Below are 230686 nucleotides of genomic sequence, written 5' to 3' on the forward strand. Positions count from 1 at the left end.
ACGGCCCTTCCATGCCCCGGCTGCTCAACATCCATGGCCGGCCGCAGACCGTCGACGGCAAGATCCTGAAACCGATGGAGAATTACGGCCTGAAGGTGATGTCTATGGGTTTCCTCGTCGATGAGGAAACGCCGATGATCTGGCGTGGCCCGATGGTGATGTCGGCGCTGACGCAGATGCTGCGTGAGGTCGAATGGGGTCGGCTCGACGTGCTCGTCGTCGACATGCCGCCCGGTACCGGCGACGCGCAACTGACCATGGCCCAGCAGGTGCCGCTGGCTGGTGCTGTCATCGTCTCGACGCCACAGGATCTGGCCCTGATCGACGCGCGAAAAGGCCTCAACATGTTCAAGAAGGTCGACGTCCCGTTGCTCGGCATCGTCGAGAACATGAGCTATTTCATCGCCCCGGATACCGGCAAGCGCTACGACATCTTTGGCCATGGCGGCGCCCGCCGCGAGGCCGAGCGCCTCGGCGTCACCTTCCTTGGCGAAGTGCCGCTCGAGATGGGCATTCGCGAAAGCTCGGATGCCGGCACGCCGGTTGTCGTCTCGAAGCCCGACGGCGCGGAGGCGAAAATCTACCGCGACATCGCTTCGAAGGTCTGGGACCGGGTCAATGAAGAGCGTGGCGCGGCGGCAGCGGCGGTGCCGAGCATTGTGTTCGAGTGATGCCCGCTTGAGGGCTCAGCCGCCGACCTTTTCGCCGAACGACGAAAAAAACTGTCCGGCCAGTTTCTTCGAGGTCGATTCGATCAGCCGGCTGCCGAGTTGGGCGATCTTGCCGCCGACATCGGCCTTGGCCGCGTAGTTCAATATCGTGGCGTCAGGTCCATCTGCCGTCAGCGTCACGTCGGCACCACCCTTGGCGAAGCCGGCAATGCCGCCCTTGCCTTCGCCCTGGATGGTGTAGGAGTGCGGCGGCTTCAGGTTCTTCAGCGTCACTTCGCCGTTGAACGTCGCCTTGATCGGTCCGATCTTCACCACCACGGTTGCCGCCATCTCGGTCGGCGACTTCATCTCCAGGCTCTGGCAGCCGGGGATGGTCGCCTTCAACACCTCGGGATCGTTCAGCGCTTCCCACACTTTTTGCAGCGGTGCGGCAATGCGCTCCTCGCCTTCGATCACCAAAGCCATGAAAACCTCCCGGACAAGACTGTCCGAACCCGTAACGCACGGCTTGGTGCCTGTCTATCGCACCAAAGTCCGGTTGCGACCGCACGCCCTCTTGCCTGCTCCCGCGCGTTGCCATATCGATTTGTCTTACAAATACGGAGACCACGATGGCAGGCGCCCCCACCCACAAGAAAAAATTTCGCTCGCAGGAGTGGTTCGACAATCCCGACAATCCGGGCATGACGGCGCTCTATCTCGAGCGCTATCTCAATTACGGCCTGACGCGCGCCGAACTGATGTCCGGCAAGCCGCTGATCGGCATCGCACAGACCGGCTCGGATCTGTCGCCTTGCAACCGTCACCATATCGAACTCGCCAAGCGTGTGCGCGAAGGCATCGTCTCGATGGGCGGCATTCCTTTCGAATTCCCCTGCCATCCGATCCAGGAGACCGGCAAGCGCCCGACCGCGGCACTTGACCGCAACCTTGCCTATCTCAGCCTTGTCGAAGTGCTCTACGGCTATCCGCTCGATGGCGTCGTGCTCACCATCGGTTGCGACAAGACGACGCCGGCGCTGCTGATGGCAGCGGCCACCGTCAACATCCCGGCGATCGCGCTGTCGGTCGGGCCGATGCTCAATGGCTGGCACAAGGGCAAGCGCACCGGCTCCGGCACCATCGTCTGGGAATCACGCCAGCGCCTGTCGGCCGGCGAGATCGATTATGACGAGTTCATGGACATCGTCGCCTCGTCGGCGCCGTCCACCGGCTATTGCAACACCATGGGCACCGCCACCACGATGAACTCGCTGGCCGAGGCGCTTGGCATGCAGTTGCCGGGCTCGGCCGCCATTCCCGCGCCCTACCGCGAGCGCGGCCAGATTTCCTATGAGACCGGAAAACGCATCGTCGAGATGGTGCATGAGGATCTGAAGCCGTCCGACATCATGACGAGAGAGGCTTTCGAGAACGCCATCGTCGTCAATTCGGCCATTGGCGGCTCGACCAACGCGCCTATCCATCTCAACGCCATCGCCCGCCACCTTGGAGTCAAGCTAGACAATGACGACTGGCAGACGGTCGGCCTCAATGTGCCGCTGCTGGTCAATTTGCAGCCGACGGGCGAATACCTCGGCGAGGACTACCATCATGCCGGCGGCGTGCCGGCGGTCATTGCCGAACTGATGAAGGGCGGGCTGTTGCCGCATCCCGGCGCGCGCACCGTCAACGGCAAGTCGATCGGTGAGAATAGCGAGGGCGTCGCCAACGAAAATCCCGACGTCATCCGCTCTGTCGCCAAGCCGCTGAAGGCCAATGCCGGCTTCATCAACCTCAGGGGCAATCTGTTCGATTCGGCAATCATGAAGACCAGCGGCATCTCGCCGGAATTCCGCGAGCGTTATCTGTCCAACCCCAGGGATCCCGAGGCTTTCGAAGGCAACGCCATGGTTTTCGACGGGCCGGAGGATTACCACGCCCGCATTGACGACCCGGCGCAAGGCATCGACGAACACACCATCCTGTTCATGCGCGGCGCCGGCCCGGTCGGCTATCCCGGCGGTGCCGAGGTCGTCAACATGCAGCCGCCGGCCTATCTCATCAAGAAGGGCATCCACGCGCTCGCTTGCATCGGTGACGGCCGCCAGTCGGGCACGTCGGGTTCGCCGTCGATCCTCAACGCCTCGCCGGAAGCCGCGATCGGCGGCGGACTGGCGCTGCTCAAGACGGGCGACCGGGTCCGCATCGACTTGCGCAAGGGCACGGCCGACATCCTCGTCACCGACGACGAGATCACCCGGCGCCGCGCCGAACTGCAGAACAATGGCGGCTTCCACTATCCCAAGCACCAGACACCCTGGCAGGAGATCCAGCGCGGCATGGTCGCGCAGTTCTCTGAGGGAATGGTGCTGAAGCCGGCGGTGAAGTATCAGGACGTCGCGCACACCAGCGGCGTTCCCAGAGACAATCACTGATTGCTCCGGGGACAATCACTGATTGCTCCGGACAATCATTGATTCTGGATCGACGGATGGCGGCTTGATCAAATCAAGCCGCCGTCGGTTTTCCGGTCAGCGTGTTGCCGGATAGGTCGAGAACGGTCACCGTCCTTGACAAGCGCGCCCAACAAATCCACCATCATGACAAGGGGTGCATCGCGACGACCCCGTGAGGCGTCAGCCCAACGTTCGCGTCCAAGCTTCTCTTCCAGGAGGTGGACGCCATGCCGTCAACAACCGCTATCACTGTATCGCAACTGTCCCGGCTCATCGGTCTTCCGGGCGCGCCTGTCATTATCGATGTTCGCATCGATGCCGATTTCGACGCCGACCCGCGCCTGTTGCCGGCTTCGTGCCGGCGCGATTTCAAAACCGTTTCGACCTGGGCGGCCGCATTCGCCGGCAAGCCGGTGGCCGTCGTATGCCAGAAGGGGCAAAAGCTCTCGCAAGGCGTCGTTGCATGGCTGCGCCATGAGGGGATATCAGCCGAATCCCTTGAAAGCGGGTTTGAGGCCTGGCGCGATGCCGGGGGACTTCTGGTCCGCACCGCCAAAATGCCGCCACGCAATGAAAAGGGCGCCACCGTCTGGGTGACGCGATCGCGCCCGAAGGTCGACCGCATCGCTTGCCCATGGCTGATCCGGCGTTTCCTCGACCCCGACGCGGTGTTCCTGTTTGTCGAGCCCGCTGAAGTATTGGCTGTTGCCGACCGCTTTCAGGCCGTGCCGTTCGACATCGACAATGTGTTCTGGAGCCATCGGGGCGAACGCTGCACCTTCGACACGATGATCGAGGAGTTCGGGTTGGAATCCGAGGCGCTCGATCGCCTCGCCGTAATCGTGCGCGCGGCCGACACCGCAAGCCTCGACCTGGTGCCCCAGGCGGCCGGTTTTCTGGCTGCCTCGCTGGGTCTGTCGCGTATGTACCGCGACGATCTGGAACAACTGGAAGCAGGCATGCTGCTCTACGACGCGTTCTTCCGCTGGTGTCGCGACGCCACCGAAGAAACGCACAACTGGCCCGCTGCGGGTAAGCCGTCATGACCATTCTTGTCCCCGACAACAAGGCGGTGGCCGTCGAGCCGCCGGCTGCACCGACCTTCACCGAGGCCACGAAGGTCTGGGCGAGGATCGGATTGCTCAGCTTCGGCGGACCTGCCGGGCAGATCGCGCTGATGCACAAGGAGCTGGTCGAGGACCGGCGCTGGATCGGTGAACAGCGCTTCCTGCATGCGTTGAACTACTGCATGTTGCTGCCTGGCCCGGAAGCCCAGCAACTCGCCATCTATGTCGGCTGGCTGCTGCACAGGACGATCGGCGGCCTTGTCGCCGGCGTCCTGTTCGTCTTCCCGGGCGCGCTCGTCATGCTCGCCTTGAGCAGCCTTTACGTCCTCTATGGCGACATGCCACTCGTCGCGGCGCTGTTTTTCGGGGTGAAGGCGGCGGTGCTTGCCATCGTCATCGAGGCAGTGATCCGGATCGGACGGCGCGCCCTGAAAAACCGGGTCATGGTGTCGATCGCGGTCGCGGCGTTCATCGCCATCTATGCGTTGAATGTGCCGTTTCCGCTCATCGTCTTGTTCGCCGGCCTGACGGGATGGCTGGGGGATCGCATTGCTCCCGGCCTGTTTTCCGGCTCGGCCCATGGCAAGGACGATGTTGCCGACTTCAAGGGAGCGGTCGACCTGATGTTCGAACGCGGCGAACTCGCCCATGTCAAACCGACCAAATGGCATGCACCGCGCACCGCCGCCATCTGGCTGCCGCTCTGGCTCGGGCCTGTTCTTTTGATCTGGTGGTTCACCGGCTCTGCAAGCGTCTGGACCGAGATAGGCCGGTTCTTCAGTCTCATGGCTGTCGTCACCTTCGGTGGCGCCTACGCGGTGCTTGCCTATGTCGCGCAGGCAGCCGTCCAGTCCTTCGGCTGGCTGGCCCCTGGTGAAATGGTTGATGGCCTTGGGCTTGCCGAAACGACGCCAGGGCCGCTCATCCTGGTACTGCAGTTCGTCGGCTTCATCGCCGCGTTCCGCCATTCCGGCTCGCTGGACCCGTTGCTTGCCGGATCGCTGGGGGCGTTGCTCACCCTGTGGGTGACGTTCACGCCCTGCTTTTTCTGGATATTCCTCGGGGCGCCCTACATCGAGGCGTTGCGCGGCAACAAGGCATTGTCGGCCGCACTGGGCGCGATCACCGCCGCAATTGTCGGGGTGATTATGAATCTGGCCCTATGGTTTGGCTTGCACGTCATCTTCCGTGAGGTGCATGCGACGGGTCTTGGCATGAATGTGCCGGTGCTTTCGTCGATCGACTGGCGCGCGGCCTTGCTTTCGGGTGCCGCCATGATTGCCATCCTGAAGCTGAAGATCGGCATGCTGCCGACACTCGCGCTATCCGCCCTTGCAGGGGTCTTGCTGGCGGCGGCTGGTTAGATAGCACCGCCTTTGTAATTCGCTTGCCCACCACCTAAGTGGGCTGGAACGGAAGGAAACATCATGGCCGGACGGCGCTCTTCCCTCGGCTTCCTCGGAATGTTCGGCCGCTCGGGCGACTTGAGGCAGCTCGACGATGCATTGCGCGGCGCGGATCTGCATCCAGCCCTTGTGCCGGAGGGCGTGAAGCTTACCCTGGTCAATCTCATGAAGGATCGCTGGCCCGACGAGCCGCCACGGGATACCTATGCGTCGGTGGCACAATTATGCAGCTATTGCATCGCGGGTCCCGAAACCTTCGAGCAAGCCAATGGCCATGAGCGGACGCTGGAAGCCGAGCGCCGCATCGAGGCGGCGCTTGAAACCGGCGACAGCCTCGACGCGCAGATCGTGCTGATGACACTGCATGCCAAGCTCATCAACCCCGAAGTCGTCGACCGATACGGGCTCAGCGCGGAATGACGCGAAAGGCAGGATCTGCCTGATTCTCCCAAGGCAGCCGAGCCGTTCAGGCCCGGCTGATCTCCTCGAGATACCAGCCGATGTAGCGCAGTTCGTTGTATTCCATCGGCGCGATAGGTCCGGGCACGAAATAGTGCGAGCGCACGCCGCGCGCGGTGTGCTCGATGATCTTCTTGTCTTCGTCGGTGGTGACCTTCCATAGCCAGGTCAGCTTCTCCAGATCGTAATCCTGACCCTCGACCGCGTCGCCGCGCACCAGCCAGATCAGTTCCATCTCGCATGTACCAGCCGTTTTCGGGATGAATCGGTAGATCATGCCGTGATCGGGATAGCAGACGAGGAAGGTCGTGCCGCCGAGATGGATGGAAGTGACGCCACCGTCATAGTCGGTGAAGCGGCCCATCAGCGGGGCCACCGGAGAGCCGTCCTGGCTGCCGCTCGAAACGCCGTCATAGAGCGCGTAGCGGAAGGTGTCGATTGCTTCCTGACCGGCCGCCGAGTTCTGCCAGCGGTTGGCGCTGCCGATCTCGATGCCGAGCGCGCAGGTGCGCTGCTCCATCGCCGCATTGAGCTGCTCGATCATCTCGGCCGGTTTTTCCAGCGCATGCGTCTGCGAATATTCCGGATGCGCCGGTCCGCAATGGTAACATTCTACATAGTTCTCGACTGCCAGCTTCCAGTTCGCGTCGAGCGGATAGGACTGACGATACGCCACCTTGGCGTCGCCCCAGCCATATTGGCCGCAGCTCGTGCGCAGCGACTGTTCGATCGGATCGAAATCGAGCGGCGTCTCGGCGAAGGAAATGAAGACCAGACCGGATGCGACGCGGACATGAAGCTTCTTCAGCCCGTGCGCCGTGCGGTCGAAATCCTTCGGCATCAGGCGGGCAGCGCGCAATGAGCCGTCGTTGGAATAGCTCCAGGCGTGGTAGGGGCACACGAACATCTTCGCGTTGCCCTTTTCCTTGGTGCAGACCTCGGCACCGCGGTGGCGGCAGACATTGAGCATGGCATGCACAGTGCCATCCATGCCGCGTGTCAGGATGACCGCCTCGTCACCCAGCTTGAACAGCTCGAAATCGCCGGGGTTCGGGATAACGCTGGCATGGGCCAGGCAATGCCAGTGGCGGCGAAAGACACGTTCCATGTCGCGCTCGAAGATCGCCGGGTCATGATAGAAGGCACGCACCAGGCCGTGGCCTGGCCGATGAGATGCCACCAGCCGATCGATCGCGTCGCCGTCGGTGGGGGCTTGCTGGATAGGATGCACACTCATTTGTCGCTCTGCCCGATGGTTGATCCTGGGTGGTGGCTGCATGGCTGCACGAACTCGTCTCCGGTCAGCCGCCCATTTGCGTGCGCGGCAGGTGGATCAGGTTGCCGAAGCGGGCACGCAATCTGTCGTCGACCTGTTTTGGCACATGGCGCGGAAATCGTTCGGCAAGAATGCGCTTCTTCTCGGTGATCGCACGCAGCAATATATCAGGCCGGCCTTTTTCGTTCCATTCCTTCGGCGAGGAACGATCGCCGAGGGCGGGATAGAAGTGCTCGGTCTGCATCAGCTTGAGCGTTTGCTCGTTGTCGAGATAGTGGCCCGGACCCTTGAGGCAGACCTCGGCTATGCTGTCGATCGACAGGGCCTCGTCAGTCACGTCGATGCCACGCGCGCAGCCCAGGCAATGACCGAGCATATCGTTGTCGATGACCAGGCTCTCCAGGCAGAAGCCGAGCAGCGAGGCATGCATGCCGGCCGCCTCGTAGACGAGGTTGAGGCCGGAGAGGCCGGCCATCACATTGGTGATACCCTTTTCGTAGCCGGACTGAATATCGGGCAATTTCGAATCAGTCATGCCGGCGGCGGAGCCACCGGGCAGGTCGTAGAATTGCGCCATCTGGGCACAGGCCGCCGTTGCCACCGACTGCTCGGCCGACCCGCCCGCCATGGCGCCGGTGCGCAGGTCCGACATGAACGGCCATGCGCCGAAGATCGCCGGATGGCCGGGCTTGAGCGCGTTGACATAGACCAGGCCGGCCAGCACTTCGGCCACTGCTTGCACGACGGCGCCGGCCATCGCCGCGGGTGCTGTGGTGCCGGACTGGCCGGTCGACAGCAGCAGGATCGGGATGCCGCCTTCAACGCAGGCCTCAAGCACGCCGCAGGCATCCTCGGCGAATTTCATCGGCGGCACGACGAATGAGTTGGAGTTGGAAACGAATGGCCGGGCGCGGAAATTCTCCTCGCCGCCGGCGATGGCGTACAGCATTTCAAGCGCAGGCTTCACGTTCTCACGCACGGTGAAGGATGTTCCGACGTGCTTCGATGTTCCCATCACACAGGCATAAAGCGTGTTGAAATCCATCTCGAGCGGATCGGCGATGTCGCGCGCCACCATCGGCCGCTGGAAGAAATGGATGTTGTCCAGCCCATCGACGATGCGGGCGGCATCATAAATATCCTGCAGCTTGGACTCGCGGTACTCGCGCTTTTCGATATCCACCAGGTGCACGGCGATGCCTGCCGTGCCGTAGTGCACGCGCTTGCCCTGGACCACCATGTCGTGCCTGGGGGCCTGGCCATGAAGTGTGAAATGTCGTGCCGCCCGCTTGATGGTGTCGAGCACGAGCGCGCGCGGAAAGCGGACCCGGCCATCGTCGCCATGGACCGCCCCCACCTTGGTCAGTACCTTTATGCAGGAAGGAATGGCGTTGGCGAAACCCACTGTCTCCAGAAGCGTCAGCACGCCTTCGTGGATACGCTCGCGGTCATCCCCGCGCAGCGGCCCGTAGCCGCCGCCCTCGATGGCCTTGTGCTGTGGTCTGGTATCCTCCACTAGGGGAGATGATCGCATGGCATGTCCTGTTTCGCGAAGACCGGAGCGTTGTGGACGACGGTTCGCCGGCGTGTCCTGCTGTTCGACAGCCACTGGCATGGAAGCACTCCACCTTCGTCGGCAGGAACTCGTGGCGGTTGGTCCACCATCGGCCTGCTTCTTCCCCTGACGCCGACTATGCCGCCGGCACTGGCCCATCCTATGGGCCAGCTGGCCCAGTTCCATGTGCCAGAACTAAAATACCGGAGCCGCTGCGAGCGGCTCCGGTCACGAGAGATCAACGATGGATCAGGCGGCTGCGGGTCTGCGTCCGGCGGCCGTGGCCAGTTCGCGAATGCCTGGCTCGATGTGCTGCAGTGCGATCGACGAGATGCCCAGCCGCATGAAACGCGAAGGCTTTTCAGTGCGATCGAAGAAACGGTCGCCTGGCTCGATGATGACGCTGCGCGAGGCCGCTGCCTCGGCCAGCCCGCGCGAATCGGTGCCGCGCGGCCCTTCGAGCCACAGCGACGTGCCGCCGGCCGAATCGGTCGAGCGCCATTCCGGCAGGAAGGCGGAAATCGCATGGACCAGCCGCTTGCGCCGTTCGTCGAAGGCCGACGACAGCCGCCGCACCAGCGCCTCGTGGTGGCCGAGCGACAGGAACAGCGCGACGGCGCGCTGGTTGTTCGCCGGCGGATGACGCAGCATGAAGCGGCGCAGCGCCCTGAGTTCCGCGATCAGTCCCGCGGACGCCACGATGTAGCCGAGCCGCAGGCCGGGAGCCAGCGTCTTGGACATCGAGCCGACATAGACCACGCGGCCGGAGCGATCGAGGCTCTTCAGCGCTTGCTGCGGTGCCTCGTCGAGAAGCTGGCTGTCATAGCCATCCTCGATGATGATCTGGTTGTAGCGGTTGGCTCGCGCCAGAAGATCCTGCCGCCGCTCAGCCGACAACGGCACCATGGTCGGGCAATGATGGCTGGGCGTGACGAAGACGAAGCCGGAATCATTGGGAATAGAAGCGGTTACGATGCCGGACTGGTCGACCGGCACCGGCTGTATCTCTGCGCCCGCAAGGCGGAAGATCGAGCGGGCGTCGGGGTAGCCGGGGTCCTCCATCGCCACCTTGGAGCCTTTGGACATCAGCAGCGTCGCCAGCATGTAGAGCGCGTTCTGGGCGCCCAGCGTGACGATGATCTCGTCGGGATTGGCGAAGATGCCGCGCCGGGGCAGGAGCCGCGCCTGGATCTGTTCGATCAGCAGCGGATCGTCACGGTCGACCATGTCGGACGCCCAGTTGCGGATTTCCAACACCGCCAGCGCCATGCGGTTGCACTCGCGCCATTCGGCGGTCGGGAACAGCGCCGGATCGAACTGGCCGTAGACGAAGGGGTAGGACGACTTGATCCAGTTCTCGTGCTTGGCCGGCGGCGGCATGTCGCTGGCGAAGATCTTGCGGCGTGCCTTCCAGTCGATCTCGTTGGCCTGGTCGGGCGCCTTCTGGTGCGGCTTGGCCGGCGTCGCCAGCACATCGGGATTGACGAAATGGCCACGCCGCTCGCGCGCCACCAGGAAACCCTGGTCGACGAGCTGCTGGAACGCCAGCACCACGGTTCCGCGCGCCACGCCGAGTTTTTCGGCCAGGATCCGGCAGGAAGGAAGCGGCATCGAAGCGGCGATCTGGCGGTCGAGAATGGCGGCTACGATGGCCTGGCGGATCTGCGCCTGAAGGGTTTGGCCGGATTCAGCCGAAATCCGGAACAGGCCGGACCATATCGCCGTGTCGTTTCGCTGTGGCATGGGAGATTTCCTCGATGGCCAGCCTTTTTCGTTTGGCTGGACCAGCCGAACGTAACCGTGGCACAAGGGGTTGCGCCAATCAATTTTTCTGATCGTTGGGATTTATGCCAGTGATCCTTCACGCCATTTTGATGCTGCGCCGCGGCATAGCTGCGTGACTCCGTGCGTCATCGCTGCGCATTGAAACGGGTGGAGTTCGGCCCGATAGATTGTCGCGACGACACGCGCCGGAAACATCCGGTCCGTAATGATGGCTCGAGGTCTCGGAGTTTGGCAGTGGATCAATCGTCCTTTCAAAAACAGCTTGCCGCGTTGCGCGATCACCGCGCGGCAGCGCCCGCCAGCATGCGCCAGGCCTTCGCCGCCGATCCCAAGCGGTTCGTGGAATTCTCCGCCACCGACGGCGATCTGCTGCTCGACTGGTCGAAATGCGCGGTCGACGCGACCGCCATGGAACTGCTGGAAAAGCTCGCCCTGGCCGCCGATCTCGAAGGTCGCCGCGCCGCCATGTTCGCCGGCAAGAAGATCAACGTCACCGAGGACCGTGCCGTGCTGCACACGGCGCTGCGCAACCTTACCGGCAAGGGCGTCACCGTCGATGGCCAGGACGTCAAGGCTGACGTCATCGCCGTGCTCGACGCCATGGGCGCCTTTGCCGATGCCGTGCGCTCGGGCAAGGCGGCCGGCGCCACCGGCAAGAAGATCACCGACATCGTCAACATCGGCATCGGCGGTTCCGATCTCGGCCCGGCCATGGCGACGCTGGCGCTGGCGCCCTATCATGACGGGCCGCGCGCCCACTACGTCTCCAACATCGACGGCGCCCATATCCACGACACGCTGAAGGGCCTCTCCGCCGAAACCACGCTTTTCATCATCGCCTCCAAGACCTTCACCACCGTCGAAACGATGACCAACGCGCAGACGGCACGCGACTGGGTGCAGAAGGCGCTCGGCAAGGAAGCGGTCGGCAAGCATTTCGCCGCCGTCTCCACCGCACTCGACCTAGTCGCCAAGTTCGGCATCGCGCCGGATCGCGTGTTCGGCTTCTGGGACTGGGTCGGCGGCCGCTATTCGCTCTGGGGCGCCATCGGCCTGCCGGTGATGATCGCTGTCGGCCCGCGGAATTTTCGCGCCTTCCTCGATGGCGCCCATGAGATGGACGAGCATTTCCGCACCGCACCGGTGCAGGAGAACCTGCCGGCGCTGCTTGGACTGGTCGGCTGGTGGCATCGCGTGATCTGCGGTTACCCGGCGCGCGCCGTCATCCCTTACGACCAGCGCCTGTCCAGGCTGCCGGCCTATCTGCAGCAGCTCGACATGGAATCGAACGGCAAGAGCGTCACCCTCGAAGGCACAGAGGTGACGACGCCGACCGGACCGCTGGTCTGGGGTGAGCCCGGCACCAACGGCCAGCATGCCTTTTTCCAGCTGCTGCACCAGGGCACCGATTTCATCCCGGTCGAGTTCCTCGCCGCGGCCGTCGGCCACGAGCCCGATCTCAAGCATCAGCACGATCTGCTGCTCGCCAACTGCCTGGCGCAGTCGGAAGCGCTGATGAAGGGCCGCACGCTGGACGAAGCCCGCGCCCAGATGCTGGCCAAGGGTATGAAGCCGGCCGAGGTCGACAAGATAGCCCCGCACCGCGTCTTCTCCGGCAATCGCCCCTCGGTGACCATCCTTTACCGCAAACTCGACCCGCGCACCTTCGGCCGGCTGATCGCGCTCTACGAGCACCGCGTCTTCGTCGAGGGCACGCTGTTCAACATCAACTCCTTCGACCAGTGGGGCGTCGAACTCGGCAAGGAACTGGCCACCGGCCTTCTGCCTGTCGTGGAGGGCAAGGAAAGTGCCGCCAAGCGGGACGCATCGACCGCAGGCCTTGTGGGATTCATCCACCATTTGCGTGGCTCGGAGTGAAAAGCTTGGCAGACATCAAGGGAATATTGTTCGACAAGGACGGCACGCTTGTCGACTTCAACGCTACCTGGCTCGGCGTTGCCGACTTCATGGCCATGGATGCGTCTGAAGGCGATCGCTGGAAAGCCGACAGGCTGCTGGCCGCCGCCGGCTTCGATTTCGCCAACAAGCGCTTTAAGCCTGACTCGATATTTGCCTCCGGCACCAATCTCGACGTCGTCGAATTGTGGTTTCCGCGCCTGTCCAACGAGGACCAGATGCTCGCGGTTGCCCGCTTCAACGAGATCACCTCCGTACAAGGCTCGGCGATGGCCGTGGCGCTGCCGGGCATCATCGACACGCTGACGGCACTGCACAGGAAGTCCTACCGGCTTGGCGTCGCCACCAACGATTCGACCAGCGGCGCGGAAAAGACGCTGGTGACGCTCGGCGTCGCCCAATTGTTCGACGCGGCCTATGGCTACGACGCGGTGGCCAATCCGAAGCCCGCGCCCGACACGATCCTGGCCTTCAGCGATCTCACAGGCCTCAGGCCGGCGGAAATCGCCATGGTCGGCGACAACCGCCACGACCTCGAAATGGCGCGTGCCGGCGGCTGCGGGCTGGCGGTCGGCGTGCTCTCCGGCACCGGCACGCGCGAATCGCTGGCAGGCATTGCCGACGTTGTCCTGGATTCGGTCGCCGACCTGCCGGACTTTCTTTCGGCGCGGGTCAAGGAGACGATCTGAGTCCAACACCGGCGCAAAATCAACTTGGGCTTTTCCGCCAACGGCTGAGATCGGGTGGAAAGGAGACAGGCAGTTCCTCGGTCTGTTTCTTCAAAGGCGGACCTTGGTCGCCAGATTTGGGACCGCTACGCAACTGCGGAACGGCGCGATCGATTTTGCACGATCAGGGCTACCTCGGGCGTATGATGGGTTCCCCATTCGCACAAGGGCGCGAGTACTCCGGCCAGGCTGTAACCAAAGTCGGTTAGTTCATACTCGACGTGCGGCGGCACCGTCTGAAAGTCAATGCGACGAATAACGCCATCATCCGTCAGTTCTTTCAGGTGCTGAATCAGCATTTTTTCGCTCACATTGGTAACGAGCCTGCGGAGTTGACCGGTGCGTTTGGGCCCGCTGGCCAGATGATAAACGATAAGCGGCTTCCACTTGCCGCCAAGGATGGCAAGAACCGCTTCAAGGCCGCATTGGAAGTTCGTCTCGGTCAACTTGATCTCCGAATCTTGGCACTTACCAAATAGTCGGTACTGGTTTGCAGGTATGTTTCGTCCTAGCTGGGTCGGACGACAATGTCGATGTGCAAAAAAGTCCAAAGGAAATCACCCCATGGCCAAGATCCTCGTAACTGGCGCAACCGGCAATATTGGCCGAAAGACTCTCCAACATCTCCTGAAGCGGTTGCCCGCCACCGATCTCGTCGGCCTGGCCCGCGATCCCGCCAAGGCGGCCGATCTGGCGGCCGATAGGATTGAGACTCGCCAGGGCGACTATCTCGAGTATGACGGACTGGTGCGCGCGTTCGAGGGCATTGATAAGCTAATGCTCGTATCCGCCACGGCCTTTACCGATCGCAATACCCAGCACCAAAATGCCATTAGCGCAGCTCGGCAGGCGGGCGTTAAGCACATCGTCTATATGCCGATCATCCACGAAGCAGGATCCGCCTTCACCTTGCCGGATATCACCGAGCAGGATCTGTTCGTCGAGGAAAAACTGAAGGCATCCGGCCTAGCCTACACGCTCGTCCGTCATCCGCCCTTTATCGAGAGCATCTCATTCTACATCGGCGAAAAAGCCCTGGAGACCGGGGTTCACGTGCCGGCTGGTGCGGGCAAGGCGGGCTATGCCAGCCGTGACGACCTGGCAGAGGCGCATGCCATTGTGCTGAGCGAAGAAGGCCATGAATACAAAACTTACTCGCTGTATGGCGATCCCGCCGTATCCTTCGCGGATGTCGCACAGATCCTGTCGGATATCAGCGGCAAGCCAGTGCCGTTTGTTCCCGGCTCGGATCAGGATTACATCGACCACTTAGTGGCGGCGGGTCTGCCCGAGCAGGCCGCCCGCTTCGCGCTTGTGTGGGTGCAAGGCATCAACGCCGGAGAATGGGGCGGCACGGCGGGGGATCTCGAGAAACTCTTGGGCCGCAAGCCGGTGACGGCGACCGAGTTCTTGCGAGCCAACCATGCGGCACTACAAGCTTGAGACCGTGACCTGAACAACTGGGCGTTAGACAACACAACATCGACATTGGCAGCAACGCGCCATCCCGCCGTTTTGCGACTCGCCGAGCCACCCTACGACGCTCAACTGGTGCGCCTTGGATCATACCCCAATTTTGCGCCGCCGAACGTCAGCTCTGTATGGCAGCTTTCTGGCAGTCGTACTCACCTGACAAAGGTCCGAAACGAGGTCGAATCTGGTCATCCGAGTGACTGGGATTGATCTCAGCGTTAGCGCTCTTCCGCCTCAAACGAAAAGACACCGCTCGGCCTGGTCGCGGCACCCTTCGCGTCGCCGAAATCCGGCACCTGATATTCGGCCAGCAACCTCAGCCGGGACAGCGGCAGGTCGTTGCGACGGGGATCACCGACCAGCACCTCGATCCCGGCTGCCAGGCAACGATCGAGGAACGGAGTAACCCTTAGAGCAACCTCACGGCCGTAGAACACGTCGCCTGCAAGCACGAGGTCGACGGCCGGCGGCGGACCCCTGGTGATGTCGTCTCCGATCACGGTGATGGCGACACCGTTGGCCGCCGCGTTTAGAGCGAGCGCGGCAACGCCGTTGCGGTCGATCTCTGCGGCGATGACTTCGCGTGCCCCAGCCTTGGCGGCGGCAATGCCGACAAGACCCGAACCGGCGCCGAGGTCGAGCACGCGGCGACCGGCCACCGTTTGCGGGTGGTCCAGGATGTAGCGCGCAAGCACCGCGCCGCCGGCCCACACATAAGCCCAGTAAGGCGGCTGCGGCTCGGGTCCATCGTTGTCCGCCTCGATCGTGTCGTCATCGTCGCCAGCGCTTTGGTGCGGATCTATGAGCCGTCTCAGGCCACTGGCCGGATGCGGTGTATAAAGCTGGATCTCAGGCACCGACGGCACCGGGGCGAGGCGCATGTTCGTCCTGATGAATTCTGCCGGGTCAGGACGGCAAGGTGCATTTACGGCATCCGCGCCGCCGGCTGCAATCATTCGCGCAGCGCTCGCCGCAGGATCTTGCCGACCGGCGTCTTCGGCAGCTCGGTGCGGAATTCGATGTATTTGGGCCGCTTGTAGCCGGTCAGGTTCTCACGGCAAAAGGCGGTGATTGCTTCGGCGGTCAGCGCCGGATCTTTCTTGACGATGAACAGCTTCGGCACTTCGCCCGAATGCTCGTCCGGCACGCCGACCGCCGCCACTTCGAGCACGCCCGGATGCATCGCCACGACTTCCTCGAGCTCGTTGGGGTAGACGTTGAAGCCCGAGACCAGGATCATGTCCTTCTTGCGGTCGACGATCTTGGTGTAGCCGCGTTCGTCCATGAAGCCCATGTCGCCGGATTTGAAGTAGCCATCCTTGGTCATCACCTTGGCGGTCTCATCGGGCCGGTTCCAGTAGCCCGCCATCACTTGCGGTCCTCGGATGCAGACCTCGCCGACCTCGCCGAGCGGCAAATTGTTGCCGTCGTCGTCGCGGATGGCGATCTCGGTCGAGGGCAGCGGCAAGCCGATGGTGCCGGTGAAGTCGCCGGCGGTGAACTTGTTGGCGGTGGCCACCGGCGAGGTTTCCGAGAGGCCGTAGCCTTCGGTGACCGAACAACCGGTCAGCGTCTTCCAGCGTTCGGCGACGCCCTTCTGCACCGCCATGCCGCCGCCCAGCGTCAGCACCAGCGGCTTGAAGTCGAGCTTGCGGAAATCCTCATTGTTGAGCAGCGCGTTGAAAAGCGTGTTGAGGCCGGGAAAGATGTGCACCGGATATTTCTGCAATTCGTTGACGAAGCCGGGAATGTCGCGCGGGTTGGGAATGAGCACATTGCGGGCGCCTTGCTGCATGCCCATCAGCGCGTTCACGGTCAGCGCGAAAATATGATAGAGCGGCAGCGCGCAGATGAAGTTGGGGTGCGCCGGTTTCGGCTTGATCGTGTAGGCATCCTCCATCCACTGCGCGTTCTGCGCGACGTTGGCGAGCACGTTTCTGTGCAGCAGTGTGGCGCCCTTCGACACGCCCGTGGTGCCGCCCGTATATTGCAGGAAGGCGACATCGTCGGCTTCCACCTTGGCCGGCTTGAAGCCCATGCCGGCGCCGGCCTTCATGGCGGCATTGAACTTGACATGGCCGGGCAAGGACCATGCCGGCACCATCTTCTTCACGCGGCGCACGACGAAATTGACGATCGTGCCCTTCAGGCCGCCAAGCATGTCGCCCATCGCGGCGACCACCACATGCTTGACCGTGGTCCTGGCGATCACCGCCTGCAAGGTGTTGGCGAAGTTCTCCAGGATGACGATGGCTTGCGCACCGGAATCCTTCAACTGGTGTTCGAGCTCGCGCGGCGTGTAGAGCGGATTGATGTTCACCACCACATAACCCGCTCGCAAGATCGCCATCATCGCCACCGGATATTGCAGCACGTTCGGCATCATCAGCGCGACGCGCGCGCCTTTCTGCAGGCCTTTCGATTGCAGGTAGGCGCCGAAGGCCGCCGACAGCCGCTCGACATCGGTGTAGCTGATGGACTTGTCCATGCAGGTGAAGGCCGGCTGCGCGGAAAACTGCTTGCAGGCGGCGACGAGGAAATCGCCGATCGAGCTGTAGGGCAGGGCACCGATCTCGGCCTGCACGTTTTTCGGATAGCTCTTGAGCCACGGCTTTTCCGGCAAGCCGGCGGCCAGCGCCGTCAGCGTTTTCGGCAATCGGTTGGCGGTGGCGTCGGCCGGCCTTGCCGCCGGTGGGGTCTTCATCGCCGCGGCGGCTTTCGACGCCGGCCTGGCAGCGGGCTTTGCCGCCCCCGCTTTATTTCCCGACGCCGTCTTTCCGGCCGCGGCCTTGGCCGGGGCTTTCACCACTGGCCTTGTGCTTGCCCTTACGGGCGCCGCGGCCGCCTTCGGCGTGGCGGCTTTGGAAACGGGTGCTTTCGGCTTGGCAGTACCGGCTGCTTTCGACGGCGCCTTGGCTCCCGCTTTCACCGGCGCCGTCGTCCTTGATGCTTTTGCCAACCGTTCCTCCCTGGACAAGTCTTGTTCATCCGCGCCGCGCTCGCCCCTGAATTGACAAGGACGCCCTCCGCTGCGGCCGCTACACCCTATGTATTGCCTCCGTTGGTGACCGTGCAAGTCTTGCCCTTGCGGCACATGGCGAAAGATTTGCCGTCGAAAGTCTTTGCCGCCGCCAGCGCTCCCAGGCGGTGTCCTGGCGCATCCCTCGGCCGCTCGGAAGCGCCGGGAACATTTATATCGTCAGCTTGGCGATCAATAAAAAAATTCGGTTGTTAATAATCTCGTGAATGGAAGAAACTGCTAATTTTTTCTGCAATTTGGCAAAATAGCGGATTTTTTTCCTGCTTCCCGCGGGGTAAGCAAACGGGGTGTTCCAAAGCCGGAAAAACGGTGCTTATATGCGCGCTTCGCGAGCCTGATAGAGGGGCTTGGAAGAACATCAGGGAGTGCTCAATGAATAAGAAGCTGACTTTTGCAGCCGCGTTGCTGGCTGCAAGCGTCCTGAGCGGCATGGCCAATGCGAAAACTCTGGTCTACTGCGCGGAAGCTTCGCCGGAAGGTTTCGATCCGGCGCCGTATACCGCAGGCCAGACGTTCGACGCGTCATCGCGCACCGTCTTCAACCGCCTTGTCGAATTCGATCACGGCAAGACGACGACCTCGCCGGGCCTTGCCGAGAGCTGGACGATCTCCGACGATGGCAAGGAATATGTCTTCAAGCTGCGCAAGGGCGTCAAGTTCGCCGCAACCGACTATTTCACCCCGACGCGCGACTTCAACGCCGACGACGTGGTGTTCTCGTTCGAACGCCAGGTCGACAAGAACGGCCCCTGGTTCCAGTACATTCCGGGCATTGCCTACCAGTATTACAATGACCAGTTCGGCGACAACATTACCAAGGTCGAGAAGGTCGATGACCTGACGGTGAAGTTCACCCTCAAGGAGCCGGCGATCACCTTCATTCCGACGCTGGGCATGGATTTCGCCTCGGTCGTCTCCAAGGAATATGCCGACAAGCTGCAGGCCGACAAGACGCCTGAGCTGTTCAACCAGAAGCCGATCGGCACCGGCCCGTTCATCTTCGTCGACTACCAGGCCGACGCCGCCATCCGCTACAAGGCCAACCCGGACTATTGGGGCGGCAAGCAGAAGATCGACGATCTGGTCTTCGCCATCACCACCGATCCGGCGGTGCGCGCGCAGAAGCTCAAGGCCGGCGAATGCAACATCATGTCGTACCCGGCACCGGCCGACATCGCCGGCCTGCAGGCCGATGCGAACCTGAAGGTCGAGGAGCAGGAAGGCCTCAATGTCGGCGCGCTGATGTACAACACACAGCAGAAGCCGTTCGACGACGTGCGCGTCCGCAAGGCGCTCAACATGGCCATCAACAAGAAGGCTATCATCGACGCCGTATTCCAGGGCGCCGGCCAGGTGGCTATCAATCCGATCCCACCGACCATGTGGTCCTACAACAAGGAAGTGAAGGACGATCCTTACGATCCGGATGCAGCCAAGAAGCTGCTTGAAGAAGCCGGCGTCAAGGACCTCAAGATGAACGTCTGGGCCATGCCAGTGTCGCGCCCCTACATGCCGAATGCGCGCCGCACCGCCGAACTGATCCAGGCGGATTTCGCCAAGGTCGGCGTCACCGTCGAGATCGTCAGCTACGATTGGGGTGAATACCTTAAGCGCGCTTCCGCGGTCGATCACGACGGCGCTGTCATCGTCGGCTGGACCGGCGACAATGGCGATCCGGACAACTTCCTCGGCGTGCTCCTGAGCTGCGCTTCCGTCGGTTCGAACAACCGCGCGGAATGGTGCAACAAGGACTTCGACGCGCTCATCAACAAGGCCAAGACCGTTTCGGATCAGGCCGAGCGCACCAAGCTCTATGAACAGGCACAGGTCATCTTCAAGGAACAGGCACCCTGGGCGACGCTCGCTCACTCCAAGGTGTTCATGCCGATGCAGAAGACCGTCACCGGCTTTGCGATGGATCCGCTCGGTATCCACCGCTTCGACGGCGTCGATATCGCCGAATAAGGTTGCGAAACGGGGGCGCCACCATGTGACGCCCCCACTCGCCCGCCATGCTGCGTTATATCCTCGGCAAGCTCGCCCTCATCATCCCGACCTTCATCGGGATAACCATCCTCGCCTTTGGCTTCGTGCGCATCCTGCCCGGTGATCCGGTGCTGGTGCTTGCGGGCGAACGCGGCCTGTCGCCCGAACGTCACTCGGCGCTCATGCACCAGTTCGGTTTCGACCTGCCGATATGGCAACAATATTTGACTTATCTGACGAACATCCTCGGCGGTGATTTCGGCACCTCGTTTTCCACCAAGACGCCGGTGCTCAGGGATTTCCTGGTGCGCTTCCCGGCAACGGTCGAACTCGCCATCTTCGCCATGATCTTTGCCGTTGTCCTGGGGGTCGCCGCCGGCATCTTCGCCGCCATCCGCCGCGGCTCCTGGTTCGATCAGCTGACCATGGGCACCGCGCTGGCAGGCTATTCCATGCCGATCTTCTGGTGGGGCCTGCTGCTGATCATCGTGTTCTCCGGCACGCTGCACTGGACGCCGGTTTCCGGCCGCATCGACCTTCTCTATTTCTTCAAGCCGGTGACCGGCTTCATGACCATCGATTCGCTGATCTCGGGGCAGAAGGGCGCATTCCGCTCGGCACTGTCGCACCTCGTCCTGCCCACGATCGTGCTCGGCACTATCCCGCTCGCAGTCATCGCCAGGCAGACGCGCTCGGCGATGCTCGAAGTGCTGGGCGAGGACTATGTGCGGACCGCGCGCGCCAAGGGCCTGGCGCCGCGTCGCGTCATCGGGCTGCATGCCTTTCGCAACGCGCTGATCCCGGTCGTCACCACCATCGGTCTGCAGGTCGGCACACTTTTGACCGGCGCCATCCTGACCGAGAGCATCTTCTCCTGGCCCGGCATCGGCAAATGGATGATCGACGCCATTTCCAAGCGCGACTATTTCACCGTGCAGGGCGGGTTGCTTTTGATCGCGCTGATCGTCATGTCGGTCAACCTCATCGTCGACGTGCTCTACGCCGTCATCAACCCACGCATCCGGGCCAACTGACATGAGCAATGAAGGCCCAGCCACCATCGAAGCCGCGACCGTCGTCAAGCCGCAGGACGCCAGGCTGCAGATGTTCGGCGAGTTCTGGCATTACTTCTCCGTCAACAAGGGCGCGGTGATCGGGCTCTTTGTCTTTGCGCTGCTGATCCTGATCGCCATCTTCGCGCCGCTGCTGGCGCCGCATTCGCCAGACGATCAGTTCCGCGACTTCTTCCTGACGCCGCCGGCCTGGCAGGAAGGCGGCAACGCGCAGTTCCTGCTCGGCACCGACGCTGTCGGCCGCGATATGCTGTCGCGGCTGATCTACGGCTCGCGCTTCTCGCTCGCCATCGGCTTCGTCGTCGTCACGTCAGCGCTGATCTCAGGCGTCATTCTCGGCCTGCTCGCCGGCTACTGCCGCGGCTGGGTTGACACGCTGATCATGCGCATCATGGACATCATCCTGGCCTTCCCGTCGCTGCTGCTGGCCCTGGTGCTGGTCGCGGTTCTCGGCCCTGGCCTCGTCAACGCCATGATCGCCATCGCCTTCGTGCTGCAGCCGCATTTCGCCCGGCTCACCCGCGCCGCCGTGATGGCCGAGAAGACCCGCGAATATGTCGTTTCGGCAAAGGTCGCCGGCGCCAGCCATCTCAGGCTGATGCTGGTCACCATCCTGCCCAACTGCATCGCGCCGCTGATCGTGCAGGCGACGCTGTCCTTCTCCAACGCCATCCTCGAGGCGGCGGCCCTTGGCTTCCTCGGCATGGGCGCGCAGCCGCCGACGCCGGAATGGGGCACCATGCTGGCCGAAGCACGCGAGTTCATCCTGCGCGCCTGGTGGGTGGTGACCTTCCCCGGCCTCGCCATCCTGATCACCGTCTTCGCCATCAACCTGATCGGCGACGGCCTGCGCGACGCGCTCGACCCCAAGCTGAAGAGGTCGTGAGTATGCCTCTGCTCGAGATCAAGAACCTCACCGTTTCCTTCGACACCGCGGCCGGACCGTTCATGGCCGTGCAAGGCATCGACCTCTCGATCGAGCCGCGCGAAGTGCTGGCGATCGTCGGCGAGTCCGGTTCCGGCAAGTCTGTGGCGATGCTCGCGGTAATGGGCCTGTTGCCCAACACCGCAACCGTCAAGGCAGACCGCATGGCCTTCGACGGCGTCGATCTCCTGAAGCTCAGCCCGTCCGAACGCCGCAAGATCGTCGGCAAGGACATCTCGATGATCTTCCAGGAGCCGATCGCCAGCCTCAATCCGTGCTTCACCGTCGGCTTCCAGATCGAGGAGGTGCTGCGCTTCCATATGGGTATGGATCGCGCTCAGCGGCGCGCGCGGGCCATCGAGTTGATGAAGCTGGTCGGCATCGCCGATCCGGAAGAACGGCTTAGCTCGTTTCCGCACCAGATGTCGGGCGGCCAATGCCAGCGCGTCATGATCGCCATCGCCATCGCCTGCAATCCGAAGCTGCTGATCGCCGACGAGCCGACGACGGCGCTCGACGTCACCATCCAGAAGCAGATCCTCGATCTGCTGGTTTCGCTGCAGGCCAAATACGGTATGGGCCTGATCATGATCACCCACAATATGGGCGTGGTGGCCGAGACCGCCGACCGTGTCATCGTCCAGTACAAGGGCCGCAAGATGGAGGAGGCCGACGTGCTGTCGCTGTTTGAATCGCCGAAGAGCAATTACACGCGGGCGCTTCTGTCGGCGCTGCCGGAGAACGCCGTCGGCGACCGGCTGCCGACCGTTTCCGACATGATGTTCGAGCCGGCCCCCTCTGCCGCGGGAGCCGCCTCATGAGCACGACCGTTCTCGAAGGCAAGAACATCGTCCGCGACTACCACATCGGCGGCGGTCTGTTCACCGGGCCGCGCACCGTGCATGCGGTCAAGGGCGTCTCCTTCAAGGTGGACAAGGGCAAGACGCTGGCCATCGTCGGCGAAAGCGGCTGCGGCAAGTCCACGCTCGCCCGCATCATCACGCTGATCGATCCGGCGACGTCAGGCGACCTGTTCATCGACGGCAATAAGGTCGACATCGCCAGGAACCCCCTGACGAAGGAAATGCGCCGCAAGGTGCAGATCGTCTTCCAGAACCCCTATGGATCGCTCAACCCGCGCCAGAAGATCGGCGACGTGCTGGGCGAGCCGCTGTTGATCAACACCGACAAGCCGGCGGCCGAGCGGCGCGACCTGGCGATGAAGATGCTGAAGAAAGTCGGCCTCGGTCACGAGCACTACAACCGCTACCCGCACATGTTCTCGGGCGGCCAGCGCCAGCGCATCGCAATCGCCCGCGCGCTGATGCTCAACCCGAGCCTGCTGGTGCTCGATGAACCGGTCTCGGCGCTCGATCTTTCGGTGCAGGCACAGGTGCTCAACCTGCTTGCCGACCTGCAGGACGAGTTCCAGCTGACCTATGTCTTCATCAGCCACGATTTGTCCGTGGTGCGCTACATCGCCGACGATGTGATGGTGATGTATTTCGGCGAAGCGGTCGAATACGGCTCGCGCGACGAGGTCTTCGCCGACCCCAAGCACAGCTACACCAGGACGCTGTTCGCCGCGACGCCGCGTGCCGACGTCGCCTCGATCAAGGCAAGGCTTGCGAAGAAGGCGGCCTAGAGTCAAAACCCAATTAGTCCAAGCGACCGAGTTTTACCCGAAGATGATTTACGTCTGCCAAAGCAGGGACGATCGCTTTGCGCCCAATGTCGGCCACCAAACTCTGTTTGCGCGATGCCAGAAGCGGATCGCAAACCGATCGCGTTTATCTGAGGAAATCAGTGACTACTTTCACCGTGGCGGCCGGATTCTCCTCCATGATCCAATGTCCCGAACCGGGAATGACGCCCTCGGTAACGTTGTCTGCGGCGAAGCGCATCACCGTCGCCATTTGAGTACCGAACGACTTTTCTCCTCCGACCGCCAATACGGGCATCTTCAGCTTTCCTGACGTTTCCAGGAACGCCTTGTTGTCGAGCGCGTCCTGGTCGAAGGCTGCGAACTGCGCGAAGCCGGAGTGCATGGCGCCCGGCAAAGCGTAGAGAGCGGCATAGTGCTCGCGGGACGCTTCGTCGAAATGTGATGGATCGGCAGAAAACTCGTTCCAAAATCGGTCGAGATAAATCCGCTCTCGACCTGCCACGAGCCGTTCCATATCCGGCCCACCGAACCTGAAATGCCAGAGAAGCGGATTCTTGAGGATTTCTTCCCAAGGGCCGACGCCGGGAACAGGTGCGTCGATCAGCACAAATTTAGACACCTGATCCTGATGCTGCGCAGCAAAGGCAAAACCCACCATATTGCCAATGTCATGCGTGACGAGATCGACGCTTTGGATATTTAGGCTGCGCAGGACTGCTTCCATGTCGGCAGCCTGAGTTTTCTTGTCGTAGCCAGTCTCAGGATGGGACGACAGACCCATGCCACGTAGATCCGGCACGATGACCATGTGATCCTTTGCCATTTCAACGGCGAGCGGTTCCCACATGTCTCCCGTCTCACCGTACCCGTGCAGCATTAGTACGGCAGGACCGGAACCGCCTACGCGCACGTGTATCGTCACACCGTTCGTCTTGACCTCGCGCGTCTTGAAGCTGGCCGGAAACGATTTAACGTTGGCGCTGGCGGCCTGCGTGGCCAGCAACAGCACAGTACAAAAGATCAACAGCTTCGACATCGCTTAACTTCCCCATTGTCTACCGATCGGTATATAAAAGGCAGATCGATTCGCGCGTCAAGCGATAATATACCAGTCGGTACAATAAAGAGGTGAGTGATATGGGCAGGCCGAGAGAGTTCGATACCGAGAAGGCACTCGTGCAGGCGATGCGGCTTTTCTGGCGCAAGGGCTACGAGGGCACGTCGCTGACTGACCTTACAGAAGAGCTAGGTATCACGCGCCCCAGCCTCTACGCGGCGTTCGGCAACAAGGAAGAGTTATTCCTGAAGGTGCTCGACCGCTATGACCGCGAGACGTCGCATTTCATCCAGAATGCCTTGGACGCGCCAACTGCACGCGCGCTTGCTGAGGGGCTGATATATGGCGCTTGTGCGTTCCACTCCGATACGAGAAATCCGCCAGGTTGCCTTATGGTGCACGGTGCCCTGATAGGGAGCGACGACAGCGAGTCGGCCCGCAAGGAGACAAATCTTCGACGCGGACAACTTAGAAACCAGATAGCTAAACGTCTCGAACGTGCTCAGATGGACGGTGATGTTGGCAAGGACACCGATACAGCTGCCCTCTCAGGATACCTGGTTGCAATCCTGCGCGGGATTGCTGTCGAGGCCGCGAGCGGAGCCCGGCCAGACGAACTCCACCGCATCGCCGATGTCGCGATGAGAGCCTGGCCGGCCGATAGCCATTCTACCGATAAATGCTGACAGTCCTTTGTCGGCCCCCGTTCGGAAATGCATATCCGAATGGCCGCTTCTGGCGCGTTCCTACGTCCATTTCTGACCAGCCATTTGCTGCTGCCAGCCGATCGAGTTTTGACTCGGAGCGTTTTCTTGGCGTCGCACGAATGCGGCTAAAGGCAGATAGAGCCCACGCCGGTTCAACCTGAAGCATCTCGCTCTGGACGCCGATCACGACAGCTTGGCGATGATGGTGCGTAGCGCCTCGCCGAACTTGTGGATTTCGCCCACCGTGTTGTAGTGGACCAGCGAAGCGCGGATGGCGCCGCTGTCCATCGAGAGATTGAGACGTTTCATCAGCCGCGGCGCATACATGTGGCCGTCGCGGATGCCGATCTGCATCTCGGCCATTTCCTCGACGATCCGCTGCGGCGACAATGTGCCGATGTTGAAGCAGAAGGTCGGCACGCGCTCATTGATGCGGGCCTCGTCGGCAACACCATAGATGGTCGCGCCGCAACCTTTCAGCACGGCCAGCATCTCGCGCGCCAGCACCAGCTCATAGTCGCGAATGGCGCCCATGCCGGCGACGATGTTGTCGCGCCGGGAGCGGTTGTTGGAGGGCGCCAGATTGCGGCCGATCAGTTCCAGATACTGCACGGCCGCGTCCATGCCCGAGACGTTCTCGTAGATGAAGGTGCCGGCCTCGACCTTGTAGGGCGGCTCGTTGGGGATGAAATCCTCGCGGAAGGTCGGCAGCCGTTTCAGCGTTTCGAAGCGACCCCACAGGAAGCCCATATGCGGCGAGAAATTCTTGTAGCCGGAGCAGACGAGATAGTCGCAGTCCCAGGCCTGCACGTCGATCAGACCGTGCGGCCCGTAATGCACACAATCGAGGAACACTTCGGCGCCGGCCGCGTGCGCGATCTCAGCCACCGCGGCGACATCGACGATCGAGCCGATCGAATGCGCGGTGACCGTGCAGGCGACCAGGCGGGTGCGATCCGAAACCAGCGGACGCAGATCGTCGACATGCAGATTGCCGTCCTCGCGCATCCGCCACCATTTGAATTTCGCACCGGCCGATTCCAGTGCCAGCCAGGTCGCGATGTTGGCGTCGTGGTCCATATCGGTGACGACGATCTCGTCACGTTCCCCGAGCATCTGACCGATGCCGAGGCTGACCAGGCGGATGAACGAAGTGGCGTTCATGCCGAAGCAGATTTCCGCCGGGCGGTAAGCGTTGATCAGCAGGGCCACACTCTCGCGCGCATCGGCGACCGACTGGTCGACGGTGACGCTGCGGTCATAGCGGCCGCCGCGCTGCACATTGTGCGAAACCAGATGGTTGGTCACCGCATCGAGCACGCTCTGCGGGATCTGGGCGCCGGCGGCATTGTCCAGGAAGATGAAGTCGCCAGCCCGCTGCAAAGCTGGAAACATGGCGCGGATGGCGTCGATGGGGAACGCGGTGGCGTTCGCATTATCGGTCTGGTGCTTGTTCACGGGGTAGGCTCCTGCGGAGGACTTGGGCGGGGATCAGATGGCGGAGATCAGCGCTTCTTTTCGGTCTTGAAGCGCTCTTCAAGCAGGCTGACGAGGCGCACCATCGGCCAGAGGAAGATCAGATAGACAAGCGCTGCGCCGATCAGCGGCGATGGGTTGGCGTAGAGCGACTGCGCGTTGGTCGCCTCCTTCAAGAGTTCCGGCAGCGCCACGGTGGAGGCGAGCGAGGTGTCCTTGAACATTGAGACGCAGTTGCTGGTCATCGGCGGGATGACCACACGGATCGCTTGCGGCAGCACAACCTTGCGCAAGGTCAAGAGGAACGGCAGGCCAAGCGCCTGCGACGCCTCGAACTGGCCGCGCGGAATGCTTTCGATGCCGGAGCGGAACACCTCAGCCGAGTAGGCCGACATGATGAAGGCGAAGGCAGTCACCGCCGAGGCCCAGGACGACAGGCGTATGCCGAGGAAGGGCAGCGCGTAGTAGATCAGGATCAGAACGACCAGCACCGGCAGGGCGCGGAAGATGTCGGTGTAGCCGACCGCGAGCCAGCGCAGCGGCTTCGGCGCATAGAGCCGTACCAGGCTGATCCCCAGGCCGATCGGGATGCCGATGCCGATGCTCAGAATGCCGAGCAGCAGCGTGTTCAGGAAGCCGCGCAGCAGCGCCGGCAGGCTGGACATGATGACATCAGGATTGAAGAAGGTATCCAGCAGCGACATGGGAGCGTTCCCAAACCCCAGAGCAAGGATGCTCAGGTTAAAACCAATCGACCTCGCCGATGGCGAGACGGTCTGCATGGAAGCCGGCGCCAGAGCGTGAAATGAATCGTGCCGGTCTGAAAGCCGGCACGATGTCAGCGCAGCTTTCAGCTCAGGCCTTCGGCAGCGGCATTTCCTTCATGGTCGACGAGTCGGCCGGCGCGTCGCTGCCGAACCACTTCTTGTGGATGGCGGCCAGCGTGCCGTCCTTCTTCATCGCGCTGAGCGCGTCGTTCAGCTTGCCGAGCAGCGGGTGGTCCTTGGTCATCATCAGGCCGTACTGCTCACCGGTCTTGATGCGCTCCTTGACAACCAGGTCCTTCATCTTGGTGAAGGAATACTCCATGCCTGGAATGTCGCTGACGGCGGCATCGACGCGGCCGGCGCTGAGGTCGAGCAGCAGGTTCTGCTGCGTGTCGTAACCCTTCACGTCGCTGAAGCCGCCGGCTTCCTGATGCGCCTTGACCCAGGTCTCGCCGGTCGAGCCCGACAGCACGCCGACGATCTTGCCCTTGAGGTCGGCCTCGGCCTTGATCGGGCTGTCGGCCTTGGTGGCAATGCCCATGTCGGAATCATAATAGGGCTGCGTGAACGACTGCGACTTCAGCCGCTCGGCCGTGATGGTGATCGACGAGATGGCGACGTCGATGCGCTTCGACGTGGTGGCGGCAAACAGCGCCTGGAAGCCGAGATCGGCGATGTCGGTGGTCATGCCGATGCGCTTGGCGGCTTCGTTGACGATGTCGACCTCGAAGCCTTCGAAAGTGCCGCTCTCGTTCTTGTATTCGAACGGCGGGTTGGTCGGGTAGGCGCCGACATTCAGCACATCCGCGGCATAAGCGGTGGCGGGGCCGGCGGCGATACCGATGGCGGCAGCGAGAAGAAGCAATTTGCGACGCGTGAAGTTCATTTGTGTTCCCTCTGTTGTTGATCGGGCGGGTTGCTCCCGCACGGTTTTTTGCCGCCCCGCTTCACGCAGGGCGTCAATTCATGGCAGCGACCATGCGGTCATGGTTGGCGACGTTTTGTGTTGCAGATCGCGGATCTGCGCGCGCACTTCATCGAAGGCATGGCGCGCATTGGATGATGACTGGGGCAGTATGAACGACAAGAACTGAGACTCCCACCCGGAGCACCCACGATGGACTGGCCGGCACGATGGACTGGTCTGCACGATGGACTGGCCGGCAAGCCCGTCCGGCACGGCAATCGCCATCGACTCTGGAATGCTTATCCAAAGTGCGGCGCTTTTCAAGGCGAAAGTTTTAAGCTTAAAAAGCTGCAGTGTCCGTTGCGTGGCGGACACGGTGCGGCCGCTGGAACCGATACCCGCGAGCGATGGCGACGCGAAGCTATTTCAGGCTTGAAATATCTCCGCGCGGGCCTAGCGTGTGCTCTCTCGCCGAGAGGTCGCGACATGAACAAACCACATCCCTTGCACGGCCCGAACAGATTGAAGCTAGGCGTCTTTTCGACCAATGCCGATGGCGGCCTTGCCATCACCGACGTTCCGGAACGCTGGACGGCGACCTGGCAGGACAATCTGACCGCGGCGCAGATTGCCGACCGTGCCGGACTGGAGTTCATGCTGCCGATCGCCCGCTGGCGCGGCTTTGGCGGCCGCAACAAGGTGCGGGAATGGTCGTTCGAGACCTTCACCTGGGCGGCGGCGCTTGCCATGGCCACCGAGCAGATCGGCCTGTTCATGACGGTGCATGTGCCGCTGGTGCATCCGCTCTATGCCGCCAAGGCGCTGGCGACGGTCGACCATATCAGCCAGGGTCGCGCCGGCTTGAACATCGTCTGCGGCTGGAATCCGAAGGAATTCGGCATGTTCGGCACGCCTTTGGTCGAGAAGGGCTACGACCAGGCGGCGGAATGGATCGAAATCCTCGAAAAGCTTTATGCCTCGCCCGAGCCGCTCGACTATGAGGGCACCTATTATCGCCTGAAGGAGGCTGTCAGCCGGCCGGCCAGTCTGCAGGTGCCGCGCCCGGTGACCATGAACGCCGCTTTCGGCGGGCCCGGCCGCGATTTCGCCGCCGCGAGATGCGACTATCTGTTCACGACCTTTTCCGAAATGGGCGATGCCGGCAAACATGTCGCCGACATCAGCGAGCGGGCCGACAAGGTGGGCCGCGACGTCGGCGTCTACACCGTGGCGCATGTCGTCTGCCGCCCGACGATGGAAGAGGCGCAGGCATATTACACGCGCTATGCGGTCCATATGGCCGACCACGACGCCGTCGATGCCCACATGGCCGGCAAGAAGGAATTCTCGCAGTCGCACGACCCGCACGCCTATGACCGCTACCGGCAGCGTTTCGCCGGCGGCGCCGGCACCTACCCGCTGATCGGAACGCCGGAAACGATCGCCGCCGACATGGTCGCCATCGCCGGGCATGGCTACCAGGGCATCGCGCTGTCCTTCGTCAATTACACCAGGGAGTTGCCCCATTTCTGCGAGCACGTGCTGCCGATTTTGAGACAAGCGGGACTGCGCGCATAGTAGTGGTGATCAGTTGCGGTGGATCATCGCGGATATTCGGAATTAGCCGAAGCCTCCCCAACGTCGTCATCCCTGGGCGAAGCAGGAGCGCAGCTCCGTCGCGGAGACCCTGGGATCCATGCCGCGACTTCGGCCGTGGAGTGCAGCGGTGCAGAATTCTGGACCGTGGTGACGCTTTGGAGTCCCGGCATGGATCCTCGGGTCTGCGCCGCGTCGCTTCGCTCCTTGCTCCGCCCGTGGATGACGAAGCGAGGGGCGTTTATTCCTGACGAACGAATTCCTTAGTCCGGGATGACCGCGGTCGCCTGGATCTCCACCTTGGCCCGGTCCTCGACCAGCGCCACCACCTGCATGGCGGCCATCGCCGGAAAATGCCGTCCGATGACCTCGCGATAGGCCTCACCGATGCCCCTGAGATTGGCGAGGTATTCGGCCTTGTCGGTGAAATACCAGGTCATCGAGGTGATGTGCTGCGGCCCGGCACCGGCTTCCGCCAGCACCGCGACGATGTTCTGAAGCGTTTGCCGCACCTGGCCGACAAAATCGTCGGTCTCGAACTGGCATTGCCCGTTCCAGCCGACCTGTCCGCCTATGAAGACGAGCCGGCCGCGCGCGGCGACGCCATTGGCGTAGCCGACAGGTTTTGCCCAGCCTTCGGGCTGCAGAATCCTGTGCATTCAAAACCTCCCGGTATTCCAAAACCCAATTTTCAAAATCGAACGCTCGTCAAAATCTCTGCCGTCAGGCCGCGCCCATCACTTGCCGCGCAATCACCACTTTCTGCACGTCGGAGGCACCCTCATAGATGCGCAGGGCGCGGATCTCGCGATACAGGCTTTCGACGATATGGCCTTTGCGGACGCCGTCGCCGCCATGCAGTTGCACAGCCTTGTCGATCACCTCTTGCGCCTTGTCGGTGGCAAACAGCTTGGCCATCGCCGCCTCGCGTGTGACCCGCGCGGCACCCATGTCCTTGGTCCACGCAGCGCGGTAGACCAGAAGCGCCGCCGCATCGACGTCGAGCGCCATATCGGCGATATGCCCCTGCACCATCTGCAATTCGGCCATCGGCGCGCCGAACAGTTTGCGCTCGGCCACGCGTTTGATGCTTTCATCCAGTGCGCGGCGGGCAAAGCCAAGCGCCGCCGCGCCGACGGTCGAACGGAACACGTCGAGCACCGACATGGCGATGCGGAAGCCATCGCCCGGTTTGCCGATCAGTGCGGCGGCCGGCAGGCGGACCTGGTCGAAAGACAGCCGCGCCAGCGGATGCGGCGCGATTACTTCCAGCCGTTCGGCGATGCCAAGGCCCCTGGCGTCGCCAGGCACGAGGAAGGCGGAAAGCCCCTTGGCGCCCGGCGCCTCGCCGGTGCGGGCAAAGACGACATAGAGGTCGGCGATGCCGCCATTGGAGATCCAGGTTTTTTCACCGGAAAGAACGTAGCTGTCACCGTCGCGGGTCGCCGTCATTTCCGTGTTGGCGACATCCGACCCCGAGCGCGGTTCCGACAGGGCGAAGGCTGATATCGCCTTGCCGGCACGTGTCTTCGAAAGCCATTGCTGTTGCTCCGGCGTACCGAACAGGCTGAGCGCGCCGGTGCCGAGCCCTTGCATGGCGAAGGCGAAATCGGCCAACCCGTCATGGCGGGCGAGTGTCTCGCGCGTGATGCACAAAGTGCGCACGTCGAGTGGCCCCGGATTGTCCGTGTCGAGCGCCGTCGGCTTCAGCCAGCCGTCCCTGCCAAGTTTGCCCACCAGCTCGCGGCAGGCGGCATCGACATCATGGTGATCGACCGGCAGGTTTTTTGAGCACCATGCGTCGAGTTGTTCGGCCCACTCGCGATGGCGGTCTTCGAAGAACGGCCAGGAGAGGAAGGAGCGGTCAGGCATTGGTGCCTCCTTCCGCGCAGCGATCCTTCACATCCCCCTCTGCCCTGCCGGGCATCTCCCCCGCAAGGGGGGAGATCGGACGTTGTTTTGGCTTTCGCCAATCTCCAAAATTGCAGTATGGGCGCTGCCAACGAAACCGCTGATCTCCCCCCTTGCGGGGGAGATGCCCGGCAGGGCAGAGGGGGGTGCCTGGGCGCAAACCGCTCATCCTCAATCTCCCTCGAATACCGGCTTTTTCTTGGCCACGAACGCCTTGTAGGCGCGCTCGAAGTCGCGGGTCTGCATGCAGATCGCTTGTGCCTGCGCTTCCGCCTCGATCGCCTGGTCGAGACCCATCGACCATTCCTGGTTGAGCTGCGTCTTGGTGATGCCGTGCGCAAAGGTCGGGCCGGAGACGATGCGCGCCGCCATGTCGAGCGCGTCGGCTTCAAGCGCTGCCGCATCGACCAGCCGGTTGTAAAAACCCCAGCGCTCGCCTTCCGCCGCCGTCATGGTACGGCCGGTGTAGAGCAGTTCGGCGGCGCGGCCCTGGCCGATGATGCGCGGCAGGATCGCGCAGGCGCCCATGTCGCAGCCGGCGAGGCCGACGCGGGTGAACAGGAACGCGGTCTTGGCTTCCGGCGTGGCGATGCGGATATCGGAGCTCATCGCAATGATGGCACCGGCGCCGACCGCGACGCCGTCGACCGCCGCAATGATCGGCTTGCCGCAATTCAGCATCGCCTTGACGAAATCGCCGGTCATGCGGGTGAAGGCGAGAAGCTGCTTCATGTCCATATTGACCAGCGGGCCGATGATGTCGTGGACATCGCCGCCGGAGCAGAAATTGCCGCCATTGGACAGGAACACCACGGCGTCGACGTCATCGGCATAGACGAGGTCGCGGAACGTGTCGCGGAGTTCCGCATAGCTGTCGAAGGTCAGCGGATTCTTGCGCTCGGGCCGGTCGAGCCGGACCTTTGCGATCCTGCCCGCGACCTCCCAGAGGAAATGCTTCGGCTTGCGTCCGGCCATTGCGGTCATTCGCGTCCCTCCCAGTTGCTGCGGAACGAAGTCAGCATGCCGGTCAGCCGGCGGGCGTCGTCCTCGCTGACCTTGCCCAGCAATTCACCGATCCAGCCTTCATGCGCGGCAGCGATGGTGGCAAAGGCCTGCGTGCCTTCTTCGGTCAGCCGCACCATCGACGTGCGGCGGTCGCCATTGCGCCTCGCACGGGCGACAAGTCCTTCTGACACGAGCCGGTCGACGATGCCTGTGACATTGCCGTTGGAGACCAGCAGGAAGCGCGACAGGTCGCTCATCAGCATGCCTTCCGGCGCGCGATAGAGGGCGGCCATCACGTCGAAGCGCGGCAGCGTCGTGTTGAATTCCTTCTTCAGCCGCTCGCGCAGCTCGGCCTCGATCGTGCGTGACGCACGCAGCAGCCTGATCCACAGACGCAAGCGGTCCTTGCCGGGTCCCGACGGCGCGGGCAGGGGGCCGGCTACCATGTTTCGCCTCCTGAGATGGAAATCGCCTGTCCGGTGATCGATTGGGCGGCGTCGCCACATAGCCACAGCACGGCGGCGGCGACCTCCTGCGGCTGGATGAAGCGGCCTTGCGGGTTGGTCGAGGCAAGGCTTGACCGCGCTTGCTCGACCGAGCGGCCGGTCTTCTCGATGATGCGCTGGAGGGACTGTTCCAGCATTTCGGTTTCCACAAAGCCTGGGCACACCGCGTTGACGGTGACGCCGGATTTCACTGTTTCGGCGGCAAGAGCCCGCATCAGGCCGATGACGCCATGCTTGGCGGCGACGTAAGACGCGACGTAGGCGTAGCCTTTCAGGCCGGCGGTCGAGGCGATGAAAACAATTCGTCCCGTTTTCCGCGCGGCCATGCCGGCCAGCGCCGGCTTCACGGTCAGAAAGGCGCCGGTCAGATTGACGTCGAGCGTCCGCTGCCAGTCGCTGAGCGCCGTTTTGTGCGCCGGGGCGCTGCCGGCCACGCCGGCATTGGCGACGACGATGTCGAAGGGGCCGCGCGCGGCTTGCGCCCTCTCGTAGAGCGCCGCCACTGCCGCCTCGTCGGTGACATCGGCGGCGATGCCGAAGATGCGGTCGTTCTCGCCGGCCACCTCAGTGAGCTCCGCTTCGCGGCGGCCGCAGATGGTCACGTCGATGCCGGCACCCGCCAGCGCCAGCGCGATGGCCCGCCCGACGCCGGAGCCGCCGCCAGTGACCAGCGCATGCTTGCCGGGGATCATGCGCGTATCCTCGAAACCTGGCGCCAAGTACCCCCACCCCTAACCCTCCCCACAAGGGGGAGGGAGAAGGCAGCGGCAGCACCCATCCGTTGTAAACTTCTGCGGTTCCAGAGCCGACGGTGACTTGGTCCCCCTCCCCCTTGTGGGGGTCCGAAGGACGGGCGAGACCCGTGGCTCGCCCCGGCAAGGTTAGGGGTGGGGGTATAGCGCTGACGTGGCAAACGAAAAACACTCATACTTTCAGCCCCGCTGCGGCGTCGCGCTCGGCCAGCCGGTAGAGCTGATCGCGTCCGGGCAGATAGGGGTCCGGCCATTTGACACCGCGGTCGCCGAGCGTCACCGCCGCATGCAGCGTCCAGTAGGGATCGGCGAGATGCGGCCGTGCCAGCGCCACCAGATCGGCGCGGCCGGCCATCAGGATCGAGTTGACATGATCCGGCTCGTAGATGTTGCCGACCGCCATCGTCGCCATGCCGACCTCGTTGCGGATGCGGTCGGAAAACGGCGTCTGGAACATGCGGCCATAGACCGGCTTGGCTAAGACGGAAGTCTGGCCGGCCGAGACGTCGCAGATGTCGACGCCCGCCTCATGCAGCAGCCGTGCGATCTCGACCGCGTCGGCCGGGGTCACACCTTCGATGCCGACCCAGTCATTGGCCGAAATGCGCATCGAGATCGGCTTCTCCGCCGGCCAGGCGGCGCGCACCGCGCGGAAGATTTCCAGGGGATAGCGCATGCGGTTTTCCAGCGAGCCGCCATAGGCATCCGTGCGCCGGTTGGTGACCGGCGTGATGAAGGACGACAGGAGATAGCCATGTGCGGCGTGGATCTCCAGCATGTCGAAGCCGCAACGATCGGCCATTTCGGCGGAGGCCACGAACTCGTCGCGCACGTTGTCCATGTCGGCGCGCTCCATCGCCTTCGGCACCTGATTCCCAGGCGACCACGCGACGGCCGAGGCCGCCATCACAGGCCAGTTGCCCGATACCAGCGGCACGTCGGTGCCTTCCCAGCCAAGCCGGGTCGAACCCTTGGCGCCGGAATGGCCGATCTGGGCGCAGATCTTGGCCTCGGTCTCGGTGTGAACGAAATCGACCAGCCGTTTCCACGCCACCTCATGTTCGGGCGCATAGAAGCCGGGGCATCCGGGCGTGATCCGCCCTTCCGGGCTGATGCAGGTCATCTCGATGTAGATCAGCCCTGCGCCGCCCTTGGCCCGCTCGGCATAGTGGGTGAAATGCCAGTCGGTCGGGCAGCCGTCGACGGCCTTGTACTGCGCCATCGGCGACACGACGATGCGGTTCTGCAGCCGCATGTCGCGCAGCTTGAACGGCGCGAACATCGGCGCGCGGCGCATGCCGCCGGCGCCCGCCTGGCGCTGGAACCACTCCTCGGCGCTTTCAAGCCATTCGGCATCGCGCAGCCGCAAATTCTCGTGGCTGATGCGTTGCGAGCGGGTCAGCAGCGAATAGTTGAACTGCACCGGATCGAGGCCAAGATAGCGCTCGACCTCCTCGAACCATTCCAGCGAATTGCGTGCCGCCGATTGCAGCTTCAGCACCTCGGTGCGCCGCGCATCCTCATATTTGCGAAACGCGGCCTCGAGGTCCGGCTCGGACTCGACATACTCGGCCAGCGCCACCGCGCTTTCCAGCGCCAGCTTGGTGCCGGAGCCGATCGAGAAATGGGCTGACGCCGCCGCATCGCCCATCAGCGCCAGATTCTCAAAGGACCAGCGCTCGCACAGCACGCGCGGGAAATTGATCCAGGCCGAGCCACGGATATGGTTGGCATTGGTCATCAGCGCGTGGCCGCCGAGGTGCTTGGCAAAGATGCGCTCGCAGACGGCGATCGATTCCTGCTGCGACATCGCACCGAAGCCGAAAGCAGCCCAGGTTTGTTCGCTGCACTCGACGATGAACGTCGCGGTATCGCTGTCGAACTGGTAGGCGTGCGCCCACACCCAGCCATGCTCGGTTTTCTCGAAAATGAAGGTGAAGGCGTCGTCGAATTTCTGGTTGGTGCCGAGCCACACGAACTTGCATTTGCGGGTGTCGATGTCGGGCTTGAAGATGTCGACGAAAGTGTTGCGCGCCCTGGAGTTCAACCCGTCGGCAGCGACGACCAGATCATGCGTTTCCATGTACGGTTTGGGATCGGCGATATCCGTCTCGAACATCAGCTTGACGCCGAGTTCGCGCGCGCGGCGCTGCAGCAGGACCAGCAGCCGCTTGCGGCCGATGCCGCAAAAGCCATGGCCGGTCGAAACCGTTCGCACGCCGTCATGAATGACGGCGATGTCGTCCCAATAGGCAAAATGCTTCTTGATCCAGACGGCGCTGACCGGATCGTTTTTCGACAAATTGTCGAGCGTCTCGGCCGACAGCACGACGCCCCAGCCGAACGTGTCGTCGGCGCGGTTGCGCTCGAACACCGTCACATCGTGCGCGGCGCCCCTGAGCTTCATCGAAATGGCAAAGTAGAGGCCGGCTGGTCCGCCGCCGAGAACCGCAACCTTCATGTCTGCGATCTCCTCTTCGCTTGCTGGAGTTCAGTATCGCGCCAGCGACAAGATATTTCAAGCTTAAAGTTTTATATTAAAACGACTGTCCTGACATGGCGAAAGCGCGCCTGCGTATCATCGCGCAAGCGCGCTGCCGGTTCACTTTTCCGGGTTCTTCGGGCTCCACAGCACCGTCTCGGCGCCCTTCTCATAGGCCATCCCGTCGGGATAGCTGATCGCTTCCAGTTGCAGCCCCCACGGCGCCTGGAAGTAGAGAATGGTCTGGCCGGCGGCGGGTCCTTCCTTGACCGGCAATGGTCCCATGCGTGTCTTGACGCCCTTGCCGTCGAGATAGGTTTTGGCGGCTGCGACGTCGTCGACATAGAAGGCGATGTGGAAGCCGCCAATGTCGCTGTTCTTCGGCGTCAGGTCCTTCTGGTCCGGTGCTGTGTATTTGAACAGCTCGATGTTCGAGCCATAGCCGCAGCGCACCATGGTGACCTGCTCAATGACTGCCTTGGGATCGACGCCCAGAAGATCCTGCATGAAGGTGCCCTTGTCGTCGGCGAACGGGCCGAACGACATCGCCTTCTTGCAGCCGACCACTTCGGTGAAGAAGTCGACCGCCAGCTTCATGTCGGGAACGGTGATGCCGGTGTGGTCGTGGCCGCGCATGCCCGGGATCGAATCCGCCGAGGCTATGCCGGCGCTGCCGAGCATCGCGGCGGCGAGCGTTGCAATTGCGATTTTGGTCTTCATGTCAGTCCTCTCCATTTGACGGGACTTGGGTCTTTGTGGTCGCACGTCCGAGGCCCGCTCTTCGGCGTGCGTATGCATTCATGTCGGCGCCTTGGCGGCGGCAGGAATGTCGAGCCAACTCGCATCGATCTCGGGCAGCGGAATGGCCGCGATGAGATCGCGCGTGTAGGCCTGCTGCGGCTTGTCGAACAAGGCGTCGGTGGCGCTCGCTTCGACGATCACTCCTTCGCGCATGACGATGACTTGCCGGCACAGCCGCCGAATAACAGACAGATCGTGGCTGATGAAAGCGACGGTCAGCCCCATTTCCGCCGCCAGCTTCTCCAGCAGGGTCAGGATCTGCGCCTGGGTCGACACATCCAGCCCGGAGACGATCTCGTCGGCCAGCACGAATTTCGGCGACAGCGCCAGCGCCCGCGCAATGCCAACGCGCTGGCGCTGGCCACCCGACAGTTCGTGCCGATAGCGGCTGGCGAAACTTTGCGGCAGGCCGACACGCTGCAGCGCCTCGGCGACTCGCGCCTTCAGATTGTCGCCAAGGCCGTTCTGTTTCAGCGGCGCGGCGATGATGCTGGCAATGGTGCGGCGCGGGTTGAGCGACGACATCGGATCTTGAAAAATCATCTGCAGATTGCGGCGCAATTGCCGCAGCTCCGCTTCCGGCAGATGGGTGATGTCGCGGCCGTCGAAAGTGATGCTGCCTGCGCTGGGTTCCAGCAGGCGCACCAAAGCGCGGCCGAGCGTTGATTTTCCCGATCCGGATTCGCCGACGATGCCGGTCACCGAGCCCCTGGGCAGGTCGAAGTCCAGGCCCTTCAGGATTTCGGCCAATGGCGCGCGGCCGATCAGCGGCTTGCGCGTCATGTCGGGCAGCGCGACCTTCAGCCCGCGCACGGAGAACAACGGTTCAACCATGCGGCCGCCTCCAGGCTTGGTCGGCGGCAGCGATCTCCGAAGCAAGCCCGGCCAGAACCGCCTCGTCCACCGGCTTCAGCGAGGCGAAAGGATCGGTGTAGCGTGGCGTCGCCGCCATCAGCGCGCGTGTGTAGGGGTGCTGCGGCGCGGCAAACAGTGCTCCGGTCTCGGCCTCCTCCACCACCTTGCCGGCATAGAGCACCGACACCTTCTGGCTGATCTTGGCGACGACGCCGAGATCATGCGTGACGAACAGGATCGCCGTGCCGTGCTCGCGCTGCAATTGCGCGATCAGCCGCAGGATCTGTTTTTGTACGGTCACATCAAGCGCCGTGGTTGGCTCGTCGGCGACGATCAATCGGGGCTCCGCGGCGAAGGCGGCGGCGATCAGCACGCGCTGGCGCATGCCGCCGGAAAGCTCATGCGGATAGCTTTTCAGCACGCGGTCGGGGTCTCGGATCTGCACCTCGTCGAGCAATTGCCGGATGCGGGTATCGGCCCTCTCGCCGCTCCAGCCGAGAATGCGCACCAGCCGGTCGGCCATCTGCGATCCGATGCGGCGTGACGGGTTGAGAGCGGTCAGCGGGTCCTGCGGGATCAGTGCCGTGCGGGCACCGATCAGCGTGCGCCGCGCCTTGGGCTGCAATTTGCCGAGGTCTTCGCCCTCGAGCAGCATGTCGCCCTCGACAATGCGCACACTCGACGGCAGGACGCCGAGCACCGCCTTGCCGATCATCGTCTTGCCGGCGCCGCTTTCGCCGACCAGCGCGCGGACTTCACCGGGCTGGACGGCAAGCGACACCGATCGCAGCACGCGCTGGCCATTCGGCAGCACCGCGCTCAAATCCCGGATGTCGAGACAGGCGCTCATCGCAGCACCGGATCGAAACGCGTCTTCAGCGCCTCGCCGAACTGGCTGAACGACAGCACGGTCAGGATCAGCGTGATCAGCGGGAACACCAGCACCCACCAGGCCTGATGGATCGACAGCCGGCCCTCGGCGATGATGCCGCCCCAGGTCGGGTCGTCGGTCGAGATCGACAGATTGACGAAGGACAGGATCGCCTCGACGATGACGGCGATGCCCATTTCCAGCGACAGCAATGCGACGATCGACGGCACCACATTGGGCAGCACTTCGCGCAGCATGATGCCGATGCGGCCATAGCCGGCGATGCGCGCATTCTCGACATAGTCCATGCGCGACTGGCCCATCGTCTCGGCACGGATCACCCGGCAAAAGCGCGTCCAGTCGATGATGGCAATGGCGAGAATGACGGAGCTTAAGCCCGTGCCGAGCACCGCCACCAGCAATATGGCGAACAGCACCGGCGGAAACGCCATCCAGACATCGACGATGCGCGAGATGATGCGATCGGCCCAACCGCCGAAATAGCCTGATATCAGCCCCAGCGCCGAGCCGACCAGACACGCGGTGATCGCGGCGGCAAAAGCGACGATGAAAGCGATGCGGCCGCCGAAGATCAGCCGGGACAACAGATCCCTGCCGAGGCTGTCGGTGCCGAGCCAGTAGCCGGGCTCGGCGCCATCAATCCAGAACGGCGGTAGCCCTTCGAGCATCAAATCCTGCGCCAGCGGGTCCTGCGGCGCGACCAGCGGCGCGAAGATTGCCGCCAGAAGCGCCAGCAGCAGCCAGCCGCCGGCCAGCCACAAACGCGGAGAGATACCACGCCTTGGAGCACGGCTCTCATCCATGGCGTAGCCTCGGATTGAGCAGGGCGTACATCATGTCGACGCTGAGGTTGATCAGCACGAACAGCAGCGCGAAGACCAGCACGATGCCCTGGATCAGCGGCAGATCGCGGTTGATGACGGCATCGATCGCCATATTGCCGAGGCCCTCATAGGAAAACAGCCGTTCGACGATGACCGTGCCGCCGATGAGAAAGGTGAACTGCACGCCGACCAGCGTCAGCGTCGGCAGGGCGGCGTTCTTCAGCGCTTCGCGCAGGATGACCTGCGTTTCCGAAAACCCCTTCACCCGCGCCAGCACGACATAGTCGAGGTCGAGAACTTCCTTCAGCGACTGTTTCAGCAGCTGCGAGATGATTGCTGCCAGCGGCAGCGCCAGCGCCACGGCCGGCATCAGCATGTGCTTCAGGAGATCCCAGGTGAGGTCGAGGCGCAGGCGCAACAGGCTCTCGAACAGATAGAACTGGGTGACGAAGGGCAGGTCCAGTTGTGGCGACACCCGGCCGGAAATGTCGAAGATCGGCACCAGCACGCCGAACAGCAGGATCAGCACCAGGCCCCACAGGAAATCGGGAATGGAGAGCGCGGCACCACTGGCGATGTCGATGCCGGCCTCGACCGCCGTGCCGCGTTCGCGCGCGCCGATGATCGCCGTCGTGCCGCCGAGCGTTACCGCCATGATGAGCGCGACAATGGCAAGTTCCAGCGTCGCCGGCAGCCGGTTGAAGACAAGGCCGAGTACGCCTTGCCTGAGCGAAATCGAAGTGCCGAAATCGCCGGTGGCCACGCCGGAAAGCCAGATGAAGAATTGCTGGACGATGGTCTTGTCGAGCCCATAGAGCGCGCGCAGCCGGGCGATGTCGGCATCCGTCGCGCCCGGTGGCAGCATCATGGCAATCGGATCGCCGGGCGCGACGCGGATCACGACAAAGACGACGACGGCCACGCCGAACAGCGTGATCAGCATCGTCAGCAGACGGATCAGGAATCTTTGCAGGAGCATTCTGGCGTAGGCCTAATGCATTTCGGTGATTGATGGAACGAACAGCCCCTCATCCGGCCGCTTCGCGGCCACCTTCTCCCCGAGCGGAGAAGGGTCGCTGACGGCTGAGCCAGTCTCTTCTCCCCAGCGGGGAGAAGGTGGCCCGAAGGGCCGGATGAGGGGGCCTGCGTCGTTAAAGAAGACACGCCGTCTCGCGGCAGCGTGCCCTCCCATATTGGTCAGGCCGGGGTCATCAGAGCCGGCAGCAGCGCGCCGGACACATGCTGCACCACTTTGACGCCCTTGGCATGCACGATCGGCTGCGCATACTGCATCAGCGGCAGCACATAGGCCTGCTCGGCGATGTATTTGTCGACCGCCTTCCAGCCGGCGATGCGCTTGGCCTCGTCCTTTTCGCCCCACAGCGGATTGATCATGTCGATCAAATCCTGGCTGTCCCACACCGAATGCGGGCTCGGGCCGTACATGGCAAAGCCGGTCGAGGTGGTCGGATCGCCGATAGCATTACCCCAATTGTAGAAGGCCGCCGGCGCCAGCTTGTCGGCGGCGCGCAGTTCGTAGTGCTTGGCGATCTCGTAGACTTCGATCGTCGCCTCGATGCCAACCTTGCGCCACATGCCGACGATCGCCTGGATCATCTCATAGTCCTTGGGCTTGAAGCCCTTGGTCGTCTGGATGGTGAACTTGACCGGCTTTTCCGGCGAATAGCCGGAAGCGGCCAGCAATTCCTTGGCCTTTTCCGGATTGTGCTCGACCTTGATCGACGCGTCGTAGGATGCGTATTCCGGCGTTTCCAGCGTATCGATCGGCTGGCCGTAGCCGCGCAGCAGGCGATCGACCAGCAGCTTCTTGTCGACGGCCATCACGGCGGCCTGGCGGACGTTCTTGTCCAGCATTGCCTCGATGTCGTTGAAGAAGATCATGCCGATGTCGGAGACGTTCTTGCACGAGCCTGCCAGCCCGTCCTTGGCGATCAGCCGGTCGTATTCCTCATAGGGGATTTCCAGCGTCACCTGCGAGGAGCCGGATTCGATCTCCGCGACGCGGCTTGCCGCGTCGGCCACGAACTTGATCGTCACATTTTCGAAGGCCGGCTTGCCGCCCCAATAGTTCGGGTTGGCCTTGAGCCGCAGGAAGGCGTTGCGCTCGAATTTTTCGACCATATAGGGCCCGGTGCCGATCGGCGCCTTCTCGAAGCCTTCGGCGCCGACCTTCTCGTAATAGGTCTTCGGCAGGATGTAGCCGGTCAGGAACGACATCCATTTGAAATACACCGGGTCGAACTGCACGACGTCGCCGGTGATCTTGTTGCCGTCGATCTTGAAGTTGTTGACGTTCTTCCAGACGAACTGGATCGGGTTGCCGGTCTTTTCGTCACCCGCCCGCTGCAGCGACCAGACGACGTCCTCGGCCGTGAACGGCGAGCCGTCATGCCAGGTCACGCCTTCGCGCACCGTCATCATGATCTTGGTGCGGTCGTCGTTCCAGCCCCATTCGGAGAGCAGGCCCGGCGCGAAGGACAAATCGGGCTTCTGCGGGATGAACTGGTCGAATACCGATTGGTAGAGACCCTGGATGGTCGGGTTGACGGCCGAAGGTCCAGTGGTCGGATCCCAGGACGGCAGGTTGACATTGTAGGCGATGGTCAGTTCGCCGGCAGCCGCCTTAGCGATCGGCGGCAGGCCGATGGCGGCCACCCCGAGTGCCGCGGCGCCGTATCCCAGCAATTCACGTCTGTTGATTGTCATGGTCATTCCCCTTGTTGGTTTTGTTTCTGCGCGGCGTCTTCAGGTCATTGGTTCAGGCTTCTCGGGCAGCAGCGCCTTGCCCCTCGCAGCCTCAAGGAAATCCTCGGCTCCTACCTCCCGCCAAGCTGTTGTGCGAGCATGAAGCCTGACGCCGCACCGGTGCCGGCGCCCGGCCATGTCGCGGCCCCGGTGAGGTGCAGATTGGCCACCGGCGTGTTCCATCCGGCATAGCCACGCGCCGGCCGGAACAAAAAGTTCTGCGCCAGATGATGGCTGCCGCAGACCTGGTCGCCACCGACGAGGTTCGGATTCTCGCGCTCGAGATCGATGGGTGAGAACACGGCCCGGCCGAGAATCTGGTTTCGCAGGCCGGGCGCGTAGGTCTCGATGATGTCGAGGACGCGGTCGGCGTAGACCTCCTTGACCTTGTCCCAATGCGCCGGCGCGATCTTGCCGGCGGCATCGCCCAGGATTTCGGCGGGCAGCATGCGCACCTGCACCCACAGCACATGCTTTCCCTGAGGCGCCCGCGACGGGTCGATCGCCGTCGGCTGGCCGACGACCAGCACCGGCTCGTCCGGCAGCATGCCTGCCATCGCCTGCTGATAGGTGCGCGACATGGCGTCGAGCGACGGCGACAGATGCACATAGGCGAACTGCCGAAGCTCCGCTCCGGCACGCCAGTCCGGCAATTCCTCGAGCGCCAGATGGATCATCATCGTGCCTGGTGCGTGGCGGAATTTTTGCATCGCCGTGTCGAAACCGGCGTCACCCGAACCATTGGGCAGCAATCTGCTGGTCAGCGCCGTCGGCGCGACGCCGGCAATGACCGCTTTGGCGGCGGTATGCGTCTCGCCCGAAGCGAGCCGCACGCCAGTCGCCTTGCCGGCGGAAATGGTGATCTCGGCCACTTCGGCATCGGTGGCGATCTTGCCGCCGGCTGAGGTGACCATGCCCGACAGCGCCTTAATGATGGTGTCGGCGCCGCCTTTGCCCAGCACCATGCCGAAACTCTGGTTGGCCATCGATTCCAGATAGGGGAATACAGCGCCGCCGGCGATGTCCGGCGCGAAATCGAGATGCATGCCCCAGGTGGCCAGCGTTGCCCTGATATGCGGCGACTCGAAATTCTCCTCCAGCCAGGCGCGGGGCGAGGACAACAGTAGGCGGCCCGTATCGAGCGCCCCAGACATGCCCTTCTTGCGCCACAGGTTCCACGCCGTGCCGACAAGCGCGCTGGCGCTCATCGGCGATCCCAGCAGCCGGAACAGGTGTTCGGCCTCAGCCGGGAAGGCGGCAACCAGCCTGCGCCATGTCTGGGCGTCGGCGGCGGAGAAGGCGGCGATGCGCGCGGCGGTCTTTTCCAGATCGTTGCTGACGCCGAACCACCGTCCGTCGGGGAATGCGCTGGCGAAACAGTCGGCGACCGGGGCGAACTCCAGCCCCTGCGCTTTCAATTCATTTGCATATTTCCGGTGGAAGGCCGAGCCGGCGAAGAGGCTCAGATTCATCGCGCCGAAATCGTGGCGGAAGCCTAGAAGGGTGAATTCGCGCGTCTGGACGGCCCCGCCGATCGCTGCACTGCGCTCGAAAATCCCGGTTTTCCAGCCTTTGAGCGCCAAATGCGCGGCGCATGCCAGACTGTTGTGGCCGGCCCCGACAAAGATGGCGTCGAACTCGCTCACGCCTCGTCCCCCATTTCCTTTATGCTTAAAGATAATTGCAGATGCATATGTTTTCGTCTAGTAGGATATTAAGGGCCAGACGAGCCTTGATCATCACACGAAAGAGGGAACTTCAGACCATGGACACCCAAAAACTCCTCGGCGAAGTCGCCGGCCAGCTTCTTTCAGGCGCCATCAAGGTGGTCGACCTGTCGGCGCCGCTCGGGCCGGACACGCCATTGATCAAGCTGCCGCCGGAACTCGCCGTCGACACGCCGAAGGTCGAGATCCACAACATCTCCCGTTACGACAAGAACGGCCCGTGGTGGGCCTGGAACTGGCTGAAGCTCGGCGAGCATTCCGGCACGCATTTCGATGCGCCGCAGCACTGGATCAGCGGCAAGGATTATCCGGACGGTGCCACCGACACCATTCCGGCGCAGAATTTCGTCGGCCCGGTCAATGTCATCGACTGTTCGAAGGAAGCCGCCGCCGACCCCGATTTCCTGCTCACCGTCGACCACATCAAGGCATGGGAAGCCGAGCATGGCGCGATCAATGCCGGCGAATGGGTGGTGATGCGCACCGACTGGTACAAGCGCAACGGCTCGGAAGCCGAGTTCCTCAACGCCAACGAGACCGGCCCGCACACGCCCGGCCCGACGGCCGAAGCCATCCAGTTCCTGATCAGCAAGGACATCAAGGGCTGGGGCTCGGAGACGATCGGAACCGACGCCGGCAAGGCCGGTGGCATGGAACCGCCATTCCCGGCGCACACGCTGATGCACAAGGCCAACCGCTACGGTCTTGCCAGCCTCTGCAACCTCGACCAGCTGCCGCCGAAGGGCGCTATCCTGATCGCGGCGCCGCTGAAGATCGAACACGGCACCGGCAGCCCGATCCGCGCGCTGGCGCTGGTGTCGAAGGGCTAAGCGAAAGCGTTTGCCGTGACCCAGCCGGATCACATCATCGTCGGCAGCGGCATCAACGCGCTGGTCTGCGCGGCGATGCTCGGCGGCAAAGGGGCGCGTGTGCTCGTCCTGGAGCGCAACGACCGCATTGGCGGTTGCATGCGCACCGAGGAGATCACCGCGCCCGGCTTCATCCATGATGTGATGGCGACGACCTTCGTGCTGTTCATCACCTCGCCGGCCTTTGCGGCGCTGGGCGCCGACCTTGCACGGCACGGGCTGGAGTTCTGCCACACGGGCACGCCGACCGGCGTGCTCCGGCCGGATGGCAGCCATGCCGTGCTCAGCACCGACCGTGCCGCCAACGTCGCCGCCCTCAATGCAATCGCGGCAGGCGACGGTGACCGGCACGCGGATGATGTCGGCGGCATCGAGCGCAATGCCGGCCTGCTGTTCGGCTTGCTCGGCGGCAGCCTGTGGTCCTATCCGACCGCCAAGCTGCTGGCCGGCGATGGCTGGCGGCGCGGCCCGCGCGGTCTTGCCGCCTTTCTCGGCGAGGCACTGGTGCCGGCGCGCGGCTGGCTCGAAAGCACCTACCAGTCCGAAACCATCCGTGCACTGTGGGCACCCTGGGTACTGCATGCCGGGCTCGGCCCGGAGGATGCTTTCTCCGGCCAGATCGCCAAGGTCATCGCCTTCGCGCTTGAGGCGGCGGGCGCGCCGATCGTCAAGGGCGGGGCAAAAAACCTGCTGGCGGCCTTCGAGGCTTTGATCCGGGAACGCGGCGGCGACATCCGCACCGGCGCCGATGTCGCTTCGATCGTTCAAAGCAATGGCCGGGCAACTGGCGTGCGGCTGGCCTCGGGCGAGACAATCACGGCCAACAAGGGCGTCATCTGCTCGGTCACGCCAACGCAGCTCTACGGCAGGCTGCTTGGCGCGGATGCACCCAAAGCCGATGTCGAGGCGACGCAAAAGTACCGCTACGGCAAAGGCAATTTCCAGATCCACTACGCCTTGGACAAACCGCCCGCATGGCGCGGCGAAGGCCTGGACAAGGTGGCGCTGCTGCACCTGACGCCGGGACTGGATGGCGTCTCGAAAGCCTGCAACGAGGCGGCGCGTGGCATGCTGCCGGAAGTGCCGACCATCTGTGTCGGCCAGCCGCATGCGCTCGACCCGTCGCGCTGTCCTGAAGGCAAGGCGATCCTGTGGCTGCAATTGCCCGAGGCACCTCGGCACATCAAGGGCGACGCCGCCGGCAAGCTGCAGGCACCGGCGGACGGGCAATGGACCGACGCTTTGCGGGAAGCCTATGCCGATCGCGCCGAGGCCATCCTCGCCGGCCACATCGACGGCTTCAAGGACAGCATCATCGCACGCCGTGCCTATTCGCCGGCCGATCTTGAAGCGATGAACATCAATCTGGTCGGCGGCGACCCCTATGGCGGTTCGTCGACCCTCGACCAGTCATTCCTGTGGCGGCCGTTCAAGACCAGCCGCAACCACCAGACCGGCATCAAGAACCTCTACCATATCGGCGCCTCGACCCATCCGGGCGCGGGCCTTGGCGGCGGCTCCGGCTTCCTCCTGGCGGGGAGGCTGTGATGGAACAGAAGCTCGCGGAAAAGCGCCAGCGCATTTCGACCCTGGGGCAGATCGGCCTGCAGCAATTCGCGCCCTATCTGATGAACCGCATCATGGGCCGCTATAACGCCACCTTGCGCGACGATTTCCGCAAGCAGGGCCTGACCATTCCGCAGGTGCGCACGCTGGCCGTGCTGTCGGTCACCGACGGCATCACCGTCAACGACCTCTCGGTCTATACGGTCATCGAGCAGTCGACCTTGAGCCGGACGCTCGACTCGCTGGAGGGCCAAGGCCTCGTGCGGCGTGAGCAGGGCGTCACAGACAGCCGCATCCGCCATGTGTTCCTGACCGATGAGGGCCGCGCCGAGTTCACCCGCGCCTGGCCGGCCATGCATGACGCGTTCGAGGCGATGTTCGACGATATCGACGACGCCGAATACGCAGCGCTCATCGCCACGCTTTTGAAGATGCTCAAGAACATTCGCAAGCACGACATCTAAACCTACGCGCCGCCGATCCCGGGCGGTAACGGAAGGAGAAAAAATGGCCGAACGGTCTTTTGCCAAGGAAGTCGAAAAGCTTCGGCTGGGTGCCGGCGAGGAATTTGCCGGCGAAGGCATCCTCGCCATCACCAAGGCGCTGCTGCAATGCGGCGTCGGCTATGTCGGCGGCTATCAGGGCGCTCCGATCAGTCACCTGATGGACGTGCTGGCCGACGCACAGGACATTCTGGGCGAACTCGGCGTGCACTTCGAAGCCAGCGCTTCCGAAGCCACCGCCACCGCCATGCTGGCCGCCTCGGTGCATTACCCGATCCGCGGTGCGGCGACCTTCAAGTCGACGGTCGGCACCAATGTCGCCTCCGACGCGTTGGCCAACCTCGCCTCCGGCGGCGTCACCGGCGGCGCGCTGATCATCGTCGGCGAGGATTATGGCGAGGGCTCCTCGATCATGCAGGAACGCAGCCATGCCTTCGCCATGAAAAGCCAGGTCTGGCTGCTCGACCCGCGCCCCAACCTGCCGTCGATCGTCAAGGCGGTGGAGGATGGTTTCGAACTGTCCGAGATTTCCAACACGCCGGTCATGCTGCAGGTGCGTATCCGTTGCTGCCACGTCCACGGCCATTTCATCGCCAAGGACAACAAGCGGCCGCCTATGACGGTCGCCGATGCGCTAGACGCACCGCGCCGCGACACCGGCCGCATCGTTTTGCCGCCTGCTTCCTTCCTGCATGAGAAGGAGAAGGTGCAGAAGCGCTGGCCGGCGGCGGTCGATTTCATCCGCAAGAACAAGATCAACGAATTCTTCGGCTCGGATCATGGCTCGGTCGGCATCGTCATGCAGGGCGGCATGTACAATTCGGTCATCCGCGCGCTGCAGCGGCTCGGCCTCGCCGACATTTATGGCGACACCGATGTGCCGCTCTATGTGCTCAACGCCGTCTATCCGCTGATCGATGACGAGTTCCTGTCGTTCTGCGAGGGCAAGCAGTCGGTGCTGGTCGTCGAGGAGGGCCAGCCCAACTATATCGAGCAGGCCTTCGCTTCGATGCTGCACAAGGCCGGTCGCGGCACCAGGCTGGTCGGCAAGGAACATCTGCCGATGGCCGGCGAATATACCGGCCAGGTCATGCTGGACGGCATCGGCGCCTTCCTGCGCGCCGAGGCGCCGCATCTGCTGCCTGGCGAAGTGCGTGCCCCCAACAAGGTCGGCGACGGCGTCGACACCGCTGACCTGATCAATGTCGTGCCGGGCCGTCCGCCGGGCTTCTGCATCGGCTGCCCGGAACGGCCGATCTTTGCCGCGACAAAACTGGTCGAGCAGGAACTCGGCAAGCATCACATCGCCTCCGACATCGGTTGCCACCTCTTCTCGATCATGCCGCCCTTCGAACTCGGCGCCACCACCATGGGCTACGGGCTGGGGCCGGCCTCGGCCTCGGCGTTCAATTCGCCGGATGCCAAGCGCCGCTCCATCTCCTTCGTCGGCGATGGCGGCTTCTGGCACAACGGCCTGACCTCCTCGATTGGCAACGCGGTGTTCAACAAGAATGACGGGGTCATCGTCATCGTCGACAATTTCTATTCGGCCGCCACCGGCGGGCAGGACATTCTCTCGTCTCGCGCCGGCAACAAGACCAAGTCGACCAAGCATCCGATCACCGAGGCGGTGAAAGGCATGGGCGTCAAATGGCTGCGCCATGTCGACCGCACCTATGATGTGACCAAGATGCAGGACACGCTGCGTGAGGCGCTGACGACGGAAGAGAAAGGGCCGAAGGTCATTGTCGCCTCGTCCGAATGCATGCTCAACCGGCAGCGCCGCGAAAAGCCATTGGTCGACAAGGCGATCAAGGGTGGCGAGCGTGTGGTGAAACCGAAGTTCGGCGTCGATGAGGACATCTGCACCGGCGACCATGCCTGCATGCGGCTGTCCGGCTGTCCCTCGCTGTCGGTGAAGTCGCTCGACGATCCGCTGCGCGACGATCCGGTCGCGCATATCGACCAGAGCTGCGTCGGCTGCGGCAATTGCGGCGAGGTCGCCGATGCGGCGGTGCTGTGCCCATCGTTCTACCGCGCCGACGTCGTGCACAATCCGAGCCGCTGGGATCGCTTCCTGGAAGCCGCGCGCCGTGCCACCATCAGCCTGTTGCAGCGCCACCGCGAAAGCCGGCGCCTGACTTTCGCCGATGCTTGACGCCGTCCCCCCACTTCGCGCCCGCGCCGGCGCTCAGGATAGCGAGCGCGTCATCAAGCTCGCCGTGCTGGCGGTCGGCGGCCAGGGCGGGGGCGTGCTCGCCGACTGGATCACCGATGTCGCCGAGCGCAACGGCTATGTCGCGCAATCGACCTCGGTCGCCGGCGTCGCCCAGCGTACCGGCGCCACCATTTACTATGTGGAGATGGCCCGCGACACCGGCCGGCTGCCGGTCTTCGCGCTGTCGCCGTCGCAGGGCGACGTCGACATCCTGATTGCCGCCGAATTGATGGAAGCCGGCCGTGCCATCATTCGCGGCTTCGTCACGCCCGACCGCACGACGCTGATCGCCTCCTCGCACCGCATCGCCGCCGTGTCGGAAAAAATCGAACCAGGCGATGGCCGGGCTTCGTCCTCCAAGGTGCATGCGACGGCGGAAGCCGCATCGAAGCGCTTCATCGCTTTCGACATGGAAAAGATCGCCGCCGACAATGGTTCGATGATCTCGGCCAGCCTGCTTGGCGCGCTGGCGGGGTCCGATGCGCTGCCCTTCACCCGCGAGAGCTACGAACAGGCGATCGGTGCCGGCGGCCGGGGCGTCAAGGCCAGCCTCGCTGCCTTCGGCGCTGCGTTTGACCGCGCGCGCGGCACGGCGGCACCGGCGCCGAAGCCGGCAGAGCCCGCGATAGTCGAATCTGCACTGGGCACAGGACAGGTGAGTGGCCCGCAAAACCTGCTGCAGGGCTGGCAGACCTTGGCTGCCCGCATCGGCCTGTTGCCGGTGGCCGTACGCGACATGGCGCTTCGGGGCTTGAGAAAGGTCGTCGACTATCAGGACATCGCCTACGGGCGCGAGTATCTCGACCGGCTGGACGAGGCCGTCGCGTTGGACGGGCCGGATCGCGGCTATGGCCTGTCGATCGCTGCCGCCAAGCATCTGGCCAACGCGCTATGCTACGACGATATGATCCGCGTCGCCGATCTCAAGACGCGCTCGACGCGCGGCAAACGCGTGCGCCGCGAGGTCGGCGTCAAGGACGGCTCGATCCTGCAGGTGACCGAGTATTTCCACCCGCGCATCGAGGAGTTCTGCGGCACGCTGCCGGCGGGTCTGGGCAGCTACATCGAGGACCGGCCGAAGCTCGCCGCCTTTCTTGATCGCCGCATCAACCATGGCCGCCGCATCCGCACCGACAGTTTTGCCGGCTTTGCCGCTCTGTGGTTCATCGGCGGCCTGCGCCGCTGGCGCCGTAGTCTGCTGCGCCACAAAGTCGAGATCGCGCACCTCGATCGCTGGTACGCGCTGGCTCTCGACCATGTGCCCCAGGATTACGCACTGGCCGTCGAGATCCTCAACTGCCGCCGGCTGATCAAGGGCTACAGCGACACTCATGTCCGGGCACAGTCGAAATTCGACCGGGTGCTGTCGGCGCTCGACCTGGTCAAGGGCCGCACGGATGCCGCCGACTGGATCCGCCGCCTGCGCGAGATGGCGCTGAAGGACGAGAAGGGCGACATGCTGGATGGCGCGCTGAAGACGGTGGCGACGCTGGGACCGGATAAAATCGACTGAAATATCTAGCGGGCGTCTACCGATTGGACCGGCAACAGCCCACGCAACGGCACCGCCTCCGGGAACAGATGCAACAGGCCTGAATCGACGCGCCGGCGCAGATGCGCATCGACCTCCGCACGATCCTTGCAGCCATGGAACCTGCCGCCGCAATGGTCGCGCAGGCGCACGAGATCGGCCATGACAGGCGACATCGGCAGGCCGGCGGCGTCGAGCAGGCTTGCGCTGAGGAAGCCGACGTCGAGCGGCGCCAGGTCAGGCATCGGATGGCGCAAAGGATGGTTGAAGGTGGTGAGCGTGTAGAAGGTGCGGTAGGCAAGCGAGCCAGGGGTCGCCAAGGCGTCGTCCCCGGCGATCGCGTCGACGAACGGCTTGGTCGCCGACGACTGGTGATCGCCGAACTCGAGCACCACGGCGCCGCGTTCACCGGCATCCGCTTCCCTCTTGTCGAGGAAATGCTGGAAATCGCCGCGCGCTACCGCCATCCGGCGCAGATACTCATTGGCCTGGAAATCGCCCGAGAAAGGCTCGCCCTCGACCTTCAACTCGGGCTCCATCCGCCCCTCATAGGGGGAGTGCGGAAACATGGTCTGGATTTCGAGGAACAGCGGCCGGCCGTCTTCCTTGAGGTGCCTGGCGATGAATGCTTCGGCCGCCTGGTAATAAAAGATATCGCGCAGGTGGTAGAAGGGCGCGGCGATGTCCTTGATGTCGAGCACGGTCTCGAAACCGATCGATTTCAGGAACGGCCCTTCATTGACGAACGAAAAGTCCATCGGCGTCATCACGACAGTTCGATAGCCGCAGCGCGCCAGCACCTCCGGCAGGGCGCCGGCGACCTTGTCCTGCAGGGTGATGGTCAGATAGGGGCTTCGCCAGCCGAAATCGGTGGCCGACAGGCCGGTCATCAGCGACAGATTGGTGATCCAGGTGCCGCCGCCAAATGTCTCGACCTGCATCGGATGCGGCGTGCCGGCTTTGGGTGCGAATCTCTGCAGGAATCCCGCGCCATTGCCGACCTGCGGAAAATAGCCGGGATCGGATTGGCTTTCGCTGAGCACGAAAAAGACGTCGGGAAGGTTCGAGCGGTCACCGCAATCGACGGCATCGGCAAAAGGCGGCTGCGGCGCGACGGCTTGCAGCCGCTTTTCGAAGCCCGATTCAACAACGAGGTTGTGCAAATCCAGCAGCGAGACGAAGAAGGCCGACATGTGCCGGCCCTGCATGTAGTAGAAATAGCGGTCCTTCGAGGCCTCGGCCGGAAAGGTCAGCGGCACCAGAACGACGAGCGCCGCCATGACCAGGACGCGTGCCGACACCGGCCAGCCGATTTTTCGATCGATCCGGAACAGAAGGATCGCAGCCCCGATGCCGAGCACCAGGGCAACAACGACTGGCGCGATCAGATGGAGGTAGGAGCCGAGCAGGAAGCTGTACACTTCCGGATCCCTCGACACGAAGACCGTGTCGTAGAAGTGCAGCGAAAACCCCTTCATCCTGAATTTGATCGCTGACACCACTGTGATGAAAGCGATGCCCATCCAGGCGAGATAGACGGAAAAGACAAGGCGCCCCGAAGCCAGGAAGAGAAGTCCGGCAAGGGCAGCCACCAGCGCCAGCGAGAACGGCACCGACAGCCATTCGTGCTCGGCCCGTCCGGCGGCGAAGACACCGGCTAGGCTGACCACGACCAGCGTCAGCGGATGACAGAGCACCCGCCCAAGGATTTGAAGCTGAGCCACAGATTTTCCCATGAATATGCCTGAGCATAGTTTCGGGAAACTCTTCGATTATTTGCGGGCTGAGAACAAATCTATAGTGAATTTAACCTTAATTCCGGGGATCGCGCTGTCCGCAACGGCGGGACCAGGTTTCACAAGCGCCTGGCCCTACCGTGCTTCGATCAGTAGTGGTGCCAGCGATGCCAGCGATGGTGCGGATGCCAGACGTGGACCGGAGCGTGCCAGTAGTGGTAGCGCGGGCGCACGATGACGACGCCGCTCGGCACGCAACGTCCCCATCTGTTCGGATGCCAGCCGATGCCGCAGCCCCAGCGGACATGCTCGACCGATGCCTGGGCGGCCGGCTGGGCAACGGACACGATGGGCATTGCGCTGGACGCGGTGGCTGTCACGACCGTTCCGCTGAGGGCCAGCATAGCGGCTGCTGCGTAGTTTTTCAGGCGACTCATAATTGGACTCCGAGTGCTTTCGAGTTTGAAGATGGCCGCCCTGCATGGTGCGATCGGGTAGGCTTGTCCCTTCGCATCGTTAAACGGCGTCTCCGGACTTTTCCGTCGGTCGTCATGGCGATTTTTTCGGCGCAACGGCGGCGCGGCGTTCCATATGGCGCAGCAATGCCTGTGCCAGCACGCTCCGGTTTTCGTGTGACGTGTTCGCCGCGAAGTCGACAATGGCCTGTTCAAGCCGGCTGCGCACCGTCACATCGGCATTGCGTGCCCGCTCCAGCGCGGCGGACAAGGCGGCCTTGTCCATGACAGGCTGCTGCAACAGGTCCGCTGCCTCCTGCCTCGCCTGCTGGCCATCGAGAATGATCTGCCGGGACTCCACGCGAACCTGGCGCAGCGCCAGGCGGAACGCCTTGCGGTCCTGGTTGGGAAGCTGTCGGCCAGCCGATTCCAGCGAGACACCCGCGCCCGCTTTGGCATTTCTCAGCCAGACCGCACCGCTGGCAAATGCGCCTGCAAGAAAGACGTTCAGCACCACGGAAGCAATGACCAGACCACGGATCCAGCGCGGGCTCATAGGCTTTCCTCACCGTTCTCGGCATCCGGGCCGGCATCGCCAAACGCCGTCACATTGGCATCCAGCACATAATGGTCCGGCTGGACCTCCGGCGTCACGATGGTCACCAGGGCCAGTCCTGCCACGGCACCGGCCAGACCAATGCCGGCAAGTCCAAGTCCCAGCCACCAGAACCACTGACGCCGGCGCTGGACGAGGTGCCGGCCGGCAGCCTGCAGAATGCTGCTGTGCAGTGCCTTGTCCGGGGCGTCGACGCGGTAGCTGTCGAGCAGCGCGTCAAGTGTCCCGGCCTGCCTCAAGATGGCCTTGCCCGCGCCGCTCGCGGCAAAGGCCGTGCCGGCCATTCGCTCAGCCTCGGGCCATCGCCGCAAGTCGCCGCCATAGGCCTGGGCCAAGGCGGCGAAGCGCCTGGCATCCATTTCGTTTCTGGACCCTTCAGCCATGTGTCTCCTCCTTGCCCGTCGGCGCCGAGCGCCAGGCGGCACCAGCAAGGCGCAATGGCCGTAGTGCGTTGGTGCTTGCCCGGTGCTTACTCATCGGCGCCATCCCCCGTCAGGATCGCCTGCAGCGACCGCCGGCCGCGCGCAAGCAGGCTCTCCAGGGCATCGACGCTGATCTGCAAGGTCGCTGCCGCCTCGATATTGGACATCTCCTGATAGTAGACCAGAACGATCGCTTCGCGCTGGCGCGGCGCTATGGCTTGCAGTGCCCGTTCGACCCGAAGCGCGTCCTCTTGGCGAGGGGCGTCGGGAAGTGCCGTAGGGTCGACCACGTCCGGCAGGTCGCCGGTCACCCACTCGCGCCTGCGACGCAGCCGGTCGTAGCAAAGGTTGAGCGTCACCCGGTGGATCCAGCTGTCGAAGCGCGCATTGCCGCGCCGCCAGCTCGCGGCATGGCGCCAGATCCGCACGAAGGTTTCCTGGGCGACATCCTCGGCCTCCGCCGCATCGCCGAGCATGCGCACGGCAAGCGCCAGGATACGCGGCAGCTTGCGCGCGACGAGCGTTTGCACGGCTGCGGGCTCGCCGGCGCCAACACGGCGAACCAGCTCCTCGTCCGGATCCGCAGCCATCAGTCGGCGCACTCCCGATGTTCATCGCGCGTCATTGCCTCTTGGTCATTGTTCCTGCTTGGGAGCGGTTTTGTGGCCCGGCAGTTCGTCGGCCGTTAAAATGCCGTCGGCATTCTTGTCCAGCCGGGCGAAGCGCTTGGCGAAGAATGCATCGAGTTCGGCGCGATCGATGAAGTCGTCATGGTTGGAATCGATCCGCGCGAAGGATTTGGCGGCGTCGCCCTTGGCGTTGCGCTTCGTCTGAAAGGCCTCCCATTCCAGCAGGCTGATCTTGCCGTCGCCGTCGGTATCGGCCGCCATGATCGCCTTCTCGCGCCGCTTCTGGAATTTGGCCAGCGTGATGTCGGACCTGGTCCCCGAAGCGCCTGGCGCGGCAAGTGGCGCGGCCGTTGGCGGTGCAGGCGGCGTCGCTGCCTGGGCGAAAGCCGCAACGGTCTGCAAACTCAAGGCAACGACTGATATCGAACGACTGATCATGTTGTGCGTCTCCAGGTTGGCGCGACGCAGACGGCTTGTGCCGCAATCGCGCTTCAACCGTTAAACGCCGCGACCCGGAAAATCCGTCGGTCGCACGTGCTGATCCGTTCATGCCCGGACAACAGAGGGTGCCCATCCCGACCTGATCGGGTTGGAAGAAACTCTAGTCCGACTGGTCGGCCGCAATCAGTTGTTCGGGCTTGAACCCGGCATGTTGCGGGGTCCACACCTCGCCCTCGCGATTGAACCAGTGGCACAGATACATGCCCGAGGCTGCGCCATCGCTGACCGTCATCCTGGGGCCTCCGGATTTCAGCCTGACGACGTCTCCGGTCTTGAAATTGTTGGGCATTTTTTGACCTCCCATGCTGAGGCCATGAGTTTCACACCAAACCGGGGTCTCGACAATGGCAGATCTGCCAGGCCGGCGCCGCAATCCTTTGCACCAGATGCGAAGGGGTAGACGACGAAACGGAGAGGGAAATGGTGCCGCTTGCGTGACTCGAACACGCGACCCCCGCATTACGAATGCGGTGCTCTACCAACTGAGCTAAAGCGGCCCGGGAAGCCAAGGCCTCCAAGATGCGGCGGTGATAGACGCAACCGGGCGCGAATTCAAGATGCGACTTGGCAATTCATGCGGCGGCGTCATGGCACCTCCGAAAGCCGACCGCCGCCTTGTCCGCCGATCAATCGCCAAGGGATGCTGCACACGGTGCGTGCGCTCCCTGCGCGTGAAAATCGGCCAAACATGCTGATTTTGTTGCCGGAACAGCGCCGGAATGGACTTTGCACACCTCTGCGAGGCAGAATACGCCGCTCGCCCGTTGATTGATTGGTCGCCTGCGGCTAACGATCACGGCAAGGTTGGCAAAGACAGAGGGACCTGCTTGGACGCGATCGAAAAAGCGATCCGGAACGCCTTGGAGAAAGGCAATGCCGAGGACCGCGCGTTCCGCGAGAGAGTCTATCGCTCGGCTTTTGCCGCGCTCGATCGCGCGCTCCAGGCCAATCCCGGTGTGACCGTCGAGGTCGCCATCAAGCGCCGCAAGGCAATCCAGGCGAAAATCACCGAAATCGAATCCGAGTTCCTGCCGGCGGTGCCGGATGTCGGCCAGCAGGGCGATGCACCGGCGGTCGAACTCGGAGCGGACTCGGCGCCCGCGGTCGAAACCGGCCGAGAGGCATCGTCCCCGGATGTCGTCGTCGACGGACCCGTGCAATCCGCTGCCGATGCGCCGCGCTCGCGCGTTCTGCCCGTCGTTCCCGACATCATGCCGGACGCCACGCTTCCCGATGCTCCGGCCATCGACATGTCGGTTCCGGCCTCGGCCGGCGCGACGACGGAAGTGGCGCCCGACCGCGATGAACGGCGCATAAGGGGGCGTCGCCTGCCGCTGACCGCCATCTTCCTGACCGTGACACTGCTCGCCGCGGTTGGCATCGGCCTGTTCTTCGCCGTGCAGACCGGCGTGTTCAAGACATCCGCGCAACTCGACACCGCCCCGCCGCAGGCACCGCCGACCGTCGAGGACGACGATTTCACACCGGCCGACGGCGGTCCGGCAAAACCCGGCGCCGCGGACCAGGCGCGCGACTGGATCAATGTGTTTTCGCCGGCCGATGCATCCCATGTCAGCGCGCCGTCTGACGCCAGGGCCGAGGTGATGAAGGACGATACCGGTTCGTTCCTGCGCATCCGTTCCGGCGCGTCCGGTTCGGCGATCAGCTTCGACGTCGGACAAGGCGTGCTGGAGAAACTGGCCGGCAAACATGCCGTGTTCGACATCATCGCCCGCTCCGAGGAAGGCAAGGAGACGCAGATTTCGGTCGACTGCAATTTCGGCGAACTCGGCGATTGCGGCCGCAAGCGCTATGCGGTCGGCCAGCAGCAGAACGAATATCTGTTCGATGTGCAGTTTCCGGACAAGCGTCCGGGCTCGGCCGGCACCATTGCCATCAATTCCGACTTCGACAAGCAGGGTAAGGCCGCGGACATCTACGAAATCCGCGTTTCGGTCGAGCCGTAAGAGCGCTGAACGGTCTAGCGGTCGAGCAGCGCCTGCAGCGTCTCGATGCGGTCGGCCTCGTTGGCCGGCTTGTCCCAGCGCAGCCGCGAAATGCGGGGAAAGCGCATGGCGACGCCGGATTTGTGCCGGGTCGAGCGGTTGAGCCCTTCGAAGGCGACTTCCAGCACCAGGCCGTTGTCGCGGTCGGCCCGCACCGAGCGCACCGGGCCGAAACGCTCGATCGTGTTGTCGCGGACATATTTGTCGATCTGCTTCAGCTCCTCGTCGGTGAAGCCGAAATAGGCCTTGCCGACCGGCACCAGTTCCTCTTCGCCTTCGGCACCTGTCCAGACACCGAACGTATAGTCGGAATAGAAGCTCGAACGTTTGCCATGGCCGCGCTGGGCATACATCAGCACCGCGTCCACTGTGTGCGGATCGCGTTTCCATTTGAACCACGGGCCTTTCGGGCGGCCGGCGACATAGGCTGAGTCCCAGCGCTTCAGCATGACGCCTTCGATAATCGGATGGGGTGGCACCCGGCGCAGCTCCTCCAGCGTTTGCCAATCCGTGAAGTCGACGAATGGCGAAAGATCGAAACGGCTCGGATCGAGCGTCCCGACAAAGCTTTCCAGCCGGCCGCGCCGCTCGCGAAACGGCAGCGCGCGCAAATCCTCGTCGCCGACCTGGAGCAGATCGTAGCAGCGCATGAAGGCCGGGTATTGCTGCTGCATCTTCGGTGTCACGGTCTTGCGGTTAAGCCGTTGCTGCAGGTCCGAGAAGGTTCCTGTCGCCTGTCGGGGATCGCCGACCAGCAACTCGCCGTCCAGCGTTGCGGAAAAATGCATGGCCTCGGCAAGATCCGGAAAAGCACCGGAGACATCGTCGCCGGTGCGCGAATAAAGCCGGCGGATGCCGCCCTCGGCCACCGCCTGGACACGGATGCCGTCCCATTTCCATTCGGCGGCATAATCGGCCGGATCGAGCTTTTCGAGATCGCCGTCACTGACCGGGTTCGACAGCATCACCGGTCGAAACAATGCCAACGCCGTGTTCCTGGGTTTTTCGGCCTTGCCTTCCAGCCACGCGAACAGCGCTGTGTAAGGCGGCGACAGCCCGTGCCAGAGCTCTTCGATCTCGGCGATGTCGACCTTGCCGAAATCCGCCAGCGCCTGTTTGGCCAGCCGCGCCGACACGCCGATGCGCAGCCCGCCGGTGACCAGCTTGATGATGGCAAAGCGCGCCGAGATGCCGGCACTGTCGAGCAGCCCGGCCAGTACCTTGGGCCCGTCGGAGCGGCTTGCCGCCTGCAGTTTTGCCACGACCTCGTCAAGCGTCGGCTCGCGGTTCGCGATATTTCCGGGCGTTTGCGGCCAGACCAGCGACACCGTTTCGGCGAGATCGCCGACATAGTCGTAGGAATAGCCGAACAGCACCGGATCCATGCGTTCGGTGACCAGCATGCGCAGCATCGCCGGCTTGACCGCGGCGATGTGGAGATCGCCGGTGATGGCCGCCAGCGCCAGGCCGCGATCGGGATCCTCCACGGTGCGGAAATAGTCGGTCAGCAAGGTCAGCTTGCCGTTGCGCGAGGGCGTCAGCACCAGGCGGTCGAGAAGCTCGGCGAAGCGGTTCATGGCATCAATCGCCCTCGTCCTCGTATCCCACCAGATGCAGCGGCCGGGCGGCGATGCCTTCGAGTTCGCACCAGCGCACCAGCGCTTCCTCGCGGCCATGCGTCACCCAGATCTCTTCGGCTCCGGTCTCCTTGATGGTGGCGGTCAACTCATCCCAGTCGGCATGGTCCGAGATGATCAGCGGCAGTTCGACGCCGCCTTGCTTGGCGCGCTGGCGAATGCGCATCCAGCCCGACGCGAAGCACGAGATCGGATCGGGGAAACGCCGCGCCCAGCGGTCGGCGAAGGCCGATGGCGGGCCGACGACGATGGCGCCGGTAAAATCATCCTTGCCCCCGCTTTCGACGGTTGCCGGCTCCAGTTGCCCAAGGTCTATGCCTTGGCTCTGGTAATATTCACTGAGCTTGGCCAGCGCGCCATGGATGTAGAGCGGCCTGTCGTAGCCGGCGTCGCGCAACAGCCGCATCACCCGTTGCGCCTTGCCTAGCGCATAGGCGCCCACCAGATGCGAGCGCTCGGGGAACTGAGCTGCCGATTTCAGCAGGCGGGCGATTTCTTCTGTGTCGGGCGGATGGCGAAACACCGGCAGGCCGAAGGTCGCTTCGGTGATGAACACATCGCACGGGATCGGCTCGAATGGCGCGCAGGTCGCGTCTCTCTGCCGCTTGTAGTCGCCGGAAGCGACGATGCGCGTGCCCTGATGCTCGACCAATATCTGCGCCGAGCCCAGCACATGGCCGGCTGGATGGAAGCTGACGCTGATGCCATTGAGTGCAATCGTCTCGCCGAGCTGTGCCGCTTGCGTCGTGCCAGCGAAATTCTCGCCGTAGCGCAGGCCCATAATGTCGAGCGTCTGCCGCGTCGCCAGCACCGAGCGGTGGCCGGAACGTGCGTGATCGGAATGGCCATGCGTGATCAGTGCCCGATCGACCGGCCGCACCGGATCGATGAAGAAATCGCCCGGCGGGCAATAGAGGCCCTCGGGCCGGGGATGAAGCAGGTCGCTGGCGCGCATGATCCCCAAGATAGGATATAATTCCGCGGCGGGAAGCCTGTTGTAACTCACTGCTGACTCCCGCATAGAGCACCGCCGGCTCGATCCGCCGGCAGGACCCACCGCCATGAAACCGCTTCAGGCCTCGTCCGGCGACTTGAACGCCGATCGTCGCGCCGACTATGCCGAGATGCTGCACGCGGATGGCGATCATGCGGCAGCGGCGGAATTGCTGCTCGGCGCGCTGGAAATGACACCGCAATGGGCCATGGGCTGGTTTCGCCTCGGCGAGATGCAGCAGGCGGCGGGCGCGGCGGATCTGGCTGCACAGGCCTGGACGATGTCGCTGCAGCTCGATCCATCGGATCGTCAAGGCGCTGCACTGAACCTGCAATTGATCGGCAAGGCGCCGGCGCTCGACGCGCTCCCCAGCGCCTTCGTCGAGACACTGTTCGACCATTATGCCGAGAGCTTCGACGAGTCCCTGGTCGGCAGGCTGGGGTACCGGCTGCCTGAGATGCTCGACCAGGCCATTCGAGCGGCAAGGCCGGGCCGCTTCGCGCTGGCGCTCGATCTCGGCTGCGGCACCGGCCTGACGGGACAGAGGCTGCGGCCGATCGCCGACCGGCTGGAGGGATATGACATTTCGGCCAGGATGCTGAGAAAGGCGCGGGCCAAGGGCGTCTACGATTTCCTCGATAAGGCCGATCTGCGGGATTTTGTTCATGCCGGTCCGAAAGCCGATCTGGTGACGGCGGCCGATGTTTTCATCTATGTCGGCGCGTTGGGCGGCGTGGTGAAGACGATTGCCGGGCTGCTGGCCACGGATGGCCTGTTCGCATTTTCCGTGGAGACGCTGGCTGGCGACGGCGATTTCATGCTGCTGCCGTCGCGCCGCTACGCGCATGCGCAACACTATGTGCGCGACGTCCTGGCTGCCAACGGGCTTTCGGTCCTCTCACTGGAACCAACCGTGATCCGGCAGGATCGCGGGGAACACGTCAACGGGCTGGTCGTTGTGGCCGGGGCTCCGAACTCAGCCTAGCAAAGACCTGACGACAGCCAGTTCGGCGGTGTCCGCCGTTTTGCCGGGCAGCGCGATAGGAATTTTTTCTTGACATCCTGCCCTCAGCTATGGTACATTTTCGCCCATGGTGCTGATTTGTGCCAGTCACCCGCCGCACAGGCGGGTTTTTCGTTTGATGCTCCGTCAGCCACGCGCCGGCCAAGGCTCCGAAGGAACCCGTTGCCCCGAACTCGTCGCCCTGTCGTTGTGGCAGGCAAGCTGCCGGCGAAGGGGTCTATCGCCACCTCGCAAACATTCTTGCTGTGAAAAAGTCCGATTTGCATGCGCGACTGATATTTGCGATCTGCTCGCATCAGGGTGGGATATCAGGAGGAGCATAGTCGATGCGCTGGAACATGATGATCTTGGCCTCTTGCCTGCTGACCGCCGGCTGCGTCGGCGGCACTTCGATGTCGGAACAGCAGGATGCGAACGTCCAGTCCTCCCTGCAATATGACAACGTGCCCTGCGACCAGTTGCTGGCGCAGCGCAACGGGCTGGCGCAGCAATACAGCCTTACGACGAAGGCCAAGCCGACATTCTCCAATCCGGCGATGGGCTTCGGCCCGTTCACGCCTGACATGCGCTCCAAGGCCAAGCGCGATACCGACAAGGCGAGCGGTGAGATCGATGCCATGAACCGGTCGATCGATCGGCGCGACTGTGAGCATCCGGACAAGCAGAAGAAATTGGCGCTGCCTGGTTAATACCCCGCCTTGCGGTCCACCAGGTTGTCGAGCTTTTCGCCGCGCTCGAAGGCGTCCATTTGGCGCAGCATGATCGGCGCCAAATGGACAGGGTCGGAGGTCGCCGCCGCGTGTGGCGTCACGAACACTTTTGAATGCCCCCACAGCGGACTGGTCTTCGGCAGCGGTTCGACCTCGAACACGTCGAGGCTTGCCTCCTTCAGCGTGCCGTCATCCAGTGCCCGCAAAATGTCGGCATCCTTCTGCAGGCGGCCGCGCCCGGCATTGATCAGCACAGAGCCGCCGAGGCCGTTGCGCTTCCGCAGCTCCTTCAGCACGCCGTAGTTGATAATGCCCTTGGTCTCCGGCGTCAGTGGCAAAAGCACCACCAGGATGTCGGTCGCCTTGAGGAAGGGGATCAGTCCAGCCTCGCCGGAATAGGTCGCGACGCCTTCCATGGCCTTGTCGGTGCGCGACCAGCCATTGACGGCAAAGCCGAGCGACAAAAGCACCGAGGCCGCGGCGCGGCCGAGACTGCCGAGGCCCATGATGCCGACCGAAATGTCACCGGCCGGCCTTTGCTGTGGCTCGTGCCAGATCTTCTTCGGCTGCTGAGACCTGTAGAGCAGGCCTTGGCGGTGATGGTCGAGCACCCGCCAGACGACATATTCGGTCATGTACTGGGTGAGGTTGTCGGCGACGACCTTGACGATCGGCACATCGGGCAGGCCGGGATCGGCGAAGATATGGTCGACACCCGCGCCGATCGAAAAGATGGCGCGCAGATTGGGCAGCGACGACAACAGGTTCGGCTTCTGCTTCCACACCACGGCATAGGTGATCGAGGGGTCGCTGGCGCCGTCGGGCTCCAGCACCACCTCGCGCTCGGCCGACAGGAGCTCGCGCCAGCGCTGCGGATGAAAGCCGGTGACGGCAAGCAGGATACGGCCTTTTTCCATTGCGGTCTTTTAGTCCCTCTCTACGCAAATCACTCGCTGACGATGCCGACCGGCGCCGTCTCGATCTTGAAGGCGGCCGAGATCAGCGCCCGAGTATAGTCGGTTTGCGGATTTTCAAAAATCTGCTGGGAAGGACCAGCTTCGACGATCCTGCCATTGCGCATGACGATGACGTCGTTGGCGAGCGCCCGGATGACTTTCAAATCATGGCTGATGAAGAGATAGGCGAGATCGTGCTTGGCCTGCAGGCTGCGCAGCAGGTCGACGACCTGCGCCTGCACGCTCATGTCGAGTGCCGATGTCGGCTCGTCCAGCATGACGAAGCGCGGGTTGAGCACCATGGCGCGTGCGATGGCGACGCGCTGGCGCTGGCCGCCGGAAAACTCGTGCGGATAGCGGTTGCGTGTCGCGGGATCGAGCCCGACCTCCTTCAGTACGGCGGCCACCTTGTCGTCGCGCTCATCGGGCGACAGCTTCGGCTCGTGGATCTTGAGGCCTTCCTCGATGATCTCGGCGATCGACATGCGTGGGCTGAGCGAGCCGAACGGATCCTGGAAGACGATCTGCAATTCGCGCCTGAGCGGCCGCATGGCGTTGAAGGACAGCTGATTGATGTCGCGACCGTTGAACTGGATCGTTCCGGTCGACGAGATCATTCTTGCCAGCGCCAGGCCGAGCGTCGTCTTGCCGGAGCCGGATTCGCCGACCACGCCAAGCGTCTGGCCGGCGCGCACGGTGACATCGATGCCGTCGACCGCCTTCACATTGTCGACGGTGCGGCGGAAGAAACCCTGCTTGATCGGGAACCAGACCTTTATGTCCTTGCCGGTCATGACAGGCTTGGCATCGGCATTGGCGGCCGGCGGCTTGCCCTTCGGCTCGGCCGCCAGCAGATGCCGCGTATAGGCATGCTGCGGATTGGCGAAGATCTCCTTGGTCGGCCCGGTCTCGACGATCTTGCCCTTGGTCATCACGCAGACGCGGTCGGCGATCTTGCGCACGATGCCGAGATCGTGGGTGATGAACAGCATCGACATGCCCTTGCGGCTCTTCAAGCCGGCCAGCAGTTCGAGGATCTGCGCCTGCACGGTGACGTCGAGCGCCGTCGTCGGCTCGTCGGCGATCAGAAGTTCGGGCTCGTTGGCCAGCGCCATGGCGATCATCACGCGCTGGCGCTGGCCGCCGGACAACTGGTGTGGATAGGCATCGAGGCGCTTGTGCGGATCGCGGATGCCGACCTCGTTGAGCAAGGCCAGTGTGCGTTCCTTGGCCGGGCGGTCGGCCATGCCCTGATGCAGCTTCAGGATCTCGACGATCTGCTGCTCGATCGTGTGCAGCGGATTGAGCGAGGTCATCGGCTCCTGAAAGATCATGGTGATCTTGTTGCCGCGCACCTGCCGCAACTGCTTCTCGCTCATCGCCAGCAGGTCGGCGCCCTGGAACAGGATCTTTCCCGAGGGGTGGCTGGCGCTTGGATAGGGCAGCAGCTTCAGCACCGAAAGCGCCGAGACCGATTTGCCGGAGCCGGATTCGCCGACCAGCGCCACCGTCTCGCCCTTGGCGATGTCGAACGAGATGTGGTCGACGGCCGTCGACTGGCTACCGCCCTGGCTGAAGGCGACGCTGAGGTCCTGTACGCTGAGCAAGGGGGCTTCGCTCATCTGAAGGTCTTGCGCGGATCGAAGGCATCGCGCGTCGCCTCGCCGACGAAGACCAGCAGCGACAGCATCAGCGAGATGACGACGAAGCCGGAAATGCCGAGCCACGGCGCATTGAGGTTACGCTGCGCCTGCTTGAGCAGTTCGCCGAGCGAGGCGGAGCCGGGCGGCAGGCCAAAGCCGAGGTAGTCGAGTGAGGTCAGCGTCGAGATCGAGCCTGAGAGCAGGAACGGCATGAAGGTCAATGTCGCCACCATGGCGTTGGGCAACAGGTGCCGGAACATGATGGTGCGGTTGGGCACGCCGAGCGCCCGGGCCGCGTTGACATATTCGAAATTGCGGGCGCGCAGGAACTCGGCCCGCACCACACCGACCAGCGCCACCCAGGAGAACAGCAGCATCAGGCCGAGCAGGATGAAGAAGCCCGGCGGCAGGATGGCGGCGACGATGAGCAGGAGATAGAGCACCGGGATGGCGGACCAGATTTCGATGAAACGCTGGAACAAGAGATCCGTCCAGCCGCCGAAATAGCCTTGCACGGCGCCGGCCGCGACGCCGATCAAGGCCGATCCGGCGGTCAGGATCAGGCCGAACAGCACCGAAATGCGGAAGCCGTAGATGACGCGCGCCAGCACGTCGCGCGCCTGGTCGTCGGTGCCGAGCCAATTCCAGTTGCCGACCATGCAGGCCGGGTCGGCGGCACCCTGCGGATACTGGTTGCAGCGCTTCGTGGCGTCATACTGCCACGACGGCTTGGCCGGCGCTGCTTCCGGAATGGCGTTGTTGACGGTCTGATAGGAGTAGCGCACCGGCGGCCAGATCATCCAGCCATTGGCGTTGATCTCGTCCTGGATGACCGGGTCGCGATAGTCCGTCACGGCATAGAAGCCGCCGAATTTTTCCTCGGGGTAGGCGACCAGCACCGGAAACAGGATCTCGCCCTTGTAGGAGGCGATGATCGGCTTGTCGTTGGCGATGAACTCGGAAAACAGCGACAGCACGAACAGGACGAGGAAGATCCACAGCGACCAGTAGCCGCGGCGGTTGGCTTTGAAGTTCTGCAAGCGGCGCTTGTTGAGCGGCGACAGAAACGGCCGCTTTATCCGCGCGGGTGCCGCGTCCACGGGGACTGTAGCCTCCGACATCAGACGTCTCTCCGCTCGAAATCGATGCGCGGATCGACCCAGGTGTAGAGCAGGTCGGACAAGAGACCGACGAACAGCCCCAGCAGCGAGAAGATGTAAAGATTGGCGAACACCACCGGATAGTCGCGCTCGACCACCGACCGGAAGCCGAGCAGGCCGAGGCCGTCGAGGGAAAAGATGTTCTCGATCAGCAGCGAGCCGGTGAAGAAGGCCGAGATGAAGGCACCGGGAAAGCCGGCGATGACGATCAGCATGGCATTGCGGAACACGTGGCCGTAGAGCACCTGCCGTTCCGACAGGCCCTTGGCCCGCGCCGTCACCACATACTGCTTGCGGATTTCTTCGAGGAAGGAGTTCTTGGTCAGCAGCGTCGTCGTGGCGAAGGCCGACAGCACCAGCGCCGTGAGCGGCAAGGTCATGTGCCAGAAATAGTCGATGATCTTGCCCGACCAGGACAATTGATCCCAATTGTCCGATGTGAGGCCGCGCAACGGAAACCAGTCCCAGAACGACCCGCCGGCAAACAGCACCATCAGCATGATGCCGAACAGGAAGCCCGGAATGGCATAGCCGACAATGACGACGCCGCTGGTCCAGACGTCGAAGGGAGTGCCGTCCTTGACCGCCTTGCGGATGCCGAGCGGAATCGAGATCAGGTAGGACAACAGCGTGATCCACAGCCCGATCGAGATCGACACCGGCATTTTCTCCAGGATCAGGTCGAGCACCGAAATGTCGCGGAAATAGCTGTCGCCGAAATCGAAGCGGGCATAATTCCACAGCATCATCCCGAAGCGCTCGAGCGGCGGCTTGTCGAAGCCGAACTGCTTCTCCAGCTTCTTGATGAATTCCGGATCGAGCCCCTGCGCACCGCGATATTTCGAGCTGACGTCACCGGCGGCATCGAAATTGCCGCCAGCGCCCGCATCGCCACCACCACCGCCGAGGCGGTCGCTGCCGCCCTGATTGGTCAGCCGGGCGATGACCTGTTCGACCGGACCGCCGGGGGCGAACTGGATGACGGCGAAGGATATCGCCATGATGCCGAACAGCGTCGGGATCATCAAAAGGATGCGGCGCAGGATATAGGCGCCCATCAGGCCTTCTGCCCTCGTTGAGCGAACATCTCAGCCTTTGCCAATTCTTGCCGCCTTGCCCTTATCGAACCACCACAGCGTCTCGACCGGAAAGCCGAAATCGGGCTTCTGTTCGACAAAGCCGAACATGTCCCAATAGGCGACGCGGTGATTCGCCAGATAGTATGTTGGAATCCAGTCGAGCCGCGCGCGCAAGACCCGGTCGAGCGCTCTGAGCGCCGTGACGAGTTCTATACGGTCTTTCGCCTTGCCGGCTGCCGCGATCAGGGCGTCGATGGCCTTGCTTTCGGTGCCCGGATAGTTGCGCTGCCCAGGGATTTTAGCCATCCGGGAATCATAGAGCATCTGCAGGCTGTCGTCGGTCGGCGTCGCCCCGATCGACCAATGCAATAGGGCAAGATCGAAGTCGTAATTGCTGTGCCGCTGCTCATACTGCGCCGAATCGATTTGCCGGATCGATGCGTCGATCCCGATCGCCTTCATATTCTCGGACCAAGGGGTGTAGATGCGAACGATGCCGTCGTCCTCCGCCAGCATTTCGACCCGTAGCCGCTCACCCTTGTCGTTGACGACGAAACTGCCATCGCGCTTCCAGCCGGCTTGCGCAAGCAATCTCGAAGCCTCGCCCAGCAGCTTGCGGTCATGGCCCGAACCGTCGGACAGGGGCTGTGTTACCGCTTCACCGAAAACCTCTGGCGGCAACTCGGCCCGGAACGGCTCCAGCAGGGCCAATTCCTCAGGCGAGGGCAGGCCTTCGGCCTTGTAGTCCGACCGTTCGAAATTCGATTGAGAGCGCTCGTAGGAGCCGTAAAACAGCGCCCGCTTCATCCATTCGAAATCGAAGCACCTGGCGATCGCCCGCCGCACCCGCTTATCGCGGAATTGCGGACGACGCTGGTTCAGCGCGACAGCCTGCATGTCTGGCGTCTTCTCGCCGGGAAATTCCCGTTTGACGACCTTGCCGTCCTTCAGCGCCGGAAAGTCGTAGCCGGTCGCCCATACCCGTGAGGTGAATTCCTCGCGAAAATGCGTGTCGCCTTTCTTGAAGGCCTCGAATGCCGCTTGCCGGTCAAGATAGAAGTCGATGCGGATGCGGTCGAAATTGTAGAGGCCGCGGTTCACTGGCAGATCGCGGCCCCAATAGTCGGCCACGCGGTCATATTCGACAGTCTGTCCGGCCGCCACGCGTCCAATCTTGTAGGGACCCGAGCCAAGCGGCGGTGTCATGGTCGAAGCATCGAAATCATTGGCCGTATAAAAGGCCTTGGAGACGATAGGCATTCCCACGATCGCAAGGATGTTTTGCGCCGACTGCTTGCCGTTGAGGGTGAGATCGACGGTAGCGGGATCGACCGCAACCGCGTCGGTCATGTACCGCAACGCTTGGGAAAGGTTAGGATGGCCTTTGTCTTGATAAAGCTTCAGCGAAAAGACAACGTCCTGCGCGGTCAGCGGCGAACCGTCGTGGAAACGCGCTTGCGGTCGCAGCGCGAAGCGGAAACCGTTGCGGTCCGGCGACAGGGTAACGGTTTCGGCAAGCAGGCCGTAGGCCGCATCCGGCTCATCGAGCGCGCTTGTCATCAGGGAATCGAAACAAAGTTCGGTACGCGGCGGCGCCTCTCCCTTCAACACCAGTGAGTTCAATGTGTTGAAGGTCAGGAAGCTCTGATTGAGGGTCGAGTTCGGCGGCGCGAAATTCATCTGGCCACCCTTTGGGGCGTCCGGATTGACGTAGTCGAAATGCGCGAAACCGAGCTTGTATTTGAGGTCGCCGAAGGCCGACAGGCCGTGCAGCTTGGTGCCGGTCGCAGTGTCGGCGAAGGCCTTGCCGGGCAGCAAGGCGGCGGCTGCCGCGGCACTGCCCAGGGCGAGAAAGTCGCGGCGGGCAAGGGCCGCCATCAATTGCCACCCTTGTATTTGGCCGCCAGCGCCTTCTCCTTGTCCGGGTCGATCCACCAGGAATCGATGTCCGGGCCCAAGTAAGTCGGTTGTTTTTCCGGGATGCCGAACTTGTTCCAGTAGGCCAGCCAGGTTACGGATCGAGTGAACTGCGGGACACAATAGAAATTCCACAACAGAACCCGGTCGAGCGCATGAGTGGCGGCGAGCAAGTCCTCGCGATCCGTCGCGAAGATAACGCGTTCAACCAGTGCGTCGACCACCGGGTCCTTGATCCCCGCATAATTTCGCGAGCCCGGTGTATCGGCTGCCTTCGCACTCCAGTACTCGCGTTGTTCATTGCCCGGGGAGTCCGACTGCGATAGCCGGGACGTTATGACGTCGTAGTCGAAATTATTGACGCGAGCGATGTACTGGCTGGTATCGACGATTCTGAATGAAGCCGAGATGCCGATCTTCCCCAGCATGTTTACAAATGGATTAACCGTTGCTTCGGCGCCTTGGTCGAAGCCCAGAATCTCGATGGTAAAAGGTTCCCCGCTTTTCTCATTGGTCATCCGGCCATTCTGGATTTTCCAACCCGCTGACGCAAACAGATCGATCGCTTTGCGCAGATACGCCCGCTCGGCCCTAGGGCTATCGAAGACCGGGAGCTTGAATTCCTGGGTAAACAGTTCTGCCGGCAGTTTGTCCTTGTATTGATTGAGGATCTCCAATTCTTTGCCCTGCGGCAGCCCGCTTGAAGCAAGTTCGCTGCCCATGAAATAGCTGTTGGATCGGGTGTTGAGGCCGAAGGATTGGGTGCGGTTCAAGGTTTCAAAATCAAAGGCATAACCGAGCGCCTCGCGCACGCGCCGATCCTGGAACTTTGCTCGTCGCGTGTTCAGCATGAAACCTTGCATCGAGGCGAGTGATGTCGCCTTGAACTCCCGCTTGATGACGTCGCCGGCTTGGAGAGCCGGGAAATTGTAGCGCGTCATCCATAACCGGGCGCTGTTTTCAGACTGGATGTCTTCATACCCGCCCTTGGTGAAGGCCTGCCAGCCGGCGTTGTCATCGAGAATATAGGTGTAGCGTCGGGTGTCGTAGTTATTGCGCCCGACATTGATACCCAGATTGGCGGCCCAGAAGTCCGGAACCCGTCGCCAGACGACTTCCGAACCAGGTTTGAAACTCTCGATCTTGTAGGGCCCAGAGCCGAGCGGGATTTCAAGGCTTGGCTGGGTGATATCGCGCTTCTTGCCGTTGGCATCGGTGCCTTCCCACCAATGCTTCGGCAGCACCACCACATCGGCCATGATGAGCGGCAGTTCACGATTGCCCTTCTGGTCGAAACGGAACTCGACTTCCCGATCTGAAACGACGACCGCTTCCGTGACATTGGCGAAATAGCGGTTGAACTGCGGGCTCTCCTTTTTGAGGAAGTTGAATGACCAAATCACGTCATCCACGGTAATAGGTTGGCCATCATGCCATCTGGCCTGCGGGTCGAGCCGATAGGTCGCGGATGAAAAATCGGCTGGGTACTTGTAGGCTTCTGCGATCTCGGGATGGTTGACGCTGCCCTCGTCAAGGGATTTCGCCATCAGCGACTGGTAGAGCAGCCCGCCCTGGTAGTTCAATCCTGCAGCAGGGGTGCCGCGTGCGATGAAAGGATTGAAGCTGTCGAATGTACCTGGCACCACCGAGTTCAGCGTGCCGCCCTTGGGCGCGTCGGGGTTGACGTAGTCGTAGTGCTGGAAATTGGCGCCGTATTTGGACTCGCCGATCAGCGATGAGGTGGTGCGCCATTCGTCGGCGCGGGCAGCCTGCAATCCCGCCGCCAGAAGGGCTGCCGCCAGCAACGACCTGAGAAGCGTTCGGCCAACCGTCATGCACTATCCTCTTCGCAATGCCCGTTCATGGGCAATCTAGATGATTTGGCGCTCGTGAAAACCGCCATGCGCGGCTTTGTCGCCGCCTATGCGGTTTTCCCAACAAAAAAGCCGGGCTGAACCCGGCTTTTTCAAGGTCGTCGAGATGATATCTGGTTATTGGGCAGGCGCCGGTGCCGGAGCCGCAGGTGCCGCTGGTTTGGCTGGCGCGGCACCCTCAGCCGGCTTTGCCGGGGCGGCTGCATCGGCAGGCTTGGCGCCTGCATCGGCGGCGGCACCCGGTGCTGGCAGCGGCTTGGGATTGTCGGACAGCGTGCGCAGATAGGCGATGACGTTGGCGCGGTCCTCGTCCTTGGGCAGGCCGGCGAAGCCCATGGCGGTGCCCTTCACGAATTTCTTCGGCGAGGTAATGAAGTGGTTGATGTTGTCGTAGGTCCACTTCTCGGCGCCGCCCTTGGAGAATTCCTTCATGCCGGCCGAATAGGCAAAGCCTTCATGCTCGGCGACCGGGCGGTCGATGAGATCCCACAGGTCCGGGCCGACCTTGTTGGGGCCGCCCTTTTCGCCGGAATGGCAGGCCTGGCACTTCTTGAAGACGGCGGCACCTTGCTCGACATTGGCGGTTGCCAGCAGATCGGCGATCGGCTTGGCTTCGGCGGCCGGCGCCGCCGGACCGCCTTCGGCGGGCTCTGCGGCCTCGATGGCGAAGCCGGGCTTTTCCGGCGCCGGCGAAGCAAACAGCGCATCGGACACCAAGCCGACGGAGAAGACGACGAAAACGGTTCCGAGCAATCCGGCGAGCAGTTTGTTGACTTCGTTGGAATCCATACGCCCCTTGCTCCCTTTTCCGGCGGACAGAACCGTCCACTCCGTCCGTCGGTATCGTGACCCGTCCTGCCAGGGCGGTCAAATCGGGCGGAAACTAGGTCTTTTGCTGCGGCGTTGCAACACCTATAAGGGCGCTTCCAGTGAGACCTTTTGCCACTTTCCCTGTCCTCTTTCGAGACGCCTTGCACCCGAAATGTCTACGCTGATCCTGATCCCGGCCCGCATGGCCTCGACCCGCCTGCCGGGCAAGCCGCTGGCCGACATCGCAGGCGCGCCGATGATCGTCCATGTCGCCCGCCGTGCTGCCGAAGCCGGCCTTGGCCGGGTGGTGGTGGCGACCGACACGCAAAGCGTGGCGCAAGCCGTGCGCGCGCACGGTTTCGAGGCCGTGATGACGCGTATGGATCACGAATCCGGCTCCGACCGCATCCACGAGGCGCTGATCGCGCTCGACCCCGGGCGCAAGGTCGAAACCATCGTCAATGTGCAAGGCGACCTGCCGACCATCGATCCCCAGGTTATCGCCGCGTCGCTCAGGCCTTTCGAGGACAGTGCGGTGGACATCGCCACGCTCGGCGTCGAGATCGTCCGCGACGAGGAAAAGACCAATCCGAATGTCGTCAAGATCGTCGGTTCGCCGGTTTCCGGCAGCAGGCTGAGGGCGCTCTATTTCACCCGTGCCACGGCGCCTTGGGGCGAGGGGCCGCTTTACCATCATGTCGGCCTCTACGCTTATCGCCGCGAGGCACTCGAGCGCTTCGTCGCGCTGAAGCCGTCGCCGCTCGAACGGCGCGAGCGGCTGGAACAGTTGCGGGCGCTGGAAGCCGGCATGCGCATCGACGCCGAGATCGTCCAGTCGCTGCCGCTCGGCGTCGACACGCCGGAAGACCTCGAACGCGCCAGACAGATCCTTTCAACCTGAGATATCGGCATGCCTGAAAAGACCAACAGAATATCCTTCCAGGGCGAGCCGGGCGCCAATTCCGACACCGCCTCCCGCAACGTCTATCCATCGATGGAGCCGTTGCCGTGCCCGACCTTCGAGGATGCGTTCAACGCGGTCGAGACGGGGAAGGCCGACCTCGCCATGATCCCGATCGAGAACACCATCGCCGGGCGCGTCGCCGATATCCATCATCTGCTGCCGGAATCCAAGCTGCACATCGTCGGCGAATATTTTCTGCCGATCCATTTCCAGCTGATGGTGCTGCCGGGCGTCAAGCGCGACGAGATCGAGACCGTGCACAGCCACATCCACGCGCTTGGCCAGTGCCGCAAATACATCCGCAAGAACGGCTGGAAGGCGATCGTCGCCGGCGACACGGCTGGCGCCGCCAAGATGGTCTCCGAGGTCAAGGACCGCACCATGGCGGCACTGTCGCCGGCACTGGCCGCGACGCTCTACGGGCTCGATATCATCGAGCAAAACGTCGAGGACACCGACAGCAACGTCACCCGCTTTGTCGTCCTGACCAAGAACAAGCAATGGGCCGAGCGCCCGTCGCCCGACGTCAAGATGATGACGACTTTCATCTTCCGCGTCCGCAACGTGCCGGCCGCGCTCTACAAGGCGATGGGCGGTTTCGCCACCAACGGCATCAACATGACCAAGCTGGAGAGCTACCAATTGGGAGCTTTCACGGCGACGCTGTTTTACGCCGACATAGAGGGTCATCCCGACGATCCGCTGGTCAAGCTAGCGCTGGACGAACTTCGCTTCTTCTCCCGGGAGGTGCGGATTCTGGGCGTCTATCCGGCCAGCGAATCGCGTGAGCAGTGGAAAGTGGCGGACTAGATCACCGCGCCCAGCGGCACGTAGTCGATCTCCATGAACGCCTCGACCTCCGGCACCCAGCGGTCGCGCACGAAGGCGACATGGTCCGGATGGTCGTTGTACCTGTTGTAGGCGGCCTGGTCGGCGAACTCCATCGAGAAGCCGAAATGATAGTCGTTCTTGGGGCTGATCTGCCGCAATTGCTCGAAATGCGTGACGCCTCTGATCGCGGTTAGGATTTTCTTGGCGTCGACCAGGAACCGCTTTTCCTCCAGCGAGTGCGGCGGATGCTTCAGCGTGAAAACGACGGTGTGACGGATCATTTTTGCCTCTTTGATGTCTGGCCTTCCGGGCTCTTGCCGACCTATTCGGCGTCGACCCAGGCGCGGATGAGATGATATGCGATCGCCCCCTTGGGCGGCGTGAACAGATTGCCGGGATGTTCCTTGGCCAGCATCGAACGCACCTCGTCACGGGCAAACCAGCGACAGTCTTCCAGCTCGTTGAGGTCGGCCTGGATATCGTCATTGAGCGGTTCGCCGAAGCAGCCGATCATCAGTGAATAGGGAAACGGCCAAGGCTGGCTGGCGTGGTAGACGACGCGGCCAAGCCGGATGCCGGCCTCTTCCAGCGTCTCGCGGCGCACCGCGGCCTCGATCGTCTCGCCCGGCTCGATGAAGCCGGCAAGGGCCGAGTACATGCCCGGCGCGAAATGGCGGCCGCGCCCGAGCAGGCACTTCTCCCGCGTCGCCGTCAACATGATCGCCACCGGGTCGGTGCGCGGAAAATGCTCGGTGCCGCAATTCGGGCAATGGCGCTTGTAGCCGCCCGCCCGCATCTGTGATTCCGTACCGCATTTGCTGCAGAAACGATGGCTGGCATGCCAGGCAAGCAGGGCCGCCCCTTGCGCCATCGCGCCAGCCGCCGCCTCGTCGATCAGCCCTTGCATGTAGACCGAGCGGTAGTCGATGGCCTTGACTGTTTCCGGAAGCTGTTCGGGTTCGACGCCGGCGGGCACGGCCAGCACCGGTCCTCGTTCGGAAAAGCCGAGCAGGATGCCTTGCGCCAGGGAAACCTTGAAGGGCTCGCTCTCGGTCGCGCCGAACCAGGGGTCGAGAGCGCCGCTATCGCCGAGCTTCAAATAGAGCCGGCCGCCATGCATCAGAAGCAGCCGCGTCGCCGGATCGGCCAGCGCCTTGTCGACCGAATCGTCGGCGCGGTTCTCGGACTGCCGGTCGATCGTGTTGCCGGCGAAGCCGACGAACTGGCTCGGCTCGCGCAAAGGCGCGTCAAACAGGCGGAAGCTCATGAGGACTCTGGAATATGTTGAGGGATGGAAACTGGGAACGCTTATAGCGCCGCCTTGATCGTTTCGGCAAACCGTCGCAGGTCGGAACGTTGATAGGGCTCTCGCAGGCCGTGTCCCCACACAGGGCCTGGCCAGCCGGGATCGCCTTCCGAACGCGCGATGACATGGATGTGCAACTGGCGCACGATGTTGCCGAGCGCGCCGGTGTTGATCTTGGTGCAGCCGGTCGCCTTCTTCAGCGCCTGCGCCACCATATTGGTCTCGAAGGTCAGCATCGTCTGGTCGAGCGGCGTCATGTCATGGATTTCCTCCGCGCCAGGCCGCTGCGGCACCAGCAGCAGCCATGGCCAGCGGCGGTCGTTCATCACCCGCAATTCGCACAGCCCAAGCCACATCAACTGCTCGCTGTCCGCCTCCAGCCGCGCGTCCAGCGTGAATCCGGCCTCCAGGCCCGGCAGCATCGGCGTTTCCCTTGCTTTTCTTGGTTTGCTCAACACATGAAGGCTAGAGCGGCGGCAAGGGGGCTGCAAGCGAATCATTGCGCCCTCACGGTTTGGTGCGCCGATTCGACATTTAACGATTTCTTCGGCGGACTTGCATTTCGTCGCGCAATTGCCGATATGGAAAGCGGGAGGTTGGTGGTGGACGATCCACTCGCCAACCGGGTCAGGTCCGGAAGGAAGCAGCCCTAACGAGCCCGGAACGGGTCATTGTTCCAGCCTCCCACCTCATCGGCCCCCCTCGCGACATTGACGACGCATTGCAGCGCGGGCGAGACTATGCGCAGGAATCGGCCGCCTTCGGGCGCGGTCATTTGGAGCTTTACGGGCGTATGAGCGAAGCCGGAAATTCGGGACCAAAAAGCCTGGAGATAGGCAAGGCCGCCGCCTATCGCGTGCTGGCGCGCAAATACCGTCCTTCGAACTTCTCCGAGCTGGTCGGCCAGGAGCCGATGGTGCGCACCCTCACCAATGCCTTTGCCACCGGCCGCATCGCCCAGGCCTGGATGCTGACCGGCGTGCGCGGCGTCGGCAAGACCACGACGGCGCGCATCCTCGCGCGGGCCCTGAATTATAAAACCGCTGATATCGACCAGCCTTCGGTCGACCTAGCCGTGCTCGGCGAGCATTGCCAGGCGATCATGGAGGGCCGCCATGTCGACGTCATCGAGATGGACGCCGCCTCGCATACCGGCATCGACGACATCAGGGATATCATCGAGCGCGTGCGCTATGCGCCGGTCTCGGCCCGCTACAAAGTCTATATCATCGACGAAGTGCACATGCTGTCGACGCAGGCCTTCAACGGCCTGCTGAAAACGCTGGAAGAGCCGCCGCCGCACGTCAAATTCATCTTCGCCACCACCGAAATCCGGAAGGTCCCGATCACTGTCCTGTCGCGCTGCCAGCGCTTCGACCTGAGGCGCATCGACGCCGGCGCGCTGGTCGCGCATCTCGGCTCGATCTCGGCCCAGGAAGGCATTTCGGTCGACGACGACGCGCTGGCGATGATCGCGCGCGCCGCCGAAGGCTCGGCTCGTGATTCGCTCTCCATCCTCGACCAGGCGATTGCCCATGGCGCCGGCACTGTCGGTGCCGCGGCTGTGCGGGCGATGTTGGGACTTGCCGACCGCGCCCGCATCGTCGACCTGTTCGAACATGTGATGAAGGGCGATGTGGCGGCAGCGCTCGGCGAATTCCGCGCGCAATACGACACCGGCGCCGATCCGGCAGCCGTGCTGACCGATCTTGCCGAGTTCAACCACCTCGTCACCCGGCTGCGTTTCGTGCCGACGGCCATCGAGGATGCCTCGCTGTCCGAGGACGAGCGGCAGCGCGGCGCCGATTTCGCCAGGACGCTGTCGGTCAGGGTGCTGTCGCGGACATGGCAGATGCTGCTCAAGGGCATTCCCGAAGTGCAGTCCTCCAACCGGCCGGTCAGTGCCGCCGAAATGGTGCTGATCCGGCTGGCGCATGCCGCCGACCTGCCGACGCTGGACGAGGCGTTGAGATCGCTCGAGGGCGGAGCGCCGGTCCAAAGCGGCGCGCCGCGCCCGAATGGCGCGCCTGCAAGTTCCGGCAACGGCGGTGGCGCCGGCGCGGTGGCGCAGACGCGCATGCCCGCCGGTCCTGGCGGTGCGCAGACGATGCGGCTGGTCGAAGCCTCGCCTGCTCCCGTTGCCTACGTCGCTCCGCCGGAGCCGGTCATGGAGGCGCAATCGGCGCCGCTGAAATCGCTGGCCGACATCATTGCGCTCGCCGACGCGCAGCGCGACATCGCCTTCAAGGTGCTGGTCAAGAGCTGCATCCGGTTTGTGCGCATCGAGCCCGGCCGCATCGATGTCGGCCTGACCGGCGATGCGCCCAAGATGCTGCTCAACGACCTGACGACGAAATTGCGCGCCTGGACCGGCCGCAGCTGGCTGGTCTCGCTGTCGAAGGAAGAGGGCGGCCAGACGCTCGCCGAAATGGAATCGGCCAAGCGCGAGACGGCTTTTCTCGATGCCAAGAGCGACCCGACCGTGGCCGCCATCCTGGCGCGCTTTCCCGGCGCCAAGATCATCGACGTGCGCATTCCAGACGCGCCGGAAGCCGAAACGACAGAGGCTGAAGTGCCGGTCGAGCCGCCGGCTGACGACGATGAACCCTGATCCAGCCACGAATCCGCAAAGGACCCGACCATGAAAGATCTTCTCGGCCTGATGGGCAAGGCGAAGGAAATGCAGGCCAAGTTCCAGGCCATGCAGGACGAGATCGCCACGTTGGAAGCGTCCGGCCAGGCCGGCGGCGGCCTGGTCAACGTGACGCTGACCGGAAAATTCGAGATGAAGTCGCTGAAGATCGATCCGTCTCTGTTCAAGGAAGACGATGTCGAGATCCTGGAGGACCTGGTGCTGGCCGCTCACAACGACGCCAAGACCAAGGTCGAGCAGATCATGCAGGAAAAGACCAAGGCGCTGACCGCAGGTCTGCCGATCCCGCCGGGAATGAAACTGCCCTTCTAGCATTCGGCGTGCGCGCCCATCATCGACATGACCGAAGAGCCCTCCGAAAGACTGATCGAGCAGCGTATCCGCAACAGGATCTACGAGATACTGGAAATCCTGGCCGATTGTGACGACGGCGTCGATCTCGTCGGCATCAAGGGTTATTTCTATCTGTTCGAGGATTTCGTTCATCGCCCTTCGATCGAAGCCGGCACATCGGCGCTTTCGAAGGACGAGCGCGCGATCGTGCTGGAGATCGCCGAATTCCTGGAGGCGGCAAGCGAGACAAATCCGGACTTCACCAAGGCTGAGTTCATTGACAGCGACTGGCCGGGAAAGATCGCCCCGACGGCCAGGGAGGCGCGGACGCTGTTCCTCCGGCGCGGCCTGTTTTCGGAGAAGGTCGAGGAACTTGAGCCTGGCCAGCGGCCGTAATTGCGGCCGGGCTGCAGGCCGATTCCAGGAGAAATTAACAGCGTTTGCCCGGGAAAGCGCGTAGTGCTTTCCCTTGGGGCAATTGCGGCGAAACAAAGAGAGAGGGGTCATCGCTTTTGTGAAATGATGGCCCGATCTATCTGGAAAGCCACGAAATTGTGCCAATTTGGCAACAGTGCATTGTTAATAACGTTTTGGCCATCATTTTGCCCGAAAGTGTCTCATTCTTGCCGCAGCCTGGGGGCGGGCACGAAGTGAGAGGGTTACCTGTTGATTTCTACGCGATGGAAGACGCCGCTGTTGCTCGGCGCCGTCATTTCACCCCTGTTTTTGGCTGCCTGCAGCCAGACCACTTCACACGGCATGTCCGTCGCCAGCCTGACCGACGCCATCACGCCGGGTTTCCTGAGCTCCCGGGCCTACAGCCACACGCCGAAGGACAAGGAATGCCTGGAACGGGCGATGTTCTTTGAATCCAACCGCTCGAGCCGCGACGGCATGATCGCGGTCGGCACGGTGGTGATGAACCGGCTGCGCTCCGGCAATCACGGCAGCACCATTTGCCAAGTGGTGGGCGAGCCTGGGCAGTTTGCCCCCGGCGTCATGACAAGGCCGATGAATTCACGCGCAATGCCCGATGTCGAGGAAGCCGCCGACGCGGTGCTCAAGGGCGAGCGCAAGTCCAAGCTCAAGAACACCATGTTCTTCCACACCGCCGGCCTACGCTTCCCCTACAAGAACATGCATTACACCATGGTTGCCGGCGGCAATGCCTTCTATGAGAAGCGCGGCCGCAACTGGCAGCCGCTGCCGGACGAGCCGCAGGTCGCCATGGCCTCGGCCGCGCCGCAGAAGCCAGCGGAGCCGGTGACGATGGTCGCGTCCGCCGAGCCGGTGCGTCCGGCCAAGCCGGCCACCGTCCGGTCCGCTCCTGCCCAACAGACCTATATGACCGCGGCCGCCGCGCCGGCCGCGAAATCGGCGCGTGTCTCGGCGGAGCCAACGGTGGTGGCGATGCAGGAGCCGATGGAGGAACCGGATGCCGCCCGTTTTGGCGGAACCTTGAACACAAGGACAAGGGTCATCTCCTCGGTCGAGGAAGCGCCGCAAGAGGCGTCTATGGGATTCCAGTCGACGCCTGAGAACACCGACGCTGTCGGCGCGATGATCGTCAGCCAGGGCCGGCCGCTCGAAACCAACTGATCTGCTCTCCACGATCCCATGGCCCCCGCCCATTTTGGTCCGCCAGGGCCAATATGGCGGTCATGCGTATGCGGATGTTCCAAAGCGCTCTGAAAAATCCTAGATCAGAGCGATGTCGAAGCGAATCGCCGGTCCCGAGATCGAACGTCTGATCCAGCTCCTGGCCAAGGTGCCGGGGCTGGGTCCCCGTTCGGCCAGGCGTGCCGCCCTTCATCTGATCAAGAAGAAGGAGCAGCTTCTGTCGCCGCTGGCCGCCGCCATGGCCGAGGCGGCCGACAAGGTGCGCATCTGCTCGACCTGCGGCAATGTCGATACATCGGACCCTTGCATGATCTGCATCGATCCGCGCCGCGATGCCGGCACCATCATCGTCGTCGAGGACGTCTCCGACCTGTGGGCGCTGGAGCGCGCGGCGGCGATGAATGTGCGTTACCACGTTCTCGGCGGCACGCTGTCCCCGCTCGACGGCATCGGCCCCGAGCAGCTCAACATGCGCTCGCTGGTCGACCGCGTCGCCGGTGGCGAGGTCAAGGAGATCATCCTCGCCGTCAATGCTACGGTGGAGGGCCAGACGACCGCGCATTACCTCACCGATCAGCTGTCCGGCTTCGATATCAAGGTGACACGACTGGCGCATGGCGTGCCTGTCGGCGGCGAACTCGACTATCTCGACGAGGGCACGCTGGCCGCGGCGCTGCGCTCGCGGACGGCGTTTTGACAAAGTTGCGGCAGAGGATGCGGATCATGATTGTTGCGCGTCCTTCCAGGCTGGTGCCAAGCACCCCCCTCCGTCCTACCGGACATCTCCCCCGCAAGGGGGGAGATCGGATGTCATCTTTGTTTTCGCAAATCGCCGACATTGCAACAAGAGCGCCGCCGATGAAGCGGCCAATCTCCCCCCTTGCGGGGGAGATGTCCGGCAGGACAGAGGGGGGTGTGAAGGAACGCAAACCTCTCAGATTGGCTCTGTTTTCCTTTTTTGCAGTTCTTCTCGCGGTCCTTCTTTCCACCCCCGCCTCCGCCGCAAAGATCGACGACCAGTTCCGCGCCTGGCTGCAGAACGACCTCTGGCCGCAGGCCAAGTCACAAGGCATTTCCAAAACCACCTTCGATGCCGCCTTCGACGGCATCAAGCCCAATCTGAAGCTGCCCGACCTGGTCAAGCCCGGCGAGAAGGCGACCACGCCGCGGAAACAGCACCAGGCCGAATTCGGTTCGCCCGGCGCCTATTTCGCCGAGAAGACGGTTCGCGCAGTGACGGCGGGCGGGCGGGCGCGCGAAGCCACCAATGCCAGGACACTTGTCGCCATCGAAAAGCGCTACGGTGTGCCGGGCGAAGTGCTGCTGGCGATCTGGGGCCGCGAGACCGGCTTCGGCGCGGCGAAGATGCCCTACGACGCCTTCGAAGTGCTGGGCACCAAGGCGTTCATGTCGACCAGGAAGGATTTCTTCCGCACCGAACTCTTGGCCGCACTCGAGATCGTCGAGCGTGGTCTGGCTCCGGTCGGCGCGATGAAATCGTCCTGGGCCGGCGCGCTCGGGCAGCCGCAGTTCATGCCGACCTCGTTCCTGAAACATGCCGTCGATTTCGACGGCGACGGCCGCGTCGACATCTGGAACTCGACGCCGGACGTGCTGGCCTCGATCGCCAACTATCTCGTCCACTATGGATGGGTAAAGGGCCGTGGCTGGGGTTTCGAGGTGACCGTGCCGGAAAGCGTTTCCTGTTCGCTGGAAGGCCCGGACCAGGGCAAGAAAATCTCCGAATGGGCTGATATGGGCATCAAGCGCGTCGGCGGCAAACCGTTTCCCGCGAGTGAGCTGAAGGCCGAAGGCTTCCTGCTGATGCCGGCAGGGCGCAGCGGCCCGGCCTTTATCGCCACGCCCAATTTCTACGTGCTGAAGCAGTACAACACCAGCGACCTCTACGCGCTGTTCATCGGCCATGGCGCCGACCGCATCGCCCATGGCGACGGCAATTTCGCCGGCAGCTGGGGCGCGGTCGGCGGGTTGCATCGTTCGGACATCGCCGCTCTGCAACGCGCGCTGGAAGCCAAGGGTTACGATGTCGGCAGCGCCGATGGCTTGCCCGGCTTCAAGACCCGCCGTTCGATCGGCACATGGCAAGCCAAGAACGGCCGCGCCGCAACCTGCTTCCCTGATGCCGGCCTGGTCGCGGCGCTGAGATAGCCGCGACATTCGCCAGATTGTCCCCGATCGGCAGCCTCGATTGGCTGGCCGGTGCGTCGACATCCCACCGGCCTTTCTGGCCCATTGAGCCATCGTATAAATGCTCGTTGCCCGCCACGAGGGTGCCGGATATGGTGTTGACCAACTGGACAAAAACCGCAACGGTAAGAGATCAGTGGGGCCTTCTCCAGGCCCGAAAAGAATTGCACAACCCTGAGCCGGGAACTCAGGTCAACAAACAACAAAACAGGGAACAATCACGATGATGATGGAAAAGTTTGCTCTACGCTCTCGCTTCCTGCTGGCGGGTGCAGCCATGTCCGCGCTGCTTCTGGCCGGCGCGCCCGCCGGTGCGGTCACGCCCGCCGACACGCTGGTCGAAGGTTTCGCGATCGACGACATCATCTCCATGGATCCGGGCGAGGCATTCGAGCTGTCGACCGCCGAGGTCACCGGCAACACCTATGATCTGCTTGTCCGTCTCGACCTCAGCGACACCTCCAAGGTCAAGGGCGACCTTGCCGAAAGCTGGACCGTCTCCGATGACGGCCTGACCTACACATTCAAGCTCAAACCCGGCCTCAAATTTGCTTCGGGCAATCCGATCACGGCGGCTGACGTCGCCTGGTCGTTCGAACGCGCCGTCAAGCTCGACAAGAGCCCGGCCTTCATCATCGGCCAGTTCGGCATCAGCGGCGACAACGTCGCCGAAAAGGCCAAGGCGGTCGACGAGACCACCTTCCAGTTCACCGTCGACAAGGCCTATGCGCCGAGCTTCGTGCTGAACTGCCTGTCGGCCACGGTTGCATCGGTGGTCGACGCCAAGCTGGTCAAGGAACATGTCGCGGCGGTGACGCCGAGCGCCGACTACAAATGGGACAATGATTTCGGCAATGCCTGGCTGAAGACCGGCTATGCCGGCTCCGGCGTCTTCACGTTGCGTGAATGGCGGGCCAATGAGGTGGTCGTTCTCGAGCGCAACGATAATTACTACGGCGAGAAGGCCAAGCTTGCCCGCGTCATCTACCGCAACATGAAGGAAAGCTCGGGCCAGCGCCTGGCGCTCGAGGCTGGTGACATTGACGTTGCCCGCAACCTCGAGCCGAACGACCTCGACGCCATCGCCAAGAACGCCGATCTCACCTCGACGAGCGCGCCGAAGGGCACGGTCTATTACATCAGCCTCAACCAGAAGAATGCCAACCTCGCCAAGCCCGAGGTCCGCCAAGCCTTCAAATACCTGGTCGACTACGATGCGCTGAGCTCGACCATCCTCAAGGGCATCGGCGAAATCCACCAGACCTTCCTGCCCAAGGGTGTGCTCGGCGAATTGGATGAGAATCCGTTCAAGCTCGATGTCGCCAAGGCCAAGGAGTTGCTGGCCAAGGCCGGTCTGCCCGACGGCTTCAGTGTAACCATGGACGTACGCACCGGCCAGCCGACGACAGGCATGGCGGAATCGATCCAGCAGACGCTTGGCCAGGCCGGCATCAAGCTCGAGATCATCCCGGGCGACGGCAAGCAGACGCTGACCAAGTACCGCGCACGCAACCACGACATCTATATCGGCCAGTGGGGCCAGGATTATTTCGACCCGAATTCCAACGCCCAGACCTTTGCCTCTAACCCGGACAACTCGGATGCAGGTAAGTCCAAGACGCTCGCCTGGCGCAACGCCTGGGACATTCCGGACCTGACCAAGGAAACGGAAGCAGCACTGCTCGAGAAGGACGCCGGTAAACGCGCCGACATGTACAAGGATCTCGAGAAGAAAATCCTCGACACCAGCCCCTTCGTCGTGATCCACCAGCAGCTGGAAGTGGCCGGCCTGCGCAAGAACCTCAAGGGCTTTGCGCTCGGCCCGAGCTTCGACACCAATTTCGTCGGGCCGGTGTCCAAGGAATAGTGCTCGCGGACACGCCGCATGAACGCGGTTGAAAACGAAGTAAAGGCCGGGCGCGGCAGTGCCCGCGCCGTCGCTATCGCATCATCGCTTGGCCGTTTCCTGGTCATTGCGATCACGACCTATCTTGGTCTGCTCGCGGTCACCTTCTTCATCGGGCGCGTCATTCCGATCGACCCGGTGCTGGCGGTGCTCGGCGACCGGGCGCCGGCCAATGTCGTCGAGCGCACGCGCCGCGAGATGGGCCTCGATTTGCCGCTGGTCGAGCAGTTCTACATCTATGTGAAAAATGCCCTGAACGGCAATTTCGGTGTCTCTGTGCTGACCACCAATCCTGTCATGACCGACATTCGCCGGGCGCTTCCGGCAACCACGGAACTTGCGACGCTGGGGACGCTGATCGGCGCGTTTTTCGGCGTGCCGCTCGGCGTGCTGGCGGCGGTCAAGCGCGGCAGCCTCATCGACCAGATCGTGCGCGTCATCGGCCTGATCGGCTATTCCGTGCCGATCTTCTGGCTGGGGCTGCTGGCGCTGGTGCTGTTTTACGCCAAGCTGCAATGGGTTGCCTTCCCGGCGCGGCTCGACATCGTCTACGAATACACCTTTACGCCGATCACTGGCTTCTATCTCCTCGACTCTGCGATGCAGGGGCAGTGGGACGTTTTTTACGACGCCTTCCGCCACATCATCCTGCCGGCCTCGCTGCTCGGCTATTTCTCGCTCGCCTATATCAGCCGCATGACACGCTCGTTCATGCTCAACGAATTGTCGCAGGAATATATCGTCGCGGCGCGCGCCAAGGGCCTGTCGGAAACCCGCATCATCTGGGGCCACGCGCTGCGCAATGCGGCGGTGCCGATGGTGACGGTGATCGCGCTCTCCTATGCCGGGCTGCTCGAAGGTTCGGTGCTGACCGAGACCGTCTTCTCATGGCCGGGCATCGGCCTTTACATCACCAACTCGCTGCAGAACGCCGACATGAATGCGGTGCTCGGCGGCACCATAGTCATCGGCTCGGTGTTCATCGCCATCAATCTCCTCTCCGACCTTCTGTATCGGGTCCTCGATCCGAGGACGAAGGTTCAATGAGCAGAGGTATTCCACTTTCGGGCCTAGAGCAGTTCACCGTTTCACGGAAGCGGCGACCCGCTCTAACCCCTTGTTTTTACGCAATTCCGGACGGAAAACCGTTTCACACTTTTCCTGGAATTGCTCCAGCTGCGGCCAATCACCCCCACCCCAGCCCTTCGGGCCATCTCTCCCCCTGCCCGGGGGAGAGGAAAAGCCGGTCGCACGCCTGGCGCCTTTCCTCTCCCCCGTCGAGCCGGAGAGAGGTGGTCTGCGATGCAGGCCGGAGTAGGGGTCGACAGCTCCAAGAGGCATCGTCATGACCGCCTCCGACGCCCGCCCTCTCTCCCGTCGCGACTGGCTGCTTAGCGAGCGGCCGGCCTCGCGCATGCAGGCAAGGCTCGGCCGCGCCTATGTGGCGTGGCGGCGCTTTTCCGCCAACCGTCTGGCCTTTCTCGGCCTGCTCATTATCATTGCCTTGCTGGTCGTTGCCGCCCTTGCCGGCGTGCTGGCACCTTATTCTCCGACGTTCGGCGACCTGAAGAACGCGCGCCTGCTGGCGCCGAGCGCCGAGCACTGGTTTGGCACCGACGATCTCGGCCGCGATATCCTGTCGCGCATCCTCTACGGCTCGCGCTGGACCCTTTATGTGGTCATCCTGGTCGCCATCATCGCGGCACCGATCGGCCTTCTGGTCGGCACGGTGGCCGGCTATGCCGGCGGCTGGACCGATGCCATCCTGATGCGCATCACCGACATCTTTCTCGCCTTTCCCAAGCTGATCCTGGCGCTGGCCTTTGTCGCAGCGCTTGGCCCCGGCATCGAGAATGCGGTGCTGGCCATCGCCATCACCTCATGGCCGCCCTACGCCCGCATCGCGCGGGCAGAAACGCTGACGGTGCGTAATTCCGATTACATCAAGGCGGTGCAGCTGATGGGCGCCTCGCCGTTCCGCATCGTGCTGCGCCATATCATGCCGCTTTGCATTTCGTCCCTGATCGTCAGGGTGACGCTCGACATGGCCGGTATCATCCTGACCGCCGCCGGGCTCGGTTTCCTCGGCCTCGGCGCGCAACCGCCGCTGCCGGAATGGGGCACGATGATCGCGTCGGGCCGCCGCTTCGTGCTCGACCAGTGGTGGGTGGCCGGTGCGCCGGGCTTCGCCATCCTCATCGTCAGCCTCGGTTTCAACCTGCTCGGCGACGGCCTGCGCGACGCGCTCGATCCTCGCAGTGGCGACCAATGAGCAGGGAAACGAAGACGCTGCTCGAGGTCGACGATCTGCGTGTCACCTTCCCGACCCGCACCGGGCTGATCGAGGCGGTGCGCGGCGTTTCCTTTTCGCTCGGCCGCGAAAGGCTCGGCATCGTCGGCGAGTCCGGCTCGGGAAAATCGCAGACTGGCCGCGCCATCATGGGCCTGACGCCGCCGCAGGCGCGGATATTGGCCAACAAGCTCACCTTCGACGGCATCGACCTGCTCAGAGTCTCGCCACGCGAACGCCGGGCGCTGCGCGGCAAGCGCGTCGCCATGATCCTGCAGGATCCGAAATACTCGCTCGACCCGGTGATGAGCATCGGCCGCCAGATCGTCGAGACGCTGCGCACGCATGAAAAGATCGGCAAGGCCGAGGCGCGCGACCGCGCGCTGGCGATGCTGGAAGCGGTGCAGATCCGCGACCCGGCCCGCGTCTTCGACCTGCATCCGCATGAAGTGTCCGGTGGCATGGGCCAGCGCGCCATGATCGCCATGATGCTGATCGCCGGTCCGGAAATGATGATCGCCGACGAGCCGACCTCGGCGCTCGACGTCACCGTGCAGCTTGATGTGCTCGGCATTCTCGACCGGCTGGTCAGTGAGCGCGGCATGGGGCTGATCTTCATCTCGCACGACCTGCGCCTGGTCTCATCCTTCTGCGACCGCGTCATCGTCATGTATGCCGGCAAGGTTGTCGAGCAGCTCAAGGCGTCCGAACTCGGCCATGCCCAGCATCCCTACACGCGCGGCTTGCTCAATTGCATGCCCAAGATCGGCGCCGACCGCCACCCGCTGCCGGTGCTCGACCGCAAGCCGGAGTGGGCGGCATGACTTCTGCGATTGCCGTCGACAGGCTGGAAGTGATCTTCGACCGTTTTCGCGCACTGAAGGGCGTCGGCCTCGACGTGCAACCGGGCGAATCCTTCGGCCTGGTCGGTGAATCCGGCTCCGGCAAATCGACGCTGCTGCGGGCCATCGCCGGTCTCGCGCCAGTCGCTTCGGGCAGCATCGCCGTCAATGGCAAGACGCTCGGCGCGCGCCGCGACAAGGCGTTCTACCGTGAAGTGCAGATGGTCTTCCAGGATCCGTACGGCTCGCTGCACCCGCGCCAGACCGTCGACCGTCTGCTGCAGGAGCCGCTTGCCATCCACGGCTTCGCCGATGGCGAAAAGCGCATCCAGCGGGCGCTCGACGAGGTCGGGCTGGGAAACGGCTTTCGCTTCCGCTATTCGCACCAACTATCGGGCGGCCAGCGCCAGCGCGTGGCGATTGCCCGTGCCCTGATCCTCGAACCTTCGATCCTGCTGCTCGACGAGCCGACCTCGGCGCTCGACGCCTCGGTGCAGGCGGAGGTGCTCAATCTGCTGGAAGAGATCCGCCGGCGGCGCAAGCTAACCTTCCTGATGGTCAGCCACGACCTCGCCATCATCACCCATATGTGCGAGCGGCTGATGGTGATGCAAAGCGGCGAGGCGGTGGAGAATCTGACGGCTAACGATCTTGTCGAGCGCCGCGTGACGAAGGACTATACGCGCAATCTGTTGCGGGCCAGCGATGGGTTTGTGAGAACCGCCTGAATTCGTCTTCCTGTGTGCAGAACCAACCGTCTTCAGGGATTCCGATGGAGGAATGGAAGTTTGCGGATCCGCCCAACCTCGCGGTGTTGTCGGACAAGAGCCTATTTAAACGTGGCGACTGGATCGCATACGTTGTGCATGAAGATGACGACGACGACAGCTACAACGACGAAGGTGGCAGTTGGCAATTCTACAGCAGCGACACTCGAGATTGGGATGAACGCGAGGTAATGCTCGTAGGCCTGCAAGAGGTGGTTCAACTGGATGAAACCATCGTGGAGTTGGCCGATTTGCCGAAAGGTTGGCATGCCTGGCGCACCTCAAAATCGTCGCCGTGGCAACGCGCCAAGTCACGCCCCGTACCCTCCAACGACAACGAATGACCCGGCAAAGCCTTAAGTCTGAGCTTGCACCGGTTCGCCGCTCTCCACGGGTAGCTCTTCCTGGGCTTTCGGCTCCTTGATCCTGAACCACGTCACATAAAGCGCTGGCAGGAACAGCAGCGTGATCGCCGTGCCGGCGATGATGCCGCCCATCATGGCATAGGCCATCGGGCCCCAGAACACTTCGCGCGCGATCGGGATCAGGGCGAGACTTGCGGCCGCCGCCGTCAGCGCGATTGGCCGCATGCGGTGTTCCGTCGCCTCGATGACGGCCGCCCAGCGGTCCTTGCCTTCCCGGACGAGATCCTCGATCTGCACGATCAGGATGACCGAGTTGCGGATCAGGATGCCGATCAGCGCCAGCACGCCGAGGATGGCGACGAAGCCGAGCGGCGCGCCGCTCGGCACCAGGGCGGCCACCACGCCGATCAGGCCCAGCGGCGCCACCGCCACCACCAGGAACAGGCGCTGGAAGCTCTGCAACTGCACCATCAGGATCGTCGCCATGACGAACAGCATCAACGGCACGACGGCGGCGATCGGTCCCTGGCTTTTAGCGCTTTCCTCGACCGAGCCGGCGGTGGCGATCGAATAGCCCGGCGGCAGCTTGGCGGTGAAGGCATCGACCGACGGCTTCAATTCGTTGACGACGGTGGCCGGCAGCACGTCGCCGACCAGTCCGGCGCGTACGGTGATGGTCGGGATGCGGTCGCGTCGCCACACCGTTGGCTGCTCCAGATCGTAGCGGAAGTTGGCGACGGCCGCGAGCGGGATCGCCTCGCCGGTACTGGTCGGCAGCTGCATGTTCTGCAACGTTTCGATCGAGCCGCGTTCGGACCCACGCGAGCGCGCCACGACATTGATCAGATAGGTGGCGTCGCGCACCTGCGTGATGGTGGCGCCGCCGACCGTACTGTTCAGCGCGCTGGCAATGTCGGAGGAGGTGATACCGAGCTGGCGTGCCTTGTCCTGCAGCACGTCGACCCTCAGCACACGCTGCGGCTCGTTCCAGTCGAAGGTCGGCGCGGCTAGCTTTGGATTGGCGGAGATGACACCGGCGAATTGCTGCGCCAGTTCGCGCACCGTCTGGATGTCGGGACCGCCGATGCGATACTGCACCGGGCGGCCGACCGGGGGCCCGAGTTCGAGCGGCTTGACGAACGCGTCGGTGCCGACGAACTCCTCGCGCAGCAGTTTTTCAAGCGCCGGCTTGACCCGGTTGCGGGCCGCGATGCTCTTGGTGACGATGACGGTCTGGCCGAAATAGGGGTTGGCCGGCTGCACGTCATAGGCGAGCACGAAACGCACCGCGCCCTGGCCGATATAGGACGAAAAATGGTCGATGTCGGGATTGCCGACCAGCGCCCGCTGCTCGAACCGCTCCATCTGGTCGCGCGTATCGGCGATCGAGGCATTCTGCGGCAGGTTCCAGTCGACGATCAGCTCCGGCCGGTCCGATGGCGGAAAGAACTGCTGCTGCACCAGCCCGAAGCCGGCGATCGAGCCGGCAAACAAAAGCACGGTGACGATGATGGTCAGCCAGTGATGGCGCACCGAGCCGACAAGCACGCGCCGGAAAAGCGAGGTGAAGCGGCCGGGCTGGTCGTGATGCTTGGTTTTCATCGTCGCCGGCAGGATGGTGACGCCGAGCAGTGGCGCAAACAGCACCGCCACGACCCATGACACCAGCAGCGAAACGGCGATGACCACGAACAGGGTGAAGGTATATTCGCCGGCGGCGCTGTTGTTGAGGCCGATCGGGATGAAGCCGGCGACCGTCACCAGCGTACCGGTCAGCATCGGAAAGGCGGTCGATGTGTAGACATAGGTCGCCGCCTTGCGCAGATTGTCGCCGACCTCCAGCCGCGCCACCATCATCTCGACCGCGATCATCGCGTCGTCGACCAGAAGCCCGAGCGCGATGATCAGCGCACCCAGGGAAATTCGCTGCAGCGAAATGCCGAGATAGGCCATGACCGTGAAGGTGATGGCCAGCACCAGCGGGATCGACAGCGCCACGACGAAGCCGGCGCGCATGCCGAGGCTGATGAACGACACCGCGAGCACGATGGCGACCGCCTCGAACAGCGCGCGCGTAAAGCCCGAGACGGCCTCCTCGACAATGACCGGCTGGTCGGCCACCAGATGCACGCCGACACCGACCGGCAGGTCGGCCAGCACCTTGTCCATCTCCTTGTGCAGCGCCTCGCCGAATTCGAGCAGGTTGGCGTTGGGTTTCATGCCGATGGCGAGCCCGATCGCGTCCTGGCCGTTGAAGCGGAATAGCGCCGTAGGTGGATCGACATAGCCGCGCGTGATCGTCGCCACGTCGCTGAGGCGGAAGAAGCGGTCATTGACGCGCAGATTGATGGCGCGCAGGCTGTCCTCGGAGGTGAACTGCCCGCCGACACGCACGCTGATGCGCTCCGGCCCGGACTGAATGACGCCGGACGGCGTAATCGCGTTCTGCGCCTGCAGGCTCGCCACGATCGCTTGCTGGTTGAGGCCGAGGGCGGCGATCTGGCGGGTCGAGAATTCGAGATAGATCGCCTCGTCCTGGGCGCCGACCAGGTCGACCTTGCCGGCATTGGGCACGGTCAGGATTTTTGTTCTGGCGTCCTCGACATAGTCGCGCAATTGGCGCGGCGTCAGCCCGTCCGATGTGAAGGCGTAGATGTTGCCATAGACGTCGCCGAAGCGGTCGTTGAAGAACGGTCCCTGCACCCCCTGCGGAAACTGCGCCCCGATGTCGTTGACCATGTTGCGCACCTGAATCCAGTTCGGCACGACATCGCGTGCCTTGGTGGTGTCCTTCAGGTTGACGAAGATGACGGTCTGGCCGGCCGTGGTGACAGACTTGGTGTAGTCGAGGCTGTCGAGTTCCTCGAGTTTCTTCTCGATACGGTCGGTCACCTGCTGCACGGTTTCCTTGACCGAGGCGCCCGGCCAGTTGGCCTGGATGATCATCGTCTTGATGGTGAAGTTGGGGTCTTCTTCACGGCCGAGATTGAGGTAGGAGAACACGCCAGCCACGACGAAGACCAGCATGAAATACCAGACCATGGAGCGGTGGTTGAGCGCCCAGTCGGAGAGATTGAAGCCTTTCATGAGGCCCCTCCCTCGGGCACTGTCACCTTCTGGCCTTCGCTCAGGCTGTGGACGCCCGCCGTGACAACACGCATGCCGGCCTCCAGCCCCTCGGCCACCGTGAAGGTGCCGCCATTCTTCGACGCGACCTTTATGTCGCGTGCGTTCACGCTGGATGTCTGCGGGTCGACGATCCACACTTTCGCGGAACCGTTCTTTTCGAACAGCGCCGACATCGGCAGTTCGATCGTCGGTGCCACCTTGGTCACGCGGGTCGCCGTCACCGTCGAGCCGAGCCGGAAGGCCTGTGGCGGATCCGTGAGCGTCAGCTTGACGCGCCGCGTGCGGGTCGAGCCCTCGGATTGCGGTGCGATCTCGCGCAGCTTGGCCCCGGTCTGGATCGTCGGCAGCGACTGCAGGATCACCTGGAAGGGCGTGCCGGCCTCAAGATCACCGGTCAATTGATCGGGAATGTCGACCACCGCCTCGCGCAGGTCCGAACGCGCCACGGTGACGACGGTCTGGCCGGGCGAGACCGTCTGGCCAACTTCGGCGCCGACCGCGGTGACGACACCGTCGAAATCAGAGAACAGCCTAGCATAGCCGAGCTGCTCCTGCGATTTGGCAAGCGAAGCCTTGGCCCGCTCGACACCTGCCTCCGCAGCTTTGCGCGCCTGCTGCGCGGCATCGAAGACAGCTTGCGTGGCGTTGGCCGAGGCGAGCAACTGGCGCTGCCGTTCCTCGCTGGCGGCGGCGTTGGCGAGCTGCGCCTCGGCATTGGACAGTTCCGCCTTGGCCGCCTGGAGGCCCAACTCCAGCGCGGTCGGATCGAGTGCCGCTATCGTCGTGCCCTTGCTGACGATGTCGCCGACCTGGACGTCGCGCGAGACGACCCGGCCAAGCAGGCGGAAGGCCAGGTCGGCGCTGACCTGCGGTTCGACGGATCCGGCAAAACCGAAGATTTGCGTGGTGCGCGGCTCGATCACCATCGACAGCACCGGTCGGATGATCTCGGGCGGCTTTTCCTCCGACTTGGAGCAGGATGCCAGCGCGCCGAGCATGAGCACGCCGAGCAGGATGCGTGGCGTTCGGCTCATTGGCCCGCTCCCGATATCTCGATCGTCTGTCCAGGGCTGAGCAGCTGTCCTCCAGCGGTGACGACGCTCTGGCCCGCGTCCAGCCCCTTGGCGATCACGACCGTGCCCGAATTGAACGCCAGCACTTCGACCGGCGCCATCGTCACCGCCTTGGTCGAGGGATCGACGATCCAGACCGCCGGCTTGCCGCCGCTGGACGTCAGCGCCTGCCAAGGCAGCAGGATCGCCTTCGCCGGCTTGGCGCTTACCGAGCCGATGACGGCTGCCCCCAGCGGCATGCCGGCGGGCGTGTCGGGAATGGCGACCTTGACCCGGATCGAGCCCGAAGCCGGGTCGACCGCAGGCGAGATTTCGCGGACCTTGCCCGTCGCCCTGACCTGCGGATCGGACAACAGCGTGATCGTTACCGCAGGCGATGCCGGTGTCCTGGCGATCAGCGTCTCCTGCACGTTGAATACCGCGTCGCGGTCACCGTCCTCGGCGACGGTGAAGACGGTTTGCGCGGCTTGCACCACTTGGCCGGTTTCGACTTGGCGGGCGGTAATCACGCCGGCGGCACCGGCCTTGAGCTCGGTGAAGGACAGGTTTTGCTGGGCGTTGGAGAAAGCGCTCTGCGCGGCATCGACGCTGCCTTGTGCCACCTTCAGGGCCTGGTCCGCGGCGTCATAATCGCGCCTGGTGGTGAAACCCTGGGCGAGCAGCGTCTTCTGCCGTTCGAAGGCGGCGGCGGACTGGGTTAATTGCGCCTGTGCCGCGTCGAGATCGGCTTGCGCCGAGCGCAAATCGGATTCCTGCTCCTGCGGATCGATCCGGGCAAGCACCGTGCCTTGATCGACATGCTGGCCGACATCGACAAACCGTTCGGCGACGCGACCGCCGACCCGGAACGACAGATTGTTCAGCGTACGCGCCGCGATCACCCCGGTCAGCGAGGTCCTTGGCGAATAGTCGGCCATCGCCACCGTTTCGGTGCGCACCATGATCTGCAGTTTCTTGTCCACCGCTTCCTGCTTCTGGCAGCCGACCAAAAGCAGCGCAGCCGTGCAGGCGATAAGCGCCGGGGCGGCTGGAAAAGACAAAAGACCGGGAGCTTGGACCGATGGCTGCGAGACGGGCGAAGTCACGTTCCTGCTCATGGGCTCCCCCGGCCGCGGGCAGCTCGCTGAGCGCGATGCCTCGTGGACATCCAGAGGATAGTCGATCCCCGGGAAAAGGAAACCGGTCTCGTACGTGTATCGCCTGACTGGTTAAGCGCCGGGATCTGCCCACCGCAGGCCCAATCGCCTGCCGATGGTGCCGACTTGAGGAAAACGTGAAATAAGGTCAGAAGACGTCTCAACGGCATCAAACAGGACGGGCGCCGGCCCGGTGAGGGATACGATGAAGAATTCAGCCATTTCCGAACGCAAGAACCAATCGATTTCCCGCGGTGTCGGCATGACCACGCAGATCTATGCCGACCGGGCTGAAAATTCGGAAATCTGGGATGTCGAGGGGCGTCGCTATATCGATTTCTCGTCGGGCATCGCCGTCGTCAACACCGGGCATCGCCATCCCAGGGTGATCGAAGCGGTCAAGGCACAACTCGACCGCTTCACCCACACCTGCCACCAGGTGGTGCCCTATGAGAGCTATGTGCGCCTGGCCGAACGGCTGAACGGCATCCTGCCCGGCAAGTTCGAGAAGAAGACGATCTTCGTCACCACCGGCGCCGAGGCGGTCGAGAACGCCATCAAGATCGCCCGCAATGCCACCGGCCGTCCGGCGGTCATCGCCTTTGCCGGCGGCTTCCATGGCCGCACCTTCATGGGTATGGCGCTGACCGGCAAGGTCGTGCCCTACAAGGTCGGCTTCGGCGCCATGCCGGGCGACGTCTACCATGCGCCGTTCCCGGTGCCGCTGCATGGCGTATCGGTCGCCGATTCGCTGGCGGCACTTGACCGGCTGTTCAAGGCCGATGTCGACCCGGCCCGCGTCGCAGCCATCATCATCGAGCCGGTTCAGGGCGAGGGCGGCTTCTACGAGGCGCCGCGTGACTTCCTGGTTGCGCTGCGCAAGCTTTGCGACCAGCACGGCATGCTGCTGATCGCCGACGAAGTGCAGACCGGCTTTGCCCGCACCGGCAAGATGTTTGCGATGGATCACCATGAGGTGGCGGCCGACATCACCACCATGGCCAAGAGCCTTGCCGGCGGTTTCCCGCTGGCGGCGGTCACCGGCCGTGCCGAAATCATGGATGCGCCCGGCCCCGGCGGGCTCGGCGGCACCTATGGCGGCAGCCCGATCGGCGTTGCCGCCGCGCACGCCGTGCTCGACGTGATCGATGACGAAAAGCTGTGCGACCGCGCCAACACGCTGGGCGCAAGGCTGAAGCAGCGGCTGCAGTCGATCCGCGACGACGTGCCCGAGATCGTCGACATCAGAGGCCTCGGCTTCATGAACGCGGTCGAGTTCAACGACGTCAAGAAGGGCCTGCCGTCGGCCGAGATCGCCAATGCGATCCGGTTGAAGGCGCTCGACAAGGGCCTGATCCTGCTGACCTGCGGTGTCTACGGCAACGTCATCCGCTTCCTGGCGCCGATCACCATCCAGGACGAAGTCATGAACGAAGCACTCGACATCCTGGAAAGCTCGATCCGCGAAGTTTGCGCCGCCTGATCGGCGGCGCCCATTTCTCCTGACGGCCTACGCGAGCGGGTGAACGTGCCGTCAGGAGCTTGGATTCTGTAACCAGGCTGGAATGTCCATCTTGGCGTGCAGGACCCGCCACACATCGATATGGTCGATCTGCTCAAGATAGAAAAGCAGGTATGGGTAGCGCTTGAGTTGCACGCTACGCAGCCCAGGCAATCCGATTTCATAACCATATCTGAGAGAGCCCGATGCCGGATGGCTGGCTATCAGTTTGTAGGCGTTTTGAAGGTCCTCGACATAGCCCAACGCCATATGCGAACCAACTTCGCGTGCATAATAATCAACGGCGTCCTCGATATCCCGCAGAGCAAGGCTTCGAGGAATAATTGCCTTCGTGGCCACTTAATTTATTGGCCCTGCGCTCGTTTTCGAAGCGCGGCGAAATAGTCATCGTCTACGGGAGCCCCCGGCGCGGATGATGCGCCCTCGAGGAGCAAACCGCGCAGAAGTTGACGATCCTGATCGTGGCGGATCAATTCACGCACATACTCGCTGCTCGTGCCATAGCCGCGATCCGTCACTTGCTGATCGACAAAATGCTTCAAGCTGTCGGGCAGTGAGATATTCATGGTGCTCATTCATGCATTTTATTGCGTATGGCAAAAATTGGCAACCTACGCACTGGCCTTGACTGGCTCCATGTTCTGAAATGCCGCCAGTGCCGCTTTCAACCCCTCGGGGCCAGCCGCGATCGTTTCCGGCGTCGGCGAGAAGCCGGCGCCGAGCATCTTGCGGCCAAGCATGTGGTCGCCGGGGCGGTTGACCGATTCGATGCCGAGCAGCCGGTCGCCGGCATAGTGGTAGATCGAGAATTTGTTTTCGGGCAGGTCGCCCAGCACGACATGGCTGTCGCCGCCGGCGGTCAGGCCGACCATCTGCAATTTCATGTCGCCGATGTCCGACCAGAACCATGGCACCGCCGAATAGGCGTCGGTGTGGCCTGATATCGTGCGCGTGGCAAGCCGGGCCTGGTCGGTGGCGTTCTGCACCGATTCCAGCCGCACGTCGCCGCCGGTGAACCAGTGACGGTAGGAGGCAACATCGCCAATGGCGAGAATCTCCGGCATCGACGTGCGCATCTGATGATCGACGCGGATGCCGTTGGCGATGCTGAGGCCGGCCGCCTGCGCCAGTTCTACATTCGGCACGGCACCAACGCCGACGATGACCATGCGCGCCGGCAGCCTTTCGCATGACGAGGTGATGGCGGCAGTGACACGACCGTTTTCGCCTTCGAGCCTTGCAATCGAAGTGCCGGTGAGGATGCGCACGCCTGTCGCTTCCAGCCGTTGCCGGACGTGGCTCGCCACCACCGGCGCCACGGCGCGGCCGAGTAGCCGGTCGACGGCCTCCACCACTGTCACCGTGCGGCCGGTGGCCCGCAGTGTGGCTGCTATCTCCAGCCCGATGAAACCGCCGCCGAGGATGACGATTTCGTCGCTTTGCGCGCTGAGGTCGCGGATCAGCCGCGCATCGGCCAGCGAGCGCAGCGACAGCACACCGGACAGGTCGGCACCGGGCAGCGGCAGCGTGCGCGGGCGCGAGCCTGTCGCCAGGATCAGGTGGTCAAAGGCCAGCGAACCACCGCCGGCAATATCCAAACTGCGGCGTCCGGCATCGATCCGATCGATCCTGACGCCAGGCCGGTAATCGATGGCGCTGCCGGTGTAAAAGGCCTCGCCGCGCAAGGGCTGCGGCTTGGCCTCGGCATCCTTGATGAAAGTCTTCGACAGCGGCGGCTTGTGATAGGGAAGTTCGTCCTCATCCCCGACGAGGATCACCAGCCCGTCATAGCCGTCCTCGCGCAGACTTGCGGCCGCTTGCACGCCCGCATGACCCGCGCCGACAATGACCACACCGTTCTTCATCGCACTCAATCCCGATTCTACCCTAGGATGTTCCGCCAGATGGCAATTGTCTGGCACCGCTGCAAGCGAGCTTTTGCGGGTCGCATCCGGGATGGCGGCTGTCAATCGTGCAGTTCAACGGCAAGACCGGTGCAGGAAATGCATAAAGTTGACATTCGCAGTTTAGAATAATTCTAAACTGTTGTTTCAATTGACTTTTCCTACGGATTGTCATTGACATTCGACGATGTCGCAGCTTTATGGAAGCTCACGCGTCAGCGCATCCCTTTAATGTCTGGGCCTTGAACCCTTTCGATTGGAGGCATTTTGGTGTCTTTCTTCCGCGAACCGCGCGCTAGCGCGGCATCTCTTGCGCCCAATGGCCCGCAGATGGCCTGGCGCCGGTTGCTGTGCGCGCCGTTTACAGAATTTCCGAGAAACTGGAGAGTGATTATGACAGCACGATATGGCAGCAGGCTTGCGGCGATCGGCGCCACTGCCCTGCTGACGGCGGCGGTATTCGTGTTGCCGGCAAAGGCCGAAACCGATGCAAAGGCCGTCATCAAGACCTATTCCGACATCGCGCTCGCCAAATATGAGGATTCGCTGACCACCGCGCAGGCGCTCGACAAGGCGGTCGACGCGCTGCTCGCCACGCCATCGGTGGAAACCCTCAACGCTGCCCGTGACGCCTGGAAGGCATCGCGCGTTCCCTACCAGCAGACCGAGGTCTACCGCTTCGGCAACAAGATCGTCGACGACTGGGAAGGCAAGGTGAATTCCTGGCCGCTGGATGAAGGCTTGATCGACTACGTCGCCAAGAGCTACGGCACCGAATCGGACGCGAACGCGCTCTACACGGCCAATGTGATCGCCAACAAGAAGATCGAGATCAACGGCAAGAAGGTCGATGCATCGAAGCTTTCGCCGGAATTCCTCTCCGGCACGCTACAGGGAGCCGGCGGCATCGAGGCCAATGTAGCCACCGGCTATCACGCCATCGAATTCCTGCTCTGGGGCCAGGACCTGCATGGCACCGGCCCGGGTGCCGGCGAGCGCCCCTTTACCGACTACGACCTCAAGAACTGCACCGGCGGCAATTGCGACCGCCGCGCCCAGTATCTGAAATCGGCCAGCGACCTTCTGGTTTCGGATCTTCAGGAGATGGTCGGCAACTGGAAGGAAGACGGCGGCGCCCGCAAGGCTCTTGTCGATGGCGAGCCGAACACGGCTATCTCGACGATCTTCACCGGCATGGGCTCGCTGTCCTACGGCGAACTGGCCGGCGAGCGCATGAAGCTCGGCCTGTTGCTGCATGATCCGGAAGAGGAGCACGATTGCTTCTCCGACAACACCTACAATTCGCATCTCTACGACGCCATCGGCATTCGCGCGGCCTATCATGCGAGCTACACGCGTCTCGACGGCACCGTCGTTTCGGGTCCCTCGGTAGCTGATATGGTGAAGGCGGCCGATCCGACGATCGACAAGGAACTGTCTGACAAGCTCGATGTTTCGGTCGCCAAGATGGAGGCGATCAAGGCGCGTGCACTGGCCGGCGAGGCCTATGACCAGCAGATCGCCGAGGGCAACATTGAGGGCAACGCCACCGTGCAGGCGGCGATCGATGCGCTGATCGATCAGACCAAGTCGATTGAGCGCGCCGTCGGCTCGCTGAAGCTCAGCACCATCGCCTTCGAAGGGTCCGATAGCCTCGATGCGCCGGACAAGGTGTTCAAGTAAGGGTCGAAAGACAGGAGACTGATCCGGAGGCGAAAACCGGCTCTGGAACGGCCTCCGCTAGAAAATCAAGCCACACGGCGCGGGAGACGCCGTCAGCCAGCCGAGCAAGCCAATGCTGATTTGTCATTGCAATATCATCACCGAGAAGGAGATCGAGCAGACGATCGTCGGGCTGCTGGACCAGGATCCCTGGCAGCTGATCGTGCCGGCGAAGATCTATCATGCCATGCAAAAGCGCGGTCGCTGTTGCGGCTGCTTCCCAAATGTGGTGGAAACGATCATTCGGGTCACCGAAAATTACCACGCCCGCTCGGAGGCGAGCGGCGTGGATGTCGTTTCACACCTGGATCGCGTCAGAGGCCTGCGCGTCCAATACGGGAGCAGAATTCATGAAAGGCGATCCGCAGATCATCGAGCGGCTTAACGAGGCTCTTTTTCTGGAACTCGGGGCCGTCAATCAGTACTGGGTGCATTTCCGTCTGCTGGAGGACTGGGGATACGCCAAGCTGGCAAAGAAGGAGCGGGCGGAATCGATCGAGGAGATGCACCATGCCGACAAGCTCGTCGCCCGTATCATCTTCCTCGAAGGCCATCCGAACCTGCAATCCGTAGCGCCGCTGCGCATCGGACAGAACGTCAAGGAAGTGCTCGAATCCGACCTTGCCGGCGAATATGACGCGCGTACCGCCTACAAGCGCTCACGCGAAATCTGCAACGACGCCGGCGACTATGTGACGATGAAGCTGTTCGAGGAATTGCTGGCCGATGAGGAGGGTCACATCGACTTTCTCGAGACGCAGCTCGACCTGCTTGCCTCGATCGGCGAGGAGAAATACGGCCAGCTCAACGCCGCATCGGCGGACGAGGCGGAGTAAGGGCATGCGGGAATGCGGCGCCTGCTAGAATTCGTGCGCCGCTCGCGGCGGGCCGACGGCTCGCCGCTCCCTGAGAAGACGCCGGCCGGATTGGCGCGTCGGCGCTGTGTCGTGCTCGTGTTTGCGCTTGCCTCTTCGGCGATGGCCGGTGATCTTCAGCCGGCCGGGCTCGCCACCACGCGCACCGACCTCAATGCGAAGGATCAGGCGCGCGTCATCGCCGTCACCAGGCCGACCATGGATTTTTCCAGGCCAGAGCAGTTCGAACTGATGCAAGGTGGCGCCGGCACGTCCCGAAAGGACGTCAGCCGCGATTCCTTCTCGCAATCCTCGGCCAACATCACCTTCGAGGAAGAGGGCGACTTCAAGCTCGGCAATGCCCTTTTCCGCAAGAACTGGGTGTCGTCGCCATCCTCGACGCAGGCTTCGGACGGGCTCGGCCCGCTGTTCAACGAACGTGCCTGCCAGAACTGCCATCTGAAGGATGGCCGCGGCCGCCCGCCGCAAGGCGACGCCGGCACGACCTCGATGTTCCTGCGGCTGGCACGGGAGGCCAGCAACGCGGAAGAGAGGGCAGCGATTGCCGAACACAAGGTGCTCAACTTCCCCGACCCGGTCTACGGCACGCAATTGCAGGAGCTCGCCGTACCCGGTCTGCGCGGCGAAGGTGGGATGCATGTCGACTACCAGGAACGTAAGGCGGAGCTGACGGACGGCACCGTGATTTCCTTGCGCAAACCGAGCTATTCGGTCGTCGACCCTGCCTATGGACCACTCGACCCGCGCACCACGCTGTCGCCGCGACTGACGCCGCCAATGATCGGCCTGGGCCTGATCGAACAGATCGCGCCGGCTGATATTCTCGCCCACGCCGATCCGGACGACAGGGACGGCGACGGCATTTCCGGCAGGCCGAACATCGTGCGCGATAGCTTGAGCGGGGAACTGACGCTCGGCCGCTTCGGCTGGAAGGCGCAGACCGCGTCGATCCGCCAGCAGGCAGCGGATGCCTTTGCCGGCGACATCGGCATCTCGACGCCCGAAGAGCCGAAGCATTGGGGCGATTGCACTGCTGCGGAGGCAAAATGCATCGCCATGCCGAACGGCGTGCAGCAGCGCCTTGGCCCGGTCGAGGCGCCGCCGCCGGTGATGGATCTCGTCACCTTCTATTCGCAGAACTTGGCCGTGCCGGCGCGCCGCGACCTCGACACGCCGCAGGTGCTCATTGGCAAGAAAATCTTCTACGAGATCGGCTGCATCGCCTGCCATACGCCGAAATTCGTCACCCGTCGCGGCACGCCCCACAAGGCGCAGGCCTTCCAACTGATCTGGCCCTATTCCGACTTTCTGCTGCACGACATGGGGCCTGATCTGGCCGACGGCCAGGCTGTGGGAGATGCGACGGGCAATGAATGGCGCACGCCGCCGCTGTGGGGCATCGGCCTGACCGAGACGGTCAACGGCAATTCCTTCTTCCTGCATGACGGGCGTGCGCGCAGCCTGACCGAGGCGATCCTGTGGCATGGCGGCGAGGCACAGAAAGCGCGCGACCGCTTTGCCGCAGCCAATGCGGCCGACCGCAATGCGCTGCTCAAATTCCTGGAGTCACTGTGATGTTCAAGCGTTCTGCATTGTTTCTCGTTCTTCCGCTGGCTCTGCTGGGCGTTGTCCCTGCGTCGGCGGCGGTCAAAGCCTCCGATATCATCCAGCGCGCGATCGATGGCTTCGTCCGCCCGGCCTATGCCGGCCTGCACGAGCATGCGGAAGCCTTGACCGGATCCATGCGCGAGCTGTGCGTCACGCCCTCGCAAGGAGAACTCGATGCCGCACGCGCCGAATTCTCCGCCACCGTCTATGCCTGGTCGTCAGCCGAAATCATCGGCTTCGGACCGATCAAGGAGAACAACCGGCTGGAACGCATGCTGTTCTGGCCGGATCGCAAGAGCATCGGCCTGAAACAGGTACAGGCGGCGCTGTCCGCCAAGGATCCGACCGCGACCGATCCGGCACAACTGGCCGGCAAGAGCGTTGCCATGCAGGGGCTGGGCGCGCTCGAATTCGTTCTTTACGGCGACGGCGCCGATGCACTTGCCGGCAAGGATGATCCCTACCGCTGCGCTTATGGCACTGCTGTTGCCGGCAACATCGAAACCATGGCCGGCGAGGTCAGCGCCGCCTGGAACAAGCCGGGCGGCTTTGCCGCCCTTTGGGCCAATCCGGGGCCGCAGAACCCGCTCTACCGCGACGGCAATGAAGCGGTGACCGAACTGGTCGGCGTCTTCATCAATGAGCTGGAAATGGTCCGCGACGTGCGCCTGAAAGGGTTTTTCGGTGGCAAGCCGGATGCGGACAAGCCGAAACAGGCAATCTACTGGCGCTCGCAAAACACCACCGCGTCACTGGCCGGCAATCTCTCCGGCATCGATACGCTGTTCCAGGCCTCGAAACTTGGTGACGCTCTGCCGGCCGATGCGCGCTGGATGGCCGAATCGATCCATATCCAGCTGGTCAACGGTGTCGCCACCGCCAAGGCGGTCAGTGGTCCAATCGACAAGACGCTTGCCGATCCGGCGCTGCGCGACAAGCTCGATCATTTCGCGCTGATCACCTCCAGCCTGTCGACCTTGATCGGCACCAGGTTGACCGCCGAATTCGGCCTGACCGCAGGCTTCTCCTCGCTGGATGGGGACTGAGCATGACCTTGAGATTGGCCGAAACGCCCATAGCTTCGTCATCCTGGGGCGAAGCAAGGAGCGAAGCGACGCAGCGCAGACCCCGGGATCCATGCCGCGACTTCAAAGCGCTGCCGCGGTCCAGAATTTTGCTCCGTTGCACCCGACGGTCAAGGTCACGGCATGGATCCTCGGGTCTCCGCGACGGAGCTTCGCTCCTGCTCCGCCCGTGGATGACGAAGTTCCGGAGGCTTCGGCTAACTTCCAATGTCTGCGATGGGTCATTCCAAGAATCGGTAGGTGCCAAGCGTCAGCTCCGATCCGTAATAATCACCGTGTCCTGGAGCGAGCCAGTGCAGGGGAGGATAGTCTCTTGAAAACCTCCCTCATCGATCGCCGCGATTTCCTGAGGGCTGCGGGTATCGGCTTTGCCGCGGCGATGGCGCCGTCGGCCTGGGCAAAGACGCTTGCGGCCGACGCCGTCTTCGCCACGGCTTTCGTCAAACGCGACGGCAGCTTTGGCGCTGCCGTCCTGTCCGAGGCCGGCAAGGTCCTGCATGCGATCGACCTGCCCGATCGCGGCCACGATGTCACCTTCGATCCCATATCGAAACGCTCGGTGGTCTTCGCGCGTCAGCCCGGCACCTTCGCCGTGGTTTTCGATCACTCGGGCCGTGACGCGCCGCTGACGATCGCCAGCATCGCCGGCCGGCATTTCTTCGGCCATGGCGTGTTTTCGGCCGACGGTGCGCTGCTCTATGCCACCGAAAACGACTTCGACAACGCCGCCGGCGTCGTCGGCGTCTACGATGCGCGGGCGAAATTCAGCCGTGTTGGCGAATTCCCGACCTATGGCATGGGTCCGCACGAGCTTCTGCTCCTGGGCGATGGCAGGACGATTGCGGTTGCCAATGGCGGCATCGAGACCCATCCGGATTACGGCCGTGCCGAGCTCAACATCGCGACCATGAAGCCGTCCTATGTGCTGATAGACCGCGTTACCGGCGATCTGATCGAGAAGCACGAATTGCCGGCGGCACTGCATCAGCTGTCGATCCGCCACATGGACACCGATCGGTCCGGAAGCGTCTGGTTCGGCTGCCAGTACAGGGGGCTGGGCACCGATCGTCCGTTGCTGGTCGGTCGCGCCGCGCGCGGCAAGGATCTGCACTTGCTCGACATGCCGCAGGACGTTTTGTCCGGCTTCCGCAACTACATAGGCTCGGTCGCCGCCAATCGGGCTGCCGGAACCGTCGCCGTTTCCTCGCCGGAAGGCAACTCGCTTGTCGTGATCGATGCGGCCAGCGGCCGGGTCGTTGCGAACAGCGCGTTGGTCGAGGTCTGCGGCGTGGCGCCCGATGGAACCGGCTTCATGGCCACCACCGGCGCCGGCGAGATCGTCGAGGGCAGCGGCGCGACACGCTCCGAACCGGACTATGTCTGGGACAACCACATGCTGCGCATCGAGCAGGTCTGATCGCTCGCCAGCCGGAGCGAAGCCGTTTAACAAATTATCCCCTTGCGGTGGCGGGCCGTGGCGGGCACAGGGGATTGTTTTTCGAACCGGTTGCCTCATGAAATTGCTTGCCATCGACTGTGCCGCCAACCTCTGCGCCGCTAGCGTCTATGACGCGGCGGCGAAGCAGGAGCTTGGCCGCTCGGTGCTCGATCTCGGCAAGGGCCATGCCGAGCAGCTGATGGCGGTCATCGCCGAAGCGCTGGAGGCAAGCGCAACCGACTATGCGGGTCTTGGCGCCATTGCTGTCTCCGTCGGCCCCGGTTCCTTCACCGGTCTGCGGGTCGGCGTCTCGACCGCGCGTGGCCTGGCGCTGGCGCTGAAGATACCGGCGATCGGGGTGACGACCCTGGAGGCGCTGGCCGCCGAAGCAGCAGCCGCATTTCCCGGTCGCGCCGTGCTGGCGGCGCTCGATGCCGGCCGTGAGGAGATCCACGCGGCCTTTTACGACGAAACGTCAGCCTTGGCTTACGGTCCGGCCGTGGCCACGCTGGCTGACGTGGTGGCCATGGCGATGGAAACGTCTCCGGTGCTTGCCGGCACCGCGGCAGCGCTCATCAGCGCATCGGCCGGGCGCGAATTTGATGTCGGCCCTCGGACGGCCACCGCCGACATTGTCACCTACGCCCGCCTGGCTGCCGCCAAGGGCGCAGGCGAACGGCCGAAACCACTCTATATGCGCGGCGCCGACGCCAAGCCGCAGGCTGGCTTTATTCTATCAAGGCAAGAAAGATAAATGCGCATACCTTTTCTCCAACCACGCCGCAGGGACTACGCGCTCGAGCCGCTGAGGATCGCCGACAGTCCGGCGGTCTCGCTGCTGCATCGCGAGGACTTTGTCCGCCCCTGGACCGATGGCGAATTCGCCGCCCTGCTCGAACAGGACACCGTATTCGGCTATGCCGCGCGCGAAACCGGACAGGGCTCCAAGCCGCCCGTCGGCTTCGTGCTGGCGAGGCTTGCGGCAGGCGAGGGCGAGATCCTGACCGTCGCGGTGGCGCGATCGCATCGTCGCCAGGGGTTGGGCTGGCAATTGATGGACGCGGTGTTGCGCGAACTGCACGCGCAGCGCGCCGAAGCGCTGTTCCTCGAGGTCGACGAGACCAATGTCGCGGCGATCGCGCTTTATCGTCGGCTGGGCTTCCGTGAGGTCGGCAAGCGGCCGAATTACTACAGATCGGCCGAACACGGACCGACCGGCGCGCTTGTCATGCGCCGCGATCTTCGCTAGCGAGACGGCCGGATGGGGCGATGATCAAGAAAATCAGGATTCTCCTGGCGCTGGGCCTCGTTGTCGCCGGTTCGCTGGTCCTCGTGCCGTTACAGATCCTGTCGATGAAGACTGGCTGGTGGCCGGAAACCTTCATCCTCAAGGTCTGGCACAGGCTGATCGTCAGGGCGCTCGGCATGCGCATCCATGTCAAGGGAGCGCTGTCCGACAAGCGCCCGCTGCTGGTTGCGTCCAATCACATCTCCTGGACCGACATCATGGTGCTCGGCTCTTTTGCCGACGTAAAGTTCATCGCCAGGGCGGATATGGAGGGCTGGCCGCTGATCGGCATGCTGTCGAAGCTGCAGCGCACCGTGTTCATCGAGCGCGAGCGCAAGCGATCGTCGGGCGACCAGGCAAGCGAGATTGCCAGCCGCATGGCCAAGGGCGATGCGATGGTGCTGTTTGCCGAGGGCTCGACCGGCGACGGCAATATGGTCCTGCCGTTCAAGAGCACGCTGTTCGGCGCCGCCTCGATGGCGATTTCCGAAGGCGCGGCGGAACAGGTGTTCATCCAGCCGGTGGCGATCGCCTATACGCGTCTGCACGGCGTGCCGCTCGGCCGCCGGCATCGCCCGCTTGCCGCCTGGATCGGCGATGAGGATTTGATGCCGCATCTCAAGGTATTGCTCGCTGAGGGCGCGCTCGACGTCGAGGTGCATTTCGGCGAGGCAATCGCCTTTTCCAAGGGTTCGAACCGCAAGGAGACGTCGAAACTGATGGAAAGCCAGGTGCGTGAGATGATGCAGGCGGCGCTTGCCGACCCGCGGCCGAGCCGGTAGCTCCGGCACGCCCTTGCTGGCGCGGGCCGAGAATCGTCTGTTTTTTGTCACGGAAAGGCGTTAGAAGCCGCCTTATGGACTTGAACACGATAGAAAGCGACGACATCGGCACTACGGCTGGACAGCCGGCGGTGCTTCCCGCGGCAGCGAGAAAAGTCTTCATCAAGACCTATGGCTGCCAGATGAACGTCTATGATTCACAGCGTATGGCCGATGCGCTGGCTGCCGACGGCTATTCCGCGACCGATGCCATTGGCGAGGCGGACCTGGTGCTGCTAAACACCTGTCATATCAGGGAGAAGGCTGCCGAAAAGGTCTATTCCGAGCTCGGCCGTATCCGCGACATGAAAGCCGAGCGTGCCCTGGCCGGCCGTGAGATGCTGGTCGGCGTCGCCGGCTGCGTGGCGCAGGCTGAAGGCGCCGAGATCATCCGCCGTTCGCCGGCCGTCGACCTGGTCATCGGTCCGCAGACCTATCACCGGCTCCCGGACGTGCTGGCGCGGGTGCGCGGCGGCGAAAAGATCGTCGAGACCGACTACGCCATCGAGGACAAGTTCGAGCATCTGCCGCAGCCCAGGCGCGCCGAGGTCATCAAGCGCGGCGTCACCGCCTTCCTCACCGTGCAGGAAGGCTGCGACAAGTTCTGCACCTTCTGCGTTGTGCCCTACACAAGGGGCTCCGAAGTCTCCCGGCCGGTGGCGCAGATTGTCGCGGAGGCTGAGCGCCTGGCCGAAGCCGGCGTGCGCGAAGTGACGCTGCTTGGCCAGAACGTCAATGCCTGGCATGGCCGGGGCGAGAACGGCGAAGAATGGGGCCTTGGCCGCCTGCTGTTCAGGCTGGCCGAAATCCCCGGGCTGGCGCGTCTGCGCTACACCACCAGCCACCCGCGCGACATGGATGACGAGCTGATAGCGGCCCATCGCGATCTGCCGTCGTTGATGCCCTATCTGCATCTGCCGGTGCAATCAGGCTCCGACCGCATCCTCAAGGCGATGAATCGCCGGCACACGGCGAGGGATTACCTGGCGCTGCTCGACCGTATCCGTGCCGCGCGGCCGGATATCGCGCTTTCCGGCGACTTCATCGTCGGCTTCCCCGGCGAGACAGAAGCGGATTTCGAGGCGACCATGGAACTGGTGCGCCAGGTGAATTACGCCTCGGCCTTTTCGTTTAAATATTCGCCGCGTCCCGGCACGCCAGGCGCCGAAATGCCCGACCATGTGCCGGAAACGGTCAAGGACGAGCGCTTGCAGAGACTGCAGGCTCTGCTTGTGAAGCAGCAGCAGGATTTCGGTTTGAGCCTCGTCGGCACCACCATCGACACGCTGATCGAGAAGCCCGGCCGTCAGGCCGGCCAGAAGGTTGGCCGCTCGCCTTGGCTGCAGCCGGTTATTGTTGATGAAAAGGCCGGCGAAATCGGTGACATTATCCAGGTGCGAATCACGAAGACGGGCTACAACAGCCTGTTCGCCGAATTGGCCTGAGGGTCTCGGCAGATGAGGAGAGACGGTTGAGCGCAGCAGAGCTGAAGAACCTGCCCCCGGTACCGGCATCTGGGGCTTCTGACATGGCGCACATCGTTCTGACTTTCGACAACAACAAGCTTGCCAGCGCCCTTTATGGTCAGTTCGACGAAAACCTCGCCAGGCTGGAGCAGAAGCTTGGCGTCGACATCCGCTCACGCGGCAACCAGCTGACCATCAAGGGCTCGGCATCGGCCGCCGAGCAGGCGCGCCGCGCCCTGGACAACCTCTACGGCATTCTCCAGAAGGGCGTCGATATCGGCCAGTCCGACGTCGACGGCGCCGTGCGCATGGCCATTGCCGCCGATGATCAGCTGACCCTGCCGACGCTGGAGCGCAAGGGCAAGGTTTCCGCCGCCCAGATCGCCACCCGCAAGAAGACGATCTATGCCCGTTCACTTAACCAGGACGCCTATATGCGGGCGCTGGAACGGTCGGAACTGGTGTTCGGCATCGGCCCGGCCGGCACCGGCAAGACCTATCTGGCGGTGGCGCATGCGGCGATGCTGCTCGAGCGCGGCATGGTCGAGCGCATCATTCTCTCGCGGCCTGCGGTCGAGGCCGGCGAACGGCTGGGCTTCCTGCCCGGCGACATGAAGGAGAAGGTCGATCCCTATCTGCGGCCGCTCTATGACGCGCTCTACGACATGATGCCCGCCGACAAGGTCGAGCGCGCCATTGCCGCCGAAGTGATCGAGATCGCGCCGCTCGCCTTCATGCGCGGCCGCACGCTGGCGCATGCCGCCGTCATCCTCGACGAGGCGCAGAACACCACGCCGATGCAGATGAAGATGTTCCTGACGCGTCTGGGCGAAAACTCGCGCATGATCGTCACCGGCGACCCGACCCAGATCGACCTTCCCTCGAACACCAAATCGGGCCTGGTCGAAGCCTTGCGGGTGCTGGACGGCGTGGCGGGCGCGGTCACCGTGCGCTTCAACGACGGCGATGTGGTCCGCCATCCACTGGTGGCGGAAATCGTCAGGGCCTACGACCGGGACGCCAAGCTGGCGCGCGGCCTCGGCGCCGAGAATTGATGTTGACGATGCGGCTTCATGCCTGAGGACATAATATCCGGCGACGGGAATGTTCCCGTCGACATCGACATATCGGTTGAGGCGGGCAACTGGCCCGACGAGGTGAGCCTGACACGGCTGGTCGATGGCGCCGTTAAGGCGGCTTTTGCCGAAACCGGCGTGGCGGGCCGTTCCGAACTCAGCCTCGTTTTTACCGACGACGCCCATGTCCAACTCCTCAATGCCGGCTGGCGCGGCAAGGACAAGCCGACCAACGTCTTGTCTTTTCAGGCTTTTCCGTTTGCGCAAGGCGGTCCGTTGCCGCCGATGCTGGGCGACATCGTGCTGGCCGCCGAAACGGTCGCCCATGAAGCGGCACTGGAAGACAAGCCGGTCGAGAACCATATCACCCATCTCGTCATCCACGGCCTGCTGCATTTGCTGGGCTACGATCACGAGACCGAGGCCGAGGCCGAGGCGATGGAAGCCGTCGAACGCGCGGCGCTTGCAAGGCTTGCCATTCCCGACCCCTACGCGTAACTACATCTGACCAATTGACCGGACGACGATGAACGACAAACCAGAGACTGCCGCCCGCCCCGACGCCGGCAGTGCGACCAAGGCTTCCGACACGTCGGAAGAGGGATCAAGTCCGAGTACCGTTACCTCTGGCGCTAGCAGTACATCCGCTGCTGCCGGCACCGGCAGCGCTGCCGGCGAGACATCGCCTGCCGGTCCCTCCCTGTTCGACCGCGTTCTGGGCCTGTTCAGGCAACGCAACGGAACCAGCCTGCGTGAGGAAATTGCCGGCGCGCTTGCCGAGACGACGAGCGATGCCGGCGCCTTTTCGCCCGGCGAACGCGCCATGCTCAACAACATCCTGCGGCTGCGCGAAGTGCGCGTCGAGGACGTCATGGTACCGCGCGCCGACATTCAGGGGGTCGAAATCACGACGACGCTCGGCGATCTCCTGGGCACTTTCGAACAATCCGGCCATTCCCGCATGCCGGTCTATTCCGAGACGCTCGATGATCCGCGCGGCATGGTCCATATCCGTGACGTGCTGGCCCACATCACCAAGATCGCGCGCGTCAAGAAGGGCCGCACGACCAGGAAAACGCCTGCCGCCACGGTACTCGACCTCGCCCAGGTCGATCTTGCGCGCACCATTGGCGACCTCAATCTGATCCGCCCGGTGCTGTTCGTGCCGCCGTCGATGCTTGCCTCCGACCTAATGGGCCGCATGCAGACGACGCGCACCCAGATGGCGCTGGTCATCGACGAATATGGCGGCACCGACGGCCTCGCCTCGCTGGAAGACATCGTCGAGATGGTGGTCGGCGACATCGAGGACGAGCATGACGACGACGAGCCGATGATCACCCAGAGCGGCGACGGCGTGTTCATCGTCGACGGCAAGGCCGAGATCGACGACGTCGCCAAGATGATCGGCGGGGATTTCGCCGCCGGCGAACATGGCGAATATGTCGACACGATCGGCGGCATGATCTTCAACACGCTTGGCCGCGTTCCGGCCCGCGGCGAGGTGGTGCAGGCCATACCCGGCTTCGAGTTCCACGTCCTCGATGCCGATCCGCGCCGCGTCAAGCGCGTGCGCATCGTGCAGAGCCAGAAGGGTGAGCGCCGCCGGCGCGCCACCGCGCGCACCGAACAGGCGTAAGCGTTACGCTCGCCCGATGACTGTCGACGACCCGTTCAAGCATCCAAGTCTGGGTTCCGGTGTTTTCTATAAGGACCCTCGTGCCGCGCTGGACTGGCTGGAAGCAGCCTTCGGCTTCGCGCGCAGCATGGTGGTCAGCGATGCCGAGGGAAAACTCGTCCATGCAGAGATGCGATTCGGCGACAGCTACATCATCGTCGATTCCGAATGGAGCGATTATGTTGCCAGCCCGGCTTCGGTCTTGGGCAAGAACACGCAGTCGATCTATGTCAGGCTGAAGCGCGGCCTGGATGCGCATTGCGAGAAGGCGCGGGCTGCCGAGGCTGATATAATCCAGGAGCCGGCGGATCAGTTCTACGGCGAGCGCCAGTATCGTGCACGCGACCCCGAGGGCCATGTCTGGACCTTCACACAGACCATTCGTTCGGTTCCGCGCGAGGAGGCCGAGCGGCTGGGCGGCGTTCAAATCGAGGGTTGGCACCGGTAGGGCAGAGCCGAAGCTGTGCATCTCAGCCAGCCCATCCGCCGTTTGGAGCGCGGAGCGCAGCCTGTTAAATCTTGTGTCCTGATTCGCGACTCGGAAGTAAGTATGGAGCGCCTCACCGGCCGGATAATTCTGCTTTGGGGTTGGCGGCGTGCGCTTGTGGCGTTTCTCGCGGGCGCTTTTGCCGTGCTTGGGCAGGCGCCTTACGACTTCTTCGCCGCCTGTTTCGTCTCGTTTCCGCTACTGGTCTGGCTGCTGGACGGCGCCACCGGCGAAGCTTCCGGCAGCTTGGTTCGTCGCCTGCGGCCGGCTTTCGCCGTCGGTTGGTGGTTCGGTTTCGGCTATTTCCTCGCCGGCCTCTGGTGGATCGGTTCGGCGCTGCTGGTCGAGGCCGACAGCTTTGCCTGGGCGCTTCCCTTCGCGGTGGTCGGCATTCCTTTCATGCTCGCCTTTTTCTACGGCTTTGCGGCAATCGTTGCCCGGCTGCTGTGGAGCAACGACATTGGCCGCATCGCCGCCCTTGCCTTCGGCTTCGGCCTGGCGGAATGGCTGCGCGATTTCCTGTTCACCGGTTTTCCCTGGAATGCCGTCGGCTACGCGGCCATGCCCGTGCCGCTGCTGATGCAGAGCGTCTCGGTGACGGGCATGATTGGCATGAACGCGCTCGCGGTGTTCGTCTTCGCACTGCCGGCACTGCTGGCGGCACGTCGGCACCTGCGCCTCGGCGCGGCACTGTTTGTCGTGCTCGCCGCCGCCCATGTCGGCTTCGGCTATATCAGGCTTGCCGCTCCCGAACCGCCAGCTTCACGTAGCCTGGATGTCCGCATCGTCCAGCCGGCCGTGGACCTGTCGGAAAAATGGGATGCCTCGGTGCGCGACCGCATCTTCGCGGTCCTGATGGGGCTCTCGGCCAAGGCGCCGGACCCAGGCCATCAAAAGCCGCAGCTGATCCTGTGGCCCGAAACCTCGGTGCCGTTCCTCTTCACCGAGCGTCCGGACGCATTGACGGCGCTGGGGGACATGCTCGGACCCGGCCAGATGCTGATTGCCGGCGTCGTTCGCGAGGAAGGCGGTTCGGCCGCGAATGCCGACAGCCGTTACTACAACTCCGTGGTGGCGATCGACGACAAGGGTGAAATCACGGACGCAGTCGACAAGGTTCACCTGGTGCCGTTCGGCGAATACCTGCCTTTCGCCGATCTGCTCCAGCGTTTCGGCATCGAGCAACTGGTTGCCGGGCCGATGAGTTTCGCGGCCGGCAATGAGCGCCACGCCATCACGCTGCCCGATGGCATCCGTGCGCTGCCATTTATCTGTTATGAGGTGATCTTTCCCGATCTTGTGGCAGTTGACGCTGCGTCAGCGCAGCTTATTGTGAACGTTACCAACGATGCGTGGTTCGGCGACACGCCGGGTCCGTATCAGCATTTCAGGCAGGCCCAGATCCGTGCGGTGGAAAATGGATTGCCATTGGTGCGTGCTGCCAACAACGGCATCTCGGCCGTCGTCGATCCGCGCGGGCGCATCGTCGATGCGCTTGCGATCGACGCACGCGGCGCCATCGACGCCCACATACCGATTTCCGGACAGGCGCTCATATCTCCCGGCCAACGGCGCATTAACGGAATGCTGATCATGTTGCTGTTTGCCGTTGGGGCAGCGCTGTTGAACGTAAGGCAAAGACTACGGGTGAATTGACAGCCAACACATTAGAAACTCATACTGTAAGTGCCTGAAAATTTCTCGAAGCCGGTGGATCGTTCTGTTGGGGCAGTTGCCTCCGGCTTTGTTTGGGCAGGAAAAAAATAGAGAAAGCCGAAAAAATTCGGCGAGGAAAAAATGACAGAAGACAACAAGAAGAAACCGAATCCGATCGACATCCATGTTGGCAGTCGCATCCGGCTTCGCCGTAACATGCTGGGAATGAGCCAGGAAAAGCTGGGAGAAAACCTCGGCATCACATTTCAGCAGATTCAGAAATATGAAAAAGGCACCAACCGCGTCGGCGCCAGCCGATTGCAGGCGATAGCGTCCATACTCGGCGTGCCTGTCGCCTTCTTTTTCGAGGATGCGCCCGGCCAGGAGCCCGTGGCGGGCCGTGGATTTGCCGAGGACGCGTCGATGGCTTTCGCCGTCGAATTCTGCGGCAGTCCCGAAGGACTCCAGCTCAACCGGGCCTTTGTCAAGATCGCGGATGCCAAGGTGCGCCGCAGGATCATAGACCTGGTCAAGTCCCTCTCCTCCGACGATCCCGACTGATCGGCAATCACGCCAGGACCGGCGGCGTCTTGCCGCCGGTGGCACAAGATAACTGCATCGACATTCATGCCAGAACCGAAGCACCGCTTGACGAGCGGCGCTTCGCCCCGCTAACACGTGGCGCGCCAAAATCGGCAGCCTGCCGATCGTTTTTCAAGAGGGGACACCCGTGACGCGGCAGAACTACTTCTTTACCTCGGAATCCGTTGCCGAGGGCCATCCCGACAAAGTCTGTGACCGGATTTCCGACGAGATCGTCGATCTGGTGTATCGCGAAGCCAAGAAGACCGGCATGGACCCGTGGAAAGTCCGTGTCGCCTGCGAGACGCTGGCCACCACCAACCGTGTCGTGATCGCCGGCGAAGTGCGTGTTCCCGACACGTTGCTCAAGCGGGACAAGGCCGGCAATATTCTCAAGGATGCCGCCGGGCATTCGGTCGTCAATCCGGCCAAGTTCAAATCGGTCGCCCGCAAGGCGATCCGCGAAATCGGCTACGAGCAGGCCGGCTTTCATTGGAAAACGGCGAAAATCGAGGTTCTGCTGCACGGCCAGTCGCCTGACATCGGCCAGGGCGTCGACAACGCCTCCGACCGTCAGGGCGAAGAGGGTGCCGGCGACCAGGGCATCATGTTCGGTTACGCCTGCCGCGAGACGCCGGATTTGATGCCGGCGCCGATCTACTACAGCCACAAGATCCTCGAACTGCTGGCTGCCGCCCGTCACGAAGGCAGCGGTGAAGCCGGCAAGCTCGGGCCGGATGCCAAGAGCCAGGTCACCGTTCGCTATGTCGACGGCAAGGCCGCCGAGGCGACGCAGATCGTGCTGTCCACGCAGCATCTCGATGCGAGCTGGGATTCGAAGAAGGTCCGCAAGGTCGTCGAACCCTATATCCGAGAGGCGCTGGGCGACCTCAAGATCGCCGACGATTGCATGTGGTACATCAACCCGACCGGCAAGTTCGTCATCGGTGGGCCGGACGGTGACGCCGGCCTGACCGGCCGCAAGATCATCGTCGACACCTATGGTGGTGCCGCACCCCATGGCGGCGGTGCCTTCTCCGGCAAGGACACCACCAAGGTCGATCGTTCGGCGGCCTATGCGGCACGCTATCTGGCCAAGAACGTCGTGGCGGCGAAACTCGCCGATCGCTGCACCATCCAGCTTTCCTACGCCATCGGCGTTGCCCAGCCGCTGTCGGTCTATGTCGACCTGCACGGCACCGGCAAGGTCGACGAGGCAAAGCTCGAGGAGGCGCTGCGTAGCGTGATGGATCTGTCGCCATCCGGCATCCGCCGCCATCTCGATCTCAACAAGCCGATCTACGCCAAGACGTCGTCCTACGGCCATTTCGGCCGCAAGGCCGGCCGCGACGGGTCTTTCTCCTGGGAAAAGACTGATCTCGCCAAGGCGCTCAAGGACGCGGTCGCCGCCTGACAGCGGCACCGCAAAGTCCCGCCATGGATCCGAAGGACAGACCAAGCCGCGCGACCGAAGCCTTTTTCGGTCGCCGGCGCGGCAAGACCATGCGCCCGCAGCAGGCGGCCGCACTGGAAATCGGCTTTGGCACATATCGGCTCGATCTGGCGGCCGAGCCGCTGGCTGATCTCAGCGCTTTGTTTGAGACGGATGTCCGCGCGGTTCGCCTCGAGATTGGCTTCGGCGGTGGCGAGCATCTCCTGCATCGTGCGACCGAGGCCCCAGCGATTGGCTTTATCGGCGTCGAGCCCTTCGTCAACGGCATGGCCAAGATGATGATGGCGATGCGCGAGAAACCGCTCGCCAATTTGCGGGTTTATGACGACGACGCCACAAGGCTGCTCGACTGGCTGCCGCAAGCCTCGCTCGACGGCATCGATCTGCTCTATCCCGATCCTTGGCCGAAGAAGAAACACTGGAAGCGGCGCTTCGTCAGCCCGGTCAATCTCGGGCGGTTCGCGCGTGTGCTGAAGCCTGGTTCAAAATTCCGCTTTGCGTCCGACATCGACACCTATGTCAACTGGACCCTGCTGCATTGCCGCGCGCATGGCGCGTTCGCATGGCAGGCTTGCGAGGCGGCGGACTGGCACCGGCCCTATGAAGGCTGGCCGAGCACCCGTTACGAGGCCAAGGCCATTCGTGAGGGCCGGCGGCCGGCCTATCTTACCTTCATTCGGAAATAAGCTTGCAGTCTTAGAGCAATTCCAGGAAAAGTGTGAAACGGTTTTCCGTCCGGAATTGCGTCAAAGCTAGAAGCGGCGGCCGATGCGATCGAAGGCGGCAGGCTCGACGCCGAGGTTGCGCAGGTCGTCGGCGCGCGGCCTGCGACCGGCTTCCACGGCCCGTGAAGCGGCCACGGCGCTGCCGAATACGGTGAAGAAGTCGCCTATTGCAGAAAATATCTTGCGGTTGCTCATGATCATGTCCTTTCGCGCACGTGTGACGCACGGCCACATTTGTGCAGCGCAACATAGGTAGGTGCGTTTCGGCGCCAATCCATGGGGGTCGCCGCATAGGCGCCATGCACCCCATGCAACGCTGGCGCGGGCCGCCTCGATGGCGGGCGTTGCCCGACCAGCATAGCGGGCTTGAAACACAGGCCATGATCGTTTATATCAGCCTCAAATTCTTGGTCGGTATGACGAAGAGTGGGTCCACCCGGTCCCGCTCTTTTTTATTACCTGCCGATAACTTGGTAGAACGACAGGGCTTCAATGACTGTAACGGCAAGCGAGGGCGACGATCGCATCATCCGCGAAAGCGGCATCGATGCGCGCATCGCGCTGATCGTCCAGCCGGTCCTGCGTGGCATCGGCTTCCGCCTCGTGCGGGTGCATCTGTCGGGCCAGAACGGGCTGACGCTGCAGATCATGGCCGAACGCGAGGACGGCACCATGACCGTCGAGGATTGCGAAGAGGTCAGCCGCGCGGTGTCGCCGGCGCTCGACGTCGACGATCCGATCGAAAAGGCCTATCATCTTGAAGTCTCGTCGCCCGGCATCGACCGGCCGCTGGTCCGCAAATCGGATTTCACGACCTGGACGGGTCATCTGGTGAAGATGGAAACATCGATCGTCCTTGCCGACCGCAAGCGCTTCAAGGGCAAGATCGCCGAAGCCGGCGAAGACGATGTGCTGATCGAGCGCGACAAGGCCGCCTATGGCGAGGAGCCGACGGTGCGCGTCCCCTATGATGCGATTGCCGATGTGCGCTTGATCCTGACAGACGATCTTATCCGCGATGCCCTGTCGAAGGACAACAGGGCGCGCAAGGAAGCTAAGAAACGCCGCGGCGAACCGGACGACGACGAGTCGGGTGCGGAAGCGGACGCCACGGAAGAACACGAACAGGAACTATGATTGAGCTGCCGGGCGCAAAGGTCCGGCAAACAGGCTCGGGAGAAAAACGATGGTTGTAAGCGCCAACAGACTTGAATTGCTGCAGATCGCCGACGCGGTCGCGCGTGAAAAGTCGATCGACAAGTCGATCGTCATCGCCGCCATGGCCGATGCGATCCAGAAGGCGGCGCGCTCGCGCTACGGTCAGGAGACCAACATCCGCGCCGACATCAACCCGAACACCGGTGAGATGAAGCTGCAGCGGCTGATGGAAGTGGTCGAGAAGGTCGATGACTACGCCACGCAGATCGCCATTTCCTCGGCGCGCGAGCGCAATCCCGACGCTCAGCTCGGCGACTTCATCGCCGAACAGCTGCCGCCCATGGATTTCGGCCGCATCGCCGCCCAGTCGGCCAAGCAGGTCATCGTGCAGAAGGTCCGCGAGGCCGAACGCGACCGCCAGTATGACGAGTACAAGGACCGCATCGGCGAGATCGTCAACGGTACCGTCAAGCGCGTCGAATACGGCAACGTCATCGTCGATCTCGGCCGCGGCGAAGCGATCATCCGCCGCGATGAGCTGATCCCGCGCGAGAACTACAAATATGGCGACCGCGTCCGCGCCTATGTCTACGATGTGCGCCGCGAGCAGCGCGGCCCGCAGATTTTCCTGTCGCGCACCCATCCGCAGTTCATGGCCAAGCTGTTCACCATGGAAGTGCCGGAAATCTATGACGGCATCATCGAGATCAAGTCGGTCGCCCGCGACCCAGGTTCGCGCGCCAAGATCGCCGTCATCTCGCGCGACAGCTCGATCGATCCGGTCGGCGCCTGCGTCGGCATGCGCGGCAGCCGCGTCCAGGCCGTCGTCGGCGAATTGCAGGGCGAGAAGATCGACATCATTCCGTGGTCGCCTTCGGCGGCGTCCTTCATCGTCAACGCGCTGCAGCCGGCGGAAGTCGCCAAGGTCGTGCTCGACGAGGATGCCGAACGCATCGAAGTCGTGGTTCCTGACGACCAGCTGTCGCTGGCCATCGGCCGCCGCGGCCAGAACGTGCGCCTGGCTTCGCAGCTGACCGGTTGGGATATCGACATCCTGACCGAGGCCGAAGAATCCGAGCGCCGCCAGAAGGAATTCGTCGAGCGTTCGTCGCTGTTCATGGAAGCCCTCGACGTCGACGAGATGGTCGGCCAGGTGCTGGCCTCCGAAGGCTTCACCAGCGTCGAGGAAGTCGCTTATGTCGATTCTGGCGAGATCGCCTCTATCGACGGTTTCGACGAGGACACCGCTTCGGAAATCCAGACCCGCGCTCGCGAATATCTGGAGAAGATCGAGGCCGAGCACGATGACAAGCGCAAGGCGCTTGGTGTTTCGGACGAATTGCGCGAAATCCCCGGCGTCACCACCGCCATGATGGTGACGCTTGGCGAGGACGGCGTGAAGACGATCGAGGATTTCGCCGGCTATGCCGCCGACGACCTGACCGGCTGGAAGGAACGCAAGGACGGCGAGACAAAAGTCTATCCGGGCGTGCTGGCCAATCATGGCGTGACCCGCGCAGACGCCGAACAAATGGTTCTGGCCGCCCGCCTCAAGGCCGGCTGGATCACCGAAGACGAGCTTGCAGCCGAAGAAGTCTCGGCTGACGAAGCCGTTGGTGCGTGAGGTGAAACCGCATCGCACCGAACCCGCCCTTGGACGAGATGAACGATCGCACCTGCATCGTTACGCGCAAACAAGCCGAACCGGATGATCTGATCCGGTTTGTCGTCGGCCCGGATTCGGCCGTCGTTCCCGACATCAAGAGAAATCTGCCCGGCCGCGGTTGCTGGGTGAGCGCCGACCGCCTACATATCGACAAGGCTGCGGCGAAGAACCTCTTTGCCCGCGCCTTCAAGGCACAGGTGGTCGTGCCGCTCGATCTTGGCGGCATGATCGACGGGCTACTTTCCAGGCACGCTCTGGGCATGCTTGGTCTTGCCCGCAAGGCAGGCGCAATTTCGCTTGGTGCTACCAAGGTCGAAAGTGCTGTCCGCGGTGGATTGGCGCTTTTCGTGCTCCACGCGACCGAGGCGTCCGACGACGGCGTGCGCAAGATCAGCCAGGCGCGACGGGCGACAGTCCATCTCGGTGGGCCCGCCATCCTTGCCTACAAACTTTTCTCCGAGGCCGAGTTGAGCTTGGCATTGGGGGGTACAAATGTGATACATGCTGCCGTTCTCGCGGGAGACGCGGGCAGGGCGGTCCAGAAGCGCATGGTTGCGCTCGACCGGTATCGGGGCGGTTCCCCGGACGATCTGGCAATGCTTGCGGCTGTTGCTGACGAAGATGATGCCGCAGAGGATATGGAATGAGCGATACGAAATCGGGTGACGACAATACGCTGAGTGTGACGCCGAAGAAGACCTTGACGCTGAAGCGCCCCGGTATGGAACAGGGCACTGTGCGCCAGAACTTCTCGCACGGCCGCACCAAGCAGGTCGTCGTCGAAACCAAGAAGCGCAAATTCTCGATGCCCGGCGACAAGCCGGAGCCCGTTGCCGCCCCCGTCTTCACACCGAAGCCGGCGGTCGTGGCCGCACCCGTCGTCGTGCCGGAAGCACCGAAGGCGCCACCACCGCCGCCAGCCCCGGTCGAACGCGGCGGTATGGTGCTGAACGAACTGTCGCGCAGTGAAATGGAAGCGCGCCGCAGGGCGCTCGAGGGCTCGAAGGTTCGCGAGGTCGAGGACCGCCAGCGCGCCGCCGAGGATGCCAAGCGTCGCGCCGAGGACGAAGAGCGCCGCAAGCGCGAACGCGATGAATCCGCACGCCGCCAGGCCGAGGAAGAGGCGCGGTTGCAGACCGAGGCCGAATCCCGCCGTCGGGCTGAGGAAGAGGCCCGTCGACGCGCGCCATTGGCCGCCGAACTGGCAACAGTCGATGACGAGGAAGTGGCCAAGCCGAAACGTGTTGGTGCCGGCGCACCGGTGCGCCGTCCGGTCACGCCCGAAGTGGCGCGTCCGGCCAAGCCGACCAAGGCCGAGGAAGACCGCCGCCGCGGCAAGCTGACGCTGAATTCAGCATTGTCCGACGAAGACGCGCGAGCCCGGTCGCTGTCGTCGATGCGTCGCCGCCAGGAAAAATTCAAGCGCGCGATGCACAATGAGCCGCGCGAGAAAGTCATGCGCGAAGTGATCCTGCCAGAGACCATCACCATCCAGGAACTGGCGCAACGCATGTCCGAGCGCGCGGTCGACCTGGTCAAGTTCTTCATGAAGCAGGGCCAGATCCTGAAGCCGGGCGACGTCATCGACGCCGACACGGCCGAGCTGGTTGCTACCGAATTCGGCCATACGGTCCGCCGCGTCGCCGAGTCCGACATCGAGGAAGGCCTGTTCAACATCGCCGACAATGCCGAGGACCTGGTTTCGCGTCCGCCGGTCGTGACGATCATGGGTCACGTCGATCATGGCAAGACCTCGCTGCTCGACGCGATCCGCAACGCCAATGTCGTCTCCGGCGAAGCCGGCGGCATCACCCAGCATATCGGCGCCTATCAGGTCGAGAAGAATGGTCACAAGATCACCTTCATCGACACGCCCGGCCACGCCGCCTTCACGGCGATGCGTGCTCGTGGCGCCCAGGCGACCGACATCGCCATCCTGGTGGTTGCGGCCGACGACAGCGTCATGCCCCAGACGATCGAATCGATCAGCCATGCCAAGGCGGCTGGCGTTCCAATCATCGTGGCGATCAACAAGATCGACAAGCATGATGCCGATCCGCAGAAAGTGCGCTCCGAACTGCTGCGCCACGAGGTCTTCGTCGAATCCATGGGCGGTGAAGTTCTGGACGTCGAAGTGTCGGCGACCAAGGGCACCAATCTCGACAAATTGCTCGAGGCGATCCTGCTGCAGGCCGAAATTCTCGACCTGAAGGCCAATCCGGATCGTACCGCCGAAGGCGTCGTCATTGAAGCCCAGCTCGACAAGGGCCGTGGCCCCGTCGCCACCGTGCTGGTGCAGACCGGCACGCTGATGCCGGGCGACATCCTTGTTGCAGGCAACGAATGGGGCCGGGTGCGCGCGCTGGTTAACGATCGTGGCGTGCAGATCAAGGAAGCGCCGCCGGCGATGCCGGTGGAAGTGCTTGGCTTGCAGGGCACCCCGCAGGCCGGCGACCGCTTCGCCGTGGTCAACAACGAGGCCCGTGCCCGCGAGATCACCGAATACCGCCAGCGTCTGGCGCGCGAGAAGGCAGTTGCCAAGCATGCCGGCCAGCGCGGGTCGCTCGAGCAGATGATGTCGCAATTGCAGACAAGCGGGCTGAAGGAATTCCCGCTGGTCATCAAGGGCGACGTGCAGGGCTCGATCGAGGCGATCAACGCCGCGCTCGACAAGCTCGGCACCGACGAAGTGCGTGCGCGCATCGTCCATGCCGGTGCCGGCGCCATCACCGAAAGCGACGTGTCGCTGGCGGAGACCTCGGGTGCCGCGATCATCGGCTTCAACGTCCGCGCCAACGTCCAGGCACGTGCCGCCGCAGCGGCGGCTGGCATCGAGATTCGCTATTACTCGATCATCTACAACCTTGTGGATGACGTGAAGGCGGCTCTGTCGGGCCTGCTGTCGCCGGAGCGTCGCGAGACCTTCATCGGCAATGCGCAGATCCTCGAAATCTTCGACATCACCAAGGTCGGCAAGATCGCCGGCTGCCGTGTCACCGAAGGCAAGGTCGAGCGTGGTGCGGGCGTGCGCCTGATCCGCGACAACGTCGTCATCCACGAAGGCACGCTGAAGACGCTGAAGCGCTTCAAGGACGAAGTTTCGGAAGTCCCCGGCGGCCAGGAATGCGGCATGGCTTTCCAGAACTACGAGGACATGCGCGTTGGCGACGTCATCGAGTGCTTCCGCGTCGAGATGGTGACCCGGACACTCTGAGTTCGAGTGACTTGTCCATACCGGGCGGTGGCCGAAAGGCCGCCGCCCAAGGTCTATTGAGAATGGCCCATATGAGACATGCGGCACGGTCCCATCCCGCGCCTCACGCTTTCAGGATTGAGAAAAATGCCCCGTCCAACCGCATCCAGCCCATCCCAGCGCATGCTGCGCGTCGCCGAACAGGTGCGCCATGCGCTGTCCGAAACCCTGCAGCGCGGCGAGATCATCGATCCGCTGATCGAGAACACCGTGGTGTCGGTCTCGGAAGTGCGCATGTCGCCCGATTTGAAGGTCGCTACCGCTTTCGTCTCGCCGCTCGGCGCCAAGGATACCGATGCGGTGGTCGAGGCGCTGAACAAGCATGCGAAATTCGTCCGTGGCCGTGTCTCCGGCGCGCTGCGGCAGATGAAGTTCATGCCGGAATTCCGCTTCAAGCTCGACACCTCCTTCGACAATTTTGCCAGGATCAACGACCTCTTGAAATCGCCGGAAGTGGCGCGCGATCTGGGTCCTGAGGACCAGGAAAACGCGGACCAGGACAAAGACGGCAACAAGGACACCGAATAGTGGCGCGTCGCGGCAAGAAGAAGGGCCGGCCGATCTCGGGCTGGCTGATCCTGGACAAGCCGGTCGGCATGGGCTCGACCGAAGCCGTCTCCAAGATCAAATGGCTGTTCCAGGCGGAAAAGGCCGGCCATGCCGGCACGCTCGACCCGCTGGCGTCCGGCATGCTGCCGATCGCGCTTGGCGAGGCCACCAAGACCGTGCCTTACGTGCAGGACGGCGCCAAGATCTATCGCTTCACCGTTGCCTGGGGGCAGGAGCGTTCCACCGATGACCTCGAGGGTCCGGTGACGAAGGAGTCCGACCTGCGTCCGGCGGAAGCGGAGGTCAAGGCGCTGCTGCCGAAATACACCGGCGTCATCATGCAGACGCCGCCGCAATTCTCGGCCATCAAGATCGCGGGCGAGCGCGCCTATGATCTGGCCCGCGACGGCGCGACAGTCGACATACCCGCGCGCGAGATCGAGATCGGCCGTCTGGACGTTGTCGAGCATGGCGCCGATCATACTGTTTTCGAGGTCGAGTGCGGCAAGGGCACCTATGTGCGCTCGCTGGCCCGCGACATGGGCCGCGACATGGGCTGTTTCGGCCACATTTCCGAATTGCGCCGGGTCGAGGTCGAGCCGTTCACGGCGGAGGATTTCGTCACTATCGCCGAACTGGAAGCCGCCCGTTTCGGTGTCCAGGACGAAGACAGCACGACGGACATCACTGACGCAACGGAGGCCGCTGACACGACAGAGGTTGTCGACAAGGTGGAAGTACCAATCGACTTCGACGCCATCGATGCACTTCTGGTCGATACGTCGGCGGCTCTCGATTGCCTGCCGCAGATCGCCATCAGCGACGACGCGGCGACCAAGATCCGCCTTGGCAACCCGGTCATCATTCGTGGTCGCGATGCACCGGTGGAAGCCGAGGAGGCCTGCGCCACGGCGCGCGGCAAGCTGGTCGCCATCGGTGCCATCGAGCAAGGCATGTTCAAGCCCAAGCGGGTCTTTGCCGGGTGACTCCTGTCGTCTAATGTCGAGGCGAGGACTCGCACGAGGGGCATATGGCAAAGGCTGAGACCGTGAAGACGCGGGCGCCGGTGAAAACGCGGCGGCCGCCGGTCGGTGCGTCGCCCGGCACGCTGATCGCCGATCCCTCGGCGCGGCGCAGCGAACTCAGGCTGACGCTGATCTCGCCCGAAAAATTCAAGACTGTCGAAAATGCCAGCATCGACGACCTCAACACCCATTGCGATAAATGGCCGGTCCTCTGGCTCGATTGTACCGGCCTCGCCAACATCCCGCTGATCGAGGAGATCGGCCGCATATTCAGCCTGCATCCGCTGGCGCTGGAGGACGTCGTCAACACCGGCCAACGGCCGAAAGTCGACTTCTTCGAGGACCATGCCTTCGTCGTCGTCAGGATGATCGACGATGTCACCTCGCACCGCTATGAGCAGATCGCCGTCTTCTTCGGCAACAATTTCGTCGTCACCTTCCAGGAGAGGGAGGGCGATCCGTTCGATCCCGTGCGCAAGCGCATCGAAAGCTCAGCGCCCAACCGGTTGCGCGCCCGCGGTGCCGATTACCTCGCCTATGCGCTGATCGACGCCATCGTCGACAGCTACTTTCCGCCGATCGAGGCAGCCGGCGACATGGTCGACAGCATCGAGGACCAGATGCTGCATTCGCCGCACAAGCATCAGATGCGGCAGCTGCATGAATTGCGGCGCGACGCCAACGTGCTGAAAGGCGTGCTGTGGCCGATGCGCGATGCGCTGGCGACGCTGATCCGCAACGATGTGCCCTATGTGAAGGCCGAGACCAAGATCTTCCTCAACGACACGCTCGACCATGCGCTACGGTTGATCGAGCTGGTCGAAACCCAGCGCGACATGCTGACCGGCCTGATCGAGATGCATCTGTCGCTGAGCCAGGCGCGCACCAACGACGTCATCAGCTATCTCACCATCGTCTCGGTCATCTTCATGCCGCTCACCTTCCTGGTCGGCATCTGGGGCATGAATTTCGATCCGGAGTCTTCGCCCTGGAACATGCCGGAACTGAAGGCCTATTATGGCTATCCCTTGTCGCTGTTGTTCATGGCGCTTGTCGCGTTCGGGCTGATCGCCTTCTTCAAATGGAAGAAATGGCTTTGACAAGGCTAAAACCTGCCATTTTGGCCTGAAAAGCTGGCTTGTGAATTGGGCTGGTGTTTTCCGGGGAATTGCACTATATGCGCCGCAGCATAGCGCTATGACGTTTTGCTTGCACCGGCCCCTGCTGGACGACATCCCGGCTGAGGGCGACCCGTTTCCTCAAACAGATAAGGAAAAACACGATGTCGATTACTGCCGAGCGCAAACAGGAATTGATGGGTGAATTCGCAACCGCCAAGGGCGATACCGGGTCTCCGGAAGTCCAGGTGGCCATCCTTTCCGAGCGCATCAAGAACCTGACCGACCATTTCAAGGACCACAAGAAGGATAACCATTCCCGCCGTGGTCTGCTTGCTCTCGTCTCCCAGCGCCGCAGCCTGCTTGATTATCTCAAGCGCAAGGACGACGCGCGCTACCAGACGCTGATCGAGAAGCTCGGTCTGCGCCGTTGACGAATTGACCGGCGGGCTTTCGAAGGAGAGCCCGCCGGTCGCGCATTCTGCCAGTCGTATCGACTGGCCAGACCCGGTTTCGATCGTGCAGAGGGCACTCGAAACCGCCCATGGACGGTCATGGGGCAGGATTGCAGGACGCTCGCGCGCGCACCGCGCCGAAATCACCCGAGCCTCCCGTTGTCTTGCCCGTGGCTGCCCGAGAAAGGAAGCCAGGGAAAGGGCATCTCCGCGCACCGTGAAACGGCGCGGCCCTTTCCTCATATTAAGGACAAGAGATGTTCAATCACCACAAAGTGGAAATCGAATGGGGCGGCCGTCCGCTCATCCTCGAAACCGGCAAGATCGCGCGCCAGGCTGATGGCGCGGTGCTCGCCACCTACGGCGAGACCAAGGTCCTCGCCACCGTCGTTTCGATGAAGGAGCCGAAGCCCGGCCTCGATTTCTTTCCGCTGACCGTCAACTACCAGGAAAAGACCTACGCCGCCGGCAAGATCCCGGGTGGCTATTTCAAGCGCGAAGGCCGTCCGAGCGAGAAGGAAACGCTGGTTTCCCGCCTCATCGACCGCCCGATCCGCCCGCTCTTCGCCTCCGGCTACAAGAACGATACGCAGATCGTCGTCACCGTCGTCCAGCACGATCTTGAGAACGATCCCGACATCCTGTCGATCGTTGCCACTTCGGCGGCCCTGACGCTCTCCGGCGTTCCCTTCATGGGTCCGATCGGCGGCGCCCGCGTCGGCTACATCAACGGCGAATACGTGCTCAACCCGCATGTCGACGAGATGCAGGAATCCAAGCTCGATCTGATCGTCGCCGGCACCACCGACGCCGTGCTGATGGTTGAATCCGAAGCCAAGGAATTGGGCGAAGAGCTGATGCTCGGCGCCGTCATGTTCGGCCACAAGGGCTTCCAGCCAGTTATCGACGCCATCATCAAGCTGGCCGAAGTTGCCGCCAAGGAGCCGCGCGACTTCACCGCGCCGGACTATTCCGCGCTTGAAGCCGAGATGCTGAAGATCGTCGGCGACGAACTCAGCAACGCCTACAAGAACGTCGACAAGCAGAAGCGTTACGCCGCCGTCGACGCCGTCAAGGCGAAGGTCAAGGCAGCGTTTGCCCCGGCCGAAGGTGAAGACGCCAAATACACTTCCGAGCAGATCGGCAGCGTGTTCAAGGAACTCCAGGCCAAGGTGGTTCGCTGGAACATCCTCGACACCGGCTCGCGCATCGATGGCCGCGACCTGAGCACGGTTCGCAAGATCGTTTCCGAAGTCGGCGTTCTGCCGCGCACCCACGGTTCGGCGCTGTTCACCCGCGGCGAGACCCAGGCGCTGGTCGTTGCCACGCTCGGCACCGGTGAGGACGAGCAGTATGTCGATTCGCTGACCGGCATGTACAAGGAGAAGTTCCTCCTTCATTACAACTTCCCTCCCTACTCCGTCGGTGAGACCGGCCGCATGGGTTCGCCGGGCCGCCGTGAAATCGGCCATGGCAAGCTCGCCTGGCGCGCCATTCGCCCGATGCTGCCGAGCGCTGACCAGTTCCCCTACACGCTGCGCGTCGTCTCGGAGATCACCGAGTCCAACGGTTCGTCGTCGATGGCCACTGTGTGCGGCACCTCGCTGGCACTGATGGATGCCGGCGTGCCGCTGGCCAAGCCCGTCGCCGGTATCGCCATGGGCCTGATCAAGGAAGGCGAGCGTTTCGCCGTTCTCTCCGACATCCTGGGTGACGAAGATCACCTCGGCGACATGGACTTCAAGGTCGCCGGCACCGCCAGCGGCATCACCTCGCTGCAGATGGATATCAAGATCGAAGGCATCACCGAGGAGATCATGAAGATCGCGCTGGACCAGGCCAAGGATGGCCGCCAGCACATCCTTGGCGAGATGGCGCATGCTCTGACCGGCGCGCGTTCGGAACTGGGTGAGTTCGCACCGCGCATCGAAGTGATGCACATCCCGACCGACAAGATCCGTGACGTGATCGGCTCGGGCGGCAAGGTGATCCGCGAGATCGTCGAAAAGACCGGCGCCAAGATCAACATCGAGGACGACGGCACGGTCAAGATCGCTTCGTCCAACGCCAAGGAGATCGAGGCGGCGAAGAAGTGGATCCACACCATCGTCGCCGAGCCGGAAGTCGGCGAGATTTACGAAGGTACGGTCGTCAAGACCGCGGACTTCGGCGCTTTCGTCAACTTCTTCGGTCCGCGTGACGGCCTCGTCCACATCTCCCAGCTTGCCAACGACCGGGTCGCCAAGACCTCGGACGTGGTCAAGGAAGGCGACAAGGTCTGGGTCAAGCTGATGGGCTTCGACGAGCGCGGCAAGGTCCGCCTGTCGATGAAAGTCGTCGATCAGGCCACCGGCAAGGAACTCGCCCGCGACAAGAAGACCGAAGGCGAAGAAAACGCCGCCTGATTGGTCTGAGACCATGAATCGAAACGGGCGCGGCTTATGTCGCGCCCGTTTTCATTTTAGCTCCGTTCACTTTCAGATCGTCTAGACAGGTCGAGATCGAACAATGTCCGCCGAGCCGTTGAAGACGCTTTTCCATCCCTTTGAGGCCGAGGCTGTTGCTTTGCCGGTAAAGGGCGAGCGCGTGCTGTTTCTCGGCGCTGAGCCGGGATTTCGCCTGCCTGAAGGCTTCGAGGCGACGCTTCACCTCGTGCAAGGCTTCCGGCCGGATTTTCGTGCGTTGCAGGCCTCCGGCGTCACCGCGCAACCGGAAGGCGGCGGCTTCGATATGGCACTTGTGCTGGCCGGCCGGCATCGCGGCCTGAACGAAGTGCGCATCGCCGATGCGCTTGAGCGCGTGGCGCCGGGCGGCCTGGTCGTCATTGCCGGCGGCAAGGACGATGGCATTGCCAGCTTGCGCAAGCGCGTTGACGAGCTTGTGCCGCTTGAAGGCCATTTGCCCAAATATCACGGCATCGCCTTCTGGTTACGCCGTCCCGCGGATCTCGCCGCCGCGGAAGAACTGCGCGCCGCCAATCCCGCTCTGCTGGTTGAAAACCGGTTCCGCACCGCGCCCGGCATGTTTTCCTTCGACCGGGTCGATACCGGCTCCAAATTGCTGGGCGAGAACCTGCCCGATGATCTGCGGGGCAGCGTTGCCGATTTCTGCGCCGGCTGGGGGTATCTGGCTGCCGAGATCGCCGCCCGCTCACCGGGCATTTCAGCGCTCGACCTCTATGAGGCCGATTTCGCCTCGCTCGAAGCCGCAAAACTCAATCTGGCAGGGGTCGGCCAGTCGATCGCCAAGAATTTCTTCTGGATCGATCTGCTGAAGGAACCGGTCGAGAAGCGTTACGACGCGATCGCCATGAACCCGCCCTTTCACCGCAGCCGGGCGGCCGAGCCGGAGATCGGCGCCGGCATGATCCGCGCGGCGGCCAAGGCCTTGAAACCAGGTGGGCGGCTGTTCATGGTCGCCAACCGCCAGCTTCCCTATGAGCCGATCCTGGCGGCCGCTTTTTCGAGCCATGCCGAACTCGCTCGCGACGGCATGTTCAAGGTGCTTGTCGCTCGTCGTTGAAGCATGATCCCGAAAAGTGGATACCGGTTTTCGGAAAAGGTCATGCTCAGACGAAAACAGACATCGCGTCGCACTCAATGCAGATTGGCGACGCGCCGGACCTCATCGGTGATATGCGCGTCGCCGACCCTGATCTTGAGGGGGGCGGGCCTGCCGTAAAGGTAGCCTTGCACCACCTCGCAGCCGGCTGCCCTGAGCAGCGTCGCCTGGCTTTCGGTCTCGACGCCTTCGGCAATGATGCTGACGCCGAGCGCGCGCGAAAGCCCGACGATCGTCGAGACGACCGCGCCGGAGCTGGAGTCGGTGTCGAGGCGGCTGACGAAGGACCGGTCGATCTTCAGCTTGCCGAATGAGAAATCGATCAAGTAGCTCAAATTGGAATAGCCGGTACCGAAATCGTCGACGGCGACCGAGATGCCCATATCCGCAAGCTCCTTCAGGATGGCGGCGGCGCGGTCGCGGTCCTGCATCATCGCCGTCTCGGTCACTTCCAGCTCCAGCCGCGACGGCTTGATGCCGGTGCTCGTCATAGTGTCGCGCACGATGCCGACGAAGTCCTTGGTCATGAACTGGACGGGCGAGATGTTGACGGCGACGAAGCAGTCATCGGGCAGATGCTGTGCGTCGCTGCAGGCTTTGCGCAGCACCCATTCGCCGATCGGGCCGATCATGCCGGTTTCCTCGGCGATCGGAATGAACTCCATCGGCGGGATCATGCCGCGTTCCGGATGCCGCCAGCGGATAAGCGCTTCATACCCGACGATGCGGCCGGTCGGGAGATCGAGCTGCGGCTGGTAATGAAGGTCGAAGTCACCACGCTCGAAGGCTATATGCAGTTCGGATTCGATCCATTGGCGATGGTCGGCGACCCTGCCCATTTCGGCATGGAAGACCGACCAGTTGCCGACGCCGCTGGCGCGCGCGTTCTGCAGCGCCAGATTGGAGCGGCGCAGGATGAGGACCGGATCGACGCCGTCCTTTGGCATCGCCACGATGCCGACCGACAGGCTGACCGATTGCAGGTGCGTACCGAGATCATAGGGCTCCATCATCTCGTCGATGAGCCTCTCGACGGTGCTTTCCAGCGATCCGGACACCTGATTGTCGGGCAGCAGGATCGCGAATTCACCGGCGCCGATGCGTCCGATCAGCGCGCGCGGCGGCACGCACGTCTTCAAGCGCTTGGTGAAGGCGCGGATCAGCTCGTCGCCCTGGCTGTAGCCGATCGCGTCGTTGATCTGTTTGAACCGGTCGATGTCGATATCGATGAGGAACATCGGCTCGCCGGTCCGGCTGGTCGCGCATGCCGCCTCGGCAATCTTGCCGACCATCGCCGGGCGTGCCACCAGACCGGTCAGCTTGTCGAAATGGGTTTCCGTGAAGACGAAATCCGCCGATTCATCGACGCCGGCGAAGAAGGACATCGCGGCGACCGACGCCGCCAGTGCGCAAAGAGCGGCCATCACCGAGACCATCATGTCCGCGGAGATGCCGGCAAAACCATCGCCGAGGCCGAGCTTCAGGCCCCAGAGCCCGAGGACGAAACTGCCGAGACCCGAACTCGCTATGGTGAGCAGTCGGAACACCGGTGTTCGCTTCGGGTTGCTGACGGCGAGCATTGAAAGTTCCCCTGAGTACGGGGCTTTCTAGCGGATATCTCCTTAAAATGAGTTTCCGCGAATGAATCCAATTTTACTGGACCGAAAGTATTTCTTGAGCAGATCAATACGCCTAGCGCTGAAACGGATTCAGTTGGCGCGCTTTAAGCTTCGTGTCTTCAATGTCGCCATTCCAAAACCGCCGCGCACCTTTGGGCGACAGGCGTTAGTCTCGTCCGCCGTCGGTCTGCTTCAATTCGTCGAGTGTCGGCATGGAAACGATGTGATAGCCGGAATCGACATAGTGGATCTCGCCGGTAACCCCGGAAGACAGATCCGACAACAGATAAAGTGCCGAGCCGCCGACCTCGTCGATGGTCACCGTGCGGCGCAGCGGCGAGTTTCGCTGCTGGTAGGAGAACATATGGCGCGCATCGGAAATACCGGCGCCGGCGAGCGTGCGCACGGGTCCAGCCGATATGCCGTTCACCCTGATGCCGCGCGGACCGTAATCGTTGGCGAGGTAGCGGACACTCGCCTCCAGCCCTGCCTTGGCGACGCCCATGACATTGTAGTTCGGCATGACGCGGACGGAGCCCGCATAGGTCAGCGTGATCATCGATCCGCCGTCCTGCATCAAGGTGGCTGCATGGCGGGCGACCTCGGTGAAGGAGTAGCAAGAGATCACCATGGTACGGACGAAATTGTCCCGGCTGGTGTCGGCGTAGAGGCCTTTCAACTCGTTCTTGTCGGAAAAGCCGATGGCGTGGACGATGAAATCCAGCCCGCCCCATTCCTTGCCCAGGGTCTCGAATGTGGCGGCGACCGAAGCGCTGTCCTCGACGTCGCACGGCACCACCAGCGAGGCGCCGAGCTTGTCGGCCAGCGGCTTGACCCGGCGTCCGAAGGCATCGCCCTGATAGGTGAAGGCGAGTTCCGCCCCATGTTCGGACAATTTCCGGGCAATTCCCCAAGCGATCGAATGATCGTTGGCGACACCCATGACAAGCCCGCGCTTGCCCTTCATCAATCCGTCCATGGCCGGCAAATCCTTATGCAGAATAGCGCTGGAAAACGAGCGTGGCGTTGGTGCCGCCGAAGCCGAACGAATTGGACAAGACAGTATCGATCCTGGCGTCGTCGATGCGCTTTCGCACGATCGGCATACCCTCGAATTCGGGGTCGAGGGTCTCGATATGGGCGCTTTCGCCGATGAAGCCGCCCTGCATCATCAGGATCGAATAGATGGATTCCTGCACGCCGGCCGCGCCCAGCGAATGGCCGGTCAGCGACTTCGTCGAGGTGATATACGGCATCTCTGGGCCGAACACCTCGCGGATCGCTCCCATTTCCTTGGAATCTCCCACCGGCGTCGAGGTGCCATGGGTGTTGATGTAGTCGACCGGTGTGGAAACCGTGGCCAGCGCCTGGCGCATGCAGCGGACCGCGCCCTCGCCTGAAGGAGCAACCATGTCGTAGCCATCCGACGTCGCGCCATAGCCGACGATCTCGGCATAGATCTTGGCGCCGCGCGCCTTGGCATGCTCAAGCTCTTCCAGCACCAGCACCCCGGCGCCGCCGGCGATGACGAAGCCGTCGCGATTGGCGTCATAGGCGCGGGAAGCGGTCGATGCCTTGTCGTTGAATTTCGACGACATCGCGCCCATGGCGTCGAACAGGTCCGACATCGTCCAGTCGAGATCCTCGTGGCCGCCGGCAAAGATGATGTCCTGCTTGCCCCACTGGATCAATTCGTAGCCATTGCCGATGCAGTGCGCCGAGGTCGAACAGGCCGACGAGATCGAGTAGTTGACGCCGTGGATCTTGAACCAGGTGGCAAGCGTCGCCGATGCGGTTGATGACATTGCCTTCGGCACCGCGAACGGACCGATGCGCTTGGGACTGCCATTCTTCAGCGTCGTTTCGGCAGCTTCGACGATGGTGCGGGTGGATGGTCCGCCCGATCCCATGACGATGCCGGTGCGCTCATTGGTGATGTCGCTCTCGCCGAGGCCCGCATCCGCGATCGCCTGATCCATGGCGACATGGTTCCAGGCAGCCCCCTGGCTCAGGAAGCGCATCGCACGGCGGTCGATCATCGCCGACGGATCGAGCGTCGGCGCTCCCCAGACCTGGCAACGGAAGCCGTGTTCGGCGAAGGAATCCGAGAAGCTGATGCCGGATTTGGCGTCATGCAGAGAGCTCTGCACCTCGTTGGCATTGTTGCCGATCGACGACACGATGCCGATGCCTGTGACTACGACACGTCTCATTCGCAACTCCTTCCAGGGGTGCTGACCAGAGAACTGGCCAGGGATGCCGGTCAGCCAACCGCCGACTGCTTGGACAGACCGACTTTCAAATCCGTTGCCGCGTATATGGGTTCGCCATCCGCCTTCAGCCAGCCATCGGCGATGCCGAGCACCAGCCGGCCCCGCATCACGCGCTTGAAGTCGATGCCATATTCGACCTTCTTCACTGAGGGCGTGACCATGCCCTTGAATTTCACTTCACCGGTCGACAGCGCCATCCCCTTGCCGGGTTCGCCCAGCCAGCCAAGATAGAAGCCCGTCAATTGCCACATGGCGTCGAGGCCGAGGCACCCCGGCATGATCGGATTGCCGATGAAATGGCAGGCAAAGAACCACAGGTCCGGCTTGATGTCGAACTCCGCGCGGATGAAACCCTTCTCGAAGGCGCCGCCCGTCTCGCTGATCTCCGTGATGCGGTCGAACATCAGCATAGGCGGATAGGGAAGCTGGGCGTTGCCCGGTCCGAACAGTTCGCCGCGGGCGCAGGCCAGCAATTCGTCATACTCGTAGCTGGATTTACCCGCCATCAATCTCATCCCCATATCGTTCCGGGCTATCGGGTGCCCTTGTCGTTGGTTTCCTAACACAATCTGTTTCAGGCCGGAAACCGGCGTTTGCGCTTAGCCTGCTCGTCTGCCTGGGTCAATGCGCGCTATTGATCGCATTCGGGCGACAGAATATATGTCCTGAGAGGGCCGGTTTCGGCAGACGTTCGTTTTTTTGCCATTCTGGGCGTGTCTTGGGGCGGAACTGTGGGGTTCGACGAGAAGATGGACCTGGACGGCCGGAAGGAAAATGTCGCTGTGGACAAGCGGGTCCGTGAAGCCGGCCTGAGGCCGACGCGTCAGCGCATTGCGCTGGCCGATCTGCTTTTCGCCAAGGGCGACCGGCATCTGTCGGCCGAGGAACTGCACGAGGAGGCGGTTGCCGCCGGCGTGCCGGTGTCGCTGGCCACCGTCTACAATGCCCTTCACCAGTTTACCCAGGCGGGGCTTTTGCGCATCCTCGCCGTCGAGGGGGCGAAAACCTATTTCGACACCAACACCTCCGATCACCACCATTTCTACATCGAAGGCGAAAACCGCATATTCGACATCGACAGTGGTCCGGTGACGGTTGCCAACCTGCCGGAGCCTCCGGAAGGGATGGAGATCGCCAATGTCGACATCGTCGTGAGGCTGCGCCCCAAACGCCGCGAATGACCGGCGAGGCCGGAATGATTGATCAGGCCAGAATCATCGGCCAGGCCGGAATGATCCGTCAGGGATGAAACCCCTCGATCTCGTAATCCGGCTCGAATGGACAATCATGGCGGTTGCTGCCGTTGTTTTCTACGGCTCAACCGGTATGTCCTGGTGGCTGTTCGGATTGCTTATCCTGGCGCCTGACCTGTCGATGTCGGGCTATCTGGCCGGACCGCGCGTCGGTGCTCTTGCCTACAACGCCTTGCACATCCTGATCGTGCCCGTGCTGCTGCTGCTCGGCGGGCACATGTGGGGCAATGCGGCCGCGATGGCGGTTGCGCTGATATGGATCGCCCACATCGCCATCGACCGAGCACTGGGCTACGGCCTGAAGCTGTCGACCGGGTTCCAGGACACGCATCTCGGCCGTATCGGGCGCTAAACCACGACCCGCGAGGGATCGCGGTCAAAGGGTCAAAGAGGTCAAAGAATCAGTCCTTGACCCGTTCGCCGGGATAGGCGCCCCAGACGATCGACTGGGCAAGCCAGCCTGTGTGGCCATCGAATGTCATTTCGCACCACTGGCCGTCGCAGGATTTGATCGTACCCATGACGCCAGGTTCAATCATCGCGACCACTCTTGCGTCCTTGTCGGGACTGTTGAGAAGGTCGATCTGGGCGCCCTTGCCGCGCTGCCATGGTGCGACGATTGCCGTGCGTCGGCCGGAAAGCAGCGACTGGTTGATCCAGCCTTCCGAACCATCGGCATCGCGCACGCGGCGCCATGTGTCGAATTCCTGGATGATCTCCATCGGCAGGCCGGCCTTCATATACATCCAGTCGACCGAGTAGTTGGCCCCGGGACCGACGCGCGAGTTGACGCGGCCGGATTTCAGGCTGACGAAGCGCGGCAGCGGCAGGCCACTCGGACCAAGCGTGACGACGCCCTGGGCAGGTGCAGCGGCACTCTGCGCGCCCGCAAGCGAAGAATAAAGCAGGGCGCCGAGAAATGCTGCGCTGACAATCAGGCGAAGCGACGCGAAACCAGACACTTTCATTCCTTTCGGCGCTTGCCCATCGGCCTCGGCGCCCCTTTTTCTTTGTCTTCGGCGGCACCGCTTGTTACAGGGAGTAATCGGCACCGCGACCGGCTTCAGTTTCGCCGGTCTTGGTTAAAGAGGTCTCAACGAGATCGGGTTAGAAGCAATTCCAGCAAAAGTGTGAAGCGGTTTTGCGTTCGGAATTGCGGCAAGTACTCGAGAGGGAAACAATGGCAGGCAAAAAGAAGCCTCTCGTCGTCATCACGCGAAAGCTGCCCGACCCCGTCGAGACCCGCATGCGCGAGTTGTTCGACGCAAGGCTGAATGTCGAGGACCGGCCGATGACGCAGCCGGAACTGGTCGCGGCGGTCAAGGAGGCCGACGTGCTGGTGCCGACGGTAACCGACCAGATCGACGCCGCACTGATCGCCCAGGCCGGCGACAACCTCAAACTGATCGCGAATTTTGGCAATGGCGTCGACAAGATCGATGTCGCGGCCGCGGCCAAGAGGGGCATCACCGTCACCAACACGCCGAATGTCCTGACCGAGGACACCGCCGACATGACCATGGCGCTGATGCTGGCGGTGCCGCGGCGGCTGGCGGAAGGTGCCAATGTGCTCACCGGTGACAAGAAATGGGCTGGCTGGTCGCCGACCTGGATGCTGGGCCGGCGCATCTGGGGCAAGCGGCTCGGCATTGTCGGCATGGGCCGCATCGGCACCGCCGTCGCCAGGCGAGCCAAGGCCTTCGGACTGTCGATCCATTATCACAACCGCCACCGCGTGCTGCCGGCCGTGGAAGACGGGTTGGAGGCGACCTATTGGGAAAGCCTCGACCAGATGCTGGCCCGCATGGATATCATCTCGGTCAACTGTCCCTCGACGCCGGCAACCTTCCATCTGCTTTCAGCGCGGCGGCTGGCGCTGCTGCAGCCGACTGCCTATGTCGTCAACACCGCACGTGGCGACATCATCGACGAGGAAGCGCTGGTCAAGCTGATTCAGGACGGCAAGATCGCCGGCGCCGGGCTCGATGTCTACGAGCATGAGCCGGCCTTGAACAGCAAGCTGCTGAAGCTCGCCGCCAAGAACAAGGTCGTGCTTTTGCCGCATATGGGCTCGGCGACGCTCGAGGGCCGCATCGACATGGGCGAGAAGGTCATCATCAATATCCGCGCCTTCGTCGACGGCCACCGCCCGCCGGATCGGGTGCTGCCGCTCAGGACCTGACGCTGTCGCGGCCCACAAACCGTAAGATAAACCTTACGGGATAGCTTTGCGCATGGTGATCGAGGTCGGCCTGGCATAGCCCTCGTGCGCCGTCCGTTCAGTTTCGCGAAAGCCGAGGCGAGCAAAGGCCGCATGATTCCCGGTCAGCTCGATCCGCGTCTGAAGCTCGATTGCCGCCTCGCCGCGGCTGCGGGCAAGGTCTTCGACCGCCTGCATCAGCCGCCGGCCAATGCCTTGTCCCTGGCAGTCCGGCGCGACCGCGAGCTTGCCGACATAGAACTCTGTCACCTTTTCAAGGGCAAAGACGCAGCCGACGATCCGATCGCCCTTGAGCGCGACGAAGCCGGTCTCCCACCGCGCCTTGTCCCGCAGAGTGTCGGTGGTCAAAAGGTGGGCCGAGGAGGGCGGGTCGATGACGCCGTCCATCGAGGCGAAAGCGCGCATGATCAATGCGAGCACATCGTCCCAGCGGTCGAAATCGATGGGGATCCGCGTGATGGAGACAGCTTCGATCCGGTCCAAGAATTCAGCTTCTCTTGTAGCGGATGGTGTCGAAGCGCGCCGCCAGCCCATCATAGAGCAGCAGCCGGCCGACCAGCGGTTCGCCGACGCCGGTGATCAGCTTGATCGCCTCCATGGCCTGCAGCGTGCCGACGACGCCGGTCAGCGCGCCAAGCACGCCGGCTTCGGCGCAGGACGGCACCAGGCCCGGCGGTGGCGCCTCGGGAAACAGATCGCGATAGCTTGGGTTGGGCTTGCCGTCCTTGCCGTCTTCGAATGGCTTCAGCACCGTTACCGAACCATCGAAGCGTCCGACGGCGGCATGCACCAGCGGCTTGCCTTCGCTCGCGCAGGCATCGGCCACGGCATAGCGCGTTTCGAAATTGTCGGAGCCGTCGACGACGATGTCATAGCGGGCGACGAGGGCGGGCGCGTTGTCTGTGGTCAGCCGGATTGCGTGCGCTTCAACAATTGTGTTGGGATTGATGCGAGCGATTGCCGCCTTGGCGCTATCGGTTTTCAGCAGGCCGACAGTGTCGGTACCGTGAATGACCTGACGCTGCAGATTGGACAGCGAAACGGTGTCGTCATCGATCACGCCTAGTGTGCCGACGCCGGCGGCGGCGAGATACTCAAGCACCGGCGCGCCCAGCCCGCCAGCGCCGATAACCAGCACCCGGGCCTGTTTCAGCCTTTGCTGTCCGGCTCCGCCGATCTCCGGCAGCACGATGTGGCGGGCATAGCGTTCGATCTCGTCTGCGGTCAGGGCGGCAGTGGTCATTGCCTGATCATACAGGGACTGAAAAACCTTGTCAGGGGTCTTCGGTTGGCCCAACCGTCCCATGGTCGACAGTCAGGAATTGCGCGCGTCCCTGGAGACTGGAAAACAGCGCAGCATCGGTTCCTGTCATGAACGCCTGGCAGTTCAGTTCCTCCAGGATGGAAAACAGCGCCGTGCGGCGCCGGCTGTCGAGATGCGCGGCGATCTCGTCGAGCAGCAGGATCGGCGTCATGCCCGACATTTCGCCGGTCAGCCTTGCATGGGACAGCACGATGCCGACCAGCAGCGCCTTTTGCTCGCCTGTCGAGCAAAGCTCGGCCGGCATCGCCTTGGGGCGGTGCCGAACCATCAGGTCCGAACGATGCGGACCCTCGAGCGTGCGCCCGGCAGCGCGATCGCGGTCACGACCCTCGACAAGGGTCCGGCGGAAGCGCTCCTCGACATCGACTGCCGGCGCGGTCGCAATTTCGGCTTCCAGGTCTCCCGAAAGGCCGATATCGGCCTGCGGAAATGGCCCCGTGTCGGGCAGCCTGTCGATCATGGCGGTCAGAAGGCGCACCATCTCGGCTCGCGCGGCGGCGATCGCCACACCGGTTTCGGCCATCTGCGTCTCGATTGCGTCGAACCAGCGGTCGTCTCGAGAGCCTTCAGTAAGCAAGCGGTTACGGCCACGCATCGCCTTCTCGTAGTCGATCGCACGTTGCCCGTGGCCGGGATCGATCGCCAGCACCAGCCGGTCGAGAAAGCGCCGGCGATCCGCGGCAGGCCCGGTGAACAACGCGTCCATGGCCGGCGTCAGCCACACCACGCGCAGCCATTCCAGCATGTCCTCGGCCGAACGCGCCGGAGCTCCATTGATGCGCACCCGCCTGCCGCCTTCGCCGGCGGTGTCGCCGCCGGAAATGCCTGTTCCGATCTCGACCTGGCCGTCAGGTCCGTCGAGCCGGGCATGCAATGCAAAGCCGCCGTCGCCGCCCTCGCGTGCGACATCCGCGTAAGGGGCGCGGCGCAAGCCACGCCCCGGTGTCAAAAAGGAGATCGCTTCGAGGAGATTGGTCTTGCCGGCGCCGTTGTCGCCGGAAAAAACCACGGCACCTTGCGCCAGATCGATCGTCAGCGCCGCATAGTTGCGGAAATTAGTAAGTGTTAGCTTACTTATATGGTTCTGTGCCGGCAACCGCTATCCGCCTATAGAGCGCTCCATCGTTTCACGGAAACGCAGAACCGCTCTATCTCTTTGTTTTGACGCAATTCCGGACGGAAAACCGCTTCACACTTTTCCTGGAATTGCTCTAGGAGTTGCCGTAAATATCGCGCTTGCCGCCGGTCCACAACAGGACCAAGCGGTGACACGGCGCCGCTACACCCGCATCGGCATCAGCACATAGAGTGCGGTCTCGTCGGCCATGTCGTGGATCAGCGTCGGCGAACCGGCGTCGGCCAGCATGAACTTGGCTTCCGTGCCGGTCAGCTGCGCGGCAACGTCGAGCAGGTACTTGGCGTTGAAGCCGATCTCGATCGGATCGGATGAATAGTCGGCGGACAGCTCTTCGGTGGCGCTGCCTGAATCGGGATTGTTGACCGCAAGCGTCACCTGACCCTCGCTGATCGACAGCTTCACCGCGCGGCCGCGTTCGGAAGAGATGGTCGAGACACGATCGACGGCGGCGGCAAAACTCTGGCGGTCGATGATCAGCTTCTTGTCGTTGCCGGTCGGAATGACCCGCTGATAGTCGGGGAAGGTGCCGTCGATCAGCTTCGAGGTCAAAACCACGCTGCCGATCGTGAAGCGGATTTTGGTGTCCGACAGTTCGGTGGTGACCGCGACATCCGGATCGTCGACGAGCTTCTGCAGCTCGCTCACCGTCTTGCGCGGAATGATGATGCCCGGCATGCCTTCGGAACCCGCTGGCGCGTCGATCTCGGCGCGCGCCAGGCGGTGGCCGTCGGTCGCCACCGAGCGCAGCTTCAGCTTGCCGCCGACCTCATGCGTGTGCAGGTAGATGCCGTTCAGGTAATAGCGCGTCTCCTCGGTGGAGATGGCGAATTGGGTCTTCTCGATCAGGCCTTTCAGGGCAACCGAGTCGAGACGGAAGATATGCGAGAAGGATCCGGCCGAGAGCTCCGGGAAGTCGGATTGCGGCAGACACTGAAGGCGGAAGCTCGAGCGGCCAGACGTCACCGTCATGGCGTTGCCGTCCTCGTCCGTCTTCAGCATCACCTCGGCGCCATCGGCAAGCTTGCGCACGATGTCGTAGAGCAGATGTGCCGGGACTGTCGTCGCCCCGCCGCGCTCCACCTTGGCGGGCGTCGCTTCGGTCACCTCGAGGTCGAGATCGGTCGCCTTCATTTCAAGGCTGGCGCCTTCGGCGCTGAGCAGCACGTTGGACAGGATCGGTATGGTGTTTCGCCGCTCGACCACACGATGGACGTGGTTGAGCGACTTCAGGAGATTTGACCGTTCCAGGATAACACGCATGACGAAACAGGCTCGCTTGAATGAATGACGGGTCACCAGTGAGCGGCGTCCCGCGAAAGGTCTGAACAGGCTCAGAATCTGCGTAAACTGACAGGAAAAAACCAGCAAACGCAAGCCCGCGCCACCGGTTCAGGCCGGCTACGCGGGCTTTCTGGGGATAACGCGCCCGAAGTCCGCGAGCCAGTGTCGTAAAACCGAAATCCAGATCGCTTCCAGGCGGCGCCACGAGCCCGATCCAGGCCCAGCGCCGCACTGGCAAGCCATTGAATTCCGGTATTGTTCCGGCTCTGCCATCCCCGGAGGATCAGGCCTGGTCGTTGATCAACCGCCTCAGAAGCTCAAGTTCCTGCGCCAGCGTGTTGTCGTTGCCGGAAAGGTCCTCGATCTTGCGCACGGCATGCAGCACCGTGGTGTGGTCGCGGCCGCCGAAACGCCGTCCGATCTCAGGCAGCGAGCGCGGCGTCATCACCTTCGACAGGTACATGGCGACCTGCCGCGGCTTGACGATGGTGCGCGTGCGCCGGTTGGACAGCAATTCGGTCTTCGACACATTGTAGTGACGCGCCACGATGCGCTGGATGTCTTCGATACGGACACGCTTCGGCTCGCCGGTGCGATAGATGTGGCCGAGGATTTCGTCGATCCGGTCGATTGTGATCTGCGGCTCGAAGGATTGACGGAACAAAAGCTGATTGAAGGCGCCTTCCAGCTCGCGTCCGCTGCCGGTCACGGTGCGGGCGACGTGATTGAGGATCTCCTCCGAAATGTCGAGCGATGCGTCGTCGCCCCTGGCCGTGGCAAGGCGCAATTTGAGCATGCCGAGGCGCATGGCGAAATCGGGCGCCGACATTTCAAGCGCGACACCGCCATTGAGGCGCGAACGAACCCGCGGTTCGAGCGATTCCAGTTCCGATGGCGGCCGGTCGGCGGCGACGACGACCTGTTTGGCGCTGTCGAGCAGCATGTTGATGAGGTGGCAGAATTCGTGCTGGATCGACTTGCCCTGCAGGAACTGCATGTCGTCGATGATGAGCAGGTCGATGTCGCGCAGCTGTTCCTTGAGCGTCAGCGCGTTGTTGTCGCGGATCGCGGTGGCAAAGCGCCACATGAAATACTCGGCCGTGAGATAGACGACGCGCGACTTGGGGTTCTGCTTCAGCGATTCCGCGGCGATGGCCTGCAGCAAATGTGTCTTGCCGAGCCCGACGGTTGCGTGAAGGAAAAGCGGATTGAAGCGCACCGCGCTCGATTGCGATTCCGCCACTGCCTTGGCGGCGGCGAAGGCCACCCGGTTCGACGGTCCCTCGATGAAGGAGCCGAACGTGTAGCGCGGATCGAGCGGTGACCCCAGAACGTTGTGGCGGAATTCGCTCTCGATCGGTGTGCCCGGACGCGGAGCCGGTGCGCGCTCCACCCGGCTGGGGCTGACTGTGCCGGCAGCGAGTGCCGTCTGCGTCTGCCGTGTCACCTTGCTGCGTGCTGGCGTTACCTCTGGCTCGGCCTGGCTGCGTCCCTGACGGGTTGCCGTGCGCACGACGATGTCGATCTTGAGGAGATCGGGATCCTCCTGCTTCCACAGCTCGGAGATGAGGTCGAGATAGTGGCCGTTTATCCATGAGCGCAGGAAGGCAGTAGGCACCGAGATGCGGACGATGCCCTTGGAAGCCTCGGCGACCTTCATGCGGCCAAACCAGCTCGAATAGACTTCGGTTCCCAGGCGCGCCTTCAACTGGGTTTTGACCCGGTCGAATTTCTGTTCCGCGTCGCTGGACACCGCCATGTCGTTTGCTCCGATCAAAGTTCCAGGAAATGGGAGGTCGCCCGTAAGCTCCCTTTCGATGCCGCTCTGCATGATCTTTTCCTTGTCCTTCCGTACCTGTTTCCACCGGGGATGCGCCTCCTGCATCCGGTTCCGGCGACCTAAGTCTTTGCTACGATGTCCGCTGCCGCCGCCGGCAGATGAACGTCGCCCATTATCCGTGGGAACCGGTGCCGGCCCATGGAAGCCAGTCCGCGTTGGGTATGTCAGGGCAATACAACACCGTCCGGCGAAAGGAGCGCCGGCGCGCCGTCTACCTGCCATGTCTAGTTACGCCAGTCCCCTACCGTATCGAAAAAGACAAACCAAACCTGTCCGCGGACTTGATCCGCGTTGCAAATCCCGCCAATTTAAGCTGGCCGATTCAGGCTTTGGTTGAGAGCCAGAGCCCGTCCCTTTCGATAGACCGACACTACCGAAATCGCTGTGGATAGGGCAAGGCCACGTCTAACGCATTTTTAAGGAATCTGGTTACTGGAGGCGGGTTCGAGTGGCGTGCCGCGACGGCACATTTTAACAAAGCCATTGTGATTCAAACCCTTTTCCGGCGAATATGAAAAACCGGACGCTGAGAGAAATATTCTGAAATAATTCGCTTGACAGCGACTTGTCCCCGATCGGGTCGGTCCGGTGTGGACAAGCTGTGGATCACCCTCAGTAAGTAACTGAAAAATATCAGCTATTTCTGACAGCTAAGAATCATTAGGCCGTCCCTTTTCAAGCATGCCGATCAACAGCAGGCATGCATATGCCGGCAAACTATTCCCAATTGTGAAATCCGCCTAAGACGGCGTTTCCGGACATTCTTTTTAAGTGCTTGCCGGCAAACGAAAAAACCCGGCACAAACGGCCGGGTTCGAAGAACGTCAGTCTAGGCAAGTAATGTCAGGCCGAAAGTACCTTGACCCGCTGAGCCAGTCGCGACACCTTGCGGGACGCCGTGTTCTTGTGAATCACGCCCTTGGTCGCGGCGCGCATCAATTCCGGCTCCGCGATCTTGAAGGCGGCCTGTGCGGCAGCCTTGTCACCGGAGGCAAGCGCCTCTTCGACCTGGCGGATATAGGTGCGGACGCGCGAGCGGCGGTTCTTGTTGATCGCTGCGCGGCGGACGATCTTGCGCGTTGCCTTTTTGGCCGAGGATGTATTGGCCATGATGCCTCTCTTCTGATCTGGTCGGCGCATGCGGGATGCCGCAGGGCGCAAAAAACAAACGGGCAGCCACGGGGCCACCTCGGTTGGTGCGGCTTATAGTTCAGCTTTTCCGGCGCGTCAACGCTGCCCGGCCTTCTTTTTGGCGGCCAGCAGCCATCTTCTTCGCGGCCAAGGGATTGGCGTCAGCGGTTGGTGAAATTCGGCTTCCGCTTCTCGGCAAAGGCCGCCATGCCTTCCTTCTGATCGTCCAGTGCAAACAGTGAGTGAAACAGCCGGCGCTCGAACCGCAATCCCTCGGCAAGCGTCGTCTCGAAGGCGCGATTGACAGCCTCCTTTGCCATCATCACCGATGGTCGCGATAAAGCGGCGATCTTGGCCGCGGCCTTCAGCGCCTCCTCGACAAGTTCGCCGGCAGGCACGACCCGCGACACCAGGCCAGAACGCTCGGCCTCGGCGGCATCCATCATCCGCCCGGTCAGGCACATGTCCATCGCTTTCGACTTGCCGACGAAGCGGGTCAGCCTTTGTGACCCGCCCATCCCTGGAATGACGCCGAGGGTGATCTCGGGCTGGCCGAATTTGGCCGTGTCGGCGGCGATGATGAAATCGCACATCATCGCCAGCTCGCAGCCGCCGCCGAGTGCATAGCCCGCCACCGCCGCGATAATTGGCTTTCGCGCCCGCGTCAGTTCCTCCCAGCCGACGAAGAAGTCTTGGGCGTAGGCGTCCGCGTAGGAGATGGACTGCATCTCCTTGATATCGGCGCCGGCGGCGAAAGCTTTTTCGGAACCCGTGATGACCATGGCGCCGATACCTGGATCGGCGCTGAACCCGTTCACGGCTGCCACCACTTCGGTCAGAATCTGCGAATTCAGTGCGTTGAGCGCCTGCGGCCTGTTCAGCGTGATCAGCCCAACCTTGCCGTGCGTCTCGGTGATGATCGTCTCATAGGCCATGGCTGCTTCTCCTTGCTCACGCTCGCCTGGAGCGGTTCATCGTTTCACGGAAACGCAGAACCGCTCCCATCTCCTTGTCTCGACGCAATTCTCGACGGAAAACCGTTTCACACTTTCCTGGAATTGCTCCAACTCACCGCTGACATGTCCGGCAATAAAAGGTCGATCGGCCGCTCTGCACGATCCGTTCGATGTGGCCGCCGCAGCCGGGCTTGGAGCATGCCTCGCCTTCGCGGTCGTAGACGGCGAAGGCGTGCTGGAAATAGCCCAGCGACCCATCGGTCTGCATATAGTCCCGCAGTGAGGAGCCGCCGGCTGCGATCGCATCCGATATCACCGAACGAATGGCTTGCGCGAGGTGTTCGCTTTGGGCCTGGGCTTTCTTTCCGGGCCTGGCGATCGTGCCCGCCTCGCGCAGCGGCGACAGGCCGGCACGCCACAACGCCTCCGACACATAGATGTTGCCGAGCCCGGCGATCAGCCTCTGGTCGAGAAGCGCTGCCTTCAGCGGTGATCGCCGCCCCTTCATCAATGAGGCGAGCAGCGCACCGTCCAATGTGTTGCCCGTAGGCTCGACGCCAAGTCCAGCCAGCATCGGATGAACGTCCGGCAGTCCCTCCGCAAACAACATGAAGCCGAAGCGGCGCGGATCATTGAAGATCACGCGGGACCGGGCACCGGTTGGAGACTCGATATGGAAGACGACGTGGTCGTGATTGGAGCTTTTCGAGCGGTCGTGCCGGAAGATGCCGGGCATGTCGCTGCCATCGGCCGTCTCGACGCGGAATGAGCCCGACATGCCGAGATGGCAGATCAGCACGGGCCCGCCTTCCAGGTCCATCGTCAGATACTTGGCCCGGCGGCCGAGTGCCGTGATCGTCTTGCCGGTCAGCCGCTGCGCGAATTTCTCGGGAAATGGAAAGCGCAGATCCGGTCGGCGCGCCTCGACGCGGGCGATGGTGGCGCCTTCAAGAACCGGCTGAAGTCCGCGCCGGACGGTTTCGACCTCCGGCAATTCAGGCATGACCGCCGATCGCCGTATAGAAAGAAGTGCCGTAGCGTCCGGGCGCCAGCCCGAGATGCTCGGCCAGGGTCTCGCCAATGTCGGCGAATGTCGTTCTCAGTCCGATGTCGCCGCCCTTGAGACCCGGTCCAGTGCCGATCACCGGAATGCGCTCGCGCGTGTGATCGGTCCCGCCCCAGGTAGGGTCGTTGCCGTGGTCGGCCGTCAGGATGAGAAGATCGCCTTGCCGCAGCCTCGCAAATGCCTCCGGCAGCCGCAGGTCGAAGGCCTCGAGCGCGGCAGCATAGCCCGCGACATCGCGGCGGTGACCGAATTCGGTGTCGAAGTCGACGAAATTGGCGAAGACGAGGTCACCGTCGCCGGCATCATCCATCGCACCCAGCGCCTCGTCGAACATCGCCATGTTGCCCGCCGCCTTGCGCACTTGCGAAATTCCGCGATGGGCGAAGATGTCGCCGATCTTGCCGACGGCGATGACACGGCTGCCACGCGCCGTCAGCCGGTCGAGCAGGGTCGGTTCCGGCGGGGGCACGGCGTAGTCATGACGGTTGTATGTCCGCTCGAAAGTGGCGGTGGTTTCGCCGACGAACGGCCGCGCGATCACCCGTCCAATCCTCAGCGGGTCAACCAGCCTGCGCACCACCTTGCAGAATTCATAAAGCCGGTCGAGGCCGAAATGGACTTCATGCGCGGCGATTTGCAGGACCGAGTCGACCGACGTGTAGCAGATCGGCTTGCCGGTCCGGATGTGCTCCTCACCGAAGCGCTCGATGATCTCGGTGCCCGGCGCATGGCAATTGCCGAGAATGCCCGGCACCTTGCCTTCACGGATGATCGCCTCGGTCAGTTCGGCCGGAAAGGCCGGAACCGTATCCGGGAAATAGCCCCAGTCGAGGCGCACCGGCAGGCCGGCGATTTCCCAATGGCCGGATGGCGTATCCTTGCCGCTCGAAACCTCCTGTGCGGCGCCGTGAAAGGCAGTTGGGAGCATATCCGCCCCGCTGTTGGCAAACCCCAGTCCCGCCGCGGTTTCGGCAGCCTTGCCAAGCCCGAGCGAGGCCATGTGAGGGACAAACAGCGGTCCACTGCGAAGCCCTTCGCGATCCGCACGGCCCTCCGCACAGGCCTCTGCGATGTGCGCGAATGTGTTGGCGCCGGCGTCACCGTAGCGGTCGGCGTCGGCCGCGCCGCCGATGCCGAAGGAATCCAGGACGAAGAGGAAAGCGCGCGCCATCAAGTTATTGCCAGTTTGACCGACCAGACATAGGGTTCCGCAACTTCATTGGCAATTCGGAAACCAAACGGCAACGGGCAGGCGTGATAATCAGTGCATATCGCCCAAAAGTGCGCAGCGGTTTTGGGAATGACGATCTGAGCATCGATCCGGGAAAACAGACGGCGGTTCTGTCATGAGGGTTGCGTTAAAGACATATGCCGCTCTGTTGCTGGGGCCGGGCGCGCTCGTCGGCCTCTGGTCCAACCCGGCGCATGCCGACTGGCGCGATGATATCGGCACGTTTCGCATAGGCATCGTTGCCGAGCCAGGTGCCGGCAACGCCGTTCCGGGGCTGGCTGTGTTGACGGACGCCTACACCAAAGCATTGGGTATGAAGGTCGAGTTTGTCGTTGCCCGCAATTATGCCGCGCTGATCGAGGCGCAGGCCGATTCCCGCATCGAATATGCGATCTATTCGGCCACCGCCTATGCAACGGCCTCGCAGCGCTGCTTATGTATCGAACCGCTTGTCGCTCCGGTCGATTCAGACGGCGCGATCGGCATCCGCTCCGTTCTGCTGACGCGGGACGGCAAGCTGCCCGACCTTGCGGCGATGGACCGCCATCGTATCGCCATGGCGCCTTCGGACAGCGTCGGCGGTTCTCTCCTGCCATTGGCGGCGTTGGCGGCGGAAGGCCGCAAGATCGCGGAAGATGCACCGTTTTTGGTGCGTGCCGATTCGGCCGCGACGGCCGAGACGATGCTGGTCGACGGCAGGGCCGATGGCCTCTTCGGCTGGGTGACGGCCGCTGCCGACCGCCCGCGAGAACCGTCGGGCACGCAGGCGAGGTTGGAGGCGGCAGGGCTCTCAGTGACGGCGCTTCGTGTCGTGTGGACGTCGGGTCTGCTGAGATACGGCCCGCACGCGGTCCGCAGCGATCTCGACCCCGAGGCCAAGCGCCGGCTTGCCGTGTTCCTCACCAACCTCAAGTCGACGACGCCCGATATCTACGATCTCCTGGAATCGAGACATCCCGGCGGCTTCGCCACCGTGGCGCCAAAAGACTACGAGATGGCCGCTGCTATCGTGCGCTTCGTTTCGGACCGTGGACAGCAGCAGTAGCTGGAGCGGCCTTGCGCAACGCCTGGCTGCCTCTATTCAACAGTCGCTGCAAGGGATCGTCACGCTTCTGCGGGGGCGCAGATAATAGGTTTCGCCCATGGTTATGTTGCTGAAAGCCGAGGTCAGTCCAAGCTTCTGTTGACTGCTCGCGCTCCACGCGATGACCGGCGTATAGCCGAGGTTGCTTTCAACGCGGATGAGAAAAGTGTTGGCGACCTTGAGCGACGCCGGGACCGTTGTCTCGGTGGTGGCGGCGGCGCCACGGCTGGCGACGCCGGCTGCCAATTTGCGTGACCACACCACCAGTGCCTGTGTCCCATCGGCTGAGACCTGGATTGCCGTGATGGTGATGGTCGGGTTTGAGCGATTGTAGGGTTGAAGGGTGACGCTGCCGATCTGCATGATGGCGTCGACATCCGCTTTGAGGACGCTTGTCTGCTGGGTGACGAGATCGGCCACCATGCTGCCGATACGACTGACCTTCTTGCTGGTCTCGATGGCTTGCGACGCTTCCATTGTCAGGAAATACATGATCAGCAGAATTGGCATGATCAAAGCGAATTCGACCGCCGCGATGCCGCGGCGATCGGACCAGAATCGACTTGCTTTGCGCCAAACTCCCGTAATCATAAGATGTGCCCCCGCACGCATCATGCTCATTGCCCTTTTCTTATACTGCTCGTGCATTCCGCTCAGTTGTCGAACGGCTCGTTCTGCCAGGTCACCGATGCGAAATGCAGGGTCTTGTTGCCCCCCATCGACTGCGCCAGCAGATCGGTCATGATCGGCCACTTGTAGAAGACCCGAAGCATGTTCCTCGACTCCGCCGCACCCGCTGTCACTGAGAACGATTGGGTTGCGGTGCCTTTCGTCAGTACGACATCGCCGTTCTGGATCTTGAAGCCTGCCGTGGCCGCATCGGCGAACGACGTATATTGGCGAAGATCCACCAGCAGTTGATTGGGACAATCCTGGGAGACGATGATCTGCAGTTTCGTGCAGATCATGTCCCGCAAATTGGTTCCGGCAACGTCAGCCGCCCTCAACTGGCCGGTGCGCAGCTTGCGCGCGACATCGTCGGTGACGTTGGCCATCACCTCCTGGCCGGCAAACGAGATGCAGCTTTCCAGAATGGCAAAGACAAGCAGCGCGAAGGGGACTGAAAGGATCGCGAATTCGATTGCCGTGGCGCCGCGCCGGTCACGAAGGAAGCGGGCGAAAAACCTTGGGCGTCTCACTTTGTGGTCGCCTGCGCGACCGAATTCCTTGCTCATGTCCGATCCTGCCGATCTCTATGCGGTCTCGGAAGGAGCATTAACGCAAACCGATTGAGGTCCGGTATGGATGATCGTTAAAGTCGGCGCAGGCCTCTTAACCAGACAATAACCGGAACGGCAGTCGGCAACGCCACCTATCGGCTGACGCTCATCTCCGCTTCCGAAGACTTCTCCGCTTCGCTCTTGTACGAGCTTTCGCAATAGGGTGTGCACGACATCGTCTGGATTTCGGCGCGCCGATAGATGCGCACGGACGAGGCGGCTTGCCGCACCACGGTAACCTGCTCGTCGACAATGGGGCTGCCGTCCGTATCGAGCACGACCAGATTGGTGACCCCGAAGCCTTTGCCGGTGAGCACGATCGTCGAAGCGTCCTGCACCGAAGCGTCGGCGATTGCCGGGTTGCCGACCACGATGGTGTCGGCGGGACGCGACAGTTTGACGATCTTGGCCTGGTTCATCGTGACCTCGATGCCGGCGCCGGCCATGGCGGGCGCGACGAAGCTCGAGACGGCAAGAAGCGCGGCAATCAGGATTGACGATCTCGGCTGGGCCATTGAGGCGCTCCACGCAGGCGGACTGATCAACGGAACATGAACGAGATTGGTGAACCAACGGTTAAGCATGCGATGTTGCCAATCGTGCAATGGCCGGCAAGGGCGCCCGCGAGGCGCGGTCCCGTCGGGTCAAGCCTGGGACTGGAAGGCGCGGCGGTACCTTAGCCCGAAGTTAACCACGCAATATGTTCGAACCGGGAAAGGAATCGGTAAGGCTGTTTCTTAAGCCGATCGAAAGAGCTTCTCCCTAGATTGGCAGCATCCGATCAACCATCACAGAAGTTGACGGAAGTGCTGTAACACGTGGAGTAGGAGCTCTCGAATGTCTAATCTTATCGCACGTTTTGTGAAAGACGAATCCGGCGCGACCGCTATCGAATATGGTCTGATCGCCGCTCTCATCGCGCTCGCCATCATCACTGGCGCCGGCACGCTCGGCAATGCGCTGAATGCCAAGTTCACCAACATCGGCACCACCCTGAACAACGCGCCGACCGGCGGCAGCTGATCGGTTTACCGCCGAGCATTTGCATTACGTTTCTGGAAAAGGGCCGCCGCGTGGCGGCCCTTTTCTATGCCGCTGCCAACATAGGCCGTCTTTTCGTCCCTGGCCTCATCAATCGTTAATCGAACATACTTAGATTGAGTCGCGTGAAATCGGACAATAGGCATAGCGCCGATGCTTGAAGCCCTGATCTTCGTCGTTTTTCCGTTCTGCATGCTGTTTGCCGCGATCTCCGACATGCTGTCGATGACGATCGCCAACCGCGTGCCGGTGCTGCTCGTCGTCGTTTTCGCGCTGGTCGCACCCCTGACAGGCATGGACTGGGCGGCCTATGGCGGACATTTCGCCGCCGGCGCCCTGGTCCTGGCCGTGACGTTCGGCCTGTTTGCAATGGGCGGCATGGGCGGCGGCGACGCCAAGCTTCTGGCCGCCACCGCGATGTGGATGGGCCTCAATATCAATCTCGTCGAGTATCTTGTCGCCTCGACAATCATCGGCGGCCTGCTGACGCTGGCGATCATCCTCTACCGGAAGTCGCTGCTTGCAGCCGTTACCGGCCAGAATCCGTTTCTGCGCCATTTCGCCGACGAGGCAAAAGGTGTCCCCTATGGCGTCGCGCTCGGCCTTGGCGGGTTGCTGACCTATCCGGATTCGCCTTTGATGGTATGGGCGCTTGCCAGGCTGGCGGCTTGAGCACGATCTTATTTTTATTGTCTGTCAGCATTGCCGAAACCCCTTCTCAGCAGGGCCGGCCCGGTTGTTTTGGCCGATCAGGCCACATTCCAGCCAATTTGTGTAAACCTTAAATTAATCACGATCGTAAGTATTACATTAACCTTGTTTTGACGATTGCCGCTGCAAAGTCCGGCTTGGCTACGTGGTTTGCCAGGGCAAGGGTTCGGACAGATGCCAGCATCGCGATTGATAATTCTGAGCGTGGCGGTGGCCGCGGCGGGTGGCGCTGGCTATGTTGCGAAGAACATGGTGGCACCCCCGCCACAGGTCGTCGTCGATTCCTCTCCCCAGGCCCCGGCAGTGGCACTCCAGGATGTGCTTGTGCTTTCAGGCGATGTTCCGATGGGCAGCCCGATCCAAAACAACATCGCCTGGCAATCCTGGCCCTCCGACGGCGTCAACGCGAATTTCATCACCCGCACCGCCGAGCCCGAGGCGCTGGACAAGCTGAAGGGTTCCATTGCCCGTGTGGCGATGTATGCCGGAGAGCCGCTGCGGCGCTCCAAGCTGATCGGCGAGGGGCAGAGCTTCATGTCGTCGATCCTGCCTTCCGGCATGCGGGCGGTGGCCACGGCCATCTCGGCCGACACGTCGGCCGGCGGCTTCATTCTTCCCAACGATTTCGTCGATGTCATCATGACCCGCAGGGCCGATGCCGCCAGCGGTGCCGCCGGCTTCAACACCGAGACCATCCTCAAGAATATCCGCGTCCTGGCCATCGACCAGACCATTCAGGAGGACGAGGAAGGCAAGAAGACCAGGGTGGGCCAGACCGCCACGCTGGAACTGACACCCAAGCAGGCGGAGATCATCACCGTCGCCCAACAGATGGCGGATCGCCTGACCCTGGCGCTGCGGGCAGTCGCGGACACGCAGGAAAAGAATGTGGGTGAGGCCGACTATCTCGTTTCCGGCAATGGCCGCAGGGGAACGGTGAGGTTGATCAAGTCGGGCGAAGTTTCCGAAGTGGGAGCAAGGAAATGAAGCTAGGTGGCAAACTGCCGGCAATCGTAGCCGCGGCATTCGGCCTGCTGCTCGTCGGAACGAACGTGCAAGGCAGCGTCGTCGAGGCAAAGACCGCGCAGGTCACGGCATCGACGGCCACCCAGCGCGTCAAGCTCGGCCTCAACAAGTCGGTGGTCATCGACCTGCCGAGCGATGCCTACGACATCCTCGTCGCCAACCCGGCGGTGGCCGATGCGGTGACCCGCACCGCCAGGCGCATCTACCTGTTCGGCAAGGCGGTCGGCGAGACGAACATCTTTGTCTTCGGCCCGAATGGCGAGCAGATCGTCAGTCTGGATCTGGCCGTCGAACGCGACGTTGCCGGCCTTGAGGATTATATCAGGCGCTTCCTGCCGACGTCGGCGGTCAAGGTGGAACTGCTGAACGACAACGTCGTTCTCACAGGAACCGTGGATACTCCCTTGGATGCCAAGCGCGCCGAACAGCTGGCAAACATGTTCGTGTCAGGTGGTGAAGCGACGACGGGACAATATTCACAGACGGCGGCCGGCGGCTCGGCCCAGAGCGGTGTCGACATCAACAACCCGGACCAGGAGCGCCGCACCAGCCAGATCGTCAACCTGATCCAGATCATCGGCGACGATCAGGTCACGCTGAAGGTGACGGTCGCCGAAGTCAGCCGCTCGGTGATGAAGCAGCTCGGCGTCAACATGGTCGGCAGCGGCGGCAGCAACGGCATCAGCTACAGCGCTGCCAGCGACAATTTTACCGGTCTCGGCAAGCAGCTGTCGAATTCGGGCTTTCAGATCGGTGCGTCGGGGCTGCAGGCCTATGTCAACGCCATGGAGCAGTCCGGGGTCATGAAGACCTTGGCCGAGCCGACCTTGACCGCCGTATCCGGCGAGAAGGCGACCTTCAAGGTCGGTGGTGAATACAACATGGTCACAAATGTCGACCAGAAGGTGTCCGACGACAACCGGACTGGGTTGAAGACCTACAGCGTCGAAAAGATCGAGTACGGCATCGGCCTGGAATTCCAGCCGGTGGTGTTGTCTCCCGGCCGCATAAGCCTGAAAGTCCGAACCTCGGTTTCCGAGCCGACAACCGAGGGATCCGTGTCGTTGTCCGAAGGCGTGACAAGTGCCGGCATGAACGCCCTTTCGCTGCGCAAGCGTCTTGCCGACACGACGGTGGAGCTGCCCTCCGGTGGCTCCATGATGATCGCGGGCCTGGTCCGCGACGATGTCAGGCAAGCCGTCAACGGGCTGCCCGGACTGGCCAAGATCCCGGTGCTCGGCGCGCTCTTCCGCAGCAGGGACTTCGTGCGCAACGAGACGGAGCTCGTGATCATCATCACGCCCTATCTGGTGAAGCCCGTGGCGCGCAACGACCTTGCCAAGCCGGACGACAATTTCAACGCCGCCAGCGACGGCGCCGGCATGTTCCTTGGCCGCGTCAATCGCGTCTACGGCACTATGCAGACCGACAAGCCCAACGGCCGCTACCACGGCGTTGTCGGCTTCATCTACAAGTAAACGGGGAAGCGGACATGTCTCAGTCAGCAGTGAAGGCAAGCACCATCGCCACAACGATGCGCTTTGGTCGTTCGCGGGTCCGCCGGCGGTTCGTTCCGGTCCTGGCGGTTGCGGTGGTGGCGCTGCTCGCCGGCTGCGCCCAGCGCGACAGCATCACGGTCGGCGCCATTCCGGATGACTATCGCACCAACCATCCGATCGTGATCGCGGAGAAGAATCAGAAGATCGACCTGCCGGTTGGCGCGGGTGACCGCGGTATGACCGGCTCCCAGCGCGATACGCTTCTCGGCTTCCTCGACGGCTATGACAAAAGCGCCGCCCCGACGTTGACGATTGCAATCCCGGTCGGCTCGGCCAACGAGATCGCCGCGGCCGCTGCCGGACGCGATTTCGCCAGGCTGGCGGTTGCCAGCGGTATCAAGCGCAACCGGATCGTCATGACCTCCTATCAGTCCGCTTCCGCCGAAGCCTCGGCCCCGATTCGCGTTGCCTATATCTCGGTGAAAGCCCAGACCGACAAATGCGGACGCTGGCCCGAAGATCTGATGGAGTCCTCGGAAAACAAGCACTATGCCGACTTCGGCTGCTCCTATCAGAACAATCTTGCTGCCCAGATGGCCAACCCGACCGACCTGCTCGGCCCGCGCAAGCCTGCCAATATTGATCCGGCAAATCGTAGCCAAGCCATCGAGGTCTACCAAAAGAGAGGCATCTCAGATGAGTTCCTCGGCAATTCGGAAGTGACGTACTGAGCCGCAGTCTCGAACAGAACAGGCTACGCGAAAGAGCATGACGATGAGCAACCTTGCCTACGACGCCCCGGTGGATGGCAGCGATACCTCGCAGCAGGACATCGCCGCGATGCAGGCGTTGCGGCCGATCCCGCGCATCTCGATCCAGGCGTTCTGCGAGACCGAGGGCGTTGCCAATCCGGTCGAGCGCGCCGGCGAGGACCGCCGCATGACGAAGGCGCATCTCAAGGTCCATATGGGCGGCGTCCCCACTGCCATCGAATTCTACCAATCGGCGCCGACGCCCAATTTGATCCTGCTGGAATCGCGCAGCGAGCCCAAGCAATTGCTGGAACAACTCGCCCAGCTTTCGGAATATTGCGATCCGACGTCGAAGGTGGTGGTGATCGGTCACTACAATGATGTCGGTCTCTACCGCGAGCTCATCCGCAACGGCATTTCCGAATATGTGATCGCGCCGGTCTCGATGGCCGACATCGTCAGCGTGGTGTCGTCGATTTTTATCGATCCGGAAGCCGAGCCGCTCGGCCGCTCGATCGCCTTCGTCGGCGCCAAGGGCGGTGTCGGCTCTTCGACGATCGCCCACAATGTGGCTTGGGCGATGTCCTCCCTGTTCAAATCCGAAGTGGTCGTCGCTGATCTCGATCTGGCTTTCGGCACCGCCAACATGAATTTCGACCAGGATCCGGCGCAAGGCATCGCCGAAGCGGTGTTTTCGCCGGAGCGCATCGATGAAGTCTATCTTGACCGGCTGCTGACCCAGTGCGCCGAGCATCTGTCGCTGCTGGCAGCACCTTCGACGCTCGAACGGGTCTATGATTTCGATCCCGAGGCCTTCGTTCAGCTCATCGACACCGCCCAGCGCAGCGTGCCGCTTCTGGTGCTAGACGTCCCCCATGCCTGGACGGGCTGGACCAAGAACACCCTGGTCAAGGCCGACGAGATCGTCATCACTGCGACACCGGAACTTGCCAATCTGCGGAACACCAAGAACCTCGTCGATATGCTCAAGCGGCTTCGTCCCAATGATCCGCCGCCCAAGCTGATCATCAACCAGGCAGGCGTGCCGAAGCGCCCGGAGATTTCGCCGTCCGATTTCGCCGAGCCGCTCGGCCTGTCGCCGATGTCGGTCATTGCTTTTGATCCGTTGCTGTTCGGCAATGCCGCCAACAACGGACGCATGCTTGGCGAAATGGATGCCAAGAACCCGGTTGTCGCGATGATCAACGAAATGGCGCATGTGCTGACCGGGCGCAGCGAAATCAAGATCAAGAAGAAGGCCGGGCTCGGCAGCCTGCTCGGCAAGCTCTCGCGCAACAAGAAGTGACGCTTCAGCAGTGGAATCGGTAGTCGATCATGTTTGGTAAAAGAGGCAGCGACGACGGCAACCGGTTCACGCCGGAATTTCGCCAGCCAGCACCGGCGCCTGTTGCGCCGCCGGCTGCAGGTTCCATGGACACGGCGGTTCTGACCCGGCCCGCGGCGGCGCCAAGCGCGCCTGTCGCGCCGCCGGCGCGCCGTGCGGTCGAGGCACCGCCATTGGCGCCTGAGCCGAAGCGGGCACAGCGCGAAAAGAGCGAAACTTATTACGATACCAAGAGCCAGGTCTTCTCCGCGCTCATCGACACCATCGATCTGTCGCAGCTTTCCAAGCTTGATCCTGAAAGCGCGCGCGAGGAAATCCGCGATATCGTCAACGACATCATCGCGATCAAGAACTTCGCAATGACGATCGCGGAGCAGGAAGAGCTGCTCGAGGACATCTGCAACGACGTGCTCGGTTATGGGCCGCTCGAGCCGCTGCTCGCCCGCGACGACATCGCAGACATCATGGTCAACGGCTCCAGGAACGTCTACATCGAAGTCAACGGCAAGGTCGAACAGACCGGCATCCGCTTTCGTGACAACCAGCAGCTCCTCAACATCTGCCAGCGCATCGTCAGCCAGGTTGGCCGCCGCGTCGACGAATCCAGCCCGATCTGCGACGCGCGCCTTCCCGACGGCTCCCGCGTCAACGTCATCGCGCCGCCGCTCTCCATCGACGGTGCCACGCTCACCATCCGTAAATTCAAGAAGGACAAGCTGACGCTCGATCAACTGGTCAAGTTCGGCGCCATCTCGCCGCAGGGCGCCGAAGTTCTCAAGATCATCAGTCGTGTTCGCTGCAACATCGTGATCTCGGGCGGCACCGGTTCGGGCAAGACCACGCTGCTCAATTGCCTGACCAACTATATCGACCGCGAGGAGCGCGTCATCACCTGCGAAGACTCGGCCGAGCTGCAATTGCAGCAGCCGCATGTGGTACGCCTCGAAACCCGCCCGCCCAATTTGGAGGGCGAGGGTGAGGTGACGATGCGCGACCTGGTCAAGAACTGCCTCCGCATGCGTCCCGAGCGCATCATCGTCGGCGAAGTGCGCGGACCCGAAGTGTTCGATCTTCTGCAGGCGATGAACACCGGCCATGACGGCTCGATGGGCACGATCCACTCGAACAGCCCGCGCGAATGCCTGAACCGCATAGAATCCATGATTGCCATGGGCGGTTATTCGCTGCCGCAGAAGACAGTGCGCGAAATCGTCGTCGGCTCCATCGACGTGATCATCCAGGCGGCGCGCCTGCGCGACGGATCGCGCCGCATCACCCACATCACCGAGGTGATCGGGATGGAAGGCGACGTCATCATCACGCAGGATATCGTCCTCTACAACATCAAGGGTGAGGACGCCAACGGCCGGCTGTTGGGTGAGCACGTATCGACCGGCATAGGCCGTCCGCATTTCTGGGAGCGCGCACGTTATTACGGCGAGGAGCAGCGTCTCGCCATTGCGCTCGAGGCGATGGAGAAACGCGCTGACTGACGTGTGCTGGGGTGTAAGGGTTCGGGCCAATGTTTGGAATTGACGGCACAGTACTGGCGTTTGTCGTGCTCGCCGGCTTCAGCGCCGGCGCCGTCGCTTATGCATTTCTGTTCACCCGGATCAGCAACGAGAAACAGGTCGGCAAGCGGCTCGAAACGATCAGGACCGCCGAGACGGATCGCTCCGTGGTCAAGGCCTCGCGCGACCGCGTGGCGGAAGCCACCAAGCGGCGCAAATCGGTTCAGGATTCTCTCAACGAACTCGACGCCAAGCAGAAAACCAAGGACAGCCGCGTCAAGAAACCGCCGCTGAAAGCCCAGCTTCGTCAGGCCGACCTCAAGACCACCATCGAGCGTTTCTATATATATTCCGCAATATGCGGCATCGTTTTGACGATGGTCGCCTTTGTGGCCGGAGCCCCGCTGATCGCCTTGCCGGGCGTGCTGCTGGCCGGGGGGCTGGGCCTGCCGCGCTGGTTCGTCACGTTTCGTCGCGCCCGCCGGGTCAAGGCATTCCTCAACGAATTTCCAAATGCGCTCGACATCATCGTGCGTGCGGTCAAATCCGGCCTGCCGCTGAACGACGCCGTGCGCCTGATCGCCAACGAATCGCCCGAACCCGTGAAGACCGAGTTTCGCCGCATCGTCGATTCACAGCAGATGGGCCTCTCTATCCCCGACGCGACCTTGCGCATGCCCGAAACCATGCCTTGCACCGAGGCAAGCTTCTTCGGCATCGTTATCCAGATTCAATCGCAGGCCGGCGGCAATCTCTCCGAGGCGCTGGGCAATCTTTCGCGCGTGCTTCGCGATCGCAAGAAGATGAAAGCCAAGGTCGCGGCGCTGTCGATGGAAGCGAAGGCGTCCGCCGCGATCATCGGTGCGCTGCCCTTCATCGTCGCCTTTCTCGTCTACCTGTCGAGCCCGGCCTACCTGATGCCGCTGTTCAACACCAGCGTCGGAAACCTGATCCTTGGTTGCTCTGCGGTTTGGATGTCGATCGGCATCCTGGTGATGCGCAAGATGATGAACTTCGAAGTCTAGGATGCTGGCATGACCGAGCAAGTCATCAAGACCCTGACGGATCCGAGCTTCCTGATCGCGATGCTGGCCGCGATAGCGGTGTTTGCGACCGTCCTCACCTTGCTGCCGGCGTTTGGCGGAAACCAGCTCAAGTCACGCATGAAATCCGTTGCGCTGGAACGCGACGAACTGCGTGCGCAACAGCGCGCCCGGCTTGCGGTCGAGGCCGACCGCCGTCGCAAGGGCTTGCGCGAGGAACAGTCGATCGGCATGCGCAACATTGTCGACCGGCTGGATCTGAGACGCGCGCTCGCCGATGAGAGCACATTGCAGAAACTCAAGGTGGCCGGTTTTCGTGGACAGAATCCGCTGACGCGGTTCCTTTTCTTCCGTCTCGTGCTTCCTTTTGTCGGTTTCGCGCTGGCCGCAATCTACATCTTCGTGCTCGGAGGGCTGCCCGACAAGCCACTGGTCATCAGGCTGTTCGTCTGCGTCCTCGTTGCTTACGGCGGCTTCTACGCACCGGTCATCTACGTCAACAACCGCGCCACCAAGCGCAAGCAGTCGATCCAGATGGCATGGCCGGATGGGCTCGATCTGATGCTGATCTGCGTCGAATCGGGCATGTCGGTGGAAGCGGCACTGCGCAAGGTCGCCGACGAGATCGGTGCGCAATCGGTGGCGCTGGCGGAAGAATTCATCCTCACCAACGCCGAGCTTTCCTATCTGCCGGAGCGCAAGCAGGCCTACGAGAACCTGGCAAGCCGCACCGGCCTGGATTCGGTCAAGTCGGTGTCGCAGGCGCTCGTCCAGGCCGAGCGTTACGGCACGCCGGTGGCGCATGCACTGCGCGTGCTTGCCGCCGAAAGCCGCGACATGCGCATGAATGCGGCCGAGAAGAAGGCGGCCGCCCTGCCGCCAAAACTTACCGTGCCGATGATCCTGTTTTTCCTGCCGGTGCTCTTCGCCATCATTTTGGGTCCCGCCGGCATTCAGGTCAGCCAACGCGGTATCTTCGGCGATCATGCGGCGCCGGCAACAAACGCCCAGTAGCGGCGAGGTAAATTCCTGCATTCCCTCAAACGAAGAAGCCGCGCATGCAGCGCGGCTTCTTCGTTGGGCATCGGGATTGTGGTCTCAGTTGGTCGCGGATTTCGGCTTGTCCTGGTCCTTGAGCTGGCTCCAGGCATTCTGCTGGGCCAACATCTGCCTGAGATAGGCGACGTTTGCCTGCGCCTGTTCGGGCGAGAGCTCCTGCGAGGCGATCTTCTCGGCCTCGTCGAACCGGCCTTGCAGGCCGACGACCAGTGCCAGGTTCTGGCGGACGCGGCTGTCCGCATTCGGCTGCTGCGCGGCCGAGCGCATATAGGTTTCGGCGGTGCGCAGGTCACCTTCCAGCACATACGACATGCCAAGATTGGAGAGCACGGAAGGCTCGTTCGGCTTGAGGTCGAGCGCCTTGCGGTAAAGCTGGCGTGCATCGTCCTTCTGGCCAGTCTGGTCGAGAATGGCCGCTTCGGCCGACACCAGCTTCCAGTCGGGATATTCCGGTGTTTGAGCGCGGCGCACGGCGTCGAGCGCCGCCTCGAACTGGCCATTGGCGGCCAGCGCCTTGCCATAGGAGGCAAGCACGTCACGATCCTTGGGCAAAGCGATGGCGAGCTTGCGCATCACGGCGAGCGACTGATCGGCGTCGCCATCCATCTGCAATGCCGCCGCATAATTCGTCGCGATCCGCTTGTCGTTGGGGTTCTTCGCGTAGGATTGGCCGAGTGCGCCGGTGGCATTGTGCAGTTCCCCGGCCGACATGCTTTCCAGCGGTTTGCCGCCGGTGCGTGCGATAGAGCCGGTGGAGAGCTTGTCGGTTCCGCAACCGGCGACGCCCGCCGCCAGCGCCAGCACAAGGGCCGTGATGATGAGCCGTTTTCCCCTGGCATCGATCCTGCGGTTGGTCGGCATGGCCACCTAAGCCTCCATTCATGCGCGGCCATTGCGTGGCCGTCTTCCCTCCCGCAGAAATATTCTGTTAACCCTAACGGACGGTTAAGAATGGCGACTCACACGGAGAACATCGCATGCCTGTCGAACTCGTCGGGAAGACATTGCCGGGCGCGCTGCCGGTCCATCTGATCGCCAGGGACGGTCTGGACGCGGCCGGCCTTGCGCCGGCCGCTGTCGCCTGGGCCAGGGCCAACGGCTTTTCCGGCGAGGCAGGCAGGACGCTGGTCGTGCCCGGCGAAAACGGGGCGCTCGGCGGCGCCTTGTTCGGCCTCGGCGATGGCGAGGGCGCGCTCGCCCTCGGCGCACTGTCGAAGGCCTTGCCGGAAGGCGACTGGCATTTCGCCTCGGCGCCGGTCGAGCCCGAACTCGCGGCCACCGCACTGGTGCTCGGCGGCTATGTCTTCACCCGTTACGGCAAGAAGTCAGGCAGGGCGCTGCGCTTCGGCCTGCCGGCAGGCGTCGATGCCGGGCGCGTTCGCCGCATTGCCGATGGCGTCTTCCTGACACGCGATCTGGTCAACACGCCGACCAGCGATATGGGCCCGGAAGATTTGGAGGAGGCGGTGCGGACCCTGGCTGCCAGGCACAAGGCCGAAGTCTCGGTGGTCAAGGGTGACGATCTCCTCGACCGGAATTTCCCGATGATCCATGCTGTCGGCCGTGCGTCGGCCGGCGCGCCGCGCCTGATCGATATGCAGTGGGGGCAGCAAGGGGCGCCGAAGGTGACGCTGGTCGGCAAGGGCGTCTGCTTCGATACGGGTGGTCTCGACATCAAGCCATCGTCCGGCATGCTGCTGATGAAAAAGGACATGGGCGGTGCCGCCAATGTGCTTGGCCTCGCCTCGATGATCATGGCTGCCGGGCTGAATGTGCGACTGCGCGTGCTCATTCCCGCAGTTGAGAATTCGATTGCCGGCAACGCCTTCCGGCCTGGCGACGTGCTGGTGAGCCGCAAGGGCATCACTGTCGAGATCGGCAACACGGATGCCGAGGGACGGCTGGTGCTGGCCGATGCGCTGGCGCTGGCCGACGAGGAGGAGCCGCAGCTTCTGGTCGACATGGCGACACTGACCGGGGCTGCCCGTGTCGCGCTCGGCCCCGATCTGCCGCCGTTCTACACAAGTGACGAAGCGCTGGCATCCGATCTTGCGGCGGCTTCCGTCGCGGTCGAGGATCCGCTGTGGCGCATGCCGCTGTGGCAGCCCTACGATGCAAAACTGTCGTCGAAGATCGCCGACATCAACAATGTCACCCCGGATGGTTTCGCCGGCTCGATCACCGCGGCGCTGTTCCTCAAGCGCTTCGTCGAAAAAACCGCGGGCTGGGCGCATTTCGACATCTTCGCCTGGAACCCGGCTGACCGTCCGCATGGCCCCGCCGGCGGTGAGGCACAAGGCATCCGCGCGCTGGAGCGGATCATCGCGAAACGCTACGGCTGACAGTCGCAGGCGAGAGACGGCAATCGCTTTGACTGAAACGGAACCGAAACAATTTGCCGTCATGCTGGCGCGATGTCGATTGCGATGCGCCCGAGCCAGGCCTTGCGACTGTGGCAGCAGGTGATGCTGTCGCAGGTGCGCGACGACGCGCCCGATCTGACCATGCGCCAGACGGCAATCCTGTTCACCATCTATCTCGATCCGCCGCCGCACACCGTGCGCGGGCTCGCCGCGCGCCTCAATGTCACCAAGCCCGTGATCACCCGCGCGCTCGACACGATGGGCGCTTTGAAACTCGTCTCGCGCCATCGCGACGAACTCGACAAGCGCAATGTTCTGATCAGGCGCACGGTCGAGGGCGCGCTCTTTGTCGAGCGCTTCGGCGATGGTATCATCGCCAAGGCGCTCGAACTGCCGATGTGAGCGAATTACCTTTTCAACAGAGTGCTCGATTTGACTGCCAGGGATGCCCGCCTTCACGCTTTTCGCTCCGACCTTGCCGATGCACGGCTGAAGGGTGAGGTCGTCGCCGACCGCTTCGTCGCCGGCCGGCCGGCGCGGGTCACCGCTTCAGTGGCCGATATGCGCAAGGCGCCGCGGCCGGACGCCGGGGTCAACACGCAACTTTTGTTCGGCGACGATGTCCTGGTCTTCGATGTCGCTGAAGGCTGGGCCTGGGTCCAGGCCGAACGCGACGGCTATGTCGGCTATGTCGCCGACACGATGCTGGGCAAACGGGACCATGCGCCGACGCACATCGTCTGCGTGCCGCGCACCTTCCTTTACCCCGGGCCGGATCTGCGCTTTCCGATCGCCGGACAATTGTCGATGGGGTCGACGGTGACAGTGACGGAGGCCGCCGAGACGCGCGGTACGCATTATGCGGTCCTGCCTTCCGGCGAGGCGCTGATCGCAGGTCACCTGCGGCCGCTCAGCGAAGCTGCCTCCGACTATGTCGCGGTTGCCGAGGCGTTTCTAGGAACACCTTATCTCTGGGGCGGTACTTCCGGTTTCGGCATCGACTGTTCGGGGCTGGTGCAACTGGCGATGCGTATGGCCGGCAGAGACGTGCTGCGCGATTCCGATATGCAGGCGGCGACACTTGGCGAGCCGCTGGAACCGGGACCTGGTTTCTCAGGGTTGCGACGCGGCGATCTGGTGTTCTGGAAGGGCCATGTCGCCGTCATGACCGATGCCGACACGATGATCCACGCCAACGGCCACACCATGCTGGTGTCGCGCGAAGGGCTGAAGGACGCGGTTGATCGCATCGGTTATCTCTACGGCGGTCCGACAGGGTTTCGGCGGCCTTAGGGAAGAACGATCCCCTTTTGTTCCGATTCTTCTTGGCGATTAGCCGCCGTCGCGCTACCTCTGGCGGGTGACAGAGCAGCCGCGCCTTGCCGAACAGAATGCCGCCGTGGCCCTGCCCGAACCATTCATCAGATGGTTTGGCGAGAAAGGCTGGTCGCCGCGCGCCCATCAGATCGAACTTCTGGCGAAAGCCCAGGCCGGGCAATCAGTCCTGCTGATTGCGCCGACCGGTGCCGGCAAGACGCTGGCCGGGTTCCTGCCTTCGCTCACCGAACTGGCCAACAGGCCCAAGAGAAAGCCGGGCCAGGCGCGTCGCGGTATCCACACGCTCTACATCTCACCGCTGAAGGCACTGGCCGTTGACATCGAGCGCAATCTCGGCAAGCCGGTGGAGGAAATCGGCCTGCCCGTCACCATCGAGACGCGCACCGGAGACACGCCGGCGCACAAGCGCCAGCGCCAGAAGCTGGTGCCGCCCGACATCCTGCTGACCACGCCCGAGCAACTGGCGCTGCTGATAGCGGCAGGCGATGCAAAACGTTTCTTCGAGGATCTGCGCTACGTCGTGCTCGACGAACTGCACTCGCTGGTGACGTCGAAACGCGGGCATCTGCTGGCGCTCGGTCTGGCGCGGTTGCGCAGCTTTGTCCCCGGTCTGCAGACAATCGGCCTGTCGGCGACTGTGGCCGAACCGGACGAGTTGCGGCGCTGGCTGGTCAGCCAGAATCCGCCCAAGGGTTCGACAGGCCATGACATGGCGGAACTGATCGTCGTCACCGGGGGCGCGAAACCGGAGATTTCCATCCTCGATTCCGAAGAGCGAGTGCCATGGGCGGGACATTCGGCGCGTTACGCCACGCCGGAAATCTATCGCGAGATCAAGCGCCACAAGACGACCCTGCTGTTCGTCAACACGCGCAGCCAGGCGGAGCTGCTGTTCCAGGAATTGTGGCGGGTCAACGAGGATACGTTGCCGATCGCGCTGCATCACGGTTCGCTCGACGTCGCCCAGCGCCGGCGCGTGGAAAAGGCGATGGGAGAAAACGCGCTGCGTGCCATCGTCGCCACCTCGACGCTCGACCTCGGCATCGACTGGGGCGATGTCGATCTGGTCGTGCATGTCGGCGCGCCGAAGGGGGCGAGCCGGCTGGCGCAACGCATCGGCCGCGCCAACCACCGCATGGATGAGCCCTCCAAGGCGATCCTCATCCCGGCCAACCGCTTTGAGGTGCTGGAATGCCGGGCCGCCCTCGATGCCAACTATCTAGGCGCGCAGGACACGCCTCCCTTGATCGATGGCGGGCTCGATGTACTGGCCCAGCATGTGCTCGGTTGCGCCTGCGGCGCGCCGTTCCGTGCCGATGATCTGTTCGAGGAAGTGCGAACGGCAGCACCCTATGTCAGCCTCGACCGGCCGACTTTCGACCGCGTCATCGATTTCGTCGCCACCGGCGGCTATGCGCTCAAGAATTACGAGCGCTACGCCCGTATACGCCTGAACAAGGATGGATTCTGGCGGGTGTCCAATCCGCGCGTCGCCCAGCAATACAGGCTGAATGTCGGCACCATCATCGAGGTTCCGGCGCTGAATGTGCGCTATATCAAGGCCGGCGGCAAAGGTGCGGCTTCGCGCGGCGGCCGGGTTCTCGGCAAGATCGAGGAGGCCTTCCTCGAAACGTTGACGCATGGCGACACCTTCATGTTCGCCGGCAAGGTGCTGCGCTTCGAAGGCATCCGCGAGAATGAATGCTTCGTGTCGAACGCGCCCGGCAGCGATGCCAAGGTGCCTTACTATGGCGGCGGCAAGTTCCCGCTTTCGACCTATCTCGCCGAACAGGTCCGCATCATGCTGGACGACCCGCAGCGATGGAAGAAGCTGCCCGAGCAGGTCGCCGACTGGCTGCGATTCCAGGCCGACAAATCGGTGCTTCCCAAACGCGACGACCTGCTGATCGAGACCTTTCCACGAGGCAACCGCCACTATCTGGTGGCTTACCCGTTCGAGGGCAGGCTGGCGCACCAGACGCTCGGCATGCTCCTCACCCGCCGTCTCGACAGGGCAGGAGCCAGGCCGCTCGGCTTTGTCGCCACCGATTATGCGCTGGCGATATGGTCATTGGGCGACATGGGCGCGATGTTCAAAGCCAGGAAGCCTTCGCTTGGCGCGCTTTTCGACCAGGATATGCTGGGCGATGACCTCGAAGCCTGGCTGGCCGATAGCTGGCTTCTCAAGCGCACTTTCCGCAATTGTGCACTGATTTCGGGATTGATCGAGAAACGCCACCCCGGCCAGGAAAAGAGCGGCCGCCAGGTCACGGTCTCGACCGACCTGATCTACGATGTGCTGCGCAGCCATGAACCGGACCACATTCTGCTGCAGGCAACACGCGCCGACGCAGCGACCGGTCTGCTCGATGTCAGCAGACTTGCCGACATGCTCTCGCGCATCCAGGGTCGAATCGTGCATAAGGCACTCGAACAGATATCGCCGCTCGCCGTGCCGATCATGCTCGAGATCGGCAAGATGCCGGTCCATGGCGAAGCCGATGAAACGCTTTTGATGGATGCGGCGACATTGGTCGAGGAGGCCATGGGGCCGGGAATGGCTGAGGAATGAATTTTTCGCTGGCGCGCACATCGCTGATCGCCGAGGCCGATCTCGTCGGCATCGCCGGCGAGCGCGCTGTCTGCGACCCGCGCGGCGTGCTCTATTTTCCGGATCTGCGGCTTCTGGCCGTGTCCGATCTGCATCTGGAAAAGGGTTCGTCGCTGGCACGCCGCGGCACGCTGATTCCGCCCTACGACACCGGTGCGACCTTGCTGCGGCTTCAGGCCGTGATATCGGACTACCAGCCGTCGATCGTCATCAGCCTGGGCGACAGCTTTCACGATGGCGGCGGCGCCCAACGTATGCACGCAAGTTTCCGCGAGCGGCTGGAAGCGCTGATATCAGGCCGGCAATGGTTCTGGGTTGCCGGCAATCATGATCCGGAAGCGCCAGCCGATCTGCCCGGCGAAACGGTGCGTGAACTTGCTATAGGCTCCCTGCTGTTTCGGCATGAGCCGTCGAAGCAGCGTGTCGAAGGCGAAATAGCGGGCCATCTGCATCCCTGCGCCCGCATAGTCCAGCAGGGCCGCTCGGTGAGGCGCCGCTGCTTTGCCGGCGACGGCGGCCGCATGATCATGCCGGCCTTCGGCGCCTATACCGGCTCGCTCAACGTGCTCGACCGCGCCTATGCCGGGCTGTTCCGGCTGGACACGCTGATGGCTTATATGCTGGGCGCCCAACGCATCTTTGCCATTTCCGGCTCGATGCTGCGGCCGGGCTAAACAACCTTACCTGCCATAGTAGAGCGTAACCGTGTGCTTCGCCTCGGCGAAGAACAGCCAACGTTCGACCAGCATGCCGGCGAACTGGATTGCAGCAGCAAGTACCGGCAGCAACGCTGCCAGCGGCCATGGCAGGGCGAACACAATGGCGAGCAGCCCCAAGGGCAACACGAAGGCCAGAAGCTGGGTGATCTGGCGCAGTCGCGTGCCGTGCTTGCGCGCGATGCGGAAACCCATTTCCTTGAGCAGATAATTTTCCTCGGTATGCGGCCATTCCAGCGACCGCACCGTGCCTCCGGCCAACCCGGTCGCGGTGTTGGCGGTGGTCGCGATCTCCAATCGGTCGTTGTAGCGCCAGGTCGCCACTTTCCAGCCCCAGCCGAGCAAAGTAAGCAGCAAGCAAGCCGCCAGAAGCATCTTCGAGCCGAGAGCAAACCCCTGCAAAAGCGCGTTCAGCAGCACGCTGCCGGTCATTGCCGAGAAGATGAGATAGCCGGGCAAGGTGAAGCGGCTGTGCCATTGGGCGATCGGCTTCAGCGACGCATAGATCATGCCGGTGGTGCAGACGGTGATGATTGCGCCGATGGCGGCCAGAGATCCGGCGATGCCGGCCCAGCCATCGGTCTTGCCGAAGAATATCCAACCGATGCCGAACAGTCCCGCCGGAATGAAGGTGATGACCGAGGCAACACCTTCGCGCGACAGCCATGAACTGCGCCATTGCGAGAACGCCCGCCAGGCGCGTTCGGGTCTGCCGAGGTGGCCGGTCGAGGACAACAGTCCGGCTACGATCAAGCCGAGCGCCAGCCCCATGCCGATGAAGCCCAGCCAGAAATCGGGCGGGATGATCTGGAAGCCTCCGAGCACGCCCAGCAGCGCGAGCAGGCCGTAGCCCGCGCCGGTGGCGGTGGTGAAGAAGACGACGGAGAAGGCTGGATGCATGGGTCAGTTCGAAAGCATGCGGTCGACCCAGCCGAGGAAACCGCCTTCGGCCCGCACCGGTTCGAGGGCGGGCGCGGCCACCGATGCGGCGCGCGCGGTGTGGGCGCGCGGCGGCAGATATTTGTTGGTCGGACGATAGCCGAGCTCAGGCATCAGGTCGACGCCGCCACGCTCCGCCACCAGTTGCGAAACCGCCGACAGGGGATCGCCGAGATCGCCGAAATGCCGGGCGCTGGTCGGGCAAGCGGCGACGCAGGCCGGCACGCGGTCTTCCTCGGCCAGATTGTCATTGTAGATGCGGTCGACGCACAGCGTGCACTTCTTCATCACCCCGACGTCCGTATCGAATTCTCGCGCGCCATAGGGACAGGCCCAGCTGCACAATTTGCAGCCGATGCATTTGTCCTCGTCGATCAGCACGATGCCGTCCGAAGCCCGCTTGTAGGAAGCGCCGGTCGGGCAGACAGTGACGCAGGCCGGCGTCTCGCAATGCAGGCAGGAGCGCGGAAAATTGACGGTGCGCCCGCCCATTTCGGTCGTGTGCTCGTAAGCGTGCACGCGGTTGAACCAGACGCCGTCGACATGGCCGCCATAGGGGTCGATGTCGGTCAGCGGCGCCATGTGCCCGCCGGTGTTCCATTCCTTGCAGGCGGTGACACAGGCCTGGCAGCCGACGCAGGTATCGAGGTCCATGACGAGGCCGAGCTTCTTGCCGCTTTGGCTTGGCAGACAGGTCATTCGGTCGCCTCTCTTGCCCGGCGGAATTCAGCGCCGAAAGTCAGTCTGTCGGGTGAGGGTTCGAAATGCGGTGGCTGCTGGAAACGCTGGAACTGCGGCTCGGTGAAGCCGGCTTCCTCAGCCGCGCATTTGACGATGCGCACGCGCAGGTCGAACCATGCCGCCTGGCCGGTGACCGGATCGGAATTCGAATAGCGCTTGCCCTGAGCGTCAGCCGAGGTCTGGTCGCCGATGATATGGTTGAGCAGGAAGCCACGGTTGCTCTCGGCCGCGTCGTCCTTCAGCCCCCAGCTGCCGCGCCGCTTGCCGATGGCGTTCCAAGTCCAGACCGTGCTTTCGTTCACCCCGTCGATCAGCTTGATCTGCCCCTTCACCCTGCCGTTGATGCTTTCGATCCACACCCAGTCGTCATCGACAAGGCCAAGGCCGGCTGCCGTCCGGTGATGCACGAACAGCCGGTTCTGGCTGGTGATCTGCCGCAGCCACGCATTCTGCGAGCCCCAGGAATGGTACATGTGCATCGGCCGCTGCGTCAGCGCATGCAGCGGATATTCTTCCAGGTCGACGGCCGCTTCCTCGAAGGGCATGTGCCAGAACGGCAGCGGGTCCATGTAGGTCTCGACGCGCTGGCGGTCACCCTTTGGTGGCAAGACAGGGCCATGCCCACGTGCGGCAAGGCGGAAGCGCTGCAGCGGCTCGGAGTAGAGCTGGAAGACGATCGGCTCAGCCTTCGGGATGAAGCCCATGCTCTCGGCGAAGTCGAGATAGGATCTGTTGGCCATCTTGTAGTAGCGCTGGTCGTCGGCGAAATCGTGATGCCAGAAGCCGCCATTGTCGATGTAGCGCTGCAGCTGGTCCGGGTTGGCCTCGCCCCTGCCGGTCGAGGTCCCGCCCTTGCCGCGCCAGCCGGCCAGCGGGCCGATACCGGGCGTGCGCTCATGGTTGACGATGTAGTCGGCGTAGTCGGTATACTTGGCCGAGCCATCGTCATTGATGAAACCGGGCAGGCCGAGCCGCGCGCCGAGTTCGATCAGGACCGACTGGAACGGCCGGACGTCGCGGTCAGGTTCGACGACGGGATGGCGGATGGCGTCGCCCGGTCCGTCGGCATGGCTGATCGGCCGGTCGAGCAGGCTGATGCAGTCGTGGCGCTCGAGATAGGTGGTGTCCGGCAGCACGAGATCGGCGAACGGCACGGTCTCGGAATAATAGGCGTCGGAATAGATGATGAAGGGGATCTTGTAGTTGCCCGCATCGTCGCTCTCGGTCAGCATGGCAATGGTCTCGACGGTGTTCATCGAGGAATTCCACGCCATGTTCGACATATACATCATCAGCGTATCGATCGGGTACGGGTCGCCGGCCCAGGCATTGCGGATGACGGTGTGCATCAGGCCGTGTGCCGCCAGCGGTGCGTCCCAGGAATAGGCCTTGTCGATGCGAAGCGGCGTGCCGGCCTCATCGACCAGCAAATCGTCCGGCCCACAGACGAAACCGAGTGGCATGCCGTCAAGCGGCGTCATCGGCTTGACGGTCTTGCCGGCTGGCTTGGGACCGGGCGGAGCGGAGCGGGGGTAGGGCGGCTTGAAACGGAAACCGCCGGGAACATCCACCGTGCCCAGCAACACTTGGAGGAGATGGATGGCGCGGCAGGTGTGAAAGCCGTTCGAATGGGCCGAGATGCCGCGCATGGCGTGCATCGAGACAGGCCGCCCTTTGATGGTCTCGTGCCGGCGCCCGGCCCAGTCGGTCCAGGCGATCGGCAGTTCGATCGTCTGTTCGAAGGCGACATGCGCAAGTTCGGCGGCGATCCTGCGGATCGTATCGGCGGCAATGCCGCAGCGCTCGGCGACCGCGTCCGGCGCATAGCTCTCATCGAGGTAGCGGTCGGCGATGAGCTGAAACACCGGGACGCAGTGGCGCCCGCCGATCGTGAAGCTGCCCGTCAGTGCCGGTTTCGCATTGGCATCGGTGGCGCTGACCGGTCTTTTGGCTACTCTGTCCCAGGCCAGCGGGTTACCGTCGGCATCGCGCACGAACAGCCCGTCATCGGCGGCACCTTGCTCCTGCACGACGAGGACATGGGCATTGGTGTAGCGGATCAGATAATCGAGATCGACGCGGCCCGCCCTGAGCAATTCGTGGATGAGGGCAAACACGAGCAGGCCGTCGGTGCCGGGCCGGATGCCGATCCAGTCGTCGGCAATGGCGTTGTAGCCGGTGCGGCACGGATTGATCGACACCACCTTGGCGCCACGCGCCTTGAGTTTGCCGAGGCCAATCTTGATCGGGTTGGAATCGTGATCCTCGGCGACGCCGAACAGCATGAAATACCGGGTGTTGTCCCAGTCGGGCTCACCGAATTCCCAGAACGAACCGCCGATCGTGTAGAGACCGCCGGCCGCCATGTTGACCGAGCAGAAGCCGCCATGGGCGGCAAAGTTCGGCGTGCCGAACTGGCTCGCCCACCAGCCGGTCAAGGATTGGGATTGATCGCGGCCGGTGAAGAAGGCGAGTTTCCTGGGGTCGGTCCGGCGGATGGCCGAGAGCCGTTCGGTGGCGATCGAAAACGCCTCTTCCCATTCGATCTCGCGGAACTCGCCAGAGCCGCGCGGGCCGGTGCGCAGCAGCGGCTTCTTCAGCCTTGCCGGACTGTAGTGCTGCATGATGCCGGAGCTGCCCTTGCCGCAGATCACGCCGCGATTGACCGGGTGGTCCTTGTTGCCGTTGATGTAGCGGACCTTGCCATCCTTAATGTGCACATCGATGCCGCAGCGGCAGGCGCACATGTAGCAGGTCGTCTTGGCGATGCTGTCGGAAACATCAGGCGAGGTGTCGACGCCGTCGCCTTCGTCAGGCGCGCGCGTGTCGGCAAGCGGGCGTTGCGATGGTGCCGAATTCGCGCCGCGCGGCGGTCCCTGCATCATGATCCGGTGGCGCCTGTACGACCCATGGATTTGGCCCGCGTCTTCGGTCCGGGGCCGCGCATGTAATGCTCTTCAGGGTGGTAGCGATCACCGGCCAGCCGCCGCCTTATACCGCGGGTCCCGATCATTCTGCTCTCTGCGATCTCTCGGCGAATTTTTTCTAACTTCGTTCAAAAACTTAGAATAAAGATATCGATCTGTCTAATCAGTTGTTCTTGTAAATTCGATCGATATTGGTTCTTAATGCAGACATGACCCTGGACCAGTTGCGGATTTTCGTCGCCGTCGCCGAGCGCGGCCATATGACCAAGGCGGCGGAACTGCTGGGCATTTCGCAGTCGGCCGCATCGGCCGCCATCCGGGCGCTTGAAGAACAGCACGGCGTCCATCTGTTCAACCGCGTCGGCCGCAACATCGAGCTTGCCCAGACCGGCCACCGGTTCCTGCCGGAGGCCAAGGCCGTGCTCGAGCGGGCCGCCGCCGCGCGCAATGTGCTGGAGCATGTCTCACAGACCGTCACCGGCAGCCTTTCGATCGCCGCCAGCCAGACCATCGCCAGCTATTGGCTGCCGCGCCGGCTGGCTTCCTTCCACGAAGCCTATCCGGCCGTCAGGCTGAGCGTCTCCATCGGCAACACCAGGCAGGTCGAGGCCAATGTCCTCGATGGCGCCGCGGATCTCGGCCTGGTCGAAGGCCGCACCGAGTCCGACATATTGCGCCGCACCAAGGTCGACGTCGACAGGCTGATGCTGGTGGTTGCCAGCGCGCATCCGGAGATCCCCGAAGTCGCGCCCGGCCGCCCTGACATCAAGGGCCTGCGCTGGATCATCCGCGAGGGTGGTTCGGGTACGCGCGAGGTGCTGGAGGATCTGGCGCGCCACGAAGGGATTTCGCTCGCCGACCTCCAGATATTCCTGGTGCTGCCGAGTAATGAGGCTATCCGCCAGGCGGTCGAGGCGGGGGCCGGCGCGACCATCATTTCGGAGCTTGTCGTGGCGCGCGCCGTGGCCGAAGGCAGTCTGAGATCGGTGCCGCTCGAACTGCCGAAACGCGACTTCGCCATGATCACTCATCGCGATCGCCAGGCAAGCCTGGCCCAGATGGCGCTCAAGGCGCATCTGGGTACGGAGATGAACGGGTCCGCGCCAAGGTAGGGTCCGTTGAGATTCAGGTCAGGCCGAGTCGAAAATGGCTGATGCCGAGAACCGGAGCGGAGCGTACTTAAAGTACGTGAGCACCGGAAGCGCAGCTACCAGGCCGGCATCACCTGAATATCAATGGACCCTGATCAGCCGAACTTCCGTTGGGCATCCAGCGCCAGCCCAAGTCCGACCGAGCCGAACATGTCGCCTTCGATGACGGACGCCTGCGGCACCAGCGACAGGATTTCTCGTCTGGCCAGCGGGATCGCGGTCGATCCGCCAGTCAGGAACACCGCGGTGATGTCGGATGGCTTCACCTGGGCGTCCCGCATGGTCTGCGCCACCGTTGCTGTGACACGCTCGATATCCCTGGCGATCGTGGCATCCAGCCCGTTGCGCGTGATTTCGGCGGCGAACTCCGCACCCGGCAGCTTCACCGCGACATCTGCGGACGATCTGTCGGTCAGCTGTATCTTGGCCTTCTCGACGAGAGCCGCCAGCGCGTGTCCGTAGCGGTGTTCGACGATGTGGATGAAACGGTCGACCAAGTCGGCGCGCTCGGCCTCGTAGCGGATCTGGCGCAGATGCGTCATCGCCTTGGCGGTGTAGACCAGGTTGATGCGCTGCCATGTCGCCAGATCGATGAAATAGCTTGCCGGCAGATTTCGCTTGCCGTCCTTGGTCGGCGTCAAATAGCCGAGTCGCGGCATGACATGGGCGATGCTCAGCAGGCGGTCGAAATCCGTACCGCCGATATGGACGCCCCGGCTGGCCAGGATGTCGTCCTTGCGGTCGAGCGACCGGGAGCGCTGCGGCGAGACGCGCACGATCGAGAAGTCCGACGTGCCGCCGCCCATATCGATAATCAGTGCCAGTTCCTCGCGTGTCACCTTCTGTTCGTAGTCGAGCGCCGCTGCGATCGGCTCGAACTGGAAAGCGATGTGCTTGAAGCCCTGGGCGCGCGCGGCGTTCTCGAGTTCGCTTTGCGCCTTCGCGTCGGCTTCCGTGTCGTCGTCGACGAATTGCACCGGCCGGCCAAGAACGACGGTCTCGACCGTATCGCCGGCATCTGCTTCCAGCTGTTTCTTGAGATGCCCGAGGAACAGGCCGACGATCTCCATGAAGCCGATCGACCGCGATTTGATGCGGGTCTTTTCATGGGCCAGCGAACTGCCGAGCACGCTCTTCAGAGAACGCATCAGCCGGCCTTCGACGCTGTCGGTGTAGTTGGCGATGGCGTGGCGGCCAAAGCAGGTGCGGTTGTCCTCGAAGTTGAAGAACACGGCACTGGGCAGCGTCACCTGGCCATCCTCAAGCACGACGAGCCGCGGCTGCCCGTTGCGGACCACGCCAACGGTGGAGTTCGAAGTCCCGAAGTCGATGCCGCCGAAGGCTGGTCGCATGACAAGTTCCTGTATTTGTCGTCGGCGAGCCGAGAGGCGCCATGAGAAATCGCGCGCTGCCCGGGGACGGGCTGCTCTGCCGAACCGAATTGTTTGTGTCTGCCATTTGGCTGGGGAGCGCGGTCTACCGCATGCCCCGGTAAAGGGAAACCACTTTTCGGGAAAAGTTCTGAAGTGCGTCGCGTTTGAGTGGATTCACGCGACGCACTTTAGATCTTTGATTCGATGCATGTCGTCTCCTAAAACCGGGGTCACTTTCGGGCGACATGCATTAATCCCGCCGGAAGATCAGCCTTCCGAGCCAGCCTGTCAGCATGGCCAGCGATATCGCGAAGACGCCATAGAGGAACGAATAATTGTGGGCGACACGGAAGATCGACTGTTCGAAACCGGATTTGCGGATTTCGAGCTGGGCCGAGCTTTCCTTGATGAACAGGCCGCTCTTGAACAGGAACGCGCGGGCTTTATGGGTTCCAACTGGCACATTTGGCGCCAGCCTCACTGTGGCGCGGAAAAGGTTCTGCGACAGGAATTGCACGCCGCCGACATTCTCACTGTAGAGGCCGGTCGCCGACTTGCGCTCACGCAGTGCCGCCGTGAACTCCTCGACCGTCGCCGGGCTATCGCCGGCATCTGCGGGCTGCATGTAGAGGTTGGAGGCGCCGAGCGACAGCTGCTTGTAGCTGTTGGGTTCGGTGATGTCCTGCAGCGGCCGCGTCGTCGCCACCGAATAGGAGACGGGCACGTTCTCGAAGGTCTCGGAGTCCAGATTGACCCAGACGCCGAGCACCCTGTCCTTGCGGCGCACCACCACCGGCTTGGGCGGGCCTTCGAGCACGACGATGACGTCGTAACGGCCCTGGCGCGCGACGAGTGGATCCGGGTTTTCCAGCGAACCGAAGATGGTCAGATCGGCCCCGGAAAAGCCGGCGGTGATCGAGACGTTGTCGGTGGAGAGCCCGATCTGGATGCCTTCGGTCAGCGGGACCTGTGCCTTCGCCGGCACGGCGGCCGCAAGCAGCGACAGGACAATAGCGGTTGCGAATGTGTTGCGAGCCCTCATCAGTTGAGGCCCGCGGCAGACAACGAATAGAGGTTGGGCGGGGTGACGAAAAGATCGATCGCCAATCGTATCGCCACCGCCAGCACCAGCAGCGCCAGCAAGGCCCTGAGCTGCTCGCCGCGCAGCCTCTGGCCTGCCTTGGCGCCGTACTGCGCACCGGCAACGCCGCCCGCCATCAGCAGGAAGGCCAGCACGACATCGACCGTCTGGTTGGTGGTGGCGTGGACCAGCGTCGTGTAGGCGGAGGTGAAGATGATCTGGAACAGCGAGGTGCCGATGACGACGTTGGTCGGCACTTTCAGCAGATAGATCAGTGCCGGCACCATGATGAAGCCGCCGCCGACGCCCATGATCGACGACAGGAAGCCGATGCCGGCGCCAAGGCCAAGTACGGGGATGACGCTGACGAACAGTTTTGATGCCCTGAAGCGCATCTTCAGCGGCAAGCGGTGGATCCAGTTGTGCTGGCCGGATTTCTTCAGCACCGGCGCCGCACCGCTGCGCGTGGCGCGCAGCGCATTGACGCTTTCGACCAGCATCAGCCCGCCGACGGTGCCGAGCAGCACGACGTAGAGCAGCGAGATGAACAGGTCGAGCTGGCCGAGCCTGCGCAGGAAGGCGAAGACGTAGATGCCGCCGGTGGAGCCGACAATGCCGCCGGCCAGCAACACCCCGCCGAGCTTGAAATCGAGCGTACCGCGCTTCATGTGCGAAAGGACGCCGGAGACGGAGGAGGCGATGACCTGGTTGGCGCCGGTGGCGACAGCGATCGCCGGGGGTATGTTGTAGAAGATCAACAGCGGCGTGATGAGGAAGCCGCCGCCGACGCCGAACATGCCCGACAGGAAACCCACCGCCGCGCCCATGGCCAGCAGGACGAAGATATTGACGGAAATTTCCGCGATCGGGAGATAGATGCCCACCCGTCAGTCTCGATCAGTTCTGCCTGTCGGCGAATGCAACCGTTGCGGGCATCTTGGACCGACAAGCCAATTCGTTCTTGCGCCGGAGGTGCTGCGAAGTCAAACCGCGCTACGCCGCCGAAACAAAAAACATCTCAATCAGTTAACAGGCGAATGTGTGGCAAGGGCGTCGTGGAAACGACGCCTCTGCCGTTATTTGCGCGCCAGCAGCGCCTTGACCAGTTTTTCATCGACTTCGCCGGTCGCCGGCATCTTGTTGTCGGTCTGGAAAGCCATGATCGCGGTCTTCGTCTTCTGGCCCATCTTGCCGTCGGCGCCGCCGGCGTCGTAGCCGTTCTTGTTGAGAATGCGCTGGATGTTCTGGACGGCTTTCTTCATGTCGATGCTGGCTGTCGTCTGCGGTGTGCCGTCCTGCCAGGATTCGGGAATGTCGGCCGAATTGGCCGCCGCATCCAGCGGCTTGGCCTTCCACAGTTCGGTCGCGGCGCGGGCGCGTTCGAGCTGCTCGGGCCGCAGCGCATTGGCGATCTCGTCACGCTTGGCCGCCGCATCCTTGTCGCCGGCCTTGGCGACGAGCGCGAACCATTTGTAGGATTCCTCGAGGTTCTGTTTGATGCCGACGCCCTTGGCGGCGAGGATGCCGAGATTGAACTGGCTGTCCTTGACGCCGACATCGGCCGCCGCCTGGAACCAGTGCGCGGCCGATTCATTGTCGGTCACGCCATCTGCCGCCATGGCGAACAGGACGGCCAGATTGTGCATGCCGCTGGCGTTGCCCTGTGCTGCGGCAAGCTGGTACCAGGTCTTCGCCTTCTTGATGTCGCGCGCGACGCCGATGCCCTTTTCGTAGAAATTTCCGATGCGGTATTCGGCCGGCGCGAAGCCGAGTTCCGCCGATTTCTCGTACCACTTGGCCGCTGCCGCCATGTCTTCCTTGACGCCGCGCGACTCGGCATAGCGCGAGCCGACCTCGAACAGCGCCTTGGCGTCGCCGCCGGCGGCGGCATCGCGCAAGGCGGGCGGGCCGGCGTCAGCGGGAATGTCGAACTTTGCCGTCGTCGCCGGCGAAGCGTCCACCGGCGGAACCGCGCCCGTGGTGTCCTTGGCGATGGTCGGCTCTGCCGCCATAGGCTGGATGCCGGTGTCGGTATCGGCAGCTTCCGGGGCAACCGGAACGGTCGAGGGCGGCGCAGCCGGGGCTGTTGTCTCGGACACCGCTGGGTTCGCATCGGCCGATGTGGCCAAGGCGACGGGCGCGGGAACCGGCTCGGCGGTCGGCGCGGCACCCATCGACGGCTCGACGCCTGACGGAGTGGCAATCATGCTTTGCGCGGCCATGTCGTCCTTGGTTGCCGGTGCGGACGGCTCGGCCTGTCTGACGGCATGGTCCGGCGCGCTTTCCACTGCCGCGGGCTGCGCATCCGTCTTTGGCTGGCTCGCGGCATCGAGCGAGGCGGTCTGCACCGGCTGCGACGCGACGATCGGCGCGATATCGTTGCTCGCCACCTGGGCCGGATCGGCGAAGAAGGCTTTGCCCAATTGGAGTGCGCCCAGCGCCAGCAGGATCGCGGTTGTCCCCATCAGGATCGGCTTGCGCCGTGCCTTGAGCAGGTCGCCGATCCGCAGCGCCTTCACCGGTCCGGTCACCGTCGACTGGCGCTTCAGCGCATCGGCCTCGGCGGCCGCGGCCTGCGCGGCGCGCCGGGCCGCGGCGATGAAATCCGATTTGGCGGCATCGGTGTCGCTGGGCTTGGCCGGCTGGCCGCGCTCGTCACGCACGCGCTTCATGATGGCATTGAGGTCAGGTGCGCCGGAGCCGGGCTCCAGCGGCCGGTTGGCCATTTTCGGATCGAGCGGCTCGTCGAGATCGACGCTCGGGATCGGGGCACTCGGCGCCGAGCCGGCCAGTGGCGGCATGTCCGCCTCCTTCTTGCCCTTGAAGGCGCGAGCCAGGCCACCGAACAACGACTTGCGGCCGCCTGCCTGTTCGCCTTTCTCGGCGATCGTGTCCGAACCGAGCGCGGCCATGGCAGCCGCCGCCGCAGCCTCGGCCGGCGTGCGCGTGCCGATACCAATACCCAGGTCGCCACGCGTACCCAAGTCGCTACGCGTACCCAGGTCGCCACGCGTACCCAGGTCGCCACGCGCACCCGGCTCGTTGCGCAGGATGGCGGCGGCGCGGCCATCGAGATCGGCCATGTCTCCAGTCAATGGCAGGGGCTGATCGATATCCATCGACGGTGCGTCGACGGCCATTTTGGGCCGCCGTGCGCCGCGCCAGTTGCTCGGCTCGGCCGGTGCCGCATCCAGCAATTCGCTCATCGCCTCGACCGGCTCGCCGGGTTCGAGCGAACCCAGCCGGTCGACGATCTTGAGCAACGTGTCGTGGATGGCCTCGAACGTTCTCGAATTGCGCTCGTCGGAGCGCCGCGTCAGCGTTTCAAGCGTCTTCAAATCCTGGGCGAGGCCAGAAACCGCGGTCGTATTGGCGCTCGAACCGGCCAGCGATTGCACTGCGTTCTCGGCCGCTTCGCGCGCCGCGCCAAGGATGGAATCGCGGGTTCCTGCGAGCGATTTTTCAATTTCGTTGAGACGCGGGCTGATGTCCTCGAATTCAGGCAGCGGGGTGCTGGGCTTGGAAAGATGAGCGGACAGGCCGGCAACCTGTGCTTCCAGGCTGCGGATCAGCGCCGGATCGATGCCGGCGACCTGTGCGGCCGATGCGTCCAGCCGGCTTGAAATGTCTTCGAGCCGGCTCTCCAGGCCGCGGATCGCGGCTTCGCCCGCGGGATCGGGTAGACGCGTCTCCATACGCTTGGCGAGTGCCGTAAAGCGGGCATCGATGGCTTCCATGATGCCGGCGCTGTCGACCTGCGGCATGCGCTGGTCGAGCCTGTCGGCAACCTCGTCCAGTCTGCGCTCGAGATCGCGGAACAGCATGTTGCCCTGTTCGATGGCGTCACCCTGGCGGCGTTCCATCATGCTCGACAGCACGTCGAAGCGTTGCTCCAGCCCATGGAAGATGTAGTCGGCGTCAGGCATGGCGGGTGCCTGGTCGATCTTGTCGGCGATGAGTGCGATCTGCTTGGCAAGGCGCTCCATCGCCTGTTCCGGCAGATTGGCGCGGCCGGCGAGTTCGTCGACCCGGCCCGACAGCGTGCTCAACCGGTCCATGACCGCGTTGCCCGGCCGGTCCTGCGCCACTTCCTCGATTTGGTTGGCAAGCGAGTCGATCCGCTTCTCGATGCGCTCGAAAGCCTCGTGGTCGAATGAATTGGCTTGCGCGGCGACCGTGGATGCAACGATGGCGCGGGAAATCTCGTCCAGCCGCTCGTCGATCATGCCAAGCGTGTCGCTGCCGCGATTGTCCTGCTGGCTGGCGAAATGGTCGACAGCGCCGGCAAGCGTGCGCACCTTCTCCTCCAGCGAGCGCAGCGACAACGATTCCGGCAAATTGTTGACGGCATTGCTGATCTGCTCCAGCCGGGCGGTCAGAGCGGACAGGCCCGGGTCGTCCGAGCGCTTGCGCTGGTCGGCGTCGACGCGGTCTTCGAACGCCGTCCAGCGGCGATCGAAATCGTCCCAGCGGCGGTCGACCTTCTGCACGCTCTCTTCGCGTGCCAGCGTTTCGAGTGCGGCTTTGACCTGTTCAAGCTCGAGCCGCAGCATGTTGACGCTTCTGTCGTCGCTCTTCTCGGCCAGGGTCTGGATGGCGCCCGAAAGCCGCTCGAACTCAAGGCCGAGTTCAGCGCTGCCCTTGGCCGAAGCACCGGGCCTTGCGCCTGACTGGAAAGCCCGCTCGATATCCTTGCGCAGCGCTTCGAATTCCCGCTGCAGACCTGCGGTCATCTGGTGGCGCAATTCCTCGCGCATGCCGCGCAATTCGCCGGCGATCTTGCCGACCATGGCAACGCCATCCTCCTGGCCGCGCACGCGATCGATATCGCGGGCAATGGCCTGGTAATTCTGCTCGAAAGCGGCGGCTCCCTGTAGCGGGCTCTTCGGACGCGGCGCGGGCTGGGGGTCCTCATACCAGCGCTGCTGGCCAGAGGGCCGGGCGGCGGGATAGCGCGCGTCGGCACCATATTGGCGGGGATCGGGTTGGCGCAGATCTGGTTGGCGGGGATCGGGACGTGCCATCGGATCCTCGCGCGTCCGCTCCAGCCGCTGCTCCAGCGTCTCCAGCGACTGGTTCAACTGCTCGAGCGTGGTCTGCGGCCTGCGCTGCCTGCCGGCATTGAGTGTATCGAGATAGGACCGCTTGCTGTTCATCGGTGCGTCCGTCTTTCAGAATGGCTGGCTCGCGGCCAGTTCCCCCAGGTCCCTATCGGAACGAAGGCGACCGGCGGCGATGCCGCGGCGGAAGACGAGCTTCCCGGGCTCTCGCCCGCGCTCCGAAAAACCGTGAAAAATTCGATACAGGATAAACACGGGTAGCCGACGCGCCCACATTTCCCCCAACGTGGTAAACAACGCGTTAACCAAACTTAAGAAATCGAAAGGATGTCGGCTGCTGGCCTGACGGTGCGGCATAAAGGGCGGCGCGCAGAACGCCCTTGCGTCATCATGCGGCAATCGGTATAGAATTGACGTAAACGTAAAAGGCGTATTGAGCGCATGTTGCGATTTGTTTGTTGAAACCACGACTGGAAGCAGGCCCCCGCTTCCAGTCAGGCGACGCACGGTCCGGGACCGCGACGCCACCAGACGGGGAAGCCAGTGACCATGAAGCTTATCTCGGCCGGCGAGACCGCGGCCAATACCAATATGTCTGCCGAAGCCGGCGAGGACCTCGTCCGCATCGGCGAGATGGCGAAGAAATATGGAGTGACGCTGCGCACGCTGCGTTTCTACGAAGACAAAGGCCTGCTCAACCCGCAGCGTGACGGATCGACCCGTCTCTACACGCGCCGCGACAAGGCCCGCCTCAAGCTGATCCTGCTTGGCCGCAAGGTTGGATTCTCGCTGCGCGATGTGAAGCAGATGATGGATCTCTACGATCCGACCGGTTCAAACACCAAGCAGCTCAAGCTCGCGCTGGACAAGTCGGAAAAGCAGCTTGCCCGCCTGCAGAAGCAAAAGGCGCTGATCGACGACGCCATCAACGAGCTGAGCGGCTCGATGTCGGCGGTGCGACAGATGCTGAGCGAGCGTTCGGCACCACAGGCGAGCGCCGCCAGCTAAAGCAATTCCGTCCGGAGTTGCGCCAGACACCAAGTCGTCTGCTGATTGTCCGAGTTCTGTCGAGCCGCGTGGCCTGCCACGCGGCTTTTCATTGTTCTGGCCCACTCCTATGGCCTTTCGGCGCTGGCTTGCGCAACGTCGCGCCGCTACGCTCATTGCTCCAGTGGATGGGGAATCTTGTCGCATCGAAAAAATTGACGTTTACGCAAACGTCAATTTTTGCTATCCCGCTCCCAACATGGGTCCGCATGCCGCCCCTGGCTTGTCTTCGGGGCATTCGGACCGGGTTTGCAGGGTGGAGAAAAAGCATGCCGACATACAGGGCTCCGGTCCAGGATACGCTGTTCGTGCTCAACGAGGTGTTGGGTTATCAGCGTTATTCGAACCTTCCCGGATTTGCCGACGCCACCCCCGATGTGCTCGAGGCGATCCTGGCCGAAGGCGCCAAGCTCGCCGAAAACGTCATGCATCCGCTGAACCGTGTCGGCGACATGGAAGGTTGTGTGCGTCACGATGATGGCTCGGTGACCACGCCGAAAGGCTTCAAGGAGGCCTTCGACCAGTACCGCGAGGGCGGCTGGATGGGATTGGCCGCACCCGTCGAGTTCGGCGGCCAGGGCCTGCCCTATGCCGTGCATACCGCCGTCGCCGAATATATGGTCTCGGCCAATATGTCCTTGATGATGTATCCGGGCCTGACGCAGGGGGCGATCGCCGCGATCATCACCCACGGCACCGACGAGCAGAAGGCAACATGGTTGCCGAGGATGATCGAGGGTGCCTGGACCGGCACCATGAACCTGACCGAGCCGCATTGCGGCACGGATCTCGGCCTGTTGCGCACCAAGGCGGTGCCGAACGGCGATGGCACCTATAAAATTTCAGGCCAGAAGATCTTCATCTCGGCCGGCGAACACGACATGTCGGACAACATCGTCCATCTGGTTCTGGCCCGCATCGAGGGCGCGCCGGAAGGCGTCAAGGGCATCTCGCTGTTCATCGTGCCGAAGCTCAAGCTCGACCCGTCGGGCAATCCGGGCGCCAGGAACACCGTCTCCTGCGGCTCGATCGAGGAGAAGATGGGCATCCATGGCAATTCGACCTGCGTCATGAACTATGACGAGGCTGAGGGCACGCTGCTCGGCGAGGCCAATGGCGGCCTGAAGGCGATGTTCACGATGATGAACGAGGCGCGCCTTGGTGTGGGCCTGCAGGGGCTGTCGCTGTCGGAGATCGCCTATCAGAACGCAGTTGCCTACGCCAAGGACCGCCTGCAGGGCCGCTCGTTGTCGGGGCCGAAGGCGCCGGACAAGAAGGCCGACCCGATCATCGTCCATCCCGACATCCGCCGCAGCCTGATGACCATGAAAGCCTTCAACGAGGCCGGCCGCGCGCTGGCGCTGTGGACGGCGATTAAGTCCGATATTGCCCACCGCTCCGGCGACGACAAGGACCGCCAGGCCGCTGACGATTACACCGGCCTGATGACACCGGTGGTCAAGGGCGTGCTCACGGACAAAGGGTTCGACCACGCCGTCATGGCGCAGCAGGTGTTCGGCGGTCACGGCTACATAGAAGAGCATGGCATGAGCCAGTTCGTGCGCGATGCCCGCATCGCCATGATCTATGAAGGCGCCAACGGCATCCAGGCGCTCGACCTCGTCGGCCGCAAGCTCGGCCTGAATGGCGGCCGCGCCGTGCAGGCCTTTTTCAAGGAGGTCGGCGAATTCTGCGAGGAGAACCGCGCTAACGAGAAGATGGCGCCGTTCACCAAGGCGTTGAAGAAAGGTCTCAACGATTTGCAGGCGGCGACCATGTGGCTGGTGCAGAACGGCATGGCCAGGCCCGACAATGCCGGTGCGGCCTCGACCGACTACATGCATCTCTTCGGCCTGGTCGCTCTGGGCTATATGTGGGCGCAGATGGCCAAGGTGGCGCTTGGCAAGACTGACGCCAATGGCGCGCAATCCTCTTATGAAAACAACGTGGCTTTCTACGACAACAAGGTCGTGACGGGGCGCTTCTTCATGGAGCGGATCATGCCGGAGACGTCGGCGCATCTCGCCCGCATTTCGAGCGGCGCCGACACATTGATGGCACTGCCGGCGGAAGCGTTCTAAAATTGATCCGCGTCCCCCTCCCCCTCGAGGGGAGGGTGGCCCGAAGGGCCGGGAGGGGTCGTTGCGGCAGTGCGCCGACTTCAGTTTCGATGATGCATCTCGGGAGGAGTATCATACCAGCATGACCAACCCAGCTGAAATCCTTGGCCTTCCGAAGCCCGCTTGGGCGGCGGACGAAGTCGGCATGCTCTACGACATGGCGCACCGCTTCATGTCGGAGGAGATCGCGCCGCGTTACGACGAGTTCGAAAAGAACGAGACGGTCGATCGCGAAAGCTGGCTGAAGGCCGGTGCCGCCGGCCTGCTCTGCGCCTCTATGCCGGAGGAGTATGGCGGCTCCGGCGGCACCTTCGCGCATGAGAGCGCCATCATCGAGGCCATCGGCCATGTCGGCGTCGACGGTTTCGGCATCGGCCTGCACAATTCGATCGTCGCCCCCTACATCCTCCACTACGGCTCCGAGGAGCAAAAGAAGAAATGGCTGCCGAAACTGGCGACCGGCGAGCTGATCGGCGCCATCGCCATGACCGAGCCCGGCGCCGGCTCCGACCTGCAGGGCGTCAAGACGCGGGCGCAGAAGGATGGCAATCAATACAAGATCAACGGTTCCAAGACCTTCATCACCAATGGGCAGCTTGCGAACTTCATCATCGTCGTCACCAAGACCGATCCGGAGAAGGGCGCCAAGGGCACCTCACTGATCGTCGTCGAGACCGACGAGGTCGAAGGTTTTCAGCGCGGCCGTAACCTCGACAAGATCGGGCTCAAGGCCAACGACACGTCGGAGCTGTTCTTCAACGACATGCGCGTGCCGACCTCCAACCTGCTCGGCCACGAGGAAGGGCAGGGCTTCGTACAGTTGATGCAGCAACTGCCGCAGGAGCGACTGCAGATCGGCACCGGCGCCATTGCGATGATCGAGCGGGCGCTGGCGCTGACTATTCGTTACGTCAAGGAGCGCAAGGCGTTCGGCAAGGCGATCGTCGATTTCCAGAACACCCAGTTCAAGCTGGCCGAACTCAAGACCGAGGCCACCATCGGCCGCGTCTTCTACAATGATTGCGTCACCCGCCACATCGCCGGCGGCCTCGATCCTGTGACCGCGTCGATGGCCAAGTACTGGCTCAGCGACCTGCAGGGAAAAGTCGTCGACGAATGCCTTCAACTGCATGGCGGCTATGGCTACATGAATGAATATCCGATCGCCCGCATGTTCCGCGACGCTCGCGTCCAGCGCATCTACGGCGGCACCAATGAGATCATGAAATTGCTGATCGGCCGCTCTCTCTGAGGGCAACGACCGGCAAACCCAAGGAGCAAGCAAATGGCTGAAGCTTATGTCTATGACGCTGTGCGCACACCGCGCGGCAAGGGCAAGAAGGACGGATCGCTGCACGAGGTGCCGGCGGTGCGGCTTGCCGCCAAGACGCTCGAGGCGCTGCGCGACCGCAATGGGCTCGACACCGGCAATGTCGATGACATCATCTTCGGCTGCGTCGATCCGGTCGGCGAAGCCGGCTCGGTCATTCCGCGCGCCGCCGCCTTCGAGGCCGGCTACGACACCAAGGCGCCCGGCATGCAGATCTCACGCTTCTGCGCTTCCGGGCTCGACGCCATCAATTTCGGCGCCGCCAAGATCGCGCAGGGCGCCGATGAGATCGTCATTGCCGGCGGCGTCGAATCGATGTCGCGTGTCGGCATGGGCGCCTCGGGCGGCGCCTGGTTCATGGATCCTTCGGTCGGCCTGCCCGGCTGGTTCGTGCCGCAAGGCATCTCGGCCGACCTGATCGCCACCAAATACGGCTTCAGCAGAGACGACGTCGACGCCTATGCGGTCGAGAGCCAGAAGCGCGCCGCCAAATCCTGGGCCGATGGCCGCTTCAAGAATTCCGTCGTCCCGATCAAGGACCAGAACGGCCTGACTATCCTCGACCATGACGAACATATGCGCCCGTCCACCGACATGCAGTCGCTGGCCTCGCTCAACCCGTCCTTCGTCATGCCAGGCGAAATGGGCGGCTTCGATGCCGTCGCCGTGCAGAAGCATCCCGAGGTGGAAGAGGTCAATCACGTCCATCATGCCGGCAATTCGTCCGGCATCGTCGACGGCGCCGCCGCCGTGCTGCTCGGTTCGAAGAAGGCGGGCAAGGCGATGGGGCTGAAGCCGCGCGCCCGCATCCGCACCTTCGCCAATATCGGCTCCGAGCCGGTGCTGATGCTGACCGGCCCGGTCGACGTCACCGAGAAGCTGTTGAAGCGCGCCAAGATGAAGCTCTCGGACATCGACCTGTTCGAGCTCAACGAAGCCTTCGCTTCGGTGGTGCTGCGCTACATGCAGGCGTTCGACATCGATCACGACAAGATCAATGTCAATGGCGGTGCTATCGCTATGGGTCATCCGCTCGGCGCCACCGGCGCGATGATCTTCGGCACGGTGCTGGACGAACTCGAGCGCCGCGATCTCAACACCGCTCTGGTGACGCTGTGCATCGGCGCTGGCATGGGAACCGCAACCATCATCGAACGCGTCTGACGGGGAGAGAAACGATGAGCTACACCAATTTCATCTTCGACATCGACGCCGACGGCATTGCGCTGGTCACCTGGGACATGCCTGGCCGCACGATGAACGTTTTCACCGAAGAGGCGATGCGGGAATTGAACGCCATTGTCGACAAAGTGGCTGGTGATGCCGCCATCAAGGGCGCCGTGATCACTTCCGGCAAGGGTACCTTCTCCGGCGGTGCAGACATCACCCTGCTGCAGAAGATGCTGACGACCTTCGCTGCGGAAAAGGGCAAGGACGCCGAAAAGGCGACCAAGGCGCTGTTCGACAATGCCGGCATGATGACCGGCCTGTTCCGCAAGCTGGAAACTTGCGGAAAGCCGTGGGTGTCGGCGATCAACGGCACCTGCATGGGCGGTGCCTTCGAATTGTCGCTCGCCTGCCACGGCCGTGTCGCCGCCGACAGCGACAAGGTGAAGATGGCGCTTCCGGAGGTGAAGATCGGCATCTTCCCGGGCGCCGGCGGCACCCAGCGCGTGCCGCGGCTGACCGATCAGCAGCAGGCGCTGCAGATGCTGACCTCCGGTCAGACACTGTCGCCGCAGAAGGCCAAGTCTATGGGCCTGATCCATGAGATCGCCGAGCCGGTCAGACTGGTCGACGCTGCCAAGGCGATGATCAGGAACGGCCTGAAGCCGGTGGCGCCGTGGGACGAGAAAGGTTTCAAGCTGCCCGGCGGCCAGATCTATTCGCCCGCCGGCTTCAATCTGTGGCCGCCGGCCATCGCCATCCTGCGTCGCGAGACCTACGGCAACTATCCGGCTGCCGCCGCGATCCTGAAATGCGTCTATGAAGGCCTGCTGGTGCCATTCGACACCGCCTTGCGCATCGAGCAGCGCTATTTCACCGAGATCATGCAGACCAAGGAAGCGGCGGCGATGATCCGCTCGTTGTTTGTGTCGCTGCAGGAACTGAACAAGGGCGCCCGCCGCCCGGCAGGCGTGCCCGAAACCAAGTTCAAGAAGGTCGGCATTCTCGGGGCCGGCTTCATGGGCGCAGGCATCGCCTATGTCACCGCCAAGGCCGGCATCCCGGTGGTGCTGCTCGACCGTGATCTGGAGTCGGCTACCAAGGGCAAGGCGCATTCCGACGGCCTGATCTCGGATCAGGTTAAGAAGGGCCGCGCCAAGCCGGAGGACAAGGACAAACTGCTGTCGCTGATCACGCCGACGGCGGACTATGCCGACCTTGCCGGCTGCGATCTGGTGGTCGAGGCGGTTTTCGAGGATTCGAGCGTGAAGAAGAGCGCCACCGAACAGGCGGAAGCCGTGCTGAAGCCATCGGCGATCTTCGCGTCGAACACCTCCACCATCCCGATCACCGGCCTGGCGAAGAATTCAGCGCGGCCGAAGAATTTCATCGGCATCCATTTCTTCTCGCCGGTCGACAAGATGATGCTGGTCGAGATCATTTTGGGCAAGAAGACCGGCGACAAGGCGCTGGCCACCGCGATCGACTTCGTTCGCGCCATCAAGAAGACGCCGATCGTCGTCAACGACACGCGCGGCTTCTACGTCAATCGCTGCGTGCTGCGCTACATGTCGGAAGCCTACAAGATGCTGATCGAAGGCGTTCCCGCGCCGATGATCGAGAATGCCGCGAAGGCCGCCGGCATGCCGGTCGGTCCCCTGGCGCTGACCGACGAGACGGCCATCGACCTTGCCCAGAAGATCATGAAGCAGACCATCAGGGATTTGGGCGACAAGGCGGTCGATCCCAAGCAGATGGCGCTGATCAACACCATGGTCGACGATCACGGCCGCTTCGGCCGCAAGAACGGCAAGGGTTTTTACGATTACCCGGCAAAGCCCGCCAAGAAGAAGCTGTGGCCGGGCCTTAAGGATCTCTATCCGCAGCTTGCACCCGAGAAGGTCGATTATTGGGAACTGCAGCAGCGGCTGCTGGTCACCATCGCGCTGGAAGCGGCGCGGGTGATGGAAGAAGGCATCGTCACCGACCCGCGCGAGGCCGATGTCGGCTCGATCCTCGCTTTCGGCTTCGCTCCCTACACCGGCGGTGCGCTGTCCTACATCGACGGCATCGGCGCCAAGGCGTTCGTCAAGATCGCCAAGAACCTGCAGAAGAAATACGGCGCCGAGTTCAAGGCACCCAAGCTGCTGCTCGACATGGCCGAGAAGGGCGAGACCTTCTACCAGCGCTTCGATCCCTATGCGAAAGGCGACGTGAAGCAGGCAGCCTGACGCATGGGCAAAATCAAGCGTCTTGCAGCGACCTTTGCGCGTCCAAGAGGACACGGGGCGCTGTAATGTATGTCTGGGCGCGCATGGTGCGCATGATGGCCACGGCACGCAGCCGTGGCCCCTACGTGATGGGCGGCGAAGGCCGGCTGGCTTTCCGCTGCCTGCCGACCGACATCGATTTCAACATCCATCTCAACAATGCGCGCTACATGATGCTGGCCGATCTCGGCCGCATCGACCTGTTTGTTCGTGCAGGCCTCATCACGCTGGCAAGGAAGAATGGCTGGGCGCCGATGATGGGCGGACTGCAGGCGGTCTATGCACGCGAGATCAGGCTGTGGCGCCGCTTCGAAGTGGTGTCCTCGATCGAGACCTGGGAAGGCACCCAGCTTGTCGGCAAGCACCGCTTCGTCCTCGACAATGGCGAGACGGCCGCGTTGATCCTGACGACAGCCGGCGTCTACGATCGCAAGGCTCGCAACTTTCTTGAGATTGACGAGGTCGTTGCGGCACTTGGTCGTGCCGTGAACCCGCGGCCACCGACGCAAACGGAGCGGATTTTCATGACATCGCACCAGGGTCTGCGCAGCTTGACCAAGGGCGTCGATCGATCCCGGTAATCGGACTTTCCGCGATCGACGGGAACGTTTGCAACCACTCCACGACCGGTGGACAAAACGACATTCCAAGACTAGAAGGGAAAGGTATTTTTTCCTGCACCGAAGGAGAGCGAGCATGCTCTCGCACGACCGAGTCTGGGCTGCCATCGATGCTCTTGCCAAGCGCTATTCGCTTTCGGCCTCGGGTTTGGCCAAGCGTGCGGGGCTCGATTCCACTGCCTTCAACAAGTCGAAGCGTTTGTCGTCGGATGGCCGGCCGCGCTGGCCCTCGACCGAATCACTGGCCAAGATCATCGAGGCGACGGGCGCCTCACTCGACGAATTCACCGGTCTGATCGAAGGCCGGCCCGGGATAAGCAATGGTACTTCGACCAGCCATGCCGCTTCGGTCGCCCGCAGAAGCTCCGTGCCGTTGCTCGGCTTTGCCCAAGCCGGCGCCGGCGGCTTCTTCGACGATGCCGGCTTTCCAGTCGGGCAGGGTTGGGATCTGGTCGAACTGCCGGCGCAATCGACCGAGAGCTCCTACGCGCTGCAGGTGCAGGGCGATTCCATGCTGCCGCTCTACCGCAATGGCGACGTCCTCATCGTCGAACCGGGCGCCGTCACCCGCAAGGGCGATCGCGTCGTCGTCAAGACCACATCAGGCGAGGTGATGGCCAAGGTGCTCGAGCGCCAGAGCGTCAAGTCGATTGCGCTGGTCTCGCTCAATCCCGATCATCCCGACCGCGATATTCCCATGCGCGATGTCGAGTGGGTGGCGCGGATTGTCTGGGCAAGCCAATAGGTCAGGCTGGTGCGGCTTCTCCATCATGCGCTGGCGGTTCTGATGGTCCCTGTGATGGCGGCCATGGTCGTCACCGGCGGTCGCACGTTGAAAGGAAGTGAAAGCGTCATTGCCGTGGACCAGCTTGATCCGGGCGCCGATACGATGGCGCAGCAGGCTGCCGGGACGGTGCCGCAGGAGCCGGCCACCTCAGCCATCGCAGCTCCACAGCCGCCGAAGCCGGGGCCGCATTCAAGGGCAATCGATCCCGAAATCGTCGCGCCGCCGGAACTGCCCGCCGACGGGCTTGAACGGGTCGAGCCGCGCGAGCCGTTGAGCAAGCTCGCGCTGGCTGTGCCGCCCAAGCCGAAAATGCCTGACGATTGGAACGGCACAAAGCTGTTCCAGCCGGTTGCGCCGGCCGCCGGCCTGATCGAGGCAAAGGGTTACTCGGTCGCGGTTTCCGGCATCGATATCGTCAGGCAGGACGAGACCTGCAGCGAGGACGGCAAGCCCTGGCCGTGCGGCGTCCGGGCGCGGACGGCGTTCCGCGCCTTCCTGCGCGGCCGCGCGGTGGTCTGCACGGTGCCGCCGGAAGGTGGCCGCGACCTGATCGCAGCCGAGTGCCGGATCGGCAAGCAGGATGTCGGTCAGTGGCTGGTCGAAAATGGCTGGGCGCGCGCCGCCAAGGGCGGCCCCTATATCGAGGCCGGCGACAGGGCGCGCACGGCGAAAAAGGGCATTTTCGGATCGGCGCCCGATTTGTCCGGGATGCCGGCGATGCCGGCCCCGCCCGGCCCGGCGCCTCAGGCGCCGGGTTCGATCCTCGAAGAGGTCGATGGCGTGCTCAAGCCAGCTGACCAGCCAGCGCCCGCTCAATGAGCGCACGTGTCTCGGCAACGCCGTAGAGCGCTGCGAACGAGCCGAAGCGCGGGCCGCGCTCCTGGCCGATCAGCACCTGGTAGATCATCTGGAAGAAGGCGCCCGATACGCCGGGGCCGCCTTCCGGGCTCTGCTTGGAATGATCCTGATAGCGCTCGATCCTGCGTGCGACATTGAGCGAGGCGTTCTGGATCGCTTCGCCGCTGGCGTCCACCGGCAGCGCGCCAAGCGCTTCGTCGAGGGCTGCCAGCGCCTCGCGCTCGACCTCGTCGGCGGGCCGGAAGGTTTTCGTCGGCTTCACGAAATCGTCGAAATAGCGGATCGCATGGCCGACCAGCCGGTCGAGCTCGGGATGCGTCTTTGGCGTCACGCCTTGCGTATGACGTGAAATGAACCCCCACAGCACATCCTTGTTCTGCGCGTTGGAGGCGCTGACCAGATTGAGCAGCAGCGAGAACGGCACCGGCATGTCGATCGCGGGCGGGTTGCCGTCATGCATGTGCCAGACCGGGTTGCCCAGCCGTTCCTTCCAGTCCTGGCGGGGATAGGCGGCCAGGAACGTATAGTATTCGTCCACGGCCCGCGGGATGACGTCGAAATACAGCTTCTTGGCCTGCCGCGGCCGCTGGTACATGTAGAGCCCGAGGCTTTCGGTCGGCGCATAGGTCAGCCACTCGTCGATGGTCAGCCCGTTGCCTTTCGACTTCGAAATCTTCTGGCCGTTCTCGTCGAGGAACAGTTCGTAGACGAAATGCTCCGGCGCCCGTCCGCCCAGAATGTTGCAGATGCGGTCGTAGACCACCGCATTGGTCTGGTGGTCCTTGCCGAACATTTCGAAATCGACGCCAAGCGCTGCCCAGCGCATGCCGAAATCCGGCTTCCACTGCAGCTTCACGCGGCCGCCGGTGATCGAAAGCGTGGTCTCGGTGCCCTCGTCGTCGAAGGTGATGGTGCCGGCCTCGGCGTCGACATGCTTCATCGGGACGTAAAGCACCCGGCCGCTCTTCGGCGAGATCGGCAGGAACGGGCTGTAGGTCGCCTGCCGCTCGAGCCCGAGCGTCGGCAGCATCACCGCCATGATCTGCTCATAGCGTTGGGCGGCGCGCAGCAGCATCGCGTCGAAACGGCCGGCCTTGTAGTATTGCGTCGCGCTGGCGAACTCATAGTCGAAGCCGAACGTGTCGAGGAAGCGGCAAAGCATCGCGTTGTTGTGGTCGGCGAAGCTGGCATAGTCGCCGCCGAAGGGGTTGGGGACCGACGACAGCGGCTTGTGCAGATGCGGCTCGAGTGCGGCGCGGTCCGGCACGCTGTCGGGTATCTTGCGCATGCCGTCCATATCGTCGGAAAAGCACAGCAGCTTGGTCGCGACCTTGTCCTGCGTCAGGACGCGGAAGGCATGGCGCACCATCGAGGTGCGCGCCACCTCGCCGAACGTGCCGATATGGGGCAGGCCGGACGGTCCGTAGCCGGTCTCGAACAGGACTGTTTGCGGGAAGTCGGCGCCTTTGTAGCGCTCGATGATCTTTTTGGCCTCCTCGAACGGCCACGCCTTGCTTTCGGTCGCGGCCGCCAGCAGCTCCGGGTTGAGATCGATGATGTTTGATCCCGCCATGTCACAGTTTTCCAAATCATTTGCCGGCCCGAAGGCGGGCCGCAGCAAGGGTTTTTCAACCGGTCTCTAGGCGTGCAGCGCCGGAGCGTCAACGCGTGCGGCGCTTTTTCCTTGCGGTGCAGAATGGGCGTTCCTAACTTCGAGGCCCGGTTCAAGGAGAAAAAATTGCCGACACCTCATGAAGCCCTGATCTATCTGATGGTCATCACCTCGGCCTCCGACCGCGACATGACCGATGTCGAACTGGCGCGGATCGGCGAGGTCGTCCGCTCCTGGCCGGTGTTCGAGGATTTCAACCACGACAGGCTGGTCGGCGTCGCCCAGGACTGCCAGAAGCGTCTGCACGAAAAGGATGGGCTGGAGGGCGTGCTGGCTGAAGTCTCGGAGATCTTGCCTGAGCGGCTGCGCGACACCGCCTATGCCGCCGCCTTCGAGGTTGCCGCCGTCGACCTCGAAATGCGCATAGAAGAGGTGCGGGTGCTGCAGCTGATCCGGCGGCAGCTCGACCTCGACACGCTGACGGTTGCTGCCATCGGCCGCGCGGCCAAGGCGCGGCTGCGCACGCTGACCTGAAAGTCCTTGGCCGGCGCTGTTGAGATTCAGCTCAGGCCGGCAAAGCTGACGGAACCGGATCAGAAAAAACTGACCGGAAAGTAGCGCAGATAAAATTCGGCAAACGTGCCTTTCATCGAAATTTCCTGCAGCGCGTAATCGATCGCGGCGGCCAGCGCCGGATTGTCCGCTTTGGTGGCGATGGCCATGCCAGTGCCCAGATATTCGGGCGCCAGATAGGGCCCGCCGGCAAAGCGGCAGCAGCCCGCCGCGTCCGAGCCGCCCAGCCAGAAAGCCAGGCGCATGCCGTCGCCGAAGGCGGCGTCGACCTTGCCGGCCTTGAGATCGGCATAGAGGTCTTCCGGCCTGTCGAAAGGGATGACCTGAACCGTGCTGAAATAGTCGCGCAGCATGCGCTCATGCGCCGAGCCTGATATCACGCCGACACGCTTGCCGTGCAATTTGTCAAAGACGGGCTCGGTCAGTGCCTTGCTCTTCGGCATGATGAAGCGCGCCGGAAACTGCAGATAGGAGCGCGAGAAGGCGTAGGTCGCGCGTGATTCCGGTGTTGCGGCGATGCCGGCGATGATCGCCTCGCCTTCGTCTTTCCGCAGTGCGCCTTCCAGCTCGGCCCAGGGCAGGGCTTGGATCTGGCATTTTTCGACGATGCCAAGCTCGGCGCAGATGGCGCGTGCCAGATCGATATGGAAGCCGGACAGCTTTCCCGCACCGTCGAGGAAGTTGAAGGGCGGGAAGTCCGTGGTGGTCAGGAATCTCAGCCGGGGCAGCGTCGAAAGGTCTGGTTTGGGCAGCCGCTCCTTGGCATCCCACAGCATCGGAACCTGAGGCGCCGCGGCGCGGGCGCCGTCGGCGAACGACAGCAATCCGATCAGCATCGCAAAGGCGAAGGATCTCCACCGGAACGCCAAGATAAAACTCCGCCACAGTCGTGCTCGCACCGGTTTTGGTACGAAAATGGTACAGGCACAATGGTTTTTGATTTCAACACGCCGATTTCAGGATATGATTTAGCCGGTTTGCAAATCAGCTTCGGTCGCCTCGGTGAGAGGGAGCCACAAAATAAGTATGCGATTTGCAATCCGTGGTCGGTGGCGAAGTGTAAATCAGGCACGCATCATTGGCCGCAATGCACGAGGCAACATGGGGTTGATGTTGCGATGGGTCAGTTCGATCGCACGCTGGAATACATAGACCAACTGCAGCACGCCGCAACGGCGGCGGCGGTCTGTGAAAGGCTGCTGGGCATAACATCGGATTTCGGCCTCACCGCGCTGATGGCTGGAACCGTACCGCAGCCAGGCACGCCGGCCGGCCAGCAAAAGCAGCATGTGCTTCTCTGCGATTGGCCGGGAGAGTGGCTGGAACGCTATGTCGCGCGCAACTATGTCGATCATGACCCAGTCGTCAGCCATATGAAACAGTTGCAGGCACCCTTCCAATGGCACGAGGCGTCGCAGGGCATCCGGATCGACAAGAGCAGCGGCGAAGTGATGGGCGATGCCGGCGCCTTCAAACTGCGTGATGGATTGGCCTTTCCGTTGATCACGCTCGACGGCCAGATCGTCATGGTGTCGCTCGGCGGCGAGGCCGTGGAATTGTCCGTCGCCGAATTCGGTCAGGTGTCGCTGGTCTCGACCTACGCGGTTGGCCGCGCCATGCAACTCCACACCATGGCGAACAGCACCATCGATCATATCGTGCTGACGCCGCGCGAGCGCGAATGCCTGCAATGGGCCGCCGTCGGCAAGTCCGAATGGGAGATTTCGCAAATCCTCGGCATTTCCGAACACACCTCGGAGAAACATCTTCTTAACGCCAAAAGCAAACTAGGTGCCGTCAACAGGGTGCAGGCCGTCGCGGAAGCGATACGGCGCGGCTACATTAGTTAGGTCGGCCGTGCCGACCTGGAATTTTTGCCTACGCGATCACGCAATTTTCTCATCAAAGCACGGCCGTATCTTCCTCTGAACGCAGGAGACGGCGGAATGCTTTTTTCCCTTACAACCCAGGAATTGATGGAACGTCCCGACCTTTGGGAGGCCGTCCATCGGTTGCGCTACAAGATATTCGTCGAAGAGATGGGGTGGGATGACCTCAGGCGCCCCGACGGGCTCGAACTCGACCAGTTCGATCACGACGAGGCGGTCCATCAGATCGTCATCAGGGGCGGTGAAGTGGCGGGTTATCAGAGGATGTTGCCGACGACGCGGCCACATCTGCTGACCGAGGTCTTGACCGATCTTTCCGAAGGAACGCCGCCATCGGGTCCAAACATCTGGGAATTGACCCGCTACGCGGTGGCTCCCGGTTTTCGTGACGGCCGTCGCGGCGTTTCGACCGTCGGCACCGAACTGATTGCCGGTTTCGTCGAGTGGGGGCTGAAGCGCGGCGTCGACAAGGTGATCATCGAGTTCGAGCCGATGTGGGTGCTGCGCGCCTTGCAACTGCATTTCCTGGCGACCCCGCTGGGCTATCAGCGCACCTATGGCAACCAGCAGGTCGTCGCCACCTTGCTGACCTTCAACGAACACACCCTCGATGTGGTGCGGTCGCGCCGCAATCATTTTGCTCCCGTGCTGGCCAGGGGATATCCTGACATGCTCGGGCAAAGGCGTGCGTCATGAGATCGGAGACAGTCATGAGCACACACCCGCAACCTGAACTTCGCAACCACACGCTGGTGGTCACCGTGTCGTCGAGTGACGGCCGGCCGGTGCTGGACAGGAGAGCCTATGAAAGCCTGGCAAGGACCTTCCATGAAGCCGCCGACAATGAGGAGGTTCGCGTCGTCGTGCTGCGCGGCCTGGCAGGCTGTTTCTGCCTGGGCGGCGACTTCTCCGAATTCCTCGACGCCACCAAGCACCAGAAACTGATTGCCGCCGTCACCGACCTGTTCCGCACGCTGGCGACGTTTCCCAAGCCCATCCTTGCCTGCGTCGATGGCGATGCCGTCGGTGTCGGCTGCACCATCCTGTTCCATTGCGACATGGTGATCGCGTCCGATGAGAGCACGTTCAGGGTGCCGTTCGTCGATTTCGGTCTGGTGCCGGATGCGGCGACCAGCATCCTGGCGCCGCAGAAGCTCGGCTATGCCGGTGCCTTCCGCTTCTTCTGCCTCGGCGACACGCTTCGTGCCGAAGATGCCAGGGCGCTCGGCCTTGTCGCGGAGATCGTGCCGGGAGGCACCGTCGAGGAGGCGGCCCTCGGCCGGGCAAGACAACTCGTCAAGAAGCCGGTCGCCGCCTTGCTGCAGACGCGCGGCCTGCTGAAGGGGAACACCGAGGCCCTCTGCGACCGCATCGATCAGGAGATTTCGCTTTTCCAGCAGGCGCTGCAGGACGACACCACGCTGCGGCGATTGCAGCGCATCGCCCGGCTCGCGGCCTGAGCGAAAGCAACGCGCCGCGCGGCCAAGGCCGCGCGGCGCGGAAGCCTCAATCCTGCTTACCGAGGAATGACGGCCCTTCGCCGATGATCTTCTTGTCTTCCTTGCCGATGATTTCGAGATCGCGCCCCTCATAGGGCAGAGACGACAGGATCCGCCGCATGATCGCCAGCCGCGCGCGCCGCTTGTCATTGGCCCGTACGATGATCCACGGCGCGAATTCCTTGTGGGTGCGCTCGAACATTGTGTCGCGCACCTTGGTGTAGTCGTCCCACTTGGTGATGCCTGCAACGTCGATGGGCGAAAACTTCCAGCTCTTCAGCGGGCTGTAGCGACGGTCATGGAAGCGCTCGAGTTGCGTTTCCCGGCCGATGTTCAGCCAGAATTTGAAAAAGTGGATGCCCTCGTTGGAGATCATCCGTTCGAAATGCGGCGTCTCGTCGAGAAACTGCTCGTGCTGCTGCGGCGTGCAGAAACCCATCACCGGCTCGACACCGGCGCGGTTGTACCAGGAGCGGTCGAAGGTGACGAATTCGCCTGAAGTCGGGAAGTGGTCGACATAGCGCTGGTAGTACCATTGACCAAGCTCGGTCGGGGTCGGCTTGGTTAGCGCCACGTTGCGTGCCGTGCGCGGATTGAGGTATTGGCGCACCACGAAGATCGTGCCGCCCTTGCCTGCAGCATCGCGACCCTCGAACAGCGCCATCACCCGTTTGCCGGTCGACTGCAGCCAGGCCTGCGCCTTGACCAGCTCGATCTGCAGCTTCTCGAGCATCTCGTCATACTCGTCGCTTTTCATCTTCTTGTCGTAGGGATAGCCGCCGGCGGTCAGCTTGTTGTCCTCGACCCAGTCGGGAAGCACGGGATTTTCGATGTCGAATTCCCTCTCCTTGCCGCCGATCCTGATCTTCAGCGGCCCCGAAGTTGGCGCGGCGGGACTTTCCTTGGCTTTTTTCATCGAGACGAACCCTTTCCAGCTTCCGGACTCATGCTATGGGGAGCCACTACAGCGCCGCGCGTCCGTTTGGATGCGCAAAGGACGCTGTAGCACTTTTAATTTGCGCATGATCCTTTCCGAAAATCGATTCCCGATTTTCGGGGTCATGCGGCAAGCGATCTGGTGGAAGTTTTCCGCCACCGTGCGACCGGATGCGAAGACATTGGGGGGCAGGTCACGAGCGAATGGCTGACCTGGACACAGAGCAGAGAGGCGTCACGCAAACCATGGCCGCACGGCTGTGGAATAGCCGCTGGCTGCTTGCGGCCGGTATTGTTGCGGTTCTCGCTGTTTATGCCTTGGCCGGGATTTCAGCCCATGTCGTCCCCGCGGCGCTGCTGTTGCTGCTTGCAGCGGCAATACTGCCGACCGCCGGCGCGCGCCAATCCACCGGCAGCGGCGCTGCCATCGAGGCCATCGGCCTGCAGCGGCTCTCGGGTGAATATCTGGCCGCCGCCGTCGCCGATCCGCTGATCATCTTCGACCGGGCTGCCACCATCGTGCATGCCAACGCCGCCGCCTTCGCCGCTTTCGGTGGCATTGCGCCAGGCATGTCGCTGTCGCTGAAATTCCGGGCGCCGGAGATGCAGACCCTGCTGGATGGCGTGCTATCGGGCGATGTCGCCTCCGATGTCGTCGACTACGTGGAGAAGCTGCCGGTCGAACGGGCCTACCGGGTGAGCGTGTCCTCGGTCGGTCACGCCACCGATCTCTATGTGCTGGTGTTCAAGGACCAGAGCGAAGCACGCAGGATCGACCGCATGCGCGCCGACTTCATCGCCAATGCCAGCCATGAACTGCGCACGCCGCTCGCCTCCATCGCCGGCTTTATCGAAACGCTGCGCGGACCAGCCCGCAACGACGCGGCGGCGCGCGACCAGTTTCTGCAGATCATGCAGAGCCAGACCGGTCGCATGGCGCGTCTGATCGACGATTTGTTGTCGCTGTCGCGGCTCGAGATGAAACCCTATCTGAAGCCGGGAACCGAGGTGAACCTGCGCCAGACCGTCGACAGCGTCATCGACTCGCTCGGACCGCTGGCCAGCGAAAACGCCGTTGCCATCGAGCGGCACTACGTCGATGGGCCGCTTCATGTGCCTGGCGATCGCGATGAGCTTTTCCAGGTTTTCGAGAACCTCCTGGAAAACGCCTGCAAATACGGGCAGTCTGGTGGGCGCGTGGTTGTATCCATAACGCATGGCGATGCCGGATCAGAGCCGGGCATCGACGTGACGATCAGGGACTTTGGCCCCGGCATTCCCGAGGAGCACATTCCGCGCATTACCGAGCGCTTCTACCGCGTCGACGTCGAGACCAGCCGGACCCAGAAAGGCACCGGCCTCGGCCTGTCGATCGTCAAGCATATACTGACGCGCCACAACGCCCGGCTTTCGATCAAGTCCGAAGTCGGCAACGGCGCGGCATTCTCGGTTCATTTGCCGACGCACTGATATCGCCCTAATTCAAGGGGACTGTTTCTTTTTTCTGTCATCCGGCTAGCGTATCAGCGGGGATTCGAGGAAACGACTCAAAATCAAAACACCCCGTGGGAAGGCATTTTGCCATGCAGTCCGTGCACATCGTCAGCGCCTATGACGAGGAGTTGAAATATCTATCGAAGCGCATCGCCGCGATGGGCGGCCATGCCGAGCGCATGGTCGAACAGGCGGTCACTGCTCTCGTCAATGCCGACCCAGGCCTTGCCCAGAAGGTCATCCGCGACGATACCGTACTGGACGAGGGCCAGCGCGAAATCGACGACAAGGCGATCATCATCATTGCCAAGCGTCAGCCGATGGCGGGGGATTTGCGCGAGATCGTCGGGACCATTCGCATCTCCGCCGACCTCGAACGGGTTGGCGATCTCGCCAAGAACGTTGCCAAGCGGGTGGTCGCCGTCACCGACGGACGCCAGCCGACCAGCCTGTTCCGCGGCCTCGAGGCTTTGTCCAACCTGGCGTTGACCCAGCTCAAGGAAGTGCTCGACGTCTACGCGTCTCGCTCGGTGGAGAAAATCGGCTTCGTGCGCGATCGTGACGACCAGATCGACGCCATGTACACATCGCTGTTTCGCGAATTGCTGACCTACATGATGGAAGATCCGCGCAACATCACGCCCTGCACGCATCTGCTGTTTTGCGCCAAGAACATCGAGCGTATCGGTGATCACGCCACCAACATAGCCGAGACCATCTACTACATCGTCACCGGCGATCAGTTGCCGGCTGAGCGGCCCAAGGGCGACAAGACCGACAAAATCAGCCTTTCCGAGACGCAGCCGGTGAAGTGAACGCGCCTCTCGAACCGTCATCCGATTTACGCTAAGCTTTCCGGGCTTTGCTCTATCCTCGTCCGTGGATTTGCTCCGGGAGGTCGTGATGGAAAATGTTCGGAACCTGACCCCGGCGACTGGACCGATATCCGGCATTATCGCTTGCGGCGTCTACACGGCCGGGCGCCGCATCGCCGACATTCCCATCGAGGAAGCCGGCGAATGGGCAAAGAAATCCGGTCATGTCGTCTGGATCGGCCTGTTGGAGCCCGACCGTAACCTGTTGCTGCGCGTCCAGGCGCAGTTTCACCTGCATGAGCTGGCGATCGAGGATGCCGAGCACCCGCACCAGCGGCCGAAGATCGAGCAATATGGCGACGCCTTGTTCATCGTCGCTCGCACCGCGCAGCTGATCGACGGCCGGGTCACCTTCGGCGAGACCCATTTGTTTGTTGGCTCAGGCTACATCGTCAGCGTCAGGCACGGTCCCTCGACGTCCTATGCCGCCGTTCGTCAGCACTGGGAAAGCTGCCCGCACTCGCTGGCCAAGGGTGAGGATTTCGTCCTTTACGCCATTCTCGATTTCATCGTCGACAATTACATGCCGGTGCTCGAGCAGATCGAGGACGAGGTCGAGGCGATCGAGGACAAGGTTCTGCTGAAGCCGATGACCGCTCCCGACATCGAACGGCTCTATATGCTGCGCCGCGATCTCCTGCGCCTGCGCAATGCCGCGCTTCCGCTGGTCGAAGTCTGCCGACGGCTGACCAGCGCCGAGCTGCCGCAGATACACACCGCCATGCATCCGCTGTTCCGCGACGTCACCGATCACATCCGCACCGTCCAGGAGAAGATCGACAGCCTGCGCGAGGTGCTGGCGTTCGCTTTCGAGGCGAGCTTGCTGGTCGGCCAGAGTCAGGAAACCGCGAACACCAAGAAGCTCGCCTCCTGGGCCGCAATCCTGGCGGTGCCGACGGCGCTCGCCGGCATCTACGGCATGAACTTCAGCGACATGCCGGAACTGAAGATGGAATATGGCTATCCGGTGGTGCTGGGCGCTATCGTGCTGATCTGCACGTTTCTCTACTGGCGGTTCAGGAAGAACGGGTGGCTGTGAGAAGAGAGGGAATAAGGGAGTAGGGCAGTACGGGAGTAGGTAAAAATAGCGCCTTTGTGGGCGCAGCTCCCAACATACTCCCTTACTGCCCTATTCCCCTACTCCCCTACTCCTTTATCTGCTCCGCCGCCGCTCCGATGCCGGCTGGAATGCCACGCGGGCGTGGTACTTGCAGTACGGTCCGGTTTCGGCGGCATCGTTGCCGCAGAAATGGAAGTCCTCTGAAAGCGGGTCGCCGTTCGGCCATTTGCAGGTTCGCTCGGTCAGCTCGACCAGCTGCAGATGCCGCGAGATCGGCAGCACGACATTTTCGACTGGGCGGATGTAATGGCGCGCCACCGGTTCGGCGTCGAACTGTGTCTGCAAGGCCGTCGCGCCGATCGATGTCGTGACATGGCGTGCCGTGGTTGCTGCACGTGATACCGATTTCTGGACGGTTGATCCTTGTGCCGCCTTCTTCTGGCGTGCCGGCGTGGCGGTCGAGCGACCGCGGCCCGACAGTTTCAGCCGATGCACCTTCCCGATGACCGCATTGCGGCTGACCCCTCCAAGCTGCGCAGCAATCTGGCTTGCGCTCAGACCCTCCGACCACAGTTTTCTCAAGAGTTCTACCCGCTCGTCAGTCCAGTTCATGAGACCGCGCTCCTCTAAGCGTGCGGCAATCGGAATCCTTCTCCCGACCCGGCAACATTTGCCGGGGCAGACACCACATATATCTGGTGATTAGGTCCGCCGCACGAAATCTAGTTATTTCTCGACTACAACTACTCTATGCGCTGACTCGGTGACAAGAGTCCCAAGTGCAACACGAATCGGATTTTTCGGTTTTCCCCAACTTGCCCGGTCGCTTATGAGCCGGCGTCCCGTCAGGGGGGCTTGCCGCGCGCCACTACGCGACGTTTTCGTTGACTTCATGGCCGAAAAACAGGATAAGCCGCACAAGCCGCCGCTTTGGCGGCTTTTTTGATTTTCCGGTACCGGAGACGCATATAATGAGCGGTTCGGCGCTTTACGAGACCTTTGCTCGCGCACCCCTGACCTTCGACCACGGGGAAGGCACATGGCTGATTACCGACAAGGGCGAGCGATATCTCGACTTTGCCGGCGGCATCGCCGTCAATTCGCTGGGCCACAGTCATCCGCATCTGGTCGCCGCACTCACCGAGCAGGCCGCCAAGCTGTGGCATGTCTCCAACCTCTACGAGATCCCCGGGCAGAACCGGCTCGGCGAGCGGCTGGCCGACGCCACCTTCGCCGACAAGGTGTTCTTCACCAATTCCGGCGCCGAGGCGCTGGAATGCGCGATCAAGACGGCACGGCGCTACCATTTCGTCAACGGACATCCCGAGCGCTTCCGCGTCATCACCTTCGAAGGGGCCTTCCATGGCCGCACGCTGGCGACCATCGCGGCCGGCGGCCAGTACAAATATCTCGAGGGCTTCGGCCCCAAGGTCGAAGGTTTCGATCAGGTCGGCTTCGACGACATCGACGCCGCCGAAAAGGCGATCACGCCGGAGACGGCCGCGATCCTGATCGAGCCGGTGCAGGGCGAGGGCGGTATCCGCCCGGTGCCGACGCAGTCGCTGAAGCGGCTCAGGCAATTGTGCGAGCAGCACGGCCTGCTGTTGATCTACGACGAGGTCCAGTGCGGCATCGGCCGCACCGGCAAGCTGTTTGCGCATGAATGGTCAGGTGTAACGCCAGACATCATGGCGATCGCCAAGGGCATTGGCGGCGGCTTCCCGATGGGTGCCTGCCTTGCCACGGATGAAGCGGCCGTCGGCATGACCGCTGGCGTGCATGGCACCACGTTCGGCGGCAACCCGCTGGCCATGGCTGTCGGCAACGCCGTGCTCGATGTCGTGCTGGAAGACGGCTTCCTCGAAGACGTCCAGCGCAAGGCGCTGCTGATGAAGCAGGGGCTGGCGTCGGTCGCCGACGAGTTTCCTGACATCATCGAGGACATCAGGGGTGCCGGGCTGATGCTCGGGCTCAAATGCGCCATGCCCAACGCCAAGGTGAACATGGCCTTGCGCGACCAGCACCTGCTGGCGGTTCCGGCCGGCGACAACGTCATACGCCTGTTGCCGCCGCTCACCGTCACCGACGCCGAGATCCATGACGCGCTCAACCGCATCCGCGCCGGCGCCAAGGGCCTGTCGGAGGCGATCGCCTCCGCCGCCGCGAAGTAATCCGGAAACATTCCTGATGTCAGTTCGCCATTTCACCGATCTTTCCGCCGTTTCCGAAGGCGATCTGCGCTTGATGCTGGACGATGCGGTGGTGCGAAAGGCGCGCCTCAAGGCCGGCGAGCGCACCAAACCGCTCGAAGGCAAGGTGCTGGCAATGATCTTCGACAAGCCGTCGACGCGCACGCGCGTCTCCTTCGACGTCGGCATGCGGCAGCTCGGCGGCGAGACCATCATGCTGACCGGCACCGAGATGCAGCTCGGCCGTTCCGAGACCATCGCCGACACCGCCAAGGTGCTGTCGCGCTATGTCGATGCGATCATGATCCGCACCACCTCGCATGAGCGGCTGCTGGAATTGACCGAGAACGCCACCGTGCCGGTGATCAACGGGCTGACCGACGACACCCATCCCTGCCAGCTGATGGCCGACATCATGACCTTCGAGGAGCATCGCGGTCCGGTCGCCGGAAAGACCATCGCCTGGACCGGCGACGGCAACAATGTGCTGCATTCCTTGCTTGAGGCGTCGGCCCGGTTCCGCTTCAACCTCAACGTCGCCGTGCCCGAGGGCAGTGAGCCGGCGCAGAAGCATATCGACTGGTCGCAGGCGCATGGCGGCAAGCTGCACTTCACCCGCTCGCCCGAGGAAGCCGTCGATCAGGCCGACTGCATCGTCACCGATTGCTGGGTGTCGATGGGCCAGGAGCATCGCGCCCGCGGCCACAATGTGTTCTCGCCCTACCAGGTCAACGCCAAGCTGATGGCCAGGGCCAAACCGGACGCGCTGTTCATGCACTGCCTGCCGGCGCATCGTGGCGAGGAGGTGACCGACGAGGTCATCGACGGGCCGCATTCGGTGGTCTTCGACGAGGCCGAGAACCGGCTCCATGCCCAGAAGGCCGTGCTCGCCTGGTGCCTCGGCGCTTGATCTCCGGAGGTGTGATGCCTATCTGCGGGCCATCACGCAAAAACAGCGCGTTTCGACGCATGCGCCCCGGAGGGCGGCATGGCCGCGCCCCGGAGCTTTGTCATGTTGGAAACCTATCAAGTGACTGAACATCACCCCAAACTCGGCGAATTCGGCTATGCCGGCGACGATCACGTCGTGCCGTTCGAGGTCGGCCCTCTCGATGTGCGAGGCCGCACGGTCCAACTCGGGCCGATGCTGGACGCCATCCTCGGCCGCCACGATTATCCCGAGCCGGTCGCCCGCCTGCTGGCGGAGGCCTGTGTGCTGACCGTGCTGCTCGGCACTTCGCTGAAGTTCGAGGGCAAATTCATCCTGCAGACCCGCACCGACGGGCCTGTCGACATGCTGGTCACGGATTTTTCCACGCCCTCGGCATTGCGCGCCTATGCGCGTTTCGATGCCGACCGGCTGGAAGCGCTGGTCGCGGCCGGCGAAACCTCCCAGCAGACGCTGCTCGGCAGCGGCGTGCTGGCGCTGACCATCGACCAGGGCGCTCACACGCAGCGCTATCAGGGCATCGTCCAGCTCGACGGCGAGACGCTGGAGGATGCTGCGCGCACCTATTTTCGTCAGTCGGAGCAGATCCCGACGGATCTCAGGCTGTCGGTGGCCAAGCTTTTGACGCCCGGTCCTGGCGGTGCCCGCGAGCAGTGGCGCGCCGGTGGTATCCTGGCGCAGTTCCTGCCGCAGTCGCCCGAGCGCATGCGCGTCCCGGACCTGCCGGGTGGCGATGGCGACCCGCGCGAGGAGGTCCACGACCCGGTCGACAATTCCTGGCAGGAGTTGCTGGCGCTGCTCGGTACGATCGAGCCGACCGAACTGATCGACCCGACGATCGGCGCCGAGCGGCTGCTCTACAGGCTGTTCCACGAACATGGCGTGCGCGTCTTCGGCGGCGTTCCGGTCGCCGACCAGTGCTCGTGCTCCAGGGACAAGATCCGCGGCATCCTCGAGGGTTTTTCCGCGCAGGAGATCAAGGACAGTACAGAGGACGGCGGCATCCACGTCGCCTGCGAATTCTGCTCGAAGCAATATGACTTCGATCCGGCGGAATTTGCGGCCCAGTAGAGAAAAAACCACGCCTCACTGGCCGCGGAGCGGCCGGTGAGGCGAAATCAATTCACCGTCCGCCGCGTCCCCGGCAGGTCCAGCGAAAACGCCGGAATGGCGATGTCGAACGTCTCGCCCCGCTTGTTGCGCATCGTGTAGTGCCCGACCATGATGCCGGATGGTGTCGAGAGCGGGCAACCGGACGTGTACTGGTAGCTGTCGCCGGGATTGAGTTCGGGCTGGTCGCCGACGACGCCGGGACCGCGTACCTCTTCGACCCGGCCGGTGCCGTCGGTGATGTGCCAATAGCGCGACAACAGCTGCACGAAGTCGTCCGACTGATTGTCGATCGTTATCTGATAGCCCCAGACATAGCGGTTCTCGGACGGATCCGAGCGGTCCTCCAGATAGAACGGCCTGACCTGCACTTCGATGTTGCGCGTGACGGCGCTGTACATAAGCGGCTCCAAAACAATCTAGAGCATGATCCTGAAAAGTGGGAACCGGTTTTCAGAAAAGATCATGCTCCAAGAAACAGAGATAGAGCCCCATCCCGGTTCAATCGGGATGGAACAGGCTCTAGGTCGAACTTTCGGCGCTCCACGCGGGCTGGTCAACGGTGCGCGTCCTGTCATTGCGGACGGAACCGCAGGTGGCGGCAAAGAATGTCATTTAAGTGACACATGACAATGATGGTGTGCGCCGACCAGTGCCGCACGACTCGGGCGCTCTGTCGAATTGTTGAATCGGTCGTCATGCCAGCCAGATTGTTCTGACGGACCGGTTTTCCTGGAGTGACCGGATCTCGATGGAACTCACTCTCATAGCCGCCACGCTTTCAACTGCCCTCATCCTCTCAAATCTCGCCAGCATCGTGCTCGCCGCTTCGCGTCTGAAACGGCGCCGCGCCATTGCCGCGCCGGCCGGCAAGCCACGGCCGGTGTCGATCGTCGTGCCGTCGCGCGGCGTCGAGCCGTTCACGCAGGAGACGCTCGAACGCGCCTTCTCGCTCGACTGGCCGCGCTACGAGTTGATTTTCTGCGTTGCCCATGCCGACGATCCGGTGGTCAAATTGATAAACAGGATGATCGTCCTGTTTCCGAAAGTGCCGGCCCGGCTGCTTGTCGGCGACGACCGCATCAGCGCCAATCCGAAACTCAACAATTGCGTCAAGGGCTGGGAAGCGGCGCGACACGACTGGGTCGTCCTGGCCGATTCCAACGTGCTGATGCCGAGAGACTACGTCCAGCACCTGATGGCTGCCTGGCGGCCCGGCACCGGCCTTGTCTGCTCGACGCCGATTGGCTCGCGGCCGGCCGGCTTCTGGGCCGAGGTCGAATGCGCTTTCCTCAACACGCTGCAGGCGCGCTGGCAATATGCCGGCGAGGCGCTCGGCCTTGGCTTTGCCCAGGGCAAGAGCATGCTCTGGAACAAGCCGATGCTCGACGCCAATGGCGGCATCCGCGCGCTGGCCGCCGAGATCGCCGAGGACGCCGCCGCGACCAAGCTGGTGAACAGTCTCGGCCTGCGCGTCAATCTCGTCGCTGCGCCCTTCGAGCAGCCGCTTGGCCGGCGCTCGTTTGACGAGATCTGGTCGCGTCAGGCCCGTTGGGCGCGCCTGCGCCGCGTCACTTTCCCGCTGTTCTTCGCACCCGAAATCCTGACCGGCGCCTTGGTGCCGCTGGTGCTTGCGCTGATTGCCGCGGCCAGTGCCGGTTTCAGCCTCTGGGCAACCGCCATTGCCGTACTGGTGGCCTTCTACCTTCCGGAGTGCGCCCTGGCCTGGTCCAAGGGCTGGTACCTGTCGCCACGCATGGTCGCCGCGATCATGGTGCGAGACCTGATCTTGCCGGCGATGTGGGCGCGCGGCTGGCTCGGCGGCGCCGTCGACTGGCGCGGCAATGCGATGACCATCGGCACCAAGACGGCCGAGCTGGAAGAGACGCCGTCCGGCGCCTGAAAGCGTCAGCTAGGTTTGACGCCTGGAATAATTATCGTATATACGGAAATGTTGCGTTAAGCTCTATTTTTGTGTATACATAATTTATGGAAATGCACCGGCGGCGATGCAGTTCGAGTGGGATGAAAACAAGGCCAAGAGGAACAGGGCCAAGCATGGCGTGGATTTTGCGATCGCACCATCCTTCGACTTCGCCAACGCCATTATCAGACTCGACGACAGCGAGGACTTTGGCGAGGACCGCCTCGTTGCCATCAGTCTGATCGGAGTTGGCGTCTATGTGATGGTTTATGTCGAGCGACACCACGCCATCCGCGTTATTTCACTACGCAAGGCCACTAGGCAGGAAATTACGGACTATGTCGAAAACCTCTAAGACGATCGTACGCCGCGAGGCTGCTCCGCCGAAACAGTCACGTGCTGACGCTTTGGCGTTAGCCAGCAAGGCGCTTGCCGCGATGACCGACGAAGAAGATGCCGCGATCACTGCCGCGGCCGAAGCCGATCCGGATGCACAGCCAACCGATGCCGTTTCGCGCCGCAAGGTTGGCAGACCGCCGCTAACTCGGCCCAAACGTGCCGTACAGCTACGCCTCGACGCCGATGTTCTGGACCGTTTCAGGGCCGATGGCGATGGCTGGCAGACCCGCATGAACGAAGTGCTGCGCAAGGCGGTCGGCCTGTAATCCTCTGATGCTGCTCACCGCTATTTGGCCCTCAGCGCCTGTTCGATATCCTCAAGCAGATCGTCGGTGTCTTCCAGGCCGACCGAAAGCCTGAGCGTGCCCGGCCCGATGCCGAGCTCGGCGCGCGCCTCGTCGCTGAGATTCTTGTGCGTCGTCGTCGCCGGGTGGGTGATCAGGCTCTTGGCGTCACCGAGATTGTTGGAGATCAAGACGATGTCGAGCGCGTTCTGCAAGGCAAAGGCCGCCTGCTTGCCGCCCTTGACGTCGAGGCAGATCAGCGTCGAGCCGCCCGACATCTGCTTCTTGACGATGTCAGCCTGCGGATGGTCGGCGCGGCCGGGATAGATGACGCGGGCGATTTCCGGCCGCTCGGCCAGGAAATCCGCGATCCGGCCGGCACTTTCCGTCTGCTGGCGCACACGCAGCGGCAGCGTTTCCAGGCCTTTCAGCAGCGTCCAGGCGTTGAACGGCGAAAGGCTTGGGCCGGTATGGCGGAAATAGTCGTGCAGGTTCTCGTCGATCCACTTCTTGTCCGACAGGATCACGCCGCCGAGACAGCGCCCCTGGCCGTCTATGTGCTTGGTCGCCGAATAGACGACGATATGGGCGCCGAGCTGCAAGGGCTTCTGCTGCAAAGGCGTGGCGAAGACATTGTCGACGATCAGCCTTGCGCCGATCGAATTGGCAAGCGAAGCGACAGCGGCGATATCGACCACTTCCAGCGTCGGATTGGTCGGGCTTTCCAGGAAGAACAGCTTGGTGTTCGGCTTGACCGCCCTTTCCCAGTTGGCGATGTCGGTGCCGTCGACCAGCGTCGCCTCGATGCCGTATTTCGGCGCCAGCGTCTCGACCACCCAGCGGCAGGAGCCGAACAGGGCGCGCGCCGCCACGATATGGTCGCCGGCCTTGGCGCTGCACAGAAGCGCTGCCGTCACCGCCGCCATACCGGAGGCGGTGGCGCGGGCGTCCTCCGCACCTTCCAGCGCGCACATGCGCTTTTCGAACATGTCGACGGTCGGATTGGCGTAGCGCGAATAGATGAAGCCCGGCTCCTCGCCCTTGAAACGGGCTTCGGCGGCCTGCGCCGTTTCGTAGACGTAGCCCTGGGTGAGATAAATCGCTTCCGACGTTTCGCCGAAACCGGAACGCAGCGTTCCGCTGTGCACGAGTGCCGTCTGAGGCTTCCAGTTGCGCTTGTTGGTGCTCATCACTTTTCTTCCAGACACAAAAAAACCGGCCGCGAAAGTCGCAACCGGTCCATACGGCCTTGCGGCCCGACGGTCCTTTAGCGACTTGTTTAACGTGGCTGCAAGCCGACCGGCCAAATCACCACGGGATAACGACCCTTTAGACCCGCACCGCGCTTGCGTCAATTGCCGGCTTCATTAAGAGGTTTGTACCAAGCAGGTTCCGCAAAAGTGTTCCACGGTTTTGCGACAAGAACCTGCGACAAGAAAAACGTCTGACCTAGGAGTGGAGCCTTGCGGCAGACAGGCATTCTTCCCGATCAGGACATATCGGCGCTGTTCCAGTCCGGCGCGCTGAAGTCGGCGCGTGCGCTCGACGCCGACCAGATCCAGCCGGCCAGCCTTGATCTCAGGCTCGGCAACAAGGCCTGGCGGGTGCGGGCCTCCTTCCTGCCCGGCCCAAACCACAAGGTCTCGGAAAAACTCGACCGGCTGCAGCTGCACGAGATCAATCTTGCCGAGGGCGCGGTGCTGGAGACCGGCTGCGTCTATATCGTGCCCTTGCTTGAAAGCCTGGCGCTGCCGGCGGACATTTCGGCCTCGGCCAATCCGAAGAGCTCGACCGGGCGGCTCGACATCTTTACCCGGGTCATGACCGATCGCGGCCACGAGTTCGACAAGATCGCTGCCGGCTATCATGGCCCGCTCTTTCTGGAAGTCAGCCCGCGCACCTTCCCGATCGTCTTGCGCACCGGCTCGCGCCTGTCGCAGATACGCTTCCGCACCGGCAATGCGCTGCTCTCGGAAGCCGAGCTGCACGAGCTGCATCGCGCGCAGACGCTGGTCGCCACCGAGCCGCCGAACATTTCCGGCGGCGGCATCGCGCTGTCGATCGACCTCAACGGCGATCAGAACGGGCTGGTCGGCTACCGCGGCAAGCATCACACCGGCCTCGTCGATGTCGACAAGCGCGCGGCGCAGGAAGTCGTCGACTTCTGGGAGCCGATCCACAAGAGCGGCGCCGGCGAACTGGTGCTCGATCCCGACGAGTTCTACATCCTCGTCAGCCAGGAGGCGGTGCACGTGCCGCCGCTCTACGCCGCCGAGATGACGCCCTTCGATCCGTTGGTCGGCGAATTCCGCGTCCACTATGCCGGCTTCTTCGATCCGGGCTTTGGCCATTCCGCGTCCGGTGGTACCGGCAGCCGGGCGGTGCTGGAAGTGCGCAGCCACGAAGTGCCGTTCATCCTCGACCATGGCCAGATCGTCGGCCGGCTGGTCTACGAGCACATGCTGAAGCGGCCGCAGGCGCTCTACGGCACCGATCTCGGCTCCAACTACCAGGCGCAGGGCCTGAAGCTGTCCAAGCATTTCCGCGCCGCGCGCTGAGCGCCGCCGTCAGGCAAAATACTTGCCTGTACCGGCTCGCCATGCTTGGCTGCCTTGCTGGTCGTCAAGATGCCGGCGTTCAAGGGGAACCAAGAAAATGCAGATTTCGAAATGGATCATATCGGCGGCAGGCGCTGCCATGCTGGTGATGGCGGCCGGCTCGCTTTCGCAGGCGCAGGAGAAAATCAAGATCGGCACCGAGGGCGCCTATCCGCCGTTCAACACCATTACCGCTGACGGCAAGGTCGAAGGCTTCGACATCGACATCGCCAATGCGCTGTGCGCGCAGATGAAGGTCGAATGCGAGATCGTCACGCAGGACTGGGACGGCATCATTCCCGCTTTGCAGGCGAAGAAATTCGACGCCATCATCGCCTCGATGAGCATCACCGAGGAGCGCAAGAAGCAGGTCGCCTTCACCAACAAATATTATACGACACCGCTCGCTCTGGTGGCGCCGAAGGACAGCGACCTGACCTCGACCGAACCGGCGGCCCTTGCCGGCAAGACGGTCGGCGCCCAGGCTTCGACCACGCAGGCCGACTATGCCCAGAATGAATATGGCAAGGCGGGCGCGGAGGCAAAACTCTATCCGACCCAGGAAGAGGCGATCACCGACCTGACCAACGGCCGTCTTGACGCTGTGATCTCGGACAAGTTCGTGCTGATGGACTGGCTGAAGAAGGCAAGCGACGGCTGCTGCAAGCTGGTCGGCGACGTCAAGGGCACCGAAACGCAAGCCGGCATTGCCGTGCGCCTGGAAGACACGGCCCTGCGCGACAAGCTCAACGCGGCCATCGACGCGATCGTCGCCGACGGCACCTACAAGAAGATTCAGGCCAAGTATTTCGACTTCGATATTTATTGAGACGTCGAAGAGCGTCTCTTCCTTCTCCCACAAGGGGAGAAGGGAGGGTGCTACCTCACAGCGCCTTCACAGCCACCTTCACCGGCTGCTCGATCTCCAGCGGGTTGCGCAGCGGCAGGCCGAAATCCCCGGCCTCGATCTCGAACACATCGCCGGCCTCGGTCTTGATGCCGTCGGCGAAGGACAGTGTCGCCGTGCCGAACATATGCACATGCACGTCGCCTGGCTGGCGGAAGGCCGCGTATTTGAAATGGTGATGCTCGAGATTGGCGATGGTGTGCGACATGTTCGCTTCACCGGACAGGAACGGCTTTTCCCACAGCACCTCGCTGTCGCGCACGATGCGCGAGGTGCCGCGGATATCGGGCGGCAGGTCGCCGATCAGGATCTCCGGACCGAACGAGGCGTTGCGCAGCTTGGAATGGGCGAGGAACAGATAGTTCACGCGCTCGGTGACGTGGTCGGAAAACTCGTTCGACAGCGTGAAGCCGACGCGGAAAGGTGCGCCGTCGTCGCCGATGACATAGATGCCGGCCACCTCGGGCTCTTCGCCGGCGTCCTTGGCAAAGGCCGGTGACAGGAGTGCGGCGCCTGGCGCCACCGCCATCGTGCCATTGCCCTTGTAGAACCATTCCGGCTGCACGCCGACCTGGCCTTTCGCCGGCTTGCCGCCCTCCAGCCCCATGCGGAACATCTTCATGGAATCGGTGAGCTGCTCCTCGCCGTCGGCGCTCAGCTTCTTGTGCATGGAATCGCGCGTCGCCGCCGAGCCGAGATGCGTCAGCCCGGTGCCCGTCAGGTGCAGATGCGCCGGATCGGGGTGGTTGATCGGCGACAGCAGCCGCCCCTTCTTGTAAGCGGCTTCGAGATCGACCGTCTCGCCAAGTCCTTTGCGTTCGATCAGCGCGACGAGGCCGACGCCGGTGCGGGCGGCCTCCATCGCCAGCGAATAGACGCTGCGGGCGCCATTGATGATCCGGGTCTTGCCGCTATTGCGGGCGACGACGCGGATGGTCTCGGCGTCGTCAAGGATCTGGGAGATCAGCATGATGAATCCTCTCTCATTTGCCTTGGCAGGGCTGCCAAAACGGCAGACCTTGCTCGGCGCGGCCGGGACCTCGTCCATGCCACGGTTTAAATTCTCAGTTCGGATTGCGCTCGCGGGCCTGGTCCCTCAGGGACTTCTGTTACCGGGTTGCCGGCAGCGCCGCGATCGTATGCCTCCTGCTTGCCTCGACTAGAGCAGTTCACCGTCTCACGGAAACGGCGAACCGCTCCAACTCATTGTCTTGGTGCAATTCCGGGCGGAAAACCGTTTCACACTTTTCCTTGGAATTGCTCTTAAGCCCGTTCAGGCCTTGTTCTTGTTGTAGACGTCGAAGATCACGGCACCGAGCAGCACCAGGCCTTTGACCACCTGCTGCCAGTCGACATTGACGCCCATGATCGACATGCCGTTGTTCATCACGCCCATGATGAAGCCGCCAACGACCGCACCGATGACCTGACCGACGCCGCCCATGGCCGAGGCGCCGCCGATGAAGACGGCGGCGATGACGTCGAGCTCGCTGCCGAGGCCCGCGGCCGGCACCGCCTGTCCCAGTCGCGCCGCGATGATCAGGCCGCCGAGCGCCGACAGCACGCCCATATTGATGAACACCATCAGCGTCAGCCGCTCGGTGTTGATGCCCGACAGCTGCGCGGCCTTGGAATTGCCGCCCATGGCGTAGATACGGCGGCCGATGGTCATGCGCTTGGTGACGAAGACGAACAGCGAGATCAGCACGCCCATGACGAGCAGCACCACCGGCAGGCCCCTGTAGCTGGCGAACTGGTAGACCAGGAACAGCGCCAGCGCGCTGCCGACCAGCGTCTTGACGACGAACAGGGCAAAGGGCTCGGCTTCATAGCCATGGCGTTCACGCTTGCGGCGCGTCCTCACCCCGAAATAGGCGTAGGCCAGCACAGCGATCAGGCCCAGCACGATCGTTGTCATGTGGAGCGTCAGTCCGCTGCCCATGATGGTCTTGCCCGCCGCGTTCACCGTCGGCGGGATCAGCGTCAGCGGCCCGATGACATCCGGGATGAAGCCGGAGCTGAGCGCCTTGAAGCCATCGGGTAGCGGCCCCACCGAGGATCCGCCGCCCAGCAGGGCCTGGCAGATGCCGCGGAAGATCAGCATGCCGGCCAGCGTCACGATGAAGCTCGGTATTCGGTGATAGGCGATCCAGTAGCCTTGCGCGGCGCCGATCGCGCCGCCCACGATCAGGCAGATGATCGACACCACCAGCGGATTGCTGAACGGGCCGAGCGGCCAGATGACCATCATCATAGCCGCCAGCGCGCCGATGAAACCGGCGACCGATCCGACGCTGAGGTCGATATGGCCGGAGACGATCACCAGCAGCATGCCCAGCGCCATCACGATGATGAACGAGTTCTGCTGCACCAGATTGCTCAGGTTCACCGGCTTGAACAGCGTTCCGTTCGTGGTGAACTGGAAGAACACCATGATGGCGATAAGCGCCAGGATCAGGCCGTACTCGCGCAGGTTCGTCGCCAGCGCCGAGACGGCGATGCGTGGACCCTGCTGCACGTCTTCGGCGACTTTGCCCTGCGGGGCGGGGGCGCTTTCGGTACTCATGCTGCTTTTCCTTCTCCACGAACGATGGCGCGCATTATTTTTTCCTGGCTTGCTTCCGCGGCGGGCATTTCGCCCACGATGCGCCCTTCGTTCATGACGTAGATGCGGTCGGTGATGCCGAGCAATTCCGGCATTTCCGACGAGATGACCACGATCGCCTTACCCTCCGAGGCGAGGCGGGCGATGATCGTGTAGATTTCGTACTTGGCGCCGACATCGATGCCGCGTGTCGGCTCGTCGAGGATCAGCACATCCGGGTCGGCGAACAGCCATTTCGACAGCACCACCTTCTGCTGGTTGCCGCCGGAGAGATTCCCGGTCATCTGATAGACGCTGGACGCGCGGATATTGGTCTTCTTGCGATAATCGTTGGCAACGGCGAGCTCGCGCATGTCGTCGATCACGCTGTGGCGCGACACGCCGCCAAGATTGGCCAGCGTGATGTTGTGCTTGATGTGGTCGATGAGATTGAGACCGTAAGTCTTGCGGTCCTCGGTGACGTAGGCGATGCCGTGTTGGACCGCCTTGCTCACCGAGGATACGTCGACCGGCTTGCCCTTGAGCAGCACCTCGCCGGAGATGCGGCGGCCGTAGGAGCGGCCGAACAGGCTCATGGCGAATTCGGTGCGGCCAGCGCCCATCAGCCCGGCAATGCCCACCACTTCGCCCTTGCGCACGTTGATGTCGATACCCTTGATCACCTGCCGCTCGGCATGGATCGGGTGATAGACCGACCAGTTCTTCACTTCGAACACGACCTCGCCGATATCGGGCTCGCGCGGCGGATAGCGGTCGTCGAGTGAGCGGCCGACCATCGAAGTGATGATGCGGTCTTCCGAGATGTCTTTCTTGGCCAGCGTCTCGATGGTGCGCCCGTCACGGATCACCGTCACCTTGTCGGCGACCCGGTTCACCTCGTTGAGCTTGTGCGAGATCAGGATCGAGGTCATGCCTTGCCGCTTGAACTCGAGCAAAAGGTCGAGCAGCGCCTGGCTGTCCTTCTCGCTCAGCGAAGCCGTCGGCTCGTCGAGGATCAGCAGCTTGACTTCCTTGCTCAGCGCCTTGGCGATTTCGACCAGCTGCTGCTTGCCGACGCCGATATTGGTGATCAGCGTCTTGGGGTCCTCCTTGAGGCCCACCTTCTTCAACAGCGCGCTGGTGCGCTCCTCGTTGGCATCCCAGTCGATGACGCCGAATTTGGCGTGTTCGTTGCCAAGGAAGATGTTTTCCGCGATCGACAGCATCGGCACCAGCGCAAGCTCCTGGTGGATGATGACGATGCCCTTGTGTTCGCTGTCATGGATGCCTTTGAACTGGCATTCCTGGCCTTGGAAGATGATCTGGCCGTCATAGGTGCCTGTGGGATAGACGCCCGACAGCACCTTCATCAGCGTCGATTTGCCGGCGCCGTTTTCGCCGACCACGGCATGGATCTCGCCTTCCTCGACGCTGAGATTGACGTTCGACAGCGCCTTCACGCCAGGGAACGTCTTGGTGATGTCGCGCATCTCCAAAATCGTCGGGGCCATGGGGACTACCGCTCCTTGAGAGCTCGGCAACATTGCCGGCGAGGTCGGTGACAATACCGGGCTCGCTGGTGAACGAAAAGGGGCCCTACGTTGCGCAGGACCCCCTGACTTTGTAACCGGGATTACTTCAGTTCGTCGGCCTTGATGTAGCCGGAGTCGACGACCAGCGCCTGGTAGTTCGACTTGTCGACCTCATGCGGCGTCAACAGGATCGAGGGAACGACCTTGACGTCGTTGTTGTAGGTCTTTTCATCGAGGCCGTCCGGCTTGCCGCCCGAGAGCACCTTGTCGACGAGTTCGACGGTGGCCTTGGCCAGTTCGCGGGTGTCCTTGAACACGGTCGAGTACTGCTCGCCCGAGATGATCAGCTTGACCGAAGCGGTTTCGGCGTCCTGGCCGGTCACAACAGGCCACGGCTGAGCCTCGGTGCCGTAACCGACGGCGCGCAGCGAGGCGGTGATGCCGCGCGACAGGCCGTCATAGGGCGACAGAACGCCATCGACGCGGCTGCCGTCCGAATAGTTGGCCGACAGCAGGTTGTCCATGCGCGCCTGGGCGGTGGCGGCGAGCCAACGCAGCGTGCCGACCTTGTCCATGCCGGTCTGGCCGGACTTGATCTTGATCGAGCCGTCGTCGATCAGCGGCTGCAGGACGGAGATGGCGCCATTGTAGAAGAAGAAGGCGTTGTTGTCGTCGGGCGAGCCGCCGAACAGTTCGACGTTCCACGGCTTGGTGTTCGGGAAACGCTCCTTGAGGCCCTTGACCAGCGAATTCGCCTGGATCACGCCGACGCCGAAATTGTCGAAGGTGGTGTAGTAGTCGACATTGGCGGTCTTCTTGATCAGGCGGTCATAGGCGACGACGACGACGCCCGCGTCAGCGGCCTTCTGCAGAGCATCCGACAGGGTGGTGCCGTCGATCGAAGCGATGATCAGCGCCTTCGGGCCTTTGGTGATTTCGTTTTCCAGCTGGCTGAGCTGGTTGGGGATGTCGTCCTGCGCGTATTGCAGGTCGACAGTGTAGCCGAGAGCCTCGAGCTGGGACTTGACGGCATCGCCGTCGTTGATCCAGCGCTGCGAGGTCTTGGTCGGCATCAGCACGCCGACGAGACCCTTGTCGGCTGCGTGCGCCGAGTAGGTCATGGCAGCGATGCCAAGGGCCGCGACGGCGGCCAGTGTCTTGATGATTTTCACTTCAACTCTCCCTGTTTGATGGACGCGGCACCCCGGGGGTCGCGGGCCGCGCAATCGTGCAGAAGCGCCAAGGCACTGCTGCCGTCATATCGATCTCCGGTATCCTCCCATGGCCCCGAGACGCTGATTCAATCGATACGATTTTTCTCGTCAGCGACCGTCACGTCTTGGAACGCGCGGAGGGTGTGGGTCTTTGCCATAACTGTCAAATGCGATCTTTGATGGTTGCTATATCATGGTTGGTATATGTATTGGACGTGACGAGCTGACTCCAAGGTCGGCCTCACACGAGCAGAAGGCAGGGAAAAGCGATGGCGCCGCCCGGGAATCGGACAACAGCTTCAAATGGTTACAGAGAAGCACCGGGCGATGGCGAAACCCTGCTGCGCAGCGGTCTCAGTCTGCGTCACATGCGCATGATCGTCGCGCTCGACGACCACAGCCGAGTCAGCGCGGCAGCCCAGGTTCTGAACATTTCGCAGCCGGCGGCCTCGCGCATGATCGCAGAGATGGAGGCGGTGCTGGAGGTCAAGCTGTGCGAGAGGCTGCCGCGCGGTATCACCTTGACGCCATACGGCAAGGCTTTGGCCAGGCGGGCGCGCTCGATCCTGCTGGAGATGCGCGAGGTCGACCGCGAGATTTCCGAGCTCAAGGCGGGCAAGGGTGGTTCGGTTTTCCTGGGTGCCGTGACCGCGCCCGCAATCGAGCTGGCGGTGCCGGCAATTCGTGAGATCCGCCGCATCTATCCGCGCATCGAGATCACCATGCAGGTCGAAACCTCCAATGTGCTGGCACGCGAGCTGATCGCCACGCGTCATGATTTCATAATCGCGCGCATACCGGACGATCTCAATCCGCGGCTGTTCGAATCGCGCGTCATCGGCGTCGAGAAGGCCTGCCTGATCGTGCGCCGGGGCCATCCGCTCACCAAGGGCGAGGCGGTGCGGCTGGAAGAGACCGCCGCCTATGACTGGGTCTTCCAGTCTGGCGGCTCGCCCTTGCGCCAGGCCATGGAGAGCAACTTCCTCAACCGCAACATCGCTTTGCCGGATCGTATCCTGAACACCAGTTCGCTGCTCCTGACCCTGGTCATGGTCGCGCAATCCGATGCCATCGCACCGGTCTCTGTCCAGGTGGCGAAATTCATCCAGAACCCTGACGGGCTGGCCGGCGCCATCGACGTCGTCCAGACCGAATTCGACATCGAGGTCAGGCCCTACAGCCTGATCACGGTGAAGAATCGCGCGCTGTCGCCGGCCGCCAAGATGCTGCACGACTTCATTCTGAGAGAAGTGGGATGATGGCTCGCTCGGCTAAGGTTGTCCGGCGAAAGCACCGCCAGGCCGAGGCTAGAGCAGTTCACCGTTTCACGGAAACGGCTACCCGCTCTAACTCCTTGTTTTGACGCAATTCCGGACGGAAAACCGTTCCTGGAATTGCTCTAGCGAAAGCGAACTGGGAACATTGTTTCCCGCCAATGCGTTCATGATCTTGCAAGGGACGATTTCTTCTGGAGGCTGAACATGCGCAGCTTCGAAATCATCGATCTGCTTTGCGTGATCGAGGCCTGCAAGCACGATCGATCGGTCGGGAATTTCGTTTCCATGGCTGAAGGCGTGGAAGAATTGCGGGTGTTGACCGGCGATTTCGTTTCATCGGATGACGTGGCAGCAAACGCCCTCGCAACGGTGGCGCTTGCGCGAGGCTGCTCGGTCGTGTTCGACGAACAGGCAGGCGCTGAAATGGTTCTGACGCCTTAGACTGGAGCGGGTAGAGGGAATCGAACCCTCGCGTTCAGCTTGGGAAGCTGACAAGCTACCATTACATCATACCCGCGTGCGCCCTCGTTACCATGAGGGTTAGCCTTCGGGCAATCGCAAAGCGGTCTGTTCTCACGACGGTCGTGCTGCGGATCACGGCGCGCCCGCGGCCGTGAATTGCCGTTTTGCCTCCGCGACCTTATTGCTGGTGGCGAAGCTTGGCCAGTATTTCGAGATGGCCAGCGTCGCGCCGGCGGAAGAGAAGTGGCCATAGTCGAAGTAGAGAAATTCATTGGTCGTGGCATCGGCGTATGAACAACCGGCCGAGTCGCACAGATACGTCAGCGGATCTATGAAATCGGCCCCTTTTGTGAACGGCAGAACCCGTGCGTTGATGTCCGGATCCATAGCCATCGGCCAGGATGTGGTTCCGGCATGCTCCCGTTTCACCAAGAAAGCGATCTTCTGGACGTCGGCGATGAATTCCGGAGACTGGCCGACGGTATAGACCTTGACCCCCATCTCGCGAAGCCGATCGATCGTCTTCTGCAGGCCGTCGAAGCCCCTGGCCTGGTAGTCGGTCCATCGACCGCTCAAGATCACCGCCTGGATGTTGGCGTCGCGAATGATCGACAAGGCCCGTTCGTTGAAGCGGGTGCAGGCGGGCCGAGCATAGGAAAAATAGGTCAGGTCGGGCGGACAGCCGGCATAGGTGTATTGGATGACATTGGCCTGGATTTTCTGGGCGTTGGGCTCAAGTCCCGGAACATAATGGGCAGCGAAAGAATCGCCCCACAGCAGCACATTGGTGGCAAAGCCCGTTGTACGGGTGCAGTCGGCAAGGTTCCAGTCTTCGATGCGGGTCCCGTTTTCGTTGAAACAGATGCCGTTGCGCCAGTCGCCGACCCGGATACGTTCGGTCGAGAAATCCGGAAACCGTTGCGGGAAACCGTTGCCCAATGCACCGGCCAAACCACCGGCGCACAGCAGCGCGATTGCCGTCGCCGAAAAAGCGAAGATAGGCAGCGGGGCAGTATAGGCTCCTTTGTGGCGGAAGGGTTGCTCGACATATTTCCAGGAGAATGCCGCCAAGGCGAAACTGCCCAACGTCATCGCGATAATCGTTGGCACACCGACAGTCTTCAGGGAGAGATAATGGACGAACGAGTTGATCGGCCAGTGGACGAGGTAAAGCGAATAGGAAATGAGGCCGACCCAGACCAGCGGCGCCAACCGAAGCACGCGAGTGGCGACAGATGCCGGCCTGTCGGCGTTATCCTGGCCAGCATAGATCAGCAAAGCTGTTCCGATGCAGGGGAATAGGGCGTTGTAGCCGGGGAACGGATCGCTGTCCGAAATCATCACAAAGCCAAATGCAATCAGGGCAAAGCCGGCGAGGCCGATCAGGTCCGCCGCCAGCCGACTGGCTAGGACCGGAGGCTTCCGCAACATCAGCATGGCGCCCAGCGCCAGTTCCCATATGCGCGTCGGCAAGAGATAGAAGCCTGCCGTCGGTGCCAGCGAGGTTGCTATGACTGCCAGGGCAAAGCTGCCGATGGCCATCGGCAGAAGTACCGTCAGCCAGCGCTTCGAGACGTATCGGTAGATCAGATAAAGGAGGATCGGCGCGAAGATATAATACTGCTCTTCCACCGAAAGCGACCATGTGTGCAGGAGCGGCCGCAGTTCGGCGTCGATGGAGAAATAGTTCGTCGTTTTCCAGAAATAGATGTTCGACCAGAAGGTCGAGGCGGCGATCACACTAAGGCTGAATTCGTGGAGATCCGAAGGCAGAAGGATGAACCAGGCGGCAATGCTCGCGAGCAGGATGACGAAGGTCAGCGCCGGCAGGATGCGCCGTGCGCGGCGCCAGTAGAAGCGGCCGATCGAGAACTGGCCCCGCTCAAGATCATCGAGCAGGCTGCCGCTGATCAGATAGCCCGATATGACGAAGAAGATGTCGACACCGGTGAAGCCGCCAGGAATGGCGGACACGCCGAAATGGAAGAGCACGACAGGCAGCACCGCAACGGCCCGCAGGCCGTCGATGTCGCGCCGGTAGTTCATCCGGCCGGCCCGCACACGGCCACCAGGATCCGTGCGGCCGCACCCGACACGCTCATGCGGCGATGCCTTCGGTCGTGCTGAAAATCCCGGCTCGTCGATCTCACAGGCTTACCCTCAGGCAGCAATTTTGCTGCGCTGCAACATGCGTGTCAAGGCATATATTGGCCGTCGCGAAATTCGCCAGCAACGCACCACGATCAGGCGCCAGGCAGATAGATCACTGCATGGTCGTCCGCATAGGCCCGCTTCCAGCCCAACTGGTCGAAAAAGGGGATGCGGGCGTCGTCAGCCGACAGCAGCGCCCAGCCTATTGCGTATTTCTTCAACCGGGCTTCGAGGAGTGGCTTGCCGTTGCTGTGACCCGTCTCGTCATCGGCTTTTGTGAAACCTCCCAGGAACAGCTGGTCCGTCCGTCCGTCGATATAGGTCTTGAACCCGTGGAAAATCAGCGTGCCGCCGAAATTGTAGGAATTCAACACATTGCCGGATAGATGATGGCTTTGCGCGAAGGCCAGCGCCCCGCTGGCCGATGTCTTCGGGCTCGGCGCGACCTGATAGGCGCTGCCGAGCACGGCGACCCCGCCGATCAGCAGAACGGCTGCCGTGTCGCAGATGGCGTAGAACCGCCTGGCGAAGAATCTCTCCAGTCCGTCGCGCTTTTCGGCCAGCCATGCGGTGGCTGAAAGCGAGGGATATTGCTGTGCGACCTCGGCCGCCATCACCAGCGGAATCAGCAGGAAGAAAAGATACATGAAGCGCACATGGGCGAGATAGACATGCAAGGTGAAGACGACGAACAACGCCTTGGCCCAGCCAATTCGCAATCGGGACACCAGTAGCCCGAAAAGCGCCAGCAGCATCGCCGCTTCCTGGACGGGACTGTCCGGCTGATTGAACGGTTTCCACTCCATGATCAGCGACACTGCCTCATTGCCGTAGGCCACGGCGAGCGTCGCCAGGATGGCCTGGACGCCGTAGGGGTGGATCAGGCTGACCAGCGGGCAAAGCAGACCGAACGCGATCCACTTCGCCAGCAGGGACGGTTTCGACAGGCCCGTGCGCGCCAGCAGATCGAGACCGGCGAAAGCCGCGATGACGAAGCTCAAGGTGAAGGTGGCGTGCAGGTTCGCCCATAATACGACCAGCACAAGCAGCCACCAGGGCGGCGCCCGTTCTTCCCTTGCCGCACCAAAGAGCACCGCCGTCCAGATGACGATGATCGGGAAGGTGAAGACATGCGGGCGCGCCGTGAAGATCGGGTTGATCAGGAACACCGCCGCGAAGGCCAGTGTAATCGCCAGGATCGGTTTCAGCCATGCGCTGAGAAACCACCCCAGGAGGAAAACCGTCAGGGAGATCGAGGCGATGATCGCGGTGACGACCCCGTTCCAGCCGCCCGCCCGGTAAGCAATAGCCAGCAGAACCTGCCCCAGCCATTCCTTGGCAATCCAGGGCTGGCCGGCAAACGTGTAGGAATAAGGATCGACTGTCGGAAATGTCCGGTTTGTCAGGAAATCCAGACCGACCTTCACTTGCCACCAGCTGTCGGGATCCTGCAGGGTGGCGCCTGCCTGGGCACCCAGTGCACCCGCCATCGCCAAGGCCGCGAGCAGGCAGAAGATCAGCCTGTTCCGCTCGTTGTACGTCGCGGCCGCCGCACTGGCCTGAGCGTCGTTCATGGTGCGCCGCCTCTAATCGGTTCCGGTGACAGTTGGGTTCAAGGTGTTGGATTGGCGGGCTGCCGCCGAGGCTTGTCGGCCACCCGAACTGTGCGGTCGGTGCTGTCGTCCCCACGCCCCACAAACACGAAGCGAGCCGAGCCAAGATAGAAAACAACCGAATAGACGCAGATTCCCGCGAGGTGGACCAGCGGGTTTTCGACGATGCCTGCTGAACGGGCGGCGATCACGACGGCCAGATTGATGCTGTAGGCGACCAGAAAGACACCCCCATAGCGCAGCGCGGTCCCGGGCTGGAAGCCATCGGCTCTGCTGAAGGTCCATTGGCGGTTGAGGAAGAAGCCGAGGACAAGGCCGGCGGCATAGCCCGTGGCGTTGGCAAGGATGTCGCCCAGACCCAGCGCAAGCCCGGCCAGGATGACCGCGTATCCCAGCGCCGTGTTCAACAGACCGACGGCGCCAAATCGCAGCATCCTCGGGAAGTCAAACGGCAGTCTTGACCACATGCGCAAAATATTGGGCTCCGACAGGTATCTTGGTGAGGAAGCGCTCGAACGGCCTCAGTCTCGCAAGCATCCGAGGAAAGAAAATACGGTAGACGATCCTCGTATTGGCAAGGCCCGCCTCGGCCATGCGCCCGCGCATCTCGCGCGAATTTATCAAAACCGCGTTTTCGTCGAAGGCACAGTTTCTCACCGCGTGCGTGGTCAGCGGGTTCCAAGGATTGTGTTCGAAGACGAAGAAGCTGCCGCCATCGGCCAGCACCCTGCCGATCTCGGCGAACAGTCCGATCTGCAGGTTCTCGGGGATATGATGGAAGACGCAGGCGGCGAAGGCCAGGTCGAAGCTGCCGTCGGCAAAGGGAATTGTCTTGCCGTCGAAATGCGTGAAGGCGGCCTGGCCGGGAAAGCGCTTGCCGGCGATGTCGAGCGATTCCCGCGAAGGATCGAGCAAGGTGATCTCCGCGTCGGGAAACGCGTTGCGCATATGGCCGAGCGAATTGCCGACGCCGGCGCCGAAATCCAGTATTCGTCGCGGTTTGACACCGGCCCGCCGCAGCGTCGCGGCGACGTCGTCGATCTTGTACCTGGCGAAGAAATCCGGGTTTTCACCGCTCAGCCTTATGCTCGCGGCATGCTGCTCCTGATATTCCCGCGCAAACTGGTCGAACTCCGCCTCAAGCACGTGCGGCCCTCTTTGCCATCTCCTGCAGGCGATGGACCGGCAGTTCGCCGTCCTCCACCGCCTGGCTGCGCGAAACGATCTCGTTGACGAAATAAAGCGGCCGCCGCTTTGTCTCCATGTACATGCGCCCGAGATACTCGCCGAAGATTCCGAGCACCATAAGCTGGACGCTGCCGAGGATCAGCACGATCGCGGCAAGGCTGGTCCAGCCCGGCAACACGTTTCCGACCGACCATTCGAACAGGGTGTAGCCGAGCACGACCAGCCCCAGAAGCCCGAACATCATTCCGAGCAGCGAGGCGAAGCGCAAGGGCACGATGGAGAAGCTGGTCATCGCGTCGACCGCCAGAAGAAGCATTTTCTTCAGCGGATAATGGGTGGTTCCGGCAAAGCGGCGGTGCCGCTCATAGGGGAAAGCCACCTGTTTCAGCCCGATCCAGCTCACCATGCCGCGAATGAACCTGTAACGTTCTGGCATCGCGTTCAGATGGTCGAGCGCGCGACGGTTCATCAGCCGGAAATCTCCGGTATTCGGGGCTATGTCAACGTCGACCATCCGGCGCAGCAAGCGATAGAACATGGACGCGGAGGCGAGCTTGAACCAGCTTTCGCCATCGCGCGTCAGCCTCTGGCCGTAGACCACATCGAAGCCTTCGTTCATCTTCGTCATCATCGCGCCGAGCAGTTCAGGCGGATCCTGCAGGTCGGCATCGAGAATGAGAATGCGCTGACCGCGACAGAATTCGAGCCCGGCGCTCAACGCGATCTGGTGGCCGTAATTACGGGCGAGGTCTATGGCGACGACATGGTCGTCCTTTTCAGCCAGCTGGAGAATGGCTTCGCGCGTACCGTCGGTCGCGCCATCGATGACAAGGACGATCTCGTAGGAAGGGCCTTGTTGAAGACATGCGGCCGTTACCCGCCGATGCAGTTCGGCCACGCCATCCAGCTCGTTGTAGCATGGAATGACCACCGACAGCATGACGCCGCGTCGCGCGGTGTTTTTCTCCGTCTCCACCAAAGCCTTGCTCCCGCTATTCGATTGGGAATAGCGGCAATTGGTTAGAAAACAGATAAGCCAGTGGGATCGGCCGCGGGCCGTAGGTCAGCTGTCTTTCAGGTGTTTCGGCGCTGCTTGGGGGCCACACATGCTCGCTGAGGCCTTCAGCGTCCCGCAAAACTGTCGGCTTGAAGCGGGCAAGCCAAGTGCGTATGTCTGGGCCGACGCCCTCGAGCCTGGGTACCTCAATCTGGAGACGAGCCTTGTCCGCATTGACGCGCTTTCTTGGCGACTCGCCGCTCAAGGTGATCCTGAAACTGCTGGTGGTGTCTTTCCTCGTCGGTCTGGTCATGAATGCCTTCGGCTGGTCGCCGATGGATGTGCTCTACGGCATCCGGAAGTTCTTCATGGACCTGTGGAATCTCGGCTTCCACGCCATCGACCGCTTCCTCGGCTATATCCTGCTGGGCGCGGCTATCGTCGTGCCGGCGTTCATCCTGTTGAGGCTCGCCAACTACCGGAAGTAGAGCATGATCCCGAAAAGTGGGAACCGGTTTTCCGACAAGACCGTGCTTGAAAAGGACTATCAGGCGTAGCCCGCGGCGACCTCGAACAGGATGGCGTGGCGCGCCGCGAGTGCGGGCACATCCGTTGAATAGCCACCTCCGATGACGCCGCACACCGGAACGCCCTGCGCGCGAAAATGGCTGATGACCATGTCGTCGCGGGCGCGCAGGCCGTCATCCGATAGCGACAGCCTGCCAAGCCGGTCCTCGGCATGGACGTCGACGCCGGCATTGTAGAACACGATGTCCCAATGGGCTTGGGCGGAGAGCTCCGGCAGGATGGCGGCGAGCCTCTCGAGATAGGCAGCGTCACCCGTGCCGTCGGGCAGCGCGACATCGAGGTCGGAGGCGATCTTGCGCACGGGGTAGTTGCGGTCGCCATGCATGGAAAAGGTGAACACGTGCGGATCATCGGCGAGAATATCCGCGGTGCCGTCGCCCTGGTGCACGTCGAGATCGACGACCAGGATGTTTTGTGCCGCGCCTTCGGCGAGCAGCACCAGCGCGGCGACGGCGACATCGTTGAAGGTGCAGAAGCCCGCGCCTTGCGCGCGCCGTGCATGGTGGCTGCCGCCGGCGGTGTTGCAGGCGATACCGTGGCGCAAGGCCAGCCGCGCCGCCAGCACGGTGCCGCCGGTGGCAAGCTGCGCGCGCAGCGAGACGCGGGGTCCGATCGGAAAACCGATCTCGCGCTCGATCTTCTCGGGCACGCAGCAGTTGACGACCTGGTCGACATAGTCCGCCGCATGCGCAAGCTCCAGCCATGACGCCGGTGCCGGTTCGGCGGTGCTGAGCGCGTCGGGGCCGGCGAGGCCGCGCGTACGCAGCGCCTCCATCAGCAAGGGATATTTGCTCATCGGAAAGCGATGGTTGACGGCGAAGCCGGCGTCGTAGTCGGGATGATGGACGATCTGCAGGGGCATGAACTGGATCCGGCGGGCTCGCGCCAGACCGGGAAATTCGGTTGGCCCTCGCGGGAAGAGTGATTGCGCGGTGGCCGGAAAATGGGGCACATCGACGGTTCTATCAAGCCGCAATCAGCAAGGCAGCAATCCTTGGACAAAGGTGCAACACCAGCCGACGCCAGATACTTTGTCGTCACCAACCGTTCCGTGCTCGCCATCGCCGTGCCGATGACGCTTGCCTATCTGACGACGCCGATGCTCGGCCTGGTCGACACGGCTGTCGTCGGCCAGTTCGGCGATGCCGCCCTGCTCGGCGGCCTTGCGGCCGGCGCATTGATCTTCGACGTCGTCTTCACCTCTTTCAATTTCCTGCGCTCGGGCACCACCGGCCTTGTCGCACAGGCGTTTGGGCGTGGCGATGCCCTGGAGGAACAGGCGGTGTTCTGGCGCGCCGTGCTGATCGCGGTCGTCGCCGGCATCGTGCTCGCTGCCCTTGCCCCGCTGGTCGCCATCGCCGGGCAGAAATTCATGGGCGCCGAACCGCGCGTCAGCGAAGCGATGGGCGTCTACATCAGGATCAGGCTGCTCGCGGCGCCGTTCTCGCTGATCAACTACGCCATCCTCGGCTATGTGCTGGGGCGCGGCGAGGGTGGGCTCGGGTTGATGCTGCAGCTGGTGCTCAACGGCATCAACATCGCGCTCTGCTTCCTGCTTGGGTTGGAACTTGGCTGGGGTGTCGCCGGCGTTGCCTGGGCGACCGTCACCGGTGAGTTCCTGGCCATGCTGCTCGGCCTGGCGATCGTGATCCGCCGGCTCCGGTCGGCCCCGCCCTTGCCGCGCCACCGCCTGCTCGACATGGCCGCCTTCCTGCGCATGATGTCGCTCAACCGCGACATCATGATCCGCTCGTTCTCGCTGCTCGCCGCCTTCGCATTGTTCACCCGCCAGGGCGCACAGTTCGGCACGGTGACGCTGGCCGCCAACGCCGTGCTGATGAATTTCTTTCTCGTCGCCGGCTATTTCCTCGACGGCTTTGCCACCGCCGCCGAACAGCTGGCGGGCCGTGCAGTCGGCGCGCGCGCCGCCGCACCGTTCCGCCAGGCCGTCCGGCTGACGCTGTTCTGGGGTTTCGGACTGGCGGGAGCCGCGACGCTGGTAATGCTGTCTGGTGGCGCCAATCTGGTCGCACTCGTGACGACATCGGAGGACGTCCGTTCGGTGGCCGACATCTACCTGCCGTGGGCGGCATTCACGGCGCTGAGCGGTGTGCTGGCGTTCCAGATGGATGGCGTCTTCATCGGCGCGACTTGGTCCCGCGACATGCGCAACATGATGCTGCTGTCGTTCCTGGTTTTCGCGGCCGCGCTGCTGACCCTTGCGCCCGCCTTCGGCAACAATGGACTGTGGGCGGCGTTGCACGTCTTCCTGCTGGTGCGAGGCTTCAGCCTGCTGACGATCCTGCGGCTCAGGGTACGGACGGCGTTTTAGACGATGTCCCCGGAAGGCCCTGCGCCGTCCAGGCACCGAACGGCACCTGTTCGCGATAGGAATTTTTTCTTGACTCGGTGACCTCAGCTATGGTACATATTTGTTTATGGTGCTGATTTGCGCCGGTGACCCGCCGCACAGGCGGGTTTTTCGTTTGATGCTCTGTCAGCCAACGCCTCGGCGAGACTCCGAAGCAACCCGTTAACCCGGGTTCGTTGCCAATGCTGTGCGGTCGGATGCACTTGCACTTCCAGTCGATTTCCAACAGACTTGATGCACCAATTGTTCCAGGGCGAGCTTATGCGAAGCTACCTGCCATATGTCTTGGGCGCGGCGCTGGGATTGCTCGCTGCGTTCATTCTCTCCGCGGTTTCTGGCATCGGCGGCACCGCACAGTTGCTTCTCTTCGGGGTGTTGCCTGCCATCGGCGGCACCATCTGCGAGCGGGCCGTCAGTCGCAATCTACGCTCCTGAGAGCGGTTCAGAGTTGCCTGGACGCCCACAAGTCGAGGCGGCTGTCGCGCAACTCGCAAATCGACTTCAACCGTTCCTTTTCGACGAAACGGATCATTCCGGAAAGAACGCGGGCTGGTAGCGAGGGCCCGGCATAGATCATGCCGGTGTAGAGCTGCACCAGATCAGCGCCCGCACGGATCTTGTCCAGCGCCGTATCGGCGGAATCGACGCCGCCGACGCCGATGATGGCAAGCTCCGGTCCGAGCAGTTTGCGCATCTTCGCCAGCACGATGGTCGAACGCTCGAACAGCGGCTTGCCGGAGAGTCCCCCGGTCTCGCGCGCGGTGTGGCCGCGGCGCAGCGGCGGCCGGGAGATGGTGGTGTTGGAGACGATGACGCCGTCGATCCGCTTCTCGGTGACCTCGGCGGCGATGTCCTCCAGCTCGGCCTCGAGCAGATCCGGGGCGATCTTGAGGAACACCGGCGGCTGGGCTGTTGCCGCGGCGCGCGCTGCCATGACCCGCGACAAAAGTTCGCCGAGTTGTTCTCGCGCCTGCATGTTGCGCAAGCCCGGCGTGTTGGGCGAGGAGATGTTGACGGTCAGATAGCTGGCGTATTGCGCAAATCGGGCGACGCCGCGCTCATAGTCACTGACGCGGTCGGTGCTGTCCTTGTTGGCGCCGATGTTGACGCCGACGATGCCGCCACGCCCCTTGCGTGCGGCAAGGCGTTTTTCAGCCGCTGCATGGCCTTCATTGTTGAAGCCCAATCGGTTGATCACCGCTTCGTCCGCCGTCAGCCGGAAAATGCGCGGCTTCGGATTGCCGGCCTGCGGCAGCGGCGTGATCGTGCCGACCTCGGCAAAGCCGAAGCCCAGGCCAAGCAGCGCGTCGGCTACTTCGGCGTTCTTGTCGTAGCCCGCAGCCATGCCGAGCGGATTCGGAAACTCGAGCCCACAGACCGTCACCTTCAGCCGGGCATCACGGGTCGCCAACGCCCCAACCGGCAGACCGCATCGCAGCCCCGCGATCGACAGGCCATGCGCGGTTTCCGGATCGAAGGCGAACAGCAGCTTCTGGCCAAGCCGGTCGAGCATGCTCATTGCCCCTCCAGTGCCGGGAACTGGTGCATCCCATCGGCGCCAAGCGGCAGTGGTCGCACCCACAGCACGGCCTTCAGGTCCAGCACGCCATAGAGATGCGGAAACAGCGCGCCGCCGCGCGAAGCCTCATATTTCAGCGCTCCGCCCAGATTGGCGCCGTCGATGGCGACCAGCAGAAGGTCGGTCTGGCCGGCAAAGTGCCTTGCCGCCGTTTCCTTGACCTGCGCCGCCGTGGAAAAATGGATGAAGCCGTCGGCGACATCGATCGGCGCGCCGGTGAAGCGGCCATGTGTTTCGGCCTCGCGCCATGGCGCTTGCGGGGTTATCTTGTAGATAATCTGAGACATGGTTGCGCTATAGAGCAGTTCCAGGAAAAGTGTGAAACGGTTTTCCCGGGAAAAGCGCATAGCGCTTTCCCTTGGGAATTGCGTCAAGAAGATTCCGAACCAGCCATTCGGGAAAGGCCACGCCAAGGGTCTTCCCCATTTCCGGCGCAAACATGCGATATCTGAGGCCTTGGCCAAGGAGGACAACATGCGTCTGCAGCACATCTTGATCCCCGCCGCGCTCGTTTCGCTGATCGCGGCTTCAGCTTATTCGGAAGAAACCGACCGCTACCGGCTGGAAAAGTCTGACAACGGCTTTGTCCGTATCGACACGCAGACCGGCGCCATGTCGATCTGCGAGGAACGGTCCGGCCAGCTCGTCTGCAAGATGGCGGCCGACGAACGCGCCGCTTTCCAGGACGAGGTCGACCGCTTGCAGACCTCGATGAAGGCGATGGACGAGCGCGTCACCAAGCTCGAGAATTCGCTCTCCGCCCGCCTCGAATCGAAACTGCCGAGCGAAGAGGATTTCAACAAGACGATGAGCTACATGGAGCGCTTCCTTCGCGGCTTCATGGGCATCGTCAGGGATATGGACAAGGACAACGGCGCCCAGCCCAATTCGCAGAAGACCTGAGCGTTTCAACCACGGGAGGCGGCGCGCTGGCTTTGCCGCTTGAAAACAGCGCGCAGCCTCTCATAATCGTCCAATTGAACCCGAAAAGCCAAAAATCATCGGGGATTTGGGGAGGGACATTTGCCGGCAGGCTATTCTTTCGTCATCGCCGACGATCACCCGCTGTTTCGCGGTGCGCTGCGCGAAGCGCTCGCCGGTATCGGCAATGTCGCCGCCATCCACGAAGCCGGCGATTTCGAGAGCGCCAAGGCGCTGGTCGTGGCCAACGAGGACGTCGATCTGGTGCTGCTCGACCTGTCGATGCCGGGCGCCAGCGGCCTGTCCGGCCTGGTCTCGCTGCGTGGCATCCATCCGGCGGTGCCGCTGGTCGTGGTGTCGGCGCATGACGATCCGGCGACCATCAGGCGGGCGCTCAATCTCGGCGCTTCCGGCTTCATCTCCAAATCGGCCAGCATGGAGGAGATCCGCAGCGCGGTGCAATCGGTGCTTGCCGGCGACATCGCAGCACCAGCCGGCGTCGATCTCGGCATCGAGCGCGATCCCGAAATATCGGACCTTATCAAGCGGCTGCAGGCTTTGACGCCGCAGCAGACACGGGTGCTGGGCATGCTGGCCGAGGGCCTGCTCAACAAGCAGATCGCCTATGAACTCGGCGTATCGGAGGCTACCATCAAGGCGCATGTCTCCGCCATCCTGCAGAAGCTCGGCGTCGACAGCCGCACGCAGGCGGTGATCCTGCTGTCCAAGATCGGCAGCGACCCGCTGCAGCCGGCGGGTTGATCGCCAGGGCGCCTGTTCAATCAGAACATTGTTCAATCAGAGCACTGAACCTCCGTCCGCCGCATCGGCCGGCCGTTGAAGCTTGCGAAACTGATAGCGGCCATGATCCAGACGCCGATCCCGCCATAGAGCATGACCCAGCCAAAGCCGTTGCGCAGCGCATCCTGGGCGACGGTCCCGGCGAGCCCGGAGATGGGATTTCCAGCAGCGATAGCTTCGGCGAGAAGACGCAGTTGGGCAGCGTCGAGGTCGGGCAGCGCATGCCCCAGATGCGCCAGCACACCGCTGGCCAGGATGAAGCCCATCACCGCGATGTTCAACGCCAATGAAACCATGCGCGCGCTCATGTCGATGCCGGAGGCCATGCCGGCGCGATCGCTCGAAACGGAACCCGTCGTCGTGTTGGTGACAGGTGTGTTGGTTATTCCCAGACCCATCCCCGCGATCAGGCAGCCGGGCAGCATCGTCAGCCAGTCCGGTTGCGCGGCGGCGCTGCCGAACTTCATCAGGATGAACCCGACGCCGATGATGACGAGGCCCGCCGGAATGATGATGCCGGGCCGATAACGCAGCGAAAAGCGCTCTGCCAACGGCGGCAGCACAAGCGTCGGCAGCGTGTAGGCAAGCAGGGCAAGGCCGGTGGAGACGGTGTCATAGCCGAGCCCGGCGTGGAACCAGATCGGCAGGTAGATCATGAAAGGCCAATAGCTGAGGTTCATCGCCGCCGAGCCGACGATGGCGCCGGAAAAGGGTCGGATCCGGAAGACCGAGAAGTCGAACATCGGCCGCTGGCTGACCTTCTCGGCAATGAGGAAGGCGATGAAGCTCACTATCGAGATACCGAGGATCGCAAGCGCGGCAGGGCTGGAGAAACCCAGATCCGGCCCCTGGATGATGTAGAAGACGAGGCAGAAAACCGACGGCGACAGCGTCAGGATGCCTGCTATGTCGAGCTTGCCCGCCTGTGGATCCTTCGATTCGTGAACACCCATCAGAGCAAGGGCGAACGCCAGCGCCGCAACCGGCACGTGGACAAGAAATACCCATTGCCAGCTCGAGACCGCGACGATGCCGCCGCCGATGATGGGGCCGAAGCCGAGGCCGGTGCCGAAGATGACGCCCCACCAGCCCCATGCGACGGCGCGTTCGCGCCCTTCCCGGAATTCATGCGACAGCACGGCAAGCTGGCAGATCAGCATCGCACCGCCGCTCAGGCCCTGCAGAAACCGGGCGACGATGAGCGTGGAGACACTTTCGGCGAGACCGCAGATCAGTGACGTCAGGCCGAAGGCGGCGATGGCGACCAGAAAGACACGCTTGCGCCCGTAACGATCGGCGATCGTGCCGACCGCCATCAGCACCGTCGTGACCGCGATCGTATAGGCGTTCATCACCCATTGCAGTTGCTTGAAGTCGGCGTGCAGCATCTGCTCCAGTGTCGGCAGGATCGTGGGAACGCTTGAAATCTCCAGGCCGAACATCAGGCACGCCAGGCAGGCGGCAAGCAGAACGATGATGCCTCGGCGGGTCAATACAGTGGGCATGATTCAACCTTTCGAACGTATTGGCGGCAATCGGCGAATCCATCGCAGCTCGCCCGGCGCGCGTATGGCCAGGGTAGGCGAGGCTTGATCATTTTAGAATTGCATGGTTGGCTATTTCAGAGACAACAAGTGCGGATAGCTGACATGACGCTGGACGTAGATGCTGTGAAAACATTCGTTGCCATCGCCGATCTTCAAAGCTTTACGCGCGCGGCCGAGGCTCTTGGCAGCACGCAAGGGGCGATCAGCGTGAAGCTGAAGCGGCTGGAAGAGCGCGTCGGCCAGAAATTGATCGAGCGCACGCCTCGGCTGGTTCGCTTGTCGGCGCAGGGCGCGGTGTTTCTCCAGCCCGCACGCGACTTCCTCGCGGCACACGATCGCGCCATTGCCAGCCTGTCTTCGGTGCGCCGCCGCTTCACATTGGGCATCGCCACCCATGTCGGAGGCGCGGAAGTCCCGACATTGCTGGCGCGGCTCAATGCGCATGACCCGGCGCTCACCATCGAAGTGCGGCTCGATGATTCACAAGACCTGCTGGACGCTTTTGATCGCGGTGAGATCGACGCGGCGATCATCCGCCGGGAGGACGACCGGCGCGATGGTGAAGTGCTGGCGCCCGAACATTTCGGCTGGTACGCCGCGCCCGACTTCATCCACCGGGCCGACGAGCCGCTGCGCCTGGCGGCATCCTCGCCATCATGCGGTATCCGCAACATCACCACCCGCGCGCTCGACGCTGTCGGAATACCGTGGACGGAGGTGTTCCTCGGCTGCGGCTCCTTCGCCGTCGCCGAGGCCGTCTCGGCCGGCCTCGCAGCCTCGGTATTTTCCTGCCGGCTTGCCCCATCCGGCACCATCGAGGTCAGCCGGAAATTCGGGCTTCCGGCGCTGCCGCCTTCCGAGATCGTGCTGCTTTCGACGCTGACGGACGCCAAGTCCCGCGAGGCGCTGAGGACGCTTGCAATGGCCTTTCGCGAGCATCGTCCGCCTGTGGCGGGCAATGCCGGACGGCCCCGGTTCCGCAGTTCCCAGATGGTCCCCGGCCTGGCCTAGAGCAATTCTAGGAGAAGTGTGAAGCGGTTTTCCGTCTAGAATTGCGTTAAAACAAAGAGTTAGAGCAGAACGCCGTTTCGGTGAAACGGTGAAATGCTCTAGGACCCACCCTCGGACACCAGGGCTGAGACCGGGCGCCTTTGATGCTATTCGGCCGCCGGTGCCAGAGGCCTGACCCTGGCCATCATCGAGCGCAGTACCGCTGGTTTGAGCGGCTTGTTGATCACCGCAATCTCGAGCCCGCCGGCGGCCGTGCGCACCTCGTTGGAGCGGTCGGCGGTGACCAGCACGGCCGGCAGGTTGTCGCCATGGGTCGCACGCAGCCTGACGACGAGTTCGAGACCGGTTTCGCCGTCGAGATGGTAGTCGGCAAGGACGATGTCCGGGCGATGTATCTTCGCGGTCTCCAGATCCTTAGAGCCGGACACGGTGTCGACGTTGCAACCCCAGCCTTCGAGCAGGAGCCGCATGCCTTCGAGGATGCGGGCGTCGTTGTCGATGCACAGCACGTGCAGCCCGGCCAGCGAAGCCGTCGCGCGGGCAGGAGCCCTGGTTTCGATCTCGCGCCGCGGCTCCTGCACGGCCGCCACGGGCAGGATGACGGAGAAGCGCGTGCCCTTGCCAGGGGTGGAAAAGATCCGGATCTCCAGGCGCAGCACCCGGGCGATGCGGTCGACGATGGAAAGTCCGAGACCGAGGCCTTCGGCCTCGCGCGCGCCTTCGTCGAGCCGGGTGAATTCGTGGAAGACCGTGCTCAGCTTGTCGCCGGCGATGCCGATGCCGGTGTCGATGACCTGGATCTCGGCCAAATCGCCGCGCCGCCTGACGCCAACCAGCACGCGGCCGTGGCGCGTGTATTTGATGGCGTTGGAGACGAGATTCTGGATCAGGCGGCGCAGCAAATTGCGGTCCGTCATCACCGTCAGCGATGACGGCATGATGGCCAGCTCGAGCTTCTTTTCGGCGGCGAGCGGCCGGAAGTCGTTGCCGATCTGGCGCAGCAATCCGTCGAGGTTGAAGGCGGTATCGTCCGGCTTCATTGCGCCGGCATCGAGGCGGGAGATGTCGAGCACGGCGCCGAGAATCGTCTCGACCGATTCCAGCGAGGATTCGATGTTGACGGCCGCCTTGCCGGCAGGCCCTTTGCCGGCCTTCTCGATCAGCGAGGAGCAATAGAGCCGGGCAGCGTTCAGCGGCTGCAGGATGTCGTGGCCGGCGGCGGCGAGGAAGCGCGTCTTGCCGAGATTGGCCTCCTCGGCCAGCATCTGCGCCTGCGCCAGCTCCTCGTTGACCTGGGTCAACTCGATGGTGCGGGTCTTGACGCGCTGCTCCAGCGATTCATTGGCCCGCTTCAGCGCCAGGTCCTGCTCGACGCGTCCGGAAATGTCGGCATAGGTGGCGACGATGCCGCCGTCCGGCATCGG

Annotated in this window: 212 protein-coding genes, 2 tRNA genes, 1 other RNA gene and 1 riboswitch (2 of these 216 only partly in view); of the genes, 117 read left to right on the forward strand and 98 right to left on the reverse strand. The window is 62.9% G+C overall.

Features of this window, described 5'->3' with window-relative positions; genetic code table 11:
- Positions 1-671, forward strand: partial view of an Mrp/NBP35 family ATP-binding protein gene (locus tag NKH52_RS01285; RefSeq protein WP_352729091.1) — the 3' portion only. It extends 511 nt beyond the left edge of the window; only the last 671 of its 1182 coding nucleotides appear in the window; its start codon lies off the left edge, out of view; the stop codon is at positions 669-671.
- Between the two features lie 15 nt (positions 672-686).
- Here the strand turns inward: NKH52_RS01285 and NKH52_RS01290 are convergent, their stop codons facing one another.
- Entirely contained in the window at positions 687-1136 is a 450-nt protein-coding gene (locus NKH52_RS01290; protein WP_127256475.1) for an SRPBCC family protein, read from the reverse strand.
- A 146-nt stretch (positions 1137-1282) separates the two neighbouring features.
- Between NKH52_RS01290 and NKH52_RS01295 the strand changes: the two genes are divergently transcribed.
- The 4 genes from NKH52_RS01295 to NKH52_RS01310 all read left to right on the forward strand — a co-directional run bounded on the left by NKH52_RS01295 (position 1283) and on the right by NKH52_RS01310 (position 6002).
- Positions 1283-3088, forward strand: a complete 1806-nt coding sequence (locus NKH52_RS01295) for an IlvD/Edd family dehydratase (protein WP_352729089.1) — start codon at positions 1283-1285, stop codon at positions 3086-3088.
- A gap of 248 nt (positions 3089-3336) precedes the next feature.
- Entirely contained in the window at positions 3337-4155 is an 819-nt protein-coding gene (locus NKH52_RS01300) for a chromate resistance protein ChrB domain-containing protein (protein ID WP_352729087.1), read from the forward strand.
- Complete coding sequence (gene chrA, locus NKH52_RS01305) at positions 4152-5540, forward strand: chromate efflux transporter (protein ID WP_352729085.1); 1389 nt, start codon at positions 4152-4154, stop codon at positions 5538-5540. Before NKH52_RS01300 ends, chrA begins: the two co-directional genes overlap by 4 nt.
- A gap of 63 nt (positions 5541-5603) precedes the next feature.
- Entirely contained in the window at positions 5604-6002 is a 399-nt protein-coding gene (locus NKH52_RS01310) for a hypothetical protein (protein ID WP_352729083.1), read from the forward strand.
- Between the two features lie 46 nt (positions 6003-6048).
- Here NKH52_RS01310 and NKH52_RS01315 read toward each other — a convergent pair whose 3' ends face one another.
- The 3 genes from NKH52_RS01315 to pdxR all read right to left on the reverse strand — a co-directional run bounded on the left by NKH52_RS01315 (position 6049) and on the right by pdxR (position 10615).
- A complete protein-coding gene (locus NKH52_RS01315) occupies positions 6049-7278 on the reverse strand; it encodes an aromatic ring-hydroxylating oxygenase subunit alpha (protein ID WP_352729081.1) in 1230 nt (409 codons plus the stop codon).
- A gap of 64 nt (positions 7279-7342) precedes the next feature.
- Positions 7343-8932: a trimethylamine methyltransferase family protein gene (locus tag NKH52_RS01320; RefSeq protein ID WP_352439702.1), complete on the reverse strand. Its 1590-nt coding sequence runs from the start codon at positions 8930-8932 to the stop codon at positions 7343-7345.
- A gap of 189 nt (positions 8933-9121) precedes the next feature.
- Positions 9122-10615, reverse strand: coding sequence for a MocR-like pyridoxine biosynthesis transcription factor PdxR (gene pdxR / locus NKH52_RS01325; RefSeq protein ID WP_023811490.1), 1494 nt, complete (start codon positions 10613-10615; stop codon positions 9122-9124).
- A 270-nt stretch (positions 10616-10885) separates the two neighbouring features.
- Here pdxR and pgi point away from each other — a divergent pair, with 270 nt between their 5' ends.
- Positions 10886-12535 carry a glucose-6-phosphate isomerase gene (pgi, locus tag NKH52_RS01330; protein ID WP_502900142.1) on the forward strand — a complete coding sequence of 550 codons (1650 nt, stop codon included), beginning with the start codon at positions 10886-10888 and terminating at the stop codon, positions 12533-12535.
- A 5-nt stretch (positions 12536-12540) separates the two neighbouring features.
- Complete coding sequence (locus NKH52_RS01335; RefSeq protein WP_352729080.1) at positions 12541-13263, forward strand: HAD family hydrolase; 723 nt, start codon at positions 12541-12543, stop codon at positions 13261-13263.
- A gap of 125 nt (positions 13264-13388) precedes the next feature.
- Here NKH52_RS01335 and NKH52_RS01340 read toward each other — a convergent pair whose 3' ends face one another.
- A complete protein-coding gene (locus tag NKH52_RS01340) occupies positions 13389-13748 on the reverse strand; it encodes a winged helix-turn-helix transcriptional regulator (protein WP_352729078.1) in 360 nt (119 codons plus the stop codon).
- A 118-nt stretch (positions 13749-13866) separates the two neighbouring features.
- On the opposite strand from NKH52_RS01340, the gene NKH52_RS01345 reads away from it, so the two are divergent.
- Positions 13867-14745, forward strand: a complete 879-nt coding sequence (locus NKH52_RS01345) for an SDR family oxidoreductase (RefSeq protein ID WP_352729076.1) — start codon at positions 13867-13869, stop codon at positions 14743-14745.
- Positions 14746-14993: 248 nt separating this feature from the next.
- Here the strand turns inward: NKH52_RS01345 and NKH52_RS01350 are convergent, their stop codons facing one another.
- On the reverse strand, positions 14994-15731 hold the full coding sequence (locus NKH52_RS01350; protein WP_352729074.1) for a class I SAM-dependent methyltransferase: 738 nt from the start codon (positions 15729-15731) through the stop codon (positions 14994-14996).
- The gene (locus NKH52_RS01355; RefSeq protein WP_352729072.1) at positions 15728-17734 is read right to left on the reverse strand and encodes a long-chain fatty acid--CoA ligase; all 2007 of its coding nucleotides are present in this window, start codon (positions 17732-17734) and stop codon (positions 15728-15730) included. The genes NKH52_RS01350 and NKH52_RS01355 overlap by 4 nt, the downstream gene beginning before the upstream one ends.
- 453 nt (positions 17735-18187) lie before the next feature.
- Between NKH52_RS01355 and NKH52_RS01360 the strand changes: the two genes are divergently transcribed.
- From NKH52_RS01360 to NKH52_RS01380, 5 genes are all read left to right on the forward strand, one after another.
- Complete coding sequence (locus NKH52_RS01360; protein ID WP_352729070.1) at positions 18188-19780, forward strand: ABC transporter substrate-binding protein; 1593 nt, start codon at positions 18188-18190, stop codon at positions 19778-19780.
- A gap of 47 nt (positions 19781-19827) precedes the next feature.
- Positions 19828-20835 (forward strand): ABC transporter permease subunit, encoded by a 1008-nt coding sequence (locus NKH52_RS01365; protein WP_352729068.1) that lies wholly within the window; start codon positions 19828-19830, stop codon positions 20833-20835.
- Positions 20836-20905: 70 nt separating this feature from the next.
- Positions 20906-21760 carry an ABC transporter permease subunit gene (locus NKH52_RS01370; RefSeq protein ID WP_224618710.1) on the forward strand — a complete coding sequence of 285 codons (855 nt, stop codon included), beginning with the start codon at positions 20906-20908 and terminating at the stop codon, positions 21758-21760.
- A 2-nt stretch (positions 21761-21762) separates the two neighbouring features.
- Positions 21763-22620 carry an ABC transporter ATP-binding protein gene (locus NKH52_RS01375; protein WP_127290121.1) on the forward strand — a complete coding sequence of 286 codons (858 nt, stop codon included), beginning with the start codon at positions 21763-21765 and terminating at the stop codon, positions 22618-22620.
- Complete coding sequence (locus tag NKH52_RS01380) at positions 22617-23444, forward strand: dipeptide ABC transporter ATP-binding protein (RefSeq protein ID WP_352729066.1); 828 nt, start codon at positions 22617-22619, stop codon at positions 23442-23444. Before NKH52_RS01375 ends, NKH52_RS01380 begins: the two co-directional genes overlap by 4 nt.
- Before the next feature lie 145 nt (positions 23445-23589).
- On the opposite strand, the gene NKH52_RS01385 is transcribed toward NKH52_RS01380, so the two are convergent.
- Positions 23590-24501, reverse strand: a complete 912-nt coding sequence (locus NKH52_RS01385; RefSeq protein ID WP_352729064.1) for an alpha/beta fold hydrolase — start codon at positions 24499-24501, stop codon at positions 23590-23592.
- Between the two features lie 101 nt (positions 24502-24602).
- Here NKH52_RS01385 and NKH52_RS01390 point away from each other — a divergent pair, with 101 nt between their 5' ends.
- A complete protein-coding gene (locus NKH52_RS01390) occupies positions 24603-25208 on the forward strand; it encodes a TetR/AcrR family transcriptional regulator (protein WP_352729062.1) in 606 nt (201 codons plus the stop codon).
- A gap of 204 nt (positions 25209-25412) precedes the next feature.
- Here the strand turns inward: NKH52_RS01390 and NKH52_RS01395 are convergent, their stop codons facing one another.
- From NKH52_RS01395 to NKH52_RS01410, 4 genes are all read right to left on the reverse strand, one after another.
- The gene (locus NKH52_RS01395; RefSeq protein ID WP_352729060.1) at positions 25413-26687 is read right to left on the reverse strand and encodes a cysteine desulfurase-like protein; all 1275 of its coding nucleotides are present in this window, start codon (positions 26685-26687) and stop codon (positions 25413-25415) included.
- 47 nt (positions 26688-26734) lie between these two features.
- Positions 26735-27409, reverse strand: a complete 675-nt coding sequence (locus tag NKH52_RS01400) for an amino acid ABC transporter permease (protein WP_023811481.1) — start codon at positions 27407-27409, stop codon at positions 26735-26737.
- A gap of 151 nt (positions 27410-27560) precedes the next feature.
- Entirely contained in the window at positions 27561-28358 is a 798-nt protein-coding gene (locus tag NKH52_RS01405) for an ABC transporter substrate-binding protein (RefSeq protein WP_352729059.1), read from the reverse strand.
- 78 nt (positions 28359-28436) lie between these two features.
- The gene (locus NKH52_RS01410; protein ID WP_352729057.1) at positions 28437-28754 is read right to left on the reverse strand and encodes a hypothetical protein; all 318 of its coding nucleotides are present in this window, start codon (positions 28752-28754) and stop codon (positions 28437-28439) included.
- 111 nt (positions 28755-28865) lie between these two features.
- On the opposite strand from NKH52_RS01410, the gene NKH52_RS01415 reads away from it, so the two are divergent.
- On the forward strand, positions 28866-29957 hold the full coding sequence (locus NKH52_RS01415; protein ID WP_352729055.1) for an LLM class flavin-dependent oxidoreductase: 1092 nt from the start codon (positions 28866-28868) through the stop codon (positions 29955-29957).
- 281 nt (positions 29958-30238) lie between these two features.
- Here NKH52_RS01415 and NKH52_RS01420 read toward each other — a convergent pair whose 3' ends face one another.
- The 13 genes from NKH52_RS01420 to NKH52_RS01480 all read right to left on the reverse strand — a co-directional run bounded on the left by NKH52_RS01420 (position 30239) and on the right by NKH52_RS01480 (position 44415).
- A complete protein-coding gene (locus NKH52_RS01420) occupies positions 30239-30634 on the reverse strand; it encodes a RidA family protein (RefSeq protein ID WP_352729054.1) in 396 nt (131 codons plus the stop codon).
- A 64-nt stretch (positions 30635-30698) separates the two neighbouring features.
- On the reverse strand, positions 30699-31847 hold the full coding sequence (locus NKH52_RS01425) for an acyl-CoA dehydrogenase family protein (protein ID WP_352729052.1): 1149 nt from the start codon (positions 31845-31847) through the stop codon (positions 30699-30701).
- A 210-nt stretch (positions 31848-32057) separates the two neighbouring features.
- Entirely contained in the window at positions 32058-32870 is an 813-nt protein-coding gene (locus NKH52_RS01430; RefSeq protein WP_352729050.1) for an enoyl-CoA hydratase family protein, read from the reverse strand.
- Entirely contained in the window at positions 32867-33337 is a 471-nt protein-coding gene (locus tag NKH52_RS01435) for a MarR family winged helix-turn-helix transcriptional regulator (RefSeq protein ID WP_023811475.1), read from the reverse strand. Before NKH52_RS01435 ends, NKH52_RS01430 begins: the two co-directional genes overlap by 4 nt.
- Positions 33331-34089: an SDR family NAD(P)-dependent oxidoreductase gene (locus NKH52_RS01440; RefSeq protein ID WP_352729048.1), complete on the reverse strand. Its 759-nt coding sequence runs from the start codon at positions 34087-34089 to the stop codon at positions 33331-33333. Before NKH52_RS01440 ends, NKH52_RS01435 begins: the two co-directional genes overlap by 7 nt.
- A gap of 232 nt (positions 34090-34321) precedes the next feature.
- The gene (locus NKH52_RS01445) at positions 34322-36610 is read right to left on the reverse strand and encodes a bifunctional salicylyl-CoA 5-hydroxylase/oxidoreductase (protein ID WP_352729046.1); all 2289 of its coding nucleotides are present in this window, start codon (positions 36608-36610) and stop codon (positions 34322-34324) included.
- A gap of 141 nt (positions 36611-36751) precedes the next feature.
- The gene (locus NKH52_RS01450) at positions 36752-37351 is read right to left on the reverse strand and encodes a VOC family protein (RefSeq protein ID WP_127293925.1); all 600 of its coding nucleotides are present in this window, start codon (positions 37349-37351) and stop codon (positions 36752-36754) included.
- Between the two features lie 78 nt (positions 37352-37429).
- Positions 37430-38266 (reverse strand): ATP-binding cassette domain-containing protein, encoded by an 837-nt coding sequence (locus NKH52_RS01455; protein WP_352729044.1) that lies wholly within the window; start codon positions 38264-38266, stop codon positions 37430-37432.
- Positions 38259-39137, reverse strand: a complete 879-nt coding sequence (locus tag NKH52_RS01460) for an ABC transporter ATP-binding protein (protein ID WP_352729042.1) — start codon at positions 39135-39137, stop codon at positions 38259-38261. Before NKH52_RS01460 ends, NKH52_RS01455 begins: the two co-directional genes overlap by 8 nt.
- Positions 39134-39982 (reverse strand): ABC transporter permease, encoded by an 849-nt coding sequence (locus NKH52_RS01465; RefSeq protein WP_352729040.1) that lies wholly within the window; start codon positions 39980-39982, stop codon positions 39134-39136. The genes NKH52_RS01460 and NKH52_RS01465 overlap by 4 nt, the downstream gene beginning before the upstream one ends.
- Entirely contained in the window at positions 39975-40982 is a 1008-nt protein-coding gene (locus NKH52_RS01470; protein WP_352729038.1) for an ABC transporter permease, read from the reverse strand. Before NKH52_RS01470 ends, NKH52_RS01465 begins: the two co-directional genes overlap by 8 nt.
- A 218-nt stretch (positions 40983-41200) precedes the next feature.
- Positions 41201-42730, reverse strand: a complete 1530-nt coding sequence (locus NKH52_RS01475; protein ID WP_352729036.1) for an ABC transporter substrate-binding protein — start codon at positions 42728-42730, stop codon at positions 41201-41203.
- 110 nt (positions 42731-42840) lie between these two features.
- Complete coding sequence (locus NKH52_RS01480) at positions 42841-44415, reverse strand: phytoene desaturase family protein (RefSeq protein ID WP_352729034.1); 1575 nt, start codon at positions 44413-44415, stop codon at positions 42841-42843.
- 119 nt (positions 44416-44534) lie between these two features.
- On the opposite strand from NKH52_RS01480, the gene NKH52_RS01485 reads away from it, so the two are divergent.
- Genes NKH52_RS01485 through NKH52_RS01505 form a run of 5 tightly spaced genes read left to right on the forward strand, consistent with a single transcriptional unit; the run spans position 44535 to position 51165 of the window.
- Positions 44535-45326 (forward strand): cyclase family protein, encoded by a 792-nt coding sequence (locus NKH52_RS01485; RefSeq protein WP_127271588.1) that lies wholly within the window; start codon positions 44535-44537, stop codon positions 45324-45326.
- A 15-nt stretch (positions 45327-45341) separates the two neighbouring features.
- The gene (locus NKH52_RS01490) at positions 45342-46913 is read left to right on the forward strand and encodes a phytoene desaturase family protein (protein ID WP_352729032.1); all 1572 of its coding nucleotides are present in this window, start codon (positions 45342-45344) and stop codon (positions 46911-46913) included.
- Positions 46913-47395, forward strand: a complete 483-nt coding sequence (locus NKH52_RS01495; protein WP_352729030.1) for a MarR family winged helix-turn-helix transcriptional regulator — start codon at positions 46913-46915, stop codon at positions 47393-47395. Before NKH52_RS01490 ends, NKH52_RS01495 begins: the two co-directional genes overlap by 1 nt.
- Before the next feature lie 43 nt (positions 47396-47438).
- Entirely contained in the window at positions 47439-49592 is a 2154-nt protein-coding gene (locus NKH52_RS01500) for a thiamine pyrophosphate-dependent enzyme (protein WP_352729028.1), read from the forward strand.
- Positions 49585-51165 carry an indolepyruvate oxidoreductase subunit beta family protein gene (locus NKH52_RS01505; protein WP_352729026.1) on the forward strand — a complete coding sequence of 527 codons (1581 nt, stop codon included), beginning with the start codon at positions 49585-49587 and terminating at the stop codon, positions 51163-51165. The genes NKH52_RS01500 and NKH52_RS01505 overlap by 8 nt, the downstream gene beginning before the upstream one ends.
- Positions 51166-51170: 5 nt before the next feature.
- Here NKH52_RS01505 and NKH52_RS01510 read toward each other — a convergent pair whose 3' ends face one another.
- The 8 genes from NKH52_RS01510 to NKH52_RS01545 all read right to left on the reverse strand — a co-directional run bounded on the left by NKH52_RS01510 (position 51171) and on the right by NKH52_RS01545 (position 56039).
- The gene (locus NKH52_RS01510; protein WP_352729024.1) at positions 51171-52907 is read right to left on the reverse strand and encodes a sulfatase-like hydrolase/transferase; all 1737 of its coding nucleotides are present in this window, start codon (positions 52905-52907) and stop codon (positions 51171-51173) included.
- A gap of 161 nt (positions 52908-53068) precedes the next feature.
- Complete coding sequence (locus NKH52_RS01515) at positions 53069-53356, reverse strand: GCG_CRPN prefix-to-repeats domain-containing protein (RefSeq protein WP_023811460.1); 288 nt, start codon at positions 53354-53356, stop codon at positions 53069-53071.
- 112 nt (positions 53357-53468) lie between these two features.
- Positions 53469-53891 (reverse strand): periplasmic heavy metal sensor, encoded by a 423-nt coding sequence (locus tag NKH52_RS01520; protein ID WP_352729022.1) that lies wholly within the window; start codon positions 53889-53891, stop codon positions 53469-53471.
- Between the two features lie 35 nt (positions 53892-53926).
- Entirely contained in the window at positions 53927-54373 is a 447-nt protein-coding gene (locus tag NKH52_RS01525; RefSeq protein WP_127293951.1) for a hypothetical protein, read from the reverse strand.
- A gap of 86 nt (positions 54374-54459) precedes the next feature.
- On the reverse strand, positions 54460-55002 hold the full coding sequence (locus NKH52_RS01530; protein ID WP_127293953.1) for an RNA polymerase sigma factor: 543 nt from the start codon (positions 55000-55002) through the stop codon (positions 54460-54462).
- A gap of 45 nt (positions 55003-55047) precedes the next feature.
- Positions 55048-55479 carry an EF-hand domain-containing protein gene (locus NKH52_RS01535; RefSeq protein WP_352729019.1) on the reverse strand — a complete coding sequence of 144 codons (432 nt, stop codon included), beginning with the start codon at positions 55477-55479 and terminating at the stop codon, positions 55048-55050.
- A 163-nt stretch (positions 55480-55642) separates the two neighbouring features.
- Positions 55643-55831 (reverse strand): YodC family protein, encoded by a 189-nt coding sequence (locus NKH52_RS01540; protein ID WP_352729017.1) that lies wholly within the window; start codon positions 55829-55831, stop codon positions 55643-55645.
- Between the two features lie 132 nt (positions 55832-55963).
- Positions 55964-56039: transfer RNA gene (locus tag NKH52_RS01545), tRNA-Thr, on the reverse strand.
- A gap of 330 nt (positions 56040-56369) precedes the next feature.
- Here NKH52_RS01545 and NKH52_RS01550 point away from each other — a divergent pair.
- Complete coding sequence (locus NKH52_RS01550; protein ID WP_352729015.1) at positions 56370-57509, forward strand: hypothetical protein; 1140 nt, start codon at positions 56370-56372, stop codon at positions 57507-57509.
- Positions 57510-57523: 14 nt separating this feature from the next.
- On the opposite strand, the gene NKH52_RS01555 is transcribed toward NKH52_RS01550, so the two are convergent.
- Positions 57524-59125: a cisplatin damage response ATP-dependent DNA ligase gene (locus NKH52_RS01555; RefSeq protein ID WP_352729013.1), complete on the reverse strand. Its 1602-nt coding sequence runs from the start codon at positions 59123-59125 to the stop codon at positions 57524-57526.
- Between the two features lie 4 nt (positions 59126-59129).
- Positions 59130-60140 carry a ligase-associated DNA damage response exonuclease gene (locus NKH52_RS01560; protein ID WP_352729011.1) on the reverse strand — a complete coding sequence of 337 codons (1011 nt, stop codon included), beginning with the start codon at positions 60138-60140 and terminating at the stop codon, positions 59130-59132.
- Between the two features lie 106 nt (positions 60141-60246).
- Here NKH52_RS01560 and NKH52_RS01565 point away from each other — a divergent pair, with 106 nt between their 5' ends.
- Entirely contained in the window at positions 60247-61164 is a 918-nt protein-coding gene (locus NKH52_RS01565) for a class I SAM-dependent DNA methyltransferase (protein WP_352729009.1), read from the forward strand.
- 365 nt (positions 61165-61529) lie between these two features.
- Entirely contained in the window at positions 61530-61892 is a 363-nt protein-coding gene (locus NKH52_RS01570; protein ID WP_352729007.1) for a hypothetical protein, read from the forward strand.
- Here the strand turns inward: NKH52_RS01570 and NKH52_RS01575 are convergent.
- The 7 genes from NKH52_RS01575 to NKH52_RS01605 form a co-directional block, all read right to left on the reverse strand.
- Complete coding sequence (locus NKH52_RS01575) at positions 61889-62830, reverse strand: 2-hydroxyacid dehydrogenase (protein WP_352729005.1); 942 nt, start codon at positions 62828-62830, stop codon at positions 61889-61891. The two genes, NKH52_RS01570 and NKH52_RS01575, sit on opposite strands and share 4 nt — an antisense overlap.
- A 29-nt stretch (positions 62831-62859) precedes the next feature.
- Complete coding sequence (locus NKH52_RS01580; RefSeq protein ID WP_352729003.1) at positions 62860-64491, reverse strand: ABC transporter ATP-binding protein; 1632 nt, start codon at positions 64489-64491, stop codon at positions 62860-62862.
- Positions 64488-65633: an ABC transporter permease gene (locus NKH52_RS01585; protein ID WP_352673534.1), complete on the reverse strand. Its 1146-nt coding sequence runs from the start codon at positions 65631-65633 to the stop codon at positions 64488-64490. Before NKH52_RS01585 ends, NKH52_RS01580 begins: the two co-directional genes overlap by 4 nt.
- Entirely contained in the window at positions 65633-66730 is a 1098-nt protein-coding gene (locus NKH52_RS01590) for a microcin C ABC transporter permease YejB (protein WP_127293973.1), read from the reverse strand. Before NKH52_RS01590 ends, NKH52_RS01585 begins: the two co-directional genes overlap by 1 nt.
- 30 nt (positions 66731-66760) lie before the next feature.
- Positions 66761-68629 carry an extracellular solute-binding protein gene (locus tag NKH52_RS01595; RefSeq protein WP_352729001.1) on the reverse strand — a complete coding sequence of 623 codons (1869 nt, stop codon included), beginning with the start codon at positions 68627-68629 and terminating at the stop codon, positions 66761-66763.
- The gene (locus NKH52_RS01600) at positions 68629-70503 is read right to left on the reverse strand and encodes an extracellular solute-binding protein (RefSeq protein ID WP_352728999.1); all 1875 of its coding nucleotides are present in this window, start codon (positions 70501-70503) and stop codon (positions 68629-68631) included. The genes NKH52_RS01595 and NKH52_RS01600 overlap by 1 nt, the downstream gene beginning before the upstream one ends.
- 156 nt (positions 70504-70659) lie before the next feature.
- Positions 70660-71331, reverse strand: coding sequence for a c-type cytochrome (locus tag NKH52_RS01605; protein ID WP_352728997.1), 672 nt, complete (start codon positions 71329-71331; stop codon positions 70660-70662).
- A gap of 193 nt (positions 71332-71524) precedes the next feature.
- Between NKH52_RS01605 and NKH52_RS01610 the strand changes: the two genes are divergently transcribed.
- On the forward strand, positions 71525-72253 hold the full coding sequence (locus NKH52_RS01610) for a 3-deoxy-manno-octulosonate cytidylyltransferase (RefSeq protein WP_352728995.1): 729 nt from the start codon (positions 71525-71527) through the stop codon (positions 72251-72253).
- A gap of 9 nt (positions 72254-72262) precedes the next feature.
- The gene (locus NKH52_RS01615) at positions 72263-73126 is read left to right on the forward strand and encodes a prephenate dehydratase (protein ID WP_352728993.1); all 864 of its coding nucleotides are present in this window, start codon (positions 72263-72265) and stop codon (positions 73124-73126) included.
- Here NKH52_RS01615 and NKH52_RS01620 read toward each other — a convergent pair.
- From NKH52_RS01620 to NKH52_RS01630, 3 genes are read right to left on the reverse strand one after another with little or no spacing between them, the layout of a single operon-like run.
- Positions 73123-73428 (reverse strand): Dabb family protein, encoded by a 306-nt coding sequence (locus NKH52_RS01620; RefSeq protein WP_127293984.1) that lies wholly within the window; start codon positions 73426-73428, stop codon positions 73123-73125. The two genes, NKH52_RS01615 and NKH52_RS01620, sit on opposite strands and share 4 nt — an antisense overlap.
- Before the next feature lie 41 nt (positions 73429-73469).
- Complete coding sequence (gene nudC, locus NKH52_RS01625; RefSeq protein WP_352728991.1) at positions 73470-74414, reverse strand: NAD(+) diphosphatase; 945 nt, start codon at positions 74412-74414, stop codon at positions 73470-73472.
- A 41-nt stretch (positions 74415-74455) separates the two neighbouring features.
- Complete coding sequence (locus NKH52_RS01630) at positions 74456-74875, reverse strand: HIT domain-containing protein (protein WP_127293986.1); 420 nt, start codon at positions 74873-74875, stop codon at positions 74456-74458.
- Positions 74876-75044: 169 nt separating this feature from the next.
- On the opposite strand from NKH52_RS01630, the gene ffs reads away from it, so the two are divergent.
- The 13 genes from ffs (at position 75045) to NKH52_RS01695 (ending at position 87416) form a co-directional block, all read left to right on the forward strand.
- An RNA gene (gene ffs, locus NKH52_RS01635) (signal recognition particle sRNA small type) lies at positions 75045-75141 on the forward strand.
- Between the two features lie 105 nt (positions 75142-75246).
- A complete protein-coding gene (locus NKH52_RS01640) occupies positions 75247-77064 on the forward strand; it encodes a DNA polymerase III subunit gamma/tau (RefSeq protein WP_127293988.1) in 1818 nt (605 codons plus the stop codon).
- A 30-nt stretch (positions 77065-77094) separates the two neighbouring features.
- The gene (locus NKH52_RS01645) at positions 77095-77418 is read left to right on the forward strand and encodes a YbaB/EbfC family nucleoid-associated protein (RefSeq protein WP_013527931.1); all 324 of its coding nucleotides are present in this window, start codon (positions 77095-77097) and stop codon (positions 77416-77418) included.
- 27 nt (positions 77419-77445) lie between these two features.
- A complete protein-coding gene (locus NKH52_RS01650) occupies positions 77446-77835 on the forward strand; it encodes a hypothetical protein (protein ID WP_127293990.1) in 390 nt (129 codons plus the stop codon).
- A gap of 270 nt (positions 77836-78105) precedes the next feature.
- Positions 78106-79038: a cell wall hydrolase gene (locus NKH52_RS01655; RefSeq protein ID WP_352728989.1), complete on the forward strand. Its 933-nt coding sequence runs from the start codon at positions 78106-78108 to the stop codon at positions 79036-79038.
- Between the two features lie 112 nt (positions 79039-79150).
- Positions 79151-79756 carry a recombination mediator RecR gene (gene recR / locus NKH52_RS01660; RefSeq protein ID WP_352728987.1) on the forward strand — a complete coding sequence of 202 codons (606 nt, stop codon included), beginning with the start codon at positions 79151-79153 and terminating at the stop codon, positions 79754-79756.
- A gap of 194 nt (positions 79757-79950) precedes the next feature.
- Positions 79951-81228 (forward strand): lytic murein transglycosylase, encoded by a 1278-nt coding sequence (locus NKH52_RS01665; protein ID WP_352728985.1) that lies wholly within the window; start codon positions 79951-79953, stop codon positions 81226-81228.
- Positions 81229-81490: 262 nt separating this feature from the next.
- Positions 81491-83134 carry an ABC transporter substrate-binding protein gene (locus NKH52_RS01670; RefSeq protein ID WP_352728983.1) on the forward strand — a complete coding sequence of 548 codons (1644 nt, stop codon included), beginning with the start codon at positions 81491-81493 and terminating at the stop codon, positions 83132-83134.
- Positions 83135-83152: 18 nt separating this feature from the next.
- A complete protein-coding gene (locus NKH52_RS01675) occupies positions 83153-84220 on the forward strand; it encodes an ABC transporter permease (RefSeq protein ID WP_352728981.1) in 1068 nt (355 codons plus the stop codon).
- 298 nt (positions 84221-84518) lie between these two features.
- Complete coding sequence (gene nikC, locus NKH52_RS01680) at positions 84519-85445, forward strand: nickel transporter permease (protein WP_352728979.1); 927 nt, start codon at positions 84519-84521, stop codon at positions 85443-85445.
- Positions 85442-86287: an ABC transporter ATP-binding protein gene (locus NKH52_RS01685; protein ID WP_352728977.1), complete on the forward strand. Its 846-nt coding sequence runs from the start codon at positions 85442-85444 to the stop codon at positions 86285-86287. Before nikC ends, NKH52_RS01685 begins: the two co-directional genes overlap by 4 nt.
- Positions 86284-87033 carry an ABC transporter ATP-binding protein gene (locus tag NKH52_RS01690; protein ID WP_352728975.1) on the forward strand — a complete coding sequence of 250 codons (750 nt, stop codon included), beginning with the start codon at positions 86284-86286 and terminating at the stop codon, positions 87031-87033. Before NKH52_RS01685 ends, NKH52_RS01690 begins: the two co-directional genes overlap by 4 nt.
- Before the next feature lie 44 nt (positions 87034-87077).
- On the forward strand, positions 87078-87416 hold the full coding sequence (locus tag NKH52_RS01695; RefSeq protein WP_128304325.1) for a hypothetical protein: 339 nt from the start codon (positions 87078-87080) through the stop codon (positions 87414-87416).
- A 12-nt stretch (positions 87417-87428) separates the two neighbouring features.
- Here the strand turns inward: NKH52_RS01695 and NKH52_RS01700 are convergent, their stop codons facing one another.
- From NKH52_RS01700 to NKH52_RS01710, 3 genes are read right to left on the reverse strand one after another with little or no spacing between them, the layout of a single operon-like run.
- The gene (locus tag NKH52_RS01700) at positions 87429-90524 is read right to left on the reverse strand and encodes an efflux RND transporter permease subunit (protein ID WP_352673545.1); all 3096 of its coding nucleotides are present in this window, start codon (positions 90522-90524) and stop codon (positions 87429-87431) included.
- Complete coding sequence (locus NKH52_RS01705) at positions 90521-91600, reverse strand: efflux RND transporter periplasmic adaptor subunit (protein WP_352728974.1); 1080 nt, start codon at positions 91598-91600, stop codon at positions 90521-90523. The genes NKH52_RS01700 and NKH52_RS01705 overlap by 4 nt, the downstream gene beginning before the upstream one ends.
- Positions 91597-92736, reverse strand: a complete 1140-nt coding sequence (locus NKH52_RS01710; protein WP_352728972.1) for an efflux RND transporter periplasmic adaptor subunit — start codon at positions 92734-92736, stop codon at positions 91597-91599. The genes NKH52_RS01705 and NKH52_RS01710 overlap by 4 nt, the downstream gene beginning before the upstream one ends.
- Positions 92737-92980: 244 nt before the next feature.
- Between NKH52_RS01710 and NKH52_RS01715 the strand changes: the two genes are divergently transcribed.
- The gene (locus NKH52_RS01715) at positions 92981-94258 is read left to right on the forward strand and encodes a 4-aminobutyrate--2-oxoglutarate transaminase (RefSeq protein ID WP_352728970.1); all 1278 of its coding nucleotides are present in this window, start codon (positions 92981-92983) and stop codon (positions 94256-94258) included.
- A 51-nt stretch (positions 94259-94309) separates the two neighbouring features.
- Here the strand turns inward: NKH52_RS01715 and NKH52_RS01720 are convergent, their stop codons facing one another.
- The 3 genes from NKH52_RS01720 to NKH52_RS01730 are packed head-to-tail and all read right to left on the reverse strand — an operon-like array spanning position 94310 to position 96162.
- Positions 94310-94636: a type II toxin-antitoxin system RelE/ParE family toxin gene (locus NKH52_RS01720; RefSeq protein WP_352728968.1), complete on the reverse strand. Its 327-nt coding sequence runs from the start codon at positions 94634-94636 to the stop codon at positions 94310-94312.
- Between the two features lie 5 nt (positions 94637-94641).
- Positions 94642-94872, reverse strand: a complete 231-nt coding sequence (locus NKH52_RS01725) for a type II toxin-antitoxin system ParD family antitoxin (protein WP_027061046.1) — start codon at positions 94870-94872, stop codon at positions 94642-94644.
- 36 nt (positions 94873-94908) lie between these two features.
- Positions 94909-96162 (reverse strand): NAD(P)/FAD-dependent oxidoreductase, encoded by a 1254-nt coding sequence (locus NKH52_RS01730; protein ID WP_352728965.1) that lies wholly within the window; start codon positions 96160-96162, stop codon positions 94909-94911.
- Between the two features lie 432 nt (positions 96163-96594).
- Between NKH52_RS01730 and NKH52_RS01735 the strand changes: the two genes are divergently transcribed.
- The 18 genes from NKH52_RS01735 (at position 96595) to trmB (ending at position 114122) form a co-directional block, all read left to right on the forward strand.
- Complete coding sequence (locus NKH52_RS01735; RefSeq protein WP_352728964.1) at positions 96595-97884, forward strand: imelysin family protein; 1290 nt, start codon at positions 96595-96597, stop codon at positions 97882-97884.
- Positions 97885-97996: 112 nt separating this feature from the next.
- Positions 97997-98308: a (2Fe-2S)-binding protein gene (locus NKH52_RS01740; protein ID WP_023811421.1), complete on the forward strand. Its 312-nt coding sequence runs from the start codon at positions 97997-97999 to the stop codon at positions 98306-98308.
- Positions 98274-98759, forward strand: coding sequence for a bacterioferritin (gene bfr / locus NKH52_RS01745; RefSeq protein ID WP_013527914.1), 486 nt, complete (start codon positions 98274-98276; stop codon positions 98757-98759). The genes NKH52_RS01740 and bfr overlap by 35 nt, the downstream gene beginning before the upstream one ends.
- Positions 98760-98771: 12 nt before the next feature.
- Entirely contained in the window at positions 98772-100373 is a 1602-nt protein-coding gene (locus NKH52_RS01750) for a di-heme oxidoreductase family protein (protein ID WP_352728962.1), read from the forward strand.
- Entirely contained in the window at positions 100373-101452 is a 1080-nt protein-coding gene (locus NKH52_RS01755; RefSeq protein WP_352728961.1) for an imelysin family protein, read from the forward strand. The genes NKH52_RS01750 and NKH52_RS01755 overlap by 1 nt, the downstream gene beginning before the upstream one ends.
- A gap of 352 nt (positions 101453-101804) precedes the next feature.
- Positions 101805-102908, forward strand: a complete 1104-nt coding sequence (locus NKH52_RS01760; RefSeq protein WP_352728959.1) for a DUF1513 domain-containing protein — start codon at positions 101805-101807, stop codon at positions 102906-102908.
- 97 nt (positions 102909-103005) lie between these two features.
- Complete coding sequence (tsaB, locus tag NKH52_RS01765) at positions 103006-103683, forward strand: tRNA (adenosine(37)-N6)-threonylcarbamoyltransferase complex dimerization subunit type 1 TsaB (protein ID WP_352728957.1); 678 nt, start codon at positions 103006-103008, stop codon at positions 103681-103683.
- Positions 103684-104178: a ribosomal protein S18-alanine N-acetyltransferase gene (rimI, locus tag NKH52_RS01770; RefSeq protein WP_024503455.1), complete on the forward strand. Its 495-nt coding sequence runs from the start codon at positions 103684-103686 to the stop codon at positions 104176-104178.
- A 20-nt stretch (positions 104179-104198) separates the two neighbouring features.
- A complete protein-coding gene (olsA, locus tag NKH52_RS01775) occupies positions 104199-104999 on the forward strand; it encodes a lyso-ornithine lipid O-acyltransferase (RefSeq protein ID WP_352554676.1) in 801 nt (266 codons plus the stop codon).
- 74 nt (positions 105000-105073) lie between these two features.
- Positions 105074-106483, forward strand: coding sequence for a tRNA (N6-isopentenyl adenosine(37)-C2)-methylthiotransferase MiaB (gene miaB, locus NKH52_RS01780; protein WP_352728955.1), 1410 nt, complete (start codon positions 105074-105076; stop codon positions 106481-106483).
- An 83-nt stretch (positions 106484-106566) separates the two neighbouring features.
- Entirely contained in the window at positions 106567-107559 is a 993-nt protein-coding gene (locus NKH52_RS01785) for a PhoH family protein (protein ID WP_023758127.1), read from the forward strand.
- Between the two features lie 18 nt (positions 107560-107577).
- On the forward strand, positions 107578-108078 hold the full coding sequence (gene ybeY / locus NKH52_RS01790; protein ID WP_352728953.1) for an rRNA maturation RNase YbeY: 501 nt from the start codon (positions 107578-107580) through the stop codon (positions 108076-108078).
- Between the two features lie 28 nt (positions 108079-108106).
- A complete protein-coding gene (locus NKH52_RS01795) occupies positions 108107-109219 on the forward strand; it encodes a hemolysin family protein (protein ID WP_352728951.1) in 1113 nt (370 codons plus the stop codon).
- 16 nt (positions 109220-109235) lie between these two features.
- Positions 109236-109706 carry a VOC family protein gene (locus NKH52_RS01800; protein ID WP_352728949.1) on the forward strand — a complete coding sequence of 157 codons (471 nt, stop codon included), beginning with the start codon at positions 109236-109238 and terminating at the stop codon, positions 109704-109706.
- A 102-nt stretch (positions 109707-109808) separates the two neighbouring features.
- Positions 109809-111401 (forward strand): apolipoprotein N-acyltransferase, encoded by a 1593-nt coding sequence (lnt, locus tag NKH52_RS01805; protein WP_352728947.1) that lies wholly within the window; start codon positions 109809-109811, stop codon positions 111399-111401.
- 141 nt (positions 111402-111542) lie between these two features.
- On the forward strand, positions 111543-111962 hold the full coding sequence (locus NKH52_RS01810; RefSeq protein WP_127256653.1) for a helix-turn-helix domain-containing protein: 420 nt from the start codon (positions 111543-111545) through the stop codon (positions 111960-111962).
- Between the two features lie 169 nt (positions 111963-112131).
- Positions 112132-113397, forward strand: coding sequence for a methionine adenosyltransferase (metK, locus tag NKH52_RS01815; protein ID WP_352728944.1), 1266 nt, complete (start codon positions 112132-112134; stop codon positions 113395-113397).
- 23 nt (positions 113398-113420) lie between these two features.
- Entirely contained in the window at positions 113421-114122 is a 702-nt protein-coding gene (trmB, locus tag NKH52_RS01820; protein WP_352728942.1) for a tRNA (guanine(46)-N(7))-methyltransferase TrmB, read from the forward strand.
- 66 nt (positions 114123-114188) lie between these two features.
- On the opposite strand, the gene NKH52_RS01825 is transcribed toward trmB, so the two are convergent.
- On the reverse strand, positions 114189-114356 hold the full coding sequence (locus tag NKH52_RS01825) for a hypothetical protein (protein WP_013527898.1): 168 nt from the start codon (positions 114354-114356) through the stop codon (positions 114189-114191).
- 297 nt (positions 114357-114653) lie between these two features.
- Between NKH52_RS01825 and rimP the strand changes: the two genes are divergently transcribed.
- The 10 genes from rimP to NKH52_RS01875 all read left to right on the forward strand — a co-directional run bounded on the left by rimP (position 114654) and on the right by NKH52_RS01875 (position 126907).
- Complete coding sequence (rimP, locus tag NKH52_RS01830) at positions 114654-115298, forward strand: ribosome maturation factor RimP (protein WP_352728940.1); 645 nt, start codon at positions 114654-114656, stop codon at positions 115296-115298.
- A 49-nt stretch (positions 115299-115347) separates the two neighbouring features.
- Positions 115348-116943, forward strand: coding sequence for a transcription termination factor NusA (gene nusA, locus NKH52_RS01835; protein WP_013527896.1), 1596 nt, complete (start codon positions 115348-115350; stop codon positions 116941-116943).
- 38 nt (positions 116944-116981) lie between these two features.
- On the forward strand, positions 116982-117632 hold the full coding sequence (locus NKH52_RS01840) for an RNA-binding protein (protein ID WP_352728938.1): 651 nt from the start codon (positions 116982-116984) through the stop codon (positions 117630-117632).
- Positions 117629-120199, forward strand: coding sequence for a translation initiation factor IF-2 (gene infB, locus NKH52_RS01845; protein ID WP_352728936.1), 2571 nt, complete (start codon positions 117629-117631; stop codon positions 120197-120199). Before NKH52_RS01840 ends, infB begins: the two co-directional genes overlap by 4 nt.
- Positions 120200-120325: 126 nt before the next feature.
- Entirely contained in the window at positions 120326-120766 is a 441-nt protein-coding gene (gene rbfA / locus NKH52_RS01850; RefSeq protein WP_352728934.1) for a 30S ribosome-binding factor RbfA, read from the forward strand.
- Positions 120766-121773 (forward strand): tRNA pseudouridine(55) synthase TruB, encoded by a 1008-nt coding sequence (gene truB / locus NKH52_RS01855; protein WP_352728932.1) that lies wholly within the window; start codon positions 120766-120768, stop codon positions 121771-121773. Before rbfA ends, truB begins: the two co-directional genes overlap by 1 nt.
- A gap of 44 nt (positions 121774-121817) precedes the next feature.
- Positions 121818-122912 (forward strand): magnesium/cobalt transporter CorA, encoded by a 1095-nt coding sequence (corA, locus tag NKH52_RS01860; protein WP_352728930.1) that lies wholly within the window; start codon positions 121818-121820, stop codon positions 122910-122912.
- Between the two features lie 140 nt (positions 122913-123052).
- Complete coding sequence (gene rpsO, locus NKH52_RS01865) at positions 123053-123364, forward strand: 30S ribosomal protein S15 (protein ID WP_269470859.1); 312 nt, start codon at positions 123053-123055, stop codon at positions 123362-123364.
- 278 nt (positions 123365-123642) lie between these two features.
- On the forward strand, positions 123643-125790 hold the full coding sequence (pnp, locus tag NKH52_RS01870; RefSeq protein WP_023811402.1) for a polyribonucleotide nucleotidyltransferase: 2148 nt from the start codon (positions 123643-123645) through the stop codon (positions 125788-125790).
- Positions 125791-125893: 103 nt separating this feature from the next.
- Positions 125894-126907 (forward strand): class I SAM-dependent methyltransferase, encoded by a 1014-nt coding sequence (locus tag NKH52_RS01875; RefSeq protein WP_352728928.1) that lies wholly within the window; start codon positions 125894-125896, stop codon positions 126905-126907.
- 74 nt (positions 126908-126981) lie between these two features.
- Here the strand turns inward: NKH52_RS01875 and NKH52_RS01880 are convergent, their stop codons facing one another.
- From NKH52_RS01880 to fabA, 4 genes are all read right to left on the reverse strand, one after another.
- A complete protein-coding gene (locus tag NKH52_RS01880) occupies positions 126982-128526 on the reverse strand; it encodes a putative bifunctional diguanylate cyclase/phosphodiesterase (protein WP_352728926.1) in 1545 nt (514 codons plus the stop codon).
- 205 nt (positions 128527-128731) lie between these two features.
- Positions 128732-129544 (reverse strand): enoyl-ACP reductase FabI, encoded by an 813-nt coding sequence (gene fabI, locus NKH52_RS01885; protein WP_023811399.1) that lies wholly within the window; start codon positions 129542-129544, stop codon positions 128732-128734.
- 13 nt (positions 129545-129557) lie between these two features.
- Positions 129558-130778, reverse strand: coding sequence for a beta-ketoacyl-ACP synthase I (gene fabB, locus NKH52_RS01890; RefSeq protein ID WP_352728924.1), 1221 nt, complete (start codon positions 130776-130778; stop codon positions 129558-129560).
- Positions 130779-130828: 50 nt separating this feature from the next.
- Positions 130829-131344, reverse strand: a complete 516-nt coding sequence (gene fabA / locus NKH52_RS01895; protein WP_013527885.1) for a 3-hydroxyacyl-[acyl-carrier-protein] dehydratase FabA — start codon at positions 131342-131344, stop codon at positions 130829-130831.
- Positions 131345-131587: 243 nt separating this feature from the next.
- On the opposite strand from fabA, the gene irrA reads away from it, so the two are divergent.
- Both irrA and NKH52_RS01905 read left to right on the forward strand, forming a co-directional pair.
- Positions 131588-132019, forward strand: coding sequence for an iron response transcriptional regulator IrrA (gene irrA, locus NKH52_RS01900; protein WP_024503471.1), 432 nt, complete (start codon positions 131588-131590; stop codon positions 132017-132019).
- A 64-nt stretch (positions 132020-132083) separates the two neighbouring features.
- Positions 132084-132443: a DUF4260 domain-containing protein gene (locus tag NKH52_RS01905; RefSeq protein ID WP_352728922.1), complete on the forward strand. Its 360-nt coding sequence runs from the start codon at positions 132084-132086 to the stop codon at positions 132441-132443.
- 49 nt (positions 132444-132492) lie between these two features.
- Here NKH52_RS01905 and NKH52_RS01910 read toward each other — a convergent pair whose 3' ends face one another.
- Positions 132493-133053, reverse strand: a complete 561-nt coding sequence (locus NKH52_RS01910) for an SH3 domain-containing protein (protein ID WP_352728920.1) — start codon at positions 133051-133053, stop codon at positions 132493-132495.
- Positions 133054-133271: 218 nt separating this feature from the next.
- Between NKH52_RS01910 and NKH52_RS01915 the strand changes: the two genes are divergently transcribed.
- A complete protein-coding gene (locus NKH52_RS01915; protein WP_023811391.1) occupies positions 133272-134273 on the forward strand; it encodes a 2-hydroxyacid dehydrogenase in 1002 nt (333 codons plus the stop codon).
- Between the two features lie 33 nt (positions 134274-134306).
- On the opposite strand, the gene NKH52_RS01920 is transcribed toward NKH52_RS01915, so the two are convergent.
- The 9 genes from NKH52_RS01920 to NKH52_RS01960 form a co-directional block, all read right to left on the reverse strand.
- Complete coding sequence (locus tag NKH52_RS01920) at positions 134307-134795, reverse strand: GNAT family N-acetyltransferase (RefSeq protein ID WP_352728918.1); 489 nt, start codon at positions 134793-134795, stop codon at positions 134307-134309.
- Between the two features lie 4 nt (positions 134796-134799).
- Positions 134800-135555 carry a molybdopterin-synthase adenylyltransferase MoeB gene (locus NKH52_RS01925; RefSeq protein ID WP_352728916.1) on the reverse strand — a complete coding sequence of 252 codons (756 nt, stop codon included), beginning with the start codon at positions 135553-135555 and terminating at the stop codon, positions 134800-134802.
- A 31-nt stretch (positions 135556-135586) separates the two neighbouring features.
- Positions 135587-136732 carry a DNA replication/repair protein RecF gene (gene recF / locus NKH52_RS01930; RefSeq protein WP_352728914.1) on the reverse strand — a complete coding sequence of 382 codons (1146 nt, stop codon included), beginning with the start codon at positions 136730-136732 and terminating at the stop codon, positions 135587-135589.
- A gap of 183 nt (positions 136733-136915) precedes the next feature.
- Positions 136916-138034, reverse strand: coding sequence for a DNA polymerase III subunit beta (gene dnaN / locus NKH52_RS01935; protein WP_023811387.1), 1119 nt, complete (start codon positions 138032-138034; stop codon positions 136916-136918).
- A gap of 304 nt (positions 138035-138338) precedes the next feature.
- Positions 138339-139814: a chromosomal replication initiator protein DnaA gene (gene dnaA / locus NKH52_RS01940; RefSeq protein ID WP_245490396.1), complete on the reverse strand. Its 1476-nt coding sequence runs from the start codon at positions 139812-139814 to the stop codon at positions 138339-138341.
- Positions 139815-140738: 924 nt separating this feature from the next.
- On the reverse strand, positions 140739-141005 hold the full coding sequence (rpsT, locus tag NKH52_RS01945; RefSeq protein WP_013533694.1) for a 30S ribosomal protein S20: 267 nt from the start codon (positions 141003-141005) through the stop codon (positions 140739-140741).
- Positions 141006-141187: 182 nt separating this feature from the next.
- On the reverse strand, positions 141188-141961 hold the full coding sequence (locus NKH52_RS01950) for an enoyl-CoA hydratase (RefSeq protein ID WP_352728911.1): 774 nt from the start codon (positions 141959-141961) through the stop codon (positions 141188-141190).
- Between the two features lie 133 nt (positions 141962-142094).
- Positions 142095-142985, reverse strand: coding sequence for a bifunctional DNA-formamidopyrimidine glycosylase/DNA-(apurinic or apyrimidinic site) lyase (mutM, locus tag NKH52_RS01955; RefSeq protein WP_352728909.1), 891 nt, complete (start codon positions 142983-142985; stop codon positions 142095-142097).
- Complete coding sequence (locus tag NKH52_RS01960) at positions 142978-144219, reverse strand: phosphopentomutase (protein ID WP_352728907.1); 1242 nt, start codon at positions 144217-144219, stop codon at positions 142978-142980. Before NKH52_RS01960 ends, mutM begins: the two co-directional genes overlap by 8 nt.
- Positions 144220-144394: 175 nt before the next feature.
- On the opposite strand from NKH52_RS01960, the gene NKH52_RS01965 reads away from it, so the two are divergent.
- A complete protein-coding gene (locus NKH52_RS01965) occupies positions 144395-145324 on the forward strand; it encodes a phosphate/phosphite/phosphonate ABC transporter substrate-binding protein (protein WP_352728905.1) in 930 nt (309 codons plus the stop codon).
- 36 nt (positions 145325-145360) lie between these two features.
- On the opposite strand, the gene NKH52_RS01970 is transcribed toward NKH52_RS01965, so the two are convergent.
- The 3 genes from NKH52_RS01970 to NKH52_RS01980 form a co-directional block, all read right to left on the reverse strand.
- A complete protein-coding gene (locus tag NKH52_RS01970) occupies positions 145361-145978 on the reverse strand; it encodes a TadE/TadG family type IV pilus assembly protein (RefSeq protein WP_352729289.1) in 618 nt (205 codons plus the stop codon).
- Between the two features lie 38 nt (positions 145979-146016).
- Positions 146017-146598, reverse strand: coding sequence for a TadE/TadG family type IV pilus assembly protein (locus NKH52_RS01975; RefSeq protein WP_127295250.1), 582 nt, complete (start codon positions 146596-146598; stop codon positions 146017-146019).
- A gap of 137 nt (positions 146599-146735) precedes the next feature.
- Positions 146736-147158 carry a pilus assembly protein N-terminal domain-containing protein gene (locus tag NKH52_RS01980; protein ID WP_013533687.1) on the reverse strand — a complete coding sequence of 141 codons (423 nt, stop codon included), beginning with the start codon at positions 147156-147158 and terminating at the stop codon, positions 146736-146738.
- 322 nt (positions 147159-147480) lie between these two features.
- On the opposite strand from NKH52_RS01980, the gene NKH52_RS01985 reads away from it, so the two are divergent.
- From NKH52_RS01985 to NKH52_RS02025, 9 genes are all read left to right on the forward strand, one after another.
- A complete protein-coding gene (locus tag NKH52_RS01985; protein ID WP_352728903.1) occupies positions 147481-147666 on the forward strand; it encodes a Flp family type IVb pilin in 186 nt (61 codons plus the stop codon).
- A 171-nt stretch (positions 147667-147837) separates the two neighbouring features.
- Positions 147838-148356, forward strand: coding sequence for an A24 family peptidase (locus NKH52_RS01990; RefSeq protein WP_352554697.1), 519 nt, complete (start codon positions 147838-147840; stop codon positions 148354-148356).
- 213 nt (positions 148357-148569) lie between these two features.
- Complete coding sequence (gene cpaB, locus NKH52_RS01995; RefSeq protein ID WP_352728901.1) at positions 148570-149382, forward strand: Flp pilus assembly protein CpaB; 813 nt, start codon at positions 148570-148572, stop codon at positions 149380-149382.
- A complete protein-coding gene (locus NKH52_RS02000) occupies positions 149379-150899 on the forward strand; it encodes a type II and III secretion system protein family protein (protein ID WP_352728899.1) in 1521 nt (506 codons plus the stop codon). The genes cpaB and NKH52_RS02000 overlap by 4 nt, the downstream gene beginning before the upstream one ends.
- A 14-nt stretch (positions 150900-150913) precedes the next feature.
- Positions 150914-151651 (forward strand): CpaD family pilus assembly protein, encoded by a 738-nt coding sequence (locus NKH52_RS02005; RefSeq protein ID WP_352728897.1) that lies wholly within the window; start codon positions 150914-150916, stop codon positions 151649-151651.
- A 37-nt stretch (positions 151652-151688) separates the two neighbouring features.
- Complete coding sequence (locus NKH52_RS02010) at positions 151689-152978, forward strand: CpaE/TadZ family protein (protein ID WP_032909185.1); 1290 nt, start codon at positions 151689-151691, stop codon at positions 152976-152978.
- A 29-nt stretch (positions 152979-153007) separates the two neighbouring features.
- Positions 153008-154510, forward strand: a complete 1503-nt coding sequence (locus NKH52_RS02015) for a TadA family conjugal transfer-associated ATPase (RefSeq protein WP_352439645.1) — start codon at positions 153008-153010, stop codon at positions 154508-154510.
- A gap of 29 nt (positions 154511-154539) precedes the next feature.
- Positions 154540-155553 carry a type II secretion system F family protein gene (locus NKH52_RS02020; protein WP_128304345.1) on the forward strand — a complete coding sequence of 338 codons (1014 nt, stop codon included), beginning with the start codon at positions 154540-154542 and terminating at the stop codon, positions 155551-155553.
- Positions 155554-155562: 9 nt separating this feature from the next.
- Positions 155563-156585, forward strand: coding sequence for a type II secretion system F family protein (locus NKH52_RS02025; protein WP_352728895.1), 1023 nt, complete (start codon positions 155563-155565; stop codon positions 156583-156585).
- Positions 156586-156669: 84 nt separating this feature from the next.
- On the opposite strand, the gene NKH52_RS02030 is transcribed toward NKH52_RS02025, so the two are convergent.
- Complete coding sequence (locus NKH52_RS02030; RefSeq protein WP_352631082.1) at positions 156670-157491, reverse strand: tetratricopeptide repeat protein; 822 nt, start codon at positions 157489-157491, stop codon at positions 156670-156672.
- Positions 157492-157607: 116 nt separating this feature from the next.
- On the opposite strand from NKH52_RS02030, the gene NKH52_RS02035 reads away from it, so the two are divergent.
- From NKH52_RS02035 to pdeM, 5 genes are all read left to right on the forward strand, one after another.
- Positions 157608-158972, forward strand: a complete 1365-nt coding sequence (locus tag NKH52_RS02035; protein ID WP_352728893.1) for a leucyl aminopeptidase family protein — start codon at positions 157608-157610, stop codon at positions 158970-158972.
- A 72-nt stretch (positions 158973-159044) separates the two neighbouring features.
- The gene (locus NKH52_RS02040; RefSeq protein ID WP_013533675.1) at positions 159045-159395 is read left to right on the forward strand and encodes a MarR family winged helix-turn-helix transcriptional regulator; all 351 of its coding nucleotides are present in this window, start codon (positions 159045-159047) and stop codon (positions 159393-159395) included.
- A gap of 30 nt (positions 159396-159425) precedes the next feature.
- Complete coding sequence (locus tag NKH52_RS02045) at positions 159426-160286, forward strand: C40 family peptidase (protein ID WP_352728891.1); 861 nt, start codon at positions 159426-159428, stop codon at positions 160284-160286.
- 67 nt (positions 160287-160353) lie between these two features.
- Positions 160354-162903: a ligase-associated DNA damage response DEXH box helicase gene (locus tag NKH52_RS02050; RefSeq protein WP_128304348.1), complete on the forward strand. Its 2550-nt coding sequence runs from the start codon at positions 160354-160356 to the stop codon at positions 162901-162903.
- On the forward strand, positions 162900-163616 hold the full coding sequence (gene pdeM, locus NKH52_RS02055; RefSeq protein ID WP_352554706.1) for a ligase-associated DNA damage response endonuclease PdeM: 717 nt from the start codon (positions 162900-162902) through the stop codon (positions 163614-163616). The genes NKH52_RS02050 and pdeM overlap by 4 nt, the downstream gene beginning before the upstream one ends.
- Before the next feature lie 6 nt (positions 163617-163622).
- On the opposite strand, the gene NKH52_RS02060 is transcribed toward pdeM, so the two are convergent.
- The 3 genes from NKH52_RS02060 to NKH52_RS02070 are packed head-to-tail and all read right to left on the reverse strand — an operon-like array spanning position 163623 to position 168223.
- The gene (locus NKH52_RS02060; protein WP_352728888.1) at positions 163623-164558 is read right to left on the reverse strand and encodes a dimethyl sulfoxide reductase anchor subunit family protein; all 936 of its coding nucleotides are present in this window, start codon (positions 164556-164558) and stop codon (positions 163623-163625) included.
- A gap of 3 nt (positions 164559-164561) precedes the next feature.
- Positions 164562-165296 carry a 4Fe-4S dicluster domain-containing protein gene (locus NKH52_RS02065; RefSeq protein WP_352728886.1) on the reverse strand — a complete coding sequence of 245 codons (735 nt, stop codon included), beginning with the start codon at positions 165294-165296 and terminating at the stop codon, positions 164562-164564.
- A complete protein-coding gene (locus tag NKH52_RS02070) occupies positions 165293-168223 on the reverse strand; it encodes a molybdopterin oxidoreductase family protein (RefSeq protein ID WP_352728884.1) in 2931 nt (976 codons plus the stop codon). The genes NKH52_RS02065 and NKH52_RS02070 overlap by 4 nt, the downstream gene beginning before the upstream one ends.
- 251 nt (positions 168224-168474) lie before the next feature.
- On the opposite strand from NKH52_RS02070, the gene NKH52_RS02075 reads away from it, so the two are divergent.
- Positions 168475-169377 (forward strand): LysR substrate-binding domain-containing protein, encoded by a 903-nt coding sequence (locus NKH52_RS02075; protein ID WP_352728882.1) that lies wholly within the window; start codon positions 168475-168477, stop codon positions 169375-169377.
- 134 nt (positions 169378-169511) lie between these two features.
- Here the strand turns inward: NKH52_RS02075 and NKH52_RS02080 are convergent, their stop codons facing one another.
- The 4 genes from NKH52_RS02080 to NKH52_RS02095 all read right to left on the reverse strand — a co-directional run bounded on the left by NKH52_RS02080 (position 169512) and on the right by NKH52_RS02095 (position 177026).
- Entirely contained in the window at positions 169512-170768 is a 1257-nt protein-coding gene (locus NKH52_RS02080; protein ID WP_352728880.1) for an Hsp70 family protein, read from the reverse strand.
- A 271-nt stretch (positions 170769-171039) separates the two neighbouring features.
- Positions 171040-171831, reverse strand: a complete 792-nt coding sequence (locus tag NKH52_RS02085) for a TIGR02186 family protein (protein WP_352728878.1) — start codon at positions 171829-171831, stop codon at positions 171040-171042.
- Positions 171831-172754, reverse strand: a complete 924-nt coding sequence (locus NKH52_RS02090) for a sulfite exporter TauE/SafE family protein (protein WP_023811359.1) — start codon at positions 172752-172754, stop codon at positions 171831-171833. The genes NKH52_RS02085 and NKH52_RS02090 overlap by 1 nt, the downstream gene beginning before the upstream one ends.
- Before the next feature lie 192 nt (positions 172755-172946).
- Complete coding sequence (locus tag NKH52_RS02095; protein ID WP_352966506.1) at positions 172947-177026, reverse strand: peptidoglycan-binding protein; 4080 nt, start codon at positions 177024-177026, stop codon at positions 172947-172949.
- A 453-nt stretch (positions 177027-177479) separates the two neighbouring features.
- Here NKH52_RS02095 and NKH52_RS02100 point away from each other — a divergent pair, with 453 nt between their 5' ends.
- From NKH52_RS02100 to NKH52_RS02135, 8 genes are all read left to right on the forward strand, one after another.
- Positions 177480-177938, forward strand: a complete 459-nt coding sequence (locus tag NKH52_RS02100) for a MerR family transcriptional regulator (RefSeq protein WP_128304373.1) — start codon at positions 177480-177482, stop codon at positions 177936-177938.
- A gap of 308 nt (positions 177939-178246) precedes the next feature.
- Positions 178247-180058: an acyl-CoA dehydrogenase gene (locus NKH52_RS02105; protein ID WP_352728874.1), complete on the forward strand. Its 1812-nt coding sequence runs from the start codon at positions 178247-178249 to the stop codon at positions 180056-180058.
- 121 nt (positions 180059-180179) lie between these two features.
- Positions 180180-181349, forward strand: a complete 1170-nt coding sequence (locus tag NKH52_RS02110) for an acyl-CoA dehydrogenase family protein (RefSeq protein ID WP_352728872.1) — start codon at positions 180180-180182, stop codon at positions 181347-181349.
- Positions 181350-181382: 33 nt separating this feature from the next.
- Positions 181383-182591 (forward strand): acetyl-CoA C-acetyltransferase, encoded by a 1209-nt coding sequence (locus tag NKH52_RS02115; protein WP_127295300.1) that lies wholly within the window; start codon positions 181383-181385, stop codon positions 182589-182591.
- A gap of 14 nt (positions 182592-182605) precedes the next feature.
- Positions 182606-184825: a 3-hydroxyacyl-CoA dehydrogenase NAD-binding domain-containing protein gene (locus tag NKH52_RS02120; RefSeq protein ID WP_352728870.1), complete on the forward strand. Its 2220-nt coding sequence runs from the start codon at positions 182606-182608 to the stop codon at positions 184823-184825.
- 65 nt (positions 184826-184890) lie between these two features.
- The gene (locus NKH52_RS02125; RefSeq protein WP_352728868.1) at positions 184891-185445 is read left to right on the forward strand and encodes a thioesterase family protein; all 555 of its coding nucleotides are present in this window, start codon (positions 184891-184893) and stop codon (positions 185443-185445) included.
- 115 nt (positions 185446-185560) lie between these two features.
- Entirely contained in the window at positions 185561-186229 is a 669-nt protein-coding gene (locus NKH52_RS02130) for a S24 family peptidase (protein WP_352728866.1), read from the forward strand.
- 42 nt (positions 186230-186271) lie between these two features.
- Positions 186272-187090, forward strand: coding sequence for a thermonuclease family protein (locus tag NKH52_RS02135; RefSeq protein ID WP_502908003.1), 819 nt, complete (start codon positions 186272-186274; stop codon positions 187088-187090).
- On the opposite strand, the gene NKH52_RS02140 is transcribed toward NKH52_RS02135, so the two are convergent.
- The gene (locus NKH52_RS02140) at positions 187056-188702 is read right to left on the reverse strand and encodes a lysine--tRNA ligase (protein WP_352728863.1); all 1647 of its coding nucleotides are present in this window, start codon (positions 188700-188702) and stop codon (positions 187056-187058) included. The genes NKH52_RS02135 and NKH52_RS02140 overlap by 35 nt on opposite strands.
- Positions 188703-188825: 123 nt before the next feature.
- On the opposite strand from NKH52_RS02140, the gene NKH52_RS02145 reads away from it, so the two are divergent.
- On the forward strand, positions 188826-189275 hold the full coding sequence (locus tag NKH52_RS02145) for a tellurite resistance TerB family protein (protein ID WP_352966510.1): 450 nt from the start codon (positions 188826-188828) through the stop codon (positions 189273-189275).
- Positions 189276-189334: 59 nt separating this feature from the next.
- Here the strand turns inward: NKH52_RS02145 and NKH52_RS02150 are convergent, their stop codons facing one another.
- Positions 189335-190183, reverse strand: coding sequence for an ABC transporter substrate-binding protein (locus tag NKH52_RS02150; RefSeq protein WP_352728860.1), 849 nt, complete (start codon positions 190181-190183; stop codon positions 189335-189337).
- A 60-nt stretch (positions 190184-190243) separates the two neighbouring features.
- On the opposite strand from NKH52_RS02150, the gene NKH52_RS02155 reads away from it, so the two are divergent.
- The 3 genes from NKH52_RS02155 to NKH52_RS02165 all read left to right on the forward strand — a co-directional run bounded on the left by NKH52_RS02155 (position 190244) and on the right by NKH52_RS02165 (position 192663).
- Positions 190244-191164: a helix-turn-helix transcriptional regulator gene (locus NKH52_RS02155; RefSeq protein WP_352966511.1), complete on the forward strand. Its 921-nt coding sequence runs from the start codon at positions 190244-190246 to the stop codon at positions 191162-191164.
- Positions 191165-191260: 96 nt separating this feature from the next.
- Positions 191261-191899, forward strand: coding sequence for an acyl-homoserine-lactone synthase (locus tag NKH52_RS02160; protein ID WP_013533650.1), 639 nt, complete (start codon positions 191261-191263; stop codon positions 191897-191899).
- A 14-nt stretch (positions 191900-191913) separates the two neighbouring features.
- Positions 191914-192663 carry an enoyl-CoA hydratase-related protein gene (locus tag NKH52_RS02165; protein WP_013533649.1) on the forward strand — a complete coding sequence of 250 codons (750 nt, stop codon included), beginning with the start codon at positions 191914-191916 and terminating at the stop codon, positions 192661-192663.
- A 46-nt stretch (positions 192664-192709) separates the two neighbouring features.
- Here NKH52_RS02165 and ppk2 read toward each other — a convergent pair whose 3' ends face one another.
- Positions 192710-193618, reverse strand: a complete 909-nt coding sequence (gene ppk2, locus NKH52_RS02170) for a polyphosphate kinase 2 (RefSeq protein ID WP_352731287.1) — start codon at positions 193616-193618, stop codon at positions 192710-192712.
- A gap of 224 nt (positions 193619-193842) precedes the next feature.
- Between ppk2 and NKH52_RS02175 the strand changes: the two genes are divergently transcribed.
- The 3 genes from NKH52_RS02175 (at position 193843) to NKH52_RS02185 (ending at position 197046) form a co-directional block, all read left to right on the forward strand.
- Positions 193843-195108: an ATP-binding protein gene (locus tag NKH52_RS02175; RefSeq protein ID WP_352731285.1), complete on the forward strand. Its 1266-nt coding sequence runs from the start codon at positions 193843-193845 to the stop codon at positions 195106-195108.
- 113 nt (positions 195109-195221) lie between these two features.
- The gene (gene phoU, locus NKH52_RS02180) at positions 195222-195947 is read left to right on the forward strand and encodes a phosphate signaling complex protein PhoU (RefSeq protein ID WP_352731283.1); all 726 of its coding nucleotides are present in this window, start codon (positions 195222-195224) and stop codon (positions 195945-195947) included.
- 88 nt (positions 195948-196035) lie between these two features.
- Positions 196036-197046, forward strand: coding sequence for a magnesium and cobalt transport protein CorA (locus NKH52_RS02185; RefSeq protein ID WP_128304365.1), 1011 nt, complete (start codon positions 196036-196038; stop codon positions 197044-197046).
- 114 nt (positions 197047-197160) lie between these two features.
- Here NKH52_RS02185 and NKH52_RS02190 read toward each other — a convergent pair whose 3' ends face one another.
- On the reverse strand, positions 197161-197679 hold the full coding sequence (locus tag NKH52_RS02190; protein WP_023811342.1) for a GcrA family cell cycle regulator: 519 nt from the start codon (positions 197677-197679) through the stop codon (positions 197161-197163).
- 359 nt (positions 197680-198038) lie between these two features.
- Here NKH52_RS02190 and NKH52_RS02195 point away from each other — a divergent pair, with 359 nt between their 5' ends.
- The 3 genes from NKH52_RS02195 (at position 198039) to NKH52_RS02205 (ending at position 201276) form a co-directional block, all read left to right on the forward strand.
- Positions 198039-199238 carry an aspartate aminotransferase family protein gene (locus NKH52_RS02195; protein ID WP_352731280.1) on the forward strand — a complete coding sequence of 400 codons (1200 nt, stop codon included), beginning with the start codon at positions 198039-198041 and terminating at the stop codon, positions 199236-199238.
- Positions 199239-199254: 16 nt separating this feature from the next.
- Positions 199255-200166: an ornithine carbamoyltransferase gene (gene argF, locus NKH52_RS02200; RefSeq protein WP_031259776.1), complete on the forward strand. Its 912-nt coding sequence runs from the start codon at positions 199255-199257 to the stop codon at positions 200164-200166.
- Positions 200167-200244: 78 nt separating this feature from the next.
- Positions 200245-201276 carry an Hsp33 family molecular chaperone gene (locus tag NKH52_RS02205; RefSeq protein ID WP_352731278.1) on the forward strand — a complete coding sequence of 344 codons (1032 nt, stop codon included), beginning with the start codon at positions 200245-200247 and terminating at the stop codon, positions 201274-201276.
- A 47-nt stretch (positions 201277-201323) separates the two neighbouring features.
- Here the strand turns inward: NKH52_RS02205 and apaG are convergent, their stop codons facing one another.
- Entirely contained in the window at positions 201324-201716 is a 393-nt protein-coding gene (gene apaG, locus NKH52_RS02210; RefSeq protein WP_013533640.1) for a Co2+/Mg2+ efflux facilitator ApaG/CorD, read from the reverse strand.
- 350 nt (positions 201717-202066) lie between these two features.
- Between apaG and NKH52_RS02215 the strand changes: the two genes are divergently transcribed.
- The 3 genes from NKH52_RS02215 (at position 202067) to NKH52_RS02225 (ending at position 203904) form a co-directional block, all read left to right on the forward strand.
- On the forward strand, positions 202067-203218 hold the full coding sequence (locus NKH52_RS02215; protein ID WP_352731275.1) for a ceramide glucosyltransferase: 1152 nt from the start codon (positions 202067-202069) through the stop codon (positions 203216-203218).
- A 106-nt stretch (positions 203219-203324) separates the two neighbouring features.
- The gene (locus NKH52_RS02220) at positions 203325-203594 is read left to right on the forward strand and encodes a BrnT family toxin (protein ID WP_352731273.1); all 270 of its coding nucleotides are present in this window, start codon (positions 203325-203327) and stop codon (positions 203592-203594) included.
- A complete protein-coding gene (locus tag NKH52_RS02225) occupies positions 203578-203904 on the forward strand; it encodes a BrnA antitoxin family protein (protein WP_352731271.1) in 327 nt (108 codons plus the stop codon). Before NKH52_RS02220 ends, NKH52_RS02225 begins: the two co-directional genes overlap by 17 nt.
- Before the next feature lie 20 nt (positions 203905-203924).
- Here the strand turns inward: NKH52_RS02225 and NKH52_RS02230 are convergent, their stop codons facing one another.
- On the reverse strand, positions 203925-205112 hold the full coding sequence (locus NKH52_RS02230) for an O-succinylhomoserine sulfhydrylase (RefSeq protein ID WP_352731269.1): 1188 nt from the start codon (positions 205110-205112) through the stop codon (positions 203925-203927).
- Positions 205113-205169: 57 nt separating this feature from the next.
- A riboswitch (SAM riboswitch) is annotated at positions 205170-205247 on the reverse strand.
- A gap of 138 nt (positions 205248-205385) precedes the next feature.
- On the opposite strand from NKH52_RS02230, the gene NKH52_RS02235 reads away from it, so the two are divergent.
- Positions 205386-206480: a 2'-deoxycytidine 5'-triphosphate deaminase gene (locus tag NKH52_RS02235; RefSeq protein WP_352731267.1), complete on the forward strand. Its 1095-nt coding sequence runs from the start codon at positions 205386-205388 to the stop codon at positions 206478-206480.
- Between the two features lie 97 nt (positions 206481-206577).
- Complete coding sequence (locus tag NKH52_RS02240; protein WP_352554073.1) at positions 206578-207348, forward strand: ABC transporter substrate-binding protein; 771 nt, start codon at positions 206578-206580, stop codon at positions 207346-207348.
- A 55-nt stretch (positions 207349-207403) separates the two neighbouring features.
- Here NKH52_RS02240 and araD1 read toward each other — a convergent pair whose 3' ends face one another.
- The 4 genes from araD1 to chvE all read right to left on the reverse strand — a co-directional run bounded on the left by araD1 (position 207404) and on the right by chvE (position 212714).
- Entirely contained in the window at positions 207404-208396 is a 993-nt protein-coding gene (gene araD1 / locus NKH52_RS02245) for an AraD1 family protein (protein ID WP_352731264.1), read from the reverse strand.
- Between the two features lie 303 nt (positions 208397-208699).
- Positions 208700-209992 (reverse strand): multiple monosaccharide ABC transporter permease, encoded by a 1293-nt coding sequence (mmsB, locus tag NKH52_RS02250; RefSeq protein WP_352731262.1) that lies wholly within the window; start codon positions 209990-209992, stop codon positions 208700-208702.
- A complete protein-coding gene (mmsA, locus tag NKH52_RS02255; RefSeq protein ID WP_352731259.1) occupies positions 209989-211521 on the reverse strand; it encodes a multiple monosaccharide ABC transporter ATP-binding protein in 1533 nt (510 codons plus the stop codon). Before mmsA ends, mmsB begins: the two co-directional genes overlap by 4 nt.
- Positions 211522-211643: 122 nt before the next feature.
- Entirely contained in the window at positions 211644-212714 is a 1071-nt protein-coding gene (gene chvE / locus NKH52_RS02260) for a multiple monosaccharide ABC transporter substrate-binding protein (RefSeq protein ID WP_023813878.1), read from the reverse strand.
- Between the two features lie 311 nt (positions 212715-213025).
- Between chvE and NKH52_RS02265 the strand changes: the two genes are divergently transcribed.
- Both NKH52_RS02265 and NKH52_RS02270 read left to right on the forward strand, forming a co-directional pair.
- The gene (locus tag NKH52_RS02265) at positions 213026-214015 is read left to right on the forward strand and encodes a LysR family transcriptional regulator (RefSeq protein ID WP_352731256.1); all 990 of its coding nucleotides are present in this window, start codon (positions 213026-213028) and stop codon (positions 214013-214015) included.
- Positions 214016-214237: 222 nt separating this feature from the next.
- Positions 214238-214474 carry a hypothetical protein gene (locus NKH52_RS02270; RefSeq protein ID WP_127266711.1) on the forward strand — a complete coding sequence of 79 codons (237 nt, stop codon included), beginning with the start codon at positions 214238-214240 and terminating at the stop codon, positions 214472-214474.
- Positions 214475-214476: 2 nt separating this feature from the next.
- Here the strand turns inward: NKH52_RS02270 and NKH52_RS02275 are convergent.
- The 6 genes from NKH52_RS02275 to NKH52_RS02300 all read right to left on the reverse strand — a co-directional run bounded on the left by NKH52_RS02275 (position 214477) and on the right by NKH52_RS02300 (position 220387).
- Positions 214477-214550, reverse strand: a tRNA-Gly gene (locus tag NKH52_RS02275).
- A 77-nt stretch (positions 214551-214627) separates the two neighbouring features.
- Complete coding sequence (locus tag NKH52_RS02280; protein WP_352731253.1) at positions 214628-216541, reverse strand: acyltransferase family protein; 1914 nt, start codon at positions 216539-216541, stop codon at positions 214628-214630.
- Positions 216542-216738: 197 nt separating this feature from the next.
- Entirely contained in the window at positions 216739-218220 is a 1482-nt protein-coding gene (locus tag NKH52_RS02285; RefSeq protein WP_352731251.1) for a hypothetical protein, read from the reverse strand.
- Positions 218221-218258: 38 nt separating this feature from the next.
- Complete coding sequence (locus tag NKH52_RS02290) at positions 218259-218726, reverse strand: GtrA family protein (protein WP_352966523.1); 468 nt, start codon at positions 218724-218726, stop codon at positions 218259-218261.
- Positions 218704-219405, reverse strand: coding sequence for a class I SAM-dependent methyltransferase (locus tag NKH52_RS02295; RefSeq protein WP_352731248.1), 702 nt, complete (start codon positions 219403-219405; stop codon positions 218704-218706). The genes NKH52_RS02290 and NKH52_RS02295 overlap by 23 nt, the downstream gene beginning before the upstream one ends.
- On the reverse strand, positions 219398-220387 hold the full coding sequence (locus NKH52_RS02300) for a glycosyltransferase family 2 protein (RefSeq protein WP_352731293.1): 990 nt from the start codon (positions 220385-220387) through the stop codon (positions 219398-219400). Before NKH52_RS02300 ends, NKH52_RS02295 begins: the two co-directional genes overlap by 8 nt.
- Before the next feature lie 230 nt (positions 220388-220617).
- Here NKH52_RS02300 and NKH52_RS02305 point away from each other — a divergent pair, with 230 nt between their 5' ends.
- Positions 220618-220932, forward strand: a complete 315-nt coding sequence (locus NKH52_RS02305) for a DUF6460 domain-containing protein (RefSeq protein ID WP_197031583.1) — start codon at positions 220618-220620, stop codon at positions 220930-220932.
- A 59-nt stretch (positions 220933-220991) separates the two neighbouring features.
- Here NKH52_RS02305 and NKH52_RS02310 read toward each other — a convergent pair whose 3' ends face one another.
- Positions 220992-221894 (reverse strand): histone deacetylase family protein, encoded by a 903-nt coding sequence (locus tag NKH52_RS02310; RefSeq protein ID WP_352731245.1) that lies wholly within the window; start codon positions 221892-221894, stop codon positions 220992-220994.
- Positions 221895-222026: 132 nt separating this feature from the next.
- Here NKH52_RS02310 and NKH52_RS02315 point away from each other — a divergent pair, with 132 nt between their 5' ends.
- Positions 222027-223364, forward strand: coding sequence for an MATE family efflux transporter (locus NKH52_RS02315; protein WP_352731243.1), 1338 nt, complete (start codon positions 222027-222029; stop codon positions 223362-223364).
- Between the two features lie 273 nt (positions 223365-223637).
- Positions 223638-223838: a hypothetical protein gene (locus NKH52_RS02320; RefSeq protein ID WP_032901215.1), complete on the forward strand. Its 201-nt coding sequence runs from the start codon at positions 223638-223640 to the stop codon at positions 223836-223838.
- Positions 223839-223845: 7 nt separating this feature from the next.
- On the opposite strand, the gene NKH52_RS02325 is transcribed toward NKH52_RS02320, so the two are convergent.
- Together NKH52_RS02325 and NKH52_RS02330 are read right to left on the reverse strand one after the other, a co-directional pair.
- Positions 223846-224922 (reverse strand): quinone-dependent dihydroorotate dehydrogenase, encoded by a 1077-nt coding sequence (locus NKH52_RS02325; RefSeq protein WP_352966513.1) that lies wholly within the window; start codon positions 224920-224922, stop codon positions 223846-223848.
- Entirely contained in the window at positions 224919-225269 is a 351-nt protein-coding gene (locus tag NKH52_RS02330) for a DUF952 domain-containing protein (protein WP_352731291.1), read from the reverse strand. Before NKH52_RS02330 ends, NKH52_RS02325 begins: the two co-directional genes overlap by 4 nt.
- A gap of 187 nt (positions 225270-225456) precedes the next feature.
- On the opposite strand from NKH52_RS02330, the gene NKH52_RS02335 reads away from it, so the two are divergent.
- Both NKH52_RS02335 and NKH52_RS02340 read left to right on the forward strand, forming a co-directional pair.
- The gene (locus NKH52_RS02335; protein WP_352731237.1) at positions 225457-225885 is read left to right on the forward strand and encodes a hypothetical protein; all 429 of its coding nucleotides are present in this window, start codon (positions 225457-225459) and stop codon (positions 225883-225885) included.
- Positions 225886-226005: 120 nt separating this feature from the next.
- On the forward strand, positions 226006-226665 hold the full coding sequence (locus NKH52_RS02340; protein ID WP_352731234.1) for a response regulator transcription factor: 660 nt from the start codon (positions 226006-226008) through the stop codon (positions 226663-226665).
- A 32-nt stretch (positions 226666-226697) separates the two neighbouring features.
- On the opposite strand, the gene NKH52_RS02345 is transcribed toward NKH52_RS02340, so the two are convergent.
- Positions 226698-228209: an MFS transporter gene (locus NKH52_RS02345; RefSeq protein WP_352731231.1), complete on the reverse strand. Its 1512-nt coding sequence runs from the start codon at positions 228207-228209 to the stop codon at positions 226698-226700.
- 144 nt (positions 228210-228353) lie between these two features.
- On the opposite strand from NKH52_RS02345, the gene NKH52_RS02350 reads away from it, so the two are divergent.
- Positions 228354-229262: a LysR family transcriptional regulator gene (locus tag NKH52_RS02350; protein ID WP_352731228.1), complete on the forward strand. Its 909-nt coding sequence runs from the start codon at positions 228354-228356 to the stop codon at positions 229260-229262.
- A 146-nt stretch (positions 229263-229408) separates the two neighbouring features.
- Here NKH52_RS02350 and NKH52_RS02355 read toward each other — a convergent pair whose 3' ends face one another.
- Positions 229409-230686, reverse strand: the 3' end of a protein-coding gene (locus tag NKH52_RS02355; RefSeq protein ID WP_352731225.1) for a PAS domain-containing hybrid sensor histidine kinase/response regulator. The gene runs 2211 nt beyond the window's last position; only the last 1278 of its 3489 coding nucleotides appear in the window; its start codon lies off the right edge, out of view; its stop codon occupies positions 229409-229411.

Origin of the sequence: Mesorhizobium sp. M1066 (assembly GCF_040318635.1) — a bacterium.
GTDB lineage: Bacteria > Pseudomonadota > Alphaproteobacteria > Rhizobiales > Rhizobiaceae > Mesorhizobium.

Bases quoted from the DNA above. Each gene is read 5' to 3' on its own strand.
- phoU (WP_352731283.1), top strand. From the start codon at position 195,222: ATGCAGTCCGTGCACATCGTCAGCGCCTATGACGAGGAGTTGAAATAT.
- NKH52_RS01645 (WP_013527931.1), top strand. From the start codon at position 77,095: ATGAAAGATCTTCTCGGCCTGATGGGCAAGGCGAAGGAAATGCAGGCC.
- NKH52_RS02100 (WP_128304373.1), top strand. From the start codon at position 177,480: ATGAAGCTTATCTCGGCCGGCGAGACCGCGGCCAATACCAATATGTCT.
- mmsB (WP_352731262.1), bottom strand. From the start codon at position 209,992: ATGAGTACCGAAAGCGCCCCCGCCCCGCAGGGCAAAGTCGCCGAAGAC.
- NKH52_RS02220 (WP_352731273.1), top strand. From the start codon at position 203,325: ATGCAGTTCGAGTGGGATGAAAACAAGGCCAAGAGGAACAGGGCCAAG.
- NKH52_RS01985 (WP_352728903.1), top strand. From the start codon at position 147,481: ATGTCTAATCTTATCGCACGTTTTGTGAAAGACGAATCCGGCGCGACC.
- NKH52_RS01840 (WP_352728938.1), top strand. From the start codon at position 116,982: ATGAACGATCGCACCTGCATCGTTACGCGCAAACAAGCCGAACCGGAT.
- NKH52_RS02300 (WP_352731293.1), bottom strand. From the start codon at position 220,387: ATGCTGTCGGTGGTCATTCCATGCTACAACGAGCTGGATGGCGTGGCC.
- NKH52_RS01990 (WP_352554697.1), top strand. From the start codon at position 147,838: ATGCTTGAAGCCCTGATCTTCGTCGTTTTTCCGTTCTGCATGCTGTTT.
- NKH52_RS02035 (WP_352728893.1), top strand. From the start codon at position 157,608: ATGCCTGTCGAACTCGTCGGGAAGACATTGCCGGGCGCGCTGCCGGTC.
- irrA (WP_024503471.1), top strand. From the start codon at position 131,588: ATGGACCTGGACGGCCGGAAGGAAAATGTCGCTGTGGACAAGCGGGTC.
- NKH52_RS01420 (WP_352729054.1), bottom strand. From the start codon at position 30,634: ATGCACAGGATTCTGCAGCCCGAAGGCTGGGCAAAACCTGTCGGCTAC.
- NKH52_RS01570 (WP_352729007.1), top strand. From the start codon at position 61,530: ATGCGCTGGAACATGATGATCTTGGCCTCTTGCCTGCTGACCGCCGGC.
- NKH52_RS02165 (WP_013533649.1), top strand. From the start codon at position 191,914: ATGAGCACACACCCGCAACCTGAACTTCGCAACCACACGCTGGTGGTC.
- NKH52_RS02060 (WP_352728888.1), bottom strand. From the start codon at position 164,558: ATGCATCCAGCCTTCTCCGTCGTCTTCTTCACCACCGCCACCGGCGCG.
- fabB (WP_352728924.1), bottom strand. From the start codon at position 130,778: ATGAGACGTGTCGTAGTCACAGGCATCGGCATCGTGTCGTCGATCGGC.
- NKH52_RS01430 (WP_352729050.1), bottom strand. From the start codon at position 32,870: ATGACCGCAATGGCCGGACGCAAGCCGAAGCATTTCCTCTGGGAGGTC.
- NKH52_RS02125 (WP_352728868.1), top strand. From the start codon at position 184,891: ATGTATGTCTGGGCGCGCATGGTGCGCATGATGGCCACGGCACGCAGC.
- NKH52_RS01375 (WP_127290121.1), top strand. From the start codon at position 21,763: ATGCCTCTGCTCGAGATCAAGAACCTCACCGTTTCCTTCGACACCGCG.
- NKH52_RS02140 (WP_352728863.1), bottom strand. From the start codon at position 188,702: ATGGCGGGATCAAACATCATCGATCTCAACCCGGAGCTGCTGGCGGCC.
- NKH52_RS01525 (WP_127293951.1), bottom strand. From the start codon at position 54,373: ATGGCTGAAGGGTCCAGAAACGAAATGGATGCCAGGCGCTTCGCCGCC.
- NKH52_RS02345 (WP_352731231.1), bottom strand. From the start codon at position 228,209: ATGCCCACTGTATTGACCCGCCGAGGCATCATCGTTCTGCTTGCCGCC.
- NKH52_RS02000 (WP_352728899.1), top strand. From the start codon at position 149,379: ATGAAGCTAGGTGGCAAACTGCCGGCAATCGTAGCCGCGGCATTCGGC.
- NKH52_RS01535 (WP_352729019.1), bottom strand. From the start codon at position 55,479: ATGATCAGTCGTTCGATATCAGTCGTTGCCTTGAGTTTGCAGACCGTT.
- NKH52_RS01750 (WP_352728962.1), top strand. From the start codon at position 98,772: ATGCGGCGCCTGCTAGAATTCGTGCGCCGCTCGCGGCGGGCCGACGGC.
- NKH52_RS01300 (WP_352729087.1), top strand. From the start codon at position 3,337: ATGCCGTCAACAACCGCTATCACTGTATCGCAACTGTCCCGGCTCATC.
- NKH52_RS02105 (WP_352728874.1), top strand. From the start codon at position 178,247: ATGCCGACATACAGGGCTCCGGTCCAGGATACGCTGTTCGTGCTCAAC.
- rpsT (WP_013533694.1), bottom strand. From the start codon at position 141,005: ATGGCCAATACATCCTCGGCCAAAAAGGCAACGCGCAAGATCGTCCGC.
- NKH52_RS02030 (WP_352631082.1), bottom strand. From the start codon at position 157,491: ATGCCGACCAACCGCAGGATCGATGCCAGGGGAAAACGGCTCATCATC.
- NKH52_RS02145 (WP_352966510.1), top strand. From the start codon at position 188,826: ATGGGCGTTCCTAACTTCGAGGCCCGGTTCAAGGAGAAAAAATTGCCG.
- NKH52_RS01700 (WP_352673545.1), bottom strand. From the start codon at position 90,524: ATGAAAGGCTTCAATCTCTCCGACTGGGCGCTCAACCACCGCTCCATG.
- NKH52_RS01640 (WP_127293988.1), top strand. From the start codon at position 75,247: ATGAGCGAAGCCGGAAATTCGGGACCAAAAAGCCTGGAGATAGGCAAG.
- NKH52_RS02195 (WP_352731280.1), top strand. From the start codon at position 198,039: ATGAGCGGTTCGGCGCTTTACGAGACCTTTGCTCGCGCACCCCTGACC.
- NKH52_RS01380 (WP_352729066.1), top strand. From the start codon at position 22,617: ATGAGCACGACCGTTCTCGAAGGCAAGAACATCGTCCGCGACTACCAC.
- NKH52_RS01630 (WP_127293986.1), bottom strand. From the start codon at position 74,875: ATGCTGCCGGGCCTGGAGGCCGGATTCACGCTGGACGCGCGGCTGGAG.
- NKH52_RS01400 (WP_023811481.1), bottom strand. From the start codon at position 27,409: ATGTCGCTGCTGGATACCTTCTTCAATCCTGATGTCATCATGTCCAGC.
- NKH52_RS01350 (WP_352729074.1), bottom strand. From the start codon at position 15,731: ATGATTGCAGCCGGCGGCGCGGATGCCGTAAATGCACCTTGCCGTCCT.
- infB (WP_352728936.1), top strand. From the start codon at position 117,629: ATGAGCGATACGAAATCGGGTGACGACAATACGCTGAGTGTGACGCCG.
- NKH52_RS02270 (WP_127266711.1), top strand. From the start codon at position 214,238: ATGCGCAGCTTCGAAATCATCGATCTGCTTTGCGTGATCGAGGCCTGC.
- NKH52_RS01295 (WP_352729089.1), top strand. From the start codon at position 1,283: ATGGCAGGCGCCCCCACCCACAAGAAAAAATTTCGCTCGCAGGAGTGG.
- NKH52_RS01825 (WP_013527898.1), bottom strand. From the start codon at position 114,356: ATGAGCAACCGCAAGATATTTTCTGCAATAGGCGACTTCTTCACCGTA.
- apaG (WP_013533640.1), bottom strand. From the start codon at position 201,716: ATGTACAGCGCCGTCACGCGCAACATCGAAGTGCAGGTCAGGCCGTTC.
- ybeY (WP_352728953.1), top strand. From the start codon at position 107,578: ATGCCTGAGGACATAATATCCGGCGACGGGAATGTTCCCGTCGACATC.
- NKH52_RS02305 (WP_197031583.1), top strand. From the start codon at position 220,618: ATGTCTGGGCCGACGCCCTCGAGCCTGGGTACCTCAATCTGGAGACGA.
- NKH52_RS02010 (WP_032909185.1), top strand. From the start codon at position 151,689: ATGACGATGAGCAACCTTGCCTACGACGCCCCGGTGGATGGCAGCGAT.
- chrA (WP_352729085.1), top strand. From the start codon at position 4,152: ATGACCATTCTTGTCCCCGACAACAAGGCGGTGGCCGTCGAGCCGCCG.
- dnaA (WP_245490396.1), bottom strand. From the start codon at position 139,814: ATGGCGGTGTCCAGCGACGCGGAACAGAAATTCGACCGGGTCAAAACC.
- NKH52_RS02320 (WP_032901215.1), top strand. From the start codon at position 223,638: ATGCACCAATTGTTCCAGGGCGAGCTTATGCGAAGCTACCTGCCATAT.
- NKH52_RS01290 (WP_127256475.1), bottom strand. From the start codon at position 1,136: ATGGCTTTGGTGATCGAAGGCGAGGAGCGCATTGCCGCACCGCTGCAA.
- NKH52_RS01450 (WP_127293925.1), bottom strand. From the start codon at position 37,351: ATGAAGACCAAAATCGCAATTGCAACGCTCGCCGCCGCGATGCTCGGC.
- NKH52_RS01590 (WP_127293973.1), bottom strand. From the start codon at position 66,730: ATGGGCGCCTATATCCTGCGCCGCATCCTTTTGATGATCCCGACGCTG.
- NKH52_RS02350 (WP_352731228.1), top strand. From the start codon at position 228,354: ATGACGCTGGACGTAGATGCTGTGAAAACATTCGTTGCCATCGCCGAT.
- NKH52_RS02155 (WP_352966511.1), top strand. From the start codon at position 190,244: ATGGTTTTTGATTTCAACACGCCGATTTCAGGATATGATTTAGCCGGT.
- trmB (WP_352728942.1), top strand. From the start codon at position 113,421: ATGGATCCGAAGGACAGACCAAGCCGCGCGACCGAAGCCTTTTTCGGT.
- NKH52_RS02265 (WP_352731256.1), top strand. From the start codon at position 213,026: ATGGCGCCGCCCGGGAATCGGACAACAGCTTCAAATGGTTACAGAGAA.
- ppk2 (WP_352731287.1), bottom strand. From the start codon at position 193,618: ATGAAAAAAGCCAAGGAAAGTCCCGCCGCGCCAACTTCGGGGCCGCTG.
- NKH52_RS01415 (WP_352729055.1), top strand. From the start codon at position 28,866: ATGAACAAACCACATCCCTTGCACGGCCCGAACAGATTGAAGCTAGGC.
- NKH52_RS01905 (WP_352728922.1), top strand. From the start codon at position 132,084: ATGAAACCCCTCGATCTCGTAATCCGGCTCGAATGGACAATCATGGCG.
- NKH52_RS01620 (WP_127293984.1), bottom strand. From the start codon at position 73,428: ATGATCCGTCACACCGTCGTTTTCACGCTGAAGCATCCGCCGCACTCG.
- NKH52_RS02110 (WP_352728872.1), top strand. From the start codon at position 180,180: ATGACCAACCCAGCTGAAATCCTTGGCCTTCCGAAGCCCGCTTGGGCG.
- NKH52_RS02135 (WP_502908003.1), top strand. From the start codon at position 186,272: ATGGTCCCTGTGATGGCGGCCATGGTCGTCACCGGCGGTCGCACGTTG.
- NKH52_RS02080 (WP_352728880.1), bottom strand. From the start codon at position 170,768: ATGCGACCAGCCTTCGGCGGCATCGACTTCGGGACTTCGAACTCCACC.
- NKH52_RS02015 (WP_352439645.1), top strand. From the start codon at position 153,008: ATGTTTGGTAAAAGAGGCAGCGACGACGGCAACCGGTTCACGCCGGAA.
- NKH52_RS02115 (WP_127295300.1), top strand. From the start codon at position 181,383: ATGGCTGAAGCTTATGTCTATGACGCTGTGCGCACACCGCGCGGCAAG.
- NKH52_RS01675 (WP_352728981.1), top strand. From the start codon at position 83,153: ATGAACGCGGTTGAAAACGAAGTAAAGGCCGGGCGCGGCAGTGCCCGC.
- NKH52_RS02160 (WP_013533650.1), top strand. From the start codon at position 191,261: ATGCTTTTTTCCCTTACAACCCAGGAATTGATGGAACGTCCCGACCTT.
- NKH52_RS01800 (WP_352728949.1), top strand. From the start codon at position 109,236: ATGACTGTCGACGACCCGTTCAAGCATCCAAGTCTGGGTTCCGGTGTT.
- pdeM (WP_352554706.1), top strand. From the start codon at position 162,900: ATGAATTTTTCGCTGGCGCGCACATCGCTGATCGCCGAGGCCGATCTC.
- NKH52_RS01565 (WP_352729009.1), top strand. From the start codon at position 60,247: ATGAAACCGCTTCAGGCCTCGTCCGGCGACTTGAACGCCGATCGTCGC.
- rbfA (WP_352728934.1), top strand. From the start codon at position 120,326: ATGCCCCGTCCAACCGCATCCAGCCCATCCCAGCGCATGCTGCGCGTC.
- NKH52_RS01560 (WP_352729011.1), bottom strand. From the start codon at position 60,140: ATGCGCGCCAGCGACCTGCTTCATCCCCGGCCCGAGGGCCTCTATTGC.
- NKH52_RS01515 (WP_023811460.1), bottom strand. From the start codon at position 53,356: ATGAGTCGCCTGAAAAACTACGCAGCAGCCGCTATGCTGGCCCTCAGC.
- NKH52_RS01970 (WP_352729289.1), bottom strand. From the start codon at position 145,978: ATGATGCGTGCGGGGGCACATCTTATGATTACGGGAGTTTGGCGCAAA.
- fabA (WP_013527885.1), bottom strand. From the start codon at position 131,344: ATGGCGGGTAAATCCAGCTACGAGTATGACGAATTGCTGGCCTGCGCC.
- NKH52_RS01610 (WP_352728995.1), top strand. From the start codon at position 71,525: ATGTCTACGCTGATCCTGATCCCGGCCCGCATGGCCTCGACCCGCCTG.
- NKH52_RS02085 (WP_352728878.1), bottom strand. From the start codon at position 171,831: ATGAGGGCTCGCAACACATTCGCAACCGCTATTGTCCTGTCGCTGCTT.
- NKH52_RS01385 (WP_352729064.1), bottom strand. From the start codon at position 24,501: ATGTCGAAGCTGTTGATCTTTTGTACTGTGCTGTTGCTGGCCACGCAG.
- NKH52_RS02065 (WP_352728886.1), bottom strand. From the start codon at position 165,296: ATGACCTGTCTGCCAAGCCAAAGCGGCAAGAAGCTCGGCCTCGTCATG.
- NKH52_RS01465 (WP_352729040.1), bottom strand. From the start codon at position 39,982: ATGGATGAGAGCCGTGCTCCAAGGCGTGGTATCTCTCCGCGTTTGTGG.
- nusA (WP_013527896.1), top strand. From the start codon at position 115,348: ATGGTTGTAAGCGCCAACAGACTTGAATTGCTGCAGATCGCCGACGCG.
- NKH52_RS02205 (WP_352731278.1), top strand. From the start codon at position 200,245: ATGGCCGCGCCCCGGAGCTTTGTCATGTTGGAAACCTATCAAGTGACT.
- miaB (WP_352728955.1), top strand. From the start codon at position 105,074: ATGGACTTGAACACGATAGAAAGCGACGACATCGGCACTACGGCTGGA.
- mmsA (WP_352731259.1), bottom strand. From the start codon at position 211,521: ATGGCCCCGACGATTTTGGAGATGCGCGACATCACCAAGACGTTCCCT.
- NKH52_RS01405 (WP_352729059.1), bottom strand. From the start codon at position 28,358: ATGAACTTCACGCGTCGCAAATTGCTTCTTCTCGCTGCCGCCATCGGT.
- nikC (WP_352728979.1), top strand. From the start codon at position 84,519: ATGACCGCCTCCGACGCCCGCCCTCTCTCCCGTCGCGACTGGCTGCTT.
- NKH52_RS02280 (WP_352731253.1), bottom strand. From the start codon at position 216,541: ATGAACTACCGGCGCGACATCGACGGCCTGCGGGCCGTTGCGGTGCTG.
- NKH52_RS01665 (WP_352728985.1), top strand. From the start codon at position 79,951: ATGTCCGGCAGGACAGAGGGGGGTGTGAAGGAACGCAAACCTCTCAGA.
- NKH52_RS01975 (WP_127295250.1), bottom strand. From the start codon at position 146,598: ATGAGCAAGGAATTCGGTCGCGCAGGCGACCACAAAGTGAGACGCCCA.
- NKH52_RS01950 (WP_352728911.1), bottom strand. From the start codon at position 141,961: ATGGCCTATGAGACGATCATCACCGAGACGCACGGCAAGGTTGGGCTG.
- nudC (WP_352728991.1), bottom strand. From the start codon at position 74,414: ATGAGCTTCCGCCTGTTTGACGCGCCTTTGCGCGAGCCGAGCCAGTTC.
- NKH52_RS01650 (WP_127293990.1), top strand. From the start codon at position 77,446: ATGACCGAAGAGCCCTCCGAAAGACTGATCGAGCAGCGTATCCGCAAC.
- NKH52_RS01690 (WP_352728975.1), top strand. From the start codon at position 86,284: ATGACTTCTGCGATTGCCGTCGACAGGCTGGAAGTGATCTTCGACCGT.
- NKH52_RS01795 (WP_352728951.1), top strand. From the start codon at position 108,107: ATGAACGACAAACCAGAGACTGCCGCCCGCCCCGACGCCGGCAGTGCG.
- NKH52_RS02325 (WP_352966513.1), bottom strand. From the start codon at position 224,922: ATGAGCATGCTCGACCGGCTTGGCCAGAAGCTGCTGTTCGCCTTCGAT.
- NKH52_RS02130 (WP_352728866.1), top strand. From the start codon at position 185,561: ATGCTCTCGCACGACCGAGTCTGGGCTGCCATCGATGCTCTTGCCAAG.
- NKH52_RS01605 (WP_352728997.1), bottom strand. From the start codon at position 71,331: ATGGATTCCAACGAAGTCAACAAACTGCTCGCCGGATTGCTCGGAACC.
- NKH52_RS02120 (WP_352728870.1), top strand. From the start codon at position 182,606: ATGAGCTACACCAATTTCATCTTCGACATCGACGCCGACGGCATTGCG.
- rimP (WP_352728940.1), top strand. From the start codon at position 114,654: ATGACTGTAACGGCAAGCGAGGGCGACGATCGCATCATCCGCGAAAGC.
- NKH52_RS01435 (WP_023811475.1), bottom strand. From the start codon at position 33,337: ATGGTAGCCGGCCCCCTGCCCGCGCCGTCGGGACCCGGCAAGGACCGC.
- NKH52_RS02175 (WP_352731285.1), top strand. From the start codon at position 193,843: ATGGCTGACCTGGACACAGAGCAGAGAGGCGTCACGCAAACCATGGCC.
- NKH52_RS01440 (WP_352729048.1), bottom strand. From the start codon at position 34,089: ATGATCCCCGGCAAGCATGCGCTGGTCACTGGCGGCGGCTCCGGCGTC.
- NKH52_RS02240 (WP_352554073.1), top strand. From the start codon at position 206,578: ATGCAGATTTCGAAATGGATCATATCGGCGGCAGGCGCTGCCATGCTG.
- NKH52_RS01600 (WP_352728999.1), bottom strand. From the start codon at position 70,503: ATGACGGTTGGCCGAACGCTTCTCAGGTCGTTGCTGGCGGCAGCCCTT.
- NKH52_RS01580 (WP_352729003.1), bottom strand. From the start codon at position 64,491: ATGAGCGAAGCCCCCTTGCTCAGCGTACAGGACCTCAGCGTCGCCTTC.
- mutM (WP_352728909.1), bottom strand. From the start codon at position 142,985: ATGCCTGAATTGCCGGAGGTCGAAACCGTCCGGCGCGGACTTCAGCCG.
- dnaN (WP_023811387.1), bottom strand. From the start codon at position 138,034: ATGCGTGTTATCCTGGAACGGTCAAATCTCCTGAAGTCGCTCAACCAC.
- NKH52_RS02290 (WP_352966523.1), bottom strand. From the start codon at position 218,726: ATGTGGTCAAGACTGCCGTTTGACTTCCCGAGGATGCTGCGATTTGGC.
- NKH52_RS01695 (WP_128304325.1), top strand. From the start codon at position 87,078: ATGGAGGAATGGAAGTTTGCGGATCCGCCCAACCTCGCGGTGTTGTCG.
- NKH52_RS02330 (WP_352731291.1), bottom strand. From the start codon at position 225,269: ATGTCTCAGATTATCTACAAGATAACCCCGCAAGCGCCATGGCGCGAG.
- NKH52_RS02225 (WP_352731271.1), top strand. From the start codon at position 203,578: ATGTCGAAAACCTCTAAGACGATCGTACGCCGCGAGGCTGCTCCGCCG.
- NKH52_RS01715 (WP_352728970.1), top strand. From the start codon at position 92,981: ATGAAGAATTCAGCCATTTCCGAACGCAAGAACCAATCGATTTCCCGC.
- NKH52_RS01320 (WP_352439702.1), bottom strand. From the start codon at position 8,932: ATGCCAGTGGCTGTCGAACAGCAGGACACGCCGGCGAACCGTCGTCCA.
- NKH52_RS01915 (WP_023811391.1), top strand. From the start codon at position 133,272: ATGGCAGGCAAAAAGAAGCCTCTCGTCGTCATCACGCGAAAGCTGCCC.
- NKH52_RS02285 (WP_352731251.1), bottom strand. From the start codon at position 218,220: ATGAACGACGCTCAGGCCAGTGCGGCGGCCGCGACGTACAACGAGCGG.
- NKH52_RS01555 (WP_352729013.1), bottom strand. From the start codon at position 59,125: ATGAACCGCTTCGCCGAGCTTCTCGACCGCCTGGTGCTGACGCCCTCG.
- rimI (WP_024503455.1), top strand. From the start codon at position 103,684: ATGCGCATACCTTTTCTCCAACCACGCCGCAGGGACTACGCGCTCGAG.
- corA (WP_352728930.1), top strand. From the start codon at position 121,818: ATGGCAAAGGCTGAGACCGTGAAGACGCGGGCGCCGGTGAAAACGCGG.
- NKH52_RS01540 (WP_352729017.1), bottom strand. From the start codon at position 55,831: ATGCCCAACAATTTCAAGACCGGAGACGTCGTCAGGCTGAAATCCGGA.
- NKH52_RS01615 (WP_352728993.1), top strand. From the start codon at position 72,263: ATGCCTGAAAAGACCAACAGAATATCCTTCCAGGGCGAGCCGGGCGCC.
- NKH52_RS01505 (WP_352729026.1), top strand. From the start codon at position 49,585: ATGCTTGACGCCGTCCCCCCACTTCGCGCCCGCGCCGGCGCTCAGGAT.
- NKH52_RS01485 (WP_127271588.1), top strand. From the start codon at position 44,535: ATGGACACCCAAAAACTCCTCGGCGAAGTCGCCGGCCAGCTTCTTTCA.
- NKH52_RS01585 (WP_352673534.1), bottom strand. From the start codon at position 65,633: ATGTCGGAGGCTACAGTCCCCGTGGACGCGGCACCCGCGCGGATAAAG.
- recR (WP_352728987.1), top strand. From the start codon at position 79,151: ATGTCGAAGCGAATCGCCGGTCCCGAGATCGAACGTCTGATCCAGCTC.
- NKH52_RS01530 (WP_127293953.1), bottom strand. From the start codon at position 55,002: ATGGCTGCGGATCCGGACGAGGAGCTGGTTCGCCGTGTTGGCGCCGGC.
- NKH52_RS02310 (WP_352731245.1), bottom strand. From the start codon at position 221,894: ATGCCCCTGCAGATCGTCCATCATCCCGACTACGACGCCGGCTTCGCC.
- NKH52_RS01740 (WP_023811421.1), top strand. From the start codon at position 97,997: ATGCTGATTTGTCATTGCAATATCATCACCGAGAAGGAGATCGAGCAG.
- NKH52_RS01705 (WP_352728974.1), bottom strand. From the start codon at position 91,600: ATGAGCCGAACGCCACGCATCCTGCTCGGCGTGCTCATGCTCGGCGCG.
- NKH52_RS02335 (WP_352731237.1), top strand. From the start codon at position 225,457: ATGCGTCTGCAGCACATCTTGATCCCCGCCGCGCTCGTTTCGCTGATC.
- NKH52_RS02020 (WP_128304345.1), top strand. From the start codon at position 154,540: ATGTTTGGAATTGACGGCACAGTACTGGCGTTTGTCGTGCTCGCCGGC.
- NKH52_RS01575 (WP_352729005.1), bottom strand. From the start codon at position 62,830: ATGGAAAAAGGCCGTATCCTGCTTGCCGTCACCGGCTTTCATCCGCAG.
- NKH52_RS01365 (WP_352729068.1), top strand. From the start codon at position 19,828: ATGCTGCGTTATATCCTCGGCAAGCTCGCCCTCATCATCCCGACCTTC.
- NKH52_RS01470 (WP_352729038.1), bottom strand. From the start codon at position 40,982: ATGCTCCTGCAAAGATTCCTGATCCGTCTGCTGACGATGCTGATCACG.
- NKH52_RS02230 (WP_352731269.1), bottom strand. From the start codon at position 205,112: ATGAGCACCAACAAGCGCAACTGGAAGCCTCAGACGGCACTCGTGCAC.
- NKH52_RS01460 (WP_352729042.1), bottom strand. From the start codon at position 39,137: ATGAGCGCCTGTCTCGACATCCGGGATTTGAGCGCGGTGCTGCCGAAT.
- lnt (WP_352728947.1), top strand. From the start codon at position 109,809: ATGGAGCGCCTCACCGGCCGGATAATTCTGCTTTGGGGTTGGCGGCGT.
- NKH52_RS02190 (WP_023811342.1), bottom strand. From the start codon at position 197,679: ATGAACTGGACTGACGAGCGGGTAGAACTCTTGAGAAAACTGTGGTCG.
- NKH52_RS01810 (WP_127256653.1), top strand. From the start codon at position 111,543: ATGACAGAAGACAACAAGAAGAAACCGAATCCGATCGACATCCATGTT.
- NKH52_RS01670 (WP_352728983.1), top strand. From the start codon at position 81,491: ATGATGATGGAAAAGTTTGCTCTACGCTCTCGCTTCCTGCTGGCGGGT.
- NKH52_RS02215 (WP_352731275.1), top strand. From the start codon at position 202,067: ATGGAACTCACTCTCATAGCCGCCACGCTTTCAACTGCCCTCATCCTC.
- NKH52_RS01500 (WP_352729028.1), top strand. From the start codon at position 47,439: ATGGCCGAACGGTCTTTTGCCAAGGAAGTCGAAAAGCTTCGGCTGGGT.
- NKH52_RS02070 (WP_352728884.1), bottom strand. From the start codon at position 168,223: ATGATGCAGGGACCGCCGCGCGGCGCGAATTCGGCACCATCGCAACGC.
- NKH52_RS01925 (WP_352728916.1), bottom strand. From the start codon at position 135,555: ATGACCACTGCCGCCCTGACCGCAGACGAGATCGAACGCTATGCCCGC.
- NKH52_RS01685 (WP_352728977.1), top strand. From the start codon at position 85,442: ATGAGCAGGGAAACGAAGACGCTGCTCGAGGTCGACGATCTGCGTGTC.
- NKH52_RS01965 (WP_352728905.1), top strand. From the start codon at position 144,395: ATGAGGGTTGCGTTAAAGACATATGCCGCTCTGTTGCTGGGGCCGGGC.
- NKH52_RS02075 (WP_352728882.1), top strand. From the start codon at position 168,475: ATGACCCTGGACCAGTTGCGGATTTTCGTCGCCGTCGCCGAGCGCGGC.
- NKH52_RS01315 (WP_352729081.1), bottom strand. From the start codon at position 7,278: ATGAGTGTGCATCCTATCCAGCAAGCCCCCACCGACGGCGACGCGATC.
- NKH52_RS01475 (WP_352729036.1), bottom strand. From the start codon at position 42,730: ATGACAATCAACAGACGTGAATTGCTGGGATACGGCGCCGCGGCACTC.
- NKH52_RS01310 (WP_352729083.1), top strand. From the start codon at position 5,604: ATGGCCGGACGGCGCTCTTCCCTCGGCTTCCTCGGAATGTTCGGCCGC.
- NKH52_RS01370 (WP_224618710.1), top strand. From the start codon at position 20,906: ATGTTCGGCGAGTTCTGGCATTACTTCTCCGTCAACAAGGGCGCGGTG.
- NKH52_RS01390 (WP_352729062.1), top strand. From the start codon at position 24,603: ATGGGCAGGCCGAGAGAGTTCGATACCGAGAAGGCACTCGTGCAGGCG.
- NKH52_RS01755 (WP_352728961.1), top strand. From the start codon at position 100,373: ATGTTCAAGCGTTCTGCATTGTTTCTCGTTCTTCCGCTGGCTCTGCTG.
- fabI (WP_023811399.1), bottom strand. From the start codon at position 129,544: ATGGACGGATTGATGAAGGGCAAGCGCGGGCTTGTCATGGGTGTCGCC.
- NKH52_RS01880 (WP_352728926.1), bottom strand. From the start codon at position 128,526: ATGCTCGCCGTCAGCAACCCGAAGCGAACACCGGTGTTCCGACTGCTC.
- NKH52_RS02040 (WP_013533675.1), top strand. From the start codon at position 159,045: ATGTCGATTGCGATGCGCCCGAGCCAGGCCTTGCGACTGTGGCAGCAG.
- NKH52_RS02005 (WP_352728897.1), top strand. From the start codon at position 150,914: ATGTCTCAGTCAGCAGTGAAGGCAAGCACCATCGCCACAACGATGCGC.
- NKH52_RS01725 (WP_027061046.1), bottom strand. From the start codon at position 94,872: ATGAGCACCATGAATATCTCACTGCCCGACAGCTTGAAGCATTTTGTC.
- NKH52_RS01455 (WP_352729044.1), bottom strand. From the start codon at position 38,266: ATGGTTGAACCGTTGTTCTCCGTGCGCGGGCTGAAGGTCGCGCTGCCC.
- NKH52_RS01960 (WP_352728907.1), bottom strand. From the start codon at position 144,219: ATGGCGCGCGCTTTCCTCTTCGTCCTGGATTCCTTCGGCATCGGCGGC.
- NKH52_RS01425 (WP_352729052.1), bottom strand. From the start codon at position 31,847: ATGCCTGACCGCTCCTTCCTCTCCTGGCCGTTCTTCGAAGACCGCCAT.
- pdxR (WP_023811490.1), bottom strand. From the start codon at position 10,615: ATGCCACAGCGAAACGACACGGCGATATGGTCCGGCCTGTTCCGGATT.
- NKH52_RS01730 (WP_352728965.1), bottom strand. From the start codon at position 96,162: ATGAAGAACGGTGTGGTCATTGTCGGCGCGGGTCATGCGGGCGTGCAA.
- olsA (WP_352554676.1), top strand. From the start codon at position 104,199: ATGATCAAGAAAATCAGGATTCTCCTGGCGCTGGGCCTCGTTGTCGCC.
- NKH52_RS01735 (WP_352728964.1), top strand. From the start codon at position 96,595: ATGACAGCACGATATGGCAGCAGGCTTGCGGCGATCGGCGCCACTGCC.
- NKH52_RS02095 (WP_352966506.1), bottom strand. From the start codon at position 177,026: ATGAACAGCAAGCGGTCCTATCTCGATACACTCAATGCCGGCAGGCAG.
- NKH52_RS01595 (WP_352729001.1), bottom strand. From the start codon at position 68,629: ATGGCGGCCCTTGCCCGCCGCGACTTTCTCGCCCTGGGCAGTGCCGCG.
- NKH52_RS02185 (WP_128304365.1), top strand. From the start codon at position 196,036: ATGGAAAATGTTCGGAACCTGACCCCGGCGACTGGACCGATATCCGGC.
- NKH52_RS01710 (WP_352728972.1), bottom strand. From the start codon at position 92,736: ATGAGCAGGAACGTGACTTCGCCCGTCTCGCAGCCATCGGTCCAAGCT.
- NKH52_RS02025 (WP_352728895.1), top strand. From the start codon at position 155,563: ATGACCGAGCAAGTCATCAAGACCCTGACGGATCCGAGCTTCCTGATC.
- pnp (WP_023811402.1), top strand. From the start codon at position 123,643: ATGTTCAATCACCACAAAGTGGAAATCGAATGGGGCGGCCGTCCGCTC.
- NKH52_RS01980 (WP_013533687.1), bottom strand. From the start codon at position 147,158: ATGGCCCAGCCGAGATCGTCAATCCTGATTGCCGCGCTTCTTGCCGTC.
- bfr (WP_013527914.1), top strand. From the start codon at position 98,274: ATGAAAGGCGATCCGCAGATCATCGAGCGGCTTAACGAGGCTCTTTTT.
- NKH52_RS01445 (WP_352729046.1), bottom strand. From the start codon at position 36,610: ATGAAGGTTGCGGTTCTCGGCGGCGGACCAGCCGGCCTCTACTTTGCC.
- argF (WP_031259776.1), top strand. From the start codon at position 199,255: ATGTCAGTTCGCCATTTCACCGATCTTTCCGCCGTTTCCGAAGGCGAT.
- NKH52_RS01495 (WP_352729030.1), top strand. From the start codon at position 46,913: ATGGAACAGAAGCTCGCGGAAAAGCGCCAGCGCATTTCGACCCTGGGG.
- NKH52_RS01345 (WP_352729076.1), top strand. From the start codon at position 13,867: ATGGCCAAGATCCTCGTAACTGGCGCAACCGGCAATATTGGCCGAAAG.
- tsaB (WP_352728957.1), top strand. From the start codon at position 103,006: ATGAAATTGCTTGCCATCGACTGTGCCGCCAACCTCTGCGCCGCTAGC.
- araD1 (WP_352731264.1), bottom strand. From the start codon at position 208,396: ATGCTGATCTCCCAGATCCTTGACGACGCCGAGACCATCCGCGTCGTC.
- NKH52_RS01785 (WP_023758127.1), top strand. From the start codon at position 106,567: ATGGCGCACATCGTTCTGACTTTCGACAACAACAAGCTTGCCAGCGCC.
- NKH52_RS01360 (WP_352729070.1), top strand. From the start codon at position 18,188: ATGAATAAGAAGCTGACTTTTGCAGCCGCGTTGCTGGCTGCAAGCGTC.
- NKH52_RS01875 (WP_352728928.1), top strand. From the start codon at position 125,894: ATGTCCGCCGAGCCGTTGAAGACGCTTTTCCATCCCTTTGAGGCCGAG.
- cpaB (WP_352728901.1), top strand. From the start codon at position 148,570: ATGCCAGCATCGCGATTGATAATTCTGAGCGTGGCGGTGGCCGCGGCG.